At 66.7% G+C, this 230,075-nt stretch carries 193 protein-coding genes, 1 tRNA gene and 4 pseudogenes; 131 read left to right on the forward strand and 67 right to left on the reverse strand.

Features of this window, described 5'->3' with window-relative positions:
* On the forward strand, window positions 1-1,047 hold a 1,047-nt coding region (gene mtnA, locus AC5Y5V_RS11125; RefSeq protein ID WP_499934240.1), incomplete at its 5' end, for an S-methyl-5-thioribose-1-phosphate isomerase.
* A gap of 2 nt (window positions 1,048-1,049) precedes the next feature.
* Here mtnA and AC5Y5V_RS11130 read toward each other — a convergent pair.
* Window positions 1,050-1,553, reverse strand: a complete 504-nt coding sequence (locus tag AC5Y5V_RS11130) for a UCP032817 domain-containing protein (RefSeq protein WP_499934242.1) — start codon at window positions 1,551-1,553, stop codon at window positions 1,050-1,052.
* 43 nt (window positions 1,554-1,596) lie between these two features.
* Here AC5Y5V_RS11130 and AC5Y5V_RS11135 point away from each other — a divergent pair, with 43 nt between their 5' ends.
* Together AC5Y5V_RS11135 and AC5Y5V_RS11140 are read left to right on the forward strand one after the other, a co-directional pair.
* Window positions 1,597-1,881 (forward strand): hypothetical protein, encoded by a 285-nt coding sequence (locus AC5Y5V_RS11135; protein ID WP_499934244.1) that lies wholly within the window; start codon window positions 1,597-1,599, stop codon window positions 1,879-1,881.
* Window positions 1,882-1,885: 4 nt separating this feature from the next.
* On the forward strand, window positions 1,886-2,230 hold the full coding sequence (locus AC5Y5V_RS11140; RefSeq protein WP_499934246.1) for a hypothetical protein: 345 nt from the start codon (window positions 1,886-1,888) through the stop codon (window positions 2,228-2,230).
* A 6-nt stretch (window positions 2,231-2,236) separates the two neighbouring features.
* Here the strand turns inward: AC5Y5V_RS11140 and AC5Y5V_RS11145 are convergent, their stop codons facing one another.
* From AC5Y5V_RS11145 to AC5Y5V_RS11170, 6 genes are all read right to left on the reverse strand, one after another.
* Window positions 2,237-3,886 carry an NAD-dependent malic enzyme gene (locus tag AC5Y5V_RS11145; protein ID WP_499934248.1) on the reverse strand — a complete coding sequence of 550 codons (1,650 nt, stop codon included), beginning with the start codon at window positions 3,884-3,886 and terminating at the stop codon, window positions 2,237-2,239.
* A gap of 121 nt (window positions 3,887-4,007) precedes the next feature.
* The gene (locus AC5Y5V_RS11150; RefSeq protein ID WP_499934251.1) at window positions 4,008-4,460 is read right to left on the reverse strand and encodes a DUF4395 domain-containing protein; all 453 of its coding nucleotides are present in this window, start codon (window positions 4,458-4,460) and stop codon (window positions 4,008-4,010) included.
* A 20-nt stretch (window positions 4,461-4,480) separates the two neighbouring features.
* Window positions 4,481-4,900 carry a thioredoxin family protein gene (locus AC5Y5V_RS11155; protein ID WP_499934254.1) on the reverse strand — a complete coding sequence of 140 codons (420 nt, stop codon included), beginning with the start codon at window positions 4,898-4,900 and terminating at the stop codon, window positions 4,481-4,483.
* Between the two features lie 34 nt (window positions 4,901-4,934).
* Entirely contained in the window at window positions 4,935-5,630 is a 696-nt protein-coding gene (gene cysE, locus AC5Y5V_RS11160) for a serine O-acetyltransferase (protein WP_499934257.1), read from the reverse strand.
* A 2-nt stretch (window positions 5,631-5,632) separates the two neighbouring features.
* The gene (gene cysK / locus AC5Y5V_RS11165; RefSeq protein WP_499934260.1) at window positions 5,633-6,565 is read right to left on the reverse strand and encodes a cysteine synthase A; all 933 of its coding nucleotides are present in this window, start codon (window positions 6,563-6,565) and stop codon (window positions 5,633-5,635) included.
* Window positions 6,562-7,884, reverse strand: coding sequence for a TQXA domain-containing protein (locus AC5Y5V_RS11170; protein ID WP_499934263.1), 1,323 nt, complete (start codon window positions 7,882-7,884; stop codon window positions 6,562-6,564). The genes cysK and AC5Y5V_RS11170 overlap by 4 nt, the downstream gene beginning before the upstream one ends.
* Window positions 7,885-8,269: 385 nt before the next feature.
* Between AC5Y5V_RS11170 and AC5Y5V_RS11175 the strand changes: the two genes are divergently transcribed.
* Together AC5Y5V_RS11175 and AC5Y5V_RS11180 are read left to right on the forward strand one after the other, a co-directional pair.
* Complete coding sequence (locus AC5Y5V_RS11175; RefSeq protein WP_499934265.1) at window positions 8,270-9,193, forward strand: family 2A encapsulin nanocompartment shell protein; 924 nt, start codon at window positions 8,270-8,272, stop codon at window positions 9,191-9,193.
* On the forward strand, window positions 9,180-11,060 hold the full coding sequence (locus AC5Y5V_RS11180; RefSeq protein WP_499934268.1) for a family 2A encapsulin nanocompartment cargo protein cysteine desulfurase: 1,881 nt from the start codon (window positions 9,180-9,182) through the stop codon (window positions 11,058-11,060). The genes AC5Y5V_RS11175 and AC5Y5V_RS11180 overlap by 14 nt, the downstream gene beginning before the upstream one ends.
* A 59-nt stretch (window positions 11,061-11,119) precedes the next feature.
* Here AC5Y5V_RS11180 and AC5Y5V_RS11185 read toward each other — a convergent pair whose 3' ends face one another.
* Window positions 11,120-12,250: a YeiH family protein gene (locus tag AC5Y5V_RS11185; protein WP_499934855.1), complete on the reverse strand. Its 1,131-nt coding sequence runs from the start codon at window positions 12,248-12,250 to the stop codon at window positions 11,120-11,122.
* Window positions 12,244-12,378, reverse strand: a complete 135-nt coding sequence (locus AC5Y5V_RS11190) for a hypothetical protein (RefSeq protein ID WP_499934271.1) — start codon at window positions 12,376-12,378, stop codon at window positions 12,244-12,246. Before AC5Y5V_RS11190 ends, AC5Y5V_RS11185 begins: the two co-directional genes overlap by 7 nt.
* 457 nt (window positions 12,379-12,835) lie before the next feature.
* On the opposite strand from AC5Y5V_RS11190, the gene AC5Y5V_RS11195 reads away from it, so the two are divergent.
* The 13 genes and pseudogenes from AC5Y5V_RS11195 to AC5Y5V_RS11255 form a co-directional block, all read left to right on the forward strand.
* On the forward strand, window positions 12,836-13,603 hold the full coding sequence (locus AC5Y5V_RS11195) for an MlaE family ABC transporter permease (protein ID WP_499934273.1): 768 nt from the start codon (window positions 12,836-12,838) through the stop codon (window positions 13,601-13,603).
* Complete coding sequence (locus AC5Y5V_RS11200; RefSeq protein WP_499934277.1) at window positions 13,600-14,448, forward strand: MlaE family ABC transporter permease; 849 nt, start codon at window positions 13,600-13,602, stop codon at window positions 14,446-14,448. The genes AC5Y5V_RS11195 and AC5Y5V_RS11200 overlap by 4 nt, the downstream gene beginning before the upstream one ends.
* 4 nt (window positions 14,449-14,452) lie before the next feature.
* On the forward strand, window positions 14,453-15,739 hold the full coding sequence (locus tag AC5Y5V_RS11205; RefSeq protein WP_499934279.1) for an MCE family protein: 1,287 nt from the start codon (window positions 14,453-14,455) through the stop codon (window positions 15,737-15,739).
* Entirely contained in the window at window positions 15,736-16,767 is a 1,032-nt protein-coding gene (locus AC5Y5V_RS11210) for an MCE family protein (protein WP_499934281.1), read from the forward strand. The genes AC5Y5V_RS11205 and AC5Y5V_RS11210 overlap by 4 nt, the downstream gene beginning before the upstream one ends.
* Entirely contained in the window at window positions 16,764-17,960 is a 1,197-nt protein-coding gene (locus AC5Y5V_RS11215) for an MCE family protein (RefSeq protein ID WP_499934284.1), read from the forward strand. Before AC5Y5V_RS11210 ends, AC5Y5V_RS11215 begins: the two co-directional genes overlap by 4 nt.
* Window positions 17,957-19,342, forward strand: a complete 1,386-nt coding sequence (locus AC5Y5V_RS11220; protein WP_499934288.1) for an MCE family protein — start codon at window positions 17,957-17,959, stop codon at window positions 19,340-19,342. The genes AC5Y5V_RS11215 and AC5Y5V_RS11220 overlap by 4 nt, the downstream gene beginning before the upstream one ends.
* Window positions 19,339-20,460: an MCE family protein gene (locus AC5Y5V_RS11225; protein ID WP_499934292.1), complete on the forward strand. Its 1,122-nt coding sequence runs from the start codon at window positions 19,339-19,341 to the stop codon at window positions 20,458-20,460. The genes AC5Y5V_RS11220 and AC5Y5V_RS11225 overlap by 4 nt, the downstream gene beginning before the upstream one ends.
* 2 nt (window positions 20,461-20,462) lie before the next feature.
* Window positions 20,463-21,932, forward strand: coding sequence for an MCE family protein (locus AC5Y5V_RS11230; RefSeq protein ID WP_499934295.1), 1,470 nt, complete (start codon window positions 20,463-20,465; stop codon window positions 21,930-21,932).
* Window positions 21,933-21,982: 50 nt separating this feature from the next.
* Window positions 21,983-22,648 (forward strand): Rv1363c family protein, encoded by a 666-nt coding sequence (locus tag AC5Y5V_RS11235; protein ID WP_499934299.1) that lies wholly within the window; start codon window positions 21,983-21,985, stop codon window positions 22,646-22,648.
* On the forward strand, window positions 22,645-23,259 hold the full coding sequence (locus tag AC5Y5V_RS11240; RefSeq protein WP_499934302.1) for a hypothetical protein: 615 nt from the start codon (window positions 22,645-22,647) through the stop codon (window positions 23,257-23,259). Before AC5Y5V_RS11235 ends, AC5Y5V_RS11240 begins: the two co-directional genes overlap by 4 nt.
* Window positions 23,256-23,714, forward strand: a pseudogene (locus tag AC5Y5V_RS11245) (CAP domain-containing protein); the annotation flags it as partial. The gene AC5Y5V_RS11240 and the pseudogene AC5Y5V_RS11245, both read left to right, overlap by 4 nt.
* A gap of 29 nt (window positions 23,715-23,743) precedes the next feature.
* A pseudogene (locus AC5Y5V_RS11250) lies at window positions 23,744-25,105 on the forward strand (MBL fold metallo-hydrolase); the annotation flags it as partial.
* Window positions 25,106-25,357: 252 nt separating this feature from the next.
* Window positions 25,358-26,287, forward strand: a pseudogene (locus AC5Y5V_RS11255) (sulfite oxidase); the annotation flags it as partial.
* On the opposite strand, the gene AC5Y5V_RS11260 reads toward AC5Y5V_RS11255, so the two are convergent.
* The 4 genes from AC5Y5V_RS11260 to AC5Y5V_RS11275 all read right to left on the reverse strand — a co-directional run bounded on the left by AC5Y5V_RS11260 (window position 26,280) and on the right by AC5Y5V_RS11275 (window position 32,938).
* Window positions 26,280-26,588, reverse strand: coding sequence for a hypothetical protein (locus AC5Y5V_RS11260; protein WP_499934306.1), 309 nt, complete (start codon window positions 26,586-26,588; stop codon window positions 26,280-26,282). The pseudogene AC5Y5V_RS11255 and the gene AC5Y5V_RS11260 sit on opposite strands and share 8 nt — an antisense overlap.
* 90 nt (window positions 26,589-26,678) lie before the next feature.
* Window positions 26,679-27,218 (reverse strand): rhodanese-like domain-containing protein, encoded by a 540-nt coding sequence (locus tag AC5Y5V_RS11265; RefSeq protein ID WP_499934309.1) that lies wholly within the window; start codon window positions 27,216-27,218, stop codon window positions 26,679-26,681.
* Between the two features lie 3 nt (window positions 27,219-27,221).
* Window positions 27,222-28,598 (reverse strand): rhodanese-like domain-containing protein, encoded by a 1,377-nt coding sequence (locus AC5Y5V_RS11270; protein WP_499934310.1) that lies wholly within the window; start codon window positions 28,596-28,598, stop codon window positions 27,222-27,224.
* Window positions 28,599-28,810: 212 nt separating this feature from the next.
* Complete coding sequence (locus tag AC5Y5V_RS11275; protein WP_499934858.1) at window positions 28,811-32,938, reverse strand: bifunctional nitrate reductase/sulfite reductase flavoprotein subunit alpha; 4,128 nt, start codon at window positions 32,936-32,938, stop codon at window positions 28,811-28,813.
* 334 nt (window positions 32,939-33,272) lie between these two features.
* Here AC5Y5V_RS11275 and AC5Y5V_RS11280 point away from each other — a divergent pair, with 334 nt between their 5' ends.
* On the forward strand, window positions 33,273-33,740 hold the full coding sequence (locus tag AC5Y5V_RS11280; RefSeq protein ID WP_499934861.1) for an LppP/LprE family lipoprotein: 468 nt from the start codon (window positions 33,273-33,275) through the stop codon (window positions 33,738-33,740).
* A gap of 191 nt (window positions 33,741-33,931) precedes the next feature.
* Here the strand turns inward: AC5Y5V_RS11280 and AC5Y5V_RS11285 are convergent, their stop codons facing one another.
* Window positions 33,932-35,869, reverse strand: a complete 1,938-nt coding sequence (locus AC5Y5V_RS11285) for an acyl-CoA dehydrogenase family protein (protein ID WP_499934313.1) — start codon at window positions 35,867-35,869, stop codon at window positions 33,932-33,934.
* A gap of 131 nt (window positions 35,870-36,000) precedes the next feature.
* Here AC5Y5V_RS11285 and AC5Y5V_RS11290 point away from each other — a divergent pair, with 131 nt between their 5' ends.
* The 3 genes from AC5Y5V_RS11290 to AC5Y5V_RS11300 all read left to right on the forward strand — a co-directional run bounded on the left by AC5Y5V_RS11290 (window position 36,001) and on the right by AC5Y5V_RS11300 (window position 38,516).
* The gene (locus tag AC5Y5V_RS11290) at window positions 36,001-36,570 is read left to right on the forward strand and encodes a methyltransferase family protein (protein ID WP_499934318.1); all 570 of its coding nucleotides are present in this window, start codon (window positions 36,001-36,003) and stop codon (window positions 36,568-36,570) included.
* Between the two features lie 72 nt (window positions 36,571-36,642).
* Complete coding sequence (locus AC5Y5V_RS11295; protein WP_499934321.1) at window positions 36,643-37,377, forward strand: VIT1/CCC1 transporter family protein; 735 nt, start codon at window positions 36,643-36,645, stop codon at window positions 37,375-37,377.
* Complete coding sequence (locus tag AC5Y5V_RS11300) at window positions 37,374-38,516, forward strand: esterase-like activity of phytase family protein (protein WP_499934324.1); 1,143 nt, start codon at window positions 37,374-37,376, stop codon at window positions 38,514-38,516. The genes AC5Y5V_RS11295 and AC5Y5V_RS11300 overlap by 4 nt, the downstream gene beginning before the upstream one ends.
* Here AC5Y5V_RS11300 and AC5Y5V_RS11305 read toward each other — a convergent pair.
* Together AC5Y5V_RS11305 and AC5Y5V_RS11310 are read right to left on the reverse strand one after the other, a co-directional pair.
* A complete protein-coding gene (locus tag AC5Y5V_RS11305; RefSeq protein ID WP_499934327.1) occupies window positions 38,485-40,734 on the reverse strand; it encodes an ATP-binding cassette domain-containing protein in 2,250 nt (749 codons plus the stop codon). The genes AC5Y5V_RS11300 and AC5Y5V_RS11305 overlap by 32 nt on opposite strands.
* A 94-nt stretch (window positions 40,735-40,828) precedes the next feature.
* A complete protein-coding gene (locus tag AC5Y5V_RS11310) occupies window positions 40,829-41,350 on the reverse strand; it encodes a MarR family winged helix-turn-helix transcriptional regulator (protein ID WP_499934330.1) in 522 nt (173 codons plus the stop codon).
* A gap of 122 nt (window positions 41,351-41,472) precedes the next feature.
* On the opposite strand from AC5Y5V_RS11310, the gene AC5Y5V_RS11315 reads away from it, so the two are divergent.
* On the forward strand, window positions 41,473-43,518 hold the full coding sequence (locus tag AC5Y5V_RS11315; protein WP_499934865.1) for an ATP-binding cassette domain-containing protein: 2,046 nt from the start codon (window positions 41,473-41,475) through the stop codon (window positions 43,516-43,518).
* Window positions 43,515-44,369 carry a CbiQ family ECF transporter T component gene (locus AC5Y5V_RS11320; RefSeq protein WP_499934332.1) on the forward strand — a complete coding sequence of 285 codons (855 nt, stop codon included), beginning with the start codon at window positions 43,515-43,517 and terminating at the stop codon, window positions 44,367-44,369. Before AC5Y5V_RS11315 ends, AC5Y5V_RS11320 begins: the two co-directional genes overlap by 4 nt.
* Window positions 44,370-44,693: 324 nt before the next feature.
* On the opposite strand, the gene AC5Y5V_RS11325 is transcribed toward AC5Y5V_RS11320, so the two are convergent.
* Window positions 44,694-45,182, reverse strand: coding sequence for an Rv2324 family transcriptional regulator (locus AC5Y5V_RS11325; RefSeq protein ID WP_499934335.1), 489 nt, complete (start codon window positions 45,180-45,182; stop codon window positions 44,694-44,696).
* A gap of 122 nt (window positions 45,183-45,304) precedes the next feature.
* On the opposite strand from AC5Y5V_RS11325, the gene ddaH reads away from it, so the two are divergent.
* From ddaH to AC5Y5V_RS11345, 4 genes are read left to right on the forward strand one after another with little or no spacing between them, the layout of a single operon-like run.
* Window positions 45,305-46,156 carry a dimethylargininase gene (gene ddaH / locus AC5Y5V_RS11330; protein WP_499934339.1) on the forward strand — a complete coding sequence of 284 codons (852 nt, stop codon included), beginning with the start codon at window positions 45,305-45,307 and terminating at the stop codon, window positions 46,154-46,156.
* A complete protein-coding gene (rocD, locus tag AC5Y5V_RS11335; RefSeq protein WP_499934341.1) occupies window positions 46,153-47,385 on the forward strand; it encodes an ornithine--oxo-acid transaminase in 1,233 nt (410 codons plus the stop codon). Before ddaH ends, rocD begins: the two co-directional genes overlap by 4 nt.
* Window positions 47,386-47,414: 29 nt before the next feature.
* Complete coding sequence (locus AC5Y5V_RS11340; RefSeq protein ID WP_499934343.1) at window positions 47,415-48,854, forward strand: amino acid permease; 1,440 nt, start codon at window positions 47,415-47,417, stop codon at window positions 48,852-48,854.
* Window positions 48,851-49,729 carry a universal stress protein gene (locus AC5Y5V_RS11345; RefSeq protein ID WP_499934346.1) on the forward strand — a complete coding sequence of 293 codons (879 nt, stop codon included), beginning with the start codon at window positions 48,851-48,853 and terminating at the stop codon, window positions 49,727-49,729. The genes AC5Y5V_RS11340 and AC5Y5V_RS11345 overlap by 4 nt, the downstream gene beginning before the upstream one ends.
* Here AC5Y5V_RS11345 and AC5Y5V_RS11350 read toward each other — a convergent pair whose 3' ends face one another.
* From AC5Y5V_RS11350 to AC5Y5V_RS11360, 3 genes are read right to left on the reverse strand one after another with little or no spacing between them, the layout of a single operon-like run.
* Window positions 49,730-51,049: an ABC transporter substrate-binding protein gene (locus tag AC5Y5V_RS11350; RefSeq protein ID WP_499934351.1), complete on the reverse strand. Its 1,320-nt coding sequence runs from the start codon at window positions 51,047-51,049 to the stop codon at window positions 49,730-49,732.
* Window positions 51,046-51,867, reverse strand: a complete 822-nt coding sequence (locus tag AC5Y5V_RS11355; RefSeq protein WP_499934355.1) for a carbohydrate ABC transporter permease — start codon at window positions 51,865-51,867, stop codon at window positions 51,046-51,048. Before AC5Y5V_RS11355 ends, AC5Y5V_RS11350 begins: the two co-directional genes overlap by 4 nt.
* Complete coding sequence (locus tag AC5Y5V_RS11360) at window positions 51,854-52,726, reverse strand: carbohydrate ABC transporter permease (protein ID WP_499934358.1); 873 nt, start codon at window positions 52,724-52,726, stop codon at window positions 51,854-51,856. Before AC5Y5V_RS11360 ends, AC5Y5V_RS11355 begins: the two co-directional genes overlap by 14 nt.
* A 33-nt stretch (window positions 52,727-52,759) precedes the next feature.
* Between AC5Y5V_RS11360 and AC5Y5V_RS11365 the strand changes: the two genes are divergently transcribed.
* The 6 genes from AC5Y5V_RS11365 to AC5Y5V_RS11390 all read left to right on the forward strand — a co-directional run bounded on the left by AC5Y5V_RS11365 (window position 52,760) and on the right by AC5Y5V_RS11390 (window position 58,289).
* Window positions 52,760-54,277: a TldD/PmbA family protein gene (locus tag AC5Y5V_RS11365; protein WP_499934360.1), complete on the forward strand. Its 1,518-nt coding sequence runs from the start codon at window positions 52,760-52,762 to the stop codon at window positions 54,275-54,277.
* Window positions 54,274-55,647 carry a metallopeptidase TldD-related protein gene (locus AC5Y5V_RS11370; RefSeq protein WP_499934365.1) on the forward strand — a complete coding sequence of 458 codons (1,374 nt, stop codon included), beginning with the start codon at window positions 54,274-54,276 and terminating at the stop codon, window positions 55,645-55,647. Before AC5Y5V_RS11365 ends, AC5Y5V_RS11370 begins: the two co-directional genes overlap by 4 nt.
* Before the next feature lie 128 nt (window positions 55,648-55,775).
* The gene (locus tag AC5Y5V_RS11375; protein ID WP_499934369.1) at window positions 55,776-56,654 is read left to right on the forward strand and encodes a carboxymuconolactone decarboxylase family protein; all 879 of its coding nucleotides are present in this window, start codon (window positions 55,776-55,778) and stop codon (window positions 56,652-56,654) included.
* Window positions 56,626-57,390: an Rv1352/Rv1906c domain-containing protein gene (locus tag AC5Y5V_RS11380; protein ID WP_499934374.1), complete on the forward strand. Its 765-nt coding sequence runs from the start codon at window positions 56,626-56,628 to the stop codon at window positions 57,388-57,390. The genes AC5Y5V_RS11375 and AC5Y5V_RS11380 overlap by 29 nt, the downstream gene beginning before the upstream one ends.
* Before the next feature lie 55 nt (window positions 57,391-57,445).
* Window positions 57,446-57,519, forward strand: a tRNA-Ile gene (locus AC5Y5V_RS11385).
* Between the two features lie 509 nt (window positions 57,520-58,028).
* Complete coding sequence (locus AC5Y5V_RS11390) at window positions 58,029-58,289, forward strand: hypothetical protein (protein WP_499934378.1); 261 nt, start codon at window positions 58,029-58,031, stop codon at window positions 58,287-58,289.
* A 594-nt stretch (window positions 58,290-58,883) separates the two neighbouring features.
* On the opposite strand, the gene AC5Y5V_RS11395 is transcribed toward AC5Y5V_RS11390, so the two are convergent.
* Both AC5Y5V_RS11395 and AC5Y5V_RS11400 read right to left on the reverse strand, forming a co-directional pair.
* A complete protein-coding gene (locus tag AC5Y5V_RS11395) occupies window positions 58,884-59,165 on the reverse strand; it encodes a hypothetical protein (protein ID WP_499934383.1) in 282 nt (93 codons plus the stop codon).
* 1,110 nt (window positions 59,166-60,275) lie between these two features.
* Window positions 60,276-61,424, reverse strand: a complete 1,149-nt coding sequence (locus AC5Y5V_RS11400) for a hypothetical protein (protein ID WP_499934387.1) — start codon at window positions 61,422-61,424, stop codon at window positions 60,276-60,278.
* 361 nt (window positions 61,425-61,785) lie between these two features.
* On the opposite strand from AC5Y5V_RS11400, the gene AC5Y5V_RS11405 reads away from it, so the two are divergent.
* The 7 genes from AC5Y5V_RS11405 (at window position 61,786) to AC5Y5V_RS11435 (ending at window position 68,696) form a co-directional block, all read left to right on the forward strand.
* The gene (locus tag AC5Y5V_RS11405; protein WP_499934390.1) at window positions 61,786-62,004 is read left to right on the forward strand and encodes a hypothetical protein; all 219 of its coding nucleotides are present in this window, start codon (window positions 61,786-61,788) and stop codon (window positions 62,002-62,004) included.
* 15 nt (window positions 62,005-62,019) lie between these two features.
* Window positions 62,020-62,583, forward strand: coding sequence for a hypothetical protein (locus AC5Y5V_RS11410; RefSeq protein ID WP_499934396.1), 564 nt, complete (start codon window positions 62,020-62,022; stop codon window positions 62,581-62,583).
* Window positions 62,584-62,694: 111 nt separating this feature from the next.
* Complete coding sequence (locus AC5Y5V_RS11415) at window positions 62,695-64,827, forward strand: AAA family ATPase (RefSeq protein ID WP_499934399.1); 2,133 nt, start codon at window positions 62,695-62,697, stop codon at window positions 64,825-64,827.
* 531 nt (window positions 64,828-65,358) lie between these two features.
* Window positions 65,359-66,333 carry a hypothetical protein gene (locus AC5Y5V_RS11420; RefSeq protein WP_499934400.1) on the forward strand — a complete coding sequence of 325 codons (975 nt, stop codon included), beginning with the start codon at window positions 65,359-65,361 and terminating at the stop codon, window positions 66,331-66,333.
* A 131-nt stretch (window positions 66,334-66,464) separates the two neighbouring features.
* The gene (locus AC5Y5V_RS11425) at window positions 66,465-67,049 is read left to right on the forward strand and encodes a recombinase family protein (protein WP_499934403.1); all 585 of its coding nucleotides are present in this window, start codon (window positions 66,465-66,467) and stop codon (window positions 67,047-67,049) included.
* Window positions 67,050-67,116: 67 nt separating this feature from the next.
* Entirely contained in the window at window positions 67,117-67,410 is a 294-nt protein-coding gene (locus AC5Y5V_RS11430) for a hypothetical protein (RefSeq protein WP_499934407.1), read from the forward strand.
* On the forward strand, window positions 67,410-68,696 hold the full coding sequence (locus AC5Y5V_RS11435) for a tyrosine-type recombinase/integrase (protein WP_499934410.1): 1,287 nt from the start codon (window positions 67,410-67,412) through the stop codon (window positions 68,694-68,696). Before AC5Y5V_RS11430 ends, AC5Y5V_RS11435 begins: the two co-directional genes overlap by 1 nt.
* Before the next feature lies 1 nt (window position 68,697).
* On the opposite strand, the gene AC5Y5V_RS11440 is transcribed toward AC5Y5V_RS11435, so the two are convergent.
* The 4 genes from AC5Y5V_RS11440 to AC5Y5V_RS11455 form a co-directional block, all read right to left on the reverse strand.
* Complete coding sequence (locus AC5Y5V_RS11440) at window positions 68,698-69,597, reverse strand: hypothetical protein (RefSeq protein WP_499934413.1); 900 nt, start codon at window positions 69,595-69,597, stop codon at window positions 68,698-68,700.
* 410 nt (window positions 69,598-70,007) lie between these two features.
* Complete coding sequence (locus tag AC5Y5V_RS11445) at window positions 70,008-70,727, reverse strand: hypothetical protein (RefSeq protein WP_499934416.1); 720 nt, start codon at window positions 70,725-70,727, stop codon at window positions 70,008-70,010.
* 23 nt (window positions 70,728-70,750) lie between these two features.
* Window positions 70,751-72,085, reverse strand: coding sequence for a PPE family protein, SVP subgroup (locus AC5Y5V_RS11450; protein ID WP_499934420.1), 1,335 nt, complete (start codon window positions 72,083-72,085; stop codon window positions 70,751-70,753).
* Between the two features lie 51 nt (window positions 72,086-72,136).
* Window positions 72,137-73,549 (reverse strand): PPE family protein, SVP subgroup, encoded by a 1,413-nt coding sequence (locus AC5Y5V_RS11455; RefSeq protein ID WP_499934422.1) that lies wholly within the window; start codon window positions 73,547-73,549, stop codon window positions 72,137-72,139.
* A 593-nt stretch (window positions 73,550-74,142) separates the two neighbouring features.
* Here AC5Y5V_RS11455 and AC5Y5V_RS11460 point away from each other — a divergent pair.
* From AC5Y5V_RS11460 to AC5Y5V_RS11495, 8 genes are all read left to right on the forward strand, one after another.
* Window positions 74,143-75,144, forward strand: a complete 1,002-nt coding sequence (locus AC5Y5V_RS11460) for an AAA family ATPase (protein ID WP_499934425.1) — start codon at window positions 74,143-74,145, stop codon at window positions 75,142-75,144.
* Between the two features lie 18 nt (window positions 75,145-75,162).
* Complete coding sequence (locus tag AC5Y5V_RS11465) at window positions 75,163-76,029, forward strand: DUF58 domain-containing protein (protein WP_499934429.1); 867 nt, start codon at window positions 75,163-75,165, stop codon at window positions 76,027-76,029.
* Complete coding sequence (locus tag AC5Y5V_RS11470; protein ID WP_499934433.1) at window positions 76,019-76,501, forward strand: hypothetical protein; 483 nt, start codon at window positions 76,019-76,021, stop codon at window positions 76,499-76,501. The genes AC5Y5V_RS11465 and AC5Y5V_RS11470 overlap by 11 nt, the downstream gene beginning before the upstream one ends.
* Window positions 76,498-77,481, forward strand: coding sequence for a hypothetical protein (locus AC5Y5V_RS11475; protein WP_499934438.1), 984 nt, complete (start codon window positions 76,498-76,500; stop codon window positions 77,479-77,481). Before AC5Y5V_RS11470 ends, AC5Y5V_RS11475 begins: the two co-directional genes overlap by 4 nt.
* Window positions 77,478-78,419: a hypothetical protein gene (locus AC5Y5V_RS11480; RefSeq protein ID WP_499934443.1), complete on the forward strand. Its 942-nt coding sequence runs from the start codon at window positions 77,478-77,480 to the stop codon at window positions 78,417-78,419. The genes AC5Y5V_RS11475 and AC5Y5V_RS11480 overlap by 4 nt, the downstream gene beginning before the upstream one ends.
* Entirely contained in the window at window positions 78,413-79,156 is a 744-nt protein-coding gene (locus AC5Y5V_RS11485; protein ID WP_499934447.1) for a hypothetical protein, read from the forward strand. The genes AC5Y5V_RS11480 and AC5Y5V_RS11485 overlap by 7 nt, the downstream gene beginning before the upstream one ends.
* Window positions 79,157-79,301: 145 nt before the next feature.
* Complete coding sequence (locus AC5Y5V_RS11490) at window positions 79,302-80,051, forward strand: potassium channel family protein (RefSeq protein WP_499934452.1); 750 nt, start codon at window positions 79,302-79,304, stop codon at window positions 80,049-80,051.
* Between the two features lie 72 nt (window positions 80,052-80,123).
* Window positions 80,124-82,037 (forward strand): PE family protein, encoded by a 1,914-nt coding sequence (locus AC5Y5V_RS11495; protein WP_499934456.1) that lies wholly within the window; start codon window positions 80,124-80,126, stop codon window positions 82,035-82,037.
* Between the two features lie 63 nt (window positions 82,038-82,100).
* Here AC5Y5V_RS11495 and AC5Y5V_RS11500 read toward each other — a convergent pair whose 3' ends face one another.
* From AC5Y5V_RS11500 to AC5Y5V_RS11510, 3 genes are all read right to left on the reverse strand, one after another.
* Window positions 82,101-82,460, reverse strand: a complete 360-nt coding sequence (locus tag AC5Y5V_RS11500) for a DUF4377 domain-containing protein (RefSeq protein WP_499934462.1) — start codon at window positions 82,458-82,460, stop codon at window positions 82,101-82,103.
* Between the two features lie 84 nt (window positions 82,461-82,544).
* Window positions 82,545-83,402 (reverse strand): metal-dependent hydrolase, encoded by an 858-nt coding sequence (locus AC5Y5V_RS11505; RefSeq protein ID WP_499934466.1) that lies wholly within the window; start codon window positions 83,400-83,402, stop codon window positions 82,545-82,547.
* Window positions 83,403-83,534: 132 nt separating this feature from the next.
* Entirely contained in the window at window positions 83,535-84,113 is a 579-nt protein-coding gene (locus AC5Y5V_RS11510) for a TetR/AcrR family transcriptional regulator (protein ID WP_499934471.1), read from the reverse strand.
* 224 nt (window positions 84,114-84,337) lie between these two features.
* Between AC5Y5V_RS11510 and AC5Y5V_RS11515 the strand changes: the two genes are divergently transcribed.
* From AC5Y5V_RS11515 to AC5Y5V_RS11530, 4 genes are read left to right on the forward strand one after another with little or no spacing between them, the layout of a single operon-like run.
* The gene (locus tag AC5Y5V_RS11515; RefSeq protein WP_499934473.1) at window positions 84,338-85,912 is read left to right on the forward strand and encodes a flavin-containing monooxygenase; all 1,575 of its coding nucleotides are present in this window, start codon (window positions 84,338-84,340) and stop codon (window positions 85,910-85,912) included.
* Window positions 85,909-86,469: an ERG2 family protein gene (locus AC5Y5V_RS11520; protein ID WP_499934477.1), complete on the forward strand. Its 561-nt coding sequence runs from the start codon at window positions 85,909-85,911 to the stop codon at window positions 86,467-86,469. The genes AC5Y5V_RS11515 and AC5Y5V_RS11520 overlap by 4 nt, the downstream gene beginning before the upstream one ends.
* Before the next feature lie 17 nt (window positions 86,470-86,486).
* A complete protein-coding gene (locus tag AC5Y5V_RS11525; protein WP_499934480.1) occupies window positions 86,487-87,557 on the forward strand; it encodes a phosphotransferase family protein in 1,071 nt (356 codons plus the stop codon).
* On the forward strand, window positions 87,554-88,534 hold the full coding sequence (locus tag AC5Y5V_RS11530) for a DUF7064 domain-containing protein (RefSeq protein ID WP_499934482.1): 981 nt from the start codon (window positions 87,554-87,556) through the stop codon (window positions 88,532-88,534). The genes AC5Y5V_RS11525 and AC5Y5V_RS11530 overlap by 4 nt, the downstream gene beginning before the upstream one ends.
* Window positions 88,535-88,553: 19 nt before the next feature.
* Here AC5Y5V_RS11530 and AC5Y5V_RS11535 read toward each other — a convergent pair whose 3' ends face one another.
* Genes AC5Y5V_RS11535 through AC5Y5V_RS11545 form a run of 3 tightly spaced genes read right to left on the reverse strand, consistent with a single transcriptional unit; the run spans window position 88,554 to window position 92,298 of the window.
* Window positions 88,554-89,624: an NAD-dependent epimerase/dehydratase family protein gene (locus AC5Y5V_RS11535; RefSeq protein WP_499934484.1), complete on the reverse strand. Its 1,071-nt coding sequence runs from the start codon at window positions 89,622-89,624 to the stop codon at window positions 88,554-88,556.
* Window positions 89,621-90,523, reverse strand: a complete 903-nt coding sequence (locus AC5Y5V_RS11540) for an alpha/beta fold hydrolase (protein WP_499934487.1) — start codon at window positions 90,521-90,523, stop codon at window positions 89,621-89,623. The genes AC5Y5V_RS11535 and AC5Y5V_RS11540 overlap by 4 nt, the downstream gene beginning before the upstream one ends.
* The gene (locus tag AC5Y5V_RS11545) at window positions 90,520-92,298 is read right to left on the reverse strand and encodes an N-acyl-D-amino-acid deacylase family protein (protein ID WP_499934490.1); all 1,779 of its coding nucleotides are present in this window, start codon (window positions 92,296-92,298) and stop codon (window positions 90,520-90,522) included. Before AC5Y5V_RS11545 ends, AC5Y5V_RS11540 begins: the two co-directional genes overlap by 4 nt.
* A gap of 264 nt (window positions 92,299-92,562) precedes the next feature.
* Here AC5Y5V_RS11545 and AC5Y5V_RS11550 point away from each other — a divergent pair, with 264 nt between their 5' ends.
* The 7 genes from AC5Y5V_RS11550 to AC5Y5V_RS11580 all read left to right on the forward strand — a co-directional run bounded on the left by AC5Y5V_RS11550 (window position 92,563) and on the right by AC5Y5V_RS11580 (window position 101,249).
* Window positions 92,563-93,603, forward strand: coding sequence for an amidohydrolase family protein (locus tag AC5Y5V_RS11550; RefSeq protein ID WP_499934492.1), 1,041 nt, complete (start codon window positions 92,563-92,565; stop codon window positions 93,601-93,603).
* Window positions 93,600-94,298 (forward strand): metal-sulfur cluster assembly factor, encoded by a 699-nt coding sequence (locus AC5Y5V_RS11555; RefSeq protein ID WP_499934495.1) that lies wholly within the window; start codon window positions 93,600-93,602, stop codon window positions 94,296-94,298. Before AC5Y5V_RS11550 ends, AC5Y5V_RS11555 begins: the two co-directional genes overlap by 4 nt.
* A gap of 8 nt (window positions 94,299-94,306) precedes the next feature.
* Window positions 94,307-95,332, forward strand: a complete 1,026-nt coding sequence (locus AC5Y5V_RS11560) for an NAD(P)-dependent alcohol dehydrogenase (protein ID WP_499934867.1) — start codon at window positions 94,307-94,309, stop codon at window positions 95,330-95,332.
* 301 nt (window positions 95,333-95,633) lie between these two features.
* Window positions 95,634-96,233, forward strand: a complete 600-nt coding sequence (locus AC5Y5V_RS11565) for a LemA family protein (RefSeq protein WP_499934500.1) — start codon at window positions 95,634-95,636, stop codon at window positions 96,231-96,233.
* Between the two features lie 8 nt (window positions 96,234-96,241).
* Window positions 96,242-98,131, forward strand: a complete 1,890-nt coding sequence (locus tag AC5Y5V_RS11570; protein ID WP_499934504.1) for a M48 family metallopeptidase — start codon at window positions 96,242-96,244, stop codon at window positions 98,129-98,131.
* Between the two features lie 31 nt (window positions 98,132-98,162).
* Window positions 98,163-99,308: a zinc-binding dehydrogenase gene (locus AC5Y5V_RS11575; protein ID WP_499934506.1), complete on the forward strand. Its 1,146-nt coding sequence runs from the start codon at window positions 98,163-98,165 to the stop codon at window positions 99,306-99,308.
* Window positions 99,309-99,374: 66 nt separating this feature from the next.
* A complete protein-coding gene (locus tag AC5Y5V_RS11580; RefSeq protein WP_499934510.1) occupies window positions 99,375-101,249 on the forward strand; it encodes an Hsp70 family protein in 1,875 nt (624 codons plus the stop codon).
* 212 nt (window positions 101,250-101,461) lie between these two features.
* On the opposite strand, the gene AC5Y5V_RS11585 is transcribed toward AC5Y5V_RS11580, so the two are convergent.
* Window positions 101,462-102,367, reverse strand: coding sequence for a LysR family transcriptional regulator (locus AC5Y5V_RS11585; protein ID WP_499934515.1), 906 nt, complete (start codon window positions 102,365-102,367; stop codon window positions 101,462-101,464).
* Window positions 102,368-102,468: 101 nt separating this feature from the next.
* On the opposite strand from AC5Y5V_RS11585, the gene AC5Y5V_RS11590 reads away from it, so the two are divergent.
* Window positions 102,469-102,615 carry a hypothetical protein gene (locus AC5Y5V_RS11590; RefSeq protein WP_499934518.1) on the forward strand — a complete coding sequence of 49 codons (147 nt, stop codon included), beginning with the start codon at window positions 102,469-102,471 and terminating at the stop codon, window positions 102,613-102,615.
* On the opposite strand, the gene AC5Y5V_RS11595 is transcribed toward AC5Y5V_RS11590, so the two are convergent.
* Complete coding sequence (locus tag AC5Y5V_RS11595; protein WP_499934521.1) at window positions 102,588-103,091, reverse strand: DUF2505 domain-containing protein; 504 nt, start codon at window positions 103,089-103,091, stop codon at window positions 102,588-102,590. The two genes, AC5Y5V_RS11590 and AC5Y5V_RS11595, sit on opposite strands and share 28 nt — an antisense overlap.
* Window positions 103,092-103,208: 117 nt before the next feature.
* On the opposite strand from AC5Y5V_RS11595, the gene AC5Y5V_RS11600 reads away from it, so the two are divergent.
* The 3 genes from AC5Y5V_RS11600 (at window position 103,209) to AC5Y5V_RS11610 (ending at window position 105,366) form a co-directional block, all read left to right on the forward strand.
* Window positions 103,209-104,144 carry an SAM-dependent methyltransferase gene (locus AC5Y5V_RS11600; protein ID WP_499934525.1) on the forward strand — a complete coding sequence of 312 codons (936 nt, stop codon included), beginning with the start codon at window positions 103,209-103,211 and terminating at the stop codon, window positions 104,142-104,144.
* A 116-nt stretch (window positions 104,145-104,260) separates the two neighbouring features.
* Window positions 104,261-104,701, forward strand: coding sequence for a flavin reductase family protein (locus AC5Y5V_RS11605; protein WP_499934869.1), 441 nt, complete (start codon window positions 104,261-104,263; stop codon window positions 104,699-104,701).
* A complete protein-coding gene (locus tag AC5Y5V_RS11610) occupies window positions 104,698-105,366 on the forward strand; it encodes a pyrimidine reductase family protein (RefSeq protein ID WP_499934529.1) in 669 nt (222 codons plus the stop codon). Before AC5Y5V_RS11605 ends, AC5Y5V_RS11610 begins: the two co-directional genes overlap by 4 nt.
* 1 nt (window position 105,367) lies before the next feature.
* Here AC5Y5V_RS11610 and AC5Y5V_RS11615 read toward each other — a convergent pair whose 3' ends face one another.
* The 3 genes from AC5Y5V_RS11615 to AC5Y5V_RS11625 form a co-directional block, all read right to left on the reverse strand.
* Window positions 105,368-114,448 carry an ATP-binding protein gene (locus AC5Y5V_RS11615; RefSeq protein ID WP_499934535.1) on the reverse strand — a complete coding sequence of 3,027 codons (9,081 nt, stop codon included), beginning with the start codon at window positions 114,446-114,448 and terminating at the stop codon, window positions 105,368-105,370.
* Window positions 114,449-114,574: 126 nt separating this feature from the next.
* Window positions 114,575-115,402, reverse strand: coding sequence for a class II glutamine amidotransferase (locus AC5Y5V_RS11620; RefSeq protein ID WP_499934539.1), 828 nt, complete (start codon window positions 115,400-115,402; stop codon window positions 114,575-114,577).
* 9 nt (window positions 115,403-115,411) lie between these two features.
* Entirely contained in the window at window positions 115,412-116,479 is a 1,068-nt protein-coding gene (locus tag AC5Y5V_RS11625) for a zinc-binding metallopeptidase family protein (protein WP_499934873.1), read from the reverse strand.
* A 242-nt stretch (window positions 116,480-116,721) separates the two neighbouring features.
* Here AC5Y5V_RS11625 and AC5Y5V_RS11630 point away from each other — a divergent pair, with 242 nt between their 5' ends.
* From AC5Y5V_RS11630 to AC5Y5V_RS11665, 8 genes are all read left to right on the forward strand, one after another.
* Entirely contained in the window at window positions 116,722-116,928 is a 207-nt protein-coding gene (locus AC5Y5V_RS11630) for a hypothetical protein (RefSeq protein WP_499934543.1), read from the forward strand.
* 202 nt (window positions 116,929-117,130) lie between these two features.
* The gene (locus tag AC5Y5V_RS11635; protein WP_499934877.1) at window positions 117,131-119,704 is read left to right on the forward strand and encodes a helix-turn-helix transcriptional regulator; all 2,574 of its coding nucleotides are present in this window, start codon (window positions 117,131-117,133) and stop codon (window positions 119,702-119,704) included.
* Window positions 119,705-119,770: 66 nt separating this feature from the next.
* A complete protein-coding gene (locus tag AC5Y5V_RS11640; protein ID WP_499934547.1) occupies window positions 119,771-120,778 on the forward strand; it encodes an acyltransferase domain-containing protein in 1,008 nt (335 codons plus the stop codon).
* A gap of 67 nt (window positions 120,779-120,845) precedes the next feature.
* Entirely contained in the window at window positions 120,846-121,871 is a 1,026-nt protein-coding gene (locus AC5Y5V_RS11645; protein WP_499934552.1) for an AbrB family transcriptional regulator, read from the forward strand.
* Between the two features lie 305 nt (window positions 121,872-122,176).
* On the forward strand, window positions 122,177-122,806 hold the full coding sequence (locus AC5Y5V_RS11650; RefSeq protein WP_499934556.1) for a MerR family transcriptional regulator: 630 nt from the start codon (window positions 122,177-122,179) through the stop codon (window positions 122,804-122,806).
* A complete protein-coding gene (locus AC5Y5V_RS11655) occupies window positions 122,803-125,586 on the forward strand; it encodes a DUF4349 domain-containing protein (protein WP_499934559.1) in 2,784 nt (927 codons plus the stop codon). Before AC5Y5V_RS11650 ends, AC5Y5V_RS11655 begins: the two co-directional genes overlap by 4 nt.
* 44 nt (window positions 125,587-125,630) lie before the next feature.
* Window positions 125,631-126,266: a class I SAM-dependent methyltransferase gene (locus AC5Y5V_RS11660; RefSeq protein ID WP_499934563.1), complete on the forward strand. Its 636-nt coding sequence runs from the start codon at window positions 125,631-125,633 to the stop codon at window positions 126,264-126,266.
* 23 nt (window positions 126,267-126,289) lie between these two features.
* On the forward strand, window positions 126,290-126,721 hold the full coding sequence (locus AC5Y5V_RS11665) for a nitroreductase family deazaflavin-dependent oxidoreductase (protein WP_499934569.1): 432 nt from the start codon (window positions 126,290-126,292) through the stop codon (window positions 126,719-126,721).
* Between the two features lie 118 nt (window positions 126,722-126,839).
* On the opposite strand, the gene AC5Y5V_RS11670 is transcribed toward AC5Y5V_RS11665, so the two are convergent.
* Window positions 126,840-127,523, reverse strand: coding sequence for a sensor domain-containing protein (locus AC5Y5V_RS11670; RefSeq protein WP_499934573.1), 684 nt, complete (start codon window positions 127,521-127,523; stop codon window positions 126,840-126,842).
* Window positions 127,524-127,704: 181 nt separating this feature from the next.
* Here AC5Y5V_RS11670 and AC5Y5V_RS11675 point away from each other — a divergent pair, with 181 nt between their 5' ends.
* Window positions 127,705-127,929: a hypothetical protein gene (locus tag AC5Y5V_RS11675; protein ID WP_499934576.1), complete on the forward strand. Its 225-nt coding sequence runs from the start codon at window positions 127,705-127,707 to the stop codon at window positions 127,927-127,929.
* Window positions 127,930-128,130: 201 nt separating this feature from the next.
* Here the strand turns inward: AC5Y5V_RS11675 and AC5Y5V_RS11680 are convergent, their stop codons facing one another.
* Entirely contained in the window at window positions 128,131-128,832 is a 702-nt protein-coding gene (locus AC5Y5V_RS11680) for a chitin-binding protein (protein ID WP_499934579.1), read from the reverse strand.
* A 223-nt stretch (window positions 128,833-129,055) separates the two neighbouring features.
* Here AC5Y5V_RS11680 and AC5Y5V_RS11685 point away from each other — a divergent pair, with 223 nt between their 5' ends.
* The 8 genes from AC5Y5V_RS11685 to AC5Y5V_RS11720 all read left to right on the forward strand — a co-directional run bounded on the left by AC5Y5V_RS11685 (window position 129,056) and on the right by AC5Y5V_RS11720 (window position 140,248).
* A complete protein-coding gene (locus AC5Y5V_RS11685; protein ID WP_499934581.1) occupies window positions 129,056-130,906 on the forward strand; it encodes a serine/threonine protein kinase PknE in 1,851 nt (616 codons plus the stop codon).
* Window positions 130,907-131,277: 371 nt separating this feature from the next.
* Complete coding sequence (locus AC5Y5V_RS11690; protein WP_499934585.1) at window positions 131,278-132,492, forward strand: CaiB/BaiF CoA transferase family protein; 1,215 nt, start codon at window positions 131,278-131,280, stop codon at window positions 132,490-132,492.
* A 263-nt stretch (window positions 132,493-132,755) separates the two neighbouring features.
* Window positions 132,756-133,112: a hypothetical protein gene (locus tag AC5Y5V_RS11695; protein WP_499934589.1), complete on the forward strand. Its 357-nt coding sequence runs from the start codon at window positions 132,756-132,758 to the stop codon at window positions 133,110-133,112.
* A gap of 6 nt (window positions 133,113-133,118) precedes the next feature.
* Window positions 133,119-133,814: a Fic family protein gene (locus AC5Y5V_RS11700; RefSeq protein ID WP_499934595.1), complete on the forward strand. Its 696-nt coding sequence runs from the start codon at window positions 133,119-133,121 to the stop codon at window positions 133,812-133,814.
* A 56-nt stretch (window positions 133,815-133,870) separates the two neighbouring features.
* Window positions 133,871-134,308, forward strand: coding sequence for a hypothetical protein (locus AC5Y5V_RS11705; protein WP_499934599.1), 438 nt, complete (start codon window positions 133,871-133,873; stop codon window positions 134,306-134,308).
* A gap of 23 nt (window positions 134,309-134,331) precedes the next feature.
* Window positions 134,332-136,272, forward strand: a complete 1,941-nt coding sequence (locus tag AC5Y5V_RS11710; protein WP_499934604.1) for a serine/threonine-protein kinase — start codon at window positions 134,332-134,334, stop codon at window positions 136,270-136,272.
* 100 nt (window positions 136,273-136,372) lie between these two features.
* A complete protein-coding gene (locus AC5Y5V_RS11715; protein ID WP_499934609.1) occupies window positions 136,373-138,241 on the forward strand; it encodes a serine/threonine-protein kinase in 1,869 nt (622 codons plus the stop codon).
* A 99-nt stretch (window positions 138,242-138,340) separates the two neighbouring features.
* Window positions 138,341-140,248, forward strand: a complete 1,908-nt coding sequence (locus AC5Y5V_RS11720) for a serine/threonine-protein kinase (RefSeq protein WP_499934612.1) — start codon at window positions 138,341-138,343, stop codon at window positions 140,246-140,248.
* A 227-nt stretch (window positions 140,249-140,475) separates the two neighbouring features.
* Here AC5Y5V_RS11720 and AC5Y5V_RS11725 read toward each other — a convergent pair whose 3' ends face one another.
* Window positions 140,476-141,960, reverse strand: coding sequence for an AMP-binding protein (locus AC5Y5V_RS11725; RefSeq protein WP_499934615.1), 1,485 nt, complete (start codon window positions 141,958-141,960; stop codon window positions 140,476-140,478).
* 270 nt (window positions 141,961-142,230) lie between these two features.
* Here AC5Y5V_RS11725 and AC5Y5V_RS11730 point away from each other — a divergent pair, with 270 nt between their 5' ends.
* Entirely contained in the window at window positions 142,231-144,801 is a 2,571-nt protein-coding gene (locus tag AC5Y5V_RS11730; RefSeq protein ID WP_499934618.1) for an FHA domain-containing protein, read from the forward strand.
* Between the two features lie 6 nt (window positions 144,802-144,807).
* Here AC5Y5V_RS11730 and AC5Y5V_RS11735 read toward each other — a convergent pair whose 3' ends face one another.
* Window positions 144,808-145,779: an aldo/keto reductase gene (locus AC5Y5V_RS11735; RefSeq protein WP_499934621.1), complete on the reverse strand. Its 972-nt coding sequence runs from the start codon at window positions 145,777-145,779 to the stop codon at window positions 144,808-144,810.
* Window positions 145,780-145,903: 124 nt separating this feature from the next.
* Here AC5Y5V_RS11735 and AC5Y5V_RS11740 point away from each other — a divergent pair, with 124 nt between their 5' ends.
* From AC5Y5V_RS11740 to AC5Y5V_RS11775, 8 genes are all read left to right on the forward strand, one after another.
* Window positions 145,904-146,788, forward strand: coding sequence for a universal stress protein (locus AC5Y5V_RS11740; RefSeq protein ID WP_499934625.1), 885 nt, complete (start codon window positions 145,904-145,906; stop codon window positions 146,786-146,788).
* A 114-nt stretch (window positions 146,789-146,902) separates the two neighbouring features.
* The gene (locus AC5Y5V_RS11745) at window positions 146,903-148,021 is read left to right on the forward strand and encodes a 4Fe-4S dicluster domain-containing protein (RefSeq protein ID WP_499934629.1); all 1,119 of its coding nucleotides are present in this window, start codon (window positions 146,903-146,905) and stop codon (window positions 148,019-148,021) included.
* The gene (locus tag AC5Y5V_RS11750; protein ID WP_499934882.1) at window positions 148,014-148,871 is read left to right on the forward strand and encodes an FAD/NAD(P)-binding protein; all 858 of its coding nucleotides are present in this window, start codon (window positions 148,014-148,016) and stop codon (window positions 148,869-148,871) included. The genes AC5Y5V_RS11745 and AC5Y5V_RS11750 overlap by 8 nt, the downstream gene beginning before the upstream one ends.
* Window positions 148,872-149,633 (forward strand): NADH-quinone oxidoreductase subunit B family protein, encoded by a 762-nt coding sequence (locus tag AC5Y5V_RS11755; protein ID WP_499934633.1) that lies wholly within the window; start codon window positions 148,872-148,874, stop codon window positions 149,631-149,633.
* Complete coding sequence (locus AC5Y5V_RS11760; RefSeq protein ID WP_499934636.1) at window positions 149,626-150,915, forward strand: Ni/Fe hydrogenase subunit alpha; 1,290 nt, start codon at window positions 149,626-149,628, stop codon at window positions 150,913-150,915. Before AC5Y5V_RS11755 ends, AC5Y5V_RS11760 begins: the two co-directional genes overlap by 8 nt.
* Window positions 150,912-151,391, forward strand: coding sequence for a hydrogenase maturation protease (locus AC5Y5V_RS11765; protein ID WP_499934639.1), 480 nt, complete (start codon window positions 150,912-150,914; stop codon window positions 151,389-151,391). Before AC5Y5V_RS11760 ends, AC5Y5V_RS11765 begins: the two co-directional genes overlap by 4 nt.
* 92 nt (window positions 151,392-151,483) lie before the next feature.
* Window positions 151,484-152,086, forward strand: coding sequence for an SRPBCC family protein (locus AC5Y5V_RS11770; protein WP_499934642.1), 603 nt, complete (start codon window positions 151,484-151,486; stop codon window positions 152,084-152,086).
* A gap of 39 nt (window positions 152,087-152,125) precedes the next feature.
* Window positions 152,126-153,262 (forward strand): site-2 protease family protein, encoded by a 1,137-nt coding sequence (locus tag AC5Y5V_RS11775; RefSeq protein WP_499934646.1) that lies wholly within the window; start codon window positions 152,126-152,128, stop codon window positions 153,260-153,262.
* Here the strand turns inward: AC5Y5V_RS11775 and AC5Y5V_RS11780 are convergent.
* Both AC5Y5V_RS11780 and AC5Y5V_RS11785 read right to left on the reverse strand, forming a co-directional pair.
* A pseudogene (locus AC5Y5V_RS11780) lies at window positions 153,259-153,363 on the reverse strand (universal stress protein); the annotation flags it as partial. The gene AC5Y5V_RS11775 and the pseudogene AC5Y5V_RS11780 overlap by 4 nt on opposite strands.
* Window positions 153,364-153,399: 36 nt before the next feature.
* On the reverse strand, window positions 153,400-153,864 hold the full coding sequence (locus AC5Y5V_RS11785) for a hypothetical protein (RefSeq protein ID WP_499934650.1): 465 nt from the start codon (window positions 153,862-153,864) through the stop codon (window positions 153,400-153,402).
* A 309-nt stretch (window positions 153,865-154,173) separates the two neighbouring features.
* On the opposite strand from AC5Y5V_RS11785, the gene AC5Y5V_RS11790 reads away from it, so the two are divergent.
* Entirely contained in the window at window positions 154,174-155,619 is a 1,446-nt protein-coding gene (locus AC5Y5V_RS11790; protein WP_499934655.1) for a bifunctional lysylphosphatidylglycerol flippase/synthetase MprF, read from the forward strand.
* Here the strand turns inward: AC5Y5V_RS11790 and AC5Y5V_RS11795 are convergent.
* A complete protein-coding gene (locus AC5Y5V_RS11795; protein WP_499934659.1) occupies window positions 155,616-156,050 on the reverse strand; it encodes a pyridoxamine 5'-phosphate oxidase family protein in 435 nt (144 codons plus the stop codon). The two genes, AC5Y5V_RS11790 and AC5Y5V_RS11795, sit on opposite strands and share 4 nt — an antisense overlap.
* 273 nt (window positions 156,051-156,323) lie before the next feature.
* Between AC5Y5V_RS11795 and AC5Y5V_RS11800 the strand changes: the two genes are divergently transcribed.
* The 8 genes from AC5Y5V_RS11800 to AC5Y5V_RS11835 all read left to right on the forward strand — a co-directional run bounded on the left by AC5Y5V_RS11800 (window position 156,324) and on the right by AC5Y5V_RS11835 (window position 164,693).
* Window positions 156,324-157,304: an Acg family FMN-binding oxidoreductase gene (locus AC5Y5V_RS11800; protein WP_499934886.1), complete on the forward strand. Its 981-nt coding sequence runs from the start codon at window positions 156,324-156,326 to the stop codon at window positions 157,302-157,304.
* Between the two features lie 35 nt (window positions 157,305-157,339).
* The gene (locus AC5Y5V_RS11805; RefSeq protein ID WP_499934660.1) at window positions 157,340-157,693 is read left to right on the forward strand and encodes a hypothetical protein; all 354 of its coding nucleotides are present in this window, start codon (window positions 157,340-157,342) and stop codon (window positions 157,691-157,693) included.
* Window positions 157,694-157,702: 9 nt separating this feature from the next.
* A complete protein-coding gene (locus AC5Y5V_RS11810) occupies window positions 157,703-158,134 on the forward strand; it encodes an Hsp20/alpha crystallin family protein (protein WP_499934664.1) in 432 nt (143 codons plus the stop codon).
* 12 nt (window positions 158,135-158,146) lie between these two features.
* Window positions 158,147-160,186 carry an erythromycin esterase family protein gene (locus tag AC5Y5V_RS11815; RefSeq protein ID WP_499934666.1) on the forward strand — a complete coding sequence of 680 codons (2,040 nt, stop codon included), beginning with the start codon at window positions 158,147-158,149 and terminating at the stop codon, window positions 160,184-160,186.
* Window positions 160,187-160,210: 24 nt separating this feature from the next.
* Complete coding sequence (locus AC5Y5V_RS11820; protein ID WP_499934669.1) at window positions 160,211-161,203, forward strand: 1-phosphofructokinase family hexose kinase; 993 nt, start codon at window positions 160,211-160,213, stop codon at window positions 161,201-161,203.
* Window positions 161,200-161,973 (forward strand): universal stress protein, encoded by a 774-nt coding sequence (locus AC5Y5V_RS11825; protein WP_499934673.1) that lies wholly within the window; start codon window positions 161,200-161,202, stop codon window positions 161,971-161,973. The genes AC5Y5V_RS11820 and AC5Y5V_RS11825 overlap by 4 nt, the downstream gene beginning before the upstream one ends.
* A gap of 312 nt (window positions 161,974-162,285) precedes the next feature.
* Complete coding sequence (locus tag AC5Y5V_RS11830; RefSeq protein ID WP_499934891.1) at window positions 162,286-163,935, forward strand: sensor histidine kinase; 1,650 nt, start codon at window positions 162,286-162,288, stop codon at window positions 163,933-163,935.
* A 182-nt stretch (window positions 163,936-164,117) separates the two neighbouring features.
* The gene (locus AC5Y5V_RS11835) at window positions 164,118-164,693 is read left to right on the forward strand and encodes a hypothetical protein (protein ID WP_499934677.1); all 576 of its coding nucleotides are present in this window, start codon (window positions 164,118-164,120) and stop codon (window positions 164,691-164,693) included.
* 60 nt (window positions 164,694-164,753) lie between these two features.
* Here the strand turns inward: AC5Y5V_RS11835 and AC5Y5V_RS11840 are convergent, their stop codons facing one another.
* Both AC5Y5V_RS11840 and otsB read right to left on the reverse strand, forming a co-directional pair.
* The gene (locus AC5Y5V_RS11840; protein ID WP_499934681.1) at window positions 164,754-165,611 is read right to left on the reverse strand and encodes a universal stress protein; all 858 of its coding nucleotides are present in this window, start codon (window positions 165,609-165,611) and stop codon (window positions 164,754-164,756) included.
* Window positions 165,612-165,691: 80 nt separating this feature from the next.
* Window positions 165,692-169,384 (reverse strand): trehalose-phosphatase, encoded by a 3,693-nt coding sequence (otsB, locus tag AC5Y5V_RS11845; protein WP_499934685.1) that lies wholly within the window; start codon window positions 169,382-169,384, stop codon window positions 165,692-165,694.
* Between the two features lie 184 nt (window positions 169,385-169,568).
* Between otsB and AC5Y5V_RS11850 the strand changes: the two genes are divergently transcribed.
* Genes AC5Y5V_RS11850 through AC5Y5V_RS11870 form a run of 5 tightly spaced genes read left to right on the forward strand, consistent with a single transcriptional unit; the run spans window position 169,569 to window position 176,343 of the window.
* Window positions 169,569-171,086, forward strand: coding sequence for a bifunctional aminoglycoside phosphotransferase/ATP-binding protein (locus AC5Y5V_RS11850; protein ID WP_499934689.1), 1,518 nt, complete (start codon window positions 169,569-169,571; stop codon window positions 171,084-171,086).
* Between the two features lie 3 nt (window positions 171,087-171,089).
* Window positions 171,090-173,375: a phosphoenolpyruvate synthase gene (gene ppsA, locus AC5Y5V_RS11855; protein WP_499934693.1), complete on the forward strand. Its 2,286-nt coding sequence runs from the start codon at window positions 171,090-171,092 to the stop codon at window positions 173,373-173,375.
* A 1-nt stretch (window position 173,376) separates the two neighbouring features.
* Window positions 173,377-174,381, forward strand: coding sequence for an Acg family FMN-binding oxidoreductase (locus AC5Y5V_RS11860; protein ID WP_499934697.1), 1,005 nt, complete (start codon window positions 173,377-173,379; stop codon window positions 174,379-174,381).
* Complete coding sequence (locus tag AC5Y5V_RS11865; RefSeq protein WP_499934700.1) at window positions 174,378-175,481, forward strand: 3-oxoacyl-ACP synthase III family protein; 1,104 nt, start codon at window positions 174,378-174,380, stop codon at window positions 175,479-175,481. The genes AC5Y5V_RS11860 and AC5Y5V_RS11865 overlap by 4 nt, the downstream gene beginning before the upstream one ends.
* A complete protein-coding gene (locus AC5Y5V_RS11870) occupies window positions 175,465-176,343 on the forward strand; it encodes a 3-oxoacyl-[acyl-carrier-protein] synthase III C-terminal domain-containing protein (RefSeq protein WP_499934704.1) in 879 nt (292 codons plus the stop codon). Before AC5Y5V_RS11865 ends, AC5Y5V_RS11870 begins: the two co-directional genes overlap by 17 nt.
* Window positions 176,344-176,407: 64 nt before the next feature.
* Here the strand turns inward: AC5Y5V_RS11870 and AC5Y5V_RS11875 are convergent, their stop codons facing one another.
* The gene (locus AC5Y5V_RS11875) at window positions 176,408-178,618 is read right to left on the reverse strand and encodes a tetratricopeptide repeat protein (RefSeq protein ID WP_499934706.1); all 2,211 of its coding nucleotides are present in this window, start codon (window positions 178,616-178,618) and stop codon (window positions 176,408-176,410) included.
* A gap of 112 nt (window positions 178,619-178,730) precedes the next feature.
* Complete coding sequence (locus AC5Y5V_RS11880; RefSeq protein ID WP_499934710.1) at window positions 178,731-179,120, reverse strand: DoxX family protein; 390 nt, start codon at window positions 179,118-179,120, stop codon at window positions 178,731-178,733.
* Between the two features lie 66 nt (window positions 179,121-179,186).
* Between AC5Y5V_RS11880 and AC5Y5V_RS11885 the strand changes: the two genes are divergently transcribed.
* The 3 genes from AC5Y5V_RS11885 to AC5Y5V_RS11895 all read left to right on the forward strand — a co-directional run bounded on the left by AC5Y5V_RS11885 (window position 179,187) and on the right by AC5Y5V_RS11895 (window position 182,499).
* Complete coding sequence (locus AC5Y5V_RS11885) at window positions 179,187-179,558, forward strand: bleomycin resistance protein (RefSeq protein WP_499934894.1); 372 nt, start codon at window positions 179,187-179,189, stop codon at window positions 179,556-179,558.
* Window positions 179,559-179,623: 65 nt separating this feature from the next.
* Window positions 179,624-179,815 carry a hypothetical protein gene (locus tag AC5Y5V_RS11890; protein ID WP_499934714.1) on the forward strand — a complete coding sequence of 64 codons (192 nt, stop codon included), beginning with the start codon at window positions 179,624-179,626 and terminating at the stop codon, window positions 179,813-179,815.
* Between the two features lie 41 nt (window positions 179,816-179,856).
* On the forward strand, window positions 179,857-182,499 hold the full coding sequence (locus tag AC5Y5V_RS11895) for a helix-turn-helix transcriptional regulator (RefSeq protein WP_499934897.1): 2,643 nt from the start codon (window positions 179,857-179,859) through the stop codon (window positions 182,497-182,499).
* Here AC5Y5V_RS11895 and AC5Y5V_RS11900 read toward each other — a convergent pair.
* From AC5Y5V_RS11900 to AC5Y5V_RS11915, 4 genes are all read right to left on the reverse strand, one after another.
* Complete coding sequence (locus AC5Y5V_RS11900; RefSeq protein WP_499934719.1) at window positions 182,471-183,250, reverse strand: glutamate racemase; 780 nt, start codon at window positions 183,248-183,250, stop codon at window positions 182,471-182,473. The genes AC5Y5V_RS11895 and AC5Y5V_RS11900 overlap by 29 nt on opposite strands.
* The gene (locus AC5Y5V_RS11905; RefSeq protein ID WP_499934724.1) at window positions 183,247-185,181 is read right to left on the reverse strand and encodes a methyltransferase domain-containing protein; all 1,935 of its coding nucleotides are present in this window, start codon (window positions 185,179-185,181) and stop codon (window positions 183,247-183,249) included. Before AC5Y5V_RS11905 ends, AC5Y5V_RS11900 begins: the two co-directional genes overlap by 4 nt.
* Before the next feature lie 193 nt (window positions 185,182-185,374).
* Window positions 185,375-186,157: an SDR family oxidoreductase gene (locus AC5Y5V_RS11910; protein ID WP_499934727.1), complete on the reverse strand. Its 783-nt coding sequence runs from the start codon at window positions 186,155-186,157 to the stop codon at window positions 185,375-185,377.
* 27 nt (window positions 186,158-186,184) lie between these two features.
* Window positions 186,185-188,152, reverse strand: coding sequence for a flavin-containing monooxygenase (locus tag AC5Y5V_RS11915; RefSeq protein ID WP_499934731.1), 1,968 nt, complete (start codon window positions 188,150-188,152; stop codon window positions 186,185-186,187).
* Between the two features lie 169 nt (window positions 188,153-188,321).
* On the opposite strand from AC5Y5V_RS11915, the gene AC5Y5V_RS11920 reads away from it, so the two are divergent.
* Complete coding sequence (locus AC5Y5V_RS11920; RefSeq protein WP_499934734.1) at window positions 188,322-188,792, forward strand: hypothetical protein; 471 nt, start codon at window positions 188,322-188,324, stop codon at window positions 188,790-188,792.
* Here the strand turns inward: AC5Y5V_RS11920 and AC5Y5V_RS11925 are convergent.
* Window positions 188,764-189,231 (reverse strand): acetyltransferase, encoded by a 468-nt coding sequence (locus AC5Y5V_RS11925; protein ID WP_499934738.1) that lies wholly within the window; start codon window positions 189,229-189,231, stop codon window positions 188,764-188,766. The two genes, AC5Y5V_RS11920 and AC5Y5V_RS11925, sit on opposite strands and share 29 nt — an antisense overlap.
* A gap of 102 nt (window positions 189,232-189,333) precedes the next feature.
* On the opposite strand from AC5Y5V_RS11925, the gene AC5Y5V_RS11930 reads away from it, so the two are divergent.
* Together AC5Y5V_RS11930 and AC5Y5V_RS11935 are read left to right on the forward strand one after the other, a co-directional pair.
* Window positions 189,334-190,122: an SDR family NAD(P)-dependent oxidoreductase gene (locus tag AC5Y5V_RS11930; RefSeq protein ID WP_499934742.1), complete on the forward strand. Its 789-nt coding sequence runs from the start codon at window positions 189,334-189,336 to the stop codon at window positions 190,120-190,122.
* Window positions 190,123-190,144: 22 nt separating this feature from the next.
* Window positions 190,145-191,338: an acyl-CoA dehydrogenase family protein gene (locus AC5Y5V_RS11935; protein WP_499934746.1), complete on the forward strand. Its 1,194-nt coding sequence runs from the start codon at window positions 190,145-190,147 to the stop codon at window positions 191,336-191,338.
* Here AC5Y5V_RS11935 and AC5Y5V_RS11940 read toward each other — a convergent pair.
* On the reverse strand, window positions 191,335-192,063 hold the full coding sequence (locus AC5Y5V_RS11940; RefSeq protein WP_499934750.1) for a DUF2652 domain-containing protein: 729 nt from the start codon (window positions 192,061-192,063) through the stop codon (window positions 191,335-191,337). The two genes, AC5Y5V_RS11935 and AC5Y5V_RS11940, sit on opposite strands and share 4 nt — an antisense overlap.
* A gap of 72 nt (window positions 192,064-192,135) precedes the next feature.
* Here AC5Y5V_RS11940 and AC5Y5V_RS11945 point away from each other — a divergent pair, with 72 nt between their 5' ends.
* The 5 genes from AC5Y5V_RS11945 to AC5Y5V_RS11965 all read left to right on the forward strand — a co-directional run bounded on the left by AC5Y5V_RS11945 (window position 192,136) and on the right by AC5Y5V_RS11965 (window position 196,287).
* Window positions 192,136-192,810 (forward strand): hypothetical protein, encoded by a 675-nt coding sequence (locus tag AC5Y5V_RS11945; RefSeq protein WP_499934754.1) that lies wholly within the window; start codon window positions 192,136-192,138, stop codon window positions 192,808-192,810.
* A 68-nt stretch (window positions 192,811-192,878) separates the two neighbouring features.
* On the forward strand, window positions 192,879-193,781 hold the full coding sequence (locus AC5Y5V_RS11950; protein WP_499934758.1) for an NAD-dependent epimerase/dehydratase family protein: 903 nt from the start codon (window positions 192,879-192,881) through the stop codon (window positions 193,779-193,781).
* Window positions 193,782-193,813: 32 nt separating this feature from the next.
* On the forward strand, window positions 193,814-194,572 hold the full coding sequence (locus tag AC5Y5V_RS11955; RefSeq protein ID WP_499934761.1) for an SDR family oxidoreductase: 759 nt from the start codon (window positions 193,814-193,816) through the stop codon (window positions 194,570-194,572).
* Window positions 194,573-194,576: 4 nt separating this feature from the next.
* Window positions 194,577-195,440 carry a hypothetical protein gene (locus tag AC5Y5V_RS11960; RefSeq protein ID WP_499934765.1) on the forward strand — a complete coding sequence of 288 codons (864 nt, stop codon included), beginning with the start codon at window positions 194,577-194,579 and terminating at the stop codon, window positions 195,438-195,440.
* Window positions 195,441-195,489: 49 nt separating this feature from the next.
* Window positions 195,490-196,287, forward strand: coding sequence for an SDR family NAD(P)-dependent oxidoreductase (locus AC5Y5V_RS11965; protein WP_499934768.1), 798 nt, complete (start codon window positions 195,490-195,492; stop codon window positions 196,285-196,287).
* Between the two features lie 37 nt (window positions 196,288-196,324).
* On the opposite strand, the gene AC5Y5V_RS11970 is transcribed toward AC5Y5V_RS11965, so the two are convergent.
* Both AC5Y5V_RS11970 and AC5Y5V_RS11975 read right to left on the reverse strand, forming a co-directional pair.
* Window positions 196,325-197,479 (reverse strand): MalY/PatB family protein, encoded by a 1,155-nt coding sequence (locus AC5Y5V_RS11970; RefSeq protein WP_499934899.1) that lies wholly within the window; start codon window positions 197,477-197,479, stop codon window positions 196,325-196,327.
* Window positions 197,480-197,556: 77 nt separating this feature from the next.
* Complete coding sequence (locus AC5Y5V_RS11975; protein WP_499934771.1) at window positions 197,557-198,651, reverse strand: NAD(P)H-dependent amine dehydrogenase family protein; 1,095 nt, start codon at window positions 198,649-198,651, stop codon at window positions 197,557-197,559.
* 123 nt (window positions 198,652-198,774) lie between these two features.
* On the opposite strand from AC5Y5V_RS11975, the gene AC5Y5V_RS11980 reads away from it, so the two are divergent.
* The 4 genes from AC5Y5V_RS11980 to AC5Y5V_RS11995 all read left to right on the forward strand — a co-directional run bounded on the left by AC5Y5V_RS11980 (window position 198,775) and on the right by AC5Y5V_RS11995 (window position 203,102).
* Window positions 198,775-199,758, forward strand: a complete 984-nt coding sequence (locus AC5Y5V_RS11980; protein WP_499934776.1) for an LLM class flavin-dependent oxidoreductase — start codon at window positions 198,775-198,777, stop codon at window positions 199,756-199,758.
* A gap of 12 nt (window positions 199,759-199,770) precedes the next feature.
* A complete protein-coding gene (locus AC5Y5V_RS11985; RefSeq protein WP_499934778.1) occupies window positions 199,771-200,844 on the forward strand; it encodes an NAD(P)H-dependent amine dehydrogenase family protein in 1,074 nt (357 codons plus the stop codon).
* Window positions 200,845-200,916: 72 nt separating this feature from the next.
* On the forward strand, window positions 200,917-201,918 hold the full coding sequence (locus AC5Y5V_RS11990; RefSeq protein WP_499934783.1) for an LLM class flavin-dependent oxidoreductase: 1,002 nt from the start codon (window positions 200,917-200,919) through the stop codon (window positions 201,916-201,918).
* Window positions 201,915-203,102, forward strand: a complete 1,188-nt coding sequence (locus tag AC5Y5V_RS11995) for a cytochrome P450 (protein WP_499934786.1) — start codon at window positions 201,915-201,917, stop codon at window positions 203,100-203,102. The genes AC5Y5V_RS11990 and AC5Y5V_RS11995 overlap by 4 nt, the downstream gene beginning before the upstream one ends.
* Window positions 203,103-203,108: 6 nt before the next feature.
* Here AC5Y5V_RS11995 and AC5Y5V_RS12000 read toward each other — a convergent pair whose 3' ends face one another.
* Window positions 203,109-204,386 (reverse strand): TetR/AcrR family transcriptional regulator, encoded by a 1,278-nt coding sequence (locus AC5Y5V_RS12000; protein WP_499934789.1) that lies wholly within the window; start codon window positions 204,384-204,386, stop codon window positions 203,109-203,111.
* 207 nt (window positions 204,387-204,593) lie between these two features.
* Here AC5Y5V_RS12000 and AC5Y5V_RS12005 point away from each other — a divergent pair, with 207 nt between their 5' ends.
* Window positions 204,594-205,706, forward strand: a complete 1,113-nt coding sequence (locus tag AC5Y5V_RS12005) for an ABC transporter substrate-binding protein (protein ID WP_499934792.1) — start codon at window positions 204,594-204,596, stop codon at window positions 205,704-205,706.
* A 24-nt stretch (window positions 205,707-205,730) separates the two neighbouring features.
* Here AC5Y5V_RS12005 and AC5Y5V_RS12010 read toward each other — a convergent pair whose 3' ends face one another.
* Window positions 205,731-206,708 (reverse strand): alpha/beta fold hydrolase, encoded by a 978-nt coding sequence (locus AC5Y5V_RS12010; RefSeq protein ID WP_499934796.1) that lies wholly within the window; start codon window positions 206,706-206,708, stop codon window positions 205,731-205,733.
* Between the two features lie 117 nt (window positions 206,709-206,825).
* Between AC5Y5V_RS12010 and AC5Y5V_RS12015 the strand changes: the two genes are divergently transcribed.
* Both AC5Y5V_RS12015 and AC5Y5V_RS12020 read left to right on the forward strand, forming a co-directional pair.
* Window positions 206,826-207,353 (forward strand): TetR/AcrR family transcriptional regulator C-terminal domain-containing protein, encoded by a 528-nt coding sequence (locus AC5Y5V_RS12015; protein WP_499934800.1) that lies wholly within the window; start codon window positions 206,826-206,828, stop codon window positions 207,351-207,353.
* Window positions 207,350-208,600, forward strand: coding sequence for a cytochrome P450 (locus tag AC5Y5V_RS12020; RefSeq protein ID WP_499934803.1), 1,251 nt, complete (start codon window positions 207,350-207,352; stop codon window positions 208,598-208,600). The genes AC5Y5V_RS12015 and AC5Y5V_RS12020 overlap by 4 nt, the downstream gene beginning before the upstream one ends.
* Before the next feature lie 64 nt (window positions 208,601-208,664).
* Here the strand turns inward: AC5Y5V_RS12020 and AC5Y5V_RS12025 are convergent, their stop codons facing one another.
* Entirely contained in the window at window positions 208,665-209,972 is a 1,308-nt protein-coding gene (locus AC5Y5V_RS12025) for a M23 family metallopeptidase (protein WP_499934806.1), read from the reverse strand.
* A 294-nt stretch (window positions 209,973-210,266) separates the two neighbouring features.
* On the opposite strand from AC5Y5V_RS12025, the gene AC5Y5V_RS12030 reads away from it, so the two are divergent.
* Genes AC5Y5V_RS12030 through AC5Y5V_RS12040 form a run of 3 tightly spaced genes read left to right on the forward strand, consistent with a single transcriptional unit; the run spans window position 210,267 to window position 211,758 of the window.
* The gene (locus AC5Y5V_RS12030; RefSeq protein WP_499934808.1) at window positions 210,267-210,755 is read left to right on the forward strand and encodes a hypothetical protein; all 489 of its coding nucleotides are present in this window, start codon (window positions 210,267-210,269) and stop codon (window positions 210,753-210,755) included.
* Window positions 210,756-210,790: 35 nt separating this feature from the next.
* Window positions 210,791-211,192 carry a hypothetical protein gene (locus AC5Y5V_RS12035; protein ID WP_499934810.1) on the forward strand — a complete coding sequence of 134 codons (402 nt, stop codon included), beginning with the start codon at window positions 210,791-210,793 and terminating at the stop codon, window positions 211,190-211,192.
* Window positions 211,193-211,209: 17 nt separating this feature from the next.
* A complete protein-coding gene (locus AC5Y5V_RS12040) occupies window positions 211,210-211,758 on the forward strand; it encodes a hypothetical protein (RefSeq protein ID WP_499934814.1) in 549 nt (182 codons plus the stop codon).
* On the opposite strand, the gene AC5Y5V_RS12045 is transcribed toward AC5Y5V_RS12040, so the two are convergent.
* Complete coding sequence (locus AC5Y5V_RS12045; protein WP_499934819.1) at window positions 211,742-213,106, reverse strand: DUF1254 domain-containing protein; 1,365 nt, start codon at window positions 213,104-213,106, stop codon at window positions 211,742-211,744. The genes AC5Y5V_RS12040 and AC5Y5V_RS12045 overlap by 17 nt on opposite strands.
* A gap of 181 nt (window positions 213,107-213,287) precedes the next feature.
* Between AC5Y5V_RS12045 and AC5Y5V_RS12050 the strand changes: the two genes are divergently transcribed.
* Together AC5Y5V_RS12050 and AC5Y5V_RS12055 are read left to right on the forward strand one after the other, a co-directional pair.
* Window positions 213,288-214,280, forward strand: coding sequence for a phosphorylase family protein (locus AC5Y5V_RS12050; protein WP_499934823.1), 993 nt, complete (start codon window positions 213,288-213,290; stop codon window positions 214,278-214,280).
* Window positions 214,281-214,283: 3 nt separating this feature from the next.
* Entirely contained in the window at window positions 214,284-215,357 is a 1,074-nt protein-coding gene (locus AC5Y5V_RS12055) for an NAD(P)H-dependent amine dehydrogenase family protein (RefSeq protein ID WP_499934825.1), read from the forward strand.
* Between the two features lie 13 nt (window positions 215,358-215,370).
* Here AC5Y5V_RS12055 and AC5Y5V_RS12060 read toward each other — a convergent pair whose 3' ends face one another.
* The 3 genes from AC5Y5V_RS12060 to AC5Y5V_RS12070 all read right to left on the reverse strand — a co-directional run bounded on the left by AC5Y5V_RS12060 (window position 215,371) and on the right by AC5Y5V_RS12070 (window position 219,377).
* The gene (locus AC5Y5V_RS12060) at window positions 215,371-216,474 is read right to left on the reverse strand and encodes a glycosyltransferase (protein WP_499934827.1); all 1,104 of its coding nucleotides are present in this window, start codon (window positions 216,472-216,474) and stop codon (window positions 215,371-215,373) included.
* Window positions 216,475-216,633: 159 nt separating this feature from the next.
* The gene (locus AC5Y5V_RS12065; protein ID WP_499934830.1) at window positions 216,634-218,229 is read right to left on the reverse strand and encodes a Na+/H+ antiporter; all 1,596 of its coding nucleotides are present in this window, start codon (window positions 218,227-218,229) and stop codon (window positions 216,634-216,636) included.
* A 44-nt stretch (window positions 218,230-218,273) separates the two neighbouring features.
* A complete protein-coding gene (locus AC5Y5V_RS12070) occupies window positions 218,274-219,377 on the reverse strand; it encodes a DUF5685 family protein (protein WP_499934833.1) in 1,104 nt (367 codons plus the stop codon).
* 90 nt (window positions 219,378-219,467) lie between these two features.
* Between AC5Y5V_RS12070 and AC5Y5V_RS12075 the strand changes: the two genes are divergently transcribed.
* A complete protein-coding gene (locus tag AC5Y5V_RS12075) occupies window positions 219,468-219,893 on the forward strand; it encodes a protease inhibitor I42 family protein (RefSeq protein WP_499934835.1) in 426 nt (141 codons plus the stop codon).
* Here the strand turns inward: AC5Y5V_RS12075 and AC5Y5V_RS12080 are convergent.
* From AC5Y5V_RS12080 to AC5Y5V_RS12090, 3 genes are all read right to left on the reverse strand, one after another.
* The gene (locus AC5Y5V_RS12080; protein WP_499934837.1) at window positions 219,890-221,278 is read right to left on the reverse strand and encodes an FAD-binding oxidoreductase; all 1,389 of its coding nucleotides are present in this window, start codon (window positions 221,276-221,278) and stop codon (window positions 219,890-219,892) included. The two genes, AC5Y5V_RS12075 and AC5Y5V_RS12080, sit on opposite strands and share 4 nt — an antisense overlap.
* A gap of 110 nt (window positions 221,279-221,388) precedes the next feature.
* Window positions 221,389-222,600 (reverse strand): hypothetical protein, encoded by a 1,212-nt coding sequence (locus AC5Y5V_RS12085; protein ID WP_499934901.1) that lies wholly within the window; start codon window positions 222,598-222,600, stop codon window positions 221,389-221,391.
* 124 nt (window positions 222,601-222,724) lie between these two features.
* Window positions 222,725-223,561, reverse strand: a complete 837-nt coding sequence (locus AC5Y5V_RS12090; RefSeq protein ID WP_499934839.1) for a sulfurtransferase — start codon at window positions 223,559-223,561, stop codon at window positions 222,725-222,727.
* Window positions 223,562-223,630: 69 nt separating this feature from the next.
* Here AC5Y5V_RS12090 and AC5Y5V_RS12095 point away from each other — a divergent pair, with 69 nt between their 5' ends.
* The gene (locus AC5Y5V_RS12095) at window positions 223,631-225,001 is read left to right on the forward strand and encodes a serine/threonine-protein kinase (protein WP_499934905.1); all 1,371 of its coding nucleotides are present in this window, start codon (window positions 223,631-223,633) and stop codon (window positions 224,999-225,001) included.
* Here the strand turns inward: AC5Y5V_RS12095 and AC5Y5V_RS12100 are convergent.
* Window positions 224,998-226,245, reverse strand: coding sequence for a cytochrome P450 (locus tag AC5Y5V_RS12100; RefSeq protein ID WP_499934841.1), 1,248 nt, complete (start codon window positions 226,243-226,245; stop codon window positions 224,998-225,000). The genes AC5Y5V_RS12095 and AC5Y5V_RS12100 overlap by 4 nt on opposite strands.
* Before the next feature lie 96 nt (window positions 226,246-226,341).
* Here AC5Y5V_RS12100 and AC5Y5V_RS12105 point away from each other — a divergent pair, with 96 nt between their 5' ends.
* Window positions 226,342-226,794 carry a VOC family protein gene (locus AC5Y5V_RS12105; RefSeq protein WP_499934846.1) on the forward strand — a complete coding sequence of 151 codons (453 nt, stop codon included), beginning with the start codon at window positions 226,342-226,344 and terminating at the stop codon, window positions 226,792-226,794.
* A 70-nt stretch (window positions 226,795-226,864) separates the two neighbouring features.
* Entirely contained in the window at window positions 226,865-229,966 is a 3,102-nt protein-coding gene (locus AC5Y5V_RS12110) for a DEAD/DEAH box helicase (protein WP_499934851.1), read from the forward strand.
* Window positions 229,967-230,075 lie beyond the last annotated feature (109 nt).

The following is a 230,075-nucleotide window of genomic DNA, read 5'->3' on the forward strand; positions in this document are numbered from 1 at the left end:
ACGTCTGCTCGCGAGGGATGGGTGACGATAGACGGCGTGGTAGCACCCCGGCCCGACGAGAGCTCGATCACCTGGGACGACGGGGCGCTGGTCGTCGTCGACCAGCGCGCCCTGCCGCACGAGTGGCGGCCCATGCGGATCACGACGGTCGACGAGCTGATCGACGCGATCAAGACACTGGCCATTCGCGGCGCACCGGCGATCGGGGTGGCCGGCGGCTTCGGCGTGGCGCTGGCCGCGCTGGCGTATCCCGACGACGCCCGGAAGGTCCAGTCCGAGGCCGCGCGGATCGCGTCGGCCCGCCCGACCGCGGTCAACCTGGCCTGGGGTGTGCGACGGGCGCTGAGCCGGTTGCCCGACGGGCCGCCGGCGGTGCTGGACGAGGCCCTGCGGATATTGGCCGAGGACGGGCGGGCGAACCGGGCCGCCGCCACCCATGCCGCAGACCTCATCGAGCGGCTGCTGCCCGATCGGCGGCTACAGGTCCTCACCCACTGCAACGCCGGCCGGCTGGCGATGGCCGAGTTCGGCACGGCGATCGGCGCGGTGCGGGTCCTGCACGAACGGGGCCTGGTCGAGGGCGTCCTGGTCGACGAGACCCGGCCCCTGCTGCAGGGCGCGCGCCTGACGGCCTGGGAGCTGGCCGAGCTTGGGGTCCCGCACCGGCTGACGATCGACTCGGCGGCGGCGTGGGCGATGGCCACCGGCCAGGTGGACTGTGTAATCGTCGGCGCGGACCGGATCGCCGCCGACGGGTCCGTCGCCAACAAGATCGGCACGTACGCACTGGCCGTCGCGGCAAACCGGCACGGCATCCCGTTCGTCGTCGTCGCACCGGAGTCCACCCGCGACCCGGCCACGTCAACGGGCCGCGACATCGTGGTGGAGGAACGGGCTGCGGGCGAGGTCACGCACGTCAGCGGAATCGCCACTGCCCCTGAGGGAATCGCCGTTTTCAACCCCGCGTTCGACGTCACCCCGCCGGACCTGGTCACCGCGATCGTCACCCAGAACGGTGTGGTTCATTCGGGCGGGCCGACACCGTAACGTCAGGGCAACCGGCCGAGATCGGCGACCGCGGCTTGAATCTCGGCGACCCGGGTGCCGTCGATGCCCCAGGGCGCCTCGACGCCGACGCGGCCGTCGAGATCCCACAGCACACACTCTTCGCCCGGTTGCGCGACCAGCGACCAGGCGATGACCGTCCGGCGCAGCTGCTCGCCGGCCGGGTCGCCGGCGCCCGGGGTGCCCGCGGTGACGCTGCCCTCCGGATAATGGTGCAGGAACTGTCCGTACGCCTGCCGACAGAACGCCGAATACCTTGCAGTGCAAAGGATCAGGCCGTGCCACGCCTCGTCGACGGCGCGTGATGGCATGCCGATCACCTGGTTGTCCCGCAGCGCGGGAGCGCAGCAGCGAAGCCACTGCCGCAAACCGGTGTCGATGAGTGCGCGGGGTTGCCAGGGGCACGTCTTGAATACGGCATCGGGAAGGTCGAGTTCGGCCGCGGCGGCCAGCGCCCGGCGGTATCCGTCCACGCGCCGACGCCGCACGTTCTCACTGTATGCGGTGCGCAAACGCGCGTAACCTTGGCGCATGAGTGGTGGTGCTCTCGCGGCAATCCTGACCATGCTGGTGATCTTCGTGATTATCGCGCTCCTGGTGTCGTCCATGCGTTCCCGGCGCGGGGGGCGACGGTCGGGACGCGGTGGCTACTGGTCCGCCGGCGGCGGGGCGTACGGCGGCGGTGACGGTGGCGGCTCCAGCGGTTGCGGCGGCGGACACGGCCACGGTGGCCACAGCGGCTGCGGCGGCGGACACAGCGGGTGCGGCGGCGGAAGCGGTTGCGGTGGCGGCGGCTGCGGCGGCGGCGGCAACTGATCGCATGAGCACCGGTGCTATCGCCTTGGCCTGCATCGTCGTCGGCGCGATCATGGTCGTCGGGGCCCTGGTCGCCGGGGCCGTATTTCTCATCAGCCGGGTCACGGGCACCATGCGCAATTCGATGGGTGGCAGCGTCTGGAACGCCGGCGGCACAGGCTTTTTCGGCGGCTCGCGCGGCTTTTCGAGCGGCTTTTTCAGCAGCGACAGCAGCGGGTGTAGCGGCGGCAGCACCAGCTGTGGCGGGGGAAACAGCAGCTGCAGCGGGGGCAGCGGCTGCGGGGGTGGCAGCAGCGGCTGCGGCGGCGGCAGCGGTTGCGGCGGCGGGGGCTGCGGTGGTGGAAGTTAGGCGCTTTCAGTCGCCGTAGCTGGGCAGCCAGATCGCGTCGTGCACGGCCTGCGTGACGTCCCGGTGGGTTCGGGTGGCCACCCCTTCCGCGGTCGCGGCGTGGTAGATCGCCTCGGCGACGGCCGCCGAGATCGCGCTCAGGTTCTGCACTTCCGGCAACAACGAAGCGCCGACTGTCGTCGGATCAGCTTGTTGCGCAATGGCTTTCGCTGCGGCCTGCAGCATGCCCTGGGTCAGCAAGCGGGCCCCGGACACGACGACGCCCAGCCCGATCCCGGGGAACACCAGCATGTTGTTGGCCTGGCCGATGGTGTAGGCGATCCCGTCGTATTCGACTGGGGCGGCGGGGCTTCCGGTGGCCACCAGCGCCTTGCCGTTCGACCAGGCCAGCACGTCGGCGGGCATCGCTTCCATCCGGGAGGTCGGATTGGACAACGGGAAGATCATCGGGCGCTCGCAGGACGCCGTCATCGCCTCGACGACCTTCTGGGTGAACGCGCCCGACACCGTCGAGCAACCGAACAGGATGGTCGGCGAGGCCAACCTGATGGTGTCGAGCAGCCCGACCCGATCCTCGCCGGCGATCCCGAGCTGGTCGCGGTTCTTCGCGTAGGGCGCCTGGAAATCGCGCAGATCCGCCATGTCGTCGAACAGCAGGCCCTGCTTGTCGACCGGCCAGATCTGCGCGGCGGCCTGCTCGACGGTGGCGCCGTCGGCGACCATCGCGTCCCGGATCTGATCGGCGACGCCGATCCCCGCGGTGCCGGCCCCGAACACCACCGCCCGCTGCTCGCGCATCGGGATCCCGGTGACGGCCGATCCGCCGTACATGGCGGCCACGACCACCGCGCCGGTGCCCTGCACGTCGTCGTTGAACACGCAGTAGTCCGCGCCATAGGTTTCCAGGATCATCCGCGCGTTGATCGGACCGAAATCCTCGAAATGCAGCATCGCCCGCGGAAACAACCGGTGTGCGGTCTCGATGTAGCGCAGGATGAAGTCGTTGTATTCGGGGCCGCTGCGGCGGCCGTGCCGGTTGCCCAGATAGAACGGGTCCTGCAGCAGCTGTTCGTTGTCGGTGCCGACGTCGAGCGACACCGCGAGGCAGCGGCGGGGGTCGATGCCGCCGCCGGCGGTGTACAGCGCCAATTTGCCCACCGCGATCTGGATGCCGCCCACACCCCAGTCGCCGATGCCCAGGATCGCTTCGGCGTCGGTGCACACGATCAGGTCGACGTCGCCCGGCCCGAGCCCGAACGTCTGGAACGCGTCGGCGATCTCATCGGGTTCGTCGATGCTCAGAAACAGGCCGCGCTGTCCGCGGTATTCGTCGGAGAAGCGCTGGATGGCCTCGCCGACGGTCGGCGTGTACACGACCGGCATCAGCTCGGGCAAGTGGTCGGCGAGCACCTTGAAGTACAGCACTTCGTGGCGGTAGTGCAGTTGCTCCAGCAGCAGGTTGCGGCCCAGATCGGTAGCCATGCCCTGCAACTGGCGCCAGACGCGGTCGGCCTGTTGCTCGAGCGTGAGCACCGCCGACGGCAGCCGGCCGGTCAGTCCCAGCCGGCGCCGCTGCTCGTGTGTGAAGCCCACCCCGCGATTGAGGCTCGGCGCGGACAGGGCGATGGGGATCCGGGGCACACAGCCGTCGCTCATCTGGTCACGGTAACGCCGATCGCGACCGCCCGGCCCGGAATCGGTTCGGGTCGCGCGGGATTCGGCGGCACCAAGCGGCACCGAGGCGGCACCAAGCGGCACCGGGGCGGCACCAAGGCGGTTACGCGGCGGGCGCGCGGCGGAACCGGGCGACCAGCGGGTACATCTGGCACCCGAGGCAGATGCCGAAGGCGGCGTTGAGGAACGCGGCGAACAGCGCGAACCCGGTCGCCACCGCACCGAGCAGCGGAATCCCCGCGGCGAAGCCGACGACGCCGATCACCGCGAACACGAAGCCCACCAGTTGCGCGAACTTCAGCGGCGGCACCGGCTCACGCTCGGTGACGGGTCCGAGCCGTGGCGCCACCAACGTGCGGTACAGCCACCCGTACGGGCTGTCGCGCGGGCCGCGCCACGCGGTGATCGCGAACACGACGGCCTGGGCGGCCAGAATCACCGCGGCAGCGGGCGCGCTGACCGCTGAGACGGCGAGCGTGAGCACCAGGACCGTGGTGCTGATCGCGGCGGAGAACCGCGGACCCCGCACGTCCACTTGGTTGGCATCGGTTGACATGTACAGCTCCTCGGGATCGGTCAGGACAGAAGCGGTTCCAGGGCGGTGCGCAGGTCGGCCACCTTGGGCACGCCCGCGCTGCGGTAGCGTTGCCGCCCGCCGGCGTCGAAGATGATTGTCGTCGGCAAGGAGAGCACCGACAACTGTTTGGCGGCAGCCGGATTCGCGTCGATGTCGACCTCCAGATGCGCCACGCCGGGCAGGTCGGCGCACACCTGGTCGACCACCCGGCGCACCGACGCGCAAGGGCCGCACCACACCGCGCTGAAGTGCACGACGGTCGGCCCCGCGTCGGACAGGTCGAGGTCCGGCGTGCCCTGCTCGGGCTCCGGCGCCGCTTCGCGTAGCACACCGGACCGGCGGTTGACGATCAGCCCGATCACCGTGGCGGCTCCCAGCGCCGCGACGGTCGCCGTCACGGCCAGTACAACGGAACTCACGAGCGCACCAACACTTTCCGCATCGGGATATTCCCTAGATGGAGAAGTCCTCGCCGTGCCAGACCCCGGCCTCCGGCGGCCGGATGACCCGCTCGGCGCGACCGTCGGACGCGGCACCGTTCCCGCTGCCCTCCAGCCTGGCCACCCGGGTCAGCAGGGACTTGAGGCTGGCGCCCACCAGGTCGGGCAATTTCGACTCGTCCTCGCTGGCGGGGCCCAGGCGGCTGACGACCTGCCCGGGCACCCCGACGACCACCGCGCTGGCGGGAACCTCTTTGACCACGACGGCGTTCGCGCCGATCCGGCTGTCGTCGCCGAGCTTGATCGCGCCGAGGACCTTGGCACCTGCGCCGATGACCACCCGGTCACCCACCGTCGGGTGCCGTTTGCCGGTCTGCGCGCCCGTGCCGCCCAGCGTGACGCCGTGGAAGATCGTGACATCCTCACCCACTTCGGTGGTCTCGCCGATCACCACCCCGGTCGCGTGGTCGATGAACAGGCCGGGGCCCAGCGTCGCGCCGGGGTGGATGTCGACCCCGGTCAGGATGCGGTTCAGCTCGCCCAGCACGCGGGCGAGCAGGCGGGCGCCGCGGCGCCACAGCCAGTTCGTGACCCGGTGACCCCAGACGGCGTGGACGCCCGGGTAGGCGAAGACGACCTCCGCCACCGTGGGCTGCGCGGGATCGCGTTCCCTGGCTGCTCGGATGTCGCGTCTGATGGCTGCCAGCATGCCTACTCGCTCAGATCGGCGAATAGCACCGTGCTCAGATATCGCTCGCCGAAGTCGGGGAGCACGACGACGACGAGCTTGCCGGCATTCTCGGGCCGGCGGGCCACCTCGAGTGCGGCCGCCACCGCGGCCCCCGAGGAGATACCGACCAGCAGCCCCTCCTCGGTGGCCAGCCGGCGGGCCAGGCTGAGTGAGTCTTCGTTGCTGACGGTCACGACCTCGTCGACCAGGCCCATGTCCAGCACCGGCGGGACGAACCCGGCGCCGATGCCCTGGATCGGGTGCGGCCCCTTCTGCCCGCCGGACAGCACCGGCGACGCCGACGGCTCCACCGCTACGAACTGCGCGGACGGCTTGCGCTCCTTGATCACCTGAGCGACCCCGGTGATGGTGCCACCGGTACCGATTCCGGACACGAAGATGTCGACCTTGCCGTCGGTGTCCTTCCAGACCTCTTCGGCGGTGGTGACGGCGTGCACGGCCGGGTTGGCCGGGTTCTCGAACTGCTGCGGCATGAAGTACTGCTCGGAGGACTTGGCCAGTTCCTCCGCCTTGGCGATGGCCCCGGCCATGCCGTCGGGGCCCGGGGTGAGGATCAGCTCGGCGCCGTACGCGCGCAACACCTTTCGCCGCTCGACGCTCATCGTCTCCGGCATGGTCAGCACCAGCTTGTAGCCGCGTGCGGCGGCGACCATGGCTAGCGCGATCCCCGTATTGCCGCTGGTCGGTTCGACGATGATGGTGTCGGGCTTGATCAGACCCGCCTTCTCGGCGGCATCGATCATCGCCACCCCGATGCGGTCCTTCACGCTGCTCGCGGGATTGAACGATTCCAGCTTGGCGACGACGTCGGCAACGGCACCGTCGGTGACCCTGCGGAGCCGGACTAGGGGGGTGTTTCCGATCAGTTGCGTGATGTTCTCGGCGATGGTCATCCACATTCTCCAACGATGTCGGTGCAGGCCCGCTCGGACTCCCACATGATGTCAAACTCCATTGTCACGCGGGTGGGGGTGGTGAGCGCAACCGGAGTGAGGCTCGGCTGCTGTGCGCGCGACGGTCCCGCTATCGCCACCCCGGTGAGCACCCGCCCGTTGAAGTGGTGCGACGGGACCGCCGTCAACGTTGTCGCCGTGGTGCCCGGCGCGCATCGCAGGTAGAAATCGGTGCCTGGCTGTACCGTCCCGCTGATCGGCACGCCGTCGGCGTCGACGACGGTGTGGCCGTCGGAGGCGGTCAGTGTCATCGGAATCCCGGCCTGGAAGGGGCCGACCAGCTCGGAGTCGTCTTCGGAGCCGGCCACCGCGGCGGTGTCCAGCAGCGGTTCCTGCGCCGCCCGAACGGCCAGATGGGCGCCGGCGAGCAGGTAGTTGTAGAGGTGTACGACGCGGTCGGCGTTGCGATAGTGCCGGGACCCGGTGAGCCAGAAGTCGACGTGGTCGATCGCCGCGGCGCCGCCCGCCGCGTCGTCCGGCGCCGTGGTGATCAGCCGGTAGTAGCGGTAGCCGCGGCCGCCCCGGCCGTGGCTACTCGTCGACACGGTGCTGCCTACGCCCAGCGTCCGCTGGTAGAGGCCCCTGCCCCCGGACATGGTCAGTGTGGAGCCCGAGACGTCCTGCCAGGCGACACCGTCCGCCGATTTCTGCAACCGCACAGTGACCTGTCCGGGGGAGGCGTTCCACAGCGAGTAACCGCCGAGTTGCGGATGCCCCTCGAATTCGAACGTGAAAACCCCGGCCGGGTCGTGCTGCACGGCGGTGGGGGCATTGAGCGGCCGGGTGTCCAGGGCGATGTCGTTGGTGAAGTACCAGATGGCGGCCTGGGTTCCGGCAATCGCCTCGTGTTCGCTGATGTCGGCAGGTCCCAGCGGGTAGCCCGCCTGGCGCAGCTGTCGGCTCAGCTCGGTGAGGGATCGGATGGGAAAGGAGTGCCGCAGGATCCAGTCCACCTCCGCCTCGCAGCCCTTGGTGTGCAGGTGTGGCAGCGCCGACCAGCTGTCCAGGCGATACGGCGACGGGTGCTGTGGCGCGATGCCCATGAAGTCCAGCGAGTAGGCCCGCAGGTTGGGATTCAGCCTGATCAGGTCGGTGCGAGCGGTCGTGCCGTCGGTGAACACGATCCGCTCGACGGTGTGCGAATAGGTGCCACCCCGGTACCGGGTCATGCGCGTCGGTTCGGAGGCCGGCCGCACGCGGACGCGTCTGCGGGTCGCCACCGGAGCCTGTACACGGCTGGGTATGGATAGGACCGTCATGGGTGAGTTGCTCTTCCTGAAGATGGGTAGCGCGCGTCACGGAGGGCCGAGCGGCCATCAGAACCGGGGGCGCGAGATTTCTGGACGAGAGGCGTCAGGAATCAACAGGAGCAACAACAACAGAGCATGGCGAGGCAGCGCGAGGGAAGAAAGCGCGGCTGTGCGGCCTGTTGCATGTGCCCCACTATAGGCCAATCAAATGGCAGGGACCGCGAACCACCGGATTGTGACGGTTTACATCACGCGTGGTTAAACCTTTGTGCGCGGCTGTCGCCGTCACTTACCCTCGGCGGGCATCGCACAGCGATGTGGGGCATGATTGGACCGGCCCGTAGCGACCCCAATTAAGAATCAACATGATTGAAACTTGCACGGAAGGACCATCATGACCTCGGCTCAGAACGAGTCTCAGTCCCTGGGTGACCTTGCTGCCCGGCAGCTTGCGAACGCGACGAAGACTGTCCCGCAGCTCTCCACCATCACCCCGCGCTGGTTGCTGCACCTGCTCAGCTGGGTTCCGGTGGAAGCGGGCATCTACCGGGTGAACCGGGTCGTCAATCCCGACCAGGTGGCGGTCAAGGCCGAGGCGGGCGCCACGATCGACGAGCCTCTGCCCGAGACCTACGTCGACTACGAGACCAGCCCCCGGGAGTACACCCTGCGCTCGATCTCGACGCTGCTCGATGTGCACACCCGGGTCTCCGACCTATACTCCAGCCCCCACGACCAGATCGCCCAGCAGTTGCGGCTGACGATCGAGACGATCAAGGAACGCCAGGAGTTCGAACTCGTCAACAGCCCGGAGTACGGTCTGCTGGCGCAGGCGACCCCCGAGCAGACCATCCAGACGCGCGCCGGCGGGCCCACCCCCGACGACCTCGACTCCCTGATCACCAAGGTGTGGAAGACGCCGAGCTTCTTTCTGACCCACCCGCTGGGCGTCGCCGCTTTCGGCCGTGAGGCGACCCGGCGCGGGGTTCCGCCCGTCGTCGTGAGCCTGTTCGGCGCCCAGTTCATCACCTGGCGCGGCATTCCGATCGTCCCGTCGGACAAGGTGCCCGTCGAAGACGGCAAGACCAAGTTCATCCTGGCCCGCACCGGGGAGGAGCGTCAGGGCGTGGTGGGCCTGTTCCAGCCGGGCCTGGTCGGTGAGCAGGCGCCGGGGCTGTCCGTCCGGTTCACCGGCATCAACCAGTCGGCGATCGCGACCTACCTGGTCACCCTCTACACGTCCCTGGCCGTCCTCACTGACGACGCGCTTGCCGTGCTCGATGACGTCGCTGTGGACCAGTTCTATGAGTACGAATGAGTACCGGTCGGTAGCCGCCGAGAGCGAACTGCCCATCAGTGCCGTCGAACTCGCGGCGCTGGCCACACAGCTGTACGCGGCCAGCATCCGGCCCGGGCCCGACAGCCCGCCGCAGACGGCGCCCGTCGCCCCTCGCGGCAACGTGCCCGACACGACGGCGGTGACGTCCGCCGGGCAGACGGCGGCCGGTACGTCCGACCCGTTCCCGGCGCCGGTGCCGCTGATCGGCGGCACCGACATCTATGTACCGGCGCCGACGTCGCCCGGCCCGGAAGGAGTTCCGCCCCAAGCGGTTCCGGTGGCACCGCGGGGAAGCGTGCCGGATTCTTCGGCGGCGCCGTCCGCGGCCGGCACGGCGGCCGGGGTGGCCGACCCGCTCCTGCCGCCCGGCATCGCAGACCTGAGCGCCTTCGCCGTGCCGACGGGTATCGTCCCGACCGTGCCCGGTGTGCTGGCCGGGGCGACACCGACCGTGCCGGTGGCCCCGCGGGGTTCGGCGCCGGGCTGGCTGCCCGAAGCCCCGCCGATCCCCAACCTGGGCTGGTCGGACGCGCCCGCGGTGGCGCCGGTCGGCAACGAGGCCGACTACCACTTCCTCACCGCGCCCCAGTCGGTGCCCCAATTGCCGGACGCGCACGAGGTTTTCGACGTGAACGCGGTGCGCGCCGACTTCCCGATCCTCAAGGAGACCGTCAACGGCAAGCCGCTGATCTGGTTCGACAACGCCGCGACCACGCAGAAGCCGCAGGTCGTCATCGATCGGCTGTCGTACTTCTACGCGCACGAGAACTCCAACATCCACCGCGCGGCGCACGAACTGGCGGCGCGCGCCACCGACGCCTACGAAGAGGCCCGCGAGACGGTGCGGCGGTTCATCGGCGCTCCCAAGGCCGAGCAGAACATCTTCGTCCGCGGCACCACGGAGGCCATCAACCTGGTGGCCTACGCGTGGGGCGGCAAACATCTGGGGCCCGGTGACGAGATTCTGATCACCCACCTGGAGCACCACGCCAATATCGTTCCCTGGCAACTGCTTTCGCAGCAGACCGGCGCGGTGTTGCGGGTGGCGCCGGTGGATGACGCGGGCAACCTGCTGCTGTCGGAGTTCGAGGACCTGCTGGGTCCGAAGACCAAACTCGTTGCCGCCACGCAGGTTTCCAACGCGCTGGGTACGGTGACGCCGGTCGAGAAGATCGTCGAGCTGGGCCACCGCTACGGGGCGCGGGTGCTGATCGACGGCGCCCAGTCGATCCCGCACCTGCCGATCGACGTCGCCGAGCTCGGTGTCGACTTCTTCGTCTTCTCGGGTCACAAGATCTACGGCCCCACCGGAATTGGCGTCCTCTACGGTAGCGAGGAGGCGCTCGCCGAGACCCCGCCGTGGCAGGGCGGCGGCAACATGATTGCCGACGTGACGCTGGAGCGTTCGCTGTATCAGGGGCTGCCCAACAAGTTCGAGGCCGGCACCGGCAACATCGCCGACGCCGTCGGGCTGGGGGAGGCGCTGCGGTACGTCGAGCGCGTCGGCATCGAGCGCATCTCGGCCTACGAGCACGCGCTGCTGAAGTACGCGACCCCGCGGCTGGCCGACATCCCCGGCGTCCGTCTCGTGGGCACGGCCGACGAGAAGGCCAGCGTGCTGTCCTTCGTGCTGGCCGGACACGAGCCGCTCGAGGTCGGCAAGGCGCTCAACGCCGAGGGCATCGCGGTCCGCGCCGGGCACCACTGCGCACAGCCGATCCTGCGCCGCTATGGACTCGAGGCGACGGTTCGCCCGTCGTTCGCGTTCTACAACACCTACGAGGAGATCGACGTCTTCCTCAACGCGGTGCGCCGGATCGCCGAGGGCGGCACCAACGTCGGGTGACCCGCGCCCGTCGTCGCAGACTCGACGCCGCAACCCTCCGCAGTGGTCGACTCAGCCGCTTAGCTGCCTGCGCCCCAATGCAACACGCGGGAGGTGAGCAGCACGATGCCGAGGGACACCGACGCGACGACGACCAGCCCGATGACCGCGACGACGAGCGGGCGCCACCCAGTGCGCGCGATCTGACGGATGTCGGTGGTGAGCCCGACGCCTGCGAACGTCAGCAGGAAGGCCCATTTCGACACGTTGGCCAGATTGGTGCTCTGCCCCTTGCTCAGCCAGCCGGCCGTCGCGATCGCCGAGACGGCGAGAAAGCCCAGCACGAACTTCGGGAATTTCGCCCAGACGAACGCCGCCTTGGCTTTCGCGCCGCGGGCGATCTCGTCGGCCTGCCCGCGGGCGGCCCAGTACAGCGCGAAACCCAGCACCACGAAACCGATCAGCGCGTTGCGGGTGGACTTGACCAGAACGGCAATCTTGCCGGCGTGGTCGGAGTACAGGTAGCCGGTAGCGGTGGTTTCGGCGGTGTTGTCCACCGATAGTCCCGCCCACAAACCGAATTCGTGATCGGTCAGCCCGATCGCGTGGCCCAGCGGCGGCAGCACGAACAGGCCCACCGCGCCCAGCGCCAGGATCGCCGCGATCGCGTAGCTGACGTCGGTGTTGCGGGCCCGGATCGCGCCCTTGGCGGCCACGATGGCCGACAGCCCGCAGATCGAGGTGCCGATCGCCAGTAGCGAGCCCAGCTTGCCGGACAGGCCGAATGCCCTCGCCACGAGCAGGATCGTGGTTCCCGCGATCGTCATGTCCACCAGAATCTGGACCAGGCTGGTCGCGCCCAGCTTGGCGATGTCGCCGAGGACAAAGCGCGAGCCCAGCGCCACGATTCCGACCTTCAACCAGAACTGGTAGGTCAGCACCCCGGGCCGGAACACCCGGTGCAGTCCGATCGTATTGGTGATGAGCAGCCCGATCAGGATCGCCCACAACACGTATTCGATGTCGGGTACTGTCCAGTGTTGTTGGCGGGCAGCCGAATTCCACCATATCTGGGCGTACTTTCCCAACCCGCCCACAGCAACCAGCAGCAGGATGCCGGGCGCGTAGTCCAGCGGCCGGGCGCTGGTGAACGCGACCTCATGGGAGGCCTCTTCGGGTTCGATGCGAACGGTGCTCACGGCGTTCACCAGGGCACCTTGGGCAGGGCGTCGGCCACGGCCAGCGCGACGATCACGCCGGCCACCAGCGTCGCCCACCAATCCTCGCCGAACCGGGTGAGCCGGTCGCGCCACCGCGGTGTCGGGACGTCTTCAACCACGGCGAGCACTCCTCCGACATCGGTGGCCTCGTTCGGCACACTCTGCTGCGGGAATCGTTGCGTGCCTGCGAATGCCGAGAAAGTGATTGGATCGGGATGAATCTAGATCTGATTGCGAATCGGTGCGAAATCTCTGCCGATACAATTTCTGTCACCCTGCACATAAATATTGTGCGGGTCCTGATTTCCCAGGTTAAGTACTGTGCTCGGTGGCCATCATCGACGGGGAGCCACGCGCGTGAGCTGGACGGTTGCGACCGTCCGGCTAGATTTGTTCTGGCTGATCGCAACCCTACGGCCGGGTCCCAATTTGCCCGTAAACTGCCCATCCTATTGGGCACGACAAGACGGTAGGGCGGCCGATACGAGGGTCGATAAATTAAAACGGCGTTAATTGCATTACGAAAATGGGGGACCGGATTAGCCATCGTGGCACCCGGTGGGCTGAGCGGGACGCATGAACGGCGCCACCATCGCGAAGCCCATGAACGCGCTGGGCCAGTTCTTCGTGCTCAGCGTCGAATCGTTGTTCGTGATGGTGCGCCGCCCCTGGGCGTGGCGGGAGATCCTCGAACAGGTCTGGTTCGTGGCCCGCGTCTCGATCTTCCCGACGATCATGCTGTCGATCCCCTACACGGTGCTCATCGTGTTCGTGCTCAACATTCTGCTCGTGGAGATCGGAGCCGGGGATCTCTCCGGTGCCGGTGCGGCGCTGGCATCGGTGACCCAGGTCGGGCCGGTCGTCACGGCGATGGCCGTCGCCGGCGCCGGGTCGACGGCGATGTGCGCCGATTTGGGTGCGCGCACCATCCGTGAGGAGATCGACGCGATGAAGGTCATCGGCGTCAATCCCATTCAGGCCCTCGTGGTCCCCCGCATCATCGCCGCCACCTTCGTCGCGTTGCTGCTCTATTCGGTGGTAGCGGTCACCGGGCTGACGGGCAGCTACATCTTCGTGGTCTTCGTCCAGCACGTCACGCCCGGCGCCTTCATCGCCGGCATGACCCTAGTCACGGGCCTGCCCCAGGTGGTGATTTCGTTGATCAAGGCGACGCTGTTCGGGCTGTCCGCCGGCTTGATCGCCTGCTACAAGGGCCTGTCGGTGGGCGGCGGTCCCACGGGCGTCGGCAACGCGGTCAACGAGACCGTGGTGTTCTCCTTCATGGCGCTGTTCTTCATCAACATCGTCATCACCGCCCTCGGCGTGAAGGTGACCGCGAAATGAGCGCGACGGCGAGCGAGCCGCCATGGCTGGCCGCCCTCGGTCCCCGGATGGTGGCCGCGACCCGGCGGCTGGGTGAGCAGACCGCGTTCTACGTGCAGTCCCTGGTGGCCACGGGCGACGCGGTCCGCCGCTACCCGGGTGAGCTGCTGCGGCTCATCGCCGAGATGGGCATGGGCGCAGGCGCTCTCGCGGTGATCGGTGGCACGGTCGGCATCATCGGGTTCCTGACCCTGACCACCGGCGCGCTGGTGGCGGTCCAGGGCTACGACACGTTGTCCAACATCGGCGTCGAGGCGCTCACCGGCTTCCTGTCGGCGTTTTTCAACGTCCGCATGATCGCGCCGTGCACGGCCGGGGTGGCGCTGGCCGCCACCATCGGCGCCGGGACCACGGCGCAGCTGGGCGCGATGCGCATCAACGAGGAGATCGACGCGCTCGAGGTGATGGGCATCCGCTCGATCACCTACCTGGCGTCCACCCGGATCATCGCGGGCATCCTGGTCGTCATCCCGCTCTACGCCGTCGCGGTGCTGATGTCTTTCTTCGCGGCCAAGTACGGCACGATCTACATCTACGGGCAGTCGCGCGGCGTGTACGAGCACTACTTCTCGACGTTCCTGCGCCCCACCGACCTGTTTTGGTCGTTCCTGGCGGCGCTGACGATGGCAACGGGCGTGATGGTCGTGCACACCTACTACGGCTTCACCGCGACCGGAGGCCCGGCCGGCGTGGGGGAGGCGGTCGGGCGTTCGGTGCGGTCCTCGATGATCGTCACCGCCTTTGTCTGCCTGATGATTTCGTTGTCCATCTACGGCCAGTCCGGCAACTTCAACCTGTCGGGCTGAGGCGATGACCCGCGATACGAACCACGCCCCCGACCGGGCCGGCGCGGCCTTCAGGACCAACAAGTCCCGCAGGGGCAGGGTCGATCCGATCTGGTGGGCGCCGACGCTGTTCATCCTGGTCGCGGCTCTGGTGGCGATGACGGCGGCGTCCTTCTCCGGCACGTTCCGCAGCTACATCCCGCTCACGCTGGTGTCGGACCGGGCGGGGCTGGTGATGGAAACCGGAGCCAAGGTCAAGCTGCGCGGCGTGCAGGTCGGCCAGGTCGCCTCGATCGGCACCGACGTGAAAGCGGCCCAGCTGCAACTGAAGATGGATCCGGGCCCATTCAAATACCTGCCCAGCAACATCGAGGCGGAGATCAAGTCGACGACGGCGTTCGGCTCCAAGTATGTCGACCTGATCGTGCCCGAAGAGCGCAGCGCCCTGCCCCTGAAGCCCGGTGCGGTGCTGCATTCGCGCAACGTCACCGTCGAGGTCAACACGGTCTTCGAGAACCTGCAGTCGGTGGTCGGCGCCATCGATCCGGCGAAGCTCAATGCGATCCTGTCGGCGTTCTCGCAGGCGTTGCGGGGCAAGGGCGAGGTGCTCGGACAGGCGATCACCGGTGCGAACGACGTGCTGTTGACGGTGAACCCGCGGATGTCCACGATTCATCAGGACTGGCGGCTGTTCGGCAAGACCGCCGCCGCGTATTCCAATGCGGCGCAGGATATCCTGTCCATTCTCGACTCGGCGGTCACCCCCAGCGCCACCATCACCGCCAACCAGCAGGCGCTGGACACGCTGCTGTTGTCGGCGGTCGGCTTCAGCCAGGCCGGCATCAGCGTGATCGGCACCAACGAATCCAACATCGTGCGGTCGGTGAACCTGCTCGAACCGACCTCGGCCTTGCTGCGCAAGTACTCGCCGACCTACACCTGCCTCTTCCAGGGCGCGCAGTGGTTTCTGGAGCACGGCGGCCGCGACGCGTTTGGCGGCAACGGCTACTCCGTGATCCTCGACGCCGCACTGCTTTTCGGCGACGACCCGTACCGATACCCGCGTCATCTGCCCCGGGTCAACGCCACCGGCGGGCCGGGCGGACGGCCGAGTTGCGGTTCGCTGCCGGACCCGAGCGCCAACTACCCGGTGCGTCAGCTCGTGACCGACACCGGCTGGGGCACCGAGCCGAACGAGATCCGGACCAACCTGGCCACCGGAAACCCGTGGTGGTCCAACTACTTCCCGACCACCAAGAACCCGCCCGGACCGCCTCGCTACTTCTGGCGTGGGGGGCAGCCACCGCCATGAGACGACGGAAACTCTCGGCCATCATCGCGCGCGTCGCGCTGTTCACGGCGATCTGTCTGGTGTTCACGTTCACGCTGATCGCGGTCTTCGGTCAGCTGCGGTTCGAAGACCGCACACCGTATCACGCGGTGTTCAGCAACGTCTCGGGTCTGAAGTCCGGCAACTTCGTGCGCATTGCCGGCGTCGAGGTGGGCAAGGTGGGCGACATGCACCTGCATCGCGACGGCACGGTGACCGTCGACTTCGCGATCGACAAGAGCCTGCGCCTCACTCCGGGCACCAAAGCGGCGGTGCGCTACGAAAACCTGATCGGGGACCGCTATCTCGCGCTCGAAGAGGGTCCCGGGCCGCCGCGCCGGCTGCCCACGGGCTCGACGATTCCGGTGGCGCAGACGTCGCCGGCGCTGGACATCGACGCCCTGATCGGCGGGTTCCGGCCGCTGTTTCGGGCCCTGGATCCCGAACAGGTCAACGCCCTGTCCGGCGAACTGCTGCGCATCTTTCAGGGCCAGGGCGGCACCATCGCCTCGGTGTTGGCGCAGACGTCGACGCTGACCAGCACGCTGGCCGGGCGCAGCGAGCTGATCGGTCAGCTGATCGCCAACCTGAACACCGTGCTGCACACGTTCGCCACGCGCGACCATGAATTCTCCGACGGCCTGGACAAGCTCGCGTCGCTCGTCGAGGGCCTCGCGCAGCGCAAGACCGACATCTCCAACGGGCTGGCCTACATCAACGCGGCGGCCGGGTCGGTCACCGATCTGCTCGTCCAGGCCCGCCAGCCGATCAAGGACGTGGTGCGCGAGACGGACCGGATGTCCGGCCAGGTGCTGTCGGACCGCGAGTATCTGGACAACCTGCTCAGGGAGCTGCCCGACGTCTATCAGGTGCTGGCCCGGCAGGGCATGAACGGCGACTACTTCGGTTTCTACTTCTGCGACGTACTGCTCAAGCTCAACGGCAAGGGCGGCAACCCGATCTACGTCAAAATGCTCGGGCAGCCCAGCGGGCGGTGCACGCCGCAATGAAGTCGATAAAGCTCAAGTCCCGATTCAAGTTCAAGCCGCTCAGCGAGCGTAATCCGGCCCTGGTGGGGCTGGGGGGTCTGGCGATCGTGACCGCGGTGGTCGTCGGCGCATTCGAGTACGACAAGCTGCCGTTCATCACCGACACCAACGACTATTCGGCCTACTTCAGCGAGGCCGGCGGCATCAAAACCGGTAGCACGGTACGGGTTTCGGGCATGGGTGTGGGCAGGGTCGCGGAAGTCCGCCTGGACGGCACCCGGGTTCGGGTGGGCTTCACCGTCCGGAAGGATGTCGAGCTGGGTGACCGCACCGAAGCCGCGATCAAAACCGAAACGGTGCTGGGCGCCAAGATGCTCGAGCTCACGCCACGCGGCCAGGGCCGGTTGAGCGGCACCATCCCGCTGGAACGCACCCATGCGCCGTACGACCTGCCCGACGCGCTGGGTGACCTGACGACCACGATCAGCGGCCTGGACACCACCCAATTGTCTTCGGCCCTCACCACGTTGGCCAACACCTTCAAAGAGACGCCGCCCGATCTGAAGCCCGCGCTCGAGGGCGTGGCCCGCTTCTCCGACACCCTGAACAATCGTGACGAGCAGCTGCGCAGCCTGCTGGCGAACGCCAACAAAGTCTCCGGAGTGCTGGGCAAGCGCAGTCAGCAGATCGCGGGGCTGGTCTCGAATTCCAACGCGCTGCTGGCAGCGCTGCTCGACGAACGCGACTCGATCGACGCGCTGATGAACAACCTCACCGCGGTGTCGCACCAGCTGTCGGGGTTGGTCAACGACAACCGGACGCAGCTCAAGCCGGCGCTGGACAAGCTGAACGGCGTGCTGGAGATCCTGGACAACCGCAAGCAGGAGCTGCAGGCGACCCTGCCCAAGTTCAAGCGTTACGCGATGTCGTTCGGCGAATCACTGGGCTCCGGACCGTTTTTCAAGGCCTACGTGGCGAACCTGGTTCCCGGCCAGATCGGCGGACCGGTGATCGACGCGGACATGTACGACAGGCTGCTGGACCCCAACGCGAAGCTGCCGTCGGAGGCGGTGGACCCGCCGACCGGATCGCCGCCCGTCCCGCCGCAGAACGCCCCGGTGCCGCTGTGGTCGCAGCCGCCGTCGCCGCCGCCCTCGACGCCGCCAGTGCGGACCCTGCCGCCGCACACCGGCTACGGGGGTGCCGGACAGTGAACATCAGCCGGCGCACCGTGCGGATCATCGCCGCCATCAGCCTCGCGGTCACTCTGACGATCTCGTCGGTGATCGTCGGAGGACGACTGTGGAACGCTGTCGAAAAGAACACCTACTCGGCCTATTTCGCGGAATCCAACGGTCTGTTCGTCGGCGACGAGATCCGGATACTCGGCGTCGCGGTCGGGTCGGTGGACAAGATCGAGCCGCAACCGCACGCCACGCTGGTGACGTTCTCCGTGGACAAGCAATACTCGATCCCGGCCGACGCGCGCGCCGCCATTCTGTCGCCGTCGCTGGTGACCTCGCGGGCCATCCAGCTGGTCCCGGTCTACTCCGGTGGACCCACATTGAGCCCCGGAGCCGCCATCCCGCTGGCACGCACCGCCGTCCCGGTGGAATGGGACGACTTCCGCAAGCAGCTCGAGACGCTCAGCGAAACCCTGCGTCCCACGACCCCGGGCGGGGTGAACACGCTCGGCGAGTTCATCAACTCGGCGGCGGACAACCTGCGTGGCACCGGCGACACGGCGCGCGAGACCGTCGTCAAGCTGTCCAAGGCGATTTCGGCGCTCGGCGATCACGCTGACGACATCTTCAGCACCGTGCGCAACCTGCAATTGCTGGTGTCCGCGCTGTACTCCAGCAGCGACCTGTTGGCCTCGTTCAACCGCAACCTGGCCAGCGTGAGCACGGTGCTGACCAACACGCCCAACGAGATCGCCAACGCGCTGCAGGGCCTCGACACGGCGCTGGCGGACGTGCGTGGATTTGTCGCGGAAAACCGTGAGGCACTGGGCGTCACGTTCGACCGGCTCAGCTCCGTCACGAGCGCGCTCAACGACAGCCGGATGGATCTCAAGCAGATCCTGCATATCGCCCCGACAGTGTTCCAGAACTTCATGAACATTTACCAGCCGGCGCAGAGCGCGATGACCGGCATCCTGGCCTTGAACAACTTCGCCGACATCCCGCAGTGGATCTGCAGCGCCATCGAGTCGGCGTCCCGCGCACGCCTGGCCCGGGTATCGAAACTGTGCCTGCAGTACATCAATCCGATCATCAAGAACCGGATTTACAACTACATCCCGGTTGGGATCAACCCGTTCGTCGGGCCGCAGGCCCGCCCGGGGGAGATCACCTACAGCGAGGACCGGCTGCGTCCCGGTTACGCGCCGCCGCCAGGGCCGGCGCCGGAACTTCCCGTGCCCGTTCAGTCGCCCGGCCCGCCGCCCGAGCAACCGCTGCCCGCCGAGCAGCCGCATCTCGCCGGGTTGCCGCCGGCCGCAGAAGCCCCGCCGCCCGCAGAAGCCCCGCCGCCGGGCACCACCAGCCCGGTGCGCGTCCTGCAGGATCTGATGCTTCCGACGGGGCCCTCGTGAGGCGCGTCGTGGCCGCCGCGCTGTGCGCCGCGTGCATCGCCGTCCTCTCGGCGTGTGAATGGCGGGGGCTGAACTCGTTTCGGCTGCCCGGCACCGCGGGCGGGGGATCGGATTCCTACACGATCCAGGCGCAGATGCCGGACGTCGTGACGATCCAACAGAACACCCGTGTCCGGGTGAACGACGTGAACGTCGGCAACGTCACCAAGATCGAAGTGCAGGACTGGCATGCGCTGGTCACGATGCGCATCAACGGCGACATCCGGCTGCCCGCCAACTCGACCGCCAAGCTCGGGCAGACCAGCCTGCTCGGCTCGATGCACATCGAGCTCGCGCCGCCCAAGGGCGAGCCGCCCGTCGGGCAGCTCACGAACGGATCGATCATCCCGCTTGCCCGCGCCAGCCTCTATCCGACCACCGAGCAGACGTTGGCGTCGGTGTCGATCCTGCTCAACGGCGGCGGCCTGGGCCAACTGCAAGAGATCAACCGGACGATCGCCACGGCGTTCGCCGGCCGCGAACCCGAGATGCGCAGCCTGCTGCGCCAATTGGACGAGTTCATCGCCGGCACCAACGCCCAGACCGACGACATCATCGCCGCCGCGGAGAACCTCAACGGCCTGGCCGGCCAGGTGGCCGCCAAGGACCCGGCCGTCGACCGGGCGCTGACGACGATTCCCAAGGCGCTCGCGGTGCTCGCCGAGCAGCGAACCAAGATCGCCGACGCGATCGATCAACTCGGCAAGTTCAGCGCCATCGCCGCGGACACCATCCACCAGACCAGGCAGTCGCTGGTGAACAACCTCCGCGACATCGCGCCGGTGCTGCGGTCGCTGGCCGATTCCGGGCCGGCGTTGACGCGGGGCCTGGACATGTTGCTGACCTATCCGTGGCCGGCGTCCACGGCCAGGAACTGGTTCCGCGGGGACTACGCGAACCTCACGCTGATCGTCGATCTGACGTTGAGCCGCATCGACACCGGGATTTTCACTGGTTCGCGTTGGGAAGGCAACCTCACCCGCCTGGAGTTGCAGTGGGGCCGCACCATCGGCATGCAGCCCAGCCCCGCGACCGGTGGCAACCCCCTGACCTTCCCGTACCACGACGGGGGGTACTGAGAATGCTGCGCCTGCACCGCAAGACGTGGATCCAGTTGGCGGTCCTGGCCATGATCACCATATTGTCCTGTGGCGCAATGATGTTCGACTTCATGAAGCTGCCCGCCACGCTGTTCGGGATCGGGGAGTACAGCGTGACGGTCGACCTGCCGGAGTCGGGCGGGCTGTACCAGACCTCGGTGGTCACTTACCGCGGAACCGACGTCGGCCAGGTCAAGTCGATCGAGGTGACCGCGACCGGCGTGCGGGCCGTGCTGGCCATGAAATCCGGCACCTCGGTGCCCTCGGACGTCCAGGCGTCGGTGCACAGCCGCTCGGCGATCGGCGAGCAGTACATCGAGCTGACTCCGCGGCCCGGGGTCAACGGCGAACATTCTCGCCCGTTGCGCGCCGGCGACGTGATCCCCGCGGGACGCGTCGACGTGCCCGTGGACATCGGACACCTGCTCGACGTGACCAACCGTGCGCTGAAGGCGATTCCGCGGGACAACCTGCGCACGGTGATCGACGAGTCCAACCGCGCGGTCGGCGGCCTCGGGCCCGAACTGTCGCGGATCGTGGACGGGTCGGCGGCGCTGGCGATCGCCGGCGGCCGGACCGTCGACCCGCTCGCCGCGCTGATCGACCAGTCCCCGCCAGTGCTGAATTCCCAGGTGCAGACCTCTGATTCGATCGCCCGCTGGGCCAATCGGACCGCGGCGATTATGGCGCAGTTCAAGGCACAGGACGCCGCACTGCGGGACCTGTTGACGCAGGGTCCGGCGGGCCTGCAGGAGGGCCACCGGTTGTTCGACCGGGTCGCGCCTGCCCTGCCGGTGCTGTTGGCCAACCTGGTCAGCCTGGGCGACATCGCCGTGGTCTACCGCCACGACATCGAGCAGCTGTTGGTGCTGTTCCCGCAGGGCGTCGCCGCCATGTCGGCGATCATCGTGCCGAACTCGGGCACCAAGCAGGACTTGCGCGGCGCCTACCTCGACTTCAACCTCAACCTCAACCTGCCCCCGCCCTGCACGACGGGATATCTGCCGCCCAAACAGCGCCGCTCGCCGGCCAGCGTTGATGCCCCCGACCGGCCGGCCGCCGACATGTACTGCCGCCTGCCACAGGACTCCGAGCTCAATGTTCGTGGGGCGCGCAATATTCCGTGCGAAACCAAACCGTGGAAGCGGGCCCCGACCGTCGAATTGTGCGAGAGCGACGAAGAATACGTGCCGCTCAACGACGGCTACAACTGGAAGGGCGATCCGAACGCCACCTACTCCGGTCAGGGTGTCCCGCAATACGCGCCGGGACAGGATCCGCGGCTACCACCGCCGCGGGGCACCGCGCCGTCGCCGCCGCCACTCGCGGTGACCACGTACGATCCCGCGACCGGCGAGTACATCGGGCCCGACGGCCACCGGTACACCGAATCTGATCTGGCGCACCCGCGTGCCAAGAATTGGCAGCAGCTGCTGGCGCCGCCACCGTAAGCCGTCGAAAACGACTGACAACAAGAACTTTCACCGTAGTTAGGAGCGCCATGGCGATCGAACCCGATGTCTCGGATGCCGAGGAGCAAGTGCAGCCGGACGATACCGACGAGACCGACGAGTCTGCCACCGTCGAAGCCACCGTCGACGCCACCGACGGGACCACCGACGCGCCTACTGAGGAGACTGAGGCGAAAGCGGACCGGCCGAAGCGCCGGCGCCGCCCCCGCCGCAAACTCTCGAATGTCGGATGGGCGTTGGTGGCCAGCGTCGCTGTGACGACGACACTGGCCGGACTCGGCGGCTGGCTGGGCTACCGCGCCTACGAAAAGCACGAGGCGCACGCCAAGCGCGACCTTTTCGTGCAGACCGCCCGCCAGGGCGCGGTGAACCTCACCACGATCAACTACACGGAGGTCGAAACGGACGTGCAACGGGTCCTCGACTCGGCCACCGGCGCCTTCCGCGACGACTTCGCGAAACGCTCACAGCCATTCATCGAGATTGTCAAGGCGGCGCGGTCGCAGTCGGAAGGCACCATCACCGAGGCGGGAGTGGAATCCCAGCGGGGCGACTGGGCCCAGGTGCTGGTGGCGGTTTCGGTGAAGTCGCGGACCGCCGTCGGCGAGCAGGCACCGCGGGAATGGCGCATGCGCATCGAGGTCCAAACCGTCGGCGACGGCGCCAAGGTCTCCAACGTGGTGTTCGTGCCATGACCACGCTCAAGGAACCCACGACGCGCGACGAAGAAATCGTCGACGAAGAAATCGTCGACGAAGAAATCGCCGACGAAGAAATCGTCGACGAGGACACCGATACCGACGTCCCGAAGGACAAGCGCCCGATAGCGTGGCCACGTCTGCTCGCATTCGCGGTGCTACCCGGACTGGCGCTGGTGCTAGCGCTGGTCGTGGGGTACGTCAAGTGGTTGGACGCGTCGGCCAACGACTTCACCGCGGCCCGTAGCGAATCGGTGCGGGCCGCCAGCGAGGACGCGGCCGCGTTGTTGTCGTACCGCGCGGAGTCGGTGGAACGCGACCTCGGTGCGGCCCGCGAACGGCTGACCGGTGACTTCAAGGACGCCTACGGCGCGCTGATCCGCGAAGTCGTCATCCCCGGCGCGAAAGAGAAGCGCATCACGGCGCGTGCCAAAGTAACCGCGGCGGCGTCGGTTTCGGCGACCAACAGCCACGCTGTCGTGCTGGCATTCGTCAACCAGAGCGTCACGATCGGCGAGGGAGCGCCCACCGACACCACACCCGTCCTGCGGGTGACGCTGGACAAGGTCAACGGCAAATGGCTGGTTTCACACTTCGACCCGGTGTGACCGGAGGGCTGGCGGGCGCCGTGATCCTCTGTGCGGCGGCGGTTCCCGCGGCGCACGCCGACAATAAGCGCCTCAACGACGCCGTCGTCTCCGACGTCTACACCATCCAGCACCAGGCGGGGTGCAGCAACGACGTGGTCATCAACCTGCCGCTGCAGCAGGCCGCCCAATGGCACGCGGGCGACATGCTCAACAACCGAAACGTCAACGACGACATCGGCTCCGACGGATCCAGCCCGCAGGACCGGGCCAACGCCGCCGGATTCCGCGGCAAGGTCGCCGAGACGGTGGCGATCAACCCCGCCATGGCCATCAGCAATCTCGAGCTGATCAAGCAGTGGTACTACAACCCCGATTACCTGGCGATCATGCGCGACTGCGCCAACACGGCCATCGGGGTGTGGTCGGAAAACGCTTTGGACAGAACGGTTGTGGTGGCCGTCTACGGACAGCCGGCCCCGCGCCCTCGGTGAGAGGACCTCCGATGATCTTCACGCAGCACTACCTGGCCTGTCTTTCGCACGCGTCGTACCTCATCGGTGACGAGACCACCGGGCGCGCGGTCGTGGTCGACCCGCGGCGGGACATCGACGACTACCTCCGCGAAGCGGCCGAGCACGGCCTGTCCATCGAGCGGGTCGTCGAGACCCACATCCATGCCGACTTCCTGAGCGGGCACCTGGAACTGGCGGCGGCCACCGGTGCGTCGATCTCCTTCGGCGAGGGTGCCGACGTGGAGTTTCCGATCGAGCCGTTGCGCGACGGACAGCGAATCTCGTTGGGGGAGGTAACGCTCGAGGTGCTGGCGACCCCCGGCCACACGCCGGAGTCGATCTGCATCGTGGTCTACGAGCACGCCGACGACGAGGTGCCCTACGGTGTGCTCACCGGCGACACACTCTTCGTCGGTGACGTCGGGCGCCCCGATCTGTTCGTGACGTCGGGTGTTTCGGCGGACGCACTGGCTGCGACGCTTTACGCGTCGTTGCACGGCAAGTTGTTGACCCTTCCTGACACCACCCGCGTGTTTCCCGCGCACGGCGCCGGATCCACCTGCGGCAAGCAGCTTTCCAGCGAGACCAGTTCGACGATCGGCGAGCAGCGGCAGACCAACTACGCGCTGCAGACCCTCGACGTAGCGCAATTCGTCGACGCCGTCACCGAGGGGCAGCCGGTGCGGCCGCGCTACTTCGCGTTCGCCGCGCACCGCAATCGTCTGGTGCGCCCGCTGCTGGACGCACATCCGCTGCCGTTGCTCGGGATCGACGACGCGTGCGCACGCGCGAAGGCGGGAGCCATCCTGCTGGACAGCCGCGAACCGGGCGAGTACGCCTCCGGGCATCTGCGCGGCGCGGTCAACGTGGGCCTGCAGGGGCGCTTCGCCGAATGGGCGGGCAATGTATTGTCGCCGGACCGCGACATCGTCCTGGTCGGTAATCCGGCGCTGGCGCGCGAATCCAGGGTGCGGCTGTCGCGGGTGGGATTCGACCGCGTCGTCGGCCAATTACAGGACCTGGCAGGGGTTCTCGCGAGCAGGCCGGAGCTGGCCGAGCGCAGCTCGCGGCTGACCGTCGAGCAGCTGGCCGAGTTGCGCGGGCTGGTTCCGTGCCTGCAGGTGGTGGACGTACGCGGGCCGTACGAGACGGCGACAGGCGCAATCACCGGTGCGATCGAGGTTCCGCTGGCGGCGATCGCGGATGCGGCCGAAAATCTGTCCCGGAGCGCCCCGGTGGTCGTCTACTGCGCCAGCGGCTACCGTTCGATGGTTGCCGCGAGCGCGCTGCGCGCGTCGGGATTCGACGACGTGTCGGATCTGGTGGGGGGATTCGGCGCGTGGCAGGCCGCCGGGCTGCCCTGTACCAAGGAGCCCGAGCGCGGCCGGTCGGCGGCGCCGCGATCGGGCTCCGCCGCCGCCAGCCTGGCGGGCCGCATGTGTGCGTCGACCGCCACCGCACCGCCCCCCGTCGACGACGATGCCAGGCCGGGCCTGAAGGTACTTCGTGAGGAGCCGCTGAACTGCGAGACATCGCTGGGTTCACTGATCGGCGGCGTCGTGGTGCCCACCGCCGACTTCTACATCCGCAACCATTTCCCCACCCCGCGGCTGGATCCGCTGAGCTACCGGCTGGCGGTCACCGGAATGGTCGAGCGGCCGCTGAGCCTGCGCCTGCGGGAGCTGCGCGACATGCCGTCAAAATCGATGGTGGTGACGCTGGAATGCGCCGGGAACGGGCGGGTGCATTTCGACCCGCCGGTCGCCGGGGAGCAGTGGGGCTTCGGAGCGGTGAGCACCGCCGAATGGACGGGTGTGCCGTTGGTTGACCTGCTGGACCGGGCCGGGCCGGCGGCCGGTGCGGTCACTGTCGTGTTTCGGGGCGCCGACTCGGGCCCGGTCGACGGCGCCTGTGCGCCAGTGCGTTTCGAGCGGGCCCTGACGGTCGACGACGTTCGGGCCTGCGGCGCTCTGGTCGCCTACGCGATGAACGGTGAACCGTTGCCGCTACAACACGGGCGTCCGGTCCGGTTGATCGTCCCCGGCTGGTACGGGGTGGCGTCGGTCAAATGGCTGACGGAGATCGAGGTGCTGGACGGCCCCTTCGAGGCCTTCTTCCAGACCACGCGGTACAGCTACGAATGGGAGCGCGACGGCGGCACGGTCCGGGAACCGGTTCGCTTGCAGCGCGTCCGCGCCTTGATCACCGATCCGGCCGACGGCGCCGCGGTGTCAGCCGGCGGCTTCATGGTGCGCGGCGTCGCCTGGTCCGGGGTGGCCCCGATCGAACGTGTCGACGTCTCGGTCGGCGCAGGACCGTGGCAGCGCGCCCGGCTGGTCGGGGACCACCGACCGACACCGCGGCACAGCTGGCTGTGGTGGGAACTGTTCGTGCGGCATGCGCCGCGAGGCACGACCACGCTGCGGGCGAGGGCGACCGATCAGGCCGGGCGCGCCCAGCCGGAACAGCCCGAATGGAATCGGCTTGGCTACGGCGGCAACGCGATTCAGACGGTGACCGTCGACCTCAGCTAAGTGACGCCGCGTCCGAGTCGACGTTTCCGCGCTCGGAGGTGGCGTCGCAGACACACACCTGCGCCGGGTTCTTCGACCGTCGCCACGCCTGAGCGCCGCGCTTGCGCAGCAAGTGCTGCATGTAGACCCTGTCGCACTGCTGCTGAGAGAACGCCATGTCCAGGTTGACGGGCAGCCCGGCCCAGTCGACGTCGCCGCGTCTGGCGGCCTCATCAGCACTGTCGCCGCGCCGCCGCCAGCACTGCAGGGGGCACGCGGTGTTTACGGTGTCGCCGACGGGTTCATCCCACTCCCGAGCCACGAGTGCATCCCTCCTCGAGCGCGAAGCCGATACTGAGGGAATCGTGCGCCAGGGATGTTTCAGCCGCGCGTGTCCAATGTTTCCGCCGTATTACGGCTCACGTCGGTTATAGGGCAGCTTGGACAGCGCGGTGCCCATCGCGCAGGTATCGCTGATCGCGGCATAGGTCAAGCCGCCCCCGATCGCCGCGGCGACCCACTTCAGCCGCGGGACGGCGACGCTGGCGAGCACCGACGAGAGCACAATCGATCCGGCCACCAGGCGCACCTGACGCTCCAGCTCCCACCGTTGGGTGCCGCGGTCGACGGCGAAACCCTGGTCTTCCCACCCGGTCAGCCCGTTGGTCAGCACGCGGCCGTCGGTCAGGCCCTGGCGCCGCAGGACTTCCTGGGCCTTCCTGGCACGCTGGCCCGACCGGCACACCAGCACCACCCCATGCTTCCGGCCCGGGTGGGCGGTGATGTCCCCGCTGCGCTCTTTCAGCGCATCGAGCGGCACGTTGACGGACCCGGCGATGTGCGCCGTCTCGAACTCGCCCGGGGTCCGCACGTCGACAACGTGTGGAGGGGTGGGCGATTCGAGCAGTTCGCGCAGCTGTGCCGAGGAAATCGTGGCGGTCCGTACGCTCATTCGCTACTCCTGTGTTGGCGCGGAAGTGATTCCCAGCTTCTCGGCGTTCTCGTATTGGTCGTCGACGAGCACGACGCGGTGATCGTGCCGGTCGAGCAGCGCGGCGGCCACCGAGGCGCGATAGCCGCTGACGCAATGGATCCACAGCTCGCGGCCCCCGGGAACCTCGGCGAGCCGCTCCGGTAGTTCGTGCAGGGCGATGTTGCGGGCGCCGCGGACGTGGCCGCCGCGGAATTCGTCCGGCCGGCGGACGTCTAGTACCACGGTGCCGTGGTCGTCGAGCGCCGCGGCGAGGTCTTCGAAGGTGGCGACCCGGTAGCTGCGTAACTCCGCCCCGTCGGCCAGCGCGCGGATGTCGCCGCTGGCGCCGCCGGTGAGCCGGTCCACGCCGATGCGGACGAGTTCGCGCTGGGCATCGGCGATCTGCTGGGGGTCTTCGCCGATCAACGTCACGGGCGCCCCCCACGTGTACAGCCAGCCGAGGTAATTGACGAAGGGGTCGCCCAGCTCGAAACCGTATGTGCCGCTGAGGTGTCCGGCGGCGAACGCGGTCCGCTTGCGCAGGTCGACGACCCATTCGCCGGCGTCGATCCGCGCGCGCAGTTGGTGCGGGTCGACCGGCGCCGGCGGCGACAGGTCCGGTGCCGACGGGCCGGCCCGGTTGATGACACCCATATGCGCGTAATACGCCGGAAACGACGACAATTCGGCGAGCAGTTCGTCGATGTAGGCCTGTTCGCTCTTGGTGAGCGCGGGGTTGGTCCGGCGCTGTTCGCCAATGGTGGAGCCGTCGCCGTCGCCGTCGGCCGGTGTGACCGAGCAGAAACTGCCGAATCCGTGCGTGGGGTAGATCGGCGTCGTCGCGGGCAGTTCCTCGGCGAGGCGGCGGACCGAATGGTATTGCCGGCGGGTCAATTCGGCGGTGTGCTCCTCACCCACCAGGTCCGTTCGTCCGGTGCTGCCCAGCAGCATCGACCCGCCGGTGAACACGCCGACGGTGTCGCCGGACTCTTCGCGCAGCACATAGCTGACGTGGTGGCTGGTGTGGCCGGGCGTCAGCAGCGCCTGCAGCCGGATCGCGCCCGTGTCGATGCGATCGCCGTCGGTGACCGCGCGGCAGGAGAACTCGACGTCCTCGCCCGCCGGAATCACGTATTCGGCGCCGGTGGCGTCGGCCAGCGCCAGGCCGCCCGTCACGTAGTCGTTGTGGATGTGGGTCTCGAGCACGTGGGTTATCCGCAGGTCGCCCGCCAACTCGAGCACCCGGTCGATGTCGCGCTGCGGGTCGACGGCGACGGCGACTTCACCGTCGCTGACCAGATAGCTGCGGTCGCCTAACCCGGAGGTCTCGATGACCGACACCGTCAACGGGCTTGCCATTGTTTCACGGTAATCGCGGGCGAGGAAGCCCGCCGCGCGAGCGCCGGGCCTCGGCCGGTTCCATGTTTGCCAGTGCGGCCGCGCGGCGCCGGTCTCGGCGTCGCAAAAGCACCGCTCAAGGCGCCGTCGGCCGGCAGTGTCTCACGCGGGGCCGGATCCGTCCCGGCCGATCGGACACTTCTATTTCGGGTGATTTATTTTGTCGCGCGCGCTCAGTAGACGTCGCGGTGGTAGCGCTTGTCGGCGCTCAGCGTCCGCACGTACTCCGCGGCTGCGTCCGGGTCGAGGTTGCCGTGTTCGGCGGCGATCTCCCGGATCGCGCGGTCGACGTCCTTGGCCATCGGGTCGGCGTTGCCGCAGACGTAGAGCTGCGCGCCGTCCTGTAGCCAGCGCCACAACTCGGCGCCCCTCTTGCGCATCAGGTGCTGTACGTAGACCTTCTCGCGCTGGTCGCGGGAGAACGCCAGGTCCAGTTCGGTGAGGAAGCCCGCGGCGTGCATCGCCTCGAGCTCGTCGCGGTAGTAGTAGTCGGTGGCGGCGTGCTGCTCGCCGAAGAACAGCCAGTTCGGTCCGGTGTGGCCAAGGGCGCGACGTTCCTGCAGGAATCCGCGGAACGGCGCGATCCCGGTACCGGGGCCGATCATGATCATCGGCGTGGTCGAGTCGCTCGGCGGCCGGAAATTGCTCGACGGCCGGACGTAGAGCGAGACCTGGTCACCGGGGGAGCGGTCCGCCAGATACGTCGAGCACACTCCGCGACGCGGCACGCCCTGGAAGTTGTAGCGCACCGGCGAGACCGTCAGGTGGACCTCCCGCGGGTTCTCCTTGGGGCTGGACGAGATCGAATACAGCCGCGGCTGAAGCGGTTTGAGCACCGTCAGCCATTGGTCGACGGGTGCGGTGAACCGGTACTGGGCGAGCAGGTCGACGGACTGGCGCCCCCAGGTCCAGTCGGACAGCGCGCGCTTGTTCTCCGGCTTCATCAGCTCCGCGAGTGCGGTGTCTCCAGTGCGCCGCTGGACGAACCGCAGCAGGTCGGCAGTGATGTGCGCGATCTCGAATCGCTCGGTCAGCGCCTCGCGCAACGACATTGACGCCGCCGTCGACCCCTGCGTGCTGACCTCCACGGCGGACTCGCCGTCGAGACCGGTGACCGACAGCCACTCGTCGACGAATTGGTCGTTGTTGCGCGGCCACACGCCCAGGGCGTCGCCGGCCTGGTAGCTGACGGTCTGTTCAGGCAGGTGAAACGCCAGGTGTCGCACGTCTTTCGCCGATCGCGGCCGGCTCAGCGTGGTGTTGCGGACCATGCCGGTGACCAGTGGACGCTTCTTCGTGTAGGCGTGCGTGTCCGGCCGGCTCGCCGGCCGTGCCGGCGCCGCGACCGCGACGGGCGTTGCACCGCCTGCGGTCGGTGACGGGCCGGTCAGCGCCGGGACGATCGCGCGCAGCCAACCGGCCACGGCGTCGTCGTAGTCCGGCTCGCAGTCGGCCCGGTCGGCGATGCGGGTGGCCCCGAGCTCGGCGAGGCGCGCGTCGAGCTTGCGTCCGTGACCGCAGAAGTCGTCGTAGTTGGAGTCGCCGAGTGCCAGCACCGCGAACCGCGTGCCGCCGAGTTTCGGTGCGCTGTCGGCGGTGAGCGCCGACCACAGGTTGGCGCCGTTGTCGGGCGGGTCGCCGTCACCGGTGGTGCTGGTGATCAGCAGCAGCTCTCGCGTCGTCGACAGCTGCGCCACCGGGAAGTCGTCCATGTTGTGCAGCGCGACCGGCAGCCCCGCCTCATCGAGTTTCGCTGCGACGTGGGCGGCAACCTCTTCGGCGGTCCCGGTCTGGGAGGCCCACAACAGCGCGATCGGCGCTCGCTCCGGGGCCGGAACGGGCTCGGGGTCGGCGGCCACGGCGGCCGGCGCGGTCACCTCGGCGCGCGCAAAGATCCCGGCGAGCAGGCCGTCCACCCACAGCCGGGTTTCCGAATCGAAGGGGGCGCTCAGCGGCAGGGTGGGTACCCCGCTTGAGCGCTGGCCCGCTTCCGAACGCAGCCCGGCGAGCAGACCCGCCAGGTAGGCGCGCCCCACCGGACCGAACTGTGGCGCCGGATAGCCTGCTATACCGAGGATTTCGGCCAGCGCGTCGAGCCTGCCCGTGCTGTCCTCCGGGAGAGCCGGCTCGGCAAAATCCGAAACCGGTTCTGCGACAGCAACCTTGGTCAAAGTCACCGCGCACGCCTTGTACTCCGGCTGGCGCGAGATCGGGTCGATGGCGTCGTTGGTGACCGCGTTGATCGACAGGTATTCGCCGAACGCGTCGTTCCAGTGGAAGGGCGCGAAGCAGTTGCCCGGCCGCACTCGGTCGGTGACGACGGCGGGCAGGACGGCCCGGCCGCGGCGCGAGGCAACCTCGACCGGGTCGTCATCGCGGACCTGCATCCGGGCCGCGTCGTCGGGGTGAATCTCGACGAACGGTCCGGGATTGAGCTTGTTGAGCTTGGCGACCTTGCCGGTCTTGGTCAGCGTGTGCCATTGGTGCGCCAAGCGCCCGGTGTTGAGCAGGAACGGGTAGTCGTCGTCGGGCATCTCTTCCGGCAGCATGTGGGGCCGCGCGAAGAAGACGGCACGACCGGTGGGCGTCGGGAAGGCCAGCCGGGGCACGCTGCCGTCGTCGCGGACCAGGCGGGTCTGGCTGACACCGTCGTTGCGGTAACGGATCGGGTTGCGATCGTCGGAGTCTTCGGATGCGCACGGCCATTGCAGCGGGGTCTTGCGGAGCCGGTCGTGGCTGACGCCGCGGATGTCGTAACCCGTTGCGGGGTTGGCGAATCGCGTGATCTCCTCGAAGACCTCGGCCGCGGAGTCGTAGCTGAACGCGTCCGAAAAGCCCATTTCGCAGGCGATCCGGGCGATGATCTGCCAGTCTGGCAGCGCCTGCCCGGGTGCGTCGACGGCGGCCTGGTGCAGCGTCATGGTGCGTTCGGAATTGACCATCACGCCGTCGGACTCGGTCCACAGCGTGGCGGGCAGCATGACATCGGCGTATGCGTTGGTTTCCGTGTCCAGGTACGCATCCTGGGTGATCACCAGTTCGGCACTTTCCAGACCGGCCAGCACAGTCTTCCGATTGGCAACGGTGGCAACGGGGTTGGTGCAGATGATCCAGCACGCCTTGATCTGCCCGTCGGCCATGCGGGAGAACATGTCGATGACGCCACCGCTGACGTCGGTGCGCAGCGAGCCGCGGGGGATGCCCCATTGGCCCTCCACGAACTCGCGGTCGTCGGTCGAAAGCACCGAGCGTTGACCGGGCAAACCCGGTCCCATGTAGCCCATTTCGCGCCCGCCCATAGCGTTGGGCTGGCCGGTGAGCGAGAACGGGCCACTGCCGGTCTTGCAGATGGCGCCCGTGGCCAGGTGCAGGTTGCAGATCGCGTTGGTGTTCCACGTGCCGTGCGTGCTCTGATTGAGCCCCATCGTCCAGATGCTCATCCAGTTGCCGGCTTCGCCGATCCAGCGCGCCGCCGTCCGGATGTCCTGCTCGGCGATGCCGGTGATGTCGCTGACCCGGTCGGGCGGGTATTGGTCGAGGAAACCCGGCATCGCCTCCCAGCCCTCGGTGAACTCGGCGATGAAATCGGGGTCGGTGTGGCCGTTTTCGACGATGAGGTGCAGCAACCCGTTGAGCAGCGCGAGGTCGGTCCCCGGTGCGACTTGCAGGAATAGGTCGGCCTTCTGTGCGGTCGCGGTGCGACGCGGATCGACGACGATCAGTTTGGCGCCCGCTTTGACGCGCTCCATCATGCGCAGGAACAGGATTGGGTGGCAGTCGGCCATGTTGGCGCCGGTAACAAGGAAGACGTCGGCGTGCTCGAAGTCCTGGTACGAGCCGGGCGGTCCGTCGGCGCCCAACGAGAGTTTGTAGCCAGAACTGGCTCCGGCCATGCACAGTCGCGAGTTCGACTCGATCTGGTTGGTGCCGATGAAGCCCTTGGCCAGCTTGTTGGCCAAGTACTGGGCCTCGATGGACATCTGCCCCGATACGTAGAGGGCGACCGCGTCCGGCCCGTGCTCCTCGATGAGCTCCCGTAACCGGTTGGCGGACCGCGTGATCGCGCTGTCCACGTGGATCGCCTCGGGCGGTTCGCCGCGTTCGGTCCGCCGGTACGCCGATGCCATCCGGCCCGGGGCGTTGAGCATCTCCGCGGTGGTCGCGCCTTTGGTGCACAGGCGGCCAAAGTTGGCGGGATGCCCCGTGTTTCCGATCGACTTCGCGATGTGACGGCGACCGCTTTCCGGGTCTGTTGTGAGCTGCAACACCATGCCGCACCCCACGCCGCAGTAGGCGCACATGGTTTTGACGCCGTTACCAGCCACGCCTACCTCCCCTCGCGCGCGCACGAATGCCTGTGCGCATCGTGCGACAAGGATGTTTCGCCACCGGGTATCCGATGTTTCCGCCGTTTTACGGCTTCCTCGCAGCGGATCCCGGATGTCGGTGAGATGCTCGGAAATACCGCAATTCACCGGGGTTTTCGCAGGTCAACGCCGACCCGCGGAGTTGAAATCAGGCTACCGGCGCGATCGGTCGACGGCCCAGCCAGAACGGGCTTTCCGACGATACCGACGGGACATTCACAGCCTTCGCTAAGCTCGTCCGGTGCGTCCTCGGCTGCTTCTGATCCCGGTGGCTGCATTGATTTTGCTGGTCGCGGGGTGTGGCGGTAAGCCGCATGCCTCTTCGGCGCCGCCGACCGATAGCTGCAAGGCCTCCGACGGACCCAGCAATGACACAGTGAAACAGGCAATCGCCGGGGTGCCTATCGCGGTCCCCGGTTCGTTCTGGGTGGAGATCGGGCGGGGGCATACCAAGAAGTGCCGGCTGCATTGGGTCCAGATCATCCCGACGATTGCCAGCGAGTCGACGCCGCAGCAGTTGCTGTTCTTCGACCACAACATCCCGCTGGGCTCGCCCACCCCGAACCCGAAGCCTTACATCACCGTGCTGCCGCCGACCGATGACACGATCACCGTTCGCTACCAGTGGCAGAAGGACAAGGATGAGCCGTGTTGTCCTTCCGGCAGCGGGACGGTGAAATTCCAGATCGGTCCCGACGGCAAGCTGCGGGCGCTGGGTCCGATCCCGCACCAGTAGCGGGGCCGGCGTTGGCGTCGAGTCTGCGGTGCTGGCGTCGAGTCTGCGGTCAGGGTGTGGTCGGGGGCGAATTCGACGCCCTCACCGCAGTCTGGGCGCAGCGCGGCGTAGCGGCGCAACGGCCGCCAAGACGCCAAGGGCGCCAAGACGCAAGGGGCAGACGCAGCGCGAAAAGCCCGTATGCGAGGGCGCTAACCCGGCAGATTCTCCGGATGCAGCATCTCGGCGTAGCGCAGCTGCTCGGGGATACCGAAGCCGTCGACCAGTGTCTCGGCGTACGGACGTAGCTTGCGACACCGATCGTTGATGCCCCGGGTGACCGCCTTGGCCCGCTCGGTCGACAGGTACCGGTGCTCGATGTACCAGGCTTTGTCGTCCTCGATCACCGACAACGCGTACAGGTCGCACACCACCTCGAGCAGCTCGCGAGCCTCCTGGTCCTCGCAGGACTCGATGCCGGCGACGAACGCCTCCAGCACCACCCGGTCGATGTGCGCGCTCGCGGCGTGCATGACGTGATCCTGCACGGAGTTGAACGCGTCGAACGCCGACATCTCCTTGGACTTGCCCTGCAGGCGACGCGCGACCGACGACAGCAGGTATTCCTCGCGCTCCTCGAACATGGTGACCTGGGTGCCGCGGTTGAACAGGCTGCCTTCCTCTTCGCTGTCCTGGCTGGCATCCACGATCCGCTGCATGATCGCCTCGGCCGCAGTCCGTTTCATTACCCGGTCGCCAACGGCGTTGGCGGCGAAGCGCACCCATTCGACCGGACTCATGCTCTTGATGTCGTCGGCGTAGGCGGTGAGCAGTTCCTTGGCCACCAGTTGGGTCAGCACATGGTTGTCACCCTCGAAGGTGGTGAACACGTCGGTGTCGGCCCGCAGGGCGATCAGCCGGTTTTCGGCCATGTAGCCGGCCCCGCCGCACGCCTCCCGCGCCTCCTGGATGGCCCGGCTGGCGTGCCAGGTGTTGGCCGCCTTGAGCCCCGCGGCCCGGGCTTCCAGCTCGCGCTGCTCCTCGGCGTCGACGACGTCGGAGGTCTGCAGGTCGTGACACTTGGACACCAGCTCGTTCTGGGCGAATTGCAGCGCGTAGGAGCGTGCTATCAGCGGGAACAGCCGGCGCTGATGCACGAGGTAATCCATGATCAGCACCTCGGACTCGTCGTCGGGCGCACTGAATTGCTTGCGCTGCAAGGCATATCGAGTAGCGATGTCCAGCGCCACTCGGGCGGCGTTGCCGGCGCTGCCGCCGACGGTGACGCGGCCGCGGATCAGTGTGCCGATCATGGTGAAGAAGCGGCGGTTGGCGTTGTCGATCGGCGAGCTGTAGGTGCCGTCCGGTGCGACGTCGCCGAACTTGTTCAGCAGGTTCACCCGCGGGACCCGCACGTGGTCGAACATGATGCGGCCGTTGTCGACGCCGGGCAGGCCGCCCTTGTAGTGGCAGTCCGACGTCGTCACGCCGGGCAGGTCGTTGCCGTCGGCGTCGCGAATCGGGACCAGCACGCAGTGCACGCCGTGGTTCACCGGCTCGCCGTTCTCGTGGGTGATCAGCTGGGCGAAAACCGCTGCAATGGTGGCGGTCTCAGCCGCGCCGCCGATGTAGTCCTTCCGCGCGGTCGGGGTGGGCGAGTTGATGACGAACTCTTCGGTCTCGGCGTCGTAGGTGGCCGTCGTCTCCAGCGACTGGACGTCGCTGCCATGGCCGGTCTCGGTCATCCCGAAGCAGCCCAGCAGGTCCAGGCTGATGATGTCCTTTACGTAGGAGCCGTGGCGTTCGGTGCCCAGGTTCTCGACGGCGCCGCCGAACAGACCCCACTGCACGCCGGCCTTGACCATCAGCGACAGGTCCGACATCGCCAGCATCTCGATCATCGTGATCGCCGCGCCGACGTCGCCCGTCCCGCCGTGCTCCTTACGGAAGCCCTCGTCGGAGATGCCCGCGGCGGCGATGACCTTCAGCTGCTCGGCCACTTTGGCGCGGGCGATGACGGTGTTGGGGGTGTAGTGCGGGCGGAATTGTTCGTGGTCCATCCGCTCTCGCGTCTGGTTCTTGACGTCACGCCAACGCCCGTCCAGCGCGTCGCGCAGATGATCGGCAGTGCTCTTGTTGTTTGGCGCCATAGCCTGACCGTAACGTGCCGCGCGCGCCTCGGGAATAGATTGGGTGACCCGCCCATCGCCGAGCAGACGCAAAAGCACCTGACACGCCGAGCGTGCGGGTGCTTTTACGTCTGCTCGCGCAAACTAGGGTGATGTTGCCGCACTACCTGGCCGCCGCCCTGGTCCTGCTGCTGTTGGGCACCGTGCTGACCCGGGTGGCGATCATGCGCCGAACCGGCACGCAGGCAATGCATTTCGGCAAACTCGACAAGACGGACTTCCTGATCCCGCCGGTGGCGCTGCTCTACTTCTACACGGTGTTCGCCGCCGCCTTTGGTTGGCCCCTGCTCAGCGGCCAGCTGTTCTTCCGGTCTACGCTGCTCGCCTGGCTGGGGGTGGGGCTGTGCGCCGTCGGCGTGCTGATCCTGGTGCTGAGCCTGGTGTCGTTCGGCAGCAGCTTCCGGGTCGGCATCGACGTCGACAAGCCAGGAAGGCTGGTCACGAACGGCATTTTTGCGGTGAGCCGCAACCCGATCTATGTCGGCTTCTTCCTGTTCCTGCTCGGCCAGCTGCTGGTGTTTCCGAACTGGGTTCCCCTCTGCTACCTGGTCGCCGGCGCCCTGCTGTTCCACCGCCAAGTGCTCAGGGAAGAAGCGTTCATGCGGGAGCAGTACGGACAGGAATTCCTCGACTACTGCAACCGCGTCAGGCGGTATGTCTGAGAGCGGGCATACCCCCGCACGCGCCGCTGGTGTCTGCTCGCGCACGTCGGCCACTCGCGCTTAGATGGCCGCATGACCCCCTCGGACGCGAACGACGCCGGGCCGGACACCAATCCGCGCTACGACGTCGGGCACACTCACCCCAACATCAGCGGAGGCTGGTTGCGCGCGGCCACCTTCGGTGCGATGGACGGCTTAGTGAGCAACACCGCCCTGATCGCCGGTGTGGCGGCGGCCAGCAGCCCCCACACCGTCACGATCAGCGGCGTCGCCGGCCTGCTCGCCGGCGCGTTCTCGATGGCACTGGGCGAGTACACGTCCGTGACGACTGCAAATGAGCAGATCGAATCCGAGGTCTACGTCGAAAGACGGGCCCTGCAGTCCCGCCCGCAGGCCGAGCGGGCCGAACTCGTGGACATGCTGGTCGCGATAGGAATGACCGAGCAAACCGCTCAGGTCGCCACCGACGAGATCCACCGCGACGAGAATCGGGCGGTCGGCTTCCATTTGGTCCGTGAGCTGGGCGTGGACCCCTCGGCGAAGCCGTCGGCCCCCGTGGCGGCAATCGCGTCCTTCCTGATGTTCGCTGTCGGCGCGGTAATTCCGCTGATCCCTTACCTTCTTGGATACGGCTCGTTGCCTGCGGGGCTGGCCTGCGGTGCGGCCGGTCTGCTGGTCGCCGGCGGCATGACCGCCCGGTTTACCCGCAAATCAGTGTGGTGGGCCGCCGCGCGGCAACTGCTTTTCGGTGGGGCCGCGGTCGCGGCCACCTACCTGGTCGGTCTGCTTTTCGGAGCGCACGTGTGACGACCAGGCCTCGTCGGCTGCTGCTGGCCGTCGCGCTGGCTCTGGGTTTGTCGCTCACCGGGTGTGCCCGCCCGGTGACCGCACTCCCGCCGCTGCTGCAGTACCTCGGCCAGTGGCAGGTGCCGTTCGGCGCCGTGTACGAAGGGACGGTCATCGGCGGTCTGTCGGGCATCAGCTACGACCCGGGCCGCCAGGTGTACTACGTGATCTCCGACGACCGCTCGGAGAAGAACCCCGCGCGTTTCTACACCGTACGGCTGTCGCTGTCGGACAAGGGCATCCGTGAGCTGATGTTCACCGGCACCCATCCGCTGCTGGACGAGTCCGGTCACCCGTTCCGGCCGCTGGACGCGGACGCCAGGCCGCCGGTGGTACCGCCCGACCCGGAGGGCATCGCCTTCGACGCCGTCCGCCAGCGGCTCTACTGGTCCTCCGAAGGCGAGCGGCTCAACCGGGCATCCGGCGATCCGCCGGTGCTGCTTGATCCGTGGGTCCGCACCGCGGACCTGAACGGTGGTTTTCTCGGTCGATTCAGCCTGCCGCCGAATCTGGCCATGTCCGCGCAGCGCACCGGGCCGCGGCGCAACAAGACGCTGGAGGGTGTGACGCTGACGCCCGACGGCCAGTCGCTGTTCGCCGTGATGGAAGACCCCGGTTACAACGACGGACCCGTCACCGACGGCGATCACCGCGTGCTGACCCGGATCACCAAATTCGACGTCGCGAGTGGCAAACCCACGGCCCAATACGCCTATCCGATGGAACCGGCCGTGACGCCCGACGACGTCAACGGCGCGTCGGATCTGGTCGCGCTGTCGGATTCGACGTTCCTGGTGCTGGAACGCTCCAGCACCGTGCCCCCGGTCATCCGGGTCTACCGGACCGAGCTCGGCGCGGCGACGGACGTGTTGGCGACGCCGTCGCTCAAGGATGCCGCCCTGACCCCGATGCGCAAGTCGCTGGCGGTGGACATGTCCGCGACCCCGGGCCTGTCCACCCGGGAGAACCCGCTGGACAACGTCGAGGGCATCACGTTGGGGCCCAAGCTGCCCGACGGCCGTCAGTCCGTGGTGTTCGTCAGCGACAACAACTTCTCGCCGACGCAGATCACGCAGTTCCTGGTTTTCGCGATGTCGTGACCGCGCGCAGGCGGTACCGCACGAATCCGGCCCACAGCGCGCCGAAGAAGAGCAGCAGCCCCATGTCGAACACCCACCAGCCCGAATAGTGGGTCCACGTCAGCGCATCGGTGGCCAGCGCGTCGACCCGGTGCAGGTCGACGGTGGCCGCGGACGCCGCGAAACCCCACTGGGTCGGCACGAACCACGACACCTGGTCGTAACCCCAGGTGCCCACCAGGGTTATCAGCCCACCGGAGAACAGCAGTGACCCCAGGACCACCGGCACGACCCACGGCAACACCGCGCGCAGCGAGTCGCCCGTGGACAGCGCCAGCCCGATGATCGCCGAGACGACGGCCGTGGCCGCCACCACTACATACAGCTCCACCGTGGCATTGCCGAGCAGCGCGGCGCCGTGCGTGGGCTCGCCCTTGACGGCGACGACGACGGCCGTCAGGATCGCCGCCAGAGCCGCCGCGGCGACGCCGAACACGATGATCTTGCCGAGCAGGTAGGCCGACGCCGAGAGCCCGATGGCCTGTTCGCGCCGGAAGATGCGGCGTTCGGTGACCAGGGCGCCGACGGCCAGGACGATGCCGATGATCACGGCCGCGACGTTGAGCACGGCCAGGATTTCGACGGCTTCGTGCAGATTGCGGCTGGACGGTGTGGGCCTGGCGAACCCCGCGTCGCCCGGAATAAGCAGCGTCAGCGCCGCTAGCCCGGCGGGCAGCAGAAGCAGCAACAGCAGGTAGACGGGCCGGGCGAGCAGCAGTCGCACTTCACGACCGACGAGGAACCGGAGCTGCTGGCCGAACGCGAGTTGGGCCGGCCGCGGCGCGGCCGCGGCCTCCGGCGGCCGCGGAGCCGGAGCCTGTTGCCGCGTCAGGAACGCGCGGTGGGTGCCCGCGGGATCGGCGCTCACGCGCGCGAAGATCTCCGGCCAGTCGCGGGTACCCAGCGCGGTTTCGATCTGGGCGGGCGGGCCGGAGAACGCCGTCGTGCCGGCGGCGGTGAGTACCAGCACCTCGTCGCAGATGTCGACGTGGTTCAGCAACGTCGGGATCGACTGGGCGGATAGGGCAACCACGACGACGCCCCCGATGTCGGCCTGCCGCCGCAGCATGGCCAGGACGTGGTAGGCCTGCGGCGCGTCCAGTCCGGCGCCCGGTTCGTCGACCACCAGCAACGTCGGCCGGCCGATGAGTTCGATCGCCAGCGCCGTGCACCGCCGCACCTCAGGCGGCAGCTTGCGGATGCGGGTCTTGCGGTGCGGGGTCAAGGCGAGTTCGTCGAGCACCTGATTGACCACTCGGTCCCGGTGTTCGGGCGAGGTGTCGGGCGGCAGCCGCAACCTGGCGGCGTCGGTCAGCGACCGTTCGACGGTGAGGCGTGGATGTAACCGGTCGTCGCGCGTCACCACCCCGATCCGGGTGCGCGTCATCTCGTGCTCGCGGTGCACGTCGTGGCCGTCCACGGTGACATTGCCGGAGCTGGGCTCCCGGACGCCGCCGAGCACGTCCAGCAGGGCGGAGTTGCGCGCGGCCGACGGGCAGGCGACCGCGGTCAGCGTGCCGGGCCGGGCCACGAACGACACCCCCGCGAGCAGATGCTGCCTGGTACCGGTCGTGAGCCCCAGTTGGTGTGCCGTCACGCCCAACGTGCGCGCATCGGACTGCCGTGGCAGGCGAAAGGTGGCACCTGTTTCGGGGGGCGCGGGGGCCGGTGTAGGAAGGCTCGTCGCGTCGGTCCGGTCCTGCGGCGACGGCTGTTGTGTCGTCGGCAACGCGGTTGGCAACGACGGCGGCAGCCGCAGCGGCCCCGTCGGCGACTCCGTGGCCGGCTCGAGCTTGGAGACGCGCATGCGCCCGGTGGTGCGCGCCGTCGGGACCGGATGCTCCGGCGGCGCGGGAGCAGGTGCCGGAACCTGGAGCTGGAAAACCAGCCGCGTTCCGCGCTGCGGGTCGCCGATCGTGATCGCCTGGCCGTCGTGGATGTCGAGGGACGGCACCCGGACGCCGTCAATGAGGATGCCGCCATTGCCGCGGTCGATCGCCGTCCACCCGGTGTCGGCGAATCGCAGCACCACGTCTTCGGCCCGCGCGTCCTCCAGCCGGATGTGGCACTGGCTGCCCGAGCCCACGATCACGTCGGGACCGGGGGAGAACACATATTTCGTCGAGCCGACCAACACGGTCAGCGGGGAGGCTGGAAAGGCGGAACCCTCGGTCCGCATTGCCGCACCTTTCGATCGAGCCCGGTCAGACGAGATAACGATTCAAGTGTCTACCCGTTTCAGATCGTCTAGCCACCCTGAACTGGCGTATCGCTCACAGGGCGCCGCGGCGCGGGGTGGCGGCGGAATTGTCCAGCAGTCGGCGCAGGACCTCGACGGCGTCCGCCAGCACCTGACGGTCCTTGGGTTCGAGCTCGGCCAGTTGCGGTTCGATGGCGGCGGCGCGGTCAGTGCGGACGGCGTTGAGCGTGCGCAACCCCTCGGGCGTGATGCGGATGCGGACCGCCCTGGCGTCGTCGGGGTCGACGGTCCGGGTGACCAGTCCGGCGTCCTCGAGCCGCCGCACCTGGGTGGTCATCGTGGGTTGCGAGCAGTGGTCTACGGCGGCCAGGTCGCCTATGCGGGCCTCGCCGGCGGCGTCGATGGTCGCCAGCAACCGGGCCTGCGCCGACGGCAGCGGCATCTGGATGCGCTGGGTGGCCAGGCGATTGAGCCGCGCCACCACGGCGAGCAGGTCCGCTCCCAGGCCCGGCGGGGGCGCGGTGTTCGCGGCGTCAACCTCTTCAATGGCCCCTTCAACGACACCATTGTGGTTGGCGGGAGCGGATGAATTCATGGGTCCATCGTTGCATAGCTTTGCTATGCGAGACCAATCCTCAAAACCCGAACTCCAACATGCGGATTGCGCGGTGCGCTGTGTCATGCTTGCCGCCGCGGCCTGGCACAATCGGTGAAGTGATCGCCCCGGCCCCTCCTTCGCGCCATCGGGGTGGAGCGCTGCAACCGAGCGAGTTGGCGCAAGCCTCCGTGATGGCCGCGCTGTGCGCGGTGACCGCGATCATCTCCGTCGTCGTACCGTTTGCTGCGGGCCTGGCGCTGCTGGGCACCGTGCCCATGGGGCTGCTGGCGTACCGCTACCGGATGCGCGTGCTGGTCGCGGCCGTGGTTGCCGCCGGGATGATCGCCTTTCTGATCGCCGGGCTGGGTGGCCTCCTGGCGGTGGTCAACAGCGCCTATATCGGCGGCCTGACGGGCATCATCAAGCGCAAGCGCCGGGGCATGCCTACGGTGATCGTGTCGGCGCTGATCGCGGGGGTCGCCTTTGGCGCGGCCAACGTGGGGGCGCTGGCCGTGATGTTCCGGCTGCGGCACCTGATGTTCGCGGCGATGACGGCGAACATGGAAGGGTTGGCGAGCTTCCTGAGCCGGGTGCACCTGCAGGGGCTCGCCGCCTGGTTGAAGCGGTATTTCGAGTTGGGCCTGCACTACTGGCCTTGGGTGCTGGGGATCTACTGCGTCGGCATGGTTCTGGTCGTCTCGCTGATCGGCTGGTGGGCGTTGTCGCGCGTACTGGAGCGGATGCGCGGCATTCCCGACGTCCACAAGCTGGATGCGCCGGCCGCCGACGGCGATCCAGGGGTCACGGTCGGGCCGGTTCCGGTGCGCCTGGACAAGGTGCGTTTCCGGTACCCGGGCGCCAGCCGGGACGCGCTGCGCGAGGTCAGCCTGGATCTGCACGTCGGCGAACACCTCGCGATCACCGGCGCCAACGGCTCCGGCAAGACCACGCTGATGCTGATCCTGGCCGGCCGGGAGCCGACGTCGGGCACCGTCGACCGTCCCGGCGCGGTGGGCCTGGGCAAGCTGGGCGGCACGGCGGTGGTGCTGCAGCACCCCGAAAGCCAGGTGCTGGGCACCCGCGTCGCCGACGACGTGGTGTGGGGGCTCCCGCCGGGCACCGACGTGGACGTCGACCGCCTGCTCAGCGAGGTCGGCCTCGAGGATCTCGGGGAACGTGACACCGGAAGCCTGTCCGGCGGCGAACTGCAACGACTGGCCCTGGCCGCCGCCTTGGCCCGCGAGCCGGCGATGCTGATCGCCGACGAGGTCACCAGCATGGTCGACCAGCAGGGCCGCGACGCGCTGCTGAACGTGCTGTCGGGCTTGACCAAACGCCACCGGACCGCGCTGGTCCACATCACGCATTTCAACAACGAGGCCGCGTCCGCGGACCGCACCATCAATCTCAGCGAGTCGCCGGACAACATGGGCATGACCCCCGAGGCCTCGCACGCGCCGATGGCACCCGTCGCCGCGGAGCACGACGGGAAGACTCCGGTGCTCGAACTCATCGGCGTCGGCCACGAATACGGCAGCGGCACACCGTGGGCCAAGACCGCGTTGCGCGACGTGAGCTTCGTGGTGGAGCAGGGCGACGGCGTGCTGATCCACGGCGGCAACGGGTCGGGCAAATCGACGCTGGCCTGGATCATGGCGGGGCTGACGATTCCCACCAGCGGCGCCTGCCTGGTCGACGGCCGGCCCACCCACGAGCAGGTCGGCACCGTCGCGCTGTCGTTCCAGGCGGCCCGCCTGCAATTGATGCGCAGCCGCGTCGATCTGGAAGTGGCTTCGGCAGCGGGCTTTTCACACCGCGAAGAAGACCGGGTGATCGCCGCGCTGCGCGTCGTCGGGCTGGACCCGACGCTGGCCAAGCGCCGCATCGACCAGCTCAGCGGCGGCCAGATGCGGCGCGTGGTGCTGGCCGGGCTGTTGGCGCGTTCACCGCGGGCCTTGATCCTGGACGAGCCCCTGGCCGGGTTGGACGCGGGCACTCAGCGTGGCCTGCTGCGACTGCTGGAGGATCTGCGCCGGGAACGGGCTCTGACGGTGGTCGTCATCTCCAACGACGCCACCGGGCTCGAGGACCTGTGTCCGCGAGTCCTGCACCTCAACGAGGGTGCGCTGGAATCGGTGCCGACCGCGGCGGGGGGGATGTCGTGACAGCGGTCTCGTCGTCGGACACCGAACACGCCGCCCCCAAGCGCCCACGTCCGGTGGTGCTGCTGGTCCCGGTGCCTGGCCGCTCGACCATCCACGACCTGTGGGCCGGCACCAAACTGCTGGTGGTATTCGGTGTTTCGCTGCTGCTGACCTTCTATCCGGGTTGGGTGACGATCGGGTTCGTGGCGGTCTTGGTCGCGGCGGCGATGCGAATCGCACGCATCCCGCGGGGTGCGCTGCCGACGATTCCGCGCTGGCTCTGGATCGCACTGGCCTTCGGGTTTGTCACCGCGGCGCTGGCCGGCGGTAAACCATTCGTGACGTTGGCCGGCACCCAGCTCGGGCTCGGCGGAGCGTTGAACTTCCTGCGTTTCACCACGCTGTCGATCGTCCTGCTGGCCCTGGGCGGGCTGGTGTCCTGGACCACCAACGTCGCCGAAATCGGCCCCGCCGTCGCGACTTTGGGCCGTCCGCTCCGACTGCTGCGGATCCCGGTCGACGAGTGGGCGGTGGCTTTGGCGTTGGCGCTGCGGGCCTTCCCGATGCTGATCGACGAATTCCAGGTGCTTTATGCGGCTCGCCGGCTGCGACCCAAGCGGATACCGCGCAGCCGCAAGGCCCGGCGCCGGCGGCACGCGCTGGAGCTGATCGACCTGCTCACCGCCGCGATCACCGTGACCCTGCGACGAGCGGACGAAATGGGCGATGCGATCACCGCCCGCGGCGGGACGGGGCAGCTGAGCGCCAACCCGGCGCACGCGAAACTGGCCGACTTTGTGACGCTGGCGGTCGTCGGCACCGCGAGCGCCGGTGTGGTGACGCTCGAGACGATGCTGCATCTCGCGCGCTAGGACTGTGCTGTCTGGGGCGGCACGCCGAGCTGGGGCGGCACGCCGAGCTGGGGCGGCACGCCGTTGATTCTGCGTTGGCTGTGGTCGTTACTCGTACATTTGCGTGGTGGACGCAGTGTCAATGCTGCAAGGCGTGGGCGTTGGGCGCCGGGCCGTTGATTCTGCGTTGGCTGTGGTCGTTACTCGTACATTTGCGTGGTGGACGCAGTGTCAATGCTGCAATGCTGCAATGCTGCAACGCTGCAACGCTGCAACGCTGCAACGCTGCAACGCCGCAACGCCGCAACGCTGCAACGCCGCAACGCCGCAACTCGGCGAGCCGCGCTACAACCACCGCGGGTCGCGTGCCGGCGACGCCGATTCCTGTTGGGGCCGCATCCGGTCGATGAGGTTCGACAGGACGACGGTGCTTTCGCTGCGCTCGATATCCGCGCTCGACCGGATGCGCTCCAGGGCCGCCTCCAAGTGCTGCATGTCGCGCGCGAGGACGTGCAGGACCGCGTCGGAAGCACCGGTAACCGTCGCCGCGCTGACCACCTCGGGGATGTCGACCCACGCCGCCCGCAGCACCTCGGGCGAGATTCTGCCGGAGCAGAAGACTTCCACGTACGCCTCGGTGTTCCAGCCCAGCGCGTTGCGGTCGATGACCGTGGTGAAGCCCTTGATCACCCCGGTCGCGAGCATCCGGTCGACGCGTCGCTTCACCGCGGGCGCGGACAGGTTCACCGTCAGGCCGATGTCGGCGAAGGTGGCCCGAGCGTTCTCGGCCAACTCGGTGAGGATGCGCTCGTCGGTTTCATCCAGGCGTTCCATCGGCCCTCCAGCCCTCGTATGCAACAAATCACCGTATTCAGAGAAATAGCACAACATATCTGATGTAAACACGCAACGCCCAGCGTTTGATTGTGTAGCAGACCCAAAATATCGTTGATTTCATGACTGACTCCTACCTCGGCGCGCATGCGCCCCCGGGTCTGCGGCGACCCCGCGCGACGCGCACCCGTCACTACGTGATGACGCCGCCGACCTTCTTCGCCGTCGAATACGCGATCAATCCCTGGATGGACACCGGCACGCCCGTCGACGTCGACCTCGCGACGCGGCAGTGGGAAACCTTGCGCCAGACCTACCTGCGGCTGGGTCACACCGTGGAGACCGTCCAGCCCGTGCCCGGGCTGCCCGACATGGTCTATGCGGCCAACGGGGGGTTCATTGCCAACACCACCGCGATCGTTGCCCGTTTCCGCTTCGCCGAACGCGCCGGTGAGTCCAAGGCGTACTCCAAGTGGATGTCGTCGGTCGGGTTGCGTCCGATCTCGACGCGCCACGTCAACGAGGGTCAGGGCGACCTGCTGCTGGTCGGCGAAATGGTGTTGGCCGGCTACGGTTTCCGCACCGACCGGCGCGCGCACACCGAGATCGCCGCGGCGCTGCGGATGCCGGTCGTTTCGCTCGAGCTGGTGGATCCGCGCTTCTACCACCTCGACACCGCGCTGGCCGTGCTCGACGATCAGACAGTCGCCTACTACCCGCCGGCCTTCAGCGAGCTCGCGCAGACACAGCTGAACGCGCTGTTTCCGGACGCCATCGTGGTCGGCAGCGCCGACGCCTACGCGCTGGGGCTCAACGTCGTCTCCGACGGCCTACGCGTTGTACTTCCTGCAGCCGCAACGGGTTTCGCAGCGCAACTGCGCGAAGCCGGATTCGAGCCCGTCGGCGTCGATCTGTCCGAACTGCTCAAGGGCGGCGGTTCCGTCAAGTGCTGCACGCTGGAGGTGCACCGATGACGATTCTGGACTCCATAGCCACCGGCGAGAGCGCAACCGCGATCGAACTGGTCGAAAGCTACGCGGCGCACAACTATTCGCCGCTTCCCGTCGTTGCGGCGAGCGCCGAGGGCGCCTGGATCACCGACGTCGACGGCAAGCGCTACCTGGACTGCCTGGCCGCCTATTCCGCGGTCAACTTCGGCCACTGCAATTCCGAGATCCTCGCGACCGCCCATGCTCAGCTGGACGCTGTAACGCTGGTGAGCCGCGCGTTCCATTCCGACCGCCTGGGGCCGTTCTGCGCCGCGCTCGCCGAGCTGTGCGGCAAAGACATGGTGCTGCCGATGAACTCGGGCGCCGAGGCCGTCGAGAGCGGCATCAAAGTCGCCCGCAAGTGGGGCGCCGACGTCAAGAAAGTCCCCGACGGCCTGGCTAACATCGTCGTGGCCGACAACAACTTTCATGGCCGCACGATCAGCATCGTCAGCTTCTCGTCCGACGCGACGGCGCGTGCCGGATTCGGGCCGTTCACACCCGGATTCCGGTCGGTGCCGTTCGGCGACACGGAAGCGATGGTCCGCGCGGTCGACGAGAACACCGTCGCGGTGCTGCTCGAGCCGATCCAGGGCGAGGCGGGCATCGTCGTCCCGCCCGACGACTACCTGCCCACGGTCCGCGCGCTGTGCAGCGAGCGCAACGTGCTGATGATCGCCGACGAGATCCAGTCCGGCCTGGCCCGCACCGGCCGCACCTTCGCCTGCGACCACTGGGGCGTGGTGCCCGACGTGTATCTGCTCGGCAAGGCGCTGGGCGGCGGCGTGGTTCCGCTGTCGGCCGTCGTCGCCGACAAAGACATCCTCGGCGTGCTGCACCCCGGTGAGCACGGGTCGACATTCGGCGGCAACCCGCTGTCCGCGGCGATCGGCACCACCGTGGTGTCGATGCTGGCGCGCGGCGAATACCAGCTGCGCGCGGCCGAACTCGGCGCGCATCTGCATAACCGGCTGCGGCGACTGCTCGGCCACGGTGTGCTTCAGGTGCGGGGGGTGGGGCTGTGGGCCGGCGTCGACATCGACCCCGCGCTGGGCACCGGCAAGCAACTGAGCCTGCGACTGGCCGAACGAGGGGTGCTGGTCAAGGACACACACGGATCAACGCTGCGGTTCGCGCCGCCGCTGGTCATCACCGCACGGGAAATCGACTGGGCGGTTTCCCACTTCGCCACCGCGTTGGAGGAGGCAGCATAATCAGCTGATCCACCAACGCGGGAGGTGCAATGACGGCTCCGTCGGTCAGCCTGAGACAACAGATGCTGAGGCGACGGCCGGTCAGCGGCGCACCCGTTGCCCACGGGGCGGCCGACCACCTCAAGCGCAGCATCGGCACGTTCCAGCTGACCATGTTCGGGGTCGGCTCGACGATCGGCACCGGCATCTTCTTCGTGCTGTCGCAGGCCGTGCCGCAGGCCGGTCCCGGCGTCGTCGTCTCGTTCCTGATCGCCGGCATCGCGGCCGGTCTCGCGGCCATCTGCTACGCCGAGTTGGCCTCTGCCGTACCGCTTTCGGGATCCTCGTACTCATACGCCTATACCACCCTCGGTGAGGCCGTCGCGATGGTGGTCGCCGCCTGCGTGTTACTGGAATACGGGGTGGCCACCGCGGCGGTCTCGGTGGGCTGGAGTGGTTACGTCAACAAGCTGCTGGACAACCTGATCGGGTTCAAAGTGCCGCACGCGCTGTCGGCGGCGCCGTGGGATGACCAGCCGGGCTATGTGAACCTGCCGGCGGTCTTCTTGATCTGGATGTGCGCGTTGCTGCTGATCCGCGGCGCCAGCGAGTCCGCGAAGGTCAACGCGATCATGGTGCTGATCAAGCTCTGCGTGCTGGGCATGTTCGTGATCGTCGCGTTCACCGCCTACGACGCCGCCCAGCTCAAGGACTTCGCGCCATTCGGTGTCGCCGGCATCGGTTCGGCGGCCGGCACGATTTTCTTCTCCTACATCGGCCTGGACGCGGTGTCCACCGCCGGCGACGAGGTGAAGGAGCCGCAGAAGACCATGCCGCGTGCGCTGATCGCGGCGCTGGTGATCGTCACGAGCGTCTACATGCTCGTCGCGCTCTCCGCGCTGGGCACGCAGCCGTGGCAAAAGTTCGCCGGACAGGAAGAAGCCGGGCTCGCGACGATCCTCGACAACGTCACGCGCGGCCACTGGGCCAGCACCATTCTGGCCGCCGGCGCGGTGATCTCGATCTTCTCGGTCACGCTGGTCACCCAGTACGGCATGACCCGCATCCTGTTCGCGATGGGCCGCGACGGGCTGCTGCCGCCGCGGTTCGCGACCGTGAATACCCGCACGATGACGCCCGTGAACAACACGGTGATCGTCGCGACGGCCGCGTCGATCCTGGCCGCCGTGGTGCCGCTGGAGAAGCTGGCGGACATGGTCTCGATCGGCACGCTGACCGCGTTCATCGTGGTCTCCACGGGGGTGATCGTCCTGCGGGTGCGCCAGCCCGACCTGCCGCGCGGGTTCAAGGTGCCCGGCTATCCCGTCACGCCCGCGCTGTCGGTGTTGGCGTGCGGCTATATCCTGGCCAGCTTGCATTGGTACACCTGGCTCGCGTTCAGTGGATGGGTGTCGTTGGCGTTGACCTACTACCTGCTGCGGGGTCGCCATCGCAGTGCCCTGAACGATCCGACGGGCGAGTCGCCGTGACCGTCGTCGTCGGCTACTTGTCCGGCAAGGTCGGGCTGTCGGGGCTCTACCTCGCGGTACGGGCGGCGCGGACGCTGGGTACGTCGCTGACCGTGGCGACGATAGTTCCCAAGCCGTGGCTGACGCCCTCGCTGGCCCGCGTCGACGCGGAATTCGAGCTCTGGGCGGACCAGTTGGCCGCCGACTCTGCCAGGGAGGCGCAGCGTTACCTGCGCAAGGTTGCCGACGGGATCGACGTCACCTATTTCCATCGGGCGCACCGGTCGGTGTCGGCCGGGCTGATCGAGGTCGTAGAGGAGGCTGCAGGCGAGGTGCTCGTGCTGGGGTCGCTGCCCAGCGCGCGGCGCGGACAGGTGGTCGTCGGCTCTACCGCGGACTGGCTGTTGCACTCGTCGCCGGTGCCGGTGGCGATCAGCCCGCGCGGATACCGTGCTCACACTGGGAAATTGACGCGGCTCACGTGCGCCTACTCCGCGACACCGGAGTCGGTGGAGGTGGTACGGCGGTGTGTCGAGACCGCCACGCGGTTCGGCATCCCGCTGCGGGTGATCACGTTCGCGGTGCGCGGCAAGACGATGTATCCGCCCGAAGTCGGCCTGCACGCCGAGGATTCGGTGCTGGCTGCATGGGCCCTGCAGGCGCGAGAAGTCCTGGAAACCCTGAAGGCTGATCAGGTCATCGATAACGATGTTGCGCTACAGGTGGTTACCGGGCGGACGTGGGCGCACGCGCTGGCCGCGGCGGACTGGGAGGACGGCGAGATTCTGGCGCTGGGCACCTCGCCGCGCGGCGACATCGCCAGGGTGTTTCTGGGATCCCGCAGCGCCAAGATCATCCGCCACAGCCCGGTGCCGGTGCTGGTGCTGCCGGGCTGACTATTGGCGCGCGGCTGCGTTCGCGGCCGCCTGGGCCTGCCGCAGCAGAGCCGCGACATCGCCTCTGCCCAGGAAGATTTCGTCGAAGTAGGGCTGCAGCGCCTCGTTGCCGGCGCCGAAGCCGGCGCCGCCGGGGGCGGGAATGCGCGGGCCGTCGAGCACCGCGAAGAACGGTGTGACGTCGACGCCCCGGGCCTTCCAGTAGTCGAAATACACCGGTTGGGCGGAGAGCACCGCGGGGATGGCCGCACCGGAGCGTCCCAGATACTCGTTGCCGACGCGGCTGCCCATCCACGCCAGCACCTGGCGCACGGCATCAGGATGCTTGGTCGCCGAATTGCCCGCCGCGGCAATCCCGTTGGTGACGCTGACGCGGCCTTTGGGGCCGGCGGGCAGCATCGCCACACCCCAGCGGAAGCGGGCGTCGCGGGCGACCGGCGCCAGGCTGTAGGTGCCGGACTGGAAGAGCGCCATCCGGCCGGCCAGGAACTGGTTGCGGGAGAAGTCGCCGTTGCCGTTGGTGTCCGACGCCGGAGGAGCGACGTGGTCGTCGTTGATCAGACCCACCAGATAGCGGAAGGCCTGCGCCGACGCGGGGTTGTCGAACGCGAATTGGTCACCGCGCTGGAAGACGCCGCCGGCCGACCCGATGTAGTTGAGGTAGATCGCCTGCGGGTCGTTGCCCGCGTTGTAGCCCCACTGGCGGACCCGCCCGGAGTCGAAACCCTTTGTGCCCGCGGCGTGCCCGTCGGCGTCGACGGTGAGGCGGGCCAGCAGGGGACGCAGTGTGTCGTCGCCGCCGGGACCCCACCGCAGCGCGTTGAGCGCGGTCGGGTCGACACCGGCCGCGGCGAGCAGGTCGGCGTTGTAGAACAGCGCGATGCCGGCGTCGGTCAATTGCGGCACGCCCCAGAGGGCGCCGCCGCGGGTGAACTGGTCCACTACCGCGGGCTCCCAGTCGGTGGCGGGGTCGATCTTCATCAGCCGGCCGCTGTCGGCGTAGGCGGCGAAATACGCGCTCGACAGCCAGAAGATGTCGTCGGCGCTGCCGCCGGCCACGTCGGTGCGCAGCGTGTTGAAGTACGTCGCGTAGGAGACCAGGTCGATCTTCACGTCGATGCCGGGGTGCGTGCGGGAGAACGCGTCGAACGATTCCCGGTATGCCGCGGCGATCTGGTCGGACCACAGCCGCACCCGCACGACGATCCGTCCGCCGTCGGGCTCACCGGAGTACCCCAGCAGCACCGCCGTCGTCGCCAACAGCAACGCGGCCAACACGAGCGCGGCGACGCTCAGCGTCGAAAAGCGGGGGCGGTTCACTTGATCCCCGAGACCACGATCGATGAGACGATATGGCGTTGGGAGGCAACGAAAAGCGCGATCAGCGGAACCATCGCGACGGTGGTGGCCGCCATCACCAGCGTCCACTGGGCGTTGTAGCGGGACTGCAGTTCGGCGGTGGCCACAGTCAGCACCCGCCACTTGTGTCCGCTGGTGATCACCAACGGCCACATGAAGTTGTTCCACTGCGAGACCACGGTGATCAGCGTCAAGGCGGCCAGGACGGGGCGGCTGGACGGGATCACCACGTGCACGATCACGTCGAGGGTGTTGGCGCCGTCGAGGCGCGCGGCGTTGATCAGGTCGTCGGGGATCATCCGAAAGTGCTCGCGCAGCAGGAAGATCGCGTACGGCGAGCCGAACATGAACGGCAGCACCAGGGCCCAGAACGTGTTCCGCAGGCCGAGCTGGGCCATCATCAGATACAGCGGCACCACGGTGACCGTCGCCGGGACCATCAGGGTCGCGATGTACACCCAGAACAGCACGTCGCGGCCGGCGAACCGCAGCCGGGCGAACGCGTAGGCGGCCAGCACCGAAAAGGTCAGCTGCCCCAGCAGAATCACCGCGGTCATCAGCGCGGTCACCACCGCTGCGCGGCCGAACCCGGCGCTGCCGAGGTGTGCGTAGTTGGCCAGCGTGGGTGGGCGCGGCACCTGCAGCGGCGATCCCGTCGCGAACTGATGCGCGGACGTGAACGACGTCAGCAGCCCAAGCAGGAAGGGGGCCAACGTGATCACCGCGCCGACGGCCAGGCCGGCGTAGAGCAGGACCGTGGTGGCGCTACGTGAGGTCATAGCTGATCCGGCGCCGGAAGTAGAACTGCTGGACGACGGTGACGCCGACCAGGATGACGAACAGAACCACCGCCATGACCGCCGCCCGCCCGATCGCCGCGGCGCCGAAGGCCTCGGCGTAGATGCGGTGGGCGACCAGGTCGGTGCGGCCCGCCGGCCCACCGTCGGTCAGCGCGTATACGGTGTCGAAAACCTGTGCGGTGCTGACGATTCCGGTGAGCACCACGAAGAACGTGGTCGGCCGCAGCATCGGCAACGTGATGCGCCAGAACCGCTGCCAGGCGTTGGCGCCGTCGGTGCGGGCCGCGTTGTGCACGTCCTCGGGAATTGCCAGCAGTCCCGCGAGGAAGGACAGCGACACGTAGCCGACGTTGGTCCACACCACGACCGCGGACACGACGGGCAGCGCGAGGCTGGGATCGGACAGCCACTCGATGCGGTGTCCGAGCACCGTGCTGACGGCCCCGTCGGTGGGCGCCAGGATCCAGCGCCACAACACCGCGATCGCCAGCGGCGCGCAGATCCACGGCAGCACGTAAAGCGTGCGGAACGCGCCGGTGCCGGGCAGCTGACGGGCCAGCATGGAGGCGGCCAGCAGCCCCAGCACCGTCTGCGCCGGGACCACGATCAGCACGAAGGCGGCGGTGACCACCAGCGAGTTGCCGAAGTCGGAGTCGGTCAGCACCGAGCGCCAATTGGCCAGGCCGACATAGTGCAGCGGACCCAGCAGGTCCCAGCGGTAGAGGCTGAGCCACAGCACCACCAGGATCGGCAGCAGCAGAAAAGCGACCACACCGAACAGGCTGGGAGCGAGCAGGGCGTACGCCAGCATGGTGGATCGGCGTGGCGCGTCGCGCATGGGTGTATTAAAGCCTCTCGATACGGTGGTGTGGTGACACCGGACCGGGGGATCGATGCCGACTTCTTGGCATTGCCACGCCAACAGCTCGCCGACGCCGCGCTGTCGGCGGCCAGGGCGGCCGGGGCCAGCCATGCCGACCTGCGAATTCAGCGCATCAGCACCGAGATCATCCAGCTGCGCGACGGCGAACTGGAAACCTCGGTCATCAGCCGCGAACTCGGCCTGGCGGTCCGGGTGATCGTCAACGGCACCTGGGGCTTCGCGTCGCATGCTGAGTTGGCGCCGTCGGTCGCGGCCGCCACCGCACGCCGGGCCGTGCACGTGGCCACCACGTTGGCGCCGTTGAACGCCGAACGGGTCGAGCTGGCACCCGAGCCGGTGTACCGCGACGCCTGCTGGGTTTCGAGTTACCGGATCGACCCGTTCAGCGTTCCGGCGGCCGAGAAGATCGCCGTGCTCGAGGACTATTCGGGGCGGCTGCTCAGCGCCGACGGCGTCAACCACGTGTCGGCCGGATTGACCGCCGTCAAGGAGCAGACGTTCTACGCGGACACGTTCGGGTCGTCGATCACCCAGCAGCGGGTGCGGCTGCAGCCGACGCTGGAGGCAGTGGCCGTCGACGCCGCCGCGGGCAGCTTCGACTCGATGCGCACGCTGGCACCGCCCACCGCCCGCGGCTGGGAGGTGGTCGCCGGCGACGAAATCTGGAACTGGAGCGACGAGCTCGCGGAGCTGCCGACGTTGCTGGCCGCGAAGATCAAGTCGCCCAGCGTGGAACCCGGGTCCAAGGACCTGGTGATCGACCCCACCAATCTGTGGCTGACGATTCACGAATCCATCGGCCATGCAACCGAATACGACCGTGCCATCGGCTACGAGGCGGCCTACGCGGGCACGTCGTTCGCCACCCCCGACAAGCTCGGCGTCATGCGCTACGGCTCGCCGGTGATGAACGTGACCGCCGACCGCACCGTCCAATTCGGCTTGGCCAGTGTCGGATACGACGACGAAGGCGTGGCCGCCCAGAGCTGGGATCTGGTGCGGGACGGGGTGTTCGTCGGCTATCAGCTGGACCGGGTGTTCGCGCCGCGCCTCGGGCACTCCCGCTCCAACGGCTGCTCGTATGCCGACTCGCCGCATCACGTGCCGATCCAGCGGATGGCCAACGTGTCGCTGCAGCCGGGAGCCGACGATCTGAGCACCGACGACCTGATCGCGCGGGTCGCCGACGGCATCTACATCGTCGGCGACAAGTCCTGGTCGATAGACATGCAGCGCTACAACTTTCAATTCACCGGCCAGCGGTTCTTCCGCATCCGCGACGGCCGCCTGGACGGGCAGCTGCGTGACGTCGCCTACCAGGCCACCACCACCGACTTCTGGAATGCGATGGAAGCCGTCGGCGGCCCGTCGACCTGGCGGCTCGGTGGCGCGCTGAACTGTGGCAAGGCCCAGCCCGGCCAGGTCGCCTCCGTCAGCCACGGCTGTCCGTCGGCGCTGTTCCGGGGCATCAGCGTCCTCAACACCCGCGTCGAGGGCGGCCGATGATCACCCCGCAGCACGTCGTCAATATCGTTCTGCAAGAAGCGGCGAAGGCCGGTCGCGCCGACGAGACCATGGTGTTGGTCACCGACCGCACCGAGGCGACGCTGCGGTGGGCGGGCAATTCGATGACCACCAACGGGGTTTCGGTCAGCCGTAGTCTGGCCGTGATTTCGATCGTGCGCCGAGGCGAGAGCGCCTACATCGGCACGGTGGTGTCCGCCGAGGTGGATCCGACGGTGATACGCGGGATGGTGTTGGCGTCGCAGGCGGCGGCCGTCTCCGCGCCGGAAGCCGGTGATGCCGCGCCGCTGCTGGCCGATACGGGGGTGCCGGCCGACTGGGACGCGCCGGTGCCGGGCACCGGCGCCGAGGTGTTCGCCGACGTCGCGCGTTCGTTGAGCCGCGGGTTCCGCGGCGCCGATTTGCTGTACGGCTTTGCCCACCACAGCGTTTCGACGACGTTCCTGGCGTCGTCGACGGGGCTGCGGCGGCGCTACACGCAGCCCGCCGGCGGGGTGGAGATCAACGCCAAACGCGGCGAGGCCAGCGCGTGGGCGGGCGTCGGAACGCCCGATTTCGTCGACGTGCCAACCGATCTGATGCTCGACGACCTGTCGCTGCGCCTGGGGTGGGCGGAGCGCACCGTCGAGTTGCCCGCGGGTCGCTACGAGACGATCATGCCGCCGTCGGCGGTGGCCGACATGATGATCTACCTGGCGTGGGCGATGTCCGGCCGGGCCGCCCAGGAGGGCCGGACCGCGTTCGCGGCGCCCGGCGGCGGCACGCTGGTGGGGGAGCGGCTCACCGACCTGCCGCTGACGCTGTTCTCCGACCCCATGGCGCCGGGCCTGCTCTGCACGCCGTTCGTGGCGGTCAGCAATTCCTCGGAGACGGTGTCGGTCTTCGACAACGGCATGGAGATCAACCAGGTGGACTGGATCCGCAACGGCGTGATCAACGCGCTGGCCTACCCGCGGGCCACCGCCGCCAAGTACGACGAGAAGGTGGCGGTGGCCGCCGACAACATGGTGATGACCGGCGGGTCGGCCGAACTCGCCGACATGATCGCCGGCACCGAGCGTGGCCTGCTGCTGAGCACCCTGTGGTACATCCGCGAGGTCGACCCCACCACGCTGTTGTTGACGGGGCTGACGCGCGACGGCGTGTACCTCATCGAAGACGGCGAGGTGACCGCGGCGGTGAACAACTTCCGGTTCAACGAGAGCCCGCTGGACCTGTTGCGGCGGGCCACCGAGGCCGGCGTCAGCGAGAAGACGCTGCCCCGCGAGTGGGGAGACTGGGTGACGCGCGCGGCGATGCCGTCGCTGCGGATACCGGACTTCCACATGTCGTCGGTGAGCCAGGCGCACTAGCTTTCCGGCGTCCCCGCGTCGAGTGTGTGGCCTAGGTACGGAGACCGCCTCCGCATTTCGTCCATAACCCCCACACTCGGCGAACCTGTCGATTGCCCGGGCACCGGGCCCGCTCTACCGTTGGACGGATGGCGGCTCCGGTGTCGGTCCGAGAAGATCAGCTCACGCGGCTGGTGGCCTTGTCTCCTGCGTCACCCGACGACCGTCGGATGGTCGCGCTGGTCCGGCGGGTGTGCGCGCAGGCGGTGTCCCTGCCGCCGCTGCCCGCCGAGGTCGCCGTGGACGGGCCGCAGTCCGAGGCGGAGGCCGTCGTCGCCGAGTTCGCCGAGCAGTTCGCCGTCGACGTCACGATGATCACCGGCGAACAGCGGTCCCGGCTGTGGAAGCACGTGGGGAACGGCACCTTTGGTGTCGTCGTCGCGATGTACATCGCCGACTTCGTGCCGCGGGTGCGCGCGGGGTTGGAGGCGCTGGGCGTCGGCGCGGAGTACCTCGGCTGGGTTCGGGAGCCGGTGGTGTGGGATCACGACACCGATGCGTCCGATGCCGTGTTCAACGGCCTCATGCCGGCGATCGCACGGATGCGGGCCCTGGACCCGGTCACGTCGGAGCTGGTGCGGCTGCGTGGCGCCGCGCAACACAACTGCCGGTTGTGCAAGTCGCTGCGCGAGAGCACCGCACTCGACGCGGGCGGTTCGGAGACCTTGTACGACGAAATCGAGCGTTTCGAGAAATCCGAGGTTCTCGACGAACGCGTAAAACAAGCGCTCCGGTATACGGATGCGTTAATTTGGTCACCGGCGCACCTCGTCGCCGATGATGCCGCCGAGGTGCGTTTCGGGTTTTCCGAGGCGTTTTCCGACGTAGAGGCCGTCGAGCTCACCTTCGACATCATGCGGAATGCCAGCAACAAGATCGCCGTGTCGCTGGGTGGCGACGCGGCTCGGGTGGAGTCTGGGACGGAGCGGTATCTGGTCGATGTCGATGGTCAGACGGTTTTTAGCTGACGTCGCCCTCGTCGCGGCGGTGGCATGCCTGGTGACCGGCTGCTTCGGGTCCGGCGGCAGATCGGCGCGACCGACAGTCACGCCGCACGTCACGTCACCGGGACTGCCGCCGATCTATCCGGGGACGACGGTGTCGATTCCGCCGTCGACGTCGACGTCGGTGGCGCCGCCGCCAGCTAAGCCAACACCGACGGCACGCACCTTTCCCGGCGACGGCACCTTCAAGGTCGGGGTCGACATTCCGCCCGGCACGTATCGGTCGCAAGGCGGTCCGCACTGCTACTGGGAGCGGTTGCGGGGCTTTTCCGGGAGCATTGCCGACACCATTGCCAACGGCGCCGGCGACTGGCCCCAGGTGGTGCAGATCGCGCCGTCGGACGTCGCGTTCAAGACCCAGCAGTGCCCGGTGTGGACGTCGGACTCCGGGGCTTCCACGACGACGGCGTCGACCTCCAAGACGCCGGTCGTACTGCCGCCCGACGCCCAGGCGTGTCCCTCGACGTCCGGTCCTGCGGGCGGGCTGACGTCCTCGGCGGTCGGGTCGCCGAGCACGACCTGCCCGTTCGCCGAACAGGTACGGCTCGCGTACGCGGCCGGCGGCGAGCCCAGTTCGTCGCCGCGACATGTCGATGCCGCGAGTCCCGTCACCGGGCAGCACTACGAGATGACCTGTTTCGCCAGCGGATCGCTGGTGGTGTGCAAAGGCGGTACCGATGCGGTCGTGTACCTCTACTAGGACGCGTCGCTCGTGAGCAGTGCCGTCGCGCTAGTGTCTACGTCGTGCTTCGCCGGGGGCGGTAGCTCAGTTGGTTAGAGCCGCGGACTCATAATCCGTTGGTCGCGGGTTCGAGCCCCGCCCGCCCCACAACTTAAAACGCGCAGCTCAGAGGTAGTTTAGAGGATTGCTGACCGGTGATCCGATAACCCAAAAATGGCTCTACGAGCAGCACTTTGGCAGCAATTCGCTGCTACAAAGACTGACACAAAGCCGACTCTGCAAAGACCCATCAAAACGCCAGATTGAACCAGTGAGGCAACGAAGTTGCCGAACAAACCCACCCGCCCAAAGGTGACCCCGAAGCCTGAACGGACCACAAAACCAACTGAACCGGGCGGGAGCCCGCAGATGCTTCGTTTAGATCCCCTCGTGGCACAGCAACTCGACCGCGTTAGCGACTGGTGCGCGCTGGGTAGTCTCGCAAAAGCCGCGCCGCGAGCGGGGGTCTGCCGCGACGCTGCGTAAGAGAAAGCGATTGAAGGGGCGGGTTAACGATGATGGCGCGTGAACAACATGACGATGATTCAATCAGTGGGCTAACAAAGAGATTTTTTCAGCCATACGTACAAATTGGCTTAGCGTATATGTTGCCCTACGTGATCAGCTACGTGATAGTGGGTGCGCTCCTCGCATGGTATGTGGCCAAAGATTACCCACAGGTTTTACCAATCATGATTGCAATTCTCGTCATCATCTTGATAGCGGCAATTGCGCTAGCTTTTTACCTTTTATACAAGTTCCGTCGATTTCAGCATTGGCTCATAGCCCGGCGCGCAGATAAACAGAACACTGCTTACCTTCGCGGCGACGACAGACGCGGCGTTCACGGAAAATTCCGCCCGGAAGACTTGCACTAACACATTCTCAGCACCACGAGCGAGGGACACCGAAAGTGAAGCAAATGATCCTGGCAGCAACTATCGCTGCGGTTGGTGCACTGTGCGCACCGCTCCACGCAAGCGCAGACCCGAGTGAATCCGGCTCACAGGAGTACGGGTCAGTGAATGCATTCGCCGATGACCTCACCAACCACGGACATCCATGCAGCGTGACACCAAAGGGCAGCGGCGTTTACAGTACCGACAGCGGAACTTGTAGTATCGACGGCCAACTGATGGTTCTAAGTTTATATGCAAGCCAATCCCAGATAGATGCGTATTTTGCACAGATAGTTCCCGTCTTCGCGAACGTACACATGGAATACGGATGGCTTGCCGGGAAGAACTGGACGCTTAACTGCAACACCCGGTCGGCGTGCCAGAAAATCCAAGCGGGCTTGGGCGGGAATATCGTCGCATCCTGAAATAGACTGAAGATTTGCACTACGCCCTATGATTGTTCGATTCGGGAAGTATGACCCCGATGACCCGAATGTGCTCGCAGCGCTAGACCGTGTGCGCGCAGAGCTGGCCGCTCAGACCCGGTACCGCCTTGGCGGATAGCGTTTTAGGTCAAATCCCCAACCGTTTGGCGATCTCGGCTACCTGTGCGGCGCCGATCCTGCCGTGCGTGCCGTCGAGCTGGCGTCCAAGCTCTTCGCGAGCGGCCTGCACAGTTTCGTCGCGCACGTTTGGATACTCAGCGGCGATGCGGTCTATCGCGTCTCGGGTTTCTTTGTCCAAGGTGCTTGGGCAGACCGGCCCTGTTCGGCCGTGAAACATCGCCTCCCGTAGCCGGTCCTCAAATTCGGTTTCCGGGCGGTTCAAGATGAAGAATTCTCGGCTTGCGCTCATACCACCATTTTACCGGCTTGAGCTGCCAAAAGTCGTTTTTGAAACCGCCCTGACCTGCGTGAACGCTGCAATCGGCCACTGGTGGCCGGTTCTCTCACCTGCCCTAGGTTGCTGTACACCGGCCAGCGGCCAAGGTCTGCCAGCGTGGCGCTCAGCCCCGGCAACGGGCACCTGTGGCGGTTGGCGGTAACTGCCTGGACCCGAGCACCGCTGAACGCGCCGTACCGATTGAACAAATTCACGCCGCCTGAGGATTTCGCCCAACTAGGAGCCCTGCACGATGGAGCCAACATTGGTGGCGAGACCGTCAAAAAAGCTTTGGATCGCCGAACCGTCACAAGTTGTGTACTTCGCCGCGAAGGTTGGAATCCCGTCGCAATTGCTTGTACTCCATTGGCTGCTGAACTGCCTTATGGATGCAATGCCGCCGAGCGCGTTGCTCACGGGACTGCGCGGTGGCGCAGGCATGGTCTGTATCAAGGGCGCGACCTCAGATGCCAGATTCGCTTTCTGATGAACCGAAGCTATGCATGCTGCACTCGCTACTTCGCCGATGCCGCAGGGCTTTTGAGCATTCGCCGCCAAGATGTCCTGATAGATGTCTTGCAGAGACCTTGCTTGAGCAACCGGCGCAACTACGATGCTGAGCGGAATGATGCTGGCTTACGACTAACGTGCGAAACATACCTAGATCCCCCCGTTCGGACTGAACCCCAACCCCAACCCCACACTAACGCTTATCAGGTGACTCGACCGGCGACTTGGACAGGCGCGGATCAAACCTTGCCGATGATTGGTCGCACCCTTGGAGCCGTGCCCCGGTATGGTCCACCTTCGCTGTAGGGCAAACGTTGCACGTAGCCAGGTAAACCGCCGAATTCGCTTGGTTCCGCGTGTTCTTCGTCGTAAGCATCGCCAACGCCGGTAATAGTGTCGCCGAGGTAGCCGACACCTACACCGCCGTAACCGGTTTGATTACTCAATGCGTTACCGTCTGTTCCGTTGCCGTGGTTTGTGGATGTGTTGACTCAAGCGCTGCGCCAGCCTGTGCAAGCGCGATAACAGCTTGAGTGAGATTGGCAGCCCACCAGTTTGACGGGTTCATGGCGATCACATCGGAATCGTGGGCGGTTCGTAATCACCGGACGATTTGATCTGCACAACCGCCGCCGCTCCACGGTGCCTAGTTCCTACCCCAATGCAGCGCGACCAGAAACTTTCGAGAAGCGGATAGGCAGGATTTGCGCCGGGTATAGTTCTAAGCCCTTGATACGCCGTGTTGGTGTGTTGGCGCACGGAAACCGCGTTGTTGAGCGAGTTCGGCCCCTCGGTTGCTATCGTTGCCACGTAACCCGCTGGCAAGTACTGCGAGCGGATAATGAATGCCGGGCCATAGGAACCGTCGATCTTTAGCCCGTTCAACTGTGCAGGCGCGATTTTGCCGACAATCTCGTTAGGCGTGAAATACGCGGGGGCACCTTGGCTCGGGATAAAGTCGTGCCTTGCAATAATGCCGTTGTTGTTCTCTTCTCCCGCGCGGAAGCTTGAAACCTGCTCTGCCTCTTGTTCGTTCATGAAGCAAATCAACTGGCTATTTGCAGCCACTCCATAGCCATGCTCGGTAATCGTCTTGATTGAATCGTCCAAGTCGCCAGAGTCGATAATGTCCCCTTGACTGACTAGATAGTGAGAGTGGTTGGCAGGGAACGTCTTTCCGAGGTACGGGGGCGGAATCATCCCATCTGTGCCATTCCAAAGCCCGTAGCAAGTGTGATTGAATTCGTTGTAGTCGGGGTCAGGATCGAACAAACGATTCATGATGAGACCATTGGTCAATTTTGAATCAGCTGCGAGGGCATAATTGGTCACGGCTTTCACTTGCTCGGCAGTGGTGTCACGCAGAAACTTCCACGAGAATCGCCCCGCCTTGTCGAAGTCAAGCAACGTGTTGCCTAACAGGATCGCGTTGCCCGGCGTGCGAATCGAAACGGGGACACCGACTTCGGTTGCCTCTTCGAAAGAACTATCTTCAATAGCTTGCGGTACGGCATCGGCTGCATTGATTGTGTAGTGGCTCAGAAGCTGAGTAACCGACTCCCGCTCGGAATTCCATGCTTGGAGTACAGCTTGAACCTCTTTCCAAAGTTGGTTTACGTCAACGCCATCGGCAGTGACGTTCACCAAAACGTCAGATTCTAGGTTGATACCCGAAGTAGAGCCGAACGGCGTTCTTAGCCAGAGCGTTTCAAAATCCATCATTTTCGTATGAGTCCCATTCATTTGCGGTTGTTTGCAAACCGTCTATATCCTTGCGAATTGCCAAGGTAGGAGGGCAATTACGCAAGGTGACGGGGCTTGTCCGCTGAGCAGATACCGCGCGGGGTCACCTAAGGGTCTTATGAGGGCCTGGTTACCTCTGCCTATGACCTTCAGTGTCTCGCGGACGCGCTGGCCGGTCAAGCGACACGCCCCTATGCCGCGCGCGAATGTCTTTGTGGTGCAGTGCCGTTGCGCGTAGGCTTACCTGGTCGGCACGCGCTGCCGGAATTCAAGGGCGTATAGCCAGTCACTAATCCACTAAATGATTGTGGATTACTCTCAATGCGAAGGAAATTGGGCCATGTCTGTTGCAGCACCACAAACGATCGAACCACAAAAGTACCTCACGATGGATCAAGTACTTGAGGAGATTCACTCGCGCGGACTCACCAGTGTTGATGAGGAAACCGTGGAGTACCACCTTTACCGTACGCGCAAGATGCCAAAGCCCGCCAAATACGTTAAGCGTGAACGGTATTGGACGGCAGATCAAATCGATTCTTTCATCGCGGCTTTGTAAGGACGGACACTCGGCATGAGCTTTGAGCAGGATACGTATCATCGAATCAATCAGATGCGAGCCCAACTAGGTCAAACCGTCGTGATGCCAGACGATTTCCCGCCAATGGGCGAGCTTGACGCGAAACTCCACAATTTGAAGCGCAATCCGCTTGGCAAGGGCCTCGCCGGTGAGATGCTGCGCTGGCGTATGGGCTACTGGAAAGAGGTTGGATTACTCACTGACACTTCGGTTTTCCCGGATTACGACGACACCAGCATAGAGCACATACAGTGCATGTTTGCGGTCTGCTATGGCAATCCAGCCAGAATCCCGCTACGCAACCCAAACGACTGGAAACAGGTTGCGCAACGGGTTTTTGCGGACAATGAGACGGGTTGCGGGGTCCACGAAACGCCTGACTGCGATAGCGGCATTGGCAGTCAACTCTTCGCGTATGTACGCGGCGACTACATCTGTGTATTTAAATGCTGCCCAGCATGTTTGGCAGTCATCACTGATCCAAATCCCGATTCTGCGAACTTCGTTGGGCTGTTGCACGAAGATTCGGTACCGATAGACGTAGACCCGTGGGCTTGAATCATGTTGCCTTCAAACACGAAATACCGGCAAGACCTGTTCATTAAGCCTTGCCGGTATCTCAGTGTGGTCCGCGCCGATCCCGTTCCGCAACAGAAGAGAACATGACCGATGCCAACCATAGACTCCGGTAGCGTTGCGGCGCAATCGCTTAGCGCCGATGAGTTCGTGACGATGGCACTGGCGAATCTAGAACGCGGGTATGCGCCGCTTCCGATTGGGAAGCGCGACAAACGTGGACGTTTCAAGGCACCTTGGGTTAGCGGCTATCACGGCTATGAACGCAGGAGAGCAAGGCCAGACGAAATATCAGCCTGGCCCGCCCTGGTGGAGTCAATTATTCAGGACGGCACGCCAGGCGTTCTATCGCTGGGTTTGGTTCTACCGCCTGATGTCGTGGGTTTCGATGTTGACGCCTACGACGGCAAGCCTGGACACGAAACCCTAAAGACTTGGCGGCAACAGTGGGGCGAGCTACCAAAAACGCACATAGTCACGGCCCGCTTTGATGGCTCAGGAATCAGGCTGTACCGCAAGGCTGGCGATTGGGAAGCTCAAGAACAACCGAACAGTGGCGTTGACTTCATCGATTCAAACCACCGTTACGTAGCTGCTCCCCCTAGTTACCACCACACCGGGCACCGCTACCGACTGCGCTCCCCTCGCGGCGAAGCGACAAACTCCGGTGTACTTCCGTCATGTGACGTTTTACCGCGTTTGCCGAAGCCCTACCGCGATGGCCTAGCTCGTGCCACCAAGGCGGTTCGTGGTCCGTCTGTCGTGCTGGCCGATTTCATCGCAGCTCATACAACCGCCACTAGACCGCGCACCTTGCAGGGAGTCACCAGTCTTTACGCCAAGGTCTACGAAAACGCCGGCGAACCGCACAACGCTGCCAAGGCTGCCCTAGACATGGGGTTTTCAGATGCCGCCGTTGGTTACCTGAGGGCTGCCGACGTCTACGAAGCGATACGTACTGAATGGGCTAAAACGCGCCGATCCCTAAAGGAACTAGAAGAGCTTGCGGCCTGGACGGCAACGAAGGCAGCCAACCAAGACCGCGCAATCACGCTCGCGAAGGCCACCCGCGACTACGGCACCGATACCCGCAAGGAAAAACTCAATATGGATGACGAACGCGTTTTTGACGATGATGTGCGGCCAGCTAGGGCATTGAGCAGCATCAAACCGACTGCGGTTCGATGGCTCTGGTATGGCTGGCTGCCGCTGGGCAAAGTGTCGATCCTTGAAGGTGAATCAGATGTAGGGAAATCGACGCTAACGATCGCGATGGCCTCTATCGTCTCGCAGGGCAAACCCTGGCCCACAACGGTGCTCGCAGGCGGCAAGTGCGTTGAATCGATGTCTGACCCTTCAAACGTCCTACTGGTGGGGATAGAGGACGACGACAGCGATACCGTCGTGCCGCGTCTGATGGCCGCTGGCGCTGATCTAGACCGTGTTTTCAAGCTCGAACGTCAGACCGACCCAAACGGTGATCCTGTCCCGTTCACGATTCCGCGTGATGTTGACTGGCTGCGCCGTGCGATCCTCGATGCTAACGCCACACTCGTAGTCATTGACCCGATTTCGGCGTGTATGCCCGAAGGCACCAAACACGGCGTTGACTCCGAGATTCGCCGCGTCTTGATGCATGTCGTTGATTTAGCCGCTGAAACCCGTTGTGCCATCTTGCTTGTCCGTCACTTCAATAAGGCTCAGGGCATGAGCGCAAAGAACCGCGGCGGAGGTTCGGTAGCGTACGGTGCCTTGGTTCGTTCGGTGATCCAAGCTGGCCCGCTGACCAAAAAGACCGACTGCGGGGCAACGTATGCTCTGGCGCGAGCAATCGGCAATCTATCGAAATCACCTGAGTCCATTGGATATTCGCTGGAAAGCGCACCGGACGACGGAGAGGTTCCGATTGTCATATGGCGCGGCAATATTGATTTGACTGCGGACCAGCTTGTCGGTGCAGATAACGCGAAAGTTGGCGACAGCCGAAAGAATGCGCCGATGCGAAACGCGGCTAAACAAGCCATCCGAGAACTGTTGCGCCCTGGCCCGATGCAAGTAAAAACCCTAGTTGACAAGGTCAAGCTCAATACCGGATGCAGCGATGGCACGATTCAAAAGGCGGCAAAAGAGATTGGCGTGATCCGCGCGACCGCTTACGACGAGAAGGGTGAAATCGACTACTGGACTTGGGAGTTGACGCCTGAACAGAAGATGATTCAGGACTAGCCAGAAATCGCAACGAACAACAGGAAAGGCTCTCAAATGCATGATCTGGAAAAACGCTGTAGACCTGCGGTTATGCGCGCGACCAGCCTAGACGCACTCGGGCTGGCCCTCTCAAAACCTGTGTCATCTAGGGGTGTCTAGTGTCATGTGGCTCTGACCAGCCTAGACACTACTAGTTACTACTAGATAACCCTAGAACATACAGATTTTGGAGGACTACACGCGCGCGCGAAGAGAAATAGTCCGAAATGAAAGGTATACCAATGGTTTCCGTCAATCCAAGGCAGTTGACAACTTCAGCAGAATTACCGAAAGCTGTTGTTGAGAACGTAGAAATCTCGCATGCGAAACGAAAACGGACGGCTAGCGTTCGGTGTCCGTTCTGCGCTGATCTTCATAACCATGAGTGGCGCTTAGGAACCAACGCAGTCGGCACCGTCAAAGCACCGTGCCGGGATGAAAGCTATCAGGTGATTGTCGGGCCTGGTTTTCGGTCGGACTGCGAACACATTAGAAAGAGGGTGAAGTGAGATGGATGCCAAGCGAAGGCGCGCTGAGTACAAGCGCCAGCGGACAGTTGCTATCAAGATGATGCGTGACGCTGGGATGAGTGAAGCGGAGATTCAACAAGAACTAGCAAAAATTAGAGAGAGACTCGGTATTACGGCCAACGAACCGAGCGACAACCTTCCTGCTGTCATTGATAAGCCAGACAGGCGTGGATCTGCGCGAGCCAAGAGCAAGCAATATCCAAAGAAACCGAACCGCGACGAATTTAACCGATCTACCGACCCCGAAAACGTTGCTGCGCATAACGAAAAGTTGGCGAATAACCCCGAAAGGCATTGCGTCGCAACAAACCAGCTGGGCGAACGGTGCCGCAATTGGGCAGTTCATGGCGCGAGGGTATGCAAATATCACGGCGGTTCGACAAGGCATATTAAGGAGAAGGCGCGAATCCGGCTAGAGATGGCATCAAACCGATTGGTAGGCAAGCTTGTTGAGATTGCTTTCGACGACACCCGTCCCGCAGCCGTCCAACTAGATGCCATCAAAGATTCGCTCAACAGAGCTGGCCTGACCAAACCCGCTCAAGTTGAAGTTGGACCGATCAAACCGTTTGAGGAGGTATTCGATTCGATCGCTAGCGAGCGGGCCGATTCCGACGCGAATTATGGTGGTAGCAAACATGTTTCACCGGATTGGCCGGCGTTCGATCAACACTCGGAATCGATTGTCGAACAACCTAATTCGCAGGGTTACGAACCGCCCCCCGCCCCGGCTGAGCCTGATTCTGGCTACCATCGCGAGCGTGCCGACGTTGGCCGCAGAGGCCGCGATTCCGACCGGCTGAGCGCCGACGAGAGCCGCGTTCGTCGCGACCGCGATAGATACCACCGGCCAGCCCACATCACCGGCGAGGATGCCTATCAAGCCGCAAACGAGGCAAACCGTCAGATCGGCGCGCTTCGGGCCTTACCGCCAGGTCGGTCGGCGCTATGGTAGCTGTCTCAAATCTAAAGAATTGCAACAGCGCTCCGATGATTATCGCAGTTCAACATATGCCCTGATCAGGATTCTCAAAAGTTGTTGCATTTCAAAAGCGACGGACACCAGCTTTTGATACGCTCGCGGACATGACGACTACGACAAAAGGCCAGGTCATCGGGTACGCGCGTGTTTCGACAGGGCATCAATCACTAGATGCTCAGCTAGACGCGCTTTCGAATGCTGGCGTTTCAACTGACCGGATTTATTCGGACAAGCTGTCCGGTGCTGGAAAGCGAAGCGACAGAGCAGGAGTGACCGCGCTACTTGATTACGTGAGATCCGGTGACACGGTAGTAATCACCGGGATTGACCGGCTTGGCCGCGATGCCGCCGAGGTCATGACGACGGTAAAAGAGCTGTGGGACAAGGCAATCAATATCAGATCTTTGCGCGAAGGCATCGACACGTCGAACGCAACAGGACGAATGATTGCCGGTGTTCTCGCCAGCTTGGCTGAGCTTGAGCTTGAACTACAGCGCGAACGCAAGGCCGCTAGCCGTGCAGCCCGAAAAGCTCGCGGGATGCCAACGGGGCGCCCAAGAGCCCTGACCAAAGACAAAGCCGCTTTGGTTCGTCGTATGCGCGATGCCGGTGAACCCGTGCCGGTGATCGCTCAAGCCGTAAATACTAGCCGCGCAACAATTTACCGCGTATTAAAGGAGAGTGCATAGAACATGTATGGCGTATGGCAAACATGCCGTCACTTCGCGACCTACACCAGGGCTACAGCCTTGGGCGGTGTCTGACTCGCTATCAAAGCTAGAGCAATGGACAACGTCAAATATTCCGCAACTGGGGTCGAAGCGGTTCTTTTTCGCTGAAAAGGTCGGTTCTCAAAGCGACTTGGCGGGCACGGGCTGGACTGTGACAGGTCATCTGTATAAGGACGGGATCAAAGCGATCCGTAAAGACCCCGAGCGGTACAACGGTATTCGTGAAGGTTCGCGCGTATGGAGTAGGGATGGCTACCCTGAACCTACAGACGAAGACCGGAAGCGCCACACCGTGAAAATTGACGAGAGCGTGGCCTGATGGCATACATACGCGAGCTGCCAAACGGCAAGTTCAAGGTCTGTTGGCGCGAAAACCTCACCGATGACTACGGAGCGCCGATCAAAGGCCGCTACCGGCAACGAACCGTCGTGGTCGAGACGCTCAAAGCTGCCGAAAGACGCAAGATCAAGATTGAAGAGGCAGGCCATGACACCAGCGCCAAGGCTGGCGTACCGCTAGGGGAGTACGCGCAGCGGTATTTGAAGGCTTCGGAGTCCCGTATCGGCCAAGTGACCCTAACCGGCTACCGCAAGCTGTATTCAGGCCATATAGCCGACGCTTTGGGCTCGCGGCCAATCGGATCGATCCTGCCAAGTGATGTCTCTAGCTGGTTCTCAGAGCTCCTGGCCGGTGATTCCAACCGCTACGCCAGCTCGCAAGCTGAATCTGACGACCGCGAACTAGCCAAACGAAGCCCGAAAACGGCAAAACAAGCTCTTGGCGTACTGCGGCGGATCTGCAACGTTGCGGTTCTAGACGGCGCAATCACTGCAAACCCCGCCTTGGTGAAGCTTGCAGTGTCCACCAAGCGCCGTGCGTCGAAGTTCCGCCATACTCCGCTGACCGGGCCACAAATCATTGCCTTGGCCGATCACTTGACAAACAAGGGTTTACCGGCCTACGGACTGTTCATTACTTTTGCCGGGTTCACCGGCTTGCGTGCTGCCGAGCTGGCTGGTCTGGAAATCCGCGATCTGATCCTCACCGACACGGGTGGTTCTGTACGGGTCGAACGGGGCAAAAACAAGCGCGGCGGTACCTGGCAGACCGAACCTCCCAAAACGGATGAATCCGACAGAACCGTGCCGCTAGAGGCTTGGCTGGCTCAAGACTTGCGCGATTACCTGGCGACCCATCCGCGCGCCGACGAACCAAGCGCACCGCTGTTTCCCGGCCGGTTGGATCTTGCTGCCGCGAAGGCGCAAGGGAGAAACGTCAAGAACACAGCGGATCGATTCGATTGGTCGAACCCTGTTGACCCATCCAACTTCTACAAGCGATTCATGCAACCGGCTGAGACCGCATTAGCGCTGCCATCGGCGCGTTTCCATGACTTGCGGCACAGCTTCGCGGTGAACCTGCTTTCTGCTACCCCGCCAGTTGACTTCAAGCGGGTGTCAAAGTGGCTTGGACACAGCACCTTCACGCTGACTTTGGACGTTTACGGCGATTACATCAATGACGACGTTAGCCAACCTGCCGGTTTGGCGCGGCCCGTTGCGGCTCAATCGAATGTTATTCCGCTGCAACGCAAAGCAGAGTGATTCACTCAAGCCAGATGTGATGCCCCTCCGGTAATTTTCCGGCTAGCCGCTGTGCCTTGTTCTGTGGTCGCAGCGTGTACGTTATGCCGACATGGTGTAACGGATATTTCCACGTGAAATTGATCCGTTTCTCTACACCGTTTAACTCCCAAGCGATGAAACTTGGCCGCTGCAACGATCCGCGTAGGGGATTGCCGGGGTTGTTGAATTCGGGTAGGTACCGGCCTGGATCGAAAAGCGTCAGACCGAAGCTGACGTGGCATAGGTCCACTAGTGCACCGGCAAGCCATGTTTCATCCTTGTGGACGAAAGGCGCAACACCCCACCAATGACTGTTAACGACGTCTTTCGTCTGAAACGGGCAGGCCCGAACGTCTTTGTTGCTCGTGTCGGCGGGCACAGTCAAACCCCAAGCTACCGGCCACATGACGCGATCTAGCAAGAGGTCAAGAGCCACTTCAGGAAACGGCACGTTTTTGTTCTGCTGTACCTCAAAGTGGTTTGTGACAGCATGATTGAGGAACAGCTTCAGTACCCACCGTTGCATGTTGTCGCCCGAAATAGTGATTTCTTCGGCTTCGCCCCAATCACCTGCTCCCGCATCGTAATCGAGCGCGATGCGCCGTAGGAATCTCGCAAAGTCCAAAGCTGCGTCATCGGCAGGATGAAGCGCGGTGTTGTGCGTAGTACACAGAATGTTTGCCGTGAAGTTTTTCGCCGTTACGGGGTGACCAACACCCTTGCCGGTCTTGTGTTGGATCGTGAAGGCAGGGTCATTGTTCCCGTAGAGCTTGATCAATCCATGCGAAACGTAGTGCTCACCGGAAATCGTTGTAGAACATCCGCCGCGATTGTTCGCGTAGCACTTGCGATGCTTGTAGTCTTCCGGTGCTTCGGTCATGTCCTTTGTCGCGTTGCTTCGATCCTGCTGGTACGTGGCTAGCTTACCCGAACGTTTGTTCGACCACTCCAAACCCCGTGTGCTGGGCGTGTCAGGTCCAATGCGCCGACTTGGATACCGGCGATTCAATACCGCAAAGTGCTAGCAAATCCGCCCAGGCCGGTCGGCGGGCAGCAATCGGGCAGCACCCCCGCCCTGGTGGGTCTGAGCTGCGACAATGATTCGAACCGTGCAAATGAATGCCTTGATTCAACGAAAGATAATGAAAGACAACGGATTTAACGGTTCAAGATAGATCACCTATACGCGCTACAAGGCGGCTAGATTGGCCGGATTTTGCCAGGTCAGCAAGACTCATAATCCGTTGGTCGCGGGTTCGAGCCCCGCCCGCCCCACTTCAGCCGATCGGCTCACTCCTCGACCGCAGCCTGGTCCACGCTGCGCTTCGCACGCACAGCAGGCCGCGTCGACCGCCGCCGCGGAATTCGGTCTGCGATGCCACTCAGCGAGTTGATCATTCGGTTGAGGGCATCGACGGCAGACTCAAGGGTCTCGGCGGTAGGTGACAACCTCTCCACGGCGGGCTGGAGCCGGCTCAGGATTTCAGCGGCTTCGGTGAGTTGTTCCAGCGGTCCATTCTTCGCCAGCAGCTTGTCGATGATGCCGTCCTCGACAAACATCCGCTCGATGATGCCGTCCTCGGCGAACATGCGCTCTAACGGCCCGTCCTCTGCGAGCAGTCGGTCGACGAGCCCGCCGGGCGCCAGGATCCGCTCTAACGAGGAGCTACTCCCAGCGGACACCCGATCGAGCAATCCGCCAGGCGCGTCCAACATATCGACCACCCCACCCGGACGCATCAGCTTGTCCGCCGGCCCGCCGCGGACCAGAGCGCGCCCCATCGCCCTGTCGTTCTCGGTTAATTCGGCAACTCGGTTCGCGCCGACGAGTGCGCCGCGAATCGGAAATAGATCGGTGATCGGGTCTACCGTCTTCGGCACGTCCTCGCCCAAGGATTGCTTCACAGCCCCGAGCGCCATGGCCGCGGCGGCCAGACCGGCGTCGGCCACCTTGACGCCGGCCCGGACAGGGGCTGTCGCTACGCCGGCAATGAGCTCGCTGATGTTCACGCGGCAAGTGTATGGCTCAGCGTCTACGGCCCGAGCGAGATTGCGAGCAGTCTCTTCTTCTGCTCGGCGTATTCCTCTTCGCTCAGCCGTCCGGCGGCGCGTTGTACGGCGATGTCGCGGATCGCGGCGGCGACGCCGGTCATGACGGTCCGTGGCGCGGGTACGACCTCGACATCGTCGTCGGCCGGTGGGTCCTCGGTGCCACCCGTGAGCCGCGCCGGTCCGGCGTTCCCGGCGTCCGCACCAACCGACGGGCCGGCCATCGCCTGTCCGGCCATTCCGCCAATTCCCATCTGGCTCAGGGTGTTTGTGGCGCCGAATTCTGCTGCCGGGCCCGCCGCCGGGTTCGCGCTCGACAGCGGCTTGACGAGTGCGGCCGGGCGTACTTCGGGTGCGGCGACAGTCCAACTCGGCGGCACCGTCAACCGGCCGATCGAGTTCGCCGCGCCTAAGGCCGCTGACATCGTCGGCGCAGGAAGCCCGCCAGGGGGTAGCTGCGCGAGGGGCGCCACAAACGGCTCCACCGGTGCCGGCCCGATATCCGGCCAGGCGTCCTCGCCGTCCCAGCTGCTGAAAGTGTGATCGTCACCGACACCCGAAGCAGCGGTGAACGAGGCGATAGGAAAGTCGACGATCGTAGACATCACATCTGCCGGTAGGACCCCGAAAAGGGTGAGTGCGTCGCTCGGCCCAACGATAAGGAGCGCGGCCAGAGTCGCCAGGAGGCTGAGCTGGCCAGCCTGGGCTGGCACCGATATGGCGGACAACGCTTGCGGCACAACCGATAAGGCGCTTTGGCTGACCGCGGCGGCTTGGCTGGCCGTTCCGGCCGGGTCGGTGTTCTGGTGCGGCGAGGTAAACGGGGTCAGCACGACTGCAGCCGCTGACGACGCTGCGTAGTTGTACATCGCCAGGCTGTCCTGCACCCACATCTCGGCGTAGAGCGCCTCGGTGGCCGCGATCGCCGGTGTGTTCTGTCCGAGGAAGTTAGTCGCCACGAGCAGCGCCAGCAGGCTGCGGTTGGCGGCGATCTCCGGTGGCGGCACCGTCGATAGGAATGCCGCCTCGTAAGCGGCGGCCGCCGCCCGGCCTTGGGCGGCGGTTTCCTCGGCTTGTGCGGCGGTGACGTTTAGCCATTCCACATACGACCCCGCCGCTGCGCTCATCGCCGCGGCCGAAGGACCCGACCAAGCCCCCTCGGTAAGTTCCGACGTCACCGACTGATATCCGCTGAGCGTCCTATACAGCTCGTCGGCCACGCTGCCCCAAACCTGCGCAGCGGCCAGCATCGGGCCCGACCCCGGACCGGCATACATCCGACCGGAGTTGATCTCCGGCGGATAGATCCCGAAATCCATTGCTGTAAATACCTTTTCTGGACGACCGTGGGGTTTCGTCAGACGCGCGGTTCAGCGACCCAGCAGGCGGTTCTTCTGCTCGGTGTATTCCTCGTCGGTCAAAATCCCGTCGTCGCGGAGCTTGGCGAATTCGCGTAGCTCTGCTGCGACTCCGGTGACAACAGCCCGCGGCTTGGCTTTGGGCTCCTCGCCGCCCCTTTCGCCACTTGCCGCCTTGTCGCCGGCTGTCGCGGCGGTTCTGTTGCGAGCGGGCGCATTTGAGTTGTCGGCCACCTTGCCGCCACCCCGGGTTCCGCCGGTTCCAATGGTTCCGGCGATCGCCCGCCCGGCCAGCCCCGCCAGGGCCATCTGGCTGAGTGTGCTGCCCAGGCCGGCTCCGGCCGTGGGGGCGGCATTGGCACCGGCGGCGGTACTCGGCAGCGCCGGCAGCGTGTACGCGACGGGGCGCACCGCCGGGGTCGCTACGGTCCACGCCGGGGGCACGGATAACGCTCCGACGGCGTTCGCCTCGCCCAGACCGGCCGACAGCCTCGGTGACGGCACCGTGCCCGCCGGCAGGTTGAGCAGCGGCGCGGGGAACGGCTTCACCGGCGCCGGCTTACTGCTCGGAAATGGTTCCTCGCCGTTCCAGCCGCTGAGGATCTCGTCGGTGTGGAGACCCGCCATGGTGCCGTAGACAGTCACGGGGAAACTCGTCACCCCGATCACATTGGCGGGCACGCCGATACCAAAGGTGGCGATGCCCGCGGATACGCCGAAGAAAATGGTGGACAGATCGGCCACCAGGCTCAGCCACTCCAGTTCCTCCGCTGCGGTCGCTGCCGGGGTCCCTGCGGCCGCGCTCTGCAGTGCGCTGGGCACCGCGGAGAAGGCTCGCTGAACCGAGTTGTCCGCGATGCCGCCGGCCCGGGCGGCGGCTTGGTTGGCCAGGCCGCCCGGGTTTGTGGTCTGCGGGGGCGGGTCGAACGGCGTCAGTGCCGTCGCCGAGGCGGACGAGGCTGCGTAGCCGTACATCGCCGCCACGTCGTGGGCCCACATCTCCGCGTACTGCGCTTCGGTGGCGGCGATCGCATGGGTGTTTATGCCGAACACATTGGTCGCGACCAGGGCCGTCAGCTGACTGCGGTTGGCCGCTACCATCGGCGGCGGAACCGTGGCCGAGAACGCGGTCTGGTAGGCGGCGGCCGCGGACTTGGCCTGAGCGCCGGCTTCTTCGGCCTGGGCGGCGGTGACTCGCAACCACGCCGCATACGGCGCCGCCGCGGCGCTCATCGACGCCGACGCGGGCCCCAACCAGGGCCCAGCGGTCAACCCGGATATCACCGCTTGGTACGAGTTGGCCGCCGAATGCAGTCCGGCGGCGAGTGCGTCCCAGGCCTCGGCGGCGGTCGATAGCGGTCCTGACCCGGCGCCCGCCCACATACGCGCTGAGTTGACCTCCGGCGGATAGCTCGCGAAATCCATGGCTCGTTGCTCCTGTAATGCACCGTGCGCGGGGCGAAATCACCTGTACCGCTCGTGGTGCTACCCGTCAGCGAAAATCACCCGCGAGCCACGGTACATTAGCTGGGCTTGTGGCGCCGGTCGACCAGACGGCCTGGGTGGGCGTCGTCGCCCGGCGGCGCGTCGACCGCACCGTCGCCTAACGGGACTTTCGCACCCGCCTCGTCCAAACGACGCGCAATGAGATTTCACATGACTCTCCAAGGCATCGCATAGCCGCCGAATACGCACCGCCACAACATCACTCGATTAGCAGGCCGCACCGGAGCTGTCAGCTATTCCCGGCGCCTCGAATTTCTCCCGTTCGGGCGAGAGGCGGAAGGTGATCCGTGGAGCGCGGGTGGATAAGGACCGGCGCCAGCCGCCGCGCACCGCGTTCATCGCCGAGCGGTTCGCTTTGCTGGCCGCCGCGCGCGGAATCCCTGGCAGCCCGTTAGCCGGCCCTCCTCTTGCTCGCGGTACACCAACCACGTGCGGGAGGCGACGGGCCGAGTGGACGTGCGCGGGGCGGTCCGGCGTGTCAAAAAACGGGGCTCGGGTATCCCAGCGGACGTATGACTACCTCACAGACACAGCCGAAGCAAAGCGAGGTCGACGACGTCCGGCGGATTGCAGACGCCGTTTCTGAGGCGTTCGCAATGAAGATCGTCGGACAGAACGAGCTACGCGAGTCGCTGCTCATCGGTCTGCTCGCCGGCGGCCACGTCCTGCTCGAAAGCGTGCCTGGCCTAGCCAAAACCACCGCAGCCAAGGTGCTCGCCGAGTCGATCCACGGCCGATTCCAACGCATCCAGTGCACGCCCGACCTGCTGCCCAGCGACATCATCGGCACGCAGATCTACGACTCGGCGACCAATTCGTTCGTCACCCAACTGGGTCCGGTGCACGCCAACATCGTGTTGCTCGACGAGATCAACCGGTCCAGTGCAAAGACCCAGAGCGCGATGCTCGAGGCGATGGAGGAGCGGCAGAGCACGATTGCCGGGCAAGAGCACCCCATCGCGGATCCGTTTCTGGTCATCGCCACGCAGAATCCCGTCGACCAGGAGGGCACCTATCCGCTGTCCGAGGCGCAGACCGATCGGTTCATGCTCAAGGAGATCGTGCGGTATCCCTCCCCGCAGGAGGAAGTCGAGGTGATGTCGCGGATCGACGCGGGCATCTACGACAAGGGACGCCCCACCGCGCCCGTGGTCAGCCTCGACGACGTGCTGCGTCTCCAGCAGGTGGTGCGCCACGTCCACATGGATCGTGCGCTGATGCTGTATGCCAGCGAACTGGTCGACGCGACCCGGCATCCCGCGCGGGCGTTACCGAAGCAGATCGCGCGTCTGGTCGAGTACGGCGCGAGCCCACGCGCCACGATCGCGTTCTGCAAAGCGGCACGGGCGCGAGCGGTGCTTTACGGACGTGCGCACGTGCTGCCCGACGACATCGCAAAGCTCGCGCACCGCGTGCTGCGGCATCGGCTCATCCTCGGTTTCGAAGCGGCCAGCTCCAACATCACTCCCGAGGTCGTCATCGACGCCGCGTTACGGGTCGTCCGGATCCCCTGAGTTACCGGCAGGATCACCGTGGGCAAGCACCTGAACCGGGCAAAGGCACACTTCGGCACCGACACCCGAGGCCTTCTCGAAGGCGGTCGCTACGCGCTGGTGCACACTCGCAGCCTGGAGTTCGACGACCTGCGCCCGTATGTTCCCGGCGACGACGTTCGAGACATCGACTGGAAAGCCTCCGCACGTTCGGGCACCGTGCTCATCAAGCGCTTCGTCTCCGAGAAGCACCACAAGATCCTGCTCGTCGCCGACGCCGGTCGCAACATGTCGGCGCTCGCGCCGAGCGGGGAGTCCAAACGCGACGTCGCCGCGCACATCATGGGCGCGGTGGGGTTGATCGGCCTGCGACGCTCCGATCAGATCGGCATGGTGTACGGCGACGTCCGCGGCTCGGTGAACGTTGGCCAACGGCGCGGCGAGACGCACGTCGAGGGACTGCTGCACCGCTGGTACCAGCACACCACGACCCACCCCGGCCTCAGCGACATCGCTGCCCAACTCGACTACGTCGCAACGCATTACCGACACACCATGCTGATATTCGCGGTTTCCGACGAGCCCGACATCGACCCACGTCTGAATGAAACACTCGTCAAACTTGGCGCGCGCCACGACATCATGTGGGCGATGGTGTCAGACATGCCCGCGGTGGGCCCCGACGACAACGACGGGTACGACGTCGCCACCGCTCGTTTCGTCCTCAACGGAGCCGACCTCGGGCCGCGGGTCGTCGCCGCTTACCGCGCCGCCGAGCGGGAACGTCGCGAGCGCCTGCGTGAGTTCCTCACCAAGCGCGCGATCCCGCACGCGATTATTGCCGGCAGCGACGTCATCCGGCGCGAACTCGTCGGCCTGACAGAGGTGGGCCGCCGTGCCGGATGAATTGCTACGGCACGTGTTCGGTCCGCAGCCGTACTCGTCCTGGTGGCTGGTGTGGGGCGTGTTGCTGTTCCTGGCCGTCATCTGCTGGTACGCAGGCGTTCTCGTGTGGACGTTGCCGTCGCACAGGTTGCGGCATATCCCCGTCGTGCGGCGGGTGCACGCCCGACTGCTGCGGAACCGGTTCGCCCGCTGCGTGCAACGCGAAGCGGACGAGCACCTTGCCGGGCGGACATCGACGCAGCAGGCGAGTGCGGCGATCAGCCGGACGGTACGCAGCTTCTTGCATCAGGCGACCGGTGTGCCGGCTCAATACCTGCACGTCGATGCCCTGTCCGACGAAGTTGACACGGATGTGGCCGCGGCCGCGCCGCTGCTGAGCCGGCTTGCCGACGCGCAGTTCAATGTCGAGTCCCGGGTCGAAGTGGCCGGTGTGAGTGCCTCGGCGCAGGAGTTGATCCGCTGTTGGACGTGAAATGGTGGCCCGTGGCGGCCGCCGGATCGATCTGTCTTGCCGCCGCGGTCGCGCTCGCGGCATTGCTTCCCATGACCGCTCTCCGCAAGCGCCTGCGCCCGCTGGCCAACGTCACACGCCTGACCCGACTGCCCGAGTATGCGAAGGTGGCCCGGCTGCGGTCGTTGGCGACGGTGGTGATCCTGGTGGTGCTGACGCTGCTGTTCGGCGCCGCCACCTGGGCGGCGGCCCGTCCCAACCGACCCAGCGAGAGTCTGGACGCCGCTCACCCCGAGGACATCATGCTGTGTGTCGGGCAACCCGTGACCGATGCCGCGACCGCTCGACTTCTCGACTATTTCGCGCGGCGGGCCAGCACGACCTATCAGAACCAACGCATCGGGTTGACATCGGTCAATCGCCGCGTCGTGCCGCTGACGCGCGACTACCAGTATGCGGCGGCGCGGTTCGGTGCCTACGCCCGCGCAGACGCGGCGCAGTCGGCGTCGTTCGCCCCGGCGGTGCCCTACACCGATTACGCCCCGACCGTGGAAGACACTCTGGCGCTGTGTATCTCGGGGTTCCCCAACTTCGAGCAGCGGGACACGCACCGGCGCTCGCTGATCTATCTCGGGCCGTCCGACCTGCGTTCTGCTGGGGAACAGCGTGCCGCACTGTTCACCGGCGCCGGCGTGCGGGACCTAGCCGAACGCGCCGGGGTTCAACTCAATGTCGTCGACACCGCCTCGTCGCCCGCCAGTGACACGTTGGCCGCGCTTGCCCAGCACACGGGCGGGCGGTACCTCGCGCCGGGACGCGGATCGCCGACCTTGACAGTCGATCAGGCCCTCGACGAGATCCGCGCGCACGCCCCGCCGGCGCGCCTGGCTGACGGCAGGCTGGTAACAGCGGACTCTGCGGACGCGCCAACGGTGCCGCTGGCGATCGCGCTGGTGTCGTCGGCGGTGCTGTCGGTGACCCTTTTGGCGTTACGTCGATGACGTTCCAGCCCGTGCTGCCCTGGGCCATCCTCGCCGTCATCGTCGGCGCGCTCGCCCTGGCTCGCCTGGTGACGTTGCTGCAAGTGCTGCCGGCGGCGCGCGGACCCCGACGACGACGGCGTGCCGTGCTGCGCTGGAGCGGCGTCACTCTGGCGGTGCTACTGCTCATCGTCGCGACCACCCGACCGGAACTTCGCCACGCCGACAACCGCGGGGCGACAACAGCAATGGCCGGTGCGAACCTCAACGTGTTCCTGGTCGTCGATCGGTCACCCGACTCGGGTATCGGCGACTACGGCGTCGCCGGCAGCGACGAACCGCGGATCGCGGGGATGCGCGACGACATCATCGCGCTGACCAAGCAATACCCGGCGGCGAGGTATGGACTGGTCACCTTCGACATGGGTGCGTCGCTGGATTGGCCTCTGTCCGAGGATGTTTGGAGTCTGCGTCCGACAGTCGGGGCTCTGAACTCCGAACAGGGGCCGCCCGGTGCGGCATCGAATGTCGACGCCGCTGCGGCGGGAAACGTGTTGCGCTCTCAGCTGGTCCAGGCGGTGCAGCAGTATCCCGGCTCGCGGAATGTGTTGCTGTACTTCGGTTCCGGTGCACCCGGTTCACGCGCGCCGCAGGGTGACCTCGACCTCACGGTAGACGGCGGAGCTGTGCTCGGCTACGGTCGCACCGACGCGATCGATGAAGCCAGACTGCGGGGAATCGCGGGCCGACTTGCCGTCCCGTACCTACACCGGGATGCCGGCCAGCCCTTCCGGCCGGACTTGCCCGCCAACGGCAGCGGCGTTCGGGCGGCGGCCGACCGGATCGAACTGTACTGGTTATTCGCGGGGCTCGCGGCGGGGTTGCTGCTCATCGAGATCTATCTCGCCATCCGGGAGTTCCGACGCGGCCGCATCACTCGGCGGGACGTGGCATGGTGACGCCGCGACCGGCGCGACTGCGTCTGCGTCGTCGACTGCTGATATACCCGGCGCCAGTTGCCGTCGCGACGCTGCTGGTTGCGGTCAAGCTGGTCTCTGTTGTGGTGGTGGGAAATTCCGCCGTCTCGGCTTTCACTGGCGGCGATGGCAACGCGGTGCGGGTCGATGCAGCGATCCTCGGCGTGGGCAACGTGGTGGAACCGGCCAGGGCGCCGTTCGCCGCGGGGACCGCCGCTGTACTCGACCGCAGGCTCGAAGACGCCGACCGTCACTTCACCTCGGCGCTGGCCAGCACCGACGCCGCGGGGTCCTGCCCGGTGCGAGTCAACCTGGAATTGGTCCGCGAAACCCAGGGTGACCGCGCCGCGACGGCGGGCGACCGGGCCGGTGCCGCGGAGCGGTACGCGAGCGCGCTGGCCGTCGTCGAGGACGCACCGCCCGCATGCTTCGCCGGCAACGACGACCCGGACATTCAGCGGCGAGCGATCCGCCAGGACGCCGCGAAGCGGTTGACAGCAAAGAGAACTGCGCTGACAGCACCGCCGCCGGTGGCACCTTCGGCCCCGCCGCCACCGCCGCCGGCCGCGCCACCACCGCCCTCGTCCGCCGCCGTCGGGCCCGACGGACGGCAGCTCCCGCCGCGTCGGCTCGACCCGGCGGGAGGTGATCAACTCGGCAAACTGCTCCAGATACTGCGTGACGGTGCCGGCGCCGCGCCGCCGGGAGAGCGGCCGTGACCGCAGGCACTCCGCGGCGGCCGAGCGCGGGTGCACCTGGTGGCGGGCCGGTCGTTACGTTTGCCTTAGCCTCGGCGTAGTCGGGCCACGGTATTTCGAGTTCTGGCCGAACAGGCCGAGCAGCGCACTGATCAGACGAGGTCGTATGAGTTCACAATCACTGCTGGAACGCTGGGAAGATCGCACTGAATGGCCGCTTGCGTGCGTTGCCGTCGGATTCTTGGTCACCTACTCGGTGAAGGTCTTGGCACATCCCGGCGCGCTTGCCTCGGGGGTGCTCAACGCGACCTTGACGGCGCTGTGGGCCGGATTCGCCATCGACTACGTGGTCCGCCTTACGCTGACCGAGCAGCGCGGACGCTGGTTTGTGCGGCACCTGCTGGATTTCGCGATCGTGGCCCTCCCGTTCCTGCGGCCACTTCGTCTGCTCCGATTGCTCGTCATCGTCGCGGCACTGCAAAAGGCGTTCGGCGACGCCATCCGCGGCCGGGTCGTCGTCTACACCGCCGGCAGTGCCGTGCTCCTGGTGTACGCGGCTTCGCTCGCCGTTCTCGACGCCGAACGCTCCGCCCCGGGCGCCCACATCAAGAACTTCGGCGACGCAGTGTGGTGGGCGATCACCACCATTACCACCGTGGGGTACGGGGACTTTTATCCCGTGACCGTAAATGGGCGGATCGTCGCGGTGTTGCTCATGATCGGCGGGATCAGCCTCATCGGCATGATCACTGCCACGGTGGCGACGTGGATCGTGCAGCGTGTCGCGGAGGAAGACAACACACAGCAGGCCGCAACGGCCGCGCAGATCGACGAACTGCGTTGGCAGATCGCGCAACTTACGGCGGCGATAACGGACACGCAGAAGGACGGCGTAGCCTCGACCACCGATCGATAGCCCAACCAACCGCAAGAATCTCGCAAGTCGTCGGCTCTAACTTACCGCCCAACAGGCGATTAGGAGCCGCACATGTCATCGTTCGTATCGGTATCACCCGAAATGCTTACCGCGGCGTCGGCGGATCTAGACGCGATCGGATCGGCGATAAGGTCGGCCCACGCGACCGCGGCCACCGAGACGACGTCGGTGATAGCCGCTGCGCGGGACGAGGTTTCGCTGGCGATCTCTCAGCTGTTCAGTGGCTACGGCCAGGACTTTCAGGCGCTCAGTGCGAAAGTGGCACTGTTTCATGACCATTTCGTGCACGCGCTGGCCTCGGGGTCGGGGCAGTATGCGGCCGCCGAGGCGGCCAATGTGGACCCGCTGACGGCCGTGGTCGGTGAGGTCCAGGGCCTGGGGCTACCCAGCCCGGTCAAGCTGTTGACGGGCCGGCCGCTGTTCGGCAACGGCGCCGATGCGGCTCCGGGATCCGGGTTGAAAGGCGGCGACGGCGGGTGGCTGATCGGCGACGGCGGCACCGGCGGGTCGGGCGCCACCGGGCAGGCCGGCGGGGCCGGCGGGTCGGCCGGCCTGTGGGGCCACGGCGGCAACGGCGGAACCGGCGGAAGCGGAAACGCGGTACTCGGCGGCGCGGGCGGAAACGGCGGCGCTGGCGGGGCCAACGGGCTTATCGGTGGCGGCGCCGGCGGTACCGGCGGGGCTGGCGGTGCCGGCGGGTCCAGCCCCTTAGCCGCCGGCGGCCACGGCGGGAACGGGGGAGCAGGCGGGGCAAATCGGCAGCTGTTGTCCCTGTCCGGCGCCGGCGGGACCGGCGGAGCCGGCGGACTCGGTGGCGTGGGCGCGGCGGGCATCGACAGCGCCGCGGCCGGCGGCGCCGGCGGGGGCGGCGGACACGGCGGGGCCGGCGGCAACGGTGGTGCCGGCGGCGCGAATCAGGCCCTGCTGGGCGGGGCGGGCGGCCACGGTGGCGCGGGCGGCGACGGCGGAACCGGCGGGCACGGAGGCGGCGGCGGACACGGCACCGCGAAGGGTGGAACCGGGGGCATCGGCGGCGACGGCGGCGTCGCCGGCGCAGGTGGGGCCGGAGGTACCGGCGGAGGATTCCTCGGACAGGCGGGCAGCGGTGGCGCGGGCGGTACGGGGGGCGGCGGCGGCGTGGGCGGCGCCGGCGGTTCCGTCAGCGGAAACGTCTTTGCCAGCGTGGCCGGCCAGGGCGGCCAAGGTGGTCACGGCGGCGCCGGCGGGTCCGGCGGCAGTTCCAGTGGCGACGGAATCAACGGCACCGGCGGCAACGGTGGCGTCGGCGGCGACGGTGGCTTCGGGGGCAGCGGCGTGACGGCGACCGGTGCAAACCACTCCACCTACGGCGGCGGTGGGGGTGGCGGCGGCGCGGGCGGCAAGGGCGGCCAGGTTGGCGGCGGCGGCATCGGTGGTGGCAGCGGCACCGGCGGCCACGGCGGCAACGGAGGCACCGGCGGCGCCGCGTCGACCAAGCTCAGCAACACCGTCGCCCTCGCGCTCGGCGGGGACGGCGGCAGCGGTGGCGCCGGTGCGCCCGGCGGGTCAGGCGGCACCGGTGGCGGAGGCGGCGCCGGCGGTGGCGCGCTCGGGGAGGCCAGCGGCGACATGGCCTTGGGCGGAGGAGGCGGCGGAGGCGGCGGAGCCGCATACGCCGGCGGCGCCGCCGGGGCCGGAGGGTCAGGTGGTAGCGCGATCACCACTGCCTCAACGCAACTCGCTCTCGGAGGTGCCGGGGGAAGTGGCAGCGACACCGGCGGGGGTGGCGGCGGCGGCGCCTGGGCGTATCCCGCCAACGCCGACGCGGGTGTCGCGGGCACCAAGGGGCTCCTGGGTGGGGCCGGAGGCGTGGGTGGCGGCGGCGGTGAATACGGAGGTGACGGGGGCGTCGTCGGCGTCGCCGGCTCCGGCGCCGAGGGCCTGATCATCGGGGGCAACCTGGGCGGCGACGGGCAGTCTGTCTGACTCGGCGGACACGAGCCACACCGTTACCGCGCAATCAGCCCGAGCGCGGTCGTGGCGCCGAACTCAGCCGGCAGGCCGCTTGTCCACGACTTCGACCAGTCGCAACGTGTATTGCGGTGCGTCCGGCGGCGGATATGGCAGCGGCGTCTTTTCAACCCGTAGGTGATAGAAGTAGCCGGACTGGTATTGGAAACCCGCGATCGAAGACGTGTCGTTCCAGCTGAGTTCCCACGGTTCGTTCGGATCCCAGCGCAGCTGCAGGCATGCTCTCGGTTTCGGGCCGACCATGCAGGGCTTCGTCTGATCGGCGACGTAGAGATCCAACACGGCCGGCTGGGCCGCGGAGCTCGCGCACGCTGCGACCGTCGACGCCAGCGCTGCGGCAGCCAAAATCCCTCGAATCGGCGCAGTCGATACAGCCACGCCCAAGAGAATAAGCGTTAGGTTTGGGAATAGCCCCGCACAGCGCAGGCCGCGTGCAACGCGCGGATGGCGAGTTCGTGGTTGCTATGCGGTCGCCTCGGCATACCACCGGGTGATGTCGCGCCCGTGCGTCTCCGCCTCGTACCACACGGCCGTGAACTCGGGGATGGGCTGCCGCTCGGGGCGGTGAAACGGCGCCTGGGACAGGGCCAGCCGGTAGAGCATGACCGCCATGTCGCGGCGTGGAATGTCGCGGAAGGCAGCCGATTTGAAGCTCAAGGCCTCTCCCGACACCGCTCCGCGATCGGCCGCGGGAACGTGTTCGGTGAGGTCCTCGATGATGGTCGCCATCACCGCGGTCACGTGGCGGATGACTTTCGGAAGTACCCGCAGGCGATACCACCGGCGCCCCACCGTGGTGTCGTAGATGCCGAACGCGGACGACCGGTGCTCGATCTCTTCCATGTAATGCCACAGAAACAGTGACGCCACCCGGTCCGCACCGCCGCGGAACAGCGTGCGCTCGTTGTTGAGCATCATCCCGAACAACGGCGTGAAGGTGGCTTCGATGTCGGTGACGTAGGCCATGTTGAAGTCGAGCGACTCGTTTTCCAACAGCTCGGTGTAGGCCTGGTCGATCTTCTTCTGGGTCTGGGCGAGACCCGGGAATTGCCCGACCAGGGCGGCGGCGTGCTTGCGGTGCATCCGGGCGTGCTGGGCTTCTTGGCGTAGGAAGTCCTCGGCTTCCTGCTGCATCGGTGTGCCGGCGAGCCGGGGTGCGGCGAGTTGGATGACCTGAACGATGTAGCGCTCGAATGCCGGCGCGGCGAAGGTGATCGCGTTGCACAGTTCGGAGAAGTCCGGGTTGGCGGGCTGCCATAGGTACGGAGCGGAGTCGGCGTCGAAGCTGAACGGCGGTTTACGGATCTTCAACATGCTCATCGCTGCCTCCTGAGAACCGCATTCAAGCTGATGGATCAGCCGAATGCGACGATTTGAAATTTCGTCTCATATCAGCATGCGTCGTGGGCCGCCGCGATGTCAAGGCGCGATCCGGCCCGGCGCGCCGGGGCGTTACTCGGACAGCGGTTTGATTAGCGGAAAGATGGCGTAGCGCTTCAGCATTGCCAGTCGGTGCTCGCGTGAGTGTGTGCCGAAGGGCTCGAGCAGGCCGACCTGGACGTCCATCAGCCACTCGACGGCGTCGTGCAAGTCGACGTCGTCACGCAGGTGCCCAGCGTCGATGTATTCGCGCAACAGGGCTTCCACGAGCGGGGCGACTACGGACGTCATAGCCTCGAGGCCGCCACCGACGCGGGCCAACGCGTAGGGGCCGTAGCTGTGCGACTGCAGCGCTTTGTACCAGCGCTCCGACCGGAGTGCGTCGCTGAATAGCAGCATGCCCTGGGCCACCCGCTCGGTGGGATCGGTGATGCCTTCGATTTGGTGGGCAACGATGCCGGCCATGGCCTTCGCCCGGCCCACGATGACTTCGCGGATCAGCTCGTCCTTGTCCGCCGCGTGGCGATAGAGCGTGGCTCGCGAGCAGCCCGCGCGCTCGGCGATGTCGTCGATGCGGACGCCCAGCGGCCCATGCTGTTCGATCAGCTCCGCCGTGGCCGCGACCAGTCGGCTGCGTAGGTCGCCAGGCATGCGATCGGTCTCCCTTTTACGGCGCGGACCTGCGCCGCGAGCGTTTCACGATAGCAGATCGCACCGCGCAGTTGTTGACGTAGGAACCGTTTCGTGAGATTGTTTCAATATTCGTCTCATAGCGCTCCGGCAACGGCCTGATCGACGTGAGACCGACTGCGGTGGCCGCGCGGCCGAGCCACCGGTCGAGACTATTTCAGTGAGCGTCTAAGGCGAGGAGTGCGATGCCGACCGAAGTGGAAGTCGCCATCATCGGCGCCGGCCCGGGCGGGATCGCAACCGCCTATCACCTGCTCAGGAGGAATATCACCGACTTCGTGATTCTCGAGCGTGCCGACGGCTTCGGCGGAACCTGGCGCGACAACCACTATCCCGGGCTTGCCGTCGACCTGCCCGGCATCTTCTACCAGCTGTCGTTCGCGCGTAACCCGAATTGGTCCAGGCTGTTCCCGACCGGCCCGGAACTGCATGCCTACCTGCGCCAGACGGCGCGCGAGCTGAACCTCTGCCCGGCGCTGCGACCGTGCAGCACCGTGATCCGCCAGATTTGGCAGGCCGATTCGGCGCGCTGGCGGCTCGAAATCGCGGGCAAGGAACCGATTTCAGCCCGATTCGTGGTCAACGCGGTCGGCGGCTACATCGACACCAACCATGCTGCGGCGCTAGAAGGGGTCGACGATTTCGCCGGCAGGATCCTGCGGCCGAACGCATGGGATGACGACTATGACGTGCGAGGCAAGCGTGTCGGCATCGTCGGAACCGGTTCCAGCGGTATCCAGATCGCGGCCGCCCTCGCCCCGGTGGCCAAGAGTGTCGACGTCTACCAGCGCACTCCGGCTTGGATCCTGCCCAAGATCGACTTCGACATGCCTTCGGTGCTCAAACGTCTCCAAAGGGTCCCAGGGGTGCTTGCCGCGCTGAACTGGCTGGCGCGGATGCTGATGGATGCGTTTGTGGTGGCGCCGCTGGTGCATCTGCTGTCCCGACTGCCCGAGCGGGTGTTAACGAGGATCCTTCCGCTCTACGACATCGGGTGGCGGGCTTTCTACCGCGCCTGGCTGCGCGTCGTCGTCGATGACGCAAGTTACCGCGCGGCGCTGTTACCCCGTTACGGGATGTTCGCCAAGCGGCCCGTCATCTCGAGCGCGTTCCTGCCGGCGCTCAATCGCGACTCGGTGCGCCTGATCACCACGCCGATCCGGCGGCTGACCGAATCCGGTGTGCAGACAGCAGATTCGCGGTGCCATCCCATCGACCTGCTGGTGCTCGCCACCGGCTACGAGCTCTACACCGACCCCGAGACCTATCGGCGGGGAACGGTCATCGGGCGTGGCGGCGTCGACCTGGCCGACGAGTATCGTCGGGACGGCCTGCGCAGCTACGCCGGCACCTGCCACCCGAAATTCCCCAATCGTTGGGACCTCGTCGGCCCGCGCGGCTATGTCGGGCTGGCCTGGACGGATTGGGTAGAGACCACGGCACTGCACGCGGCCCGCGTCATCGATGAAACCCGAAAACTGGGCGCACGGACCGTGGTCGAGATCAGCCAGGAGTCCTTCGACGCGTGGAACGCGCGAATGAGTAAGCGTGCCAGGGCATATCACACTTACGTCACCAAGTGCAGCCCGAAGGTACGCACCTATTTCGTCAACTCGCACGGCGAGACGCTGTACTACCGGCCGCAGACGATCCTGGGCTCGCGACGGTTCGCCCGCCACTCGCCACTATCCGATTACCAGTTCAGCACCTCAGACCATGTTGCAACGGTGCGTCCAGCGCCAGAAGGAGTAGGTATATGACCACCGTCTTCAACCCCGACGACCTGCACGCCATCGCCAAAGCCGCCGTCGGACTCGACGACCGCAGGGCGGCGTGCGAGCAGATCGTCACCGACCTGAAACACCGCTATCCCGAACATATTCGGGACGACATTCCGTGGCTGCTCAATAACGCCGGCGGCGCCATGGGGCAGATGAAGCTGTTGCATGCCTCTCTGACCGAATACCTCATCCTCTTCGGTACCCCGATCGGCACCGAGGGCCATTCAGGGCGCTATCCCACCGAGGTGTGGGACTTCGTGTTCGATGGGCAGGTGTGGTGCTACGAAGAGGGCGAACTCGACCGCGCCGAATATCACCCCGGCGATTTTGCCTACCTGGGCCGCGGTCGCGTCAAGGGCTACTCGGCGCCCGGCGGAGCCTACATGCTGGAATACGCACGCGGACCCATCCCGAGCATGATGGCGTTCGGCGTCGCCGATGCGATCTTCAGCACCGTCGACGCACCTACGGTCGGCAAGACCGCCTGGTACTACGCGAAATTGACCGCGAACAGCCTGCGCCGAGGCAAGATCTAATTGACAATCGGAGCGCCGTGAACGACAGCGAACTGTTCGACCGCCTGCGGTCCTGGCTGGGGAATCGGCTGGGCGCCCCGGTGAGTCTGGAGCCGCAGGCGCCTCCGCGTAGCGGGTTCTCCGCCGACAATGTCGTCTTCTTGGCGACGGTCGCTGGCCGCACGACCAAGCATGTGCTTCGTCGGGACACCGCAGGCGAATCGCCGTATCCCGAGCAGTCGCGTGGTGTGGGAACCGGCGTAGCGTTGCAGGCCGCGGTCATGCGGGCGCTCGACGGAATCGTGCCGGTCGCCACCGGGGTCGTAGTCGAGACCGACCCATCGGTGATCGGCGTCCCCTTTCTAGTGATGGACTTCGTCGACGGAGTGGTGCCCATCGAATATCCGGCGTGCACCATCGAGGGATTCTTCGCCGATACCACGCCGCAAATCCGGACCACGATGATCACCTCCGGACTCGACGCGCTCGCCCGGCTACACACCACCCCGTGGCGTGCAGCCGGCCTGGCCTTCCTGCACGACGACCGCCATCCTCCCGGCGGGCGCAGGCAGCTCGAGTTGTGGAACACGCTGCTGCGACGTGGGTTACGGGGACGACGGGCCGACATCTTCGAGCGTGCCGCCGACGCGCTGCATTCCACGTTGCCACCGCCGCCGGCGGCGGAGGACGTCGTCCTCGTCTGGGGCGACGCCCGGCTGGGCAACATCATCTGGAACCCCACCACCGGAGAGCCAGTGTGCATGACCGACTTCGAAGGGACCGCAGTCGGGGAACGTGAACTCGACCTGGGCTGGTGGCTGCTGGCCGACCGGTGGATGCACGAGGGCTCCCAGGCGGACCGCCTCGGCGGCGAACCCACGCGTCCCGAACAGGTGGCTTGCTACGAACGGGCCGCCGGTGTCCAGGTGGGCGATCTCGGTTGGTACGAACTGTTTGCGGCATACCGGTTCGCGACCAGCGTCGTGACGGTGATGAACCGCTGGGTGCTCGCCGGCAATCTGCCCGCCGACCACACTCTATGGCGGGACAACCCGGCCACCGGGCTGATGGCGGCGATCCTCGACGAGCAAGCGTCGGTGCGCCGATGAGCGTCGGACCCCATGGTGACACCGGCGACGAGTTCCACCTTCCCGTTGACAGCACCGACCACGAATGGGCAGAGACCTGCTGGTTCACCTTCGCCGTGCCCGAACGCCGGCTGTCGGGGCAGCTGTATTCGTTCTTCAAGCCCACGCTCGGGGTGGTCGCGGCCGCCGCCTACCTCTGGGACGACACCGGAGACCAAGTGTGGAACTGTTTGTACGCCAGAAGTTTTTGGCACCTTCGGCTACCCGATGCGCCGTTGTCGAAACTGAAGCTGGCCAATGGTATTCGATACGAGGTACTAGAGCCCGGCGCTCGCTTCGCTGTCGGTTACGACGACCCCGACGGCGACGAGGTCCACGTCGACCTCACTTTCACCGGTATCGCCCAGCCCCACCTGCTCGGCGAACATCACCTCGACCAACCGGGCCGCTACACCGGTGAGGTCGTGCTGCGCGGTGAGTCGATCGCCGTCGACGCGTTCGGTTTCCGAGACCGCTCATGGGGCCGGCGGCCCCAGTACGGCCAGGGCATTCACGAGACTCCTTGCAAGACGGGCGGCTACAGCTACGCCACCAAGGATTCCGGCGATGCCTTTCTCGCGATAACCCTGGACTTCGGCGATGGCTCGGCGATCGTCATTCACGGATACCTTGTCCAGGACGGCACGAAGGCCAATCTGGTCGGCGGTCAACGAACCGTCGTCGAACGCGACCGCGAGACGGGTGCCCCGACTCAGGTGAGGCTGAGTGCGGTCGACGAACTCGGACGCAAGCTCGAGGCCTCGGGTGTGGTTGTGAATCGGCTCGGCTTCCTGGTCAATCCCAACCTGTGGACCTGGAATTGCCTCACCGAATGGGCCTGGGGCGGCAATACCGCGTTCGGCGAGGACCACGACAATTGGAGCGTCGCCGGGCAGCGGGAATTCAGTCGGCGATTCCTCGCCGGCCGGCGCGTCAGCGGACTAGAGCAGCGGGACTGATCGACAAAGCGAATCCCGATCAGTGCGCGCGCATCTCGTCATGCAGTTCGAGGTAGTAGGGCAGACTCTCCTGGAGCGCCTCCTGCGTGGTGAGCAGCGGCCGATAGCCCAGCTCACGCGCGGCCTTGTCGATGGAGAAGTAGTTGTTGACCGTGATGCGTTCGACGGCAAGCGGTTCCATGAGTGGCGCAGGCAGACCCAGGGTGAAATGTAGCCGCTGCCATAGGATCATGGCCGCCCGCACCAGGCCGCTGGGCACCCGTAGCCGAGGCCACGGATGTCCGCAGGCTTGCACCACCGGGCGGGCGAAGTCGAACATGTTGACCGGCTCGCCGTCGTTGATGAAGTAGGCCTGACCTCCCGCGTTACCTTTGGCATGCAAGTTTTCGGCGGCCAGCAGGAACCCATGCACGAGATTGCGGATATACGTGTTGTCCAGGCGGGCACGTCCGCTGCCGACGAGAAACTTGAAATGCCCGGCGAGCACCGCCTCGAACGTTTTGCGGAACACGGTCTGATCGCCCGGACCCCAGATGCTGCTGGGCCGGATGGCGCAGGTGTACATGCCGGTGACCCCGTTTTGCATTAGCACGAACCTTTCGGCCGCAACCTTAGTCTCGGTGTAGAGGTCGGCGAATCGTGTGGTGTACGGCATCGATTCATCGCCGTCGCGGATGGCGCGCCCGGTCATGACCACGCTGTTGGACGAGGTGTACACGAAGCGGGTCACCCCGTTCGCCTGCGCGCTGTGTACGAGATTCTCGGTGCCCCTGACGTTGACCGCGTAGCTACGCTCGCGGTATTGCGGGCCGGCCGCAGCGCCGCCCAGCAGGTCGATGACTGCGGCGGTGTGGAAGATCGTGTCGACCCCCTCGACGACGGCGGCTACCGCGTCGGGGTCGCAGATATCGCCGGTGACCACCTCGGCCCCGCTGCCCGGAGGTAGCTTGGGCGGTACGCGGTCGAACGCGCGCACCTGCAGTCCGCGCTCGAGCAGTGCCGTAACCAGGTGCGTTCCCACGAATCCGGATGCGCCGGTCACCAGGACTCGCCCGAGGTTCGGGTCGCGATCGCAGTTGTTCGTCGTCATCGCGCCATGTGACGGGCGATTAATCGGCTTACCTGCTCGGGTTGGTCGAGTTGAAGGAAATGACCGGCCCCCGAGATGATCTCGTGTGTGCTGCCTGCCGGTAGACCCGCAGCGCTGGCGGTGGCCAGCCCCGGGTCGAGGCCGCCGTCGAGCGCGCCATGAAGCAGTAGTAACGGCCTGCGCAGCGGTGCGCGGCGCCAGAAACGTTGCAGCGGGCGATATGCCGGATGCTGCCGACGGGGCTGAAACTGGCATTGGTAATAGGCTACGGCCGCTTTGCGGTGAGCCCGGTCGGGCAGCGCCGCCCACAGGTACTCCAGGTCGGTGGTGGCGTCGTATCCGGCTGGACACCAGTCCCGCCAGAGTCGCGGAACGACCCGGTGCAACGTGCGTTCGGGCAGCAACGGAAGCTGCTGATAGAGCACGTACCAACTCATGCGGGCCTGTGCGGGCATGCGCCGCAACACCTGTAGTCCACGTCGTCCTTGAATACCGACGAGCAGGGGAGTGGCGAGGGCTACCACGCACGCGAACGGCGAATCCGGGTGCGCCGCAAGCGCCACGGCGGTGAACCCGCCCCAATCATGGCCGACCAGAACCGCATCCGGTGGACTGCCGAGGTATCGGTGCACCGCGACCGCGTCGAACATCAGCGCGCCGACGTGGTAGTCGCCGTCGTCGGGAATCTGCGTCGGCGCGTATCCGCGGCTGAACGGAGCGATCACACGGCAACCCTGCTTGGCCAGCAGCGGGCCCAGCCGCCGCCATGTCCAGGCGGTGTCGGGGTAGCCGTGCAGGCACAACACCAGCCGGCCGTCCGGCGGTCCCCAAGCCAGGGCCGACACCCGAAGGTGTGGCAGGTCGAGCGTGAGGATCTCGGGGTCGATGTCAGACGTCATGCCGAAGCGGTCTCGGCGGCCACCGCCGGCGATTGGCGCCCGGCGCGCAGGAAGCTGCCGGTGCGCGCCGTGCCGAGCAAGTCCGTAGGCTTGCCGTCGACAACAACGGGTCGCCCGCTGATGAACACGGCTTTGACGGTGTCGTCGTTGCGGTTAACCATCCGTACCATGCCGTCATACTGCTCGGCGGGCGCTTCGGCGTACGCTTCCACGGATTCGTCGAGGTGTTCGGGGTCGATGACCACCAGGTCGGCGCGGTCACCGACCCGCAGATGCCCGGCGTCCAGCCCGTACCAGTCGGCAAGTTCACCGGTCATGCGGTGCACGGCGCGCTCGACGGTCATGAACGGCGCGCCGGCCTGCTCGGCGTCGCGGACACGTTTGAGCAGACGCAGCCCCATGTTGTAGAAGGCCATGTTGCGCATGTGGGCACCGGCGTCGGAGAAGCCCATCTGCACGTGGGCATCCTTGGACAACTTATTGAGTACGTGCGGCCGATGGTTCTGGATGGTGGTGTACCAGCGCACCGCCTTGCCATGTTCGAGCACCAGATCAAGGAACGCGTCGACCGGGTGCAACCCGCCGCGCTCCAACCCGACCTGTCCGAAAGACTTCCCGATGACCGAGGTGTCGGGGCAGTCGACAATCTCGGCGTCGAAAAAGTCTCGGTGCCAAACCTTGATGCCGAACCGCTTGTCGTAGTCCTTGCGGAAGCGGCGGCGATACGACTCGTCCTTCATCAGTTCGTCACGCTCGACGCAATCGGCGAGATGCATCGCCTCCTCGCCGGAGCCGAATTCCTCGAAGATGACGAAGTCGATCCCGTCGGCGTACACGGTGAACGGCACCGGCAGGTGCTGGAACCGGAAGTTGCCGCCGAGGCCATTGGCCAACGACGACACCGCCTTGAGCGCAAATATGCTTCCCTTGTTCGATTTTGGGTCGGCCGCGGCCAGCAGGCTGGTCTTGAGAGGTTTGCGGAAAAGACCAGCGGACTGTACAGCGTGCGACAGCAGGTCGTTGGGCTTCCTGATATTCGGGGCCGACTGCACCACGGCACCGCGCCGGCGCAACACCGACTTCAGCCGGCGGAACTCACGGGCTCTGGCGTAAGTCGAGGGCACCGCGCGAGATCTGCATCGATCGCCGTCGAGCTTGTCGAATTCAAGATTCATCGCCGACATTCCCACGAAGCCGGCATCGAGCGCCTCAGAGAGCATCCGCTCCATCTGCTGCAGTTCGGTGGCCGTCGGCCTGACCCGGCGGTCGGTGGCACGCTCCAAGCCCATGGTTGCCACCCGCATGTCGGAGTGACCGATGAACGAACAAATGTTGGGCCCCAACGGAAGTCGTTCCAGGGCGGCGATGTACTCCTCGCCGTTTGCCCAATTCTTGTGCTCGTGAATGGCTTTGACGACGTGATCGCGCGGAATCGCCTCCACTCGACCGAAGAGGTCGCCGGCGTCCTCGGCGTCGACGTGCACCGTCGATATCGAGCACGACCCCACCGCCACGGTCGTGACGCCGTGACGAACCGACTCTTCCAGCCCCGGGCCTTTCAACACCTCGACGTCGTAGTGCGTGTGGATGTCAAGGAAGCCGGGCACCACCCAGGCGCCCGACGCGTCGATCACGCGGCCGCAGTCGGCGTCGTCGAGTTCCTTGGGCGTCACGGCGGTGATGCGGCCGTTCTTGATTCCTATGTTGCGTACCGCCGAGGGCGCGCCGGTGCCGTCGAACCACCGCCCCTGGCGGATGATCGTGTCGAACGTCATGCCCGCTCCCTCCTGAATTCGGTCGCTGGTCCCGACGATTCCCAGCAGACGTATGAGACGAATAGTGATAGTGTCTCATACAGTTGCGACCCGATCAATGTCGCGGGCGCACCGAACCAAGCATCATCGAGCCGACGTTACCAGGAAAGCCAGGCAAATGCGCTGATTGCGACCCATAAGGGGGTATCGGCAACATCTGGCGGCCTCGGCGGTGAGACTTTGACCGGGATCGTATCGGAGCAGGATCGGACGGGAGGGCCACCCATGTATTGCAAGGACGACGAGAGTTACTTCATCGTCGACGCACACGTCGCCCTGTGGGACGCCCGGCCCGACAACCAGCGCAACATTCATGGCAAGCAATTCATCGACTGCTTCTATGACTATCACCGCAACCTTTCGCCGGAATCGCAGCTGTGGAGCTACGAGGAGTTCCGCTACCAGGGTGGTGGCCGGCTGATGAAAGACCTGTTCGTCGACGGCTACGTCGACCACGCCATATTCCAGCCGGCCCACCTCGGCGAGTTCTATCACCGGGGCTTCGGGCAAACCTGGGAGGCATCCGAGCTGGCCGCCAGGTATCCGGACAAACTCACCTACAACCATCACTTCGATCCTCGCTGCGGCGAAGCGGGCCTGGACCAGTTGCGCGTCGACGCGGCGCGATTCGGCCTCAAGGGTGTGAAGCTGTACACCGCCGAGTGGCGCGGCGAGTCACGCGGCTGGAAACTCGACGACCCCTGGGCGTACCGCTACTTCGAGGTGTGCCGCGAACTGGGTATCCGAAACATCCACGTGCACAAGGGCCCCACCATCCGGCCGCTGGATCGCGACGCGTTCGACGTCGCGGACGTCGACCATGTGGCATCGGACTTCACCGATCTGAACTTCGTCGTCGAACACTGCGGCCTGCCACGGCTCGACGACTTCTGCTGGATCGCCACCCAAGAGCCGAACGTGCACGCGGGCCTGGCCGTGGCGATGCCCTTCATGCACACCCGACCGCGCTACTTCGCCCAGATCATGGGTGAACTGCTGTACTGGGTCGGTGAGGACCGCATCCAGTTCTCCTCCGATTACGCGCTGTGGACGCCGCGCTGGCTGGTCGAGGCGTTCGTCGACTTTCAAATCCCTGAAGACATGGGCGACTACGCATCCATCACCACCGACCAGAAGAAGAAGATCCTGGGCCTGAACGCGGCCAAGATGTATGACATCGCGGTACCGGCCGAATTGCGACTGCCCGCCGCCGATGCGCCGGCGGTTGGCCCGCACGGCACCGACAAGCCGGTGGGTGCCCGATGAAAAGGTACGAATCCGCCTACGCGGCACTGAATTGCGTCGTCGACCCCGAACTCGACCAATCCATCACCGAGCTGGGGTTCGTGCGGTCGCTCGTCGTGTCGCCGGACGGAGACGTCACCGTCCACCTGCGCCTCCCGACATCGTTCTGTTCGCCGAACTTCGCGTACCTGATGGCCTCGGACGCCAAGGACGCACTGACACAACTGCATTGGACGTCACAGGTGGTCGTTGAACTCGACGACCACCACGACTCGGCGACCATCAATGCGGGATTGGCCGCCGATGCGGGCTACCTCGGCACCTTCCGCCAAGAGGCCGAGGAGTCCCTGGATGGCCTGCGAGAAACGTTCCGCCGCAAGGCGCATGACGCGGCGATGGAGCGCTGCATGTCCGCCGTGCTGCGCACCGACGCGCGCCGGGAAACGCTGGACGACGTCCGCCTCTGCGACATTCCCTACGGTCCCGCCAAGGCGGCACTGCTCAAACGTCGCGCGGCACTCGGCCTACCGTGCACACCCGAAGCGGTAGTGCTCGTCGACCACGCCGGACGCGAATACCCGCCAGAAGAAGCCGCTTTGGCACTGCGGCGAGCCCGCTCGACCAGGATCTCCATCGAGGGAAACACCCACTTTTGCCGCGGATTGCTGCGCACCCGGTATGGGGCCGACCCGACCCACGGAGAAGGAGCACTCTGATGAGCACCATGCGTGCTGTCCAAGTCATTGGCTACCACCAGAACCTCGAAATGCGTGACGTGCCTGTACCAAAACCGACGGGACCGTTCGACGTGGTCGTCAAGATCGGCGGGGCCGGAGTGTGCCGGACCGACCTGCACATCCTGGAAGGCCAGTGGGCGGAGAAGTCCCAAGTGCAGTTGCCCTACACGATCGGCCACGAGAACGCGGGATGGGTGCACGCCGTCGGGTCGGCGGTCAGCAACGTAGCCGAGGGTGACAAGGTCATCGTGCATCCGCTGATCACGTGCGGACTCTGCCGGCCCTGCCGATCCGGTGCCGACGTACATTGCGAGGCGAGTGCCTTTCCCGGTATCGACACCAACGGCGGCTATGCCGAATATCTCAAAACCTCTGCGCGCAGCGTGGTACGGATCGACGATGGGCTCGAACCGTCGGACATCGCGGCTCTCGCCGACGCGGGCCTCACCGCGTATCACGCGGCCGCGAAGGCCGCCAGGCATCTGACGCCCCGGGACCGCTGCGTGGTGATCGGTGCGGGCGGGTTGGGCCACATAGGGATTCAGGTGCTGAAGGCGCTGTCACCGGCCGAGTTGATCGTCGTGGACCGCAACCCGGACGCGCTGAAACTTGCCGAGGTGATCGGCGCCGATCACACCGTCATCGCCGACGGGAGCCAGGTGCAGCAGGTTCGCGACCTGACCGGCGGACGCGGCGCGGAGATGGTGGTCGACTTCGTCGGCGAGGGCGGGGCGACGGCCGAGGGTGTGGCCATGTTGCGCCGCGCCGGTGACTACCACGTGGTCGGCTATGGCGAGAACATCAACGTGCCGACGATCGATGTCATCTCTACCGAGATCAACTTCATCGGCAACCTCGTCGGGTCGTACAACGACCTGTGCGACCTGATGGCGCTCGCAGCACGCGGCGCCGTCAGGCTGCATACGCAGAAGTACCGCCTGGACGACTTCCAATCCGCCATCACCGATCTCGACAACGGCAACATCCGCGGACGCGCCATCCTCATCCCCTAGAAATCAGCCGGCCGGCCGCTTCTCCAGGAGTCGGACAAGTCGCGATTTGCATTGCGGTGCGTGCGGTGGCGGAATTGCCAACGGCGTCTTCTCAACTCGCAGCACTTCAGCTCCAAAGAACCCCGCGAGTCGGTGCGATCGATCGAGCGGCACCGACGATACTAGGCCTCAGACTTGACCGAAGCCACGCAGCATCGCGGTCAGGCTGTCGACCTACAGGCCTTGACACAGCTACCACCCACGAACCCACAATTGTGAGATCACGGGGGGAGCGCCCCCATCAAGAGCGAAGGTGGAGCCAGTGGTCATCGGCATTATCGTGCTCGCTGTGATCGTGGCGATCATTCTGATCGTCGCGTTTAGCGCATTGAGCATCTACAACGGGCTCGTCCGCCTGCGGAACGCCTATAAGAACGCGTTCGCGCAGATCGACGTCCAGCTGACCCGGCGGCACGACCTCATCCCGAACCTCGTCGAGACCGCCAAGGCCTACATGGCCCACGAGCGCGGCACCCTGGAAGCCGTGATTCAGGCACGCAACTCCGCGGTCACGGCACAGGCAACCGCCGCTGCGAACCCGGGGGACCCCGCCGCCATGGGTCAGCTGGCCGCCTCGGAAGGCGCGCTGACCGGTGCGCTCGGCAGATTGATGGCACTCCGCGAGGCGTACCCGGACCTCAAGGCCAACCAGAACATGATGCAGCTCTCGGAGGAGCTGACATCAACGGAGAATCGCGTCGCCTTCGCCCGCCAGGCCTACAACGACTCGGTGATGACCTACAACAACAAGCGCGAGGTGTTCCCGTCGTCGCTGCTTGCGGGCATGTTCGGTTTCACCGCGGCCGCACTGTTCGAGGCGGCCGGTCCGGAGGTGCGCGAGGTTCCGCGCGTCCAGTTCTGATCTAGGTCATGGACTTCTTCGAGCGCCAGCGTCAAGTCCGCGCGGCGTCGAGAAGGCTGGTGTTTCTTTTCATCTTGGCCGTGCTCGCGATCACGGCGATCGTCAATCTCGCCGTCCTCGCCCCGATGGCGTCCCGGAAAGGGGTAACGCCAGAGGAGTTGGTCGGGCTGTCGGTACTCGTCAGCGGTGGGGTGCTGGTGATGATCGGCGCCGTGTCGATCGTCAGGACGTTGATGCTGCGCCAAGGCGGCGGCGTGAAGGTCGCCGAAAGCCTCGGAGGGATACGCGTGCCGGACATGCCGACGGATCCACGGCTGCGGCGTTACCGCAACGTCGTCGAAGAGATCGCAATCGCTTCCAGCACACCCGTGCCCGTGCTCTACTACCTGCCGCATGAACCGGGCATCAACGCGTTCGCCGCGGGATACACTCCCGCAGACGCGGCGGTGTGCGTCACGCAGGGCTCGCTGGAACGGCTCAACCGAGACGAACTGCAGGGCGTGATCGCACACGAGTTCAGCCACATCGTGAACGGCGATATGCGGCTGAGCCTCAAGCTCATCGGCGTGCTGGCCGGGATCACGGCGTTGTCAGTGATCGGTCGGATGCTGTGGTATTCCGGTGGCGGCCGAGGGCGCGACCGCGACAACAGCATTCCGTTCTGGCTGGTCGGGCTGGTCGTCATGGCGGCCGGCTGGATCGGAGTCTTCTTCGGACGGCTGATCAAGGCGGCGGTCTCGCGTCAGCGCGAGTACCTGGCCGACGCATCAGCGGTCCAGTTCACGCGGCAGACGAGCGGGCTGACAGGCGCACTGAAGAAGATCGGCGGGCTCGAGGCCGGCTCCCGGCTGGGCAGCCCCAAAACCGAAGACGTCAGCCATATGTTGTTCGGCGAAGGCATGAACTTCTCGGCCATCTATGCCACCCACCCGCCGCTGATCAAGCGCATCCAGGTGCTCGAACCCGGCTTCACCCCAAGCAAACTCGACGAATTGCGCCAAGGCTGGTCCTATCAGCCGCCGGACGGCCTGGCGGAGGACTCGCACATCGGCCTCGCGCAGGCACCGGTCCAGCACGCTCCGCCGCGCCGCCTCGACGCCCGCGAATACGCTGCGGCCGTTGGCAACCCGACCCCGGACGCCTACCAAGCGGGGACACGCACCCGAAAAGCGATCCCGCAGAACATCGCCGACCTTGCGCACAACTCCGCCACCGCGGTTCCGTTGATCTACGGGCTGATCTTCGACCGCAACCAGAATGTCCGACAGGCCCAATACGGAATCGTCGCTAACTATCACGGCAAGCAAGTGGCCGACGAAGCATGGCGGTTCTCAGCGGATTTGGTGCAGCTCGACCCGAGCTTGCGCCTGCCAGTCGCCTCCATCGCGTTTCCCGCTCTGCGCGGCCGCCCCGAGGCCGAGACGCGGATGATGACCTCGGTCATCGGCGAACTGATCAAGGCCGACGGTCAGATCGACATATTTGAATACTGCCTTGGCACACTCGTTTTCGTCGGCCTACACGAAGCCCTGACGTCCGGATCGCCGTGGAAGAGCAGGCGTCAGAGCCTGGCCAGCGCCCAAAATGCGATTTCCTGCCTCATTGCCGTACTGGCGCAAACCTCCAATAAGGACCCGCGCGCCGCCGCGGCGGCATTCCAGGCGGGAATCGCCGTCGCATACCCCCAGGCCCGGATCCCTTTCCTGCCAGTTCAGGACATCTTCACGCTCGAAGACGTGTGGCCGGTGATCGATGGACTGGAAGGCAACGACAAGGCGACTGTCGTTGCGGCAGTCGTGACGACGGTAATGGCCGACAGGGTCGTCACGGTGGAAGAGTCTGAGTTGCTCCGCACCGTGTGCGGCGTGCTGCACTGCCCGGTCCCGCCAGTCATCTGAGCAACCGTCGGAAAGAAACGAGGCCCCAGCCATGACAGGGAATCTGCCCGCCACCGCTCTCGAGCTGCGCTCGTTGGTGACATCCGATGGCACGCTTGAACTCTCGCTGCACGATGTTCCGGTGCCGGCCCCCGGCCCCGACGAGGTGGTGGTACGCGTGGAGGCCTCGCCGATCAACCCGTCGGACTTGGGCCTGCTCATTGCCAGTGCCGACATGACCAGCGCGACGGTAGCGGGCACACCCGAACGTCCCGTCGTCACCGCGCCTCTCGCAACGAACTCGCTGACAGCGCTGTCGGCGCGACTCGACCAGTCGCTTCCAGTGGGTAACGAGGGCGCGGGGACCGTGGTGGCCGCGGGGTCTTCCGATACGGCGCAGGACCTCATCGGAAAGACGGTCGCGATTGCGGGCGGAGCGATGTACTCGCAATACCGGGCGATCGACGCGGCCGCATGCCTGGTTCTGCCCGACGGGGTCACCGCGAGGGACGGGGCATCGTCCTTCGTCAACCCGATGACGGCGCTTGGCATGACAGAAACCATGCGCCGCGAAGGACATTCCGCCTTGGTACATACGGCCGCGGCGTCGAACCTCGGCCAAATGCTGGTGAAGCTGTGCCAGAAAGACGGCATACCGCTGGTTAATATCGTCCGCAAGCCCGAGCAAGAGTCGCTGTTGCGGTCACTCGGTGCTACCTATGTGCTGAACTCTTCAGCGCCGTCGTTCTCGACGGACCTCGTGGAGGCACTCAAGGCAACCTCTGCGACCCTCGCGTTCGACGCCACCGGCGGAGGGACGCTGGCGAGCCAGATCCTCAACGGCATGGAGCAGGCGGCCAATGCGACCGCGGCGGAGTACTCACGCTACGGGTCGAGCATCCACAAGCAGGTCTATATCTACGGCGCACTCGACACCAGTCCCACGGTGCTGACCAGGAACTTCGGGATGGCGTGGGGTGTCGGGGGATGGCTGCTCACGCCGTTTCTGCAGAGCGCAGGGGCCGAGACCTTTGGCCGGCTGCGCGCACGGGTGGCCACCGAGCTCACCACGACGTTCGCCAGTCGCTACACTCGGGAGGTCTCGCTTGCCGGCATGCTCAAACCCGACGCGTTCCACGAGTACGTCAAGCGAGCGACCGGCGAGAAATTCCTTGTGACTCCGCATATCGTTCCCTGACAACCGCGAGCAAATCGCCGGTGCAACAGCCAATATAGAGAGGTAACCGACACAGGGGTATCTGATATGAGCTCGGCGCTCGGGTTGTCGATCGGGGTGGCCAACCTCGTTGCGGCTCGCGCGGGAAGTGTCCCCGTGAGCCGACGGTCGGTGCTGACGTTGTTCGACCAACGCCCAAGTGAAGTTGGCCTGCCCGACCAAAATTCAGACTCGGGCGAAGCGGGCCTGGTGATCCGCGGGTTTGTCGAACGGGTCGGCGACCGAGTTCCGTTGGTGGCGGCCGACGGCGCGAGGTACGTCGGTGCGGCCCTGACGGTTCAAGCGCTCGACGCGATGGCACGATTGGTCGGCTACGGAAGGCCAATCGGTATTGCGGTACCCGCGTATTGGTCCGGCACTCAGACCGAGGCGCTCCGCGGCGAGTTGTGCGATCACCCTACGCTGGCCTCGAATGGTGTGGCCGCCCTGCTGGTCTCCGATGCGGTGGCCGCGACAGCAGGGCTGTCCGGTAACCCAGAATTCCCCACGAACGGTCTCGTGGCACTGTGTGATTTCGGCGCGGGCGGCGCGACCGTCACCCTGATCAAGCCCGGGGCGAACTTTCAGCAGGTCGGCGAGTCGGCCCGCCGAACGGCCTTCGCGGGTGACAACATCGACCAACTGATCGCCGATCACCTTCAGGCCAAGGCCCGTAACGCCCGCACCGCTTCCCTCAAAAACGCCATTCGAACGGGCCTGCCGGGCCTTGCGCCGCGCGATTGCCGGCGCGTCAAGGAACAACTGTCGACTATGGAGGAGACGGCGATCGGGACGGACTACGGTATCGACATACGGCTGTCCCGCAAAGACTTCGAGAAAATTGTCGCCCAAGCATTGAACCGGTTCGTTGCCTCGGTCGAGGAGACGTTGCAGCGCAACGGGATTCCGAAGGGAAGCCTGGCCGCGGCCGCAATTGTGGGCGGTGGTGGAAGCATTCCCTTCCTGCGCGCCACGCTGCAGGAGCGGCTGCGCGTTCCCGTGTTCACCACGCCCCAACCCGCGTTCACCGCCGCGATCGGCGCGGCGATGCTCGCTGGGGAGCCATCCCCTCCGGCCAGCCGCAGGCCGCCGCCCGTCGTCCCAGCGCCGCCGCCGCGGACCAATACGCCGCCGCCAGCGCCGCGCACGCCGCCGCCGGCGCCCCGCACGCCGGCGCCCCGCACCCCGCCGCCGCGGGCCAATACGCCGCCGCCGGCGCCCCGCACGCCGCCGCCGAGGCCCCCCTCCCCGCCGCCCATGCCCAGCGCCCCTCCGACGGTTGCCGGCAGTCACGGGACCCAAACCGCCCCAACCGCATCCACCGGCGACCGCGTCGAGGGGCCCTCGCCTCCCCACAGCGCCCTGGCCTGGTCGGAAGCCGCCGGTACGGGCGGCGAACCCGTCCCGTACACCGGCCCCGACCACGCGGACGAACCCGTCGTGGAATCGGCCGCTGACCATGAGGAGCAGCCTGAGGAGGATCGCGACCACCCGGCCGAACTCGGCAAGCTGCCCTGGTACAAGCGCTCGGCCCTGGTCTTGACGGTCGTCGGTGCCCTCGTCGCGGTGCTCGCGGCGGTGGGTTTGGCGCTCGGCCTGGTGGGTTTCGGCAAGAAGGCCCCGGGCGGCACGCCCACGCCGAGTTCGACCGAAACATCGCAGACAACGACCGAGGCCACCCTGAGCAGCGCCACGACCACCACCACCGAGGCGCCATCGCCCACTCCCGAGCCGTCGGACACGTCGACGTACGTCCCGCCGCCGACCTCGTATGTCCCGCCCCCGCCGACGAGGACCAACCCGCCGCCGTCGACCACGCCGTCGCAGAAGCCGACCCGGTCATCGCAGACACCGTCGCCGTCGCCTTCGACAAGCCATCACGTGCCGTTCCCGCCGTTCCAGCCACCCACTCCCAAGCACTAGTGCTGTCCCGTGCTCGCGAGCGAGCGCAGATGTGCGGCGACACGCCGCGCTGACCGGCATTGTGTGCACAGTCAGGTTGTCGCGCAAAGGCGGGCAAACCGGCACATGGTTCCCGGGCCGACGACAGAGTGACAGAGGGGGCCATCCAACCGCCCGGCTTCCTCCCCAAGCGTGGGAGCGTGGGCGCTCTTGTCAGCGACGCCCTAGCCGCGTCAGCGACTGGTCGCGATGTGGTTGAGCAAGTCCCGCGCGGCCCCCGCCGGCGGGGCCTGGGCGCCCAACCAGATCGCACGCAGGTCCCGTCGCAGATCCAGATCCGCAACGGGAACGGCCCGCAGACGACCGTGGTTGAGGTCGTCGCTGACGGTGAGCCGACTCATCACCGCCGGACCGGCACCCTCCAGTACAGCCGCGCGAACCGCTGCGGCAGAAGCGAATTCGAGCGGATGAGCGGCGGGGGACTGGTCGCCGTCCAGCGTCTCCTCGGTGCCCAGCAGCAGGCGCCACCCCGACTTGCGTGATACCAACGGCGTCTGGCGAAGCTCGGCCACCGTAATCGGAGCCGACCGCCGCACCCACTTGTGATCGGGCGGCACGACGAGGACCAGCTCGTCGCGCCCGATGACCCGGCTGCGCAACCCGCGCAGCGCGCCGCGGGTCTCGATGAAGCCCAGCTCCGCGCGCCCGTCGCGCACCGCGGCGATCGCGCCCTCACTGTCGGTGGCGTCGAAGCTGACCTCCGGCGCGATCCCGCCGCGCCGCAGGGCTGCCGCCTGCAGCGACACCAGCCAGCGGGGCAGCAGTTGCTCGGCCACCGTCTGGCTTGCGGCCACCTTGAGCCGGCTGCGACGCTCGGCGCGCAAGGACGCCAGCCCGGCGTCGACGCGCTGCGCGACATCGAGCACCTGGTCCGCCCACTCGGCGACGACCTCACCGGCCGCGGTCAGCTGCGTGCCCCGCGTCGTGCGTGTCACCAGGCGCACGCCGATCTGGGATTCGATCGACGTCAGCCGCGCCGAGACGGCCTGCTGACTGATCCCCACTTCCCGGCTGGCCGCGCTCAGGCTGCCCATGCGGGCGATAGCCGACAACACCTCGAGTGCGGAAAGTTCAGGCATCCGCGCGCTTAACGCCACGCCTGATGGTACAAGGCGGGCTTGTATCGCGGCAAGCATATGACGGCTATCGCGACCCCGTCGCCGGATGAACGATCGATGCCATGAACACTGCAATCGGCTTCCTGGGCCGCTTCATCGCCGGCGCGCTGCTGGCCATCGCGATCGCGGTTGGTTTCGCGGCCGCCAGCCACGCCGACGACAACCGGCCGCCCGTCTCAGCTCAACCGTGCGCGGTGATCCATGTGTAGGTGAAGCGTTGCCCCGCGGGAATGCTCTTCGCCAAACCAGCCGCGATGGACTTCTCGAATCTGCTTCCCATCAAAGGGATTCTGACCTCGACTTGGCCTGCATAGCGCGCTTGCGTGCCGTCGTTCACGGGCGTTAGCCATGCCTGCGCGCGGCCCGAGCCCAACCCGGGTGAGGGCGAGACGCTGACCTGCCCTTGCGCCCGACCGTCGCCGACGGCCCGCCACGTTTCGCGCTGCACCAGCCTCAGCTCGCCGGGAATCAGCTTGGCTACCGCGCCCGGCAGCAGATGGCGACCCAGCTGCTGGGTGAAGCGCACGGCCACGGTGCCGTCGGCGTCGACGCTCAGCGAATTTAACGTGGTGTCGACGTCACCAAGCGCGACGCGGGCCAGCCAGTAGTCCTCGCGGGCGTACGCCCGAAGGATTTGTTCGACGCTGGCGGGCGACTCGGTCAGGATTTCGAACGAGCGCGGCATGGCAGACCACAGTACCCACCGTGTGAAGCACTTCACATCTGCGCGGCAATCGGGAACTGATTAAACTAGCTAAGTGTTAAACTAGCTAATAACCCATAGACGTATTGGAGAACAATCGTGCCCCGCACAGACAACGACACCTGGGACCTGGCCAGCAGCGTCGGCGCGACGGCGACCATGGTGGCCGCCGCCCGCGCGATCGCGACCAGGGCCGACAACCCCGTGATCAACGACCAGTTCGCCGAACCGCTGGTCAAGGCCGTCGGCGTGGACTTCTTCACGCGGTGGGCGACCGGCGACCTGGACGCCGCGGACGTCGACGACACCGAGTCCACCTGGAAGCTCGAGCACATGCCCGCGGCGATGGCCGCCCGCACCCGGTTCTTCGACTCCTTCTTCCAGGACGCGACACAGGCCGGCATCCGCCAGGCGGTGATCCTCGCCTCGGGCCTGGATGCCCGCGCGTACCGGTTGGACTGGCCCGCCGATATGACGGTTTTCGAGATCGACCAGCCGCAGGTGATCGCCTTCAAGACCACCACGCTGCAGGGCCTGGGCGCTGAGCCGAAGGCCGAACTGCGCACGGTCGCAATCGATCTCCGTCAGGACTGGCCCGCCGCACTGCGGGAGGCCGGCTTGGACACCAGCAAGCCGACCGCCTGGATCGCCGAGGGGTTGTTGGGGTATCTGCCGCCGGAGGCCCAGGACCGCTTGATGGACAACATCACCGCGCTCAGCGCCGAGGGCAGCCGGCTGGCTGTCGAGGCCATCCCGGATCGGCCGGAGCGGGACACCGAGCAGGCACGCGAGATGATGCGCCGCTCGACCGCCAAATGGCGTGACCACGGTTTCGAGTTGGATTGGGAAGACCTCGGTTTCGAGGGTGAGCGTAAGGACGTCGCGGCGTATCTCGATGGCCTCGGTTGGCGATCGGTCGGCAGGCTGATGAGCGAGCTGTTGGACGAGAGCGGTCTCGAGGCGGGCCCGCGGACCAACGACTCGGTGTCAATGGCGGACACCGTCTACTACGCCTCGGTGCTGGGGTCGAACTAGTCAGCTGCGTGATCGGCGCACCCGCGAAGATTCGCTGTGGACTGAGCGGGAAGACTGAACGGGTGGCCGAGGGCGTTGACGCATTCGAGCAGCTCGTGGGGCTGCTGAACTATCCGATGTTCGTCGTCACCACGCGTGCCGAGGACGTCAAGGCCGGCTGTCTGGTGGGTTTCGCCAGTCAGACCAGCATTCATCCGCCGCGATTCCTGGTGGGTCTGTCCAAAAAGAATCACACTTTTCGGGTGGCCGCCGACGCCACCCACCTCGCAGTGCACATCTTCGACCGCGAGCATTTCGACGTCGTGGAATTGTTCGGCAGCCTGACCGGCGACGAGGTCGACAAGTTCAGCCGCTGCTCCTGGCATGCCGGACCCGCGGACACCCCCATCCTCGACGACGCGGCCGCGTGGTTCGTCGGCAAAATTCTTGACCGGTTCTCCCTCGGCGACCACGTGGGGCATCTGCTGGAACCGGTGGCCGGCGACCCTCCGAACGAGCTGGAACATTGGGTGTCGTTCGGCGACGTTCAGGACCTAGAGCCAGGCCACGAGGCATGACGCGAATCGGTGTCGTCGGTGGCATCGATGAGCTCGCGGCGTTCTACGCCGAGCCTCCGACAGGCGTTCGGGCCAACATGATCTTCAGCGCCGACGGTGCCGCCGCGTTTGGTGGCCGCGCCGGTCCGCTGTCGTGTCGCACGGACCAACAGCTGCTGAAAATCCTGCGGGGCTTCGCCGACGTGATTCTGGTCGGCGCCGGCACCGCCCGCGCCGAGAACTACGGCCCGGTGCGGCTCAGCGGAGTGGACACGCGACCCCCGATCGCGGTGATCAGCCGCAGCGGTCGTCTGCCGGACAGGCTGTTCAGCGATCCCGGCCAGCAGCCGATCCTGGTGACGTGCGCGCAAGCGGCGCACAGTGGTGCCGATCAGCGGTGCCGTGTTTTGGTCGCCGGGGAGGACTCGGTGGACGTCGCGCGCGCTGTGGCGCGGCTGGGGGAGAAGGGGATGGGCCGCATCCTGTGTGAGGGCGGACCGACCCTGCTCGACGAGCTGGTGGACGCCGACCTGCTCGACGAGCTCTGCGTCACGCTCGCACCCAAGCTCGCCGGAAGCCAGCCGGTGGGCCAGCGAGCGCCTTCACAGTTGACCGTGCCGACCGCGATGCGGCTCGAGCACGCGCTGGTGCACGACGATTATCTGTTTCTGAAATACCGCCGCTGACTTAGCGATCGAGCTCGTCAAAGCGAGCTAACGCCGCGTCGAGGTCTGTCTCGTCGAAGATCTCGCAGCTGCTGATGAGGTCGCCTTCGACCGTGAAGAGGTCGATCATTCGCCACTCGACGTTCAAGCCCTCTGTCGAGGTCCCCAACACCGCAGAGGTGACGACCGCTCCGACGTCGCTCAGCCGGTGCACAGCCTCCATATAGATGCTGATGTCCGGCGTGAGATCCCAGACGGCACGGATGGAGTCGGTGAGATCGTTCGCATCGATCGTTACCAGCGGCCGGTGGTCAATGTAGATCCAATCCGGTGTCGTTGCGGGAAGTTCGTGCCGGTTGAATCCGGCGAAGAATCCCAAATTCACCGACCAGGTGTGCGCGTGTGCCGCGGCCTCGCCGGCTAGGTAGCGAGCGTCGAGTTCCTCGAAGGCGGCGTCGATGTCGTCGACGTCGAATGAGATGGCTGCGACGAGTTTGCCGTCGGCGTTGATTTCGCCGATGCCGAGCAGCTCAGCAACAAATGCCTCAGACCCCTGCTCGCGGAACGAGAAATGGCAGTGCAGCAGGACGAGTCGCTCGCCGCGGATCGCGATGGGGGTCGACGCAACATCCGTCATCGATAGGCCCGCGATCGCCTGTAAGTCCGCGATCTCTGCTTCACGACCATGTCGGACTCCCGCCCCTACCATTCGGCGGCGGTCGTCCTGAATAAAGTTGTCCGCCAAGGTCATCGCGATGTGGTCCCAGTCGCGACCCGCGATGCACGCCAAGAACCGTTGAGTGACTTGGCTTGCCGCGTTTTTCAGTCGTTGCGTCGGCGCGTGCAGTTCCTCGAAGCGGGCGAGCGCGGCCTCGGGGTCCGCGTCGTCGAACATCTCACACCGGCTGATTTCAGTGCCCTCGACGGCAATGACATCGGTCATGCGCCACTCAGCGTCGAAGCCCTCTCGCGAGGTCGTTCGAACCACAAGGGTGACGACGGCGCCCACTTCGGTCAGCCGGTGAACGGACTCCACGTAGATAAGATTGTGCGCTGTGTCATCCAATGCGGCACGGAGGTATGCCGTCAGGTCACCGGATTCGATCGCAGCGAACGGCCGATGATCGATATCCACCAAGTCAGTTGCCGTCGAGGGTATTTCACCTCGATCAAGCGCGGCGAATGAGTCCGCGATCACCGACCAGGTCTGCGAGTATCCGGCAGCCTCGCCCGCGATGTACCGGGCGTCGAGTTCTGCGAAGGCGGCGTCGATGTCGTCGGGGTCGAAGGTGACGTACGCCGCAATCTGCTCGTCGGCGTTGATCTCAATGATGCTGAGTGCCTCGGTGAGAAATTCCTCTGGTTCTTGATCGCGGGTTGCAAAGCTGTTACGCGCGAGGACAAGGCGTCCTCCGCGGGTCGCTATGAACGTCGGGGTCACGTTGGTCCACAGGTCGGCGATCGCTTGCACGTCGACGATCCACGCGTCCCGACCTTCTCGGACTCCCGAGCCCACCACGCGACGGCGATCGTCATTAATAAAATTGTCGGCAACCATCTTCGCGATGGCGTTCCACTCGCGTGCCGCGAAGTGCACCAGGAAGCGCTCGCTCAAATGGGTTGCCGCGTTTTCGAGCCGCCGCGTCGGGCGGTTTAGTTCGTCGAAGCGGGCGAGCGCGGCGTCGAGGTCTGCCTCGTCGAATACTTCGGCGCGGCTGATGAGGCCGCCTTCGACAGTGAACATGCCGATCATCCGTGTTTCTACGTCACAGTCCTCGTGCCAAGTGCCGTTCAACACTTGGGTGATGACGGCTCCGTGTTCGCTCAGCCGATGCACGGCTTCGATGTACACGCGAACCTCCGCAGTGAGGTCCAACACGGCACTAAGAGATGCGGCGAGGTCAACTCCCTCGATCGAAACGATCGGTCGATGATCGATGTAGACCGGATCCGGAGTTGTCGCGGGAAGTTCTTCACGGTTGTAACCCACGAAAGACTGCGCAATCACCGACCATGTCTGCGCGTTTGCGGCCGATTCGCCGGCGAGGTAGCGGGCGTCGAGTTCGGCGAAGGCGGCGTCGACGTTTTCGAGGTCGAAAGCGATGTACGCGGCGATTCTCTCGTCCGCGTCGGTTTCGGCTACACGGAAGACCTCGGTATGAAATGCATCGGGGCGGTGGCTTCGCCCCGAGTAGAGGGTGCGAACGAGGGCGAGTCGCTCGCCGCGGACTGCGACGACCTGCGAGGTCATCTTCGCAACGCCGACCTCCGCGATCGCCCGCAGATCCGCGAGTTCGGCCGCGCGGGTATCGCCCTCACGGTGCAGTCCCCGCCGACGATCTTCGACCCGAAGGTCTTCGATGAGTAGCGAATTCAACTCGTCCCAGCGCCGGCCCGCAAAGATCTCGTTGAATTGGGCGTCAGCCCGACTTGCGGCGTTTCCGAGGGGCGCCCGAAGCAGCGTCTCGAACGTGTCGATCGCGGCGTCCAGGTCCGCCTCGTCGAAGACCTCGCAGCGGTTGATCAGCTCGCCTTCGACTGTCAGGGCAGCGATTCCCCGCCACTCGGCGTCAAGGCCGTCTTGCGACGTCTCGTGCGCCGCGTAGGTCACAACTGCCCCAAATTTGTTCAGCCGGTGTACAGCCTCGACATAGGTGGTGGTGTTCTGGCTACGGTCCTTTCCCGCGCCGATGTATGCGATCACATGATCAGGGCCGAATGCTGCTTCCCTTCGGTGATCGACCGTCACCCAGTCGTGCGTCGTCGCTGGAACTTCGTGTCGGTTGAGCGCTGCGTACGCCGCGGCGATGACCGACCACGTCTGCGCTTGCTCGGCCGCCTCGCCGGCGATGTAGCGCGCGTCGAGTTCGGCTATGGCAGCGTCGATGTCGTCGGGGTCGAATGCAACCCCAGCAGCGAGCCGGTCGTCCGCGTTGATCTCGTGGACGATGGGTACCTCCGTGACGAACCCCTCACGTCCCTGATCGAGGCTTGACAAACCGATGCGTGTGAGCGCGAGGCGCTCACCGCGGGTCGCAATGACGGTCGAAGTCCGGTTACGCCATAGTTCGGCGCGTGCTCGCATGTCGGCGAGGTGGGCGTCTCGACCGTACCGGACTCCGGAGCCGACCACCCGACGGCGATCGTCACTGGAATAGTTCTCGACCAATACCTGAGCCATGGCCTGCCAGTCGCCCGCCGCGTAGTAGGCCGTGAAGCGTTCTACCACTTGGCTTGCCGCATTCTCCAATCGCGGCGCCGGACGGGACAGCTGTTCGAACGTGGCGATCGCGACGTCGACGTCTGCCTCGTCGAAAACTTCCATTCGGTCGATGAGGTCGCCTCGCAGGGTGAGAAGGGTGATGACCCGCCACTCGGCCTGGAATCCCTCCGACGAGGTTTCGCGCGTCACCGAGGTAACAACTGCTCCGACGTCGTTCAGGCGATGTACTGCCGCAACCGAATTGCGCAAGTCCGGCATGGCATCCCAATTGACGAGTAACGCAGACGCATCACCGGGTGCGAACGATATCCCCCGGCGATGATCGATGTTCGTCCAGTCGGGTGTCGTCGCCGGATGCTCGCGCCGATTAATCACGGCGTAGGCCCGCGTAATTGCCGACCACGTGCGCGCGTACGGTGCGGCTTCGCCCGCCAGGTACCGCGCGTCCAGCTCCGCGACAGCGGCGTCAATGTCTTCCGGGTCGAACACGAGGCGCGTCACGGCCCGTTCGTCTGAGTCGAGTTCGATGACGTCGAGGGCAGGCCCTTGGAATCCGCCTGGGCCTTGGTGGTGGTCCCAGGTTTCGACGCGGCTGAGGACGAGACGCTCGCCTCGTATCGCGAGAGGTTCCGATGCCACGTCGATCCCGACCTCGGCCAGCGCGGACAGTTCGGCGATCAAGGCATCTGGGCCGACGCGCCGGCCGGAGTTGACCACACGGCGCCGGTCGTCGGACACAACATTGGCGGCCAGCGATTCGGCTATGGCGGACCACTCGCGTGCCGCATAGCACGCCATGACTCGCTCGTACAGTCGGCTGGCCGCGTTATCCAGCCGCCGCTTCGGACGACTCAGCTGATCGAACTGTGCGAGCGCCACGTCCAGGTCTGCCTCGTCGAACATCTCGTACCGACTGGACTTTTCACCTTCGACTGCGAATATGTCGACCGACCGCCACTCGGCGTCGAAGCCGTCCACCGACGTACCAATTCCGGCTCGGGTGACGACGGCCCCGAAGTCGCTCAACCGATGCACGGCCTCGATGTAGATGTTGACCGCTTGCATGTGATCGAAGGCGGCGCGGATGTAGGCGGTCATCTCACCCGGGGCGACCGATGCGGCCCGCCGATGGTCGATGTTCACCCAATTCGGTGTCGTTGCGGGCATTTCGCGGCGGTTGAGTGCCGCGTAGCCGGCCGTGATGGCAGACCAGACGCGCGCGTGCGCGGCCGATTCGCCGGAGACGTAACGCGCGTCGAGTTCGTCGAAGGCTGACTTGAAGTCATCGTGGTCGAACACGACGTGCGCCGCGAGCCGGTCGTGGGCGTCGATCTCTGCGAGCCGGAGAATTTCGGTCCGGTATGCCTGCGACTTGTCGCCTTGGCCCCACCAGACGACACGGACGAGGGCCAGGCGTTCGCCGCGGATCGCAAGGACTTGCGAGGTCGCGCCTTTCACCCCTAAGTCCGCAATCGTCCGGGCCTCCGCAAGCACCGTGGCTCGGCCCTCGCTCTGCCGTTGAAACCCCCGGCGCCGGTCCTCGACATGGATGTCGTCGGCGAGCAACCCGCTCATCTCGTGCCAACGCTTCTCCGCACCGAGCGCATTCATCTTGTCGTCGGTGCGGCTCGCGCGATTCGCGAGCCGCCTTGTCTTCGAGGGTGATTCCTCAAAACGGGCGTGCGTGGCGTCGAGCTCGGCGAGCGCGGCGTCCATGTCGTCGATGTCGAACGACATCTGCAGTGCGAATCGCCCGCCCTCGTCGATGCCATACAGCATGAGAATTTCGTCGTGCGGCGCTCCAAGGCTCACGTCGGCGCTGCCCAACGCCAACCGAGTGAGAGCGAGGCGCTGACCTCGCACGGCGACAACAACGACTGAGATGAGACGTACCTCGCCCGTCTCGTGAAGTCGCCGCATCTGACTCAGCCACCCGTCCGGGAGGTCATGTTGAGTAAAGCCGACCAACTTCCGGCGACTCCCGGCGACGGCATCGGGCGCCCAAAGCCGCTCGTACTCTTCCCAAGCCTTCTGATCTACAGCAGCCACAGCCCGCCTGATGGTTCGCACGCAGGTGTTGTCCGGCTCGACAGCCGGTGCTTCAGGTGGGGCCTGGGCAGTCGTGACAACGCGCTCACCGAGAACCGATCGCGCCATTTCCGTAAGTGCTGCAGCGCCTTTCCGCTCGTACAGGTCGACGGCGCGCTCGGCTGCGGCTCGCGCACCCGCGTAATCGCCGGCGGAGCCCAAAACCGTTGCCAGGGTGAGGCATGCGTCGCCGTGATCAACCAGCGCGTCCGTGCGTTCGGCCAGGCTGACGGCGGCCTCGGCCACTCGGCGGGCCTCATTGTGGTCACCAGAGCGCGACAGCAGGTGCGCCCGCAGCGTGCGCCAGGCGATGGACGCCTTCAGCGCATGTCCGGCGAGTCGCTCACTCTCCGAACACAATTCGGTGGCCTCGGCCTCCCGATCGAGCGCGAGACACGCGCGCCCCAGCAGCGCGGCGGTCTCGGCGGCGTCGGCGTCCAGGCCCATGCGCCGAAAACCGTTGTAGGCCTGACGCAGATGCGGCTCGGCCGCAGCGGGATCGTCGGCGACGAGCTCGACGATGCCGGCGAACTGCTCGACTTCGAGTACGGCATGACGCAAGCCGAGTTCGGTGACCGTGCGCCGCGCCGAGTCGATCATCCGTCGGGCCGCGGCGGAACGACCACGGAAGGCCTCCAGGATGGCCTGGCACCGCGTCGATGTCGCCTCGACGGCGGGGGAGTCGGTGGTGATGCGCAGCAGCCGTACGACATCCAGGCACCGGCCACCCGCCCGCGGAACAGGGTTGGGGCCCCACAGCGCCGCCAGCGGCGCACCGGCGAGCACCGCGTTCACCCGGCGGTGCTCACGCGCGCGTCGCGCCGCCGTCAGGGCGTTGTCCAGGGCGATTTCGCAGTCGGCGATCCGCCCAAGTCGGGCCAGGCACCCGGCGCGGACGGTGTGGGCGTTGGCTTCCCCTGCGGCGTCGTCGAATCCGGCCAACCGGTTGGCCGCCGCGGCTAACGCGACCTCGACCTCATCCAAACGCTCGGGGTGGATCAGCATCGACAGCTGGCCGTCGAAGCAGGTCGCCCAGGCGGCCAGGCGTGCGGAATCCACTGTTGCCGACTGTAATTGGGCCACCGCGGCCGCCGCCGAAGTCACATCACCCGCGGCCAGCAGCGCCTCGCAGCGGGCAACCAGCAGCAGCGCGACCTGCTCGTCGCGGTCGGGCAGCTCGTCGTCGATCTCTTCCAGCGCGTGCAGGGCGCGGTCGTACAGGTCGGCCGCGCCTTCGTACGCGAGGCGGGCCATCGCCTGGTCCGCCGCCCGCCGGCAGTACTCGACGGCCTTGACCGCGTTACCCGCCCAAGCACATTCGAAGTAATGGTAGGCGAGTTCGGCCACGAGCTCGTCGTCGGCGCCGGGCTGGGTCTCCAGCGTCGCGGCGATGCGCTGGTGCAGGCGCATGCGCCGCACGGACGCCAGCTCCGCGAGTAACGACTGCCGGACCAGCGCGTGGTTGAAGCGGTAGCGACCACCGGGCTCCTCGATGACGATGCCGGCCTTGGCCGCCTCGTCGAACGCGTCGATGAGGTCGCCGCCGACCACCTGCTCAACCAGCTCCAGCCCGAACCGGCTGCCCACGACCGCGGCCGCGGACAAGGCTTTGTTGGTCTCCGCCGAGAGCCGGGACAGCCTGCGGCTCACGGCTTCCCGAACGCCCTGCGGCAGGGTGCTCTGATCCCACACGCCGCCGCTCTCGTCGACGTGGCGCAGGGCCTCGATGAGAAAGAAAGGATTGCCGCCCGTGACCGAGGCCAACGCGTGGGCGAGTTCCTCGTCGTCGTAACCGGCCTCGGCGACGTAGGCGGTGACGTCGTCCTTGTCGAGACCGCTCAGGCTCAACCGCTTTGCGGTGCCGTCACGGTGCAGGTCGGCCAGCATCGCCGCCAGCGGGTGGGACCGGTCCAGGTCGGTGCTGCGGTACGTGCCGACCACCTGCACGCGGGCGCGGTCGCCGAAGCGCAACAGATGGCGCAACAACAGCAGCGTCGGCTTGGCTGCCCAGTGCAGGTCGTCGAGGATCAGGACGACCGGCGCCGCCGCGGACGCGATCTCCAACAGCGCGACGACGGCATCGAACAGTGCGTAGCGTTCGGTGTCGGGGTCGGCGCGGGCCGGGGCAGCCAGATCGGGGACGAAGTCGGGCAGCCCGGGGACCAGCGGGAGCAGTGCCTCGACGCCGCGCAGTCCCCGCAGTCGCTCCGGGCCGACGCACGGCACCAGCCAACGCAGCGCTTCCGCGAACGGCTGATAGGGAGCGCCGAGGTCCTCGTCGCACCGGCCGTACAGCACCGCCGCCCCCTGCCCATACGCGCGTTGGGACCATTCGCCGGCCAGGCGCGTCTTGCCGACGCCCGGTTCACCGGCGATCAGTACCGCGTGCGTGCCGCGGGTCCGCCACGCCGAGACGAGCTGTTCGAGTTCGGGGCCGCGGCCGACGAAGGGGCCGGGGCCGATCAACATCGGGGGCAGGGCGGGCCGGGACATCGGGACATCGACCGGCTGCGGTTGCGGTGCGGCATCGAGTCGCAGTTCGAAGACATGCTCAGGGCGTGCCAGGTTTTTCAGCTGCCGCGTCCCGAGGTCCGCGAGCACGACATCGTCGGGCAGCGAGTCGATGACGAGTTCGGCAAGGGCCCCCGAGCACAGGATCTGGCCGCCGGTGGCCAGCGACCGCAGGCGCGCGACGCGGTTGACCGCCCGGCCGAAGTAGTCGCCGTCGCGGAACTCGACCTCGCCGGTATGCAGCGCCACACGAATCCGCATGGGCTCGGCCAATGTCCACGGTTCGTGGCCGATCGCGTCCTGCAACTCGATGGCCGCGGCCGCCGCGCCGGACGGCCGTTCGAAGACCGAGAACGTCGCGTCGCCCTCACCGCGCGTCTTGATCAGTCGGCCGCCGCGCGACGTGACGACCTGTTCGACGAGCTCGTCGTGGCGTGCGAGCGCGGCGGCCATGGCCTCGGCATCCGCCTCCCACGCGGCGGTCGATCCCTCGATATCGGTGAGCAGGAACGTCACCGCCCGCGTCACCGACGGAAGGCGTTGTGCCACGGCAACATCCAGCGAGGCATCCTGCGCGACGATCGCCGCTTCCAGCCGCCGCAGCTCAGGCCCGGGGTCCACGCCCAATTCCTCGGCCAGCAGCGACCGCGCCCGCTGATACGCGCCGAGCGCCTCCCCCTGCCTGCCCGCGCGATACAGGGCCAGCATCAGCTGGCCCCAGCGCCTTTCGCGCAGCGGCGCGTCGGCCACCGCCGCCTCGAGGTCGCCGATGACCTCCGCGGCGCGACCGGTCGCCAGCAGCGCGTCGGCCCGATCCTCCGCGAGCGCCGCGTGGCCCTCGATCCAGCGGGTCTTCTCGGAAAGGCCGCGCCGGCCGTCGGGCAGCTCGGGAATTCCGCGCCAGAGGGTCAGCGCCTCCTCGAAGCGGGCGACGGCCTGGCCCGTGTCACCCGCGGCGGCCGCGTCACGTCCCGCCCGGGCGGCGGCCTTGTAGCGCGAGGCGTCAACATCCGCGCCGGCCAGTTTCCAACCCGTCCCTTCGGTCAACACGAAGCCGTCGCCCAGGGTGCGACGCAGCGCGGAGATGTGGGTCTGCAGGGCCTTGGCGGCGGTGCGGGGCGGATCGGAGCCCCACAGCAGCTCGACCAGCGTGTCGGCGGGCACGATCGATCCGTTATGTAGGCCGAGCATCGTGAGGAGGGCGCGGGGTTTGGCGCCCGGGATGATGACGGGCGCGCCGTCCTGCCGGACCCGCAGAGGTCCCAAAACCCCCAGTTCCACCGATGGAAGCGTACTCACAAAGTGATCGTCGGTGGGACGAATCAATGCATGGTCAAGATCCGGTAAAGGTCGTCGGCTCCCGCCGTCCGGGTTCGCGCAGCGCTGTCACGCTCGCGGGCCACAAGCTCACCCCACCGGGCGGAACGGCCGTTCCTCGATGTCCTCGCCGATGACCAGGGCCGTGCCGGGGGGCACTTCGCGCCACACCCCGGGCAGCTCGGTCAACGGTTCGGAAACCACCACCCGCGCGTCGTCGCCGAAGTGCGCCAGTCGTTCGCTGTCGGGGTAGAGCATGCGCACCGAGTTCGGATCCTCGCTGACGAACAGCGTGTTCACCTCCGGTCCGCTCGCATAGCGGACCGCGTAGAGGCGCGCCCCGTCGCTGACGCCGACCGTCATCTGTAGCGCGGGTTCGTCCACGCCGGCCGCGACCGCCGCCGCTTCGACGAAACCCGCCATCCGGGCGATCCCCCCGATCGGGTCGTCGGCGAGGCCGAAGGTGAGCGCGAGGTGAAACATCAGCTCCGAATCCGTGGATCCGGCGATGTTGCCGAACAGGTCGGGTCGCACGGCGAACAGCAACTCGCGCCGTATCCGCTGATATCCGCCGACGTGTCCGTTGTGCACGAACAGCCAGTTGCGGTAGCGGAACGGGTGGCAGTTGGTCTGCTGCACCGCCGTCCCGGTGCCCGCGCGCACATGGGCGAGGAATAGCCGGGTGCGAATCTCGGTGGCCAGCTCCAGCAGGTTCTGATCACCCCACGCCGGGGTCACGCTGCGGAACAACGCCGGCTCGCAACGGTGCTCGTACCAACCGAGTCCGGTGCCGTCGCCGTTGGGAATCTCCATGTTCGGTGCGTGCCGGGCGCTCTGCTCGATCAGCGAGCGCTCCGGGTCGTGCAGCAGTTCTCGGGGCGCGATCGGCGCGCCAAGGTACGCAACCCACCGACACATCAGTGCCTCCTATGCCAATGCGGCCGTCTCGCGGATCACCTTATGCACGAACGCCAGCTTGCGGACCACCGCGGCCGGGATCTCGAACGGGTAGAGCGGATTCTTGCCCATCGCGGTGTTCACCCGGTTGAAGCACAGCGACAACCACTTCCAATCGTCCAGCAGTTCCTCGATCGACGCGCGTTCATAGGATTCGCGCGGAACGACGTCGCCCGGCTGTCCGAAGCGGACTCTGTCGGCGTGCAGGACCAGGCCGGACTCGCGAGCGGTGTCGACGGTGCCGGTGATGTGCAGATAGTGGGCGAAGCATTCGGCGAAGTCCTCCCACGGGTGCATCGTCGCGTACTCGGAAATGTAGGCGTCGGCCCAGCCCGCCGGGGCGCCGAATTTGTAGTGCCGTGCGATCTCCTGTTGATAGTCGGCGCGTTCGTCGCCGAAGATCTCGCGGCACTCGTCGAGATAGCGCGCGGCGCCGGGCCCGCTTTCGACCAGAATGCTTTGGTAGTAGTGGCCGACCTCGTGGCGAAAATGGCCCAGCATGGTGCGATAGGGCTCTCCGAGGTGGACCCGCAGGGACTCGCGGTAGGCGTCCAGCGACTCGACGAGATCGATGGTGATCACCCCGCCGGCGTGCCCGATCGTCACCCGTCCACCGCCGCTGTAGCTGGACAACAGGTCGAACGCCAGACCGCCGTCCTTGCGCCAGTACGGGTCGACCGGCAGGCCGATGTCGACCAGCTGATAGATCAAGCGCCGCAACGCAATCCCGGTTGGCGCCAGCTTTTCCAGCGCGATGGTGTCGTCGGCGTCCGGCTCGCGGCGGACGAGGGAATCGGCCAGGCACCGTCCTCGTTTGCCGCCCAGTTCCTGTTCGTTCGGCACCAGCCAGTTGCAGCCGAGGTCGGCCGCCTTCGCACAGGCAATCCAGGTTTGGCCGTCGATCACCGCGGCGCCCGACGCCGTCGCCACCATGCTGCGGCTTGGGGCGTGCAATCCCAGCTCCGCCATGCAGTTCGGGCAGCGCCGCGATTCGAACGGGACGAAGCCTCGGCATCGGGGGCAGGCGAACGCGTGCACGGACTTCATCGTGGCAGTCCGTGTGTGCCCGCCGCTAGAGGTTGCCCGCGCCGCGCGCGACGCGAGCGCGGCGGTGGCGATCGCGAGACATAAACTACGGCGCCATTACCCGGCGTGTCGTCGCAGCCGTTTAAGTGTCGAGGGTTTGTAAGGATCGCGCTGCAATGGCGTGCCCTCGCCGAGCGTTTGGTGATGAACATTGGGCGAAACAAACGGCGGCGGGCGCGAGTATGCTCCGACGCATGACTGCAGCTCAACTGGCGATTGTGATCGGTGTATCGCTTGCGATGCTGGCAGCGATCGTCATTGTGATGCGGCGCGCGACCCAGCGCGAACGTCGAATCATCGAGCGACGCCACGCGGAGTGGGTCGCCGGCGGCAGCAATCCCGACGAGAAGCCGAATTTCTATTCGGGTCCGGATTCGGGTGGGACCAATTACACGGTGTAGCCGATTTAAGTAGTCAACTACTGAGGCCCGCCCAGTCGACGCAGGGGAGGCTCGGTGGGTTGGAGGCTACGGTCATGTCGTACGCGAGCATCGCGAACCTGTCCTCGGGGGAGTTGCCACGATAAGCACCAGGTCCCGCGGTGATCGCCAGTACGCTGCTGACGTGCGCTTGTCGTGGCCGTTGGTGGGCCGCTCAACGGGGATGCGAACCATCGAAGCCGCCATGGTGGCTTCGGATGCTTCCGGGATCGTCGTCTGCGGCGCGGCGGGTGTGGGCAAAAGCCGCATCGCCCGTGAGGCGTTGTCGGCCGCGGTGTCACAAGGATTCGAAGGCCGGTGGGCGGTCGGCACATCGGCCGCGCGGGCAATTCCGCTGGGTGCCTTCACGGCGTGGGCGCAGCCGGGTGTGACCGACACCCTGCAGTTGCTGCGGGGTGTGATGGAGTCGCTGACGGCGGCGCCCCGGGGCGTCACGGTGATGTTGGCGGTCGATGACGTCCACCTGCTCGACGATTTGTCGATCTTCGTGCTGCACCAGATCGTGCAGCGGGGTGCTGCCAAAGTTCTGTTGACCGTTCGCGACGGCGATCCGCTGCCCGCCGCGGTGCAAGAGATATGGTCCGCCGGCCAATTCGACCGGCTCGACCTGCAGCCGCTGTCGCTGGATGAAACGACCACGCTGCTGTCGGCCACGCTCGACGGATCGGTGGATCCGGATGCCGCTCACCGGCTTTGGAAGCTCACTCGCGGCAACCTGCTGTATCTGCGCAACATCGTCGAGCAAGAGGTCGCCGACGGCCGAATCATGCTACAAGGTAACTACTTTCGCTGGCTTGGCGATCCCGTCATGCCGCCAGGACTGGTCGAGCTGATCGAATCCCGCATCGGGGCCCTGCCCCCACCGGTCAGCGATGTGGTCGACGCGGTGGCCGTGGGGGAGCCCATCGAACTGGGCCACCTCAAGCGCATCACCGACCCGGGTGCGGTCGAAGAGGCCGACACGCGTGCCCTGATCACCCTCGAGCCGGTAGACGGCGGCATCCAAGTGCGCTTGGCGCATCCGCTCTACGGTGAGGTGCGCCGACGGCGCGCGGCTTCGACCCGGCTACGACGGCTGCGCGGGCTGGTCGCCACCGAACTCGCCGCGAGCGATGACAGTGACGACATCCACGTCCTGGTGCGCCGCGCCACGCTGAGCCTGGACTCCGATCTGGCACCCGACGCCGACCTGCTCGTCAGCGCGGCCCATGGCGCCGTCTGGCTGGCGGACCTGCCGCTCGCCGATCGCCTCGCCGAGGCGGCCAGCCGTGTGGTAACCGGGCCGGAGCCGAACTTCGTTCGGGCACATGCGCTGTCGTGGTCGGGCCGGGGCGAGGAGGCCGAGGCGGTGCTGGCCGGTATCGATGCCGGCAAGCTGACCGACGAAGAACGCGGCCGGCTTGCGTTCCTGCGGGCCAGCAACATGCTGTGGGCGTTGGGTCATCCCGCTCGTGCGAAACAGATCATCGATGACGCGGCGTGCACCACCTCTTCGCAGGCCCGCAACTATATCGACGCCTTCCTCACCGTCTACTGGTTCGCGACGGACGAGCCCGACGTGGCGCTCAAGGCGTCGGAGAGCCTCGTGTTGGGTGATCTGCCCGCCGTCGTCGGCGCGGAGATTGCCTGGGTCCTGACGACCATCACCGCGGAAGCGGGGCGCACCACCGAGGCCGTGGCCAACGCGGAGGCGGGATACAGCGCCGCGGCACGCTCTTTCGACGCTCCGCACGTTCGGTTCAACATCGCGGACTCACACGTCAGTGCCCTGCTATTGGCCGGGCGGATGGCCGACGCCCTCGACGTGTCCGAGCGGGTGCGCCGTCAGGCGGCCGACATGCCGGGCGCGGCCCAATTGCTCGGTGCTGCCGTCGCGGGGCGCGCCACTCTCGGCGCCGGACACCTTCATGCGGCGGGGCCGTTGCTCGAACATGCGGCCGTCGGACTGTCTGCCACGCACGCTTTGGGCTGGGGATACCGCTACCAGATCTCCCGCGTGACCGCGCTCGCGTTGCGCGGTTGCACCGCGGAGGCGTCCACCGCGCTCGCGATCCTCGACAAGCAGCGACGTCCGTTCCGATCGCTGGACTATGAGCGCGCGCTGGCGCGAGCGTGGGTGGCCGCGGCCCAGGGCGCGGTCAGTGAAGCGATCGCACTCCTGTTGTCGGCCGCGAAAAGAGCCTCAGCAAAAGGTCAATTCGCGGCCGAAGTGCTCTGTCTGCAGACTGCCGCCCAATTCGGTGACCGCTCGAGCTCAGCACGGCTGCGCGACCTCGAAGCGATCGTCGAGGGGCCACGCGTCGGCGTCGCCGCCCGGTTCTCCGCCGCGATGAGTGGCGGCGACGCGGCCGAACTGGCGGCCGTATCGGAGGAATTCGAGCGCATGGGCGATCTTGTCGCCGCGACGGACGCCGCCGCCCAGGCCGCGCTGACGTACCGCAACCAGGGCTTGCGAGGATCGGCGTTGGGATGTGCGGCACGCGCGGAGGATCTGGCCGAACAATGCCACGGCGCACGTACTCCGGCGCTTCGTCAGGCCAGCGAACCCTTGCCGTTCACCGATCGTGAGCGAGAGATCGTGATGCTGATCGGGGAAGGATTGTCCAACCGCGCCGTCGCCGAGAGGCTGACGCTTTCCGTACGCACGGTCGAAAGTCACATCTACCGGGCGATGTCGAAGACGGGAACCACCAGCCGGGACGAACTCGGCGCCTTGGTATCGCGCGACCGTGCGTAAGCCGTCTGTCGATTGCAGTGCCGCCATACTGAGTCCGCGTGGCGAGCACGGACGGATGCTGCCCTGATGGGTAACGAGCTGAGCCACACGCGATCGCGCAGGGGGACGGTCTTCGTGTTTCCCGGGCAGTATTCGCAGTGGGCGGGGCGGGCGGTCGAACTGTTGGATTCGGCGCCAGCGTTCGCCGAGCAACTGCGGCTCTGCGATGCCGCATTCTCCGAGTTTGTCGATTGGTCGCTGATGCAGGCGGTCCGGGGCGACGCCGGCGCCCCCGACTTGGACCGTGCTGATGTGTTGCAGCCCTTGCAGTTCGCGGTGATGGTGTCGCTCACCGCGCAGTGGCGGACGCTGGGAATCCGCCCGGACGCCGTGCTGGGCCACTCACATGGCGAGGTAGCCGCCGCATATGTGGCAGGCGCGCTGTCGTTGCGCGACGCGGCGAAGGTGGTCACGTTGCGCAGCAAGGCGATCGGTGCGATCGCGGGCCACGGTGGCATGGCTTCGATCCGGCTGCCCGGCAGGCGGGTCTTCCGGCTCATCGAGCCGTGGTGCCGGTCGATTTCGGTTGCCGCTCAGAATGGTCCGTCCTCGACGATCATCACCGGCGACGCCGGGGCGCTGGACGAACTCATGTCGGTGTGCCGGCGAGACGGTACGCCGGCCGCCCGGTTTCCCGTCGATTACGCGTTGCATTCCGCTCATGTGGACGAGCTGCGGGAGGCGGTGCGTGCGGCCCTGGGCGGGCTGCGGCCCCGGACCGGCGATATTGCCTTTGTCTCCTCGGTAACCGGCGCGGGCCTGGACACGTCGATCCTCGACGGCGAGTACTGGTTTGCGAATCTGCGTCAACCCGTGCTGTTCGCAGAGGCCGTCCGGTGGTCGTACGAACACGGTTATGACCGGTTCGTCGAATTCAGCCCGCATCCGGTGCTGATCGCCGACATCCAGGAATCTTTGGCGGCCTACGCCGACGGCCGGACCCGCGTCGGCACGCTGTGGTCCGCCGCGCTGCGGAAAGCCTTGTCGGAAATATCGATTCAGGAAGCGCTCGGTCGCGGTCGTCTCGAAGTGTGACGGTCGCCACGCACGAGCCGAGGATTTCCCAAGAATCCTTCAAGTCGACTGCACGACGATACTCACCATGAACACGACCGACCTCCTCATCGTCGCCGTGGGCTGCGGAATCTTCGCCCGGACGTTGGCTTCACGCGCCCCGAATTCGTTGCCGTTCGTCGGCTTGGCGGCCCAGGGCGTGCTCGGTGTCTACACCGCGATGATGTTGCACAGTGTCTCGTTGGCCGCGTTGGGCTCGCACTGGCCGATCGTCATCGCGGTCGCCGTCGGAACACTGGTCATCAGCGTCGCGGGCGGCGCACTGCTGGGTCTGCACCGCGGCATCAGCCCGCTGACGGGCGGGCTTTCACTCGTGGCGGGCGGCTCGTCGGGGCTCGTCGCCATCGCCCGCGAACTGGGCGGCGACGATCGCGTCGTCGCGGCAGTCCAATACTTCCGTGTCGCGCTGATCACGGCGTCCATGCCGTTCGTCGTGTCGATCTTCTATCACCACGCCGAGACACACCAAGTCATGCAAGGCGAAACCAATTTTCTTCCTTGGTATCTCGGGCTTCCGATCGTCGCGGGCATCATCGTGGTCGGCGCGGCGGCGGGCCGTTCCGTGCGGCTGCCGGGAGCCGGGCTGCTGGGTCCGATGGCGATCACCATCGTCTTGGAACTCACCCGGATGACCGAACGCATCGCGGTTCCGATGGTGTTGGTCCAGGCCGCGATCATGCTTGTCGTATGGCAGTCGGTACTGGGCTTCACCCGAGAGTCGCTGCGGGCGATCAAGCGGATCCTGCCCAGCGCGTTCGCGCTGATCATGGTGCTCAACGTCGCGGCCGCGGGCTCCGGCGTCCTGCTCTCCAAGCTGGCGGGGCTGACCATGCTCGACGGCTATCTCGCCACCAGCCCCGGCGGCGTCTACGCGGTGCTCGGTACCGCCGTTGGGTCGGGCTCGAACGTGACTTTCGTGATGGCGGCGCAGATGGTCCGGATTGTCCTGATGCTGTTTGCCGCGCCCTTTGTCGCACGGCTGTTCCTCAGGTTCACGCCCCAGAGCGCCGAGGTGAGCGCGGCCGGCAGGGACCTCGTCGACGTCAGCGCCTGAGGCTGTTGGGAGCGGTAGCCCGCAGTCGGGTCTGTACTTGACCGCACTGCGATCCCGACGGGGTCGCGAGAGGAGCTCACGGTGACACACCCGGGGACGCCCGCCCGAATTGGGACTGGGGCGTCTGCCACACCTACCACTACGTCAATCACGGTCAGGGCAACGTCTCTCCGACGATCTGGGAGGGCGACAATCCGCCGGGTCCCTATCCGTGGCAGCCGCCCTATATGTGCTGGGCCCTCTCCATTCCCCACCCATGCCCGTAAACGTTGACAGTGTAATGATAACAGTGTCAGTATCGATGCATGCCGGAAGACGCGGCTTGGACGCTGGACGAGTTGGTGCGACGGGTTTCCGACGCTCTGGCCGGTCCGGCGTACCCCGGTGCGCCGAACGGCCGCGTCCGTGACGTGCCCGACCGGCGGGCGGTGCGGTGGTATACGACCACCGGACTCGTCGACCGGCCCGCCATGCAGGGGCGCACCGCGGTGTACAACTCCCGGCATCTGCTGCAGATCGTCGCGGTCAAGCGCCGTCAGGCCGAGGGCCGCTCGCTCGCCGAGATCCAGGCCGAACTGACCGGGGCGACCGACGAAGCGCTACGCCGGATCGCCGCCGTGCCCGACGAAATCGTCACCACCGAGCCGGGACGAGAGAAACCGCCAGCCCGCAACCGCTTCTGGGCCGACCTGCCGGCCGCCGCCGAGGTCGTCGAGGCCCCTGAAGCCGCTGAACCGGCGCCGACCGGCGCTGACAGTGTCACCGCGCTGGCCGCGATCAGCCTGCCGGGCGGCGCGTTGCTGCTGTTGCCCGGCCAACCCGACGACGATGACGTCCACGCGATCCGCACGGCCGCCCGGTCACTACTGGAAACGCTGGCCGACCGCGGCCTGCTCTCGGGCGTGATACCCCTCGATGAACGGAGCCCAAGATGACCGCTGGACTCGGCGCGCTGCGCACGGCGCGGGGCAATCTGCCGCTCGACCGCATCGACGTGCGGGTGGACATCACCGGACTCAACGGCGAGGTTGAACTGACGCAGGACTTCGTGAACACCTTCGAGGTGCCGCTGGAAGCCAGCTACGTGTTTCCGCTGCCGGATCGGGGCGCGGTCACCGCGATGCGGTTGACCGCCGACGGGCGCGTCGTCGACGCCGACCTTCGCGAGCGCGAGACGGCCCGCCGCACCTATGACCAGGCCCTCACATCGGGCCGGCGAGCCTGGATCGCCGAAGAGGACCGGCCAGACGTCTTCACGATGCGGGTCGGCAACATCCTGCCCGGTGAACGCGTCACCGTCGCACTCACATTGGTGACCCGCCTCGGCTACGAGGACGGCACCGCGACGTTCCGCTTCCCGCTGGTGGTTGCGCCGCGCTACATCCCGGGTGCGCCGCTGGCGGACCGGCCGGTCGGCGACGGGTACGCCGACGATACCGACGCCGTCCCCGACGCATCGCGCATCACCCCGCCAGTGCTGCTCCCCGGCTTCCCGCACTCGGTCGCGCTGACCATCGACGTCGGCATCGACCCCGCCGGTCTCACTCTGGCCGACGTGTGGTCGAACATGCCCACGGTGACCGGCGACGACGGCCGGATGCGGGTGCGGCCCGGCGAGACCGCCAACCGGGATTTCGTCCTGCGGCTGCGCTACGGCGCCGACGGCCTCACCGACTCGCTCATCCTGGTCCCCGACGCGCAGGGCGACGAGGGTACCTACCAGCTGACCGTGCTATCGCCGGCGCCGAGCGGACCACCGCGCCCGCGGGACGTGATTGTGGTGCTGGACCGGTCCGCGAGCATGCGTGGCTGGAAGCTGGCAACTGCGCGTCGCGCCGCGGCACGGATCGTCGATGCGCTCGCCTCCACGGACCGGTTCGCGGTGCTGACCTTCGGCGACCGCCTCGACCGTCCCGCCGGGCTGCCCGACGGGCTGGCAGCGGCCAGCGACCGCAACCGATACCGCGCCGTCGAGCACCTCGCCCGCGTCGACGCCGGGGGCGGCAAGGAACTGCTCGAGCCGCTGCGGCGCGCCGTCGCGCTGCTGTCTCAGGGGCAACAGGCCCCGGGCCCGCAAGCCGGGCGCGACGCGCTCGTGGTCGTGGTGACCGACGGGCAGGTCGGCAACGAAGACCAGCTGCTGCGCGCGCTCTCGAGCGACCTGCGCCGGGTACGGGTGCACGCGATCGGCATCGACCAGGCCGTCAACGCCGGATTCCTGAACCGCCTCGCCCATGCCGGCGGGGGCCGTTGTGAGGTGGTGGACAGCGAGGACCGCCTCGACGAGGCGATGCATGCCATTGCACAGCGCATCGGCTCGCCACTCGTAGCCGCCTTGACACTGCAGGACGACGGACTGACGACCATCGACGACACCGCAACGCCGGCCCGATTGCCCGACCTGTTCCCGGGCGTGCCGCTGGTGGTGAGCGGGCGGTATAGGGGCGACGCGGCCGGCTCACTCACCCTGCGCGGCACCTCCGCCGACGGCGGAGCCTGGTCGGCCACCGTCGCCGGACGGCGCCGTGACACCCCGGCGCTGATGGCCCTGTGGGCGCGGGGCCACTTGCGCGATCTCGAGGACCGCTACGCGTGCGCTTCGGGCCGCAACTCCGGGCCGGACCTGGCGAAGCGGATCGTCGACACGTCGCTGCGGTTCGGCGTGCTGTGCCGGTTCACTGCCTACGTCGCCGCCGACGGCCCGATCGTTGCTGCGGGCGAAATGCGGCACCGCGTGATGCAGCCCGTCGAGCTGCCGGCGGGATCCTCAGCCGAGCCGGCCGGGACTGCGCCGTCGGGGGTGCGAATGGTCAAGCTGCGCAACGTGATGGCGGTCGCGGTGGCCGGTGTGATGTTGCTCGGGTTCGGCTGGGTCTGGTCGCTGGGCGGCGACGGGTTCTCTACGCGGGACGGCGTGGTCGCCGGCAAGCGGGCGGGCATATCGGACGCAACCGTGGCTCCCGCGCCGACGGGCCGCATCACCGAGAACACGGTCGCCCCGTACAAGGCGCCGCCGATGGCGCCGTCGGAGACGTCGCCGCCGAACAGCGTGAAGCGCGACATCGTGAGCACGGGATCAGTGCAGATGGTCGTCACCGAGCCCACACAGGCGGCAGACCGGCTGGTCGCCGCGGTCACCGACGCCGGCGGGCGAGTGGACTCGCGTTCGGAGCGATCCGGCGCGTCCTCGGAGTCCGGACCGGCCTCGGTTGCCCTTGTGTTGCGCATTCCCGCCGACAAGCTCGACGGTGTCCTGGCCAACGCCAGGAAACTCGGAACGGTGGAGTCGATGTCCATCAACCACAACGACGTCACCACGCAGCGCGTCGATCTCGATGCCCGCATCGAGGCGTTGCAGACCTCGGTCAATCGACTGCTGGAACTGATGCGCCGGGCCGGTAGCGTCGCCGACTTGCTGGCGGCGGAGTCGTCGCTGACCCAGCGACAGGCTGAGCTGGATTCGCTGCGGGCCCGCCGCGACGCACTGCGCGATGAAATCGACTATGCAACAGTCAATGTCAGCATATCGACCGTACCCGCGGCGTCGCGCCACGGTTTCCTCGGCGCACTGGAACACGGCTGGGAAACACTGCTGTCCAGTTTGCGCGGCGTCCTGGTGGCGGTCGGATTCCTCATCCCGTGGGTGCCGGTGCTGGCGGTGCTGGTGCTGACCGTCGTCCTGCTGCGCCGCAGGTTTTCGCGCCGCGCGTCCTGAGGATCCGCATTGCCCGGGCCGGCAGTAGTGGATACGTTGAGCGGATGACGGAACCGCGACGTCGGGGTCTCAATGACGGGATCACGCGGATGTGGAGTTTTCTGGCCCCGGCCTACGACCTGCCGATTCTGCAACAGTGGGTCTACCGCCCGCCGCACGACGAGGTGATCGCGCAGCTGCGCGCACGAGGCTCGCGCAAGATCGCTGATGTTGCCTGCGGGACAGGCATTCTCAGCGATCGGATCGAACGCGAACTGCACCCCGGCGAGATCTACGGAGTCGACATGTCCGACGGCATGCTCGAGCAGGCCCGCGCCAGGTCCAGCCGGGTCAAGTGGCTTCGTGGCCCGGCCGAGCAATTGCCCTTCGACGACGGCGCGCTCGACGCCGTCGTGACGACCTCCGCGTTTCACTTCTTCGACCAGCCGGCGGCCCTGCGTGAATTCCACCGCGTCCTGGCACCCGGCGGACTGGCGGTCGTTTCCGCCCTGAGCGCGCGGCAACCCGCGCTGCAGGCGTCGTCGGCCACCCGGTGGAAGCCGCAGCACAACGCGTCGCCGACGGAGGTTCGGGCGCTGTTCGAGGGCGCCGGTCTGGCCGTCCGAGATCAGCACCGCATCCCGCGGCCGCTGTGGACGCGCCTCATCTCCGACCTGATCACCGTCGGCATCAAGAACTAGCGAACGCGTGTGAGGATGGGGGAATGGCTGACGAAGCGATGCGCTCAGAGCGGGAATTCAACGAACGCAACATCGAGGAGTTCCGCCGCAATGGCGGCAAGGTGGGCGGCCAGTTCGAGGGATTTCCGCTGCTGCTCTTGACCTCGACAGGCGCGAAAAGTGGTGCGCAGCGGGTGAATCCCGTCGCCTACTTCGATATCAACGGCAAGCTCTACATCGTGGGGTCCGCGGCGGGGCGTGACGCCAACCCCGCGTGGGTGCACAACATCCGCGCCCACCCCGACGTCTCGGTCGAGATCGGCTCGGACGCTCCGAAACCGGTGACCGCCCGTGAATTGCCGCGTGACGAGCGCGATTCCGTCTACCGGACCGTCGTCGAGCGCGCGCCAGGATTCGGCGAGTACGAGCAGCGCACCGACCGCGTCATCCCGGTCTTCGAATTGGTCGCTACCTGAAGCCCGCGGTCAGCGGAAGACCGTCTGTGCCAACGTCGGTGAATTGGAGGTAGGTTCCCAGCCGGCGTTTCCGGCCTGGCCGGCATCGTCGACGAGTTCACCGCCGCCCCGCGGCCGGTCACGCCGTCGAGTTGATCAGCTCGTCGATCTTCTTGAGCCGCTTGGCCACCAACGCCTGGATGTCCATCGAATGGTCGGTGGAACAGGCGACGATCTGCGCGACGACGTTGGCCTTGGCGATCATGGCGAATTCGCAAAACCACTGTTCGCTGCCAAGTTTCGTTGCCCAACGGACCACCTCGGGCGAACTGGCTGCCAGCGGCGTCGGGGTCACCGTCACCTTGCGCTCGTCGTCACCCCAGGAGGTGATGGGATGCTGGCACCCGGACACCGTCTTACGCACCGACTCGAGGAAGGCCGCGGCGTCGAACCCGGTGGGATAGGTGGCCGACACCTCCAGTAGTTGGTGCTGGTTCTTGAGGTTGTCGGACTGCGTGCGGGCCTCGCGGCCCGTGTAGTTCTTCGGGAACAGCGCGTGACCCCCGTAGCCCGCGACGCCCTGGCATTCCGCCGGGTCGGACCCCTTGAACAGCGCGGCCTGCATGTCCTGCTCGACCAACGGGTTGCCGCCGGCCACCGTGAGCGACTTCGACGGCGTCAGCAAATCGACGAGCTGGGAGGGAAATATGGGGCCATTGGACGCACCGGCGCGCTTGGCGGCTCTGGGGGTGCCGTCGACCACGCCGGTGCACCCGGCGAGCGTGACGCACAACGCCAGCGCGTACGTGCAGACTGCGCGCACCGATGTGGCACGTCGCCGTTGTGGCGGTTTTTGGCGCCTGAGCACGTTGGGATCTCCTACACTGGTGTCGATGTCCATCTTCACCCACCGAGCATCCGACGGCAGCCTCAGAAGATTCTTGGAGCCGCTTGGCCGGACCTGCGTGCGGTTGAAGCCCAACCGAACAGGCTAGTCACACGGCATGGCGAAATTCCGCGTGATCGACCCACGTGGCGTCGTGGTCGCGACCAGCACTTTCGACAGCGCCGAGGCGGCCTACCCGTGGTTCATCGGTTTCGTCGCAGGCAGCTCCGAGCTGGGCTGGCGGATGGAAGTCGACGACGGGGGAGAGTGGGCCTTCTTCGACGACACCCAAGGCTTCACCGCCCCAGCGAGCCGGCGTCCCCCGCCGAAGCGTCGCGGTTAGCCGCCGCGCCTCTGTTCACCGAGCGCGGGCGGCAACCCTTTCGCCGAATGTGAAACTGCTGCGAAAAGTCGGCCCCCGCTTTTTCGCAGTCAGTACACGGTCGGCGAGCCGACGGGCGGGCCGCCGCACCGAGACATGGCGGACATGGCGCAGAGGCCGCTTCGCCCTATGGCAAAGCGGCCTCCGCATCAACTCAGCTTTTTACAGCGGGATCCAGACCCCGAAGAACCAGAAGCCCCACTGGTTGAACCCGGGATTCCAGATCGGCGTCTCCTGGTAGCCCCAGTAGTTGATCGGGCCACCGACCCATGGGCCGCCCGGCGGGGGGAGCGGTCGGCCCCAATCGGGCCGCGGCGGCTCTCCCGGTCCCCAGGGTGCGGGTCCGTCGCCCCACGGCGCGCCCTGAAAGTAGCCACGGTGAGGATCCCCGTGCCACGGGCCGCCGGGACCACCCGGCCCGCCGGGATGACCCGGCCCGCCCGGCCCGCCCGGACCCCCTGGCCCACCCGGACCACCCGGATGACCGGGTCCACCTGGCCCGCCCGGACCGGCCCCACCGGGACCACCTGGGCCACCGGGATGACCGGGTCCACCCGGGCCGCCCGGCCCGCCCGGACCGGGCCCACCCGGTCCGCCCGGTCCACCGGGATCGCCTGGGCCTTTGGGGCCGCCCGGCCCGCCCGGGCCGCCAGGGCCACTTGGCCCGCCCGGTCCGCCGGGACCGTGGTCTGAGGGTCCTCCGCCCGGGCCGTGGAACGCGCTCGGCGCACCGAGGGCCGGCGCGCCGTAGGCACTGCCGGATGCTGGCGGCGCGGCGTTTGCCGCACCCGCGCCCAGCCCCAACGCCGCCGCGCCTAAGGCGCCGGCGACGCTTCCTCCTGCGATCAGTTTCTTCAGTTTCATCGATTCCCCACCTGTTTCGTCGTGAATCCCCGTGAACCCCCAACAACCCGAAGACTAGTTAGGCTATCTATGAATAGGCTGTGCCGCGACCTTGCAGAACGTTTGTGCAGATGTTCGCCTGCGTCGAGTCGCCGACGCGCGCACCGGCGTTCCGGAAACCACTAGCCTTATGCCTGCACGTGTTCGCGGTCGGGCCGCTGCGCGCGCTGGTGAGGAGTCGGTGATGGGTGACACCCCCGGTTCACGGGAAGGTTCGGACTTCGGGCCGTACCGGCTGCGGCGGCTCGTGGGCCGCGGCGGTATGGGCGATGTCTACGAGGCCGAGGACACGGTGCGTGAGCGCATCGTGGCGCTGAAGCTGATGTCGGAGACGCTGTCCCGTGATCCGGTCTTCCGCGCCCGCATGCAGCGCGAGGCCCGCACCGCGGGGCGGCTGCAGGAACCGCACGTGGTGCCCATTCACGACTTCGGCGAGATCGATGGCCAGCTTTATGTCGATATGCGCCTGATCGACGGCATCGATGTCAGCACGATGTTGAGCCGATACGGCCCGCTCAGTCCGCCGCGGGCGGTGGCGATCGTTCGTCAGATCGGATCCGCGCTGGACGCCGCGCACGCGGCCGGGGTGACCCATCGCGACGTCAAGCCGGAGAACATCCTGGTCAGCAAGGACGACTTTGCGTACCTCGTCGATTTCGGCATTGCCAGTGCCACGTCCGACGAAAAGCTCACGCAGCTCGGCAGCACGGTCGGCACCTTCAAATACATGGCCCCGGAGCGGTTTCGCGACGCCGAAGTGACCCACCGGGCCGATATCTACGCGTTGGCCTGCGTGTTGTACGAGTGCCTGGCGGGCTCCTCCCCATACCGCGGCGACCAGATCACCGTGATGAGCGCCCATCTGCACAAGGAGATCCCACGGCCCAGCCTCGCGCGGCCGGGCATCCCAGCGGCCTTCGACAACGTGATCGCCCGCGGCATGGCCAAGAATCCCGCGGATCGCTACGCCACCTGCGGTGATCTGTCGGCCGCGGCGCTGGCCGCACTGGCCACGCCGGACCGCAACACCGCCACCGACATCTTGCAGCGCAGCCAGGTGACGAGCCAGCCGGTCGGATTCGTCGGGCCGCCGCCCAGCGGCCACGGGGCACTGCCGTCCGGACCGATCGGGCCGCCCGGGCCGCCGGGTCTGCCCGGTCCGCCGATTCCGCCGGGTCCGCCCACCCACAACCAGCCGCAGGGGACGGGGTGGCGGCCGTCGCCGTCGGGTCCCGGGTCGATCGTCGGCCCGGTCGGACCGGTGCCGCAGCAGGCGCCCTGGGTCGGCACTCCGCCGTGGGGCCAGCCGTCGTTTCCGCCGACCAAAGGCTCTCGTTCACCCTGGCTGTGGGTCGCCGTCGCGGCCGCCGTCGTAATGGCGCTGGTCGGCGGCGCGCTGATGGTGGTCGCCAAACCCTGGGAGTCGCCGTCGTCGGCGCCGTCGTCGTCGCCGCCTTCGGCCGCCCCGGACGCGGTCACACTCAAGGTCCTCGACGACGGTGTGTTCGTCGGGAGCTCGGCCGCCCCGGTGACGATCGACATCTTCAACGAGCCGATCTGCCCGCCCTGCGGCAGCTTCATCCGTTCGAACGCCGCGGACATCGATAGTGCGGTGAACAGCAAAAGACTCGCGGTTCGCTACCACCTGCTCAACTTTCTGGACACCTCGTCGCGCAGCAAGAATTACTCGACCCGTGCCGTTGCGGCGACATACTGCGTTGCGGCGCAGAAAGATCCGAAGGTGTATGCCGACTTCTACACCGGGCTGTTCGCCAGCAACTTCCAGCCGCAGGAAAACGCCCCCGAGGACCGGACCGAAGGTGAACTGGCCCAGTTGGCCAAGTCCGTCGGCGCCGACGCCTCGGTGATCAACTGCATCAAATCCCGGTCGGAGATCGACACCGCCACCACGAAGGCCACCAACGCCTACAGCACGCTGCACGGACTGAATTACGATGGCACGCCGTTTGTTTGGGACGGGGGTAAGTCGGTGAACTACCAGGATCCGGGCTGGCTCTCGAAGCTGCTCAAGTAGTTTTCACGCGAGTATCGACTTGGGCTCGCCGCGAGGTGACGGGATGGGGCTGTGCACCCCGATTGCCCGCTGACGGCCGGGGCGGGCGGAGTTAATGATGCGCTGGCCGTCGAGGCGGTGCGCTGAGCGTGGAAGTGCCGCGTCGCGTTGCCCTTACGGGCAGGGCCACGACATCACTCAGCCCCGGTTTCGGGCCGGCCTGTCACACCCGCGGGGGGACCAAAGATTCGATCCCTGAATTGCGGCCGGGGAAAAGCGGTTTCACCGACGAGCCAACCGTTAGGGCGACTCCCTGCCGGGCGCCGAAACGGGTCAGGTAATACTCGACTAGGGAAAGCGGGCGCGTTCCGACAACAAACGGAGGGTAGGCAATGGCGAAACCACTCGAAGGTATCCGTGTCCTGGAAGCTGCCGTATGGACGTTTGTGCCCGCAGCTGGAGCGGTGCTGGCCGAATGGGGTGCCGAAGTGATCAAGATCGAGCCGCGGGTGGGCGGCGACCCGCAGCGCGGCCTGGTCACCATGGGCCTGGTGCCCGGCGGCCCGGACGGCGTCAACTACATGATCGAGATGCCCAACCGCGGCAAGAAGTCGATCGGCGTCGACATGACCACGCCCGGCGGCCAGGAGGTGGTGCACGAACTCGCCAAGACCTGCGACGTGTTCCTGACCAGTTATCTGCCCAGCAGGCGCAAGCGGTTCGCGATCGACGTCGACGACATCCGGGCCGTGAATCCCGACATCATCTACGTTCGTGGATCCGGCTATGGGCCCACGGGGCCCGACGCCGACAAGGCCGGCTATGACGGCGTCTCCTTCTTTTCCCGCGGCGGTATCAGCGACGCGTTCACCCGCGACTTCCCCGAACCGGTGATGCAGACCCCGGCATTCGGCGACCTGCTGGGCGGGTTGACGATCGCCGGCGGGGTCGCGGCCGCCCTCTACAAACGCAAGGCGACGGGGGAGACGTCGGAGGTCGACGTGTCGCTGCTCGGGCTCGCGTCGTGGTCCATGAGCCCGCAGGTGACCGCCGCGATGCTCTACGGGGGCGATCCAATGCCGAACTTCACCCACCGAGACATGCCCAACCCGCTGGTGGGCACCTACAAGACCCAGGAGGGCCGCTACATCACCTTGATGATGCTGCAGGGCGAGAAATTCCTGCCCGAGTTCCTCGCCGTGATCGGGCGGTCGGATCTGTTGGACGACAAGCGCTTTGCCGACCCGCATTCGCGTTACGAGAACCGCGGCGAGTTCATCGACCTTCTCGACGCGGAGTTCGCGGCGCACACCGTCGACGAGTGGCGCAAGATCTTGGCGCCGCTCTCCGGAGCCTGGAGCGTGCTGCAGAAACCGAGCGAGCTGCGGCACGATCCGATGGTGGTGGCCAACGGCTACATTCCCGACGTCCAGGCGATGAACGGAGCCCCGTACATCCTGCCCACCAACCCCGTGCAGTTCGACTTGGAGCAGGTCAAGCCCACGGGAGCGCCCGAGCACGGACAGCACACCGAGGAGGTGCTGCTTGAGGCGGGCGTCGAGTGGGACAAGATCGAGCAATACAAGGAGCAGGGCGCAATTTTGTAGCGCTCTGTTCGCCACGGCATGGCCGCATTCATTGACGGCACTGGACTCGCAAAAAGGGTTGGGGCAGAACGTCATCGGCGGACGATGAGGTGGCGCGCAAGCGCCACGGTGACGCGTCCCACCACTACCGCTACTTCGCCGTTGGCGACGAGTTCGTCACGTCGGCCGAACACGGGCAGTGAGCTCTCGGCCAATCTGCGACGTGATATCATAAGGCCAGTTTGACATCACCTTCTGCACCCATCATTTAGGCGGCCACCACCATGAGCGTCTTCTCCCTGCGCCTGCGCGAACCGGGCCTGCGGGAGCTGGTCCGCGAGGTCGCCAACCAGGAGGACATCAGCCAGAACGAGCTGATCGAGCAGGCGGTGGCCCACGAAGTGCTGCTCAGGGGCGCGACACTCGTCGCTGATCTGGAACGGGCCGCTGCCCGCATCGCGAAGCTGACGGACGCCGAGTACGCCCGGATCGTCGACACCAGCCTGACGGAGTTCGCCGAAGGCGAAGGCGAGCCCGAACCGCTGCGGGCGTACGCCGTCGACCTGGACCAGGCCGCGAACGAGGTCCCCGAAGTCGACAGCCTCGGGGTCATCGCGGCGTTCAATTCGGCGCGCGCGTGACGATCGGTGCCGGCGCGCCCGTGGAATGACGATTCGCGGGAGGACCTGGCCCGCATCAAGGTCAATGCCGCCGCGCTGATCACGTCCATTGCGGCCGACGCCCATGATTGGACGACGCTGCCCGACGCCGACCGCGCCCGCGACTGGCACGCGCGGCTGTATGCGGGTTGCCGCGTGCCGGTCCCCGGGTACGTGGGCCATTTCCGCGGCGATCCCGAGGTGGCCGAGCTGGTCGGATACGAGATCGGCATCGGGCGGCGCCGACGGGATGGCCTGCCGGAGAAGCTCGGTGTCTACTCGAAGGACCTCGCCGCGCACATGTCGACGCTGATCGCGCAGATCCAGGCCGGGCTCACGCAACTGGATTCGGCGCTCGAGCCGGGTGTGCGACCGCCGACACGCGCGGCCCTGGAGGCGGTCGTGCTGCTTGCCGCGCGGGTCCACGGCGAGTGGATTCGCCTGCACCCGTTCGCCAACGGCAACGGGCGCACCGCGCGGGTGTGGGCGAACTTCATCGCGCTGCGGTATTCGCTGCCGGCGTTCGTCGCTGTCAAGCCGCGTCCCGAGGGCAACGCGTACGCCCGCGCCGGGCAGGCATCGATGGGACGGCCACCGGATTTCGTCGGCGACCACCGGCCCGTCACGGCCGTATTCGCCCGCATGTTGGCGCAAGCGACCGAAATTGTCGGCCCCCGCGGGTAGCCTTCTCGCCGGAGCCCTCAGTAGAGAGCTGAAGCCTTGTGGCGTTAGGAGATTCGGTGAGTCGGGTATTGCAGCTCCTCGCGGCGCTGGTCTTGTTGTTGTTCGCCGGGGTCTGGGTCTGGGTCGGCGTCCGGGTCCTGCAGTTCCACCCCGCCACCCCCGGTCAGAAGGTGAGCTTCACCGCCGCACAGGTGACGGTCGCCGGCTTCCTTGCCTCCGCCGTCGGCGCCGGCACCGCGTCAGTCCTCGGCATCGAGGTGCAGAAGGTCAACGTTGATATGGGTCAGTCGATCGCGGTCCAAATTGGGCAGGCGACAAAGTCATCCATGATGCTGACTATCGGAATCCTCACCTACGCCCTCGTCGGCATCTTCGTGCTGGTGGTGTGGCTCGCGAGGTCCGAGGTCGCGACGGACATGGTCAGCGCCTTCGCGCTCGGCGTTCTGGGATGGCTGGGCGGCTCGTTCGCGGCGGCGTTTCAAAAGAGTGAGTGACAAATCGGATCTACCATTTCGCCATGGCATTCCAGGTTGGTCAGGTGTTCGCCGGCTACACGATCGTACGGGTGCTGGGTGTCGGCGGGATGGGGGCGGTGTACCTGGCGTCGCACCCGCGGCTACCGCGCGAGGACGCGCTGAAGGTCTTGCCGACGGAGTTGACCACCGATCCGGAGTTCCGGGGACGGTTCGAGCGCGAGGCTGAACTGGCGGCCGGCCTGTCCCATCCGAACATCGTCGGGATCCACGACCGTGGCGAATGCGATGGCCAGTTCTGGATTTCGATGGATTACGTCGCCGGAACCGATGCGGCCCGGTTGCTGCTGGACAGCCACCCGGGCGGGATGCCGCTGGCCGAGGTGGTGTCGATCGTCACGCCGGTCGCCTCGGCCCTCGACTATGCCCATCGCCGGGGGCTGCTGCACCGGGATGTCAAGCCGGCCAACATCTTGCTGGCCGATCCCGACGGCCAGGGCCGCCGGGTTTATCTGGCCGACTTCGGCATTGCGCGGGCCGTGGAGGACGCGGCGGGCCTCACCGCGACGAATATGACGGTGGGCACCGTGGCCTACGCGCCGCCCGAGCAGTTGCGAGGACGGGCACTCGACGGCCGTGCCGACCAGTATGCGTTGGCGTGCACCGTCTTTCACTTGCTCGCCGGCGTGCCGCCCTACGGCGAATCAAATCCGGCGGTGGTGATCAGCCAGCACGTCAGCGCGCCCGTGCCGCCGATCGGTGCCCATCGTCCCGAACTGGCGGAGCTGGAACTGGTATTCGCCCGGGCGATGGCCAAGGACCCCGCTGTCCGGTTCGTGAGTTGTCGCGAATTCGCCGATCAGCTGGGCCAGTACCTGAGTCCGGCAGCGCACACCGCCGACGTCCCGACCACGAACGCGAGGTTCGGCATCACCGCGCCCGTGCCGCCGCCCGCGCAGCCCCTCACGTCGGCGCCCCTCGCGCCGCCGCCGGAGCGCATGAGGCGGGTGCGTCGCCGCGGCGTCCTGGTGGGTGCCGTTGGTGCCGTCGCCGCCGTCGCAGCGCTGATCGCCGGCGGTCTCTTCGCGGTCGGCAAGTTCACCGAAGAACCCCGCAAGCCGGCGGCCGCTGCGGCACCCGCCGCCGCCGGGCCGGCCGGCAAACCGGCACCGAACACGGGCCCGTTCACCGGCGTCTACCGTGCCGATTTCGGGCCCATCACCAGCGCTCAAGGGAAGCCGGCCCCCGGCCAGGCGCCGTCGACCGAGACCTGGCGCGTCCGTTCGGCGTGTGGCGGCGCCGGCTGCGTGGCGACCGCATCCCGCGTCAACGGGGCGACCATGGAGATTCCGGCGCTGGTGCTCGATCAACTCGGCGACAGCTGGCTCGCGGTCAGCGCAAGCCGAAGCAAGTGCGGCGACATCGAGGGCGCCATCTGGGAAGTGTTCACCCTGCAACCGCGCCCCGACGGCACGTTCGCCGGGGAAGCTACCCAGACCGTTTCCAGCGGTTGCGCCAACAAGCGGACGGTGACATTCACCCGCACCCAGGACGTGGAGATGAGCAGCCTGCCAGATCCGGCCGCACTACCGCCGCGGGTGGTGTCGCCTGCCCAGGGGCTCCGCGGGCGGTACCACGTCAGGCGGGTCTTCCACGCCCGGGCCCCGCAATCGCAGGTGGATTTCGTGGCCACTAGCGCATGCCTGCGCGCCGGCGATCGGTGCATCAGCACGTTCTTCGCAGCATCGGGCGAGGCCGCAGTGCTGGTGTTCGGCGACGGAAACTGGGTTCAGGAGTCCGCGACACGCAGCACCTGCCCCGGCAGCGGTGCGCCGAACCAACTCATCAAGTCCGCGCAATACCCGCTGCCGCAGCCTCCCCCGAATCCCATTACGCTGCTCACCGGGCATGGCATTCATGAACAAACCGCGCCGTGCCCCATCCGGGTGGCGTTCGATGAAACATTCACGCGCACAGGTGATTAAAATTGCCGACCGCTGTCGCGCCCATCCTCCGGACCCGGCGTCGCCGACCAATTGCGCAACACCGGTGCGCGAACCGACGTGACACACCTACGATTTGGCCATGCCGATTGAGGTTGGTCAGGTTTTCGCCGGCTACACGATCGTGCGGGTCCTCGGGGCCGGCGGGATGGGCAAGGTGTACTTGGCGGCACATCCGCGGCTGCCCCGTGAGGACGCGCTGAAGGTACTGCCGGCGGACCTGACCACGGATCCGGAGTTCCGGGCCCGGTTTGTGCGCGAGGCCGACCTGGGCGCCGCGCTGTCCCATCCGCACATCGTGTCGATTCATGACCGTGGCGAGGATGACGGCCACTTCTGGATTTCGATGGACTATGTGGCCGGAACCGATGTCGGCCAATTGATGCACGACCAATATCCGAACGGGATGCCCGTCGACGAGGCGCTGCCGATCATCACCGCTGTCGCCTTGGCGTTGGATTACGCGCATCATCGCGGGCTGCTGCATCGTGACGTCAAGCCGGCTAACATCCTGCTGACCGACGCACGTGATCAGGACCGCCGGATCTTTCTGGCCGATTTCGGCATCGCGAGGCGCATCGACGACGCGGCCGGCCTGACCGCGACCAACATGACCGTGGGAACGGTCGCCTACGCGTCGCCCGAACAGCTCAAGGGCGAGGCCATAGATGGCCGCAGCGACCAGTATGCGTTGGCCTGCACCGCATTTCATCTACTCACCGGGGCGCCCCCGTACGTTCATTCCAATCCGGCGGTGGTGATCACCCACCATGTCACCGGGCCGCCGGCCTCGATCGGCGCGCGTCGCCCGGAATTGGCCGAACTGGACTGGGTCTTTGCGGCCGCGTTGTCCAAGAACCCGGCCGGGCGATTCGGCAGCTGCGCAGAGTTCGCCGAGCAACTCAGGAAGTCGCTGCGTCCGGACTCCGCGACCGGTCGCCGTGATGATCCCGCTACCGGGACCCGGCCCCTGGCCGCGGCGACGCCCGCCGTGGCATACCCGGTGCTCCCCCCCGTCGGGGAACCGCCGAAACGGCGGCGCCGCATTCTGATCGGGGCACTCGCGGTCGTCGCGCTGCTGATCGGCGGTGGCGTCCTCGCGTTTGCCATGCGCCCCCAGCAGCAGCCGAAACCGGCCTATCCCGCGGGTCCGATCAACGGCACGTATCGGGCTGACTTCGGCCCGCAAACCGTTGGCGTCACTGCACCGGATCCGGGCCCGACGCCCGCGATAACAAGTACGTACGGTGTGCGCTCGGTATGTCGCCCCACCGGATGCGTCGCGACTGCAGCGCGTCTCGGGGGCGCTCCGGTCGCGGCACCAACGGTGGTACTGGACCAGATCGGCGGGAGCTGGGTGGGAGTGGTCCTCGTCTCCGACCAATGTCAAGGCGCGACGATCGACTTCTGGCAGGTGTTCACCCTGCGGCCCCGTCCCGACGGCAGCCTGGCGGGCGGGTTGACCGCGACGTCGGCCAATATATGCACCAATGCGCGAAGCGTGACCGTCACCCGCACCGGCGATGTGGACGTCAACAAGGTGCCCGACCCGGCTGGCCAACCGCCGCGGGTGGCTTCGCCCGCGGAGGCTCTGCGCGGTCATTATCTTTCCGAGCGCACCTTCTCGAGCGGTCTTCCGTCGGTGCGGGTTGACTATGCGGTCACCACACGATGCCTCCGCTCCGGCGATCGGTGCATGAGCTACATGCACGCGACCGCCAATGACGAACCACTGGTGTTCGGCGGTGGGAAGTGGACCTTGAACGTCGACAGCAGGGGTCAATGCGGGTCCGGCTCCGACACGCGTCTGCAGGTCACCGGGGAGTACCCGATGCCTGCACCGCCGCAGGACCCGATCAGCCGACTGACTGGGCACGGCCACCACGAACAGAGCGCACCCTGCTCGGGCAACACGGATTTCGACGAAACATTCACGCGCACAGGCGATTAGCGCGGCACTCCGGGGCCAGTCTGGCGGCGGCGAAATCGCGCAACTTGCGGTGCCGCGAATAGTGGTGACGGTGCAATCCCGAGGATCTACGATTTGGCCATGTCACTTGAGGCTGGTCAGGTGTTTGCTGGTTACACAATCCTGCGGGTGCTGGGCGTGGGCGGGATGGGTGCGGTGTACCTGGCCTCGCATCCACGCTTGCCCCGTGAGGATGCGCTCAAGGTACTTCCGGCGGAGGTGACCACCGATCCGGAGTTTCGCGCGCGGTTCGCGCGCGAGGCCGAGGTCGCGGCAAGTTTGTCACACCCCCACATCGTGCGGATCCATGACCGCGGCGAGGCTGACGGCCAGTTCTGGATCTCGATGGACTACATCGCTGGCACGGATGCAGCACGACTGTTGCGGGAGCACTACCCGAACGGGATGCCACTCAACGAAGTGGTGCCGATCATCACTGCCGTCGGCTCGGCACTCGACCACGCCCATCAGCGGGGACTGCTGCATCGAGATGTCAAGCCTGCCAACATCTTGCTGGCCGATCCGGACGGGCAGGGCCGACGGATCTACCTGGCCGACTTCGGCATCGCGCGGCATATGGATGACGCCGCCGGCCTGACGGCGACCAACATGACGCTGGGCACCGTGGCGTATGCCGCGCCGGAGCAGTTGAAGGGTGAGTCGATCGATGGCCGCTCCGATCAGTATGCGTTGGCGTGCACCGCATTTCACCTGCTGACCGGCAAACCACCCTATGGCGACACCAATCCCGCGGTGGTGATCACCCAGCATGTCAGCGCGCCGCCGCCCTCGATCGGTGCGATTCGCCCCGACCTGGCCGCGCTGGATCCGGTGTTCGCCATGGCGATGGCCAAGGAGCCCGCGGCCCGCTTCGGTAGTTGCCGGGACTTCACCGATCAGCTGAGCCGATTCCTGAGCCAGGGTCCGTCCTACCAGAGCGGGATACCGTTCCCACCCACCCAGCCGGGGCTGGACGTCACGATGCGTGCCCCGGTGCCGCCGCCCGGACCGCCCGTCGGCAAGCGGCGCCGCACCGGCGTCGTCATCGGTGCCGTGGCGGCCGCGGCGCTGCTGGCTGCCGGCGGGGTCTTCGCCGTCGTCAAGTTCACCCACAAGGACAAACCGACCGTGGCCGGGCCGTCGTCCGCCAGCGCGGCGCCCGGTAGCCCCGCGGCCGCGGCCAACACCGGCCCGTTCACGGGTACCTACCGGGTGGAATTCGGTCAGGGCGGCACTCTGGACGGCAAGCCGGCTCCGAGCGTGGCGCCGTCGTCCGCCACCTACGCCGTCCGCTCGGTATGCCGACCCAGCGGGTGCGTGGCGACCGCGGCGCGGCTGACCGGCGAAAGTGGGCTCATCTCGAACCTGGTGTTCGACCAGGTCGATGGGCGTTGGCTGGCGGTCGCTCTCGACCAGAGCCCATGCCGCGGCATGCCCGCAGAGATTTGGGAGGTGTTCGAGCTGCGCCCTGGACCCGATGGCACACTCACCGGCGAATACCGCAACGCCGTCGCGAACGCGTGTAACGGCAAGCGCACCCTGGCGTTCACCCGCACCGGGGATGTGGATGTCAACAGCCTGCCCGATCCTGGCGCACTACCGCCGCGGGTGGCGTCGCCGGCGGAGGCGCTGCACGGTCGCTACCACATCGACCGGAAGTTCTCGAGGCTCATCGCGCCCCAGCAGTCGGACCAGGCGGTCACCACAGACTGCCTGCGCACCGGCGACCGATGCATGAGCTACTTCTACTCCAAGACGGCTGACACGCCGCTGGTATTCAGCAATGGCAACTGGGTCATGGACATCCAGCACCCCGAACAACTCGCAGGCTGCGTGAACCTCAAGGTGGTGACGTCCGAACAGCTGCCGTTGCCGCAACCACCGCAGAACCCCATCACCCGACTGGCCGGACACGGTCACCACGAACAGACCGGCAACTGCTCGTTGAGCGTCGACTTCAGCGAAATTTACACGCGCACAGGAGATTAGCCGCTGCCTAAGGGCGCACTTCGCACGCGAATCGGCGCCGCAGGCCGCTCTGGAGTGCCGTGGAGCACGACCCGGTCTTCGACGAGTTCCTGAGCGGGCCGGTGGGCCTTCGGGCGACGTCATGACGCGCCGTCGAGTGTGGCGGCCACGTACGAAAACCGCCGTTGGTGATCGATACGTAAGCGCCACACTGGCGCGGCCGGTTGGGTCCTCGGGCGACGTCAGGATTACTCCACCAAGCGATTTCGCAGCTCACGCTTGAGTACCTTGCCGTAGCTGTTCTTCGGCAGTTCGTCGACGAACACGTAGCGCTTAGGGCGCTTGAATCGCGCGATGCGTTGCAGCAGGTGCGCGTCGAGCGCCGCGGCGGCGGCCGTGCCGACGACGAATGCCACCACCACCTCGCCCCATTCGGCGTCCGGCGTGCCGACCACGCAGGCCTCCGCGACGTCCGGATGCTCGAGCAGCGCCTCCTCGACTTCGCGTGGATAGACGTTGCTGCCGCCGCTGATTACCACGTCCTTCGAGCGGTCGCGCAGGGTGAGGTAACCGCGCGCGTCGAAGGAACCCATGTCGCCGGTGTACATCCAGCCGTTCCTGAGCGCCTCGCCGGTGGCCGTCGGATTGTTCCAGTATCCGACCATCAAAGCGTCACCGCGGCAGACGATTTCGCCCACCTCCCCGGTGTCCGCCCGGGTGTCGTCGGCGCGCAGCACCGCGACCTCCATGCCGGACCGCGCGTACCCGACCGAACCGAGCGTCGCGTCGTCGGCGTCGTCGTGGTCGCGCCGACGCAGGCCGGTGATGGTCATCGGCGACTCGCCCTGCCCGTAGATCTGGGTAAACACCGAGCCGAACGCGGCGATGGCCTTCTTCAGGCTCTCGACATACATCGGGCCGCCGCCGTAGACGATGGTGCGCAGGCTGTCCGGACGGCCGCGGCCCGTCCCGACGAGCCGCTGCACCATGGTCGGGGCGAGGAATGCGCTGGAACCGGGGTGGTACGCGCACAGATCCAGGAACTCGTCGGGATCGAACGCACCCGAGGCGGGCACCACCTGTCGGGCGCCGCGCAGCACGTAGGGGAGCACGTACAGCCCGGAGCCGTGCGACATCGGGGCGCCGTGGATCAGGCTGCATTGCCCGTCGGGGTCGTCGATGTCGGCGAGATGCGCGACGGTCATCGCGGTCAGGCTGCGGTGCGTCAACATCGCGCCCTTCGAGCGGCCGGTGGTTCCGCTGGTATAGAACAGCCACGCCAGAGTCGACGATTCGGTGGCCGGGGGAGCCGCGGGCGGCGCGGCCCGCCGTCGCGAATAGTCCTCGCTGCCAAGCGTTTCGATCGTAATGCCGGTGGCACCGGCGAGTTCGGCGGCGATCGTGCGGGACGCGAACACCAGCGACGCGCCCGCGTCGTCGATGATCTGCGCCATCTCCCGCGGGTGCAGCTTGTAGTTGATCGGGACCACGACACACTCCGCGGCCCAGATCGCGAACATCAACTCCACGATCTCGGGCCGGTTCTCGGTGGCGATGGCGATCCGGGCGCCCGCGCCGTCCCGCCCGCGGACGGTGGTGGCGACGCGCAGCGCCGTATCCCGCAGCTCCAGCCACGTGCACAGCTGGCGTTCGCCGTGGAAGAGGGCGCCCCGATCGGGGAAGCGCGCGGCGGCCTGGTCGAGCATCGTGAACAAATTCAACGTGCGGCCCATTTCGGAGGTCAGCGTGAAGAGCCAGGGCGGTCGACCGACGCCAGCTCGCCGTCGACCACGATGACACAAACCGACGCCGGTTGCTGTGTTGGGGTCCCGCCGCGGCTGTTTCGGACAATCCGGTCCTATGAATCGACTCGGATGGGCAACAGCCTGCGCGTCGAAGTGACATGATCGGCCAGAGGAGGGGGAGACCTTGCATACTTCACGCCGGCAAACGGCAACCCGGGTCGGCCTGGCTCGACGTGTTTGCCCGAGCCGATACAGTTGGTGCCGATGAGCCGCCCAAACGCGCCTGTCCTGACTATCCGATATGGCGGGGCCGAGCGCACCTTCGCGGCGGGCCACGACGTCGTCATCGGCCGTGATTTGCGGGCAGACGTCCGCGTCGCCGACACGTTGATCTCCCGGGTGCACGTACTGGTGCGATTCGACAAGGGCCGCTGGGTCGCCGTCGACAACGGCAGCCTCAACGGGATGTTCGTCAATAACCAGCGGGTGTCCACCGTCGACATCCGCGACGGCCTGCGGCTCAATATCGGCAACCCGGACGGCCCGGCAGTGACCTTCGAGGTGGGCCGTCATCAGGGCGCGGTCGGGCGTCCGCCCGAGACCACATCCATGCCGACGTTGGACCCGCGTGGCAGCGCGCCGAGCACCGCGGCCTGGACCGGCCCGCACGACCCGCCAACCACGCGGATACCGCCGCCCGGCCGCCGGGGCTCGTCGCCGTCGGGGCCGATGCGGCGCCCGCCGAGCCCGACCGGCCCCCAGCCGCGTCAACCCGTCGGGCAGCAGTCGGCGCCGCAGATCTACCGCGGCGGACGGGCCGCACCGCGTCCGGCCCCTGCGGCCGGCCGCCAGGGCGCGACGTCGATGATGAAGATCCTGCGTCCGCGGGCATCGACGGCGCTGTCGTCGGGTGCGGTCACGATCGGCCGGTCCAACGACAACGACATCGTCATCCCCGAAGTGCTGGCGTCGCGCCACCACGCCACGCTGATCCCGACGACCCACGGCACCGAGATCCGCGACAACCGCAGCATCAACGGCACTTTCGTTAACGGCACCCGGGTCGAGGCGGCGTTGCTCAGCGAGGGCGACGTCGTCACGATCGGCAACATCGACCTCGTCTTCGCCAACGGCTCGCTGGCGCGCCGCGAAGAAAGCCTGCTGGAGACCCGGACCGGCGGCCTGGACGTGCGCGGTGTGACGTGGACGATCGAGGGCAACAAGACGTTGCTGGACAACATTTCGATGGCCGCCCGGCCCGGAATGCTGACCGCGGTGATCGGTCCGTCCGGTGCGGGCAAGTCGACGTTCGCCAAACTGGTTGCCGGCTACACGCACCCGACCAGCGGCACGGTGTCGTTCGAGGGCCACAACGTGCACGCGGAATATGCCTCGCTGCGCAGCAGGATCGGCATGGTGCCGCAGGACGACGTCGTCCACGGTCAGCTGACGGTGAGGCAGGCGCTGATGTATGCCGCCGAGCTGCGGCTGCCGCCGGACACCACCAAATCGGACCGCGAGCAGGTGGTTGCGCGGGTGCTCGAGGAACTCGAGATGACCAAGCACCTCGAGACGCGAGTCGACAAGCTGTCCGGTGGGCAGCGCAAGCGGGCGTCGGTGGCCCTGGAGTTGCTCACCGGTCCGTCGCTGCTGATCCTCGACGAGCCGACGTCGGGCCTGGACCCCGCCCTGGACCGGCAGGTCATGACCATGCTGCGGCAGTTGGCCGACGCCGGGCGCGTGGTGTTGGTCGTCACCCACTCGCTGACCTATCTCGACGTGTGCGATCAGGTGCTGCTGCTGGCTCCCGGCGGCAAGACCGCGTTCTGTGGGCCGCCCAGCCAGATCGGTCCGTCCATGGGCACCACGAACTGGGCCGACATCTTCAGTTCGGTGGCCGACGACCCGGACGGCGCGAAAGCGCGGTACCTGGCGCAGACCGGACCGCCGCCGCCGGCACCGCCGACCGAGGAGCCGGCCGAGCTGGGCGAGGCGGCGCACACCAGCCTGCTGCGGCAGTTTTCCACCATCGCCAGGCGGCAGCTGCGGCTGATCATCTCCGACCGCGGCTACTTCGCCTTTCTCGCCGCCTTGCCGTTCATCATGGGCGCGTTGTCGATGTCGGTACCCGGCGACGTCGGCTTCGGTAAGCCGGACCCGCTCGGCGACGCGCCCACCGAGCCGGGGCAGATCCTGGTGCTCCTCAACGTTGGCGCGGTGTTCATGGGCACCGCGTTGACGATCCGTGACCTCATCGGTGAACGCGCCATCTTCCTGCGTGAACAGGCGGTGGGCCTGTCCACGACCGCGTACCTGCTGGCCAAGGTCTGCATCTATACCGTTTTCGCGGTCGTCCAGTCGGCGATCGTGGCCGGCATCGCGCTCAAGGGCAAGCCGGGGCCAACCCAGGGCGCCGTGCTGCTGGGCAATGCCGGCTTCGAGCTGTTCGTCGACATCGCCGCCACCACCGTCGCGTCGGCGATGCTCGGGTTGGCACTCTCGGCCGTCGCCAAGACCAGCGAACAGATCATGCCGTTGCTCGTCGTCGCGGTCATGTCGCAGCTGGTGTTCTCGGGCGGGATGATCCCCGTCACGGGCCGCGCGGGCCTTGACCAAATGTCCTGGGCCACACCCGCGAGGTGGGGGTACGCCGCGTCCGCCTCCACCATCGACCTGCTCGACCTGCAGGACAAGGTCAAGCAGCTTCCCAAGGATGACCTCTGGCGTCACACCACGGGCGCGTGGCTGTTCAACATGTTCATGCTCGGGTTCATCAGCGCCGCGTATCTGACGTTCGTGCGCTGGAAGATCCGCCTCAAGGGCGGCTGACCGGGCCTAACTCAGGCCCACCTTCTCGCGGACCAGGTCGGTGAGGAAGCGTGCCGTCGAGGCCGGACGGAACGCGCGGGCCGCTTCGGTGAGCGCGTCGCGGGACGCGGTGCTCAGCTCGATATCGGCGGCGGCGACGTTGAACTCGAGTTGCTCGACGCTGGACGCCCCGGGGATGGCGACCACGCCCGGCAGGCTGACCAGCCAGGCCAGCGCCACCTGGGCCGGCTTCGCGCCGACTTCCGCGGCGACGGCGCGCAAGGTCTGCAGCAGCGGCTCGATGCGGCGCAGGTTCTCGGTGCCGAACAGGGGGTTGACCGCGCGCACGCCGCCGGGCCGGTTGTCGGGGCCGTACTTGCCGCCCAGGAGCCCCTGCGCCAGTGGGCTGTACGCGATCACCATGCGGTTCTCCCGCTCGGCGAAGGGGACGAGGTCCTTGAGCGCCTGCGGATGGGCGAGCGAGAAATGCACCTGGTTGCTGACGACGGGACGCCCCAGCGCTTCGTCGGCCTTCTGCCACCGAGCCAGAGAGTAGTTCGAGACGCCGGCGGCGCCGATCTTTCCGCTGTCCAGCAGGTCGCGCATGCCCGGCATGATCACCGAATCGGGGACCACCGGGTTGGGCTGGTGGATCTGATAGAGCGGTATGCGGTCCAGCTGCAGCCGCTGAGCGCTGGCCCTCTCACGCTGCTTGATGACGGCGGGAAACGGCGCAACCGGCATGATCTTGCTGGCCACCGCGACCTTGGCCCGCTCGTCGCCGAGGGCCTCGCCGAGGATCCGTTCGCTCTTGCCCAGGCCGTACACCTCGGCGGTATCGAACAGCGTGACCCCCAGGGCCAAGGCGCGCTGAACGATGTCACGGGCGGCCCCGGAGGCGTACGGGTCCCCGTAGCCCCACTCACGCGAACCGAACTGCCAGGTTCCCAGGCCGATCCGGCTGACCTTTCCAATGCCGTCGAAGTCCAGATATTTCATGCTGCCCACCGTACGGCCTGCAGCGGCGGCCAGCGTCGTCTGCTGTTCACCTTATTGGTGACCAAAGCCCCATGACCGGCCGTCATTGGCGTAATAGCGTGGGCACCGACTGGGAGGAGAGCACATGTCCACAACCGCGCCACGCCACGGCATAGTGGTCGGCGTCGACGGTTCGGCCGCATCGAACGCCGCGGTGTCCTGGGCGGCCCGCGAAGCGGCGCTGCGGAACGTCCCGCTGACCCTGGTTCACATGCTCAACGCGATCGTGCCCGCATTCCCGCAAATACCGTTGCCGAGCGGGGTGGCGGTATGGCAGGAAGAGGACGGCCAGCAGGTGCTCGAGCACGCCGCCAAGATCGCGCGGCACGCCGTGCAGGGGGACCGGCAGTTATCGATAGCCACCGAGCTGAAGACCTCACCGCCGGTGCCGACGCTGGCCGAACTATCCGCAGACGCGGAGCTGGTTGTCGTCGGCAGCAACGGTCGCGGCGCGGTCGGTCGCGTCCTGCTCGGATCGGTCAGTTCGGGTGTCGTGCGCAGCGCAAAATGCCCAGTGGCGGTGATTCGTGAGGAGGGTCCGCCCCTGGCGCATCCCGAGCAGGCGCCAGTTCTGGTCGGCGTCGACAACTCGCCGGCCTCCGAGCTTGCTTTGGCCGTCGCGTTCGACGAGGCGTCGCGTCGCGGTGTCGGCCTGACGGCGTTGCACGCGTGGGGCGATCTCGCGGCGTTCGAACGTGGTTGGCAGGACTGGGAATCCGAGGCACAGCGGGTGCTGGCCGAATACCTGGCCGGCTGGCAGGAGCGCTATCCGGACGTCGAAGTGCAGCGCGTCGTCACCTACGCGCACCCGAGCCGCGAACTGATCGACGCGTCGGAATCCGCTCAGCTGGTGGTGGTGGGCAGCCACGGGCGCAACGCGCTGGCCCGGACGCTGCTGGGCTCCGTCAGCAACGCCGTGGTGCACGCCGTCCGGACGCCCGTCATCGTGGCACGGCAGCCCGCCGACTGAGCGGATCACCGAGTACCTTCTCGCCGCAGTAAATTCACCGAACGACTCGCGTCGGCGTGGAGCAGGGCCCAACGTCCCTATACATCGCTTGCGAGGTTGGCGGATGATGTGGCGATGATCCCAGAGTCCGGCGCCGCGTTGTTGGACACGACCGGTTTGCATCAACTCGTCGAGACACTGATCGATCGGGGTTACCGAGTCGTGGGTCCGACGTTGCGCGATAACGCGATTGTGCTCGCGGAACTCGAGTCGGCGGACGATCTCCCGCGCGGATGGGGCGTAGACGTGGATCCGGGCCATTATCGCCTGCGCCGTCGCGATGACGACGCGGTCTTCGGGCATTCGGCGGGGCCGCAGTCGTGGAAAGCGTTCCTGCACCCGCCACGGCAGCGGCTGTGGGCCGGTACCCGTGACGGAACCAGTACAGCGGAAGGCGAACAGGAGGTCCCGCGCTACGCCTTCCTGGGGGTGCGCGGCTGCGATCTGGCTGCGATCGCGACGCTCGATCGTGTGCTGGGTCGCTCCGAGTACCCGGACGCATCTTTTGCGGGCCGTCGACGGCGCCTCTTCGTGGTCGCGGTGAACTGCACCGAACCGGGCGGGCTGTGCTTCTGCGCATCGATGGGCACCGGTCCTGCGGCGGGGCCCGGGTACGACTTGGCCTTGACCGAACGTCCCGGCGCGGACGGGATGACCTACGTGGTCGACGTGGGTAGCCCCGCAGGCGCCGACGTGCTTGCCGCGTTGCCGCAGCGTCCGGCCAGCGCCGCCGAAGTCAGTTGCGCGCGTGCGGATGTCGAGGCCGCCGCGCACCGCATGGGCCGCCGGATGCCCGACACCGATCTGCGCGACCTGCTGATTCGCTCGCGCGAGTCCCCGCAGTGGGACGAGGTGGCAAGTCGCTGCCTGACCTGTGGCAGCTGCACGATGGTCTGCCCCACGTGCTTTTGCACCAGCACCGAAGACGTCAGCGACCTCACCGGTGAGCACGCGGAACGTTGGCGGCAGTGGGCGTCGTGCTTCGAGTTCGATTTCACCTTTGTCCATGGCGGTGGCAGCGTCCGCCAGTCCGGCGCCTCGCGGTATCGGCATTGGCTGACCCACAAACTGGGAACGTGGCACGACCAGTTCGGCATGTCCGGCTGCGTCGGCTGCGGACGGTGCATCGCCTGGTGCCCCACCGGGATCGACATCACCGCGGAAATGAACAAAATGGCCGGCGATGATGGTTGACGGGCCGGACTGCCTGGCGCCGACGGCTTCGGCCATGGCCCCGGTGCCGTACCGCGTGCGTACCCGGGTGGTGGAGAGCCCGGATTCGGCGACCCTGTGCCTGGCGCCGGTGGCAACGGCGTTGCGCTCGCCGGAGCCAGGGGAATTCATGATGCTCTACGCGTTCGGGGTCGGCGAGGTGGCGATCTCGATCAGCGGAGACCCTACCGTCACCGACGGCTCGATCACCCACACCGTCCGCGCCGTCGGCGCGGTCAGCCGTGCCCTGCACGACGCCGGCCCCGGCACGGTGATCGGTGTTCGGGGGCCGTTCGGCACCACCTGGGGGCTCGACGAGGCCGCCGGCCGGGATCTGGTCATGGTCGCCGGCGGGGTCGGACTGTGCCCGCTGCGTCCCGCGATCCTCGGGGCGCTGGCGCAGCGGTCGCGCTACGGGAAGATGATGCTCGTCGTGGGCGCACGATCCCGGTCCGATTTCCTTTTCGCCGCTCAACTCGAGAAGTGGACCGAAGACCCGCGGATCGAAGTGCATCTGATCGTCGACGCCCCGACCGAAGGGTGGAGCGGAGACGTCGGCCTGGTCACCGAGCCGCTGCGGCGACTGGCGCTGGATGCCGAGCGCACAACGGCGTTTCTGTGCGGACCCGAGCCGATGCTGCGCTTCGGCGCCGAGGCCCTCATGGAGAAAGGCCTGGCCGCCCAAGACATTCGGGTCTCACTGGAACGCAACATGCAATGCGGTGTCGGCTGGTGCGGGCATTGCCAGCTGGGGCCGTTGCTGCTGTGCCGGGACGGACCGGTCGTCGGTTACGACGTTGCGGGCCCGCTCATGCGGGTGAAGGAGCTGTAGATGAGTCCACCCACGTTGGCCGTGTGGAAGTTCGCCTCCTGCGACGGCTGTCAACTGACGCTGCTGGATTGCGAGGACGAGCTGCTCACTTTGGCCGACCAGGTTCAGATCGCCACCTTCGCCGAAGCCTCCAGCGCTGTGGTCGGCGGGCCCTACGACGTGTCGCTGGTCGAGGGCTCGATCACGACCCGTCACGATGAGCGGCGCATCCGCGAGATCCGTGAGCAGTCGAAAGTGTTGGTCACCATCGGTGCCTGCGCGACGGCCGGGGGAGTGCAGGCGCTGCGGAACTTCGCCGACGTCACCGAGTTCGCTTCGGTGGTGTACGCCCAGCCGGAATACATCGACACGCTTGCCACCTCGACGCCGGCGTCGGCGCACGTGAAGGTCGACTACCAGCTGCCGGGCTGCCCGATCGACCGCGGACAGTTGCTCGACACGCTCGCCGCGCTGCTCATCGGCCGCAAGCCCCGGCTACCGGCCAAAACCGTGTGCACAGAATGCAAACAACGCGGCGTGACCTGCGTCATCGTCGCCGAGGGCACGCCCTGCCTTGGTCCAGTGACCCATGCCGGCTGCGGAGCGCTCTGTCCAAGGCACCACCGCGGCTGTTACGGCTGCTTCGGCCCGTCCGCGACGCCGCGGACCGCGACGCTGATCCCACTGCTACGCCGGGACGGCATGTCCGACGGCGACGTCGAGCGGGTGTTCTCGACGTTCAACGTCGCCAGTTTCGCCGCCGAACGGGCAAGCGATGCCTGAACCCGATCGCACGCTCAGTGTCGGGACGCTGACGCGTGTGGAAGGCGAAGGGGCGCTGCACGTCCGGCTCAGGGACGGAGGACTGGAAAGCGTCGAGCTCAACATCTACGAGCCACCAAGGTTTTTTGAAGCATTCCTGCGCGGGCGTGCCTACACCGAGCCGCCGGACCTGACTGCGCGGGTGTGTGGAATCTGCCCGGTCGCCTACCAAATCAGCGCCTGCAATGCGATCGAAGACGCCTGCGGCATAGAGGTGGACGCGGACATCGTCACGTTGCGGCGGCTGCTGTATTGCGGCGAGTGGATACACAGCCACGTCCTGCACATCTACCTGCTGCACGCGCCGGACTTCCTCGGCTATCCGGACGCGATCGCCCTGGCCCGCGATGAGCGCGAGATCATCGAGCGCGGACTGAGATTGAAAAAGGCGGGCAACCGCCTGATGGAGTTCGTCGGTGGTCGGGCGATCCACCCCGTCAACGTGCGACTGGGCGGATTCTATTCGGTGCCAACGCGAACGGAGTTCAAACCGATCGCTGAACAGCTGCGCCGGGCGCTGGACGACGCGCTTGCGACGGTCGAATGGGTCGCGGGGTTCGAATTCCCCGACCTCGAACTCGACCACGAATTCCTGGCCCTCACCGCTGCGGGGGAGTATCCGATCGAGAACGGCACGATCGCCCGCAGCGCCGGATCTGCGTTTGCGGTCGCGGAATTCACCGATCACGTCGCCGAGTTGCAGGTGCCGCACTCGACGGCTCTGCATGCCACGCTCGACGGGGGCTGCTACCTGACCGGGCCGCTGGCACGGTTTTCGCTCAATTCGGCCGCGCTGTCACCGACAGCGGCGCAGGCCGCCGCCGCGGCTGGCCTGTCGGCGCAATGCCGCAATCCCTTCCGCAGCATCATCGTCCGCGCGGTCGAGGTGGTGTACGCGATAGAAGAGGCGCTGCGGATCATCGACGATTACCAGCGTCCGGCGCGTCCGTTCGTCGACGTTCCGTCCCGTGCCGGTGTTGGCCATGGAGTCAGCGAAGCCCCCCGCGGCCTGTTGTATCACCGCTACCGGATCGACGACGGGCTGGTTGCCGCCGCGACGCTCATCCCGCCCACCTCCCAGAACCAGGCGGCCATCGAAGCCGACCTCGCCCGCTTGGTGTCCGGCAACTTGGATCTCGACGACGCCGGGCTGACCATGTTGTGCGAGAAGCTGATTCGCAGCTACGACCCCTGTATCTCGTGCTCAGCGCACTTCCTGACGTTGACGGTGCAACGGATGTGACCGAGCGGATTGCCGTCATCGGCCTGGGCAACAGGTATCGCCGCGACGACGGTGTCGGTGTTGCCGTCGCCACCGCGCTGAGTGCGATGGCATTGCCCGACGTTCGCGTGGTCACCGAAATCGCGGACCCTATGAGCCTGCTCGAGGCGTGGTCGGGCGCCGGACTCGCAGTGGTGATCGACGCGGCGGTGGTGACGCCGTCGGCGCCCGGTCGCATCCACCGGTGCACCCTCGGCGACATGGCCGACTCGTCCGACGGCCTGACCTCGCACCGCGTCGACGTCGTCCGGACCTACGCGCTGGCCCGCGAGCTGGGGCGAATTCCCGACGAACTTGCGGTCTTCGCGGTCGAAGTGGCCGACACCGGGCACGGTGTCGGCCTGACGGCACAGGTCGCCGCCTGCGTGCCGCGGGTGGTCGACATGGTGGTGGCTGAAATCGCCGGCACCCGCGGGCGTCGCGGCCTGACCGCATAGGGTCCAAAGTCATCCGTGGCACCGAGGCCGAGGTGGGACCGAAGGACCATCGACCCTGGCGGACGGATGCGTAAAGCGCGCAGACTGGCGTCATGGCCAACGTAGCGAAGCGGATTGCGGCGACGGCGGCGCTGTTGGCGGCGCTCTACGCGGCGCGTCAATACTTCCGCAACTGGGGTGCGACCAAGGCGGAATCGCGGCTGCGACTTGCGGGCGATGCACTGGTGAGCGATCCGGCCGTCCAGACAACGGAGGCGGTGGACGTCGACGTGCCGGCGACAGCGGTCTGGACCTATCTGATGGGAATGGGGTCCGACCGGGATGAAGCGCAACCGTTGGCGGTGGACGACGTCGTCTGGTTGGCCCCGCCGGAGTGGACACGACTCAAGGACGGTGTCACGTTGCGCGTCGTCGAGATGGTGCCCGAACAGCACGTCGTGTTCTCAGTGACACAGCCGGACCTGCGCTGGGATGCGGTGTGGTCCATTCATCTCCTGCCGCACTGGGATGACCGCGTCCGGCTCGTGAGCCGTCTCCGAATCGCGCTGCGTTATCCCGGCGAAGTGCTTGCGACAGAGCTGGCGAGTCCGCTCATCGCGCTGGGCAGCCGGGGAATGTTGCTGGAGATCAAGCGGGGAGCGGAGCGGCTGCCGGCAACCGAGCCGGCCGGCCCGCGCGCAGCCGAAACCGCCTGACAGCAGTATTCGTTCAGCCACCCCGGGGAGGATGGGGACATGAGTGAGGCAATCCCGCTGGGACGTATTGCCGGGTTTGCGGTGAAGGTCCACTGGAGCGTGGTGGTCATCCTCTGGTTGTTCACCTGGAGCCTCGCAACGACGTTACCCGGTGTCGCCAAAGGGTATTCACACGCGAGCTATTGGCTGGCCGGAGTGTGTGGAGCTGTGGTGCTACTGGGTTCACTGCTGGCCCACGAGCTTGCGCACGCCATCGTCGCCCGGCGCTCGGGGGTAACCGTGGACAGCGTCACGCTCTGGCTGTTCGGCGGGGTCACCAGGATGAATGGTGAGGCGAAGACGCCCGGGGCGGCTTTCCGCGTCGCAATCGCGGGCCCGGCGACCAGCCTGGTGCTGGCCGCGGGATTCGCCTCGCTGGCGGCGATGCTGGTCAGCATGCAGGCCGCGGCGATTGTGGTCAGCGTCGCTTGGTGGTTGGCCGGCATCAACACGCTTCTCGGTCTGTTCAATCTGTTGCCGGGGGCGCCGCTGGACGGTGGTCGAGTGCTGCGGGCATACCTGTGGCGGCGTCACGGTGACAGCGTGCGCGCGGCGGTCGGCGCGGCGCGCGCCGGGCGGGTCGTCGCCTTTGTCTTAATCGCGTTGGGACTGGCCGAGTTTCTGGTCGGCGGCGTGATCGGTGGGGTGTGGTTGGCATTCATCGGGTGGTTCATCTTCTCCGCAAGTCGCGAGGAGGAAGCGCAGGTCACCGTTCGCCAGGCGATCTCGGGACTGCGCGTCAGCGATGCGATGACCGCTCATCCGCGCACGGCGCCGGCCTGGGTCACCGTGAACGAGTTCATTGAGCGCTATCTCCTCGGCGACCGGCACTCGGCATACCCGGTCGCCGACCACGACGGGACGATCATCGGATTGGTCACGCTCAGCCAGCTGCGCGACGTTGCTCCTGCCCAACGGGCGACGACCAGCATCCGCGAGATTGCGCTGCGCCTGACGGATGTGCCGACCGCGGAACCATCCGAGCCGCTGAGCGTCCTGATCGAGCGGTTGGGGGCTTCCCGTCACTGCAGCCGCGCCCTGGTCGTCGACGCGAGCGGCGTGGTCGGCATCGTCACGCCGAACGACCTGGCACGCCTGATCGACGTCTACCGGCTGGCCCATCCCGCGCGGGTCTAGCGAACGACGATCACCGGCACCCGCGCCATCTGGGCGACAGTTTCGCCCACCGCACCCACGAGCATGTCGGCGAATCCACCGCGACCGCGGTTGCCGACCACCCCAGCTGGGCAGTTCGCCCAGAGCGATTCGACGGTTCACGCAGTGGGCGGGAGGTTCCCTGTCGAGACCTGGGCATCCGCCTGCGGGTGACCCGACAGGGGACGCCAGCCGATGTAGGTCAGATAAATGCCGGCCACCGCGAGGGCGACGCTCACGGCGATCCAGAGGGAATTGATACCAATGGTGGCGTCGGCGACAGACCTGAAGACGTTGGGAAATGCCAGCAGAATCAACCCACGCAGCACGATCATCCAGCCCAGCACCGAGACGATCACCGCCGCGGCGCCTCGCCAGTAGGGGTGCAGCGCAACGATGACGAGGCCGATCAAGAGGATGAAAGCGCCAGTCACCCACGACCACGAGGAATTCAACTCGAACTCCGAGACCAGCGTCCGCATCTCGGACGCGCGTGCCACGACCGTGACGCCGAGGATAGCCGCGTACGGGCCGAGAATCCGGGCGAACACGTGTGTCCTCGGCTGCACCTGCGTCGAACTCATCGTCATGCCTCCTTGCTGAGCCTCACTTACCTCAACCACACCACTCGGCGGAAGTTCGCAACAGGGACTGAAGTCCCTCAGCCTCCAGGACATTCGTCGCGAATCGGGCCCTAAGGCCACGACTAGAGGACAAACGACCCTGGCCGCCGACGAAAGGTGTGCCTATCGTCGGGGTAACCGCGTGCGACCGCGTCAATGGGGTTATCCGGAAATGAATTCACTCGTGCCTGACGGGCCAGCCGCTCCGCCGCGATCCACAGCCATACCAATTTTGGTGGATGTGATTGTGCCGCAGGAACCATCGGCACCATGCGCTTCGGAAGCGGGTCAGCCGTGAAGATCAGCCAGCGCAGGATGGCCGCACCGCGCAGGGGCGAGCGGGTGTTGGTGGGTGTTGATTCCCCGGCAACCCGCCCCGTCGGCGTGCTGATTCTGTTGTGCGCACTGGGGGGATTGGCGTTGCTGGCGGTGCGCGATCGGCCCGGTGACGATTGGTTTGCCGCGGGCCGTTTGGGCTGGTCGGTCGCGGGTCTGGTGGCGCTCGTGTTGATTGGCCGCGGCATTATTCTGGGTCGTCCGCTCACCGCGGGGCATGCCCTGGCGGCGTGCGGGGCAGTGTGCGCAGGCATCCTTGCGGACCTGCTGTCGTTCGGCCTGCTGGGCAACCTCCTGGTCGCGGCCTCCGGCTTCGTGCTGACATGGCCCACGCCCTCCCGGCCACAACCGGAGTTGTTGACGCAGGTGTGGCGGCTCGTCGACGCCACCCGGGGGGATCCACTGGCGCCGTTTGCCATGCATTCCGGCAAGAGCTATCACTTCAACAGCCAAAAAACGGCGGCGATCGCCTACCGCGCCAGATTGGGTTTCGCCGTGGTCAGCGGCGATCCGATCGGTGATGCCACCCAATTCGACGCCCTGGTAGGCGACTTCGCCCGCATGTGCCGCCGCCGCGGCTGGCGGATCATCGTGCTGGCGGCCGGCGAGCGGCACCTGAATCTGTGGCGAAGGGAGCTCCTCGGGCAGCCGATGCTGGCCGTGCCGATAGGTCGCGACGTGGTCGTCGACGTCCGCCGCTTCGCGTTGGTCGGGCGGCGCTATCGCAACCTGCGCCAAGCCGCGCAGCGCAGCCACAACGGTGGGGTCACCACCGAAATCGTCGAGGAGCAGGCGCTCGACAACGCGCTGGCGGCCGAACTTGCCGAGGTCCTCCTCGCCGCACACCGCACTGCACACACCGAGCGGGGATTCTCGATGAATCTCGACGGGGCACTCGAGGGGCGCTTTCCCGGCGTCAAGCTCGCCATTGCGCGTGACCGGACGGGGCGGGTGGCCGCGTGGCACCGATATGCGACCGCCGGGGAAGGTTCGGAGGTCACGCTCGACGCGCCGTTCCGGCGTCCCGGTGCTCCCAACGGAGTTGACGAACGGCTTTGCGTCGACATGATTGCCGATGCGAAAGCACATGGTGCGGAGCGCCTTTCGTTGGCATTCGCGGCGTTCCCGGAGATTTTCGAGGCTTCGCGCCGCAATTTGTGGCAGCGCGTGGCGTACCGCTTGATCCATCTGCTGGACCCGCTGATCCGGCTCGAGTCCCTCTACCGATATCTGCGAAAGTTCCACGCGTTGTCCGACCGCCGTTACGTGGTGTTGTGCACGCACCACATCCCGGCCGCGTTGGTGGTGCTGCTGTCGCTGGAGTTCATGCCCCGCCCGCGCCATATGAAGCTGGGGCAACGCCAGGCGGGGACCCCTTAGGCGCGGTCCGCCTCCTGCGTGCCGGGCGCGCCGAATCGGAACCGGCGTCCGGTTACCCGGTCGGGTCGTATGCGCACGTAGTGCGTCTTGGCGCTCGCCGTCCACGGCAAGAGCTGAGCGCGTTCGGCCTCGTCGATCTCCTCGTCGGTGCGAAGCGAGCGCGCTCTGCCCTCGACGATCACGCTCCAGCCCTCGGCGACGTCGTGATCGTCGACTTCGAACACCACTTGGTTGTTGATGGCGGCGCTGACCAACTTGGTGCCCTCCGCGGTGCGGAACAACAACGTCCGACGCTGCACGGCGAAGTTGACCGGAAAGATCTGTGGCCGGCTATCGACGGCGGTGACCAACCGCCCGAGCGACACGCTTTTCAGGAGATCCCAGCACTCGTGCTCGGGCAGGATGGTGACCCCATCGCGGTCTCCCGACATCAGCCGACCCCTCTCAAGTCTCGGTACGTCACAACCATGAGGCTATTGATGCCGGCTGCGCAATAGCTCTGGGCGAAAGTCCCGTCCGTTGAGGACCAACGTCGTTCAATCGTCGGCGCCCGGCACTCGCCGCCGCAACATTGACGAAAGTCACCAGTCGACGGTCGGTGGTCGTTCGGCCGGGCCGAATGCCGTGAGGAGGGGACCAAGGACCCTGGTGTGCGCGGTCACCCATGCCCGATCGTCGAAATCACAGGAAGGCAGGTGAGTGCATTGACCCACACGACGGTGGACACCGGGGTGATCGAGAGGGCAGTGGAGTTGGCTTGCCGCGCCCCGTCGCTGCACAACAGCCAGCCGTGGCGCTGGGTCGCGGGCCGCACCAGCATCGACCTGTTCGTCGACCCCCGACGGATGGTGACCTCGGCCGACAACTCGGGTCGCGAAGCGATCATCAGCTGCGGCGCCATGCTCGACCACTTCCAGGTCGCGATGGCGGCCGCCGGCTGGGAGACCAATGTCGACCGATTCCCCAACCCGAACAACTTCGATCACCTTGCCTCGATGGATTTCGCGGCCACGGACTATGTCGCGCCGGCCCGACGTGACCGCGCCGACGCGATATCGCGCCGCCGAACCGACCGACGCCCCTTCCGAGCAACGAAGGAGTGGGCGAAGTTCGAATCGGTGTTGCGTGGCTCGTGCAACGTCGATTCGGTCAGCCTCGATGTGCTCGCCGACGATGCGCGGCCCCGACTCGTGGAAGCTTCGCGGCTCACCGAGGCCCTGCGCCGCTACGACGACACCTATCATCAGGAACTCGACTGGTGGACAGCGCCTTCCAGAGAGGCGGAGGGGATACCCCGCAGCGCGCTGGCGTCGGGGGCCGCGGCTCGGGCGGTCGACGTGAACCGCGCGTTTCCGGCCGCCCGGGACGGCGAGGCCGGTGCGGGAGGGCGTGATCACGCCAAGATCCTCGTGCTGTCCACACTCGGGGACACCCGCGGCGACGCCTTGGACTGCGGCCGGGCGCTATCGGCGGTCCTGCTGGAATGCGTCCTGGCGGGATTGGCAACATGCCCGGTAACGCACCTTACGGAGACGGATGTCGGCCGTGACGTCGTTCGGGAGCACATCGGCGACAGGGCGGCGGTGCCTCAGGTGCTGGTTCGAGTCGGCGTCGCGCCTCCCGGCGATGTCCCGGCACCCACGCCGCGGCGGCCGTTGAGCGATGTGTTGGAGATTCGTCGCTGAGCCCTGTTGGTTCGAGGTATTCGTAAGGAAGTGAAATGGCTTCTCACACAGACGATCCGCCGCGACTGACGGACGCAGATGTCGACGGGCTCGCTTGGGGATTCGTCAACTCGGTCTACGCCGACGACATCTATGCGGAGTGGCCGCTGGACCGCCGGCTTGACGGCTTTCTGCGTCGCCGTGCCCTCGACCGCGTCGTCGACGACGGAGACGCATACGACCTCGTACTCGATCGCGTCATGGCCTATATCGGCGCGACGCCCCCCGCCGGGCCGACGGCCGATGACCAGCCCGACGAACGGCCCACCGGCAGGGGACTTCCGTCCCTACCGTCGCCCCAGCCGGATTGGTCGAATGGAGATTGTCAATATGGCGATTTCGAGATCTAGGAGACAGTCATGGGCACCCTTTCCGTTCAGCGTCAAGCGAGGTCACTGTTCCCCGAGTTCGCTGAGTTGTTTGCGGCGTTTCCGTCGTTCGCGGGTGCGCGTCCCGCCGTGGATCCGCGCGTGATGCGGCTGGAGGACGAGATGGAGAACGGACGGTATGTCGTCCGTGCCGAAATGCCAGGCGTCGACCCCGCCAAGGACATCGACATCACGATCCGCGACGGGCAATTGACCATCAGGGCGGAGCGCAGCGAGAAGAAGGAATTCAACGGGCGTTCCGAGTTCTCCTACGGCTCATTCGTGCGCGCGGTGTCCCTGCCCGCGGGTGCCGACGACAACGACATCCAGGCCACCTACGACAAGGGCATCCTGTCCGTTTCCGTGGGTATGACCGAGCCGAAGCCGGCCGAGCGCCGGGTTCAGGTTCAGTCTGCAAATTGAGTGCGGTGCGCGATGACTAGTGCGACTGAGGTCACCCGGCGCTCACCGCGGCGCGTGTTCCGCGACCGTGGCGAGGCCGGCCGGGTGCTGGCAAGTCTGCTGAGTGCCTACCGTGACCGGCCCGACGTGATCGTCCTGGGTCTGGCGCGGGGCGGGGTGCCCGTCGCCTGGGAGGTTGCGGCCGCGCTCCATGCGCCGTTGGATGCCTTCATCGTGCGCAAGCTCGGAGCACCCGGCCACGAAGAGTTCGCGGTGGGAGCACTGGCAAGCGGTGGCCGCGTCGTCGTCAACGACGATATGGTGCGCGGATTGCGGATCACCCCACAGCAACTGCGCGATATCGCCGAACGCGAGGGCAGGGAGTTGGTCCGCCGTGAGGCCGCCTACCGCGGTGGACGTCCGCCGCTGGATATCGCCGGCAAGACGGTCATCCTGGTCGACGACGGCCTGGCCACCGGCGCGAGCATGTTCGCGGCGGTGCAGGCATTGCGCGAAGCCGAGCCCGCGCAGATCGTCGTTGCCGTGCCCGCGGCCCCGGAGTCCACCTGCCGCGAGTTCGCCGGCCTGGTTGAGGACGTTGTCTGCGCATCCATGCCGACGCCGTTTCTCGCGGTCGGGGAGTCGTTCTGGGATTTCCGCCAGGTCACCGACGACGAGGTTCGTCAGCTGCTCAACACCCCGACGGCAACGGGCTCGGCCAGCCGACCGGCCGGGCCCACCGCCGCCGAGGTCGTCGCCGCCGTCGCCATCGACGCGCCGGCGGGCGTTCCCCCGCGGGATGCGCTCGAGCAAGTCATCGGCGATGCGCGCATCGTGTTGATCGGCGAGAGCTCGCACGGCACGCACGAGTTCTACGACGCGAGGGCCGAGATCACCAAATGGCTGATCGAGGAGAAGGGCTTCTGCGCGGTCGCCGCGGAAGCCGATTGGCCCGATGCATACCGGGTGAATCGCTACGTCCGCGGATTGGGCGAGGACAGCAATGCCGATGAGGCGCTGAGCGGCTTCGAGCGGTTTCCGGCCTGGATGTGGCGCAACACCGTTGTCCGCGACTTCGTCGAGTGGCTGCGCACCCGCAACCGGCGCTCGGAATCGAATGGTCAGCGACAGGCCGGCTTCTACGGCCTGGACCTGTATAGCCTGCATCGCTCGATGCAGGAGGTGATCGCCTATCTCGACACGGTTGACCCGAAGGCCGCCGCGCGGGCGCGGCAACGCTACGCCTGCTTTGACCACGCCTCGGCCGACGACGGTCAGGCGTACGGCTACGCGGCGGCGTTCGGGGCGGGTCCGTCTTGCGAACGGCAAGCCGTCGAGCAACTGGTTGAGCTGCATCGCAACGCGATGGACTATGCGCGCAGGGACGGGCTGCTGGCCGAAGACGAACTGTTCTACGCGCAGCAGAACGCTCAAACGGTGCGTAACGCCGAGGTCTATTACCGCGCGATGTTCAGCGGGCGCGTCAGCTCGTGGAATCTGCGTGACGAGCACATGGCGCAGACGCTCGCGGCGCTGCTGGCGCATCTGGACCGTCACGATGAGAAGCCCGCGCGAATAGTGGTGTGGGCCCACAATTCTCATGTCGGGGACGCCAGGGCGACCGAGGTATGGGCGGACGGTCAGCTCACGCTCGGTCAGCTTGTCCGTCAGAGGTACGGCGACGAGTCCCGCCTCATCGGTTTGAGTACCTATTCGGGCACCGTCACCGCCGCCAGCGATTGGGGTGGTGTCGCCGAGCGAAAGGCGGTCCGTCCAGCGCTGGACGGGAGCGTCGAAGAGCTCTTCCATGAGACCGGCAGGAGTCCGTTCCTGGTGTCGGCCCAGATCAGCCCGGAGGCCGAAGATCCGCTGAGCGCAGTCCGATTGGGCCGCGCCATCGGCGTGATCTACCGGCCCGAGACGGAGCGGCAAAGCCACTACTTCCACGTTCGCCCCGCGGATCAATTCGATGCCATGATTCACATCGACAGCACTCGTGCGCTCGAGCCGTTGGAGCCCACGAGTCGTTGGGTCGCCGGCCAGACCCCGGAGACGTATCCGAGTGGCCTTTAGGACCCAAGACGACTGGAGTCGACGATGAACGGTCAGGTAGGTCCGGCCCCGGGCCTACCGCGGATCGTCACGTTGACCATGAACCCGGCGCTCGACGTCACGACAAGCGTGGATGCCGTGCGGCCGACCGACAAACTGCGATGCGCCGCGACCCGTTACGACCCGGGCGGCGGTGGCATCAATGTGGCGCGGATCGGACAAGTCCTCGGCGGCTCGGTGTTCGCGGTGTTTCCCGCAGGCGGGTCGCACGGGGGACTGCTCACGCGGCTGCTCAGCGATGCAGGTGTGCCGTTCGGCGAAATCCCGATCGTCGAGCCCACGCGGGAGAGCTTCACCGTCAACGAGACAAGCACCGGTCATCAGTACCGCTTTGTCCTGCCTGGGCCTGCGCTGACAGCCCGAGAGCAGGAGCGGTGCCTGCAGGAACTGCGGATGGCGGCACGGTCAGCCGAATTCATAGTGGCCAGCGGCAGCCTGCCGCCGGGGGTGCCCGCGGACTTCTATCACCGAGTCGCCGAAGTATGCCGCAGGGTGGGTGCGCGGCTAATTCTGGATACCTCGGGTGGCGGCTTGCAGCACATCTCCGCCGGGGTCTTCCTGCTCAAGGTCAGCATGCGCGAACTTCGCGAATGCGTCGGACGAGACCTATTGGCCGAGGCCGACCAACTCGCTGCCGCGCACGAGCTCATCGACAGTGGTCGTGCCGAGGTCGTGGTGGTGTCCCTGGGCTCGCATGGCGCATTGCTCGCGACACGCCACGCGAGCCATCGTTTTGCCGCGGTTCCGATGCAGGGCGGCAGCGGTGTCGGGGCCGGCGACGCCATGGTCGCCGCGATCACGATCGGGCTCAGCCGCGGATGGCCCTTGACCAAGTGCGTCAGACTGGGGATTGCGGCGGGTGCGGCGATGTTGATGACACCTGGTACGGCGACGTGCGAGCGCGCCGACGTGGAAAAGTTGTTCGAGTTGGTCGCCGAGCCCGTCACGGTCGATCGAGCTGGTCAGGAGTCGCCATGAATCAACCCGACCCCAAGTGGGTGGTCGTCGGCGTCAATGGTTCGCAGGCCGCCGTGAACGCCGCGAAGTGGGCGGCCGACGAGGCGATTGGTCGGCAACTGCCGCTGCGCCTCATTTACGTCATCAAACCTCCGGACGCGCGGAACGCTTCACCACACAGCTCCACGGAGTGGGAGCTCGAACGTGGTGAAACGGCGCTTTCCCAGGCGATGTGTGCAGTGCAAAACGCGGGCAGGCCGGTCGAGATCGAAACGGCCATTCTTTCGGGGGACCCGGGCGCGGTGCTGGTCGATGAGTCATCGGCTGCGGCCATGGTCTGCGTCGGGACTTCCAGGCGCGGATGGGCGGCCGACGGGCTGTTGGGGCCGACGGCGGTCGCACTGGTTACGGGCGCACACTGCCCGGTTGCCATCATCCGGACCAACCCCGACGGATCACCGACGGAGCTCGGTGTGATCGCAGTAGCGCTCAACGACGAACCCGACAACGACGAAGTCGTGCATGTGGCGATGGAAGAGGGACGCCGTCGCCACGCCACTGTGCGTCAGATCGATCGGCGTCTGGACAGCTGGATTCGCCGGTACCCCGACGTTCCGGTCCAGATCGTTGCTGCGGGTACCGGTCCGCACACGGTCGAGCACCACGGCGGCGCGATCGATCTGGCCGTTGTGGGTAAGGCCGATGCCGGCGAGCTGCCGGGTCTGACCACCCCGAACTGCCACCCCATTCTGGGTTATCCGGATTGCTCGATACTCGTGGTCGGCCATTAGCCGGGCCGTTCACGCGGCGTGACCTCGGTCGCGGCCGGCGACGCCGGCGGCGTGTTCGATGGCACGGTTAGCTGAGCGGCTGGCCCACGGCAGCGCGACCGTCCTTGGGGGACCCGTGTGTGGCTGACCTGTGCGGGTGTCGCATGGTGGCTTGTTCGGTCGACGAAGGCCTAAGCTGGCAAGCGGCAATGTGGCTTCGCGATCGGCGGCCCGAAGCCCGAGCGATCGTTTGTGGAGGTATCGCGGGAGTTGACCACTGACAATGCCGATTCGGTATTTGCTGAATTGGGTCAGCCAGAGCTTCTCAGCAGGATGCATGGACAACTCGATGAGTTGCTGGCGACGCGGGACCAGATGGAGCATCTGCTGCGCGTGATTGTCGAGATCGGCGCCGATCTCGACCTCGATGCGACGCTGCGTCGGATCATCAACGCGGCCAGGAAGTTGACCTCGGCGCCGTACGGTGCGCTGGCCGTGCGCGATCGTGAAGGCGCGCTGGTGTCGTTCGTACACGCGGGTATCGACGATGAAACCGCTCGCCGGATCGGGCATTTGCCGGTCGGCAAGGGAGTTCTGGGTGTTTCGCTGGTCGAAACGCCGGCGCTGCGCTTGGACGACCTGACCATGCACCCGGCCGCATGCGGATTTCCCGAATACCACCCACCCATGCGGGCTTTTCTCGGGGTGCCGATCACGATTCGGGGCACGGTGTTCGGCAGCCTGTATCTGACCCACGTCGACCAGGGGCGGGTGTTTTCCGCGTCTGACGAGTTCTCCGCTCGAGCGCTGGCATTCGCGGCCGCCGTCGCCATCGACAATGCGCAGCTCTTCGAGCGCGAGCGGATGTCGGTGAAATGGACGGAGGCCAGCCGCGAAATCACTACCTCGCTGCTGTCCGCAAAGGAACCGCACCGGCGTCCACTGCAGCTCGTTGCCGACCGAGCGTGCGCGCTGACGGGCGCCGAGCAGGCGATTGTGCTCGTGCCCGTAGACCCTGACCTGCCGACCGAAGAAGTCGACACACTGGTTGTGTCCGCCGCGGTGGGTCTGTACGCGGACGAAGTGACGGGTCAGCAGGTTCCGGTAGAGGACTCCACGTCGGGTTCGGTTTTTCGTTCGGGCCAGCCGCTGATCACCGAGGCGTTGCGCTATCCGATCCAGTCGTTCACGGATGTGGGACAGCGCCCCGCGATCGTGATGCCGTTGCGCGCGCACGACGAGGTGGTTGGGGTGATCCTCGTTGCCCGGGCTGCGGACCAGCCGCCTTTTGACAACAGCTATCTCGATTTGATGAGCGATTTCGCCACCCACGCCGCGATAGCGCTGGTCCTCGCCTCGGGCCGCGAGAAGGCGCGGCGGCTGACCATCCTGGCCGAGCGCGAGCGGATTGCGCACGATCTGCACGACCATGTCATTCAGCGACTGTTCGCCACGGGAATGGATCTGCAAGGCACTTTGGCGCGCGCGCGGTCGCCGGAGGTGGCCGACCGCCTGACCCGCACGCTCGACGATCTGCAGGCCATCATCGAGGAGATCCGGACCACGATCTTCCAGCTGAGTTCCACCAGAAAGCACGACGGTGGCTTCCGGCAGCGGATCCAGCGCGTGGTTGCCGATTTGACGGAGAACCGCGACATCGTGGTCACGATTCGAATGAACGGTCCGATGACGGTTGTCGGCCCCGAACTCGCCGAGCAGGCCGAAGCAGTCGCGACCGAAGCGATCAGCAACGCCCTTCGCCACTCCGGTGCGTCGAGGTTGACTGTCGATGTCGATGTCGCCGACGTGTTTACCCTCGATATCACGGACAACGGCCGCGGCATACCCGTGGAGAACCAGCGCCGCAGCGGTCTGGCCAACATGGTGCGCCGCGCCGAACAACTTGGCGGCCGGTGCGAGATCACAACTCCTCCGGAGGGCGGCACGCGCGTGCACTGGACCGCTCCGTTTTCCGACTTCTGACGCTTACCCGTCGGCGCCGTCGGGCTGGCGGCCCAGCCTCGCACCGGGCGAATGCCCTTGTCGACTCGGGACTTCCGCCCCTACCGCACCGTCGGATCGCGAGCAGACTTAGAGCTGTCGGCAGATTCGGACATACCAGCTTGCCGGAGTTCTGGTTTACGTGGACTGTATAGGCGCGACGGGTGACAACGAACATTCTCTCTGACGAGCAGATCAGCGCGCTTACGCCCGCGCAGCGGCGCGAACTGATCCAGCGCCTCGAGCGGCCCGCTTCGAAGTTGAGGCCCAGAAATGCCGTCGAGAAGTTGAAACAAGCACATCTGGGGCTGATGACCGGTGGCGCGTTGTTCATGATCCCCTGGACCATCTATCTGAGCCTCACATTGCCGCGGAGCTACACCGTCCACGACTGGCGGCTGACGTGGTTGGGTTTCGACATCTTGCTGGTGATATTTATGGCCGCCACCGCGATCTTGATCCGGCTTCACCGTCAGGTGCTCGTATTTCCCGCCTTCACGACCGGGATTCTGCTGTTGTGCGATGCGTGGTTCGACGTTACGACGGCCAGCCCCGGCGAGCTTCGCGCATCGATAATCACCGCGATACTGGGCGGTCTGCTTGCGATCGTGCTGATCGGCGGCTCCTGGAGCCTGGTGCGCTTCAACGCGAGTCGGCTGTGGTTACTCGAGCCAGGCCAGTCTCTGTGGCGGGTACCGCTGAGCGACACGCCGGCCGAGCTCGTCTCCGATTCGCCCTGAGGCCGAATCCCGTTCCGCCGGGTCGAACTCATGGGCGCTCATGGGAACCAGCCGCTCGAGTCACTTCGAGACTGGGTCGAGCGCCGTTGGCCGGTCGCGGACCACAAGGACGGAACATCCGGTTTGCCCGAAGCGGGTTCTGATCGGACCGACTATTCGGGTGACCTGTCCGGCATCCGAATCGCCCACCACAGCGAGCTGGACGACGTCTTCTGTGCTGGATAGGAATTGGGCGGCACCTTGTCGGGCGGCCACAGGACGCACGTGTACCTCGGGATATCGCGCCACCCACGGGCCGAGCCGATGATTAAGTTGCTGATACGGTATCTCGCCCAGGCCCCATCGCCACATACCCATCGCCAGGATCGGTGCATTGCGAAGTCGGGCCTCCTTGAACCCGTAGTTCAGGACCAGGTCGCTGCCGGGCGAATCGTCGATGGCGACGGCTACCCATCCGGGCGGTGTTCCCTCGGCTTCGCGGTCGCCGCGGATCACCGCCACCGGGCAATGTGCCTTCCTGGCAACACTTTCGGCGGTCGAGCCGAGGACTCGGCGAGCGACCTGGTCGATGCCGACTGAGCCGATGCACACCAGCGCTGCGTCGCAGGATTGCTCGATCAGGGCATGGCCGGGCGAACCGTGCACCAGCGCGGTTTCGATCCGGACTGGACTGTCGACGGCTTTCAGCGTCGCCGAGGCGGCCCGCAACGCCGTCTCGCCGTATTGGATGTCGAGATCTTCGTCACCGCGCGGCTCGCCCGGGCTGTGTGCGGGGATCGCATGTACCAGGCGAAGCGGGACGTCGCGGCTGACGGCCTCCCCGACCGCCCACTTGCCCGCGTTGACCGCCGCGTCGGACCCATCGATACCGACAACCACCCGCTCTGTGGTCTGAGCAGTGGCCTGCGGAGGGTTCATTTTCTATCTCTTTCAGCACTGCGCGTCGAGTCGCAGGTTCCGACGCCCGCGTCGAGACATTGGTGGCATGACGCCGCGATTCACGCGAACTCGACGGTGTGCCCGGGCCATAGCGTTCGCACCCGGCCACGGCATTCGACATCGATGTGCCCGCGACCCCCGGTCTCGGCAGTCAGCACGGCAGTCCGTCCACGGATCCGCAGGTGAAGCCGATTGCCGCGATAGGTGAAGGGGAACTCGATTGGACCGAGGCCCTCCGGCCAGTGCGGACCGAGTACCAGTCGGTCGTTGCGTGTTTCCAGTCCGGTGAAACAGCGTTGCAACAGGTCGACGCTGCCCGCCATCGCTGCCAGGTGTATTCCTTCCGATGTCGTACCGCCCTGGATGTCGGCGACATCGGAACTGAGTACTTGCTCGAAGTACTCCATGGCGTTATCGCGGTTGGCGCGGGCAAGGACCCACGAATGCACGATCGCGCTCAGCGTCGATCCGTCCGAGGTACGTGCCAGGTAGTAATCCACCGTCTTCGGGATCTGCGCAGGCCTGAAGTGGTAGCCGAGTCGGCCGAAGATGCCAAGCAACTCCTCCGCTGACAGCAGGTAAAACAGCATCAACGCATCCGCCTGCTTGGACGCCTTGTAGTTGTTCACGCTGTCGTCCTCGGCGTCCAGGATGCGGTCGAGTCGCTGGATGTTTCCGTAGCGCTCGCGATAGCTTTCCCAATTCAGCTCCGCCAGTTCGGAATAGCCTTCGAACTGACTGATCACATCGTCGTGGAAGGGCACGAACATGCGTCGGGTCACGTGGTCCCATCGAGTGTGTTCCTGGGTGGTCAGACCGACTTTCCCGACAAGCTCCAGGCGGTCGCGCAGCGGCAGCAGATCAAGCGCGTCCATGGCCCGCATGATCGCCCAGACCGCCATCACATTGGTGTATGCGTTGTTGTCTATCCCGTCGTATTCCTTGCCCGGATATCCGGAATGGAATTCGTCCGGACCGATGATGCCGCGGATGGAGTAGCGGTCGCGACTTTCCTCGAAGTTTGCCAGACCCACCCAGAAGCGGGCGATCTCGACCAGCATCTCGGCGCCGTAGTCGATGAGAAACTGTCGGTCCCCCGTCACCTGGTAGTGCTGCCAGGTGTTGTAGGCGATCGCCAGCCCGACGTGATGCGCGCGCGCACTGGGATCCGGATTCCACCGTCCGGACTGCGGATTGAGGTGAAGCTGCTGGCTCACTTCACGTCCGTCGCTTCCCGATTGCCAGGGATACATCGCGCCGAGATAGCCCGCGTTCCGAGCGGCACGACGGGCCTCGGGTAGGCGCCGGTAACGATAAAGCAGAAGCGAGCGGGACACATTCGGCATCCGCAGGTTCACGACGGGGGTGATGAACAGCGAGTCCCAGAAAACGTGCCCGCGGTAGGCCTCACCGTGCAGTCCGCGCGCTGGGACGCCGGCGTCGAGTTCGGCCGTGTGCGGCGAGATGGTTTGCAGCAGGTGCACCAGATGCAGTCGCAGGACCCGCACTGACTCGGTGCTGTCGGAAAGTCCGACGCTGCATTGCTCCCACAACCGGGCCCACGCCCGGGCATGCTGATGATGCAGTTCGGCGAATCGGCCGGTTCCATCGAGGCATTGCTGCGCGGCGCTCGCCGGTTCGGATATGGCGCTGTCCCGACCGGTGAAGACGGTCACGATTTTCTCCAGGCTGACGGATCGACCTGCGGAGATTTCGACCTCGATATCGTGGCCGCCCCGATTGGCCGCCCGGACTTCGGCGTAACGCGCCTCAGCCGGTGTATCGTCTCGCCACACAGTGTTTCGCGCGGCCAGCGCGATCGATATGCCGGATTGTGACGTCTGGGTCCGCAATAGCACCGAGTCCGGCGCTATCGCGTCCACGATCGATTCGGTGAGGTGGGTGCTAGACAGCGAACGATAACGGTCGACCATGGTATTGCGCACGGTCCCGTCCAGCAGTGATCTGAACTGCACGGTGCCCGACCAGTTCTCGGCACCAACGGTGGTCTGCATGGCGAGCAGGTGAGGTTCGTGCATTGCCGCGAAGCGCCGTTGGTTGAGTCGGGTAATCCGTCCCGCGCTGTCCCGGAATCGCACGTCGCGGATCAGCGTCGCGTGTCGCAAGTCGAATGTCTGACGATAGGAAAGTAACTCGACGTCGTCGATGCTGAACCACGATCCACCGTCGATCCGGAACGTCAGTGAAAGCCAGTTGGGCAGATTGACCAGACTCTCGTTTTCGATCGTTCGGCCGGCTATCTGATCGGCCAGCGTGTTGTACACGCCCGTGGCGTAGGTGCCGGGGTAATGCGCATCGCCTGCGGTGGACTCCGGTGCGCAACCACGGGTGGCCACATATCCGTTGCCGACGGCGCACAGCGCCTCGCGCAAGCGCTCCGTCTTCGGTTCGTACCCTTCGTAAATGAGCTCCCACGGGTCTCGCGGTGGTGCGGCGTCTTTGAGGTTTTCGGCCAGATAAGAGATGAATTCCACTACCTTGACCGGGCTTTCGAGACTGAACGAGGCGGACGACAGTCGATCAGGGTCTTCCTCGTGGCACACCGTGATGCCCACACCGTCGAACCGGACTGCGTCGAATGCGTCTTCGTCCGTGGTGTCATCGCCAATGTAGATCGGCAGCACCGTGCCAGGGTCGACGGTGTCGCCGAGTCCTGCAATGTGGCCGAGCATCCAATGCAGCGTGCTGCCCTTGTCCCAGGAGATATTCGGCCGAAGCTCGATAACCCTGCGGCCCGTCGTTGCTCTGAGACCTTCGGAACGCCCGAGTCGGCGCACCGCCGCAATGACGCGGTCGACGGTTTCGGGATCGACCTTGCGGTAGTGCACCGCGACGGCAAAACGTTTGTGCTCCAGGATTATTCCCGGAATGTCACCAAGCTCCTGCACCAACCGGTCCGCAACCTGCGCTAGTGCGCCCGCCGCCGGGGCGGCGGCGGCGTTCTGATGGTGACTCCCGTCGGGTGCCAACAGCTCGAAGCCATGGCCACCCGCGAACCACAACCCGTCCACGTCGACCCGGTTGCGCACGTCGGCCAGATCACGGCCGCTGATAATCCCCACCACGCATTGGCTTGCCAGCGCTCGCAGCGCCTCGGCGGCGCCGGCGATAAGTGCCGCCGACTCGGGATGCTCGACGATTTCGGACAAGGTGCCGTCGAAGTCCAGGAAGACCATTGGCCGACGGCCCGTCACCAGTTCCTTGAGCTGGCTGTAGACCTGTAGGGCGTCGGGAATAGCCGATGTGGCGGCATGGCCGCATCGGACTGTGATCTCAGCGAGATCGGCGACCAGCGCATCGGTTCGGCGGGGCAGCGCTCGGTCCCCGTCGGCGGCTGGATCGACACCGATGACGAGGCCGAATCCGCACTGCGTGCTCGACGAGAAGCCGGCCCGCTCCTGCTCCACGACCACGCAGCGATCGGGGCGAATACCGAGCCCACGCGCCGTTTCGATCAGGACTCCTTCACCCGCATCTTCGGCGTCCTCGGCTTCGGTAAGGCCCACCGTGACGAATTCGTCGATGCCGACAGCGCCGACAACCTGCGCGCAGTTACGACCATGTGAGCACACCCCGATCGCGAATCCGGCATCTCGTAGTCGGTGCAGTAGTGGGACGGTCGAATCGCAGCAGCGAAGGCCCTGCGAGGCGGTATCGGTGACCAAGCAGGTGAGGTCGAAGATCACCGCATCGTGGTGGCGCCTGTCAATGGCGGCGGCCCATTCGGTCATGGTGGTGACGATGCCACAGTCGAGCGACTCGTCTGGCTCAGCACACGCAACGAGGGCCTCTTGTCCGTGTGGTTAGGGACTAAAGTCTCACGACCATCGACATCTGGGGCAATAGCGTCTCTTGTGGGGGTCGGAACCCGTGGGCCAGGATGCAGAACAGCGATATCGATGAGGAACCAGAGCCATGGAGGCAACCATCACCGCCGAAAGGTCTGCCGAGTCGCCGATCGCGGCCGCGCCGCCCTATGTCGAGGTGCACGAGACCCATACGGGCGTGGTGGTGCTGGCCGGTGATCGCGCCTACAAGGCCAAGAAGCCGGTGTTGACCGACTTTCTGGATTTCCGCACTCCGGAGCAGCGCGAGGTCGCCTGCCGGCGCGAAGTCGAGTTGAACAGCCGGCTTTCCCCCGGTAGCTACCTCGGGGTGGCGCATCTCAGCGATCCGGCCGGTGGAGCTGCCGAACCGGTCGTGGTGATGCGGCGGTTCCGCGACGATGACCGCCTGGCGGCTGTCGTCTCCCGCGGCGGGCAGGACGAGTCCCTGCGGATCATCCTGGACACCATTGCCGTTGTGCTGGAACGGTTTCACACAAGCGCCGAGCGGAATCCACTGATCGACGACCAGGGCGTTGCCGGCGCGGTCGCGCGGCGTTGGCGTGACAACCTTGACGAGCTTCGCCGCCATGCCGGTACGACGGTCGCCGAGGAGTCGATCGAACGAATCCAGCGCCTAGTCACCGCATTCGTTTCCGGACGTGCCGCCCTGTTCCAGCGCCGGATCGACCAGGGCTGCATTGTCGACGGCCACGGCGATCTGCTCGCCGATGACATCTTCTGGGTCGACGGCAAACCGGTTCTGCTGGACTGTCTGGAATTCGACGACAAGCTTCGCCACGTGGATCGCATCGACGATGCCGCGTTCCTCGCGATGGACCTGGAGTTCCTGGGCCGCAAGGACCTGGGCGATTACTTTCTGCGACGCTACCTTGCCCACTCGCAAGACACGTCCCCGTCGTCGCTGCGGGACTTCTATATCGCCTACCGCGCAGGGGTGCGGGCGAAGGTTGACTGCGTCCGAGTTTCGCAGGGCGAATCGAGCGCCGCGGCTGACGCCGCCCGGCACCTCGACATCGCGACGCGGCATCTGGAAAACGGCGCCGTACGGCTGGCCCTCGTCGGCGGGGGCCCGGGGACCGGCAAGTCGACAGTGGCGCGTGCGCTCGCTGAACGTGTTGGAGCACAGGTTATCTCGACCGACGACGTACGGCGTGAGCTGCGGGAGTCGGGAGTCATCACGGGCGATCCCGGGGAACTTGATGCGGGACTGTACAGCCCGGACAACGTCGCGATCGTCTATGAGATCGCCCTACGACGAGCGAGCGAGTTCCTGGGCAGCGGACGATCGGTGATCCTCGACGGCACCTGGCGCCGTCGGGAGACCCGTGCACTCGCCGATCGATTTGCCGCTCAGACACATGCGGCGCTGGTCGAGATACTGTGCTCGGCAACGGTGGGCGTGGCCGCCGAAAGAATAACGACGAGGCCACCTGGCAACTCCGATGCAACCCCGGAGATCGCGGCGGCGTTGGCCGCTCGGCGCAGCGACTGGGATCGCGCGCACCGAATCGATACCTCTCGGCCGCTTGAGGACACATTGCGCGACGTGCAGGATATCTGGCGTCGGGCCATTGAGAAGGAGTAGCAGATGGCAACGAACATTCCAGTCACCGGCTATGTCTCGGACATTTCGGCATTGCGTCTCACCGATGCCGAAGAGGCCGGAGGCAAGGGCGCGAATATGGGTGAGCTGGTTGCCGCCGGGCTTCCGGTCCCGCCGGGGTTCGTCTTGCTGCGTAGCGGCTATCTGGCGGCGATGCACGCCGGCGGCGTCGATGCCGAACTCTCTGCGCTGCATCGCGAGGCGTTGACGCAGGTCGACAACGGTGCGCGGCTGGACGAGCTCTGCCAGCGAATGCGGAGCCTGGTGAGCAAGGCCGGCGCCAGCGACGACGTTCGCGATCAGCTGCTCGACGCGTATCGCAGACTCGGGCCTGACTGCGTCGTGGCCGTGCGATCTTCGGCGACGGGCGAGGACGGACGCGACGCGTCGTTCGCGGGGATGAATCAGACCGTGACGAACGTGACCGGCGAGGCGGACCTCATCGATGCCGTCAAGCGTTGCTGGGCTTCGTTGTTCACTCCCCGGGTCATCACTTACCGCGCCAGTCGTGGCTTCCTCGCCGATCCCGCGATGGCCGTGGTGGTCCAGCAGATGATTGCCTCCGAACGGTCCGGGGTCGCGTTCACCACAGACCCCAGCACGGGGGAGCGGGATCACATCGTCATCGAGGCGGCCCTGGGGCTCGGCGAGGTCGTGGTGTCCGGAAAGGTCCAGCCAGATACCTATGTCGTCGACAAGAAGACCCTGGACGTGCTGGACGTCAAGATCGGTTACCAGGCGTTCAAGATCGAGCGCGGGCCGGAGGGCCACGACGTCATCGTCGAACTGGATCCGGCGCAGGCCGAAGCGCGTGTCCTGGATGACAGCGCCCTGCGACGGATCGCCGAGCTTGCGATCGCCACCGAGGCGCACCACGGTTGCCCACAAGACGTCGAGTGGGCGATCGCGTCCGGCAAGTCGTGGTTGGTGCAAGCCAGGCCCATCACCACCCTGGGCGATGACACCGCCGACGAGTCGGAGAACTCCGGTGTGCTGCTTCGTGGGTTGCCCGCAGCGCCCGGCACGGCGTCCGGGCGGGTCCGTGTCCTGCGTACCCCGCAAGAGTGCGGCGCGTTGGTGGACGGCGAGATTCTGGTGGCACCGATGACGAATCCCGATTGGCTGCCGGCAATCCGCCGGTCGGCGGCGCTGGTGACCGAGACTGGCGGGATGACCTGTCACGCGGCCATTGTGGCGCGTGAACTGCGGGTTCCGTGTGTGGTGGGAGCCCGGGGTGCGACGACTGCGTTGCACGACGGACAAACGGTCACGGTCGACGGCGGGCGGGGAAACGTCAGCGCGGGGCGGGCGGGTGCTGAAGTGGTGGTCTCGCCGGTCGCGCAGCAGCCCGCTGCCGCGGCCGCCAGCATCACCACCGGCACGAAGATCTACGTCAATTTGGCCATGCCCGACTCGGCCGAGACGGTCGCCGCCCAGGACGTCGACGGCGTGGGTCTGCTGCGTGCCGAGTTCATGCTCACTCAAGCGCTGTCCGGAAGGCATCCACGCGACCTGATCACCCACGGCGAGCAGGACAAACTCGTCGACGCCATGGTGGCGTCCATCGGCCGCATCGCGTCGGCCTTCGGCACACGACCGGTCATCTACCGCGCCACCGACTTTCGCAGCAACGAGTTCCGCGGGTTGCGCGGCGGTGAGGAATACGAGCCGGTGGAACACAACCCGATGATCGGTTACCGCGGGTGCTACCGGTACGTCAAGGAGCCCGACCTCTTCGCACTGGAGCTCCAGGCGTTGGCCCGCGTGCGGGAACGGAATCCCAACGTGCATCTGATGATTCCGTTCGTCCGTACCCGCTGGGAGCTGGAAGCCTGCCTGTCTCTGGTGGACGCGAGTCCGCTGGGAACTCACCGGGGAATGCACCGCTGGGTGATGGCGGAGGTCCCCTCGGTGATCTATTGGCTTCCCGAGTACATCGGCATGGGCGTGGACGGGGTGTCCATCGGGAGCAACGACCTGACCCAACTGGTTCTCGGTGTCGACCGCGACTCCGACACATGCGCCGAGTTGTTCGACGAATCCGACGGCGCCGTGCTCGACGCGATTGGTCGCATCATCGCGATCGCGCGCAAACACGGCATCACCTCCTCGCTGTGTGGGCAGGCGCCGTCGACCAACCCGGCGTTTGCCGAGCACCTGGTCCGGATGGGGATCACCTCGGTGTCGGTCAACCCCGATGCGGTCACCGCCACCCGGCGGATCGTCGCCGCCGCCGAGCGCAGGCTGCTGCTGGAGTCGGCGCGGGGTTGACATGGCCGCGACGGTGCCCGATCACGAAGTCGTCCGCGACGCGGTGATGCTGGCGTGTCGTGCGCCGTCACTGCACAACAGCCAGCCATGGAGATGGGTTGCCGATGATGCGGGGTTGCACCTGCACGCCGATCCCGCCAGGCTCATTCACGCCACCGACCGCGCAGGCCGGGAACTGCTGCTCAGCTGTGGCGCGGTGCTTGACCACCTCCGCGTTGCCATGGCCGCCGCGGGCTGGGGCTGTAGCACGCGACGCCTGCCCGATCCGGAATTCCCGGATCACCTCGCGGCGCTTGAGTTCCGGTCCATCGCGGGCGTCGGTGACAAGGAGCGGCACCGTGCGGACGCGATCCGTCGGCGCTATACCGACCGCTTGCCGTTCGACCCGCCCACTCGGTGGAACGCTCTGCACTCGGCGCTGGTCGCTTCGGTGGCCCCCTACGGCGTGCTGCTGGATGTGGTGGCCGACGATGACCGGCCGGCTCTGGCCGAGGCCTCTCGTCTCACCGAGACCCTGCACCGATATGACACTTCTTACCTGACTGAACTTCGCTGGTGGACTTCGCCATTCGCGCCGGAGTCGCGCCTGCCGCAACATCTGCTGGTATCCAGCTCGGAAGCGGCCCGCGTCGATGTGGCCCGGCGTTTCCCACCCGGAAGTGAGACCCAGCAACGCAGCCACGTCGAACACGACCAGTCCAAGATCGTGGTGCTGTCCACCCATGACGACACACGGTTGAACGTGTTGCGCTGTGGGGAGGCGCTGTCGGCGGCATTACTCGAATGCACCGCGGCGGGCATGGCCACGTGCACGTTGAGCCACATGACGGAGTTGCCGCAGAGCCGCGACATCATCGCGCAGCTCAGCGGCACGGCCGGCTTGCCGCAGTTACTGATCCGAGTGGGACGCTCGCCGGCTAGCGGGCGACTCATCGAGCACACCGTGCGGCGCCCGGTGAGCGAAGTGCTCGAGTTTGATTCCGGTGGGATGGAGACGACGCGATGAGTCGGCACTGGCTGGTCATGCAAACCCCGGCGGACGGGGAACCGATGCCCTACGTCGCCCGGGTGGCGGGTGCCGGCCGGCACCTGCCCGGTACGCGCCTGACCACCGACGAACTGATGGCCAGCACCAAGCACCGCACCCACATCGACCTGGAACGGCTGACCGGGATCCGCGAGCGCCGGGTTTCCTCGGGCGAGGACGACTCCTACAGCCTGGCCACCACGGCGGCGCTGAACTGCCTCGCCACCGCCGGACAGGATCCTGCCTCGCTCGACGTGGTCATCAGCTGCAGCATCACGAAATTCCGCGGCGGTCTCACCCAATGGTTGGAGCCGACGATGAGCGGCGCGATAGCCCGCGGGATCGGGGCGCATCAGGCGATGACCTTCGACGTCTCCAATGCGTGTGCCGGAATGCTCACCGGGGTAACGATTCTGAACAACTGGATCCGGCAGGGCATCGTCGAGCGGGGGCTGGTCGTCAGCGGCGAATACATCTCGCAGCTCAGCCAGAACGCGGCCCGCCACATCCGCAACATCATGAGCAAGGAGCTCGCCTGCCTGACCCTCGGCGACGCCGGCGCGGCGCTTCTGCTGGAGCGTGCCCCGGCCGGGTCGGCAGGCATCGAGCTTGCCGGATTCACCACCGTCGCCGACTACAGCCGGCTCTGCCTGGCCTATCCGCAGGGCCACGACCCCGGCGCGCGGATGTTCACCAACTCCCGCGCCATTCAGAAGGCCGCGATCGCCAACACCCCGTTGCTGCTGCACGAAGTTCTTGACGCAGTGAATATTTCGATCCACGACATCGACCACGTGATAACGCACCAGACCTCGGCTCGGGCGATCCGCAAAGGAATGGCCGCAATGACGGAGTCGTTCGGCGGGACCCCGCGCCACGACGCCGTGATCACCGTCGACCGCTACGGCAATACGGCGTCGACGACGCACACGGTGGCCCTTGTCGAGGAACTCGAGGCCGGACGCATTGCGGCCGGCGAACGCGTCGCGCTGCTTGCGTTGGCCTCGGGCCTGGAGATCGGCGTGGTCTTGTTGACCCTGGACGAGGATTTGGTGAGTCGGTATGGGCACAGTGATTGATCGGATCGACATCGCGCGCCCGCGATTGCGTGGTCGGCACAGCGCACTGCACTTGGCCGTCACCGCGGCCAAAGACTGTTTGCAGCGCGCCGGATGTGACCCTGACGAGTTGGATCTTGTGGTCAACGCGGGGATCTACCGCGACCGCAATCTGGGGGAGCCGGCGCTGGCCGCGTTGATCCAGGACGATATCGGGGCCAACCCCGAAGACCCGCATGCCGGCGCCCACGGCACGTTCTCCTTCGACGTCGCCAACGGCGGTTGCGGCGTGCTCACCGCGCTGCAGATCGTCAACGGATTCTTGAGCTCCGGCAGCGTCCACCGCGCGCTCGTGGTCGCCAGCGACGCCGATCCCGGCCACGGGATGAGTGAGCACTTCCCGTTCTCGCCCGTCGGCGCGGCGCTGTTGTGCAGATGGACGCAGAGCAGTTCCGGCTTGGGTGCCGTGTCCTGGGTGAACGCGGACCATGGCGAAAGCGAACCTGCGTTCTGCGCCACGGTGGGGTTTGCCGACGCGCGTAATATGTTGCGGTTCAGCGAGTCCGACGATATGGATGAGAAATTCGCCGCTGCGGCCGCTAAAGCCGCACGCGCCTGCCTGGACGCGCACTCTGTGCCGCTCTCGGACATCGATGCGATCATCGCGGCGCCAGCCCGTCACGGGTTCCGCGCTGCACTGGGCAGGGAGCTCGGGGTGCCGATCGAGCGGATCAGCATCGGCGACGACGAGCGGATGCACACCGCGGCGCTGGCCGCGGCGCTCGAGCGGCAGGGCACGCGGCTGGCGCCGGGAGCTCAGGCCTTGTTGGTCGCGGCCGGGGCGGGCGTGACCGCCGGTGCCGCCCTGTACCGCCAGCCCTAGCCGGCCGGGGCTTGTCTGACAAGCGGATTCGCTGCGGTGTGAGTACTCACGTGAGTGACACGCCCTACTCGGCGAGTTCGTCGAAGGCGCTCGCAAGATCGCCCATGAACTCGACTTGAACCTGTCCGGTTCCGGGGTCCACACGCGATATACGTTGGAACTTACCTTCTTTCCAGAAGTACAGATTCTCGCTGATCGCGCCCGGGTAGTGCTGGTTGAAGAACGGGCAGATCTGGGACATCTGGTTGAGCGCGGCGAAGAGCTTTCGGTGAGTTTGCAGCGGGTGCACAATTAGCACGCTGCGTGCGGGCACGCCGACGATGACCCCCCGTGACACGTCCGGAATATACTCGGGCGCCAGCGCTTTGATGTCGACGATCTTCGACGCGATGAACGACGACGCGCCCAACAACGCATACACGTCGGCCTCGGCCGAGTCCGGTTGCTCCACCGTCTCGATCGGCTCCGCGATCGTGTTGCGGCGGGCGATCTGCCGCAGCAGGTCGTTGTCGTATGCGGCGACCTGTTCGCTGTTCATGAACTTGACCACGTCCGGGAAATCGAGGCACAGCACCTCGTGCAGGCCATCGGCCAGGGGCCACGCGTAGGAGAGTATGCCTCGGGCCTCGTCGATCTGGGCGCTGGAAACGATGCGCGACCGGACTCGGGTGGCGACCTCGGACCAGGGCATCTGATCGGTAGCGGGGAGACGTTCTGCCGCGCTCGTCAACTGGACGAAATGATGAGTCACGATCGCACGCCACTCCGTTTCGGGGGCGTTGTGGCAGGCGGCCACCACATTATCCAGCCCGTAACAGACGCCGTCAGAGCGTTGCAGTGCGTTGCCGTCGGCGTTTAAGGCCGCTTCAATACCGTTGTCCGCCAAAGCCTCCAGGGCGTACCGCCGAATCTCGGTCATCTGCTTGGCGGTCATGTTCGGGAAAGCCTCGTCGGCCGGATCGAAGGCGCGGTGCTGGTAGCTCTTTCCGGCCGCAAGCAGGTGCCGCGCGGATCCGGTGAGGTCGTGCTGCTCGCCGAGCACGCGCACGCAGTCGTCGATCAACCGCTGCGTGTGGTCCGTGGCGGCGGTGTACTCCTGACCCCGCCAGAGCGCGAACGCCAGGTCGTAGCGCGCGCCCAGCGCGGCCTCCGAGTCGTCACCGAAATCGCGGCTGTTGCTGGCGATTTCCTTCTTGACCGCGATGACGGTGTCCAACAGTTCGACCGCCTTCGCGCGCTGCTTGGCACCGTATCGGGCGGCCTGTGCGGCAATATCTTCGGTCAGCTCGTCGCTGCCATGCTCCTCGATCTCCATGTCCTGGTAGATGTCGGCGGCAAGTTCCTGTTCGTCGTCGAGATTGGTCTGCCACTCGGCGCGCCGCGCGGCCAACACCTCCCGCCCGGCTGTGGTCAGCGGGTGCTCGGCGCCCAGCACCCGGGTCTGATCCTCGACCAGCACCGCCCAGTCCGCCACCGCGTCGAGCAGCCGAGTCCCGGTGTCCTGGCCCCACAGCGCGCACACGTGCCGCGCCGCCAGCATCTGCTCGCTGTCATAGCCGAACACCTTGCGCAGCAGGGGAAGCATGCCCATGACCTCGGCGACGGCGCCGCCGGTGTCGCCCAGTTCGCCGCGCCAGGTTTCCTGCATCAGCCGGCTGGCCAGGGTGTCGGCATGTTCCTCGCCGAGCAGACGCCGGCGGACCGTCAGCACCCGGGCGATCTCGTCGATCGCGCCGGTAACGTCACCGAGGCAGCGGCGCCAGAAGGCGAAGTTGTGGCGCGCGGTCAGCGTGGTGGGATGCTCGGTGCCGAACACGCGCTGCTCGTCGGCCAGCAATCGGAGCCAGGTGATCAGCATTACGGCCGGGTCGGTACCGTGCGGCTGGCAGCTCGCCAGCGTGTGCCGGGCGAGCATCGTGTCGACGTGATCGGCGCCCAGTTCGGCCTCCAGCAGCGGGAGGAGCTGGTCCAATTCGCCCGCGGCCGTCGCGGAGTCGCCGGTCTGGTGGCGCCAGTTGGCGACCGCGAGCCCGAGCGACAGACTGTCCCGGTGCCGCGGGCCCCACGTCCGCCGGTTTTCGGCGAGCAGCTGCTCACCCGCGGCGAGCGCGCCGGCGAAATTCCCGGCCGCGCGATGCGCCTCCATCAGCCCGCGCAGCGCGGCCAGCGTGGACGGATGCCGCTCTCCCAAGCTCTCGCGTAATGCCGTCAATTGACGTTCGCGGTCGGCGACGGTCAGGTCAGCACCGGCGGTGTCATCCATGCCCACGGTCATGACTACCAATGCAACGCGACGCTCGACGGCTAAGCAACGTCCATTGGCGAGCAGACGCAAAAGCCCCTGTTTCGGACCGCCAGGGGCTTTTGCGTCTGCTCGCGCAGCTGGGCTAGCTGTTGCGCCTGATCTTGAGCGCCGTGGTGATCATCGGGATCTGCAGCGGCAGGCGCGCCAGGGCGGCGACGCGCATCGGCCACGGCTTGTCCCACCACAGCCGGACCATGTTCAGGTTGCCCGGGTACACGGCGATGAACAGCGCGGCGGCGGCCGTCGCGGCGGCCCGCCGGGTGCGGCGCGGCAGCAGCAGCGCGCCGATCACCACCTCGGCGACGCCCGAGGCGTAGGTGTAGAACCGCGCGCTTCCGGGCAGCTCGACGGGGATGATGTCGTCGAACGGTTTGGGCGCCAGGAAGTGGACGGTGCCGACGCCGAGTAACAACGCCGCGGTTCGGTACGCGGCAGTCTGCCCGGCGTCCCGCTCAACAAGTGGTGTGGTCATGGGATCCATTCTGTCTTGCGCACGTGTCCTGCGTCGGCGCGGCTGCCACACTGTGGTGTGTCCGGAATCGACTTCGACTCGGTATCGCCGATAATTCCCGTCCGAAACCTGGACGCCGCCCTGGACCGCTACCGCCGGCTCGGGTTCGACGCCCGCGGCTATCAGGGCCCGGAGCGGTACGGCTTCGTGGACCGCGGGTCGGTGTCCATGCATCTGACCGAGTGGGCCGAGCACGACCCGCTGCGGACCGCCGCCAGCGTGTACCTGTACGTCAGTGACGCCGACGCGCTCTATGCCCAGTGGCGCGCCCTCGACGACCTCGGCGGTCGGCTGCATGCCCCGCACGACACGCCCTATGGTCTGCGGGAGTTCGCCTACGTCGACCCAGACGGCACCCTGCATCGCGTCGGTTCGCCGCCGCGCCCGTCGTTGCCGTGAAGATCGTGAAAATAAAGTACCGCGGTACTTAATCGGGGGCCCCACCGCGGCCGCATGCTCATCCGGTGGCCGACTATCTGAGCGAGCGTGAGCAAGCGCTCCGCAAATTGCCGCTGCCCTACTCGCTTGCGCTGCGGCTGCGCGACGCGGGTGTCCCGCGAGAGGTGATCTGCGAGTACGTCGGCGTCGAGGACGACGCGTCCCTGGATGGCGTCTACCGCATCGCCGAGGCCAAACTCGTCGCGCTGCAAGAGTAGGCGGTGCTTGACCGCACCTGGCCTACGCTATTCGGGTGCGGATGACGTGGCCGCTGGTCGGCCGGTCACAGGAAATGGCGGTCATCGAGGACGCCATCTTCGGGGCGGCCACGCCCGGGATCGTCGTCGGCGGTGCGGCCGGTGTCGGAAAGAGCCGGATCGTGCGTGAGGCGATCGTCGCGGCGGCCTCGCGCGGTTGCGAAACTCGTTGGGCGGTCGGCACCGCGTCGGCGCGGTCGCTTCCGCTGGGATCGTTCGCCGCCTGGGTGAACCGGCGCGCACCGCACAACAATCAATTGATTCACGTCGTCCGCGACGCGATCGAGTCGCTGACCGCTTCACCACCGAACTCTTCGGTGGTTATCGCCGTCGATGATGCGCATCTGCTCGACGACTTGTCCGCCTTTGTCCTTCATCAGATCGTCCTGCGGCGTACCGCGAAGGTGGTGCTGACGATTCGCAGCGGCGAGCCCGTTCCCGCCGCGGTTAAAGACGTATGGCACGGCAACGGGTTTGAGCGCCTGGACATGCAGCCGCTGTCGGCCGATGAGACCGCGACGCTGTTGTCGGCAACGCTGGGCGCACCGGTGGACCCGGATGCCGCCCGGCGCCTCTGGAAGCTCACCCGCGGCAACGCGCTGTACCTGCGCAACATCGTCGAGCAGGAGGTAGCCGACGGACGTCTCGCGCAGCGTCATGCCTACTGGCGCTGGACCGGAGATCCGATTGTGCCGCCCAGCCTGGCCGAACTGATCGAGTCGCGGATGGGAACTCTGCCCGGCGCGGTCGGTGACGTTGTGGACGCACTTGCCGTCGGCGAACCGATCGAACTCGCGTCGTTGTCGCGAATCGCGGATTCGGCGGCGATCGAGGAGGCCGAGGTGCGTGGTTTGATCACGCTCGGCCCGGTCGACAGCCGGATCGAGGTTCGGCTGGCTCATCCACTGTATGGAGAACTCCGCCGAAAGCGGGCGCCGTCCACCAGACTGCGCAGGCTTCGGGGTCGCGTCGCGACGGAGCTCGCCGCCGCGCAAGATCACGACGAGGTGCGAATGGTGGTGCGGCGTGCGGTATTAGCCGTCGAGTCCGACCTCACGCCGGACCCGGACCTGCTGCAGAGAGCCGCCGAAGGTGCCATGTTCCTGGCGGATGCGCCGTTGGCCGATCGGTTGGCGGCCGCGGCTATCCGCGCGGGCGCGGGCATCCCGGCATACAACATCCGCGCCTTCGCGCTCGCGTGGCAGGGCCGTGGCGCGGAGGCCGACGCGGTGGTGGCGGCAACTCCCACCGACGGCCTGACCGACGACGAACGGGTGTTCCTAATTGGTCAGCGCGCCTTCAACAAACTGTGGGGACTCGCGGATCCCGAAGGATCAAAGGCCCTGATCGACGCAGCCGCACGCATCGCGACACCGTCCGCACGTGGCCTGATCGACGCCTATCTGACCGTCTACTGGGCGTCAATGGCACAGCCCGACAGAGCAATTGACGCCGGCGCCCGCGTCGACCTCGAGCAGCTGCCCGGCATTACCAGCGCGGCGGCGGCGTGGGCACTGGTCGTCGCGCACGGCGATGCGGGACACGCCGCGGAAGCAGACCGGACGGCCGAAGTCGGTCACGCCTGCGTGCAGCGCACGGCGACCGCCGCGCACATGGATCTCCTCATCGCCGACAGGCACCTCGGTGCGCTGGTGCAGTGCGGACGGCTCAGCGAGGCGAGTTCGCTGGCGGAGCAGGCGCGGCAGCAGATGACGGACGTTCCCGGCGTCGCTCAGCTACTCAGCACCGCAATCGTCGGACGGGCCGCCGCCGCATCGGGCCGCCTGGGGGAGGCACGAGCCTGCCTGGAAACCGTCGTCGAGCTCTTTGCGGGTGACTCCAACGGTTTTCGATACCGATACCTGATCCCGCTCACCACGGCGCTGGCGATGTGCGGCCTCACCACGGAGGCGGCGGCCGCGCTGGACGCCGTCGAGTCGGAGTACCACCGCAGTTACCAATTCATCGAGTATGAACGCGATCTCGCGCGCGCATGGGTAGCCGCGTGCCAGGGCGCGGTCAGCGAGGCGATTGCGTTGGCGCTGTCCGCGGCCGAAACCGCGCGTGCCAACGGGCAATTCGCCGCGGAGGTGGTGTGTCTGCAGGCAGCGACACAATTCGGTGACGGGTCGGCTGCGGCCCGGCTGGGCCAACTGGAAGCGATCGTCCAGGGCCCCCGGGTCGCGGTGGCCGCCAGGTTCGCCTCCGCCATGGCCGCCGGTGATGGTGCCGAATTGGCCTCGGTATCCGAGGCATTCGAAGAGATCGGCGATCTCGTCGGGGCGCTGGATGCGGCTGCCTACGCGGCGACGGCGTATCGCCAGAAGGGCCTGCGGGGCTCCGGGCTGGCCTGCTCGACGCGCTCCGACGCCCTGGCCGAGCGGTGCGGCGGTGCGGCTACGCCCGCGTTTCGTCAGGCCAGCGTGGACGTGCCGCTGACCCGACGGGAGCGCGAAATCGTGATGTTGCTGGGGGAGGGGCTTTCCAGCCGCGCGGTCGCCGAGCGCCTGACGCTGTCGGTGCGCACCGTCGAAGCCCACATCTACCGGGCAATGACGCGCACCGGGGTCTCGAGCCGTCAGGAGCTCGCGGCCCTGCTGCATCCCGCAGGGCGTATCACGCCGCCGGTCGGGCCGCGCGGTTGACGGCGTCGGCGGTCAACGCAATACCCCAGGCGCGGCCCGCGCCCAGCCGCATCGCCCTCGGATCGCCGGTGGTCAAGTAGGTGCGCGGGGCGTGCCGTTCGGCCCGCTGGGCGTGCGGGTACCGCGCCGCGACCGCGGCGGCCATCCGTTCGGCGGGGTCGATCAGCAGGGTGTTTGGCAGCGCCGCCGCGAACCATTGGCTCGCGGCGGGGTAGTGCGTGCAGGCCAGCACCAACGCGTCGACCCCTCGCAGCGGCGCGACGATCCTGGCCAGGTCGGCGAGAAATGGCGCCGAGCCCGTCCGGCCGGCCTCGATGTGCGCGGACAACGGCTGCGCCACGCGGGACACGACCGCCCGGCCGGTCCGGGCGAGCCCTCGACGGTAGTAGCCGCCGGCGATCGTGCGCCGCCCGCCCACGACGCCGACCGACGCAACGTCGTCGGGAACGGAAGCCACCCCGTGACCGATGATGCCCTCCACCGGAATCCGTGCCGCGCCAAGCCGTCCGGTCACCGTGCTGGCCGCGTTGCACGCCAGCACGACCTCGGTGGCCCCCCGGTCGGCCAGGGAGGTGACAACGGTGGTCAGGCGGGCGGCCAACTCCTCGGTGCCCATCCGGCCGTAGGGCGTCTCCCCGGCGTCCGACCAGTACAGCACCGGGAGCCCCGGCGCCACCCGGTCCAGGGCGCGCACCAGGCCGATGCCGCCGATGCCCCAGTCGACGATCCCCAGGCAGGCCATCGGAGTCATGGGTAGCTCAGCGGGGCCGTCTGGCCCTTTTCCAGCGGTCCGGAATCGAAGGCCACCACCCGTGCCGACATGGTCGCCGTCAGCGTTTCCAGCCGGGTACCGGGGAAGCGGCTTCCGAAATACCATCGGTACTCGTGCTCCGCACGAATAGGGTTGTGCCGCAGCATGTTCAGCCAGTCCGGGTGGGTGGTCAAGGCGGCCAGGTCCTTTGCGAACTGCGGCCGGGACCGGCGCGTGCGCAGGTGTTCGACCGCCGAACGCGCCAGCACGCCCACCTCGCGCATCCGCATCGGGTGGTCGACCATGTCGACCACCCACAGCCGGCCACCCGGAACCAACACCCGGCGGATCTCGGCCATCACCGGATCCCAATCCAGGTAGCGGAACGACAGGAACGAGATCACCACGTCCACGTGATCGTCGGGAACATCCAGCGCAGGCCCGTTGACCTTGATGAACCGCAGACGGGAGTAGTCGCCGCTGCGTTCCCGGGCCTTGGCCAGCATGCCGGCCGAAGCGTCGGCCCCGATGCCGAAGTCGATGGCACCGCGGTCATCCAGCTCGCGCAGCAAAGCGCCATTGCCGCAACCGATTTCCAGCACCCGCAGGCCGCGACCGAGCTCGGCACGGGCCTCGGCGGTTTTCCGTGCCAGCCACTGCCACTCCGCCTGACGGACGGTGATGTCGGCGTAGGCGCGGTCGTAGAGCTCGGCCACGCGGTCGTAGGACCGCTCCGGATGCGACTCGGCGGGCAGGCTTTGCACCAGCGGTTCCGCCGCGCAGCCGGAATACTTGCGGACCGAGCCGCTCCACCCGTGCGATTTCTTGCCGGGGGCGGCGATCAAATAAAGACTCGGGCGGGCCTCCGGATGGCGACCCGCCCACGCAAACCGGTCTTTACGCGCAGACACGGTGGTGTAGTTGTAGTTGCCGTACGTCGGGACTCCGAAGACGTCGGCAAAGAACGGCGCGAACCAGCGCGCGGTGCGGCAGGCGTGGAAGTACGCACTCCCATTGGTGGCGAACGGAATTGCCATGTAACGCCATTCGTGCGGCGAGAACTGCTCGGGCCAGTCGGTGGAGCCGAACATCGGCCCGTACATCCCGGCGTGACTGATCAGGTGCAACTCGCGCACCACGCGGCCCGAGCCCGCGAAGCCGACCAGCTCGGCGGTGAAGTCGGCCTTGTGGTGCAGGCCGGAGACGATCACCTCGGCGTCGGGATGCGTGGCGGCCAGCTCGCGGGCCATGGTCGCCGCCGCGACCGCGAACTCGGCCGAGCCGCCACGGTAGTGCGTGGTATACGCCACCCAAACCACCGGTGCCCGTTGGCTTTCTGGTGCGACTGCGGAGAACGGCAGGCGGGCGTGATCGCCGTCGGGAAGCCATGCGCCGTAGTTGCCCACCAACTCCAGCATCTCGGCGCGCTCTAGGTCGAACACCCGCATGCCGGGCGCCGGCGGGCTGTAGAAGTGCAGGGTCAGGCCGTATTCGCCGGCCGTCATGTCGTGGATGACGTCGGGCGTGATCGGAATCGGCGCACCCTCGGGGCGGACGGCGGTCTCGGTCACCACCAATCGCGGCCCTTCCCAGCCGAACCGCCGCTCGGTGAACGTGCCCTCGACAGGGATCACGAAGCCGCCGGAGCCGCCGTGGTCGTGGGGTGCGCAGCTGTGTCGCGGCCGCCAGCGGGCGAGCATGACCTCCACGTCGTCGTCCATTCGCAGGATCGTGCGTGAGTACGGCTCACCGTCGCCGGGCAGCTGCGCGAGGATGGACAGCCTGGGCCGGGCGGTTGCGACGCGGGCCAGCAGCGCGGGGCCGGGCAGCTCGCCGCGCGCGGCGACCGCGGCGAGATCGTCGAGGAGGGGGGCCAGCTCCGCGAGCCCATTGCGGGCCGCCGGCGGCAGGACGTGCGTAGTTTCGGTCATCTCGGTTTCCTCGTGCGGCGAACATGACCGGGTGGGGGACCAAGCGTCGTAGCTGTCCCTGGGCGGCCGTTATGCAACGCTGCCGCGGGGGCCTTGACGGATTCTTGGAGGATTCTTGGAGTGGCTGGACGAGCAGACGTAATAGCCCCCAAAACGCTCCGGTTTTGGGGGCTATTACGTCTGCTCGGCAGGTCTAGGTGACCCACTCCGGCTGGCCGGAGGTGTCCACTGCGGAGAAGTCCTTGTGCCCCAGGCCCGCCACGCAACCTCCGTCGACCACAAACTCCGAGCCCGTCGAGTAGCTGGAGTCGTCGCTGGCAAGGTAGATGACCAGGTTGGACACCTCTCGGGGCTGGGCAATCCGACCCAGGGCCGTCTGGAAGATGTCCTCGGGGACCCATTCCGTCATCGGGGTCTTGATGAGGCCGGGGTGAACGGAGTTCACCCGAATCCCGCTGGGCCCCAACTCCAATGCGGCCGACTTGGTCAGCCCTCGGACGGCGAATTTGGTTGCGGTGTAACCGTGGCAGGCGATGGTGCCGGCCAGCCCCTCGATCGACGAGATGTTGATGATCGAACCGCGGCCGGCGTCCTTCATGGGCTTGACGACCGCCCGAATGCCGAGGAACACCCCGGTCAGGTTGATGTCGAGGATCCGGTGCCATTCGGATAGTTCGTAGTCCTCGATGGTGCCGACGTTGATGATCCCGGCGTTGTTGACCAGCACGTCGACGCCGCCGAATGTGTCGACGGCGGTGGCCACCGCCGAGTCCCACTGCTCCGGCTTGGTCACGTCCAGCGGGACGTACCGACAGGAGTCGCCGACTTCCTTGGCCACCTGCTCGCCCTCATCGTCGAGGATGTCGCCGAATACCACCTTGGCCCCCTCGTCCACCATCGCCCGCACGTGGGAGGCGCCCATCCCGCGCGCGCCGCCGCTGACGAGTGCGACCTTTCCTGCCAAGCGTCCTGCCATGTAGTCCTCCAGATCGTCGGGATTGCCTTATGTTCTCAGCTCGTAATCGTCGGGGTTCGGGCGGTTCGTCCACTTCCAATAGTCGACGATGCGCCAGGCATACAGCGTCGGCACCGAACCCGCGGCGTTCTTGTAGTAGCTGGTCACCGCCGGGTGGGTATACACCATGGTCTTGAGCTGTTCGGCGCTGCGCCGGTTGTAGTCGTCGCAGACGTCCCTTCGCAGCACGGCCGAAGCGGCGCCCGCCGCCAGCACCATGTCGATGCAGCCCATGATGTAGCGCATCTGGCATTCGGAGTTGTAGATGATGCTCGCGCCGTTGACGGCGTTGGTGCCCGGCCCGTACATGCAGTAGAAGTTGGGGAAGTCCGGCACGGTGACGCCGAGGTATGCGTATGCCGCGTCGTTCCACCGCGTGTTGAGTTCCACCCCGTCGAGCCCGCGCACGTTGATGGGTCCGAGTTGGTGGTTGACGTCGAATCCCGTGGCCCACACCAACACATCGGCCGAGCGGTGCAGACCGTCGACGGTCGTAACGCCGTCGGCGGTGATCTCGGCGATGCCGTCGCGGATCAACTCGACGTCGTCGCGCTGCAGCGTCATCAGCCACGTGCCGTTGTCCTGCAGGGTGCGCTTGCCCATCGGCGGGTAATCGGGCGTGACCTTCGCCAGCAGGTCCTCGTCGTCGGTGAACGCACGCATCCAGGCAATGAACACCTCCCGAACCTGGTGGTTGGCCGCGCTCACGGACAGCCCGCCGTTGTCCCACTCCGGGTCGATCACCACCAGGTGGGCCGCGCCGTCGGCGATCGGCCACCACAGCACGAACCGCAGCCAGCGCCCGTAATAGGGCAGGTGCCGCACCGCCCATCTGGCTCCGTCGCCGATCGGTGCGTGGTAGTTGACGTTGGGGGCCATCCACTGCGCGGTGCGTTGGTACACGTCGACGTGCGCGGTGATCGGCGCGATGGCCGGCACCAGCTGGAATCCGGAGGCGCCGGCCCCGATCACGGCCACTCGCTTGCCGGTCAGGTCGACGGTGTCGTCCCAGTTCGCCGTGTGAAATGAAGGACCGCTAAAAGTGTTGGCGCCCTTGATCTCCGGGATGACGGCGTTGCTGAACTGGCCGACTGCGCAGATCACGGCGCGGGCGGTCAGGGTGTCACGACCGCCGTCGGAAGCGCGGGTCTCGACTCGCCAGGTGGCGGTGCCGTCGTCCCACGTCGCGCCCACTACTTCGGTGTCGAACCTGACGTGGCGGGCCACGTCGTGGCGGCGCATCACGTCGTCCAGGTACTGCAGGATCTCCGGTTGTTCGGAATAGAAGTGTGACCAATGGTCGGTGGGCTCGAACGAGTAAGCGTAGTAGTGGTTGGCGATGTCGACGCGGCAGCCCGGATAGCGATTGGCCAGCCAGGTGCCGCCCACCCCCGACTGCTTCTCGATGATCGTGAACGGCACCCCGGCCTGCTTGAGCTTGATGCCCGCCAGCAGGCCCGCTTCACCGCACCCGATCACCACGACGGGAAAGTCCGCGCGCTGCTCGGGCGTCGAGCTGAGCGCCGGGCCGTTCTGGTCGGCGTCCGACAGGCGCAGGTCCGCGGCAATGTAGTCGACGAACTCGTCGGTCACCTGCCCGGCGGTGATCACGTCGAGCATGTCCCGCAGTTGCCGTTCGTCCGGCAGGAAGGGCGTGGGGCATCCGCGGTCGCGGTAGGCGCGCACCACGTCGAACGCCCGCTCGCGGACGATCGCCTTGTCCGCCTCGCTCATTCCGCCCTGTATGTCCAGCGCGATCAGCGCGAACGGCCTCGGTAACTCGTCGAGCAGGCTCATGTCACCGGTCATGTGGACCATCGACATCAGCAGCGCGGGCACGCTCGCCTCGGCGATTGCCGCCCGGATGACCTCGTCGGAGTCGTCGAACGGCAGGCCGGTCAGCCGTGCGATGTCGATGGGACCGATGCGTGGAGATTGGACTGCGCCGTCCTGCATGCTGACAACATACACAGGGTTGAATTTGTATGGCCAGCACTCGCTGCGGTGCGGCGCATTGTCCATCGCCGTCGACGTGCGCGGGGGTAGAGTTGGCAAACATTGCCGACAGGCCTGGGTGAGGTGAGTTGTGGTGGACGCTGGTGCGGCGCGAGCGGCCAGAACATTGGTGCCGATTGGGATCTCGGTCTTCGCGGTCGCCGCCGCGGTGGTGCTTTCGACGGGACAGGAGCCGGGCACCGCGCGCGAAGGCTACCTATTGATTTCGACGACGACGGCCTCGGCACCACCGGCGATTCCGCTGACACCCGTCGACGGCAAATATGTGCGGGTGGAGACGAAGTCGGGGGCCGTAAGTTGCTCCATCAACACCGAGCTGGTCGCTTGTCGGATGGCGGCGAACAACTGGCCCCTCGACTCCAGCGGACAGCACGAGCACCTGGCGAGTGTCAACGCCAACGGTGAGTTCCATTGGGTGAAAGCCGATCTCGGGCTACTCGAGGGCAAGGTGACTCTCGATTATCAGACCTACGCCGCGCAGGGCTGGACGATCGTCGCCGGCCCCGACGGCACGAAGTTCACCAATGACCGCACCGGTCACGGCATGGCCGTCAGCGTGCAGAGCGTGACGCCATTCTGAGGTGCAGGAGCGGAAACGGGCGGCCGTCGGAATCGGTCGCCGAACGTCCCAGCAGGGTGAAACCGTGGTGCAGGTAGAACCCGACGGCCTGATGGTTCTGCTCGTTCACGTCCAGTGACAGATCGGGAACCCTTGCCGTCGCGTCGTGCAGCAGCGCGGTTCCCACCCCCTGGCCCCGGTGCTCCGGGTCGATGAACAGCATCTCCAGCTTGCCCTCAGCCAGTCCGGAGAATCCGACCGGTACACCGTCGAAAGTGGCCACGGTTAGCTCCACCAACCCCAGATATTCACCGGCCAAGCGCTTTTCGTAGTAATCGAGGTCGGCGGCGGACAGGAAATCATGCGTGGCGGCCACCGCATTCCGCCAGATAGCCACCAGCCCGGGCCATTCAACCGCGCCCCGACACGGCCGCAATGCCAGTTCGCTCGTCGCCCCCACGTCGACAGGCTAGCCGAACGAGCCGGCGGGGCCTGCCGTCGAGACAGATCTCGCCAAGTGTCAAACTCCTCTGCGACGGCCTCGAGCGGAAGGGAATCCATCATGAGCGGTGATCGCGCCAGTTCCCGCACGTATGTCGTGACTGGTGCCGCATCCGGCATCGGGTTGGCGACGGCCCAGCGCTTGCTTGCCGACGGGGCGTCCGTCGTCGGCGCCGACCTGGCTTCCCCGCCCGACCTCGGCCCCGACTTCAGGTTTGTGACGGCCGACGTTGCCGACGAGGCCGCGGTGGCGGCGCTGTTCGACGCGGTGCCCGACCGCCTGGACGGCGTGGTGCATTCCGCGGGCGTCGCCGGCGGCGGCCCGGTGCATCTGCTGCCGCGCGCCGAGTGGGACCGGGTGATCGGGATCAATCTCACCGCGACATTCCTGGTGGCGCGGGCCGCCCTGGCCAGGATGATCGAGCAGCCGCGAATCGGCGGGGAGCGCGGCTCGATCGTGACCCTGGCCAGCGTCGAGGGACTGGAGGGCACGGCGGGCGGCAGCTCCTACAACGCCGCCAAGGGCGGTGTGGTGTTGCTGACCAAGAACATCGCGCTCGACTACGGCCCCAGTGGCATCCGGGCCAATGCCATCTGCCCGGGTTTCATCGAAACACCCATGGCGCAGAGCGTCTTCGGGATCCCGGGGATGGAAGAGGCGGCCGCCTCGATCACCAAGGAGCACGCGCTGCAGCGGCTGGGCCGGCCCGAGGAGATCGCGTCCGTCGCGGCCTTCCTGCTGTCTTCGGAGGCATCCTTCGTCACCGGCCAGGCCATCGCGGTCGACGGCGGCTACACCGCCGGACGCGATCACGGCGTGGTGGCGCTCTTCGGCTTCCCGACCGACTGAACCCAGTGATAGGAAGGCACCCATGACGTCGACATCGGAGACAGCCCAGACTGGCGGTCAGATCGTGGCGCTGGCCCGCGGGATGCGGGACCTGGTGCGCGCCCAAGCGGACGAATCCGAGCGGGCGCGCACGCTCACCGATGCGATCGTCGACGAGATGTGGGCCAGCGGGCTGATGTCGTCGTTCAATCCTGTCGCCGCCGGCGGCAGCGAGCCGTCCTTCGCCGAGATGATCGACACGTGGATCGAAATGGCTTGGCAGGACGGCTCGTTCGGGTGGATCGGGATCGCGAACCTGCCGTCGTCGTTCGCGGCCGCGGCCTACCTGCCCGACGACGGCTTCGCCGAAGTGTTCGGCGCCCACGACAACCACGTCACGATGGGCGGCCAGTTCTTCCCCAACGGTCAGGGCCACGCCGCCGACGGGGGATACCGGTTGAGCGGTGCGTGGAGCTTCGGTTCGGGCACCGGTCATGCGCAGTACGTCGCCGCCGGGTTTTTCCCGATGGACAACGGAGAGATGCGTTGGATCAGCGAAGGCATCCCCGACATGCGAGTGGCTTTGCTGCCGCGCGACGAGGTCTCGTTTAACGACGGCTGGCATGTGCAGGGGCTCAAGGGAACAGGATCCTACGACTACAGCGTCGCCGACGTGTTCGTACCGGAGCGCCGAACCTTCCCGCTGTTCACCCGCGAGCCGTATCGTGGCGCGTCGCCTGCGACGCGGATGGGGCTGATGCCGGTGACGGCGGCCGGCCACGCGTCGTGGGCCCTCGGGGTCGCCAAGAGCATGCTCGACGACGTCGCCGAATTGGCGGCGACCAAGTTCCGGATGAGCGACATGGCGTCGTTGGCCAGCCGCCCGACCTTCCAGAAGGGGCTGACGCAGCACGTCGCGGCGTGGCGCGCCGCCCGGCTGCTGGTGCTGGACGCCTTCACCACCGCCGAGGCGGCCGTCGCCGCCGGGGAGGCGTTGACCCCCACGCTGCGCGCGGACATGCGCGCGGCCGCCAACCACGCCACCGATACGGCCCGAGGCTGCGCGGAATGGGCTCATCTGGTCGCCGGAACCACGGCGATCCGCGAGGGCAGCCGCCTCGAGCGGGCGTTCCGCGACATGTACACCGGAACCCAGCACGCCTTCATCAGCGAGAAGGTCGCCATGGATGTCGCCCAGGTCTGGCTGGGCATCGTCGACGACCAGTTCGGGCTCTAGTTTGCGCGCGCCTCCTGCGCGCGGCCCAGGTGGCGGAAGCCCGCACAGGCTTTCTTGATGCCCAGCACATAGGGCAGCGTGACGGCTTCGAACTTCAGCATCGCCGCCAGCCGGCCGCCCGTGGCGCGCTCGGGCACCGCGGGCGCGACGTCGGAGGTGGAGAGGTCGATGTAGTGGGTGTTGGTGTCTCCGATGCCCTCGAAGTGATGGGTCAGCGGCCTGCAGCGCCCGCGGAAGTGCTCATCGAGGCAATCGGCGATGGGATCGGTCATCAGGACGTATTCCGGCACCGGTACCTGATTCTTCAGCATGCGGTGCACCAGGATGACGTCGACGCCTGCGAGTTCGACGTGGCGCTTGACCTTCTGCTGCGCCACCTCGCCCTCGTGGGCGACGAACTTCAGCGACAGTTCGCTTAGCTGCGCGCAGCTCGCGCAGTCGCAGAGGTCATCCTTCTTCATCCGTTCCTGCAGCGTTATAAACGACCGACGCATGTCCGAGAGACGCTCGCAGACAAGCACTCTGGCGTCGCCGCCCGGCGCCCAGAAGAAGGCGGCGTCGCCCTCCAGCTTGGCCAGCTTCAGCCCTTTGCCGGCGTCGATGACCGCCTCCAGCAGGGCGGCCACCGTCTGGTGGGCGTGGGCCAGATGCATCCGGTTCCACTGCATGTAGTTCGTGTATCCGCCGATATCGGCGATGAGCAGAACGGCGCGCTGGATAGCCATGATTTCCGGATTTTATCCAGGCGGGGTCACGCGCGAGGCGTTCTTCGACCGGCGCGGTGGCATCCTTGCTGTGTGGGCCTGGTGTTCCGCTTGGTGGAGCTTCTCATCGTGATCCTGCCGCTGGTCGGGGCGATCGTCGCCGCGCACAAGGCGTTCGGTGCTTTCCTGCGGCGGAGTGCAAAGCCTCCGGAACCCGGTGCGCGTGGCGAGGCGGTGGACCCCGCGGCCCATGGCTCCGGCCGTAACCAGGCGGCCCAGTGGTCGGCGATCAAGCGGGTCGTCGACGAGCACCGCCGGGTCGATGCGCGCTGGCTGGACTACGAACTCGACATCGCCAAGCTGCTGGACTTCCCGCTGATGACGGACATGAGCGATCCGGTCACGATGGCATTCCACAAGGCCAAGCTGCGGGCGGACCTGCTGCGCCCCACTCGGGCCGAGGACCTGCTCGACGACCGCGAAGCCGCCGCGCAGTACCTCGCCGCGGTCCAGGACTACGTCACCGCGTTCAACGTCGCCGAGAACGAGGCGATCCGTCGGCGCCGCAGCGACTTTTCCCAGGACGCGCAGCAGCGGATCGCGCGTGCCCAGAGCCTGCTGCGCGTGGTGTCGGACTCCGCCGCGACGGCGCAGGAGCGGCAGCGTGCCTACGATCTGGCGCGCAAGGAGCTCGACGGACTGATCGTGTTGCCGCCGCCGACCCAGGCCAGAATCGAGCGTGGGATCGCCGGTGAACTCGACGGGTAGCGGATCGTCAGTGCCGCCATTACGGACCAGCCCGAAGTTGTAAACCCGGGGCCGCTTACCATCAGCGGATGCGCGGCTACAAAATCCTGATCACCGGCCCCAGCGGCCAGGTCGCCGGTCCCATCGCGCGGGCACTCGCCGCCGACAACGAGGTGTGGGGCATTGCCCGGTTCACCGACGCCGCCGCCCGTGCCTCGCTGGAGCAGGCCGGCGTCCGCTGCGAGGCCGTCAACCTGACCGGCGGGGACTTCAGCGCGCTCCCGGACGACTTCGACTACGTCCTGCACCTGGCGGTCGCCAAGAGCGGCCACTGGGACAAAGACCTGGCCGCCAACGCCGACGCGGCGGGCCTGCTGATGTCCCACTGCCGCGGCATGAAGGGATTCCTGTACTGCTCCTCGACGGCCGTCTACGACCCACCCGACGACCAGCCCCGCACCGAACACGCCGCGCTGGGCGACAACCACAAGGTGGTGTTCCCCACCTACTCCATCTCCAAGATCGCCGGCGAGGCGGTGGTCCGCTCTACCTCCCGGGTGCTTGGCGTGCCCACCACGATCGCGCGGCTCAATGTCCCGTACGGTGACAACGGCGGCTGGCCGTTCTACCACATGGAGATGATGCTGGCCGGAATCCCGATCCCGGTGCCGCCCGGCGGTCCGGCCCGCTACAACCCGATCCACCAGGACGACATCGTCGCGACCATCCCGAAGCTGCTCGAGATCGCCTCGGTCCCCGCCGTCACGGTCAACTGGGCCGGCGCCACGACCGTCAGCCTGCAGGAATGGTGCGAATATCTGGGCTCGCTGATCGGCCGGGAACCGGTGTTCCAGGAGGATCCGCGGGCGCTGAGCGGAGTGCCCATCGACCTGACCCGCATGCGCGAGCTCGTCGGCGGCACCTCGGTCGATTGGCGCGACGGGATCCGCCGAATGGTCGCCAAGTTTCATCCCGAGTTGGTGGGTGCGTGAATGTCGTTGGAAGGATGGATATGTCGAGAACGGTGGTGATCGGCGCGTCGAGCGGGCTCGGGCGCTGTATCGGTGTCGGCCTGGCCCGGCGCGGTGCGAACGTCGCGCTGCTGGCTCGCCGGCGCGAGCGCCTCGAAGGGGCGGCACAGGATGCGGGGGAGGGCGCAGTCGCCGTCGAATGCGATGTGACCGACCAGGATTCGTGCCGATCGGCGATCGACGCGGCCGCCGCCGCGCTCGGCGGAATCGACAGCCTGGTCTACGCCTCGGCGATCTGCCCGCTGGCGCGGATCGCCGAAACCGACGCCGAATTGTGGCGGCGGGTGATGGATACCAACGTGATCGGCGCGTCGCTCGTGACGGCGGCCGCGGTACCGCACCTGGCGGCATCGGGCGGCAAAGCCGTTTACCTGTCCTCCGATTCGGGCACGTACGGACCGCCGTGGCCCGGCCTCGGCGCGTACGGCGTCAGCAAAGCGGCCTTGGAGCGACTCGTCGAGGTGTGGCGCGCCGAATATCCGAACATCGGTTTCACCAACCTCATCGTCGGCGAGTGCATGGGCGGCGAGGGCGACTCGATGACCGGGATGAGTTCCGACTGGGACCGAGAGCTCGCCGCCAAGACCTACCCGCTATGGACCGCGCGGGGCTGCATGCCGGGTCAACTGATGCCCGTGGAGGATCTCATCGACGTGGTGCACACCATTCTGCGGACCAATGCGATGACCTCGATGCCGGTTGTCGTCGCCCGGGGAGCGTCCGCGACCCCGGCCGGACTGCTGGACGCCTAGCGAGATGTCCGAGCGACTGCGCGACATTCGGGAGTTCACAGGGGACACCGACGCATACCGGGCCGAGCTGCACCGCCGCTGGACGGGTCTGCTCAGCTACCGCTACATCGGCCGAAACCACGCGTCGATGAACATCGGCGAGGTCGACGACACCGTCCGCATCCGCCGCGACATGCGCAACGAGGCAGGCGGAATCATGGTGGCCCCGTTGGCGATTGCCTCGCCGGAGGGGTGCCAGACCGACATGGTCGCGGTGCCCAATCCGGTGATCTCGTCGGTGCAGATCCTGGACCCGGCTTTCGACGTCGACACCATCCTCGTGGTGGGGTCGGGCAACGTGCACCAGGGCAGGACGATGGGCTACGGCCGCTGCCTGATCGTCGACGCGGCCGACCCCGACCGCGTGATCGCCTTCATCCAGGGGCAGGGCGCGGTCATCGGAACACCACCGGCGGGTCTGGACAAGATGGACGTCACCGGTACGGAGCTGGTTGTCGAGGATTCCCCGGATCTGCCTCCACTGTGGCGGGCGTTCGGCGCGTCGAGGCGCGACGACGGGCACTGGGTCATGCCCGAGCTCACCCTCGAGGTCGCATCACCTGATGCCGCGCTGCACATCGGTCCGCAGCACGTCCTGATGGAAACGGCCGCGGTGGATCTGGCCGCCGAGCAGGCGGGCACCAGGAAGCTGCAGGTGCAGAGCTGGCACGTGATGTTCATGTCGCGGGGCAAGGTCGGCCCGTTCCGTGTCGACGGGAACGCGTACCGCGGCGCCGACGGGCGTATCGGCGTGCGCATGCTCATCCACGACGAGGGCAACGCCGACCGCCCTATCACCGCCGGTTCGGCCGTGTTCGACGTACTGTAGGCGCTTAGCCGCCGGGCGCTCGCCGGGCATCCGGGCGAAGGAGAGGCACATGCAGCTGCGGGGTAAGAACATCCTGCTCACCGGCGCCACCGGCGGGCTCGGGCGCGCGATCGCCGCCGCGCTGGCCGAGCGCGGTGCGCAGCTGATCCTGAGCTCGCGCAAGCCGCAGGAACTCGACGAGTTGGCGTCCGCGCTGCAGGGCTCCGGCCATCGCACCGTCGTCTCGGATCTCGCCGAACCCGGCGCCGCGACGGCGCTGCTCGCCGAGGCCGGCGAGATCGACGTGCTGGTCTCCAACGCCGCGTTGCCGGCCTCCGGCAAGCTGGACAGCTTCACCCCCGAACAGATCGAGCGGGCCCTGCGGGTGAACCTCGAAGTGCCGGTGCAGATGACGCGTGCGCTGATCCCGGCGTTCACCGAGCGCGGCTCCGGGCACTTCGTCTACCTCTCGTCGATCTCCGGCAAGACCGCCACGGCTCGCGCTTCGCTCTATGCGGCAACGAAATTCGGCATCCGCGGCTTCGCGCTCTGCCTGCGCGACGACCTGCGGCCCGCCGGGGTGGGCGTGTCGGTGGTCAGTCCCGGGGCGATCGGCGGCGCCGGGATGTTTGCCGACTCGGGGGCCAGTGCACCGCCGCTGATCGGCACCGGCACACCCGAACAGGTCGGCGCCGGCGTCGTCGCCGCGATCGAGCGCAACCGCGGCGAGGTGACCGTGGCGCCGCTGCGCCAGCGCGCGCTGGCGAAATTCGCCGCCAATGCTCCGGAGCTGTCCTCGCGCCTCGCGGGCGAGATCGCCGCCAAGGCCGCCGACGAGATCGCCGCAGGCCAGGCCGACAAGCGCTGAGGCGCTGAACCGGAGGGCCGACACTCGGCGAGCGAGGTCAGCGGCCCAGCCGCCGCATCGCGCGACCCATCCGCGTCACGGCCTCGGTGATAATCGCTTGCGAGGTAGCGATGTTCATGCGCACATGCCCCGCTCCGCCGGTGCCGAACGCGTGGCCGGAGGTGAGCAGGACACGGGCATTGTCGAGGAACCAGCGGGCCGGGCCGGACAGGTCGGATACCACGGCGGGGCCGTCGGGGGCCTGCTCGGCGAAGCCCAGCGGCCGGCAATCCAGCCACGCCAGGTAGGTGCCTTGCGGGGCGCGATAACCCACGCCGGGCAGGTGCTCGGCAACCAACTCGCCCAACAAGGTCCGGTTCGCGTCCAGGCCGCGCAGCAGTGCATCCAGCCAGTCGCCCCCGGTGCGGAACGCTTCGGCGTGCGCGATGACGCCCAGATGGCTCGGACCGTGGCTGACCTCCTCGGGCATTCGCCCGAGGTCCGCGGCCGACTCCGGGCCCGCGACGGCCAGCGCCGCCTTCAGCCCGCACAGGTTCCACGCCTTGGAGGCCGAAAGCAGGGCCAGCCCGTTCTCGGCCCCGGGGACGCTCAGATAGGGCGTGAAACGCGCGCCCGCCAGTACGAGCGGGGCGTGTATCTCGTCGGACACCACGCGGACACCGAATCGGCGGGCACGTTCGGCGACGCCGCGCAATTCCTCGGCGGTGTGCACCGCCCCCGTCGGATTGTGCGGATTGCACAGCAGGTAAGCCACTTTCGCGTTCGGGCCACCCGCACGTCGGGCGCGCGCGAACGTGTCTTCCAGGGTCGCCAGGTCGATCCGGCCGTCGTCACCCAGCGGCGCCTCCACCACCCGTCGGCCGTCATGCGAGACGAACGCGTAAAACGGCGGGTACACGGGCGAATTCACGACCACCGTGTCACCGCGGTCGGTGACCAGTCGCAGCATCTCGACGGCACCGAGCATCACGTCGGGCACGACCGCCGTGCGGCCGATCTCCACGTCGTGCCATTGCCAACGCTGCGAAGCGAATTCACGCACGGCCGCCGCGTACGCCTTGCCGTAGGGATAGCCGGTGTCGCCGAGGTCGACGGCCCGATGGATCGCCTCAGCCACCGTCGGCGCGAGCCTGACGTCCATTTCGGCGACCCACAGCGGCAGGACATCCGCGGGTCGCGCGCGCCACTTCATGCTGCTGCGCGCGCGCAGTTGCTCGACCGTCAGTTCCTCGAGAGGATTGGGCGCCACGGGACTCACGAACGCCAAGGTTAGCCGCCGACGAACGCGCCCTTGGGGATCGTCAGGGGCAGATCCACCGAGCTGAGCAGGCCGGGTTCGGCGGCGACGACGTACGGCACGGCGTTGACGACGCGCATCGCGGTGGCGACCATCGCGCCGGCCCCCGAGGTCATGCCCCCGATCCCCGCGCGGGCGGGGTCGCGCAGCGTGGCAGCCAAGGTGCAGTCGATGTCGGGGTCGCCGCTGATCACGACGCGGTAGGACAGGTCCCCGATTCCGGTGGGCCACTCGGGTGCGACGTCATGCGCGAGCCTGGTGACGTGCTCGATGACGATGGCTTCCCGCCCGTCGACCACCCCGATCGCGCGCATCCGCAACGCGCCGCACGTCCCGGCCTCAACAGTGCCCATCGCGACCTCAAGCGTCCGGTTCGTGACGGCGCGGTCGAACTCCTCCCGCACCTCCTGCAGCTCGACCCCGAGGGCGTCCGCCACCAACTGGATCTGTCCCTGCCACTCGCCGGCGATGGCGCCCGGATAGCTGATCCAGGGCTGGTAGTCGAGCGGCCGGCCGAAGCCCAACGCGTCGCTCATGATGTCGGGAACGCCGTAATCGTCGTACAACCCGATCTCGAAGGCGTGAATCCTTTCGATGGACGACGACTGCGTGGACAGCACCAACGGCAGGTAGTCGGCGGCAAAGCCCGGTTCGATTCCCGACGCGTACAGCGACACCTGGCCCTGCTTGGCCGCGGCGGCCAGCTGGTCGCGCCATTCGGCGGGCTGGTAGACATGCGGGTTGACCAGGCGGGTGGTGCTGGTCGTGACCACGTTGATGCCCGCTTCGAGTAGCTTGACGTAGTCCGGAATGGCCAGCGCGTCGCGTTCGGGGCCGCTGGCGGCGTAGATCACGCAGTCGGGTTGCAACGCGATGAGCGCGTCGGCGTCGTTGGTGGCGGTCAGGCCCATCGGCTCGCCGTTGGCGAGTTCCCCGGCGTCCCTGCCGGCCTTGTCGTCGGAGTGCACCCACACTCCGACCAGTTCCAGTTCGGGACGGCGTCGGATCGTGGTGATGGCGATCGACCCGATGCCCCCGGTTGCCCACACCACCACGCGATAGGTCATCTTGCGCTCTCCTCGGGTGACGGCTGGTACCGAATGTTTGATCCGGAAGCTAACAGCCGCCCACCGACGGGTCAAGCACGGCCGCGTCAATGCTGAACAAACGTTAGGTTATTCTGCGTGGGTATGTTCACGATCAGGTTCGACATGCGTGCGCCCGACTGGGCGGGGCCGGCCGCGGATCTCTACGCTGCGGCCATCGAGATGTGCGCATGGACCGAGACGCGCGGCGCTGTGCTCGCAATCCTGTCGGAGCACCACGGCACCGACGACGGCCATCTGCCCGCACCGCTGATGCTGGCGTCGGCGATCGCGGCCAGGACCCGAAGTTTGGCGATACTGCTTGCCGCAGTGCCGATTCCGTTGTGGGATCCCGTCCGGCTCGTCGAAGAGATGAACGTTCTGGACCTCATCAGCAGGGGCCGGGTGTCGTATGTGTTCGGTGTCGGGCACCGCGGCGAGGAGTACCGCCACTTCGGTATCGACACGGCCACCCGGGGCAGGGCCGCCGACGAGATCCTGGCGGTGCTCGGCCCGCTGCTGCGCGGCGAGACCGTCGAATACCGGGGCCGTCCGGTCCGCGTCACCCCGGCGTGCGCGACGGCCGGTGGGCCGCTGATCATGATCGCCGGCGGTAGCAAGGCCGCGGCACGGCGTGCCGGCACCTTCGGTCTGGGGTTCATCTCCCAGACCGACCGGCCCGGCCTCAAGGAGTATTACGAGGCGCAGTGCCACGCACACGGACATCCGCCGGGTGTGGTCCAGTTCCCCGTGGCAGGTGCTCCGACAACGGTTTTCGTCGCCGAAGACGAGCGGACCCTTGACGAGGCGTGGGACGAGTTGGGCCCACATCTGCTGCACGACGCGATGATGGCGGCGTCCTACCGGCCCCACGACGATTCGGTTGCCAGCATCACCCGGGCGGACAGCGTGGCCGCGCTGCGCGCCGAGAACGGCCCGTACCGCGTCCTGACCACCGACGAGGCGGCCGAATTCGTCCGTGGCGGCAGGCCGTTGCCGCTGCACCCACTCTGCGGCGGGCTCGCGCCCGAGCGCGCGTGGCCGTACCTGGAACGTGCCGCGGCCGCCGCGGACCGGGCTCACCAGTAAGGAGTGCCGATCGTGCCGAAGCCGTTGCGTACCGTCGTCTGGTCCACCGGAGGAGTGGGGTCGATCGCGATCGATGCCATCGGTCGTCGGCCGGATCTGGAACTCGTTGGCGTCTGGGTGCATTCCCCCGACAAGGTCGGCAGGGACGCCGGCGAGTTGGTGGGCGCGGCACCGACGGGTGTGACGGCCACCAACGACGCCGACGCGCTGATCGATCTGGCGCCCGACTGCGTCGTGTATGCCGCCAGCGGTCCTGACCGCGACGGCGCCGCGGTGCCCGACTACCTGCGGTTGTTGCAGGCCGGGATCAACGTCGTGTCGACGACGTCGACGAGCCTGATCTATCCGCCTGCGTACTTCGCCCCGGACTGGCGCGATCAGCTCGAGGCGGCCGCACGGGCCGGCGGTGCGTCCTTCTACGGCTCCGGCATCTTCCCGGGCTTCGCCTCCGACCAGCTCGCGCTGCTCATGACGACCCAGTCCAAGCGCATCCGCCGCATCACGGCCAGCGAGATCGCGCTCAACGATCACTACCCGGTGGCCGACGTGATGATGGACGGGTTGGGTTTCGGCCGCCCGCTGGACTTCGAACCCATGATGAAGACCCCGGGCTTCATCGAGATGGCTTGGAAGGCACCGATATACCTGATCGCGAGCGGTCTGGGTGTGGAGGTCGACGAGTTGCGGAGCACCTTCGACCGGGAGCAGACGGATCGGGACATCGACGTGGCGTTCGGCACCGTCGCGGCCGGCACCTGCGGCGCGGTGCGCACCCGGGCCGCCGGGGTGGTCGACGGCCGCGAGGCGATCGTCATCGAGCACGTGATCCGGATGGCCCGCGATGTCGCACCGGGCTGGCCGACTTCGGACTGCGACGCGACCTATCGGGTCGACATCGAGGGTGACCCCGACATCCACTGCGTGATGACGCTCGGCGAGGCGGAGGGCCACGGCGCCGGACACGCCGCCATGGCATCCACGGCGATGCGGGTGGTCAACGCGATTCCCTATGTCGTCGACGCGGCACCGGGCCTGCTCAGCTCGCTGGATATCCCGACGACCCTGCCGCGGCATGTATTTGGCTGATCGTTGACGCACGTCTTGGAGTCGACGTAGCGTACGTGAGACAAATATTAGGTTGTCTAGGGAGCTGGCTGCGTGTTCACCTTGCGCTTCGACATGCGAGCCCCGGCGTCTGGAGCGCCCCCGGCCGCGCTGTACGCGGCGGCGCCCGAGATGTGTGCGTGGGCCGAGGACCACGGCGCGCTCGCCGCCGTGCTGTGCGAACACCACGGGTCAGAGGACGGGTACCTGCCCGCGCCGCTGCTGCTGGCCTCGGCGATCGCGTCGCGCACGCAGCGCCTGGCACTGAGCCTGATCCTGATCCTGCCGTTCTACGACCCCGTGCGCCTCGCCGAGGACATCGCGGTGTTGGACATCCTTAGCTGCGGGCGGGCGTCGTACATCATGGCCCTGGGGTATCGGCCCGAGGAGTACGAGATGTTCGGCCTGGACCTCGGCGATCGCGGGCGACTCGCCGACGAGAAGCTCGGCCTGCTGCGACAACTGCTCGCCGAGGAGGCGGTCGTGCGGGAGGGGCGACGGATCACGGTGACACCGCGCCCGCAGAGCCCCGGCGGTCCGGGAATGATGTGGGGCGGTGGGAGCCTGGCGGCGGCCCGACGGGCCGGCAAGTACGGACTGGGCATGCTGGCCAACGCCAACATCCCGGGCATGCAGGAGGCCTACGAGGCGTCCTGCCGCAAGCACGGATTTCAGCCGGGCGTGGCCTTCTTTCCCGACCGCAACACCCCGTCGGTCACCTTCGTCGCCGACGATGTGGACCAGGCATGGGCGGAACTGGGGCGGTATCTGCTGCACGACGCGCAGACCTATGCCGCGTGGAACCCCGGCAACGAGACGTCGGCGGGATTCTCGCACGTGACATCGGTCGACGAGCTGCGCGAGGCGGCGGCGTCGCACGTGATCATCTCGACGGCGGAAGCCGTTTCGCGCGTTCGCGCCGGCAAGATGCTGACCCTGTCGCCGCTGTGCGGCGGGCTGCCGCCGGAAATCGCGTGGCCCTATCTCAAACGCGTGGGTGAGGTCGTGCTGCCCGAGGCGGCCCAAAGGTTGTCCGACGTGGGGAGAGAGCGATGACGACAACCGAACTCTATTACGATCCCTTCGATTTCGACATCGATGACGATCCGTACCCGATCTGGAAGCGGTTGCGCGACGAAGCCCCGCTGTACCGCAACGACAAGTACAACTTCTGGGCGTTGAGCCGTTATCAGGACGTCTCGCACGAGCTGACCAATTGGGACACGTACCGGTCCGGTCGCGGCACCACGATGGACATCATCATGAGCGGCATCGAACTACCGCCGGGCGTAATCCTTTTCGAAGACCCGCCCATCCACGACGTGCACCGCAAGGTTCTCTCGCGGGTTTTCACGCCGCGCCGGATGGAAGCGATCGAACCGCTGACGCGGGCGTTCTGCGAGCGGGCACTGGACCCGCTCGTGGGCTCCGGCCGGTTCGACTTCATCGAGAACATCGGCGCGATGGTCCCGATGCGCACGATCGGCTACCTGCTGGGCATCCCGGAAGCGAACCAGGAAGAGATCCGCGACCGCGGCGGCCGCCAGCTCACGCTCAGCGAGGGCACATTCCGGCCCGTCCCGAAGGACTTTCTGGAGCACAGCCACGAGATGTTCGCGGAGTACATCGACTGGCGGGTCGACCACCCTTCCGAGGACCTGATGACCCAGCTGCTGAATGCCGAGGTCGAGGACGACGGCGGGACGCGGCGGCTGACGCGGACCGAGGTGCTGCTCTACACCAGCATGGTCGCCGGCGCAGGAAACGAGACCACCACGCGGCTGATCGGTTTCATGGGTCAACTGCTGGCCGAGCATCCCGACCAGCGCCGCGAAATCGTCGCGAATCCGGCGCTGATACCCCTGGCGATCGAGGAGGTGTTGCGGTACGAGGCGCCGTCGCCGGTGCAGGCCCGTTACGTCGCCCGCGACATCGAGTGCCACGGCACGACGGTCGCTGAGGGTTCGATCATGTTGTTGCTCAACGGATCAGCCAACCGCGATGAACGCAGGTTCCCCGACGCCGACACCTTCGACATCCATCGCGGCGCCGGTCATCTCAGTTTCGGGCACGGGCTGCACTTCTGTCTCGGCTCGGCGCTGGCGCGGATGCAGGCGCGGGTCGTGTTGGAGGAGGTCATCAAACGGTGGCCGGATTGGGAAGTCGACTATGCCAACGCCACCAAGGCCCACACGTCGAGCGTGCGGGGTTGGTCGAAGTTACCGGTCTTCACGGACTAGCGCTAGCTAGCGCGCAACGACCCCGCGCAGCATGGTGTCGCGGACGTGCAACTGTGCCACCCGGGTGCCCACCCGCGCCAGGATGCTCGACGGAATCCACTTGAGCATGATGACGCAGCGCGCGAGCGTCTCCGGTGTCGCGTCGTATGCGTTGATCTCACCAGACTGAATCCCTGCTGCGAGCAGCGATTTGATCTGGCGCAGCCGCGCCGCGAATTGCACGCTCGGGTTGGGCGTATCGGGCGGAATCTGTCGCATCCAGGCGAGCTGAATCCGGAACTCGTCGCCGAACCGATCCAGCGCGTTGGTGTCGACCCAGCTCAGCGCGTCCAACTTCGCGATGGGTGCTGCCTCACAACGCAGTACGCGCTTGGAAGCCGCGTCGACCTTCTCGTTGAACGCACTCATGATCGAGGCGAGCAGCGCGTGCTTGGAGCCGATGAGTCGGAACAGGGTGCCGGGGCCGATGCCGGCGGCCGTCGCGATGTCCCGGACGGAGGTGCCTTCGTAGCCCCTGCGGCCGAACTCGGCGCGCGCCACCGCGCGGATGCGGGCCAGCCGATCCTCCCCGTCCTCCCGGTCGCCGTCGCCGTCATCGCGCCACGCCCGGATCGCCTCGTCGGCGGCGAGGAACGCTGCCGAATGATCCAGCTCGTCGTCGGTGGGATGGCCGGTGCCCAAGCCTTCCAGCATGATTCGGCACAACAAGGGGGCTAGCCGGTTGGTGGGCACCTTGGGCCGCGCCACATCGAGACCGACCTGCAGCATGGTGTGGCAGATCCGTTCCGCCAGCACGCGCAGGTCGGTATCGGCGTTGAGGTACCCGCTCCACCGCGCCGCGCGCAGGTTCTGATACATCGCTTCCAGGATCGCCGCCGGGCTGCGTTGCGACCAATGGACGAGTTCGGCGTTGGCGCTGGGGGCCTCATACAACGAAATCTGGATGGCCGCGCGATGCGTGACCGCGCAGCGCGCGACCGCGGTGGCGAGGTCGGAGATTCGCGTGAATGCCGACCGTGGGTCGGGATCATCGAGGGTGTCCAGGCTGTGTTCGGCGATGCGGTCCAACTCGGCGTGATAGCGCCGCAGCAGCTCGACGAGCAGCGCTTCCTTGGAGTCGAAATGGTGGTACAGGCTGCCCGTTTTAATGCCTGCGGCAGCGGCGATCTCGTGCATCGACGTCCGCAGGCCCGACGTGGCGATCAGTGCGGCCGCGATCTCGAGCACCTCCACGCGTCGAGTGCCTTCGTCGACGGCGCGCGCGGCGTGCAGTTTCGTCGTCACCGCTCTCCCGCCATGGGACCGATTGTTTGGTTAACGCTAGCAGAAAGCGCTATCCGGTTGGTGCGCGTCAGCCCCGTCGTATTGACGTGCCCCGTTGCCCTCCCTATGGTCTGAACAAACGTTAGGTTGCGGAGGCTGACGCCGGCAGCCGCTTGCAGCTCGCCGCCGCACCCGCACGTGGTGCGGGCCTGAACTCAGGGAGATCCCTTGTCGTACGAAAGCACCGCCCAGCCGATCAAGATCGGGTACCTGATGGACTTCGTGCTGCCCGAGTTCTTTCCGAAGAGTTACTTCGAAGACCTCACGCAGCCGTTCGACCTCGTGTTCAGGCAAGCCCTTGAGCGGGGGTTGATAGACCGGCCGATCGAGATCGTCTACCGCGAGGCGGAGGGTCTGCCCAAGGGATCGGTGAAGGCGGTCATCGATGCGTACGGCGAACTGTGCGACGAGGGGTGCCTGGCAGTCTTCGGCCCCAACATCGGCGACAACGTGATTCCGGCGCGTGAAGCGATCGAGGAGCGTTTCCGAGTTCCCTGCATCAGCGTAACGGGATCCGATGTCGCGCTGGGTGAATGGGTTTTCGCGTTTCCGATGGGCTCGCACACCGACGAGCCCATCTTCTGGGCGGACCTACTGGCCAAGGGCGGGCACACGGACGTCGGTGTGCTGGTCGAGCAGTCGCTGGTGGGGGAGACCTACCTGAAGAATCTGCGGGAGGCGGCCAAGCGGAAGGGAATTCGGATCGTCGCCGACGTCTCGATCCCGCAGACGGCGCAAGACGTGACGGCGGCGGTGCGGACGCTCCACGAGGCCAGGGCGCAGGCTCTGGTGCACTGCGGGTTCGGCTTCGGGATCGTGTTCATCAATCCCGCGCTGCAGGAGCTGGGCTGGGACCCGCCGCGGTTCTGCGGCACCGCGTTCCAGAACGCGTGGCTCAACCCGGTGATGTGGAACGCCTTCCTGGGCTGGGTCGGGGTGGACCAGTACGACGAGCACAACGCCGTCGGCCAGAGCTTTCTGGACGAGTACAACGAGGCGTACGGGCGGCGACCGGAATGGTGTGTGCCGGTGGTCAATCGGGACGTCGCCTGCACCTTGCTGCGGGCGCTGTCCGACGCGCATCCGTTGAGCCCCCGGGGTGTGAAGGAGGCGCTGGAGCGGGTGAAGATGATGCCGGCCGCGTCCGGGGCCCCGGGCACGCGGGTGTCGTTCGGCAATTGGACCCGTCGCGCGTGGATGGGAGCGGGTTATCTGGTGGCCCGTCGGCTCGACGCCGACGGCGTCAATTCGCATCTCGTCGACCGGTTCGGCGAAGAGTAGTCGCGTGTGGGGTGCTTGTGCGCCCTAAGTCTGGTCGACCAGTAGCGCGCCGCCGGGCTGATTGCCGAGCGTTTGCAGCGGGAGGTCCTCACCCTGGGCCGTGAGGCGAACGATCTGAGCCAGCTGGCCGGGGGCGTCGCACTGCAGATAGTGGTCGGCGGTCGGCACGATCCAGTAGCGGTTGCGGCCGGGCTTGTCCTTCAGGTAGGTCTGCCATACGTAGTTCGGGACCCGCAGCGGTGAGACGTTGTCGTGCAACCCCCACACCACGGTGAGGTTCACCGAGAGCTTGGAAAGAGCTTCGAGCCAACTTGTTTCGTCGGCGGCACGTTCGTTCAGATACTGAATGACGTCGGGCAGCACGCGGGTTCCGTCGGCGTGGGCAAAGCATTTGGCCAGCGCGGCGATCTCCGGATCGTCCAGTGTGCGGCGCGGCATGAAGGTAGTCATGCCCAGGCCTGCGGCCAGCGCCTCCGGCGTCGTCGCCGCCGCGGTGCCCCGTGCCGTCGCGGGATTAAGCAGCGCGGTCTGGAACACCGTGAGGTTGGCCAGCGGAAGGTAGATGTTGGCGTTCGTCATGATGACGTCGACGGGCGCTGTCTCCATCGCATGCAACATGCCCAGCGCGATCATGCCGACGCTGCTGCCCCGGTCATGGGTGAGCATCCGGTACCCGCTCAGTTGCCACACCTCGGTGATCGCGTGCACGAGCAGACGCGCGTCGTCGTACAGGGAGTAGACGTACGGTTCCGGCGGCTTGTCGGAGAGACCGTGGCCCGGAAAGTCCAGCGTGTAGATGTCGAATTCGGAACTGAGCTCACGCGCCAGGGCGTGGTAGTCGATGCTGGACGTCGGGAAGCCGTGCACGAGCACCAGGGCCGGCGCTCCCGGTGTGCCGCACCGGCGGCTGAACACGGTCAGTTCCCGCCCCTCGTTGGCCGCGGTCGTCGACCGCCACCGCAGCTCGGTGCCGCCGGTTTGCCACTCCGTGAAGATGTCCAAGCCGCCAGCATAACCGTCGCCATCCCGGGCGGACCGCCGGCAGGCCGCGCCGTCAGTGCGACGGTGCTAGATTCGAACAATGCTCGAATCATTTCGAACGGCGTTAGAATCGTCGCTATGACCACCGCAACACGCCGGGCCTACGGCGCACTCGACCGCGACGAGGTGGTGCAGTCCTTGCACACCTTGGCCCGCCGCGTCGGCGTGCAGCGGGTGACGATGCGCGAACTCGCCGCCGAGCTCGGCGCCGCGGTGCCGTCTGTGTACTACCACGTCCCGGGCAAACAGGCCGCGCTGGACTTGCTTGCCGAGTCGGTGTTGGCTGAGATTCCCACACCCGCCGATGGGCCGTGGGACACCCGGCTTGTCGAGCTCTACTGCGCCGCCCGCGACGTCATCCTGCGCGTTCCCGGCCTCGCGAGCATCCTGCAGACCAGTGGCGGCGGCGAGCATTCGCGTCGTCTGGACCGGCTCAGTCGCGCACTGCTGTCCGAGGCCGGCCTCGGGAAAGCCGCTGTGGCCGCGGCACACTCGGTGCTGTATACCTATCTGCTTGGCTCGGTGAGCCTGGAGGAATCCCGCGGCAGGCGGCAGCGGTTCCGCGTCGGACTCGACGTGATCATCGCGGGGGTCAAAGCGTCATGACCACCCCGAAGCTGCACTCCCTGGTCGTCGAGAACCAGGACAGTCCCGCCGACCGCGACGCCGCGGCGGTGCTTGACCCGGACACCTTTGTCATCGGTGCGCCGTTCGACGCGTTGGCCCGGCTGCGCGTCGATTCGCCCGTGCACCGGGTGCAATTGCGGGGTCTGCCCCGCGCGTGGCTGCTGACCAAGTATGCCGACGTGCGACTGGTCAGCCGCGACACCGACACTTTCACCAGCAGCAAGGGCAACACGCTGGTCGAGGTCGAGGCCGGACCGACCTCGGCGATGCTGCCGGGCATCGATCCGCCGCGCCACGTCCACTACCGCAAGCTGATCAACCAGGGCTTCACGGTCCGCAATGTGGCGCGCCTGGAACCGAAGATGCGCAAGGTCGCCCGCGACATCGTCGCCAACATCACCGCCAAGGGCGAATTCGACGCCGTGACAGAGATTTCCGCGGAAATGTCGTTGCAGGTCATCGCCGACGTCCTCGGCGTGCCCGCAGAGGACCGCATGGAGGTCTTCCGCTGGAGCAACGCCATCGGGACCCTGGGCATCGAGGACCCGGACTACGCTCCCACGCCCGAAGCGCTCGGGCAGGCCGCAGCCGAAATGTTCACCTACTGCAACGAACTCGTCGAGCACCGCCGCAAACACGGTCTCACCGAAGACATCCTGTCGGCCCTGCTGGCCGCCGAGGTCGACGGGGAAAAGCTCAACCGCGATCAGCTCAACGAGTTCTTCCTGCTGCTCGCGATCGCCGGCAACGAGACCACCCGAAACACCCTGAGCCACGGCATCCTGGCGCTGTCGCAGCATTCCGAACAGCAGGCCCTGCTGGCCCGTGACCCCGAGGCGGTGAAGCCCGCCGTGGAGGAACTGCTGCGCTGGGCCACGCCGGTGATGCACTTCCGGCGCACCGTAACGCGCGACGTCGAGATCCGCGGCCAGCGGATCCCCGCCGACGACTGGGTGCTGATCCACTATCTGTCCGCCAACCGCGACGAAGACGTGTTCGACCGGCCCGACGAGTTCGACGTCACCCGAACGGATTCCGGGCACGCCGCGTTCGGGGGCGGGGGAGTGCACTTTTGCCTCGGCGCTCAACTGGCCCGGCTCGAGCTGCGGGTCATGCTCGAAGAGCTGTACGCCAACGTGCCCCGGCTGACGGTGACAGGCCCACCCGACCGCCTGCGCTCGTCGTTTTTCCATGGCATCAAACGGCTTCCGTGCAGCGCGGGTTAGCAGCCGCATGAGGCAGACCCTCAGCCTGCGCGCCGAGAGCGAAACTGTCGCGGGAAGCGGAAGGTTAGTTCTGCGCGAAGTTCACGATAGCGTTGAGCAGCGGCAGCTGGCCGGTCCGCGGCTGCGACGTCGGAAGCCGGTCCGGCCCGAAGAACGTTCCGCTGAGGTAATTGTCGGCTTCCCAGATTGATGCGTTGCCGACCTGGCCCTGGTAGCCGAAGTTGTCCAGCACGTAGGGAACGGCGTCGGCGTAGAGGATCGACGGCCCGTTCATCACCTGGAAGTGCAGGTGTGGGGCGTTGGCGTTGCCGGTGTTGCCAAGCTTCGCGATCTGCTGGCCCTTGGTCACCTTGTCGCCGGGTTTCACCAGCAGTGAGCCCTTGATGAAGTGCGCGTACATGACATAGAGGCCGCCGCCGATGTCCATGATGATGTGATTGCCGTCGATGTTCTCGACCGTTAACTTCTTGGCCAGCACGGGATCCGACGCCGGCAGGATGCCGGGCGCGTTGGCCTCCATGTCGTCCAGCGTGGCGGTGACGGTACCGTCGGCCACGGCGTAGACCGGGGACCCGTAAGCGGCGTAGCTCTCGTTTCTTTCCTTATCGCCAGTGTAGAAATTGCCCTGATCGTTGGTGCGGATCCAATCGATGGCGAACCGCTGGCTGTTGTTGAGTTTCATGTTGGCGGGGAGAATTGCGTCACGGTGCGCCCAGCCGGGATCGCAGCAGCCGTTGAGCGCCACCCAGTTTGCGCCTCGAAGCGGCGGGCTGAGCACCCGCGGGGTGCCCGCGGAGATGTTGAACGGGGCGCCCAGGGTGTCGATCGGTTGGGGAGCCGTGGTCCCCGGGTTGGTCGCCCCTGTGCCGTGCAGGCGCAGCATCACCGCTTTGGGGAATTTCGCCACTGCGTCGAAAGCGAAGTCGAGCAACAGCGAGCGCGATGCCAGCGGGGCGATGTTGATGTCGGGGGCAGGCGCGGCAGGCAGCAGGCGTAGCCGGTTGCAGTCACCGTAGTTACAGCCGGGCTGCACCAGTTGATTGCCGGAGAACGAGACGAGCACCTTGGCCGGATCGCGGGCGTCGACGACGTCGACGGAGCTGAGGGTGGCGGGGGCAGCGGTGGCGTTGGTCACCTGCACGTCGAAGGCCAAGTGGTAGTTGCCGTCGCTGCCGGGGAACGGAAACGTCGACTGGCTGATCGGTTGCACGGTCAGCGGGGTGAACGCGTCGGGCACCGTCACTCCGGCGAACGGGTCCCCGCCCGGCGTCGGCGGTGTCGTCGGTGTCGGCGGTGTCGTCGACGTGCATGCGGCGACCGCGACCGCCACTGTGAGAGCGGCGGCCCATCTCTTCCCGAGTTGCTTGGTCATCTTCGAGAGGCTACTGCCCCCGGGTATTGGAATGACGGAACTTTGGGTACACAGCAAATCATTCAGCCGTTGGGGGGTTTGCAATGAAGGACGGTCATGAGTAACCCAAATCCGATAGATCCTCAGGGCGCGGCTCTCCCGCCGCCGCCAGGCCCACAGTGGTCCGCTCCTGCACCACCGGCGTCCGCTGCCACTTACGACCCCGCAAGGCGGCCGGGCGCCGTCACGACGGCAGCGGTTCTTGCATTCATCGCGGCCGTTCTGCAGATCTTGGCGGGACTCCTCATGTTGGTCATGGCCGTGTCCGGGAGGGCCGCATTATTCGGTCCCCCGGGTCTGGCATGGGGTTACGCTGCGGCGGATTTCGCCCTTGCCACGTTCATGGTGTGGGGTGGGGTCGCTGCTCTGCGCGGCAAAACCAACACGATCCTCACTTACACCGCGCTGGCATTGGCGGCCATCCAAGTCGTCCAGACAGTGTTGACGGTGATCAAACATTACGGCTCGCCTGTCTTTACGATCCTCGGTCTGCTCCTGGCCCTGCTTGTGGCTGGAAGCCTGACGAGCAGACGGAGTAGGGAGTTTTTCACCGCGCGGGGCGGCACCGCCGCGCAGCCCAGGACCGTGCTCATCACCGGCGCGGTGCTCGCCGTCGTCGCCGGCGCCGTCGCCACACTCGTAGTGGTCAACAGCAAGCCTTACCGGCCGGCTCAACGAATTTACCGGCAAACGCATTACGTGCCGCGGCCTTATCATCCACCGACTTACCATCCGCCGCGCTGAGTAGCGCGCCGTGACAGGCGCCTACGATGCTCGTCATGATCAACACGCGGCTCGTCGGCGTTGGCCAATACGAAATCAGCACCGATGAACCCGACCTGATCAACGCGCGCTTCAGCACGTCTGGTTCGGCGGAGGGAACGATCGGCTCCGGACGCGCCAGGGGAGACACGTCCGACGGCTTTCCCGGGGACTACCGCGTCCAATACTGGGACGCCGCAGGCTTGTTGACCGGCGACCTGGACCTGCACATCGAACGGGTCGCGGACGCGTACCGGCTGACCTGGCGACACCGCAAGGAGAATGTCCGGCTTCCGGCGGCGATCGGCGAAGTCGTATTCGAAGGCATCGGCTTTGCGACCAGCGATACGGTCCTGAGCATCGCGTACTGGATGTCGGCGAAGGTGTCTGCGGCGTACGAGGCGAGGCCGCCGCGTTGAGGCGCACCCTCTTGGTCTTGTTCGCCGTTGTCGCCCTGAGCGTTGCGGGATGCGCGGGCGGCACGAGCCATGCGCGCCTGTGGGGTGCTTTCACCGAACGCGGCCTCACCAATATCCCCATGAAACCCGGCCTCAATGCTCGTGTCTTCAACGACTACACGCTGGACGCGCACGACTACATCAAGTACGACAAGTCGACCGGCCACTTCACTTTGCAACCCGGCAGCTATCGCATCGACGGATGGTCGCTGACCACCTTCGGGTTCAAGCTGACAGCCGGGCAGCAGGCCGCGGCGTACTCCGCGCCCGGCTACGCCTTCCTGTGGAACCTCGACAAGAACGACATGGAAATCCTTGCTTCCGCCCAGGACCCGCTGTATTCAATGCCGAGCATCATCAACGGCATCCTGAAGGTGGAGCGGACGACGAAGTACTACTTCGGCCATCAGAACGGCGACAAGGTCGACGGGATCAGCCTGCAGCTCTTCGATCCCGACATCAAGAAGCCCGACGGGACGCCGTCGACCAATCATGCGTTCGCGCAGTTGGTCATCGAGCGGCTCTGACCACCTCGAAATCCCCGGGGCGCCAAGTGCCGTCGAATGCGGCCTGCTGAGGGCCGTAGATGCGGAAGTAGACAAACCAACCCTTGCCGGGAAGGGTCTGGATCCAACGGTTTTCGTGCCCGGCCGGGGGAGTCGGGCCGAAAAACAGCGTGGTGTCATCGCCCTTGAGGCCGGTGAGCTCGAACAGCGAACGCAGGGCAGCTTTGTTCTGCGCGGTCTGGATTTGGGACCGGGTGCCGATGTCGTAGACGGTGACCGACCAGAACAGCTTGCCGGGCACGGGAAGTGGAACCGTCAGTTGGTAGTGCCGACCGCCGTCGAGGCCCCCTCCGTTGGCGTCGCGCAGCCCGAGCCAGTACAGCGAGCCGGCGCGGGTGTCGCGGCGAAACATCGCCGGCGAGGCGCCGATGGCCTGATAGAACCATTTCTCCCGGGCACCTAGATCGACGTGCGTGGCGGTGTTGAAATCGCCGTCCTCGTGGCGCAGGGCAGCCCATTCCCATTGCCGGTCGTCCCACACGCGGCGTTCGGAGCTGCGATCGGCGAAGGACTGCACCCGCATCTGCGCGCTGCCGGCCTGCGCGGCCGATTCGAGGAGGTTGCTCATTCGGTCATCAGGCTCGAACGGCTTGCCCTTCTCGATGCCGAGGGCCGCGAGTTCGCCATAGTGGGTGTGGTATCCGGGGAACGCGGGCTCTGCGTCAATGGTTTCGTGCAGCACCCGCCAGAAATCGAGGTTGGCCTCCCATTGCAGCGGTGTGGTGTCTTGGAACTGTCCGGTCAGGTCCAGCCATCGCGGTTCGGACCACTCGGTGGCAGGGTCCAGGGGATACACCTTGACGGTTGTGATGCGTTGCTTGGCCCCCGCAACGTCGCCGCCGACCGGCAAAGACCGGACACCGACGATCTGACGGTTGCTGCTCGCTCGGTGCGCGTAGTACTCGTCGCCGGGAACTGCGCCGCCGTAGTCGGGACCGAGCAGCACGTGTTTACCACCGTTGCCGGCGTCCGGTCCGGGCAGACCCATGTCGGCGACCCAGCGCTGGTTGATGTCCATCGACACCACGATGAGCGGACCGGGTTGCAGTTCGACGACCAGCGGGCCGACGCTCAGATCGAGCAGCAGTGGTCCGTACGGGGTGTCGGAGTTACCCGTGTAGACCAGTTGCTCGGGTCCGCAGTCCAGGATGCCGAAAACTTTATTGGGTACCAGCCCGGCGGCTTGGTTGCCTTTGATTATCGCGGCCCCGGAGACGGTGGGATAGAAGAACTTGTATGCGGTGACGGCACGCGTCAGGTCGGCGTCGTCGTAGTACTGCTCTGCTGTGGGAGTCCCGGCGTGCGTCACGATCCTTGACCTACCTGTCCTGCATAACGACACGAAATCGCTAGAAAAAATTAATGATAACGAACATTCACCTGCGACCCACGGGCGCGAAAAATCTATGCGAGCCCCGACGTCACCTATCGAACTTGGCAGCCATGACCGACAACAGAGCAGGGGGACCGTGCCCAGGCCTTGCTCAAGCGTGTCCCGCGGCGCCCTTGCCGTGGTGCTCGCCGTGTTGGGCGCCGGGGTGGCGGCCGCCGAGCCCGCGGATGTGCCGGCCGTGACATTGGCATGCGAGCAGCGCACGCTGGTGCTGTCCGCCTTTCCGGCGGAGGCCGACGCGGTGCTGTCGCACACGACGCTCGACCCAAACCCGGTGGTGGTCGCCGACAATCGGCACTTCTACCTCGGCACGATGAGCGGCAAGAAGGTGATCGTGGCGATGACCGGCATCGGCCTGGTGAACGCCACTCAGACCGCCGAGGCCGCGTTCGCCCGCTTCACCTGTGCGTCGTCGGTGGCCGTTGGGGCGGTGGTGTTTTCGGGTGTCGCGGGCGGCGGCACGAACCTCAAGATCGCCGACGTGGCCATACCGGCGCGGTGGACCCTGGACAAGGGAACGACCTTTCATCCGGTCGATCCCGGCATGCTGGCGGCCGCCCAGACGTTGTCCGTCGCACTGGAAAGCACCAACACGCTTGGTAATCCCACCTGTCTGTGCAAGAACGCCCCGATCGTCAGGCTGAACAACCTGGGGCGGATGCCGCGGGTGGTGGTCGGCGGCGACGGCGCCAGCTCCGACAACAACAACGGCCAGGCGTTCCCGTGCATCCCCAACGGCGGCGACGTTTTCGGCTGCCAACCCTGCAGCGCGCCGGATCGCTCACTGTTCTATACCGGCAACTTCTTTCAGGCGGCCGGGCCCTTTCTGAAGAATGCTCTGATCAGCAATCTGAACATCGCAACCCAAGACCCGGCCTACGACGCGATGGACAACGAGACGGCGGCGGCGCAGGCGGTCGCCGAGGCGCACGGCACTCCTTTCCTTGGTATCCGCGGCATTTCGGACGGGCAGGGCGATCCGCTGCACCTGCCGCCCTTTCCGGTCTCCTTCTTCTACTACAAGCAGATCGCGGCGAACAACGCCGCGCGGGCGACCGCCGCCTTCATGCAGAGTTGGGCAGGTATCTGAATCATGCAGTCGGACAGTGCGTATCGGGTGGCCCACGTCGGCACGGGCAACACCGGAAAGATCGCGCTTGCGCAGGTGCTGCGCTCACCGCACCTGACATTGGTGGGCCAGCTGGTGCACAGCCGTGAGAAGGCGGGCCGGGACTGCGGCGACCTGGCCGGCGAACCTGCCGTCGGCGTCGTCGCCACCGATAGTGTGGCGGACTTCTTGGCGCTCGACGCCGATTGCGTGACCTACTTTGCGGCGGTCTCCGGGCGTGCCGGCGACGAAGTCGTCGATGAGTTGTGCCGTATCCTCCTCAGCGGCAAGAACGTTGTCACACCCTCGTATCCGGCGCTGTTCCATCCGCCTTCGCTTGGTGGCCCCGTGCGAGAGAAATTGGAGAAGGCCTGCCGGCAGGGCCGTAGTTCGTTGTTCGCGACCGGCATTGCGCCCGGCTTCGCCAGTGACGTTCTGGCCGTGCACGCGGCGAGCATGAGTTCGCTTCCGACGAAAGTGACGATCCAGGAGCGCATTCCCTGCGGAGCGTATCGGTTGGTGGGCTTCTTCGGGATGATGGGTTTCGGGCGTACAGCGGAAGAAGACGTTGCCATGTATCCACCGGGAGCGATGATCGGCCACCTCGCTCCGGCGTTGCGGCTGCTGGCCGAGGGACTGGGATGGTCTCTCGACGAGATCCGCGAGCACCGCGACATCGCGCTAGCGCAACGGCATTACAAGTTCGAGGCCGGCGAGATCCCGCCCGGCACGATCGCCGCCGTGCGGATGCGGTTCGACGGCATCGTCGGCGGGGAGCCGCGGCTGCAGTTTTCGGCGATCTGGTCGATGCCCGACGAGCCGGTGGAGGACTGGGAGCCGGGCATCGCGGCGGGCAGCGCGACGCGTCGGCTGACGCGAATCACGGTCGACGGGGATCCTCCACTGCAGGTCGACTTCGCGCTCAACGGAGGGGAACTACCCGGCTCGGCCGCCACCGCCGCGCGCGTGGTGAATGCGATCCCGGCAGTTTGTGCCGCGGACCCGGGCATTCTCAGCGGGCTGGAGCTGCTGGTTCCCGCACGCGGGGCGTCCGCATAGGTGCGCCGGACTTCTAGTCGCGCAAGGTCGCCAGCATGCCGTCGGCCGACCGGCGCCAGGTGAACGTCTCCGCGCGCCGTCTCGCGCAGCTGCGACGCTGATGCTCTGGCCTGCCGATGATTTCGCGTACCGCACGGGCGATGGCTGTCGGGTCGTTGTCGGCAGACGCGCCGCTGTCGGCGGTGACGATCTCGGTCAGCGCCGACGTGCGCGACACCACCGCCGGTGTTCCGCACGCCAACGATTCCAGCGCCGCCAGGCCGAACGTCTCGTGCGGCCCGGGTGCCAGGGTGACGTCGGCCGACGCCAGCAGGCCCGCGACGGTGTGCCGGTTGGCGACGAAGCCGGTGAAATCGACTGGGAGGTTGGACGCTTGGCGTTGCAGCCTGGGCCGCAGCGGACCCTCGCCGACGACGACCAGTCGCGCAGCCACGCCCGCGTCGCACAGGGCCGCGAGGGCGTCGATGCTGCGGTCGACGCGCTTTTCCATCGACAGCCGGCCGCAGTGCACGAGCAGGATTTGTGCCGGGGTGACCCATCTTTGTCGCACCCGGGTCGAGTGGCGGCGGGGGTGGAAGGTTTGCAGGTCCACGCCGAGCGGGACGGTGGCGACGTTCGTCGCGCCGATGCGGTCGAACTCTTCGCGCGCGAAACCCGTCGTACACACGACGGTGTCGTAGTTGGCGGCCGTGCGCGCGTTGGCGAAGTCGGCGAGGGCGCGCGCGGTTCTATGCGGAAGCACCTGCCCGACAAGGCGATCCAGGCGCTCATGGGAGATCATCACCGTGGTGACGCCGCGCTCGCGGCCCCACGGGCCCAGTGACCTCAGGGTGAGCCGGTCGGAGACCTCCAGCGCGTCGGGTCGCAGCGCGTCAAGCAGCTCCTTCACCGGCCCCGGTAGCACCGCCCGGTAACCGCCGGTGCACGGAATCAGGCGGGCGGGCAGCGTTATTCGCACGACACCGGTGGGCAGCAGGGTGCGCGCGGGGTGCGGGCCGGGGACGATCAGGAACACCTCGTGGCCCGCGGCGCGGTATTCCGCACCCAACCGGTCCACCGCGGTGCGAAGGCCCCCGGAGCGGGGGCCGTAGAAGTTGGCGACCTGAACGACACGCATACCGTGAGGACAATCGGTCCTCGTGTGCAGTCAACGATGTAAAGCCGACCTGCCCCTGAATAGTGCGTGAATTCCGCTGAATTGGGGCGGTATGCCGCCGACCCCATCCGTCGCGGCGGAGAGCGCATGCGTACCTGCGAAAGCCCCACAGAGCACGACCTATTCGTCGTCCCCAGTTTCGAGCAGCTGCACTTCCTCCAGATCCATCTCGGCCTGTAACTCGCGCAGCACGATGTCGTCGATCAGGTTCTGGTTGCGCATCGCGGTGAGGGCGTGGCGCTGCTGATCGAGAACGCCGAGGCGGATCCGCCGGACCTTTTCCCGCTTGAGGAGCAGATCGCTCGGCTCCGTGTCATCCGCTCCGCTTTCGGCCACCACCGCGGCGCGTTGCTCGTATTCCTTTTGCAGCCGACTCAACAGTTCCGGACTGACGTTGAGTTCGCCGGCGATGTCGGGCAGGGTTGCCAGCGCCGTCTCGGCGCTGCGTTGGCGAGCCATCTGCAGTTCTTGGACGTGCGCGTCGTCGTCGGGCATCCGGGCCCAGCGCACGACCAGCGGCAGCGTGCTGCCCTGGACCAGCACGGTCACGAGGATTACGACGGTGACCACGAAGATGATCAGGCTTCGGTCCGGGAACGGTGTGCCGCGCAGCGTCGTCAACGGGACCGCGAGCGCGGCTGCAAGTGACACCGCACCGCGGAATCCCGCCCACGAGGTGACCATGCGCTGACGCCAGTCGACCCGACGTGCGCGCTGCACCTCGCGCCGGTCGAACATGCGAAAGAGCGCCGTGGTGGCCTCAACCCACAGGACCCGGGACACGACGACCACCCCGGTGACCGCGAGCGCGATATACAGGGCATGGCGCAGCCCGCCCTGGGCGTCGGTGATGTGCGCGACCGCACCCGGAATCTGGACCCCGACGAACACCCATAGGGATCCGTTGAGCAGGAATGTGGCGATGTTCCAGAACGCGAACGCCTGCAGGCGCGAACGGGCCCGGATCACCTTCGGCCCGAAGTAGGTGAGCATCAGTCCGGACACCAGCACCGCGACCACCCCGCTGGAGTGCACCGATTCGGCGAGCAGGAATGCCGCGAACGGTGTCCACAAGCTCAGCGCTCCCTCTTCGAGCGGTGCGTCGAGTCTGCGGCGCAACAGCGTCACCGCGGCGCCGACCAGCAACCCGGCGGCGATGCCGCCGAGATAGGACCCGACGAAGCGCCCGACGAGTTCGAGTGGGCCGAGTTCGGCGCCGCCGACGGCGACGTGGACGGTCACGGCGAACAGCACCAGCGCGGTGCCGTCGTTGATGAGGCTCTCGCCGCGCAGCACCGTGAGCGCCCGGCGCGGCATCTTTTTCGCCAGACCTGCGACCGCGGCCGCGTCGGTAGGGGAGAGCACGGCGCCGAGGACGGCCGCAGCATGCGATTCCATGCCGAGCGCGCGTGCCGTCAGGGCGACCGCGAACGCCGTGGCGATCACGAGGCCCACGCTGAGAAAGATGATGACGCGCTGGTTGGTGCGCATCTCGCGGAGGCTCGTGTTCATGCTCTCCCAGTAGAGGATCGCCGGCAGGAACAGCAGAAGCACGATCTCGCCGTTGAATTCGACATCGCCGAACGCCGGAATCAGGCCCAGCAGAGAGCCCAGCAGGATGAGCAGGACTGGCGGGCCCACCCGGTAACGGCGGCCAAAGATCGTTCCCAGGATGACGGTAGCGACGAGCGCAACGATGAGGACGAGGCCAAACACCCGCCCATCCTGTCATTAGGGTGCGCTGGCCGCGCGATGGCGCTTTAGTTGCAGTCGCAGGAGCAGCAATCGCCACAGTCGCAGCAATCGCTGTCGCAGCAGCAGTCACAGTCGCCGCAATCGCAATCGGTGCAGCAGTCGCAGCGGTCGCAGCACCCGCGCTTCTTGGGGACGCCTTCGCCGGGCGCGATACCGTCCTCGCCGAAGCCCTGGGCGCCGTAGGGGCCGTAGGGCTGGTTGCCGAAGTTGATGCCATCCTGCTGGCCGTGCGGAGTCCCGTCGCGCATGGTGTAACCGGCGGCGCTGAAGGTGTGCGATACCGACCGGCGAAGTTCGCGGGTCAGCAACTTGCGGGGCAGTCGGCCGTCGGTGAATTCCACGTCGGCCAGCGCCAGCTTGATGCCCAGCACCGCGTCGTCACACAGCGCACGGACCTCGGAGAACGGAGTCTCGGTGGCGGCCAACGGATTCCACTTGCCGCGCGCCACATCGTCGCGGTAGTCCTCGACCGCGTCCAGCAGATGCGCCACCCGTCCGAACAGCTGCCCGACCTCGCGCAGCGGCGCCTCGTTTTCCGGGTGGCCGGCCAGCACGGCGGTGTGCGCGAAGGCGGCGGCGACGGCGGTCTCGGTGGGCTCGGTCACCGCCAGCAGCGAGCTGCCGGGACCCGCCGTCGCCTCGAGTTCGGTTTGGCGGTCCATCGCGGCGACCAGCACACCGGTGTCGAATCCCAGGCTGTGGCCGGCCTCGGTGCCCTGACGCACCCAGCGCTCGGCGACCCGGCGCGCGGCCGGTCGCACTCCGACCGCGCCGACCACGCCGTCGCGGTCGTCGACGTGGTCGCGCACCTTTGCTGCTGCCAGCGCCAGCGACACCACGGCGGCCAACCGCACGCACTCGCCCGTGGCGACGTCCGCGCGGCGCATTCCGCGCAGCGGGCACGGCCCGGCGGTCCGTCGCGACGGCGCGCTCTGCGACTGCGCCTCGACGAGCACCGAGACGATCAACCCGTCGTAGTTGGTGGCAACCCGCGCGGCCTGGCCGTAGTCGTCGCGCAGGGCGAGGCACAGTCCACACAGTTGGGCTCTCCAGGCGGCCGCGAGTTCGCCGCCGAGCCGATGACGGCAGGGCCGAATGATGCCAAACACGAATTGAAGCTACCCGACGGTTTGCCAGCGCGCGGCTGGAAACGCCGCCTTGTGCTTTCCAGCGGCCGCGGACCTGGCATATTTGGGCGGATGAAGACCGGAATGCTGCTGGCGCTCATTTCCTCGGCGATGCTGGGTTGCTCGAGCGGGGCGGTGCATCAGGCGGCGACCAAGACCATCGAGGTCTCCATGGGCGACGTCCTGAAGCAGAGCGTCATCGGCCGGGAAGCCACGCTGGCCGTCGGCGACACGCTCAAGGTGACGCTGGGCTCGAACCACACCACGCCCTACCGGTGGACCGCTGACGCGAAGATCGGCGACGCGACCGTCGTCAAGCAGACCGGTCACGAATACGTGCGCGGCAACTCCGACCTGGCGGGAGCGCCGGGCAGCGAGGTGTGGATGTTCGCGGCACTCAAGGCGGGGACGACGACGATCGTCACCAGCTACGCCGGCATCGTGGGGAGCGATCCCACGCCCGTCTGCACGTTCACCGCCCAGGTGACGGTGCGTTAGCGGTCCTGGTTTGCGCCGAACAGCACGTCGGGGTTGAGGATGCCCGCCGGGTCGAAGCTCTGCTTGATGCGACGCATCAGGGCGATCTTCGTGGGGTCTTCCAGTTCCAGGAAGTACGGGGTTTTGGCGCGGCCCAGTCCGTGCTCGCCGGAGATTGCCCCGCCCAATTCCATTGCCAGCTCGAATATTTGAATCATCAGCTGGTTTCTCTGGTCGGGATCCTTGCAGAAGATACCCAGGTGCACATTGCCGTCGCCGGCGTGCCCGCAGCCGATCACGGCGCCGCCGTTCGTCGCCGCCAAACCGCGGGCGGTCGCAAGGAATTTCGGCATCGACGCGCGCGGCACGACGGTGTCGATGATGTCGTCGGCGCCGGCCGCCTTCGCCGTCCAGAACGCCTTTTCGCGCGCTTCGATCAGCTTGCGCGCCGAGCCGCCCTCGAGGACGTAGGCGTCCAGCGCGCCCAGTTCGGCGAGCAGCTCGCCGCACCGTTCGACGTCCTCGTCGAGCCGATCCGCTGTCCGGTTCTCAAGTGCCACAACCAGATAGGCCTGACAGCTGTCCCGGATCTTGTCAGGAACGCCCAGCTCCAGGTTCTGGCTGTAGACAAGCGCGGCCATCGTCATGTTGTCGATGTACTCGAGGATGTAGGGCACCAGGCCGCTGGCGAGGACCCTCGGCACCGCTTCCATGACCTGGTCGAAGTCGGCGAAGGGGGCCAGCACGGACGCGCTGTGCTCCAGGCGCGGGTGCAGCTTGACGATCACCTCGGTCGCCAGGGCCAGGGTGCCTTCGGAGCCGACGATCAGCTGGGTCAGGTCGTAGCCGGTGGACACCTTGGCGATCCGCCCGCCGGTGCGGATGATCTCGCCGGTCGGCAGGACGGCCTGCAACCCCAGCACGTTATGGCGGGCCACCCCGTACTTGACCGCCCGCATCCCGCCGGCGTTGGTGCCGACGTTGCCGCCGACGCTGGACGACATCTCGCCCGGGTGGACCATGTAGCGCAGCCCGGTGTCGGCGGTGGCGGCGTCCAACGCGTCGAGTGTGACGCCCGGTTGGACGACCGCGACCTGGTTGGTGGTGTCGATCTCGAGGACGGCGTTCATCCGCTCGAACGAGATCAGCAGGCCGTCCGCCAGTGGGCGTGCGGCTCCGGACAGGCCGCTGCCGGATCCGCGCGCCGTCACCGGCGTGCCGTGCTCCGTCGCGGCTTTCAGCAGCAGCGCAACCTCTTCCGCTGTTTTCGGCTTGGCGACGTAGGCCGGTTTCTGCGGCGGTTCCGTCAGCTCCTCGTCGTGCGCATAGTCGTCGGGGACCGCGTCGCCGGTCAACAGGTTGTGCGCGCCGACGATTTCGGCGAACCGCGCCGTGATGTCGCTCATTGCAGGCCTCACCCTCTTCCCAGGTGCCGCCAGCGTAACGGCACTGCGGAATCGGCCGCGGATTTTCTGCCGTGGGGCTACGCTCGCGCGCCGGGCGCGAGGCTCGCGATCTACCGTTTGCGTCCGGGTGACGGGTGGACCAACCCGGACTTGGTCAACGCCTTTTCGACGAACTGCTGCACCGGCTGGGAGCGGAAGAATCCGGTGTGACCGCCTTGGTACCAATGGATCTCGGGTCTGTCCCAGTGCTCCCAGAGCCGATTGACCTGGTGGTGCGGGTGCACCAATCTGTCGGCGACACCACCGTAGATGAAGCGGGCCTGGGGGGCCACTCGTGGAGTCATCCCCAACGGCGAGATCATCCGGCCGATTGGTTGGGCAAGCTTCAGCGTTTGACGTGCGGGGTCGTCACGGCTGAGGGCGGCATGCCGGCCAAGCACTTCGAACAGATCGGCGACCGGCACGCCGAGGATCGCGCACGCGAGTTCGTCGTCGAGGCTGGCGACCAGCGAGGTGATCAGACCGCCAAGCGAGAGGCCCTTGAGCCCGATCGTCGCGCCGGGCTGCTCCGAGCGGATCCAGGACAGCAGGCGCCGGATGTCCCACACCGCCTGAGCGGCGAGGTGGACTTCGTTGAGCATGGTGCCGCTGGGGAACGCGTCGGCTGCCGGCAAAGCCCGAGCCCGGGGGCCGTGCATGGGCAGCACCGGCAGCACGACATTGAGGCCGAGGTCGCGGTAGTAATGCCAGGCGCGAAACAGCGTGGGGTCGACCGCGGCGCGTCCCATCGCCGCACCGTGCACGCATACCAGCCAGGGCCGGGGCTCCCGGTGCCGCATCACCAGGGCGTGCTCGCGGCGATTGGCGGTGTAACTGAGCCACCGATCGCGGCAGGGGTCGCCGGGGTTAGGTTCGTATTCGCTGTCGAAAGAGATGCGCTGGTACCGGCGGCCCATGTTGTTCACTGGCTTGGCGGTGACCTCAGTCAGCGGTGGCGGCGAGGCGAAAAACCCCTCCGGGTGGTCCAGCCAGCCCTTGTGGCCGTAGAACTCCAGCGCCGACCTGACGTCGCGATCGATCCGCTCCAACGCCGGGCCGCCGGGCGCCGAATGTTGCAGACGAAAGCCGAGTATCACCAGTTCGTCGCGGAAGGCGTGCCCTGCCAATGCCAGCGTGGGTCGTGCCGCTGGCAGCTCGTCAGGATCGCGATCCAAATAGTCGCCCCACGAACGCGCGTAGAACCCGCCTGTGCCGGTGAGGGGCCGCACGAGATGCCCCAGGGGCGTGGTGATGCTGCGTCGTCTAGCTGCAGTCGGCAGGATGGCTGCCTGGTCGGCGTCTCGCACGTAGCCTCTACTTCGTCGGATCGGCTCGGAATGCTCGGGGCTGTCGGTATCGGGCGAAAGGTCTTGTACCCCGACATTTGGTCGCGAAACGCGGGTGCCGCTATTCGGCCCCAGTGGCGACGGGGCGGTTCGGATCCGAACTCCACTGAGACCACGACCCCGGGAACAGCGCCGCGTCGTGGCCGAGCGCGGTCAGGGCGGCGACGGTGATCGCCGCCGTGACGCCGGAGCCGCAGTAGGCGCCGATGCGGCCGGCGGTATCGGGAAACAGCTCCCGCAGCGCGTCGTCGTCGAGAAACGTTCCGGCGCTGGTCAATACGGCACCGCTGGGTACGTTGCGGGCGCCGGGGATGTGGCCGGCGACGGGGTCGACGGGTTCGACCTCGCCGCGGAACCGTTCGGGGGCGCGGGCGTCGAGCAATGTGACGTCGCCGCATTGCTCCGCGGTCAGGGTGGGCAGCGCGCCGGCGTACAGATCGTCGTGCGGCACAGTCACATTGCCGGGCGGCGGGTTGACCGCGCCGGTCTCGAGGGCGCCGCCGGCCGAGCGCCAGGCTCCCAGCCCGCCATCCAGGATGCGCACGTTCTCGATGCCGGCAGCGGTGAGCACCCACCAGGCTCGCGAGGATCCCGCGCGGTTCCAGTCGTCGTACACCACGACGGACATGCCTTGCCGGATGCCCCATCTTTGGGCGGCTGCCTGCAGGCTGCGGCCCGACGGCAGCGGGTGCCGGCCGCGTCCGGTGACCGTGTGGTCGCTGAGCTCGTCGTCGAGCGACACGTAGACCGCGCCGGGGATGTGGCCGTCCAGGTGGGCCGCGCGCCCGTCGGGCGCATCGAGGCGCCAGCGCACGTCGAGAATGACTGGTGGATCGCCGGATTCGAGGAGGTCGGCGACCTCTGCGGCCGTGATCAGCACCTGGGCGCGAGGTTGCACGCACACGAGCCTAGCCGCCGTGAGGTTAGGCGAACGGGCGATGCGGGAACCCTGCGGGCTGCCGAACGCCTGTCGAACGCAGCGAAAGGATCGTCACACATGTCTACCCGGTTCGGACCGTATGACCTGCGCGAATTGATCGGCGCGGGCGGAATGGGCGAGGTCTACCGGGCGTATGACAGAACCAAGGACCGGATGGTCGCGGTCAAGCTGTTGCACCGCGAAAAGGCCGCTGACCCGTCGTTTCGGGAGCGGTTTCGGCGGGAGTGCCGACTGGTCGCCCGGTTGCAGGACCCGCACGTCATCCCGGTGCACGACTTCGGCGAGATCGACGGTGTGCTGTTCATCGAGATGCGCCTGGTCGACGGCGGCAGCCTGCGGGACCTGCTGCGTGAGCGTGGCGCGCTCGATCCCGGACAGGCCGCGTGGATCATCGCGCCGGTGGCGGCGGCGCTGGACGCCGCGCACGCTGACGGCCTGGTGCACTGCGACGTCAAGCCGGAGAACGTGCTGCTCACCGGGGATGGGTTCGCGTACCTGGCCGACTTCGGGATTGCTGACGTCGGGTCCCCGGCATACACGGCGCCCGAGCGGTTCAGCGGCGGCGGGGTGGGGCCCGGTACCGATGTCTACTCGCTGGCGTGTGTGCTGTACGAGTGTCTGACCGGGCGTCCGCCGTTCGAATGCGACGCGGTGCGGGAGCTGGTCGGCGCGCACCGGTCGTCGCCACCGCCACGGCCGAGCATCATGCGCCGGGGCATCGCGCGGGCGTTCGACGACGTCATTGCGCTCGGGATGGCGAAACAGCCTGCTTCGCGGTTCATCTTCGCCGGCGACCTGGCGAAGGCGGCTACCGCGGCGGCGGCGGCGTTCCCGCCGCCTGCGATTTCGGCGCCGCGCGCGGACAGTCCGGTTGTAGCTGCGGTGCCGGCGCGAAGCCCGGGCCGCGGGCCGTTGCTCGTCGGCGGGGTGGCGGTGGGGATGCTGATCGTCGCGGCGATCCTGGCCGGGGTGTTGGCGCTGGGCAGCGGACCTTCTCACGAGGCGCCGTTGGCGGCGCCACCCGTGGGGTCCTCGGCCGCGCCTGCGACGACGACGCCGTCGCTGTCACAGCCGGTCCAGGGCGCCGACGCGCTGGGCTTTGTCGGGCATTCGGCCCGGTGCGACGCCGGGAACCCGCCGGCCGCGGTGGTGCGAACCGCCAAGTCGATGGTGGTGGTGTGTCAGACCGCTTCGGGAGACTTCTACTACCGCGGTGAACGGATTAGCGACGGCGCCAACATTGAACTCGCCAACGCGCTGCGCGATTCCGGTGGATTCGACGTCACCAATCCGGCGAACGGGGTGCGCTACGAGGTGCGTCCCGAACGGTTGCGGATCATCAGCGGTGCTCACGTCGATTCGTCGGAACCGGTGCTGCAATATGCGTCGGCTCGCTAGCCGCGCTTCGGGTTGAAGGTGACGGGGAGCCTGGCCAGTCCGGTCATGCTCGGGTTGCCGAGGTACTGGTGGACGTTTTTGACGTCGACCACATAGTCGGGGAGGCGGTCGAGAACTGCTTTGACCATCACCTCGGACATCAGTCTGGCCAGGTGCGAGCCGATGCACCGGTGCGGTCCGAGGCCAAAGGCGAGGTGGCGGTTGGGGGTTCGGTCCAGCACGATCTGGTCGGCGTTGTCGAACTCGTGCTCGTCGTGGTTGGCGGCCAGCCAGCTGATGACGACTCTGTCGTTCTTTCGGAGGCGCTGGCCGTTGATTTCGACGTCCCTGGTGACGGTGCGGCTGAGTTGCTGGTTGACCGAGAAGTAGCGCAAGAACTCGTCGGTGGCGGTGCGGTACAGCTCGGGCTTCTGGATGAGTTGTTGCCTGAGGTGCGGGTGGGTGCCCAGGTGCAGGAGCGTGAGCGCCGTCTGCGAGGTGGTGGTGTCGACGCCGCCGGCGATGAGGTTCCACAGGATGTTGAGCAGCTGTTCGTCGGTGAGGCGCTGGCCGTCGAATTCGAACTGAAGGAGGAAGCTCGTCAGGTCGTCTTTGGGGTTGGCTTTTCTTTTGGCCGCGTATTCGAGGACTTCTTGCATCATGGCGGGGACTTGGGAGATGGCGGCGACGTACTCGGGGCTGTCCGTGTGCGTGGCCATGACGGAGTGGAACAGGTTGGCGTACAGCTGCCAGTTGTCGTACGGCAGGCCCATCATCTTCATGGTGAGGATCGCCGGGACCGGGCTGGCGTATTCGAGGACCAGGTCCATGTGTCCTTTTGCTAGGTGCTGGTCGAGGAAGGTATTGGCCGTGTCTTCCATGAAGGGCCTCAGCCGCTGGACGGCGCCGGGCGAGAAAAATGGGGCGAGGGCGTGGCGTAGGGCTAGGTGGTAGGGACCGTCGATCTCGCCGATGCCCAGAGCCGGTTGGCCTTCCGGCCGCGGGACGCCCATCTCGCCTTGGTAGCTAATGCCGTCCTGCGCGTCCGGCTCGTACTTGTGGGCGAACGTGTCGCCGTCTCTCGCCGCCGTACTGACCGCGTCGTAGCTGGTGAGGAACCAGAAGCCGTCGTAATGCTGGTTCCACGCGACGGGGCATGTCTCGCGTAGTTCTTTGTTTCGGGCGAGTTCGTTGAGGTTGAAGTCGTCGGCGTGGTGGTCGAAGTCGATGATCGCGTCCTGGCTTACGTCGGGGCGGGTGGCCATCGAGACTTCTTCCTGGGTTGCCGGCGGCCCATGGAGCCTATTGGGCTATCTTTGCATTATTACGCTTTTACGGGTGTGTTGTCGCGGAGGTTCGTAGTGCCTAGCAACGGAACGGTTTTCAACCACGTCGGGCTGTGCGTCGCGGATCGTGAACGGTCGCGGCGCTTCTACGAGGGACTGTTGGGTTTTCAATTTTGGTGGGAGATCGATCCGCCGGACGACCGGACCGCCGTGCTATTGGGCCTGCCCGAGCCACTGGGTGTGCACGCGACGTATCTGGTGCGCGACAGCTTCGTGCTGGAACTGATCGACTACTCGGCGCGTCAGGTCGAGGTCGGGCCGCCGCGGGTGATGGACCAGGTCGGGCTGACGCATCTTTCGTTTTCGGTGCCTGATCTGGGTGGGGCGTTGGCTCGGGTGGCGGAGTTTGGGGGAGAGGTGGTCGACGGGACCGTCACCGCCGGGTCCGCGATGATTCGTGATCCTGATGGGCAGTTGCTGGAGTTGCTGTCGGACGGTTGGTTGAAGGTGTTGCCGCCACGGCCTTAGTGGGCGGGGCAGACATAAACCCAAATCCATTCCCACCCGCCTGTCGGGCCGGTCCGCTACGCTCCCGGGCGTGCAAGAAGGCCTCTACGAATCGCTGTTGACGGAACGGTTGCACCACGAACTGGTTCAGCGACCCGACCTTCGCTCCGAGACAATTCCGGTCGATGGCGGCGAGCAGCCGCTGGCGATAGCGCGGCATTTGACGCCGATTATTGAGCGCGCGCTTCGGGCGGCTGCTACACCGCAGGACCGCGTCGAACTGGTCCACCGAATCCTGATTGCACTACACGATGCTGATGCAATCGTGGACGCGTTGTATCAGAGTGAATCTGGAAGAATCGAGCGGCTTGACGAGATCGTCGACGCGAACCACCTCGGTGCAATTCGTCTACCTCGGCCCGCCACTCCACTGTCGGACACGGCGCTCATGACCAATGCCCACAACGAGCCGACATTGGCTGCCGAGTTGCGTGCCGAACTCGCCAGCGCTGATCACGTGGATCTGCTATGCGCGTTCGTCAAATGGCAGGGCCTTCGACTGCTCGAGGAAGAGCTCGGTGAGCTCCGACGACGTAATGTGCCACTGCGGGTCATTACAACGACCTACCTTGGCGCCACCGACGCGCGCGCCCTCGACGCATTGGTTGATGAGTTCGGTGCGCGGGTGCGGGTGAACTACGAAATCCAACGCACCCGGTTACACGCCAAAGCATGGCTCTTGCGGCGTAATACGGGTTTTCACACCGCGTACGTGGGTTCGAGCAACCTGTCCCATGCCGCGATGGTCGACGGGCTCGAGTGGAATGTCCGCCTGTCGGCGGTCTCGACACCGCATTTGCTGGAGAAATTTCGGGCGACCTTTGACTCTTACTGGGAGAACATCGAATTCGAAGCGTATAAACCATCATCGGACGGAGAGAAGCTGCGTGCGGCGCTTGACATCGCCGCCGGAGGACGTCGACGTGACCAGCTGACCGTGACATTGTCGGGGCTGGAAGTTCATCCCAAACCGTTCCAGGCCGAGATGCTCGAGGAACTCGACGCTGAACGGACACTGCATGATCGCCACCGCAATCTGATCGTTGCAGCTACCGGCACTGGTAAGACCGTGGTTGCGGCGCTGGATTACCGCCGCCTTGTGCGCGAAACGCATGGCCGTGACCTCACTCTCTTATTTGTGGCTCACCGCAAAGAGATTCTTATTCAGGCAAGGCGGATGTATCAGGAGGTGTTGACCGAATCGACATTCGGTGAACTCCTGGTTGGCGGTGATCAACCGACTAGGTGGAAGCATGTCTTCGCGAGCATTCAGTCGCTGTCAGCTGAACGAATTGCCGCTATCGATGCCCACCACTTCGACGTGGTGGTGATCGACGAGTTCCATCACGCCGAGGCTGCGACATATCGACGTCTGCTTGAGCATGTGCGCCCCATCGAACTGCTGGGGTTGACCGCGACTCCTGAACGCGGCGACGGTGTAGACGTCCGGGAGTATTTCGATTGGCGCGTTGCCGCTGAACTTCGACTCTGGGAAGCCCTCGAACAGCACCTGCTGTGTCCGTTCCACTACTTCGGCGTTCACGACGGAGTCGATCTGGGCGACTTGCAGTGGAAGCGAGGTGGATACGATTTGTCCGCGCTGAGCGGCCTATACACCGGCAACGATGCACGCACACGGATCGTGCTTAAGGAACTCCGCGACAAGGTGGCCGACGTGGCCACCATGCGTGCCTTGGGATTCTGTGTAAGTGTCGAGCACGCCCAATACATGGCGAATCGATTCCTCGCAGCAGGGGTTCCGGCCCGTGCAGTCTGGGCGGATACGGGTCCCGACGAACGCCAAGCCGCGCTGAAAGCATTGCGCGACAGGGAAATCAACATAATCTTCGCCGTCGACCTGTTCAACGAAGGGCTCGACATTCCCGAGGTCGACACGGTCTTGTTCCTGCGCCCGACTGAGAGCGCTACCGTTTTCCTGCAGCAACTCGGCCGTGGTCTGCGGTTGACCGAGGGGAAAACCGTGTTAACCGCCTTAGATTTCGTTGGGCATCAACGTCGAGAGTTCCGCTTTGACCAACGGTTTCGCGCACTGACGGGACTCGGACGCAAACAATTGATCAAGCAGGTGCAGCACGGCTTCCCGTTCTTACCGTCGGGCAGCCAGATTGTGCTGGATTCGGAGTCGCGGCAGTCGGTGCTGGACAACATTCGACAGCAACTGGCCCCGCGCTGGGCGGCGTTGGTCGGTGAGGTGCGCACGCATCCCGGCACCGACCTCGTCGCCTATCTTGACGATTCTGGTCGAGGTCTGGAAGACGTGCTGCGCACCGGTCGGTCGTGGACGACACTATGCCGCGACGCGGGAAAGGCCGTTGGCAAAATCGGCCCGCGTGAGCACGAGCTGATCAAGCGTGTTCGCGTGCTTGCTCATGTCGACGATCGACGCCGCCGCGTTGCTTACCACGCCGCATTAAGCGGAGGCGCCCCATCCGGTGGCGGCATCGAAGAGCGGCTGGCGGAGATGCTCTTCTTCTCACTGTTTCCTGGTGGCGGTGGATTCGACAGCGCCGCGGCAGGACTGGCAGCACTGAAGGACGAGCCTGTGGTCGACGAGATGCGTCAGGTCATCGACATTGCTTTTGACAACGCACGGCGTAGCACAATCTCGTTGGACGAATTCATCCCGGATCTCGCCGACGTGCCACTTGCGCTGCATGCCAGCTACTCGCGCGAGGAGATTCTGGCCGCCCTCGGGTTCGCGTCCTTGAGACGTACACCGAGCACGATGCGGGAAGGCGTTGCCTGGTGCGAAGCGGCGAACGCGGACGCCTTCTTGATTACGTTGAGGAAGACAGAAACGGACTACTCGCCAACCACGATGTATCGCGACTTCGCTCTGAGCCCAGAGCTATTTCACTGGGAATCGCAGTCGACGACGTCGTCGGCTTCGCCCACCGGGCAGCGCTACATTCATCACCGCGAGCGCGGTTCGCACATCTTGCTGTTCGTCCGGGAGACGAAAAGCAACGCGCTGGGCACGTCGCCATATGTGTTCCTCGGCCCAGCCGACTACGTCTCGCATGAGGGTGAACGACCGATGGCGATCACGTGGCGCCTGCGACAGCCGATGCCGACCGAAGTGTTCATGGCTTCGCGAGCGGCGGTCGCATGATTGGCTTCCGCTTGTTCGGCGCCAGCTGAACAAGCTGCATCGCTGCCGGACGGGCCGAGGTAGCTATTGGTCGGCAAGCACGCCGGTGGCAACCATGCCGTCTTTCGAC

The sequence above is a fragment of the Mycobacterium sp. NGS68 genome, assembly GCF_059812195.1.

Coding starts and splice junctions, on each gene's coding strand:
- AC5Y5V_RS11135 (WP_499934244.1), top strand. CDS start 1,597: ATGAGTGGTGGTGCTCTCGCGGCAATCCTGACCATGCTGGTGATCTTC.
- AC5Y5V_RS11140 (WP_499934246.1), top strand. CDS start 1,886: ATGAGCACCGGTGCTATCGCCTTGGCCTGCATCGTCGTCGGCGCGATC.
- AC5Y5V_RS11145 (WP_499934248.1), bottom strand. CDS start 3,886: ATGAGCGACGGCTGTGTGCCCCGGATCCCCATCGCCCTGTCCGCGCCG.
- AC5Y5V_RS11150 (WP_499934251.1), bottom strand. CDS start 4,460: ATGTCAACCGATGCCAACCAAGTGGACGTGCGGGGTCCGCGGTTCTCC.
- cysE (WP_499934257.1), bottom strand. CDS start 5,630: ATGCTGGCAGCCATCAGACGCGACATCCGAGCAGCCAGGGAACGCGAT.
- cysK (WP_499934260.1), bottom strand. CDS start 6,565: ATGACCATCGCCGAGAACATCACGCAACTGATCGGAAACACCCCCCTA.
- AC5Y5V_RS11170 (WP_499934263.1), bottom strand. CDS start 7,884: ATGACGGTCCTATCCATACCCAGCCGTGTACAGGCTCCGGTGGCGACC.
- AC5Y5V_RS11175 (WP_499934265.1), top strand. CDS start 8,270: ATGACCTCGGCTCAGAACGAGTCTCAGTCCCTGGGTGACCTTGCTGCC.
- AC5Y5V_RS11180 (WP_499934268.1), top strand. CDS start 9,180: ATGAGTACGAATGAGTACCGGTCGGTAGCCGCCGAGAGCGAACTGCCC.
- AC5Y5V_RS11195 (WP_499934273.1), top strand. CDS start 12,836: ATGAACGGCGCCACCATCGCGAAGCCCATGAACGCGCTGGGCCAGTTC.
- AC5Y5V_RS11200 (WP_499934277.1), top strand. CDS start 13,600: ATGAGCGCGACGGCGAGCGAGCCGCCATGGCTGGCCGCCCTCGGTCCC.
- AC5Y5V_RS11205 (WP_499934279.1), top strand. CDS start 14,453: ATGACCCGCGATACGAACCACGCCCCCGACCGGGCCGGCGCGGCCTTC.
- AC5Y5V_RS11210 (WP_499934281.1), top strand. CDS start 15,736: ATGAGACGACGGAAACTCTCGGCCATCATCGCGCGCGTCGCGCTGTTC.
- AC5Y5V_RS11215 (WP_499934284.1), top strand. CDS start 16,764: ATGAAGTCGATAAAGCTCAAGTCCCGATTCAAGTTCAAGCCGCTCAGC.
- AC5Y5V_RS11230 (WP_499934295.1), top strand. CDS start 20,463: ATGCTGCGCCTGCACCGCAAGACGTGGATCCAGTTGGCGGTCCTGGCC.
- AC5Y5V_RS11235 (WP_499934299.1), top strand. CDS start 21,983: ATGGCGATCGAACCCGATGTCTCGGATGCCGAGGAGCAAGTGCAGCCG.
- AC5Y5V_RS11240 (WP_499934302.1), top strand. CDS start 22,645: ATGACCACGCTCAAGGAACCCACGACGCGCGACGAAGAAATCGTCGAC.
- AC5Y5V_RS11265 (WP_499934309.1), bottom strand. CDS start 27,218: ATGAGCGTACGGACCGCCACGATTTCCTCGGCACAGCTGCGCGAACTG.
- AC5Y5V_RS11270 (WP_499934310.1), bottom strand. CDS start 28,598: ATGGCAAGCCCGTTGACGGTGTCGGTCATCGAGACCTCCGGGTTAGGC.
- AC5Y5V_RS11275 (WP_499934858.1), bottom strand. CDS start 32,938: ATGTGCGCCTACTGCGGCGTGGGGTGCGGCATGGTGTTGCAGCTCACA.
- AC5Y5V_RS11285 (WP_499934313.1), bottom strand. CDS start 35,869: ATGGCGCCAAACAACAAGAGCACTGCCGATCATCTGCGCGACGCGCTG.
- AC5Y5V_RS11290 (WP_499934318.1), top strand. CDS start 36,001: ATGTTGCCGCACTACCTGGCCGCCGCCCTGGTCCTGCTGCTGTTGGGC.
- AC5Y5V_RS11295 (WP_499934321.1), top strand. CDS start 36,643: ATGACCCCCTCGGACGCGAACGACGCCGGGCCGGACACCAATCCGCGC.
- AC5Y5V_RS11305 (WP_499934327.1), bottom strand. CDS start 40,734: ATGCGGACCGAGGGTTCCGCCTTTCCAGCCTCCCCGCTGACCGTGTTG.
- AC5Y5V_RS11310 (WP_499934330.1), bottom strand. CDS start 41,350: ATGAATTCATCCGCTCCCGCCAACCACAATGGTGTCGTTGAAGGGGCC.
- AC5Y5V_RS11325 (WP_499934335.1), bottom strand. CDS start 45,182: ATGGAACGCCTGGATGAAACCGACGAGCGCATCCTCACCGAGTTGGCC.
- ddaH (WP_499934339.1), top strand. CDS start 45,305: ATGACTGACTCCTACCTCGGCGCGCATGCGCCCCCGGGTCTGCGGCGA.
- rocD (WP_499934341.1), top strand. CDS start 46,153: ATGACGATTCTGGACTCCATAGCCACCGGCGAGAGCGCAACCGCGATC.
- AC5Y5V_RS11340 (WP_499934343.1), top strand. CDS start 47,415: ATGACGGCTCCGTCGGTCAGCCTGAGACAACAGATGCTGAGGCGACGG.
- AC5Y5V_RS11355 (WP_499934355.1), bottom strand. CDS start 51,867: ATGACCTCACGTAGCGCCACCACGGTCCTGCTCTACGCCGGCCTGGCC.
- AC5Y5V_RS11360 (WP_499934358.1), bottom strand. CDS start 52,726: ATGCGCGACGCGCCACGCCGATCCACCATGCTGGCGTACGCCCTGCTC.
- AC5Y5V_RS11370 (WP_499934365.1), top strand. CDS start 54,274: ATGATCACCCCGCAGCACGTCGTCAATATCGTTCTGCAAGAAGCGGCG.
- AC5Y5V_RS11375 (WP_499934369.1), top strand. CDS start 55,776: ATGGCGGCTCCGGTGTCGGTCCGAGAAGATCAGCTCACGCGGCTGGTG.
- AC5Y5V_RS11380 (WP_499934374.1), top strand. CDS start 56,626: ATGTCGATGGTCAGACGGTTTTTAGCTGACGTCGCCCTCGTCGCGGCG.
- AC5Y5V_RS11395 (WP_499934383.1), bottom strand. CDS start 59,165: ATGAGCGCAAGCCGAGAATTCTTCATCTTGAACCGCCCGGAAACCGAA.
- AC5Y5V_RS11400 (WP_499934387.1), bottom strand. CDS start 61,424: ATGATGGATTTTGAAACGCTCTGGCTAAGAACGCCGTTCGGCTCTACT.
- AC5Y5V_RS11405 (WP_499934390.1), top strand. CDS start 61,786: ATGTCTGTTGCAGCACCACAAACGATCGAACCACAAAAGTACCTCACG.
- AC5Y5V_RS11410 (WP_499934396.1), top strand. CDS start 62,020: ATGAGCTTTGAGCAGGATACGTATCATCGAATCAATCAGATGCGAGCC.
- AC5Y5V_RS11415 (WP_499934399.1), top strand. CDS start 62,695: ATGCCAACCATAGACTCCGGTAGCGTTGCGGCGCAATCGCTTAGCGCC.
- AC5Y5V_RS11420 (WP_499934400.1), top strand. CDS start 65,359: ATGGATGCCAAGCGAAGGCGCGCTGAGTACAAGCGCCAGCGGACAGTT.
- AC5Y5V_RS11425 (WP_499934403.1), top strand. CDS start 66,465: ATGACGACTACGACAAAAGGCCAGGTCATCGGGTACGCGCGTGTTTCG.
- AC5Y5V_RS11435 (WP_499934410.1), top strand. CDS start 67,410: ATGGCATACATACGCGAGCTGCCAAACGGCAAGTTCAAGGTCTGTTGG.
- AC5Y5V_RS11440 (WP_499934413.1), bottom strand. CDS start 69,597: ATGACCGAAGCACCGGAAGACTACAAGCATCGCAAGTGCTACGCGAAC.
- AC5Y5V_RS11450 (WP_499934420.1), bottom strand. CDS start 72,085: ATGGATTTCGGGATCTATCCGCCGGAGATCAACTCCGGTCGGATGTAT.
- AC5Y5V_RS11455 (WP_499934422.1), bottom strand. CDS start 73,549: ATGGATTTCGCGAGCTATCCGCCGGAGGTCAACTCAGCGCGTATGTGG.
- AC5Y5V_RS11460 (WP_499934425.1), top strand. CDS start 74,143: ATGACTACCTCACAGACACAGCCGAAGCAAAGCGAGGTCGACGACGTC.
- AC5Y5V_RS11480 (WP_499934443.1), top strand. CDS start 77,478: ATGACGTTCCAGCCCGTGCTGCCCTGGGCCATCCTCGCCGTCATCGTC.
- AC5Y5V_RS11485 (WP_499934447.1), top strand. CDS start 78,413: ATGGTGACGCCGCGACCGGCGCGACTGCGTCTGCGTCGTCGACTGCTG.
- AC5Y5V_RS11490 (WP_499934452.1), top strand. CDS start 79,302: ATGAGTTCACAATCACTGCTGGAACGCTGGGAAGATCGCACTGAATGG.
- AC5Y5V_RS11495 (WP_499934456.1), top strand. CDS start 80,124: ATGTCATCGTTCGTATCGGTATCACCCGAAATGCTTACCGCGGCGTCG.
- AC5Y5V_RS11505 (WP_499934466.1), bottom strand. CDS start 83,402: ATGAGCATGTTGAAGATCCGTAAACCGCCGTTCAGCTTCGACGCCGAC.
- AC5Y5V_RS11510 (WP_499934471.1), bottom strand. CDS start 84,113: ATGCCTGGCGACCTACGCAGCCGACTGGTCGCGGCCACGGCGGAGCTG.
- AC5Y5V_RS11515 (WP_499934473.1), top strand. CDS start 84,338: ATGCCGACCGAAGTGGAAGTCGCCATCATCGGCGCCGGCCCGGGCGGG.
- AC5Y5V_RS11520 (WP_499934477.1), top strand. CDS start 85,909: ATGACCACCGTCTTCAACCCCGACGACCTGCACGCCATCGCCAAAGCC.
- AC5Y5V_RS11530 (WP_499934482.1), top strand. CDS start 87,554: ATGAGCGTCGGACCCCATGGTGACACCGGCGACGAGTTCCACCTTCCC.
- AC5Y5V_RS11535 (WP_499934484.1), bottom strand. CDS start 89,624: ATGACGACGAACAACTGCGATCGCGACCCGAACCTCGGGCGAGTCCTG.
- AC5Y5V_RS11540 (WP_499934487.1), bottom strand. CDS start 90,523: ATGACGTCTGACATCGACCCCGAGATCCTCACGCTCGACCTGCCACAC.
- AC5Y5V_RS11545 (WP_499934490.1), bottom strand. CDS start 92,298: ATGACGTTCGACACGATCATCCGCCAGGGGCGGTGGTTCGACGGCACC.
- AC5Y5V_RS11550 (WP_499934492.1), top strand. CDS start 92,563: ATGTATTGCAAGGACGACGAGAGTTACTTCATCGTCGACGCACACGTC.
- AC5Y5V_RS11555 (WP_499934495.1), top strand. CDS start 93,600: ATGAAAAGGTACGAATCCGCCTACGCGGCACTGAATTGCGTCGTCGAC.
- AC5Y5V_RS11560 (WP_499934867.1), top strand. CDS start 94,307: ATGCGTGCTGTCCAAGTCATTGGCTACCACCAGAACCTCGAAATGCGT.
- AC5Y5V_RS11570 (WP_499934504.1), top strand. CDS start 96,242: ATGGACTTCTTCGAGCGCCAGCGTCAAGTCCGCGCGGCGTCGAGAAGG.
- AC5Y5V_RS11575 (WP_499934506.1), top strand. CDS start 98,163: ATGACAGGGAATCTGCCCGCCACCGCTCTCGAGCTGCGCTCGTTGGTG.
- AC5Y5V_RS11580 (WP_499934510.1), top strand. CDS start 99,375: ATGAGCTCGGCGCTCGGGTTGTCGATCGGGGTGGCCAACCTCGTTGCG.
- AC5Y5V_RS11585 (WP_499934515.1), bottom strand. CDS start 102,367: ATGCCTGAACTTTCCGCACTCGAGGTGTTGTCGGCTATCGCCCGCATG.
- AC5Y5V_RS11590 (WP_499934518.1), top strand. CDS start 102,469: ATGAACACTGCAATCGGCTTCCTGGGCCGCTTCATCGCCGGCGCGCTG.
- AC5Y5V_RS11595 (WP_499934521.1), bottom strand. CDS start 103,091: ATGCCGCGCTCGTTCGAAATCCTGACCGAGTCGCCCGCCAGCGTCGAA.
- AC5Y5V_RS11605 (WP_499934869.1), top strand. CDS start 104,261: ATGTTCGTCGTCACCACGCGTGCCGAGGACGTCAAGGCCGGCTGTCTG.
- AC5Y5V_RS11610 (WP_499934529.1), top strand. CDS start 104,698: ATGACGCGAATCGGTGTCGTCGGTGGCATCGATGAGCTCGCGGCGTTC.
- AC5Y5V_RS11620 (WP_499934539.1), bottom strand. CDS start 115,402: ATGTGTCGGTGGGTTGCGTACCTTGGCGCGCCGATCGCGCCCCGAGAA.
- AC5Y5V_RS11630 (WP_499934543.1), top strand. CDS start 116,722: ATGACTGCAGCTCAACTGGCGATTGTGATCGGTGTATCGCTTGCGATG.
- AC5Y5V_RS11635 (WP_499934877.1), top strand. CDS start 117,131: ATGCGAACCATCGAAGCCGCCATGGTGGCTTCGGATGCTTCCGGGATC.
- AC5Y5V_RS11640 (WP_499934547.1), top strand. CDS start 119,771: ATGGGTAACGAGCTGAGCCACACGCGATCGCGCAGGGGGACGGTCTTC.
- AC5Y5V_RS11645 (WP_499934552.1), top strand. CDS start 120,846: ATGAACACGACCGACCTCCTCATCGTCGCCGTGGGCTGCGGAATCTTC.
- AC5Y5V_RS11650 (WP_499934556.1), top strand. CDS start 122,177: ATGCCGGAAGACGCGGCTTGGACGCTGGACGAGTTGGTGCGACGGGTT.
- AC5Y5V_RS11655 (WP_499934559.1), top strand. CDS start 122,803: ATGACCGCTGGACTCGGCGCGCTGCGCACGGCGCGGGGCAATCTGCCG.
- AC5Y5V_RS11660 (WP_499934563.1), top strand. CDS start 125,631: ATGACGGAACCGCGACGTCGGGGTCTCAATGACGGGATCACGCGGATG.
- AC5Y5V_RS11665 (WP_499934569.1), top strand. CDS start 126,290: ATGGCTGACGAAGCGATGCGCTCAGAGCGGGAATTCAACGAACGCAAC.
- AC5Y5V_RS11675 (WP_499934576.1), top strand. CDS start 127,705: ATGGCGAAATTCCGCGTGATCGACCCACGTGGCGTCGTGGTCGCGACC.
- AC5Y5V_RS11680 (WP_499934579.1), bottom strand. CDS start 128,832: ATGAAACTGAAGAAACTGATCGCAGGAGGAAGCGTCGCCGGCGCCTTA.
- AC5Y5V_RS11685 (WP_499934581.1), top strand. CDS start 129,056: ATGGGTGACACCCCCGGTTCACGGGAAGGTTCGGACTTCGGGCCGTAC.
- AC5Y5V_RS11690 (WP_499934585.1), top strand. CDS start 131,278: ATGGCGAAACCACTCGAAGGTATCCGTGTCCTGGAAGCTGCCGTATGG.
- AC5Y5V_RS11695 (WP_499934589.1), top strand. CDS start 132,756: ATGAGCGTCTTCTCCCTGCGCCTGCGCGAACCGGGCCTGCGGGAGCTG.
- AC5Y5V_RS11710 (WP_499934604.1), top strand. CDS start 134,332: ATGGCATTCCAGGTTGGTCAGGTGTTCGCCGGCTACACGATCGTACGG.
- AC5Y5V_RS11715 (WP_499934609.1), top strand. CDS start 136,373: ATGCCGATTGAGGTTGGTCAGGTTTTCGCCGGCTACACGATCGTGCGG.
- AC5Y5V_RS11720 (WP_499934612.1), top strand. CDS start 138,341: ATGTCACTTGAGGCTGGTCAGGTGTTTGCTGGTTACACAATCCTGCGG.
- AC5Y5V_RS11725 (WP_499934615.1), bottom strand. CDS start 141,960: ATGGGCCGCACGTTGAATTTGTTCACGATGCTCGACCAGGCCGCCGCG.
- AC5Y5V_RS11735 (WP_499934621.1), bottom strand. CDS start 145,779: ATGAAATATCTGGACTTCGACGGCATTGGAAAGGTCAGCCGGATCGGC.
- AC5Y5V_RS11740 (WP_499934625.1), top strand. CDS start 145,904: ATGTCCACAACCGCGCCACGCCACGGCATAGTGGTCGGCGTCGACGGT.
- AC5Y5V_RS11745 (WP_499934629.1), top strand. CDS start 146,903: ATGATCCCAGAGTCCGGCGCCGCGTTGTTGGACACGACCGGTTTGCAT.
- AC5Y5V_RS11750 (WP_499934882.1), top strand. CDS start 148,014: ATGGTTGACGGGCCGGACTGCCTGGCGCCGACGGCTTCGGCCATGGCC.
- AC5Y5V_RS11755 (WP_499934633.1), top strand. CDS start 148,872: ATGAGTCCACCCACGTTGGCCGTGTGGAAGTTCGCCTCCTGCGACGGC.
- AC5Y5V_RS11760 (WP_499934636.1), top strand. CDS start 149,626: ATGCCTGAACCCGATCGCACGCTCAGTGTCGGGACGCTGACGCGTGTG.
- AC5Y5V_RS11770 (WP_499934642.1), top strand. CDS start 151,484: ATGGCCAACGTAGCGAAGCGGATTGCGGCGACGGCGGCGCTGTTGGCG.
- AC5Y5V_RS11775 (WP_499934646.1), top strand. CDS start 152,126: ATGAGTGAGGCAATCCCGCTGGGACGTATTGCCGGGTTTGCGGTGAAG.
- AC5Y5V_RS11785 (WP_499934650.1), bottom strand. CDS start 153,864: ATGAGTTCGACGCAGGTGCAGCCGAGGACACACGTGTTCGCCCGGATT.
- AC5Y5V_RS11790 (WP_499934655.1), top strand. CDS start 154,174: ATGCGCTTCGGAAGCGGGTCAGCCGTGAAGATCAGCCAGCGCAGGATG.
- AC5Y5V_RS11795 (WP_499934659.1), bottom strand. CDS start 156,050: ATGTCGGGAGACCGCGATGGGGTCACCATCCTGCCCGAGCACGAGTGC.
- AC5Y5V_RS11805 (WP_499934660.1), top strand. CDS start 157,340: ATGGCTTCTCACACAGACGATCCGCCGCGACTGACGGACGCAGATGTC.
- AC5Y5V_RS11810 (WP_499934664.1), top strand. CDS start 157,703: ATGGGCACCCTTTCCGTTCAGCGTCAAGCGAGGTCACTGTTCCCCGAG.
- AC5Y5V_RS11815 (WP_499934666.1), top strand. CDS start 158,147: ATGACTAGTGCGACTGAGGTCACCCGGCGCTCACCGCGGCGCGTGTTC.
- AC5Y5V_RS11820 (WP_499934669.1), top strand. CDS start 160,211: ATGAACGGTCAGGTAGGTCCGGCCCCGGGCCTACCGCGGATCGTCACG.
- AC5Y5V_RS11825 (WP_499934673.1), top strand. CDS start 161,200: ATGAATCAACCCGACCCCAAGTGGGTGGTCGTCGGCGTCAATGGTTCG.
- AC5Y5V_RS11830 (WP_499934891.1), top strand. CDS start 162,286: ATGCATGGACAACTCGATGAGTTGCTGGCGACGCGGGACCAGATGGAG.
- AC5Y5V_RS11840 (WP_499934681.1), bottom strand. CDS start 165,611: ATGAACCCTCCGCAGGCCACTGCTCAGACCACAGAGCGGGTGGTTGTC.
- otsB (WP_499934685.1), bottom strand. CDS start 169,384: ATGACCGAATGGGCCGCCGCCATTGACAGGCGCCACCACGATGCGGTG.
- AC5Y5V_RS11850 (WP_499934689.1), top strand. CDS start 169,569: ATGGAGGCAACCATCACCGCCGAAAGGTCTGCCGAGTCGCCGATCGCG.
- ppsA (WP_499934693.1), top strand. CDS start 171,090: ATGGCAACGAACATTCCAGTCACCGGCTATGTCTCGGACATTTCGGCA.
- AC5Y5V_RS11860 (WP_499934697.1), top strand. CDS start 173,377: ATGGCCGCGACGGTGCCCGATCACGAAGTCGTCCGCGACGCGGTGATG.
- AC5Y5V_RS11865 (WP_499934700.1), top strand. CDS start 174,378: ATGAGTCGGCACTGGCTGGTCATGCAAACCCCGGCGGACGGGGAACCG.
- AC5Y5V_RS11870 (WP_499934704.1), top strand. CDS start 175,465: ATGGGCACAGTGATTGATCGGATCGACATCGCGCGCCCGCGATTGCGT.
- AC5Y5V_RS11875 (WP_499934706.1), bottom strand. CDS start 178,618: ATGACCGTGGGCATGGATGACACCGCCGGTGCTGACCTGACCGTCGCC.
- AC5Y5V_RS11880 (WP_499934710.1), bottom strand. CDS start 179,120: ATGACCACACCACTTGTTGAGCGGGACGCCGGGCAGACTGCCGCGTAC.
- AC5Y5V_RS11895 (WP_499934897.1), top strand. CDS start 179,857: ATGACGTGGCCGCTGGTCGGCCGGTCACAGGAAATGGCGGTCATCGAG.
- AC5Y5V_RS11900 (WP_499934719.1), bottom strand. CDS start 183,250: ATGACTCCGATGGCCTGCCTGGGGATCGTCGACTGGGGCATCGGCGGC.
- AC5Y5V_RS11905 (WP_499934724.1), bottom strand. CDS start 185,181: ATGACCGAAACTACGCACGTCCTGCCGCCGGCGGCCCGCAATGGGCTC.
- AC5Y5V_RS11910 (WP_499934727.1), bottom strand. CDS start 186,157: ATGGCAGGACGCTTGGCAGGAAAGGTCGCACTCGTCAGCGGCGGCGCG.
- AC5Y5V_RS11915 (WP_499934731.1), bottom strand. CDS start 188,152: ATGCAGGACGGCGCAGTCCAATCTCCACGCATCGGTCCCATCGACATC.
- AC5Y5V_RS11930 (WP_499934742.1), top strand. CDS start 189,334: ATGAGCGGTGATCGCGCCAGTTCCCGCACGTATGTCGTGACTGGTGCC.
- AC5Y5V_RS11935 (WP_499934746.1), top strand. CDS start 190,145: ATGACGTCGACATCGGAGACAGCCCAGACTGGCGGTCAGATCGTGGCG.
- AC5Y5V_RS11940 (WP_499934750.1), bottom strand. CDS start 192,063: ATGGCTATCCAGCGCGCCGTTCTGCTCATCGCCGATATCGGCGGATAC.
- AC5Y5V_RS11950 (WP_499934758.1), top strand. CDS start 192,879: ATGCGCGGCTACAAAATCCTGATCACCGGCCCCAGCGGCCAGGTCGCC.
- AC5Y5V_RS11960 (WP_499934765.1), top strand. CDS start 194,577: ATGTCCGAGCGACTGCGCGACATTCGGGAGTTCACAGGGGACACCGAC.
- AC5Y5V_RS11965 (WP_499934768.1), top strand. CDS start 195,490: ATGCAGCTGCGGGGTAAGAACATCCTGCTCACCGGCGCCACCGGCGGG.
- AC5Y5V_RS11970 (WP_499934899.1), bottom strand. CDS start 197,479: ATGAAGTGGCGCGCGCGACCCGCGGATGTCCTGCCGCTGTGGGTCGCC.
- AC5Y5V_RS11975 (WP_499934771.1), bottom strand. CDS start 198,651: ATGACCTATCGCGTGGTGGTGTGGGCAACCGGGGGCATCGGGTCGATC.
- AC5Y5V_RS11980 (WP_499934776.1), top strand. CDS start 198,775: ATGTTCACGATCAGGTTCGACATGCGTGCGCCCGACTGGGCGGGGCCG.
- AC5Y5V_RS11995 (WP_499934786.1), top strand. CDS start 201,915: ATGACGACAACCGAACTCTATTACGATCCCTTCGATTTCGACATCGAT.
- AC5Y5V_RS12015 (WP_499934800.1), top strand. CDS start 206,826: ATGACCACCGCAACACGCCGGGCCTACGGCGCACTCGACCGCGACGAG.
- AC5Y5V_RS12020 (WP_499934803.1), top strand. CDS start 207,350: ATGACCACCCCGAAGCTGCACTCCCTGGTCGTCGAGAACCAGGACAGT.
- AC5Y5V_RS12025 (WP_499934806.1), bottom strand. CDS start 209,972: ATGACCAAGCAACTCGGGAAGAGATGGGCCGCCGCTCTCACAGTGGCG.
- AC5Y5V_RS12030 (WP_499934808.1), top strand. CDS start 210,267: ATGGCCGTGTCCGGGAGGGCCGCATTATTCGGTCCCCCGGGTCTGGCA.
- AC5Y5V_RS12035 (WP_499934810.1), top strand. CDS start 210,791: ATGATCAACACGCGGCTCGTCGGCGTTGGCCAATACGAAATCAGCACC.
- AC5Y5V_RS12055 (WP_499934825.1), top strand. CDS start 214,284: ATGCAGTCGGACAGTGCGTATCGGGTGGCCCACGTCGGCACGGGCAAC.
- AC5Y5V_RS12060 (WP_499934827.1), bottom strand. CDS start 216,474: ATGCGTGTCGTTCAGGTCGCCAACTTCTACGGCCCCCGCTCCGGGGGC.
- AC5Y5V_RS12075 (WP_499934835.1), top strand. CDS start 219,468: ATGAAGACCGGAATGCTGCTGGCGCTCATTTCCTCGGCGATGCTGGGT.
- AC5Y5V_RS12080 (WP_499934837.1), bottom strand. CDS start 221,278: ATGAGCGACATCACGGCGCGGTTCGCCGAAATCGTCGGCGCGCACAAC.
- AC5Y5V_RS12100 (WP_499934841.1), bottom strand. CDS start 226,245: ATGGCCACCCGCCCCGACGTAAGCCAGGACGCGATCATCGACTTCGAC.